This is a genomic window from Myceligenerans crystallogenes (assembly GCF_039529775.1).
Taxonomy (GTDB): Bacteria; Actinomycetota; Actinomycetes; order Actinomycetales; family Cellulomonadaceae; genus Myceligenerans; species Myceligenerans crystallogenes.
Genome location: NZ_BAAANL010000002.1, coordinates 476057 through 647660 on the forward strand (window position 1 = coordinate 476057; position 171604 = coordinate 647660).

Annotated in this window: 147 protein-coding genes and 1 tRNA gene (1 of these 148 only partly in view); 42 read left to right on the forward strand and 106 right to left on the reverse strand. The window is 73.1% G+C overall.

Going from position 1 to position 171604, the window contains the following annotated elements; translation table 11 throughout:
* A protein-coding gene (locus ABD208_RS06920) for a low temperature requirement protein A (RefSeq protein WP_344100914.1) crosses the window boundary here: on the forward strand, window positions 1-846 show its 3' portion. The gene continues 342 nt to the left of window position 1, outside the view; only the last 846 of its 1188 coding nucleotides appear in the window; its start codon lies off the left edge, out of view; its stop codon occupies window positions 844-846.
* 81 nt (window positions 847-927) lie between these two features.
* Here the strand turns inward: ABD208_RS06920 and recQ are convergent, their stop codons facing one another.
* The 3 genes from recQ to ABD208_RS06935 form a co-directional block, all read right to left on the reverse strand.
* Window positions 928-2778 (reverse strand): DNA helicase RecQ, encoded by a 1851-nt coding sequence (recQ, locus tag ABD208_RS06925; protein WP_344100917.1) that lies wholly within the window; start codon window positions 2776-2778, stop codon window positions 928-930.
* Window positions 2779-2897: 119 nt separating this feature from the next.
* A complete protein-coding gene (locus ABD208_RS06930) occupies window positions 2898-3209 on the reverse strand; it encodes a pore-forming ESAT-6 family protein (protein ID WP_344100919.1) in 312 nt (103 codons plus the stop codon).
* A gap of 90 nt (window positions 3210-3299) precedes the next feature.
* A complete protein-coding gene (locus ABD208_RS06935) occupies window positions 3300-3623 on the reverse strand; it encodes a hypothetical protein (RefSeq protein ID WP_344100921.1) in 324 nt (107 codons plus the stop codon).
* Window positions 3624-3849: 226 nt separating this feature from the next.
* On the opposite strand from ABD208_RS06935, the gene ABD208_RS06940 reads away from it, so the two are divergent.
* Genes ABD208_RS06940 through ABD208_RS06965 form a run of 6 tightly spaced genes read left to right on the forward strand, consistent with a single transcriptional unit; the run spans window position 3850 to window position 12844 of the window.
* Window positions 3850-4857, forward strand: a complete 1008-nt coding sequence (locus ABD208_RS06940) for an FHA domain-containing protein (protein ID WP_344100924.1) — start codon at window positions 3850-3852, stop codon at window positions 4855-4857.
* Window positions 4854-5996, forward strand: a complete 1143-nt coding sequence (locus ABD208_RS06945) for a DUF6177 family protein (protein ID WP_344100926.1) — start codon at window positions 4854-4856, stop codon at window positions 5994-5996. Before ABD208_RS06940 ends, ABD208_RS06945 begins: the two co-directional genes overlap by 4 nt.
* A complete protein-coding gene (locus ABD208_RS06950; RefSeq protein WP_344100928.1) occupies window positions 5996-6379 on the forward strand; it encodes a hypothetical protein in 384 nt (127 codons plus the stop codon). The genes ABD208_RS06945 and ABD208_RS06950 overlap by 1 nt, the downstream gene beginning before the upstream one ends.
* The gene (locus tag ABD208_RS06955) at window positions 6376-7656 is read left to right on the forward strand and encodes an EsaB/YukD family protein (RefSeq protein WP_344100931.1); all 1281 of its coding nucleotides are present in this window, start codon (window positions 6376-6378) and stop codon (window positions 7654-7656) included. The genes ABD208_RS06950 and ABD208_RS06955 overlap by 4 nt, the downstream gene beginning before the upstream one ends.
* On the forward strand, window positions 7656-8531 hold the full coding sequence (locus ABD208_RS06960) for a hypothetical protein (protein WP_344100933.1): 876 nt from the start codon (window positions 7656-7658) through the stop codon (window positions 8529-8531). The genes ABD208_RS06955 and ABD208_RS06960 overlap by 1 nt, the downstream gene beginning before the upstream one ends.
* Window positions 8528-12844, forward strand: a complete 4317-nt coding sequence (locus ABD208_RS06965; RefSeq protein ID WP_344100935.1) for an FtsK/SpoIIIE domain-containing protein — start codon at window positions 8528-8530, stop codon at window positions 12842-12844. The genes ABD208_RS06960 and ABD208_RS06965 overlap by 4 nt, the downstream gene beginning before the upstream one ends.
* Before the next feature lie 21 nt (window positions 12845-12865).
* Here ABD208_RS06965 and ABD208_RS06970 read toward each other — a convergent pair whose 3' ends face one another.
* From ABD208_RS06970 to ABD208_RS06990, 5 genes are all read right to left on the reverse strand, one after another.
* A complete protein-coding gene (locus ABD208_RS06970) occupies window positions 12866-13174 on the reverse strand; it encodes a hypothetical protein (RefSeq protein WP_344100938.1) in 309 nt (102 codons plus the stop codon).
* A 183-nt stretch (window positions 13175-13357) separates the two neighbouring features.
* A complete protein-coding gene (locus ABD208_RS06975; RefSeq protein ID WP_344100940.1) occupies window positions 13358-13846 on the reverse strand; it encodes a hypothetical protein in 489 nt (162 codons plus the stop codon).
* Between the two features lie 182 nt (window positions 13847-14028).
* Window positions 14029-14463, reverse strand: a complete 435-nt coding sequence (locus ABD208_RS06980) for a hypothetical protein (RefSeq protein ID WP_344100942.1) — start codon at window positions 14461-14463, stop codon at window positions 14029-14031.
* A 6-nt stretch (window positions 14464-14469) separates the two neighbouring features.
* A complete protein-coding gene (locus ABD208_RS06985; RefSeq protein ID WP_344100945.1) occupies window positions 14470-16338 on the reverse strand; it encodes a hypothetical protein in 1869 nt (622 codons plus the stop codon).
* A 1-nt stretch (window position 16339) separates the two neighbouring features.
* Window positions 16340-16711 (reverse strand): DUF6507 family protein, encoded by a 372-nt coding sequence (locus ABD208_RS06990; RefSeq protein WP_344100947.1) that lies wholly within the window; start codon window positions 16709-16711, stop codon window positions 16340-16342.
* A gap of 166 nt (window positions 16712-16877) precedes the next feature.
* Between ABD208_RS06990 and ABD208_RS06995 the strand changes: the two genes are divergently transcribed.
* The 3 genes from ABD208_RS06995 (at window position 16878) to ABD208_RS07005 (ending at window position 19732) form a co-directional block, all read left to right on the forward strand.
* Window positions 16878-17945, forward strand: coding sequence for a DUF6177 family protein (locus ABD208_RS06995; RefSeq protein ID WP_344100951.1), 1068 nt, complete (start codon window positions 16878-16880; stop codon window positions 17943-17945).
* A 160-nt stretch (window positions 17946-18105) separates the two neighbouring features.
* The gene (locus ABD208_RS07000) at window positions 18106-18741 is read left to right on the forward strand and encodes a hypothetical protein (protein WP_344100954.1); all 636 of its coding nucleotides are present in this window, start codon (window positions 18106-18108) and stop codon (window positions 18739-18741) included.
* Window positions 18742-18793: 52 nt separating this feature from the next.
* Window positions 18794-19732: a hypothetical protein gene (locus ABD208_RS07005; protein ID WP_344100956.1), complete on the forward strand. Its 939-nt coding sequence runs from the start codon at window positions 18794-18796 to the stop codon at window positions 19730-19732.
* On the opposite strand, the gene ABD208_RS07010 is transcribed toward ABD208_RS07005, so the two are convergent.
* The 4 genes from ABD208_RS07010 to ABD208_RS07025 form a co-directional block, all read right to left on the reverse strand.
* Complete coding sequence (locus ABD208_RS07010) at window positions 19729-20445, reverse strand: Fic family protein (RefSeq protein WP_344100958.1); 717 nt, start codon at window positions 20443-20445, stop codon at window positions 19729-19731. The genes ABD208_RS07005 and ABD208_RS07010 overlap by 4 nt on opposite strands.
* Complete coding sequence (locus ABD208_RS07015; protein WP_344100960.1) at window positions 20442-20648, reverse strand: AbrB/MazE/SpoVT family DNA-binding domain-containing protein; 207 nt, start codon at window positions 20646-20648, stop codon at window positions 20442-20444. Before ABD208_RS07015 ends, ABD208_RS07010 begins: the two co-directional genes overlap by 4 nt.
* Window positions 20649-20688: 40 nt before the next feature.
* A complete protein-coding gene (locus ABD208_RS07020) occupies window positions 20689-21408 on the reverse strand; it encodes an MBL fold metallo-hydrolase (protein WP_344100962.1) in 720 nt (239 codons plus the stop codon).
* 139 nt (window positions 21409-21547) lie between these two features.
* On the reverse strand, window positions 21548-22234 hold the full coding sequence (locus ABD208_RS07025) for a MarR family winged helix-turn-helix transcriptional regulator (RefSeq protein WP_344100965.1): 687 nt from the start codon (window positions 22232-22234) through the stop codon (window positions 21548-21550).
* Window positions 22235-22525: 291 nt separating this feature from the next.
* Between ABD208_RS07025 and ABD208_RS07030 the strand changes: the two genes are divergently transcribed.
* The 4 genes from ABD208_RS07030 to ABD208_RS07045 all read left to right on the forward strand — a co-directional run bounded on the left by ABD208_RS07030 (window position 22526) and on the right by ABD208_RS07045 (window position 24556).
* Window positions 22526-23008 (forward strand): hypothetical protein, encoded by a 483-nt coding sequence (locus ABD208_RS07030; protein ID WP_344100968.1) that lies wholly within the window; start codon window positions 22526-22528, stop codon window positions 23006-23008.
* A 137-nt stretch (window positions 23009-23145) separates the two neighbouring features.
* Window positions 23146-23550, forward strand: a complete 405-nt coding sequence (locus tag ABD208_RS07035) for a hypothetical protein (protein WP_344100970.1) — start codon at window positions 23146-23148, stop codon at window positions 23548-23550.
* Window positions 23547-24191 (forward strand): hypothetical protein, encoded by a 645-nt coding sequence (locus ABD208_RS07040; protein ID WP_344100973.1) that lies wholly within the window; start codon window positions 23547-23549, stop codon window positions 24189-24191. The genes ABD208_RS07035 and ABD208_RS07040 overlap by 4 nt, the downstream gene beginning before the upstream one ends.
* Complete coding sequence (locus ABD208_RS07045) at window positions 24188-24556, forward strand: DUF6507 family protein (RefSeq protein WP_344100976.1); 369 nt, start codon at window positions 24188-24190, stop codon at window positions 24554-24556. The genes ABD208_RS07040 and ABD208_RS07045 overlap by 4 nt, the downstream gene beginning before the upstream one ends.
* A gap of 49 nt (window positions 24557-24605) precedes the next feature.
* On the opposite strand, the gene ABD208_RS07050 is transcribed toward ABD208_RS07045, so the two are convergent.
* From ABD208_RS07050 to ABD208_RS07075, 6 genes are read right to left on the reverse strand one after another with little or no spacing between them, the layout of a single operon-like run.
* Window positions 24606-25826: a cytochrome P450 family protein gene (locus ABD208_RS07050; protein ID WP_344100978.1), complete on the reverse strand. Its 1221-nt coding sequence runs from the start codon at window positions 25824-25826 to the stop codon at window positions 24606-24608.
* A gap of 42 nt (window positions 25827-25868) precedes the next feature.
* Window positions 25869-27047, reverse strand: a complete 1179-nt coding sequence (locus ABD208_RS07055) for a cytochrome P450 family protein (RefSeq protein WP_344100981.1) — start codon at window positions 27045-27047, stop codon at window positions 25869-25871.
* 3 nt (window positions 27048-27050) lie between these two features.
* Entirely contained in the window at window positions 27051-27647 is a 597-nt protein-coding gene (locus ABD208_RS07060) for a GTP-binding protein (protein ID WP_344100983.1), read from the reverse strand.
* Window positions 27625-27978 carry a DUF742 domain-containing protein gene (locus tag ABD208_RS07065; RefSeq protein WP_344100985.1) on the reverse strand — a complete coding sequence of 118 codons (354 nt, stop codon included), beginning with the start codon at window positions 27976-27978 and terminating at the stop codon, window positions 27625-27627. The genes ABD208_RS07060 and ABD208_RS07065 overlap by 23 nt, the downstream gene beginning before the upstream one ends.
* On the reverse strand, window positions 27975-28415 hold the full coding sequence (locus ABD208_RS07070; RefSeq protein WP_344100987.1) for a roadblock/LC7 domain-containing protein: 441 nt from the start codon (window positions 28413-28415) through the stop codon (window positions 27975-27977). The genes ABD208_RS07065 and ABD208_RS07070 overlap by 4 nt, the downstream gene beginning before the upstream one ends.
* Window positions 28412-29629 carry an ATP-binding protein gene (locus tag ABD208_RS07075; protein WP_344100989.1) on the reverse strand — a complete coding sequence of 406 codons (1218 nt, stop codon included), beginning with the start codon at window positions 29627-29629 and terminating at the stop codon, window positions 28412-28414. Before ABD208_RS07075 ends, ABD208_RS07070 begins: the two co-directional genes overlap by 4 nt.
* 229 nt (window positions 29630-29858) lie before the next feature.
* Between ABD208_RS07075 and ABD208_RS07080 the strand changes: the two genes are divergently transcribed.
* Window positions 29859-30443, forward strand: coding sequence for a GNAT family N-acetyltransferase (locus tag ABD208_RS07080; protein ID WP_344100991.1), 585 nt, complete (start codon window positions 29859-29861; stop codon window positions 30441-30443).
* Window positions 30444-30450: 7 nt separating this feature from the next.
* On the opposite strand, the gene ABD208_RS07085 is transcribed toward ABD208_RS07080, so the two are convergent.
* From ABD208_RS07085 to ABD208_RS07105, 5 genes are read right to left on the reverse strand one after another with little or no spacing between them, the layout of a single operon-like run.
* On the reverse strand, window positions 30451-31620 hold the full coding sequence (locus tag ABD208_RS07085; RefSeq protein ID WP_344100993.1) for a VWA domain-containing protein: 1170 nt from the start codon (window positions 31618-31620) through the stop codon (window positions 30451-30453).
* The gene (locus ABD208_RS07090) at window positions 31617-34028 is read right to left on the reverse strand and encodes a DUF5682 family protein (RefSeq protein ID WP_344100996.1); all 2412 of its coding nucleotides are present in this window, start codon (window positions 34026-34028) and stop codon (window positions 31617-31619) included. Before ABD208_RS07090 ends, ABD208_RS07085 begins: the two co-directional genes overlap by 4 nt.
* Window positions 34025-35110, reverse strand: a complete 1086-nt coding sequence (locus ABD208_RS07095; RefSeq protein WP_344100998.1) for an ATP-binding protein — start codon at window positions 35108-35110, stop codon at window positions 34025-34027. Before ABD208_RS07095 ends, ABD208_RS07090 begins: the two co-directional genes overlap by 4 nt.
* Complete coding sequence (locus ABD208_RS07100; protein ID WP_344101000.1) at window positions 35107-36726, reverse strand: DUF5691 domain-containing protein; 1620 nt, start codon at window positions 36724-36726, stop codon at window positions 35107-35109. Before ABD208_RS07100 ends, ABD208_RS07095 begins: the two co-directional genes overlap by 4 nt.
* Window positions 36723-38051 (reverse strand): SWIM zinc finger family protein, encoded by a 1329-nt coding sequence (locus ABD208_RS07105; protein WP_344101002.1) that lies wholly within the window; start codon window positions 38049-38051, stop codon window positions 36723-36725. The genes ABD208_RS07100 and ABD208_RS07105 overlap by 4 nt, the downstream gene beginning before the upstream one ends.
* Window positions 38052-38186: 135 nt before the next feature.
* Here ABD208_RS07105 and ABD208_RS07110 point away from each other — a divergent pair, with 135 nt between their 5' ends.
* Window positions 38187-41093 (forward strand): AAA domain-containing protein, encoded by a 2907-nt coding sequence (locus ABD208_RS07110; RefSeq protein WP_344101004.1) that lies wholly within the window; start codon window positions 38187-38189, stop codon window positions 41091-41093.
* Between the two features lie 61 nt (window positions 41094-41154).
* On the opposite strand, the gene der is transcribed toward ABD208_RS07110, so the two are convergent.
* The 6 genes from der to ABD208_RS07140 all read right to left on the reverse strand — a co-directional run bounded on the left by der (window position 41155) and on the right by ABD208_RS07140 (window position 48038).
* Window positions 41155-43422 carry a bifunctional cytidylate kinase/GTPase Der gene (der, locus tag ABD208_RS07115; RefSeq protein WP_344101007.1) on the reverse strand — a complete coding sequence of 756 codons (2268 nt, stop codon included), beginning with the start codon at window positions 43420-43422 and terminating at the stop codon, window positions 41155-41157.
* A 29-nt stretch (window positions 43423-43451) separates the two neighbouring features.
* Window positions 43452-44372, reverse strand: coding sequence for a pseudouridine synthase (locus tag ABD208_RS07120; RefSeq protein WP_344101009.1), 921 nt, complete (start codon window positions 44370-44372; stop codon window positions 43452-43454).
* Between the two features lie 58 nt (window positions 44373-44430).
* The gene (scpB, locus tag ABD208_RS07125; protein WP_425561074.1) at window positions 44431-45126 is read right to left on the reverse strand and encodes an SMC-Scp complex subunit ScpB; all 696 of its coding nucleotides are present in this window, start codon (window positions 45124-45126) and stop codon (window positions 44431-44433) included.
* Window positions 45123-46211 (reverse strand): segregation and condensation protein A, encoded by a 1089-nt coding sequence (locus ABD208_RS07130; RefSeq protein WP_344101011.1) that lies wholly within the window; start codon window positions 46209-46211, stop codon window positions 45123-45125. Before ABD208_RS07130 ends, scpB begins: the two co-directional genes overlap by 4 nt.
* Entirely contained in the window at window positions 46195-47010 is an 816-nt protein-coding gene (locus ABD208_RS07135) for a ParA family protein (RefSeq protein ID WP_344101216.1), read from the reverse strand. Before ABD208_RS07135 ends, ABD208_RS07130 begins: the two co-directional genes overlap by 17 nt.
* Before the next feature lie 302 nt (window positions 47011-47312).
* Window positions 47313-48038 (reverse strand): hypothetical protein, encoded by a 726-nt coding sequence (locus ABD208_RS07140; protein WP_344101013.1) that lies wholly within the window; start codon window positions 48036-48038, stop codon window positions 47313-47315.
* Window positions 48039-48259: 221 nt separating this feature from the next.
* Here ABD208_RS07140 and ABD208_RS07145 point away from each other — a divergent pair, with 221 nt between their 5' ends.
* Both ABD208_RS07145 and ABD208_RS07150 read left to right on the forward strand, forming a co-directional pair.
* Window positions 48260-49726 (forward strand): hypothetical protein, encoded by a 1467-nt coding sequence (locus ABD208_RS07145; protein WP_344101016.1) that lies wholly within the window; start codon window positions 48260-48262, stop codon window positions 49724-49726.
* A 10-nt stretch (window positions 49727-49736) separates the two neighbouring features.
* Window positions 49737-50612, forward strand: a complete 876-nt coding sequence (locus ABD208_RS07150; protein WP_425561075.1) for an HpcH/HpaI aldolase/citrate lyase family protein — start codon at window positions 49737-49739, stop codon at window positions 50610-50612.
* Between the two features lie 42 nt (window positions 50613-50654).
* Here ABD208_RS07150 and xerD read toward each other — a convergent pair whose 3' ends face one another.
* Genes xerD through ABD208_RS07165 form a run of 3 tightly spaced genes read right to left on the reverse strand, consistent with a single transcriptional unit; the run spans window position 50655 to window position 54371 of the window.
* Window positions 50655-51605: a site-specific tyrosine recombinase XerD gene (gene xerD / locus ABD208_RS07155; RefSeq protein WP_425561076.1), complete on the reverse strand. Its 951-nt coding sequence runs from the start codon at window positions 51603-51605 to the stop codon at window positions 50655-50657.
* A 42-nt stretch (window positions 51606-51647) separates the two neighbouring features.
* On the reverse strand, window positions 51648-53240 hold the full coding sequence (locus tag ABD208_RS07160) for an AAA family ATPase (protein ID WP_344101020.1): 1593 nt from the start codon (window positions 53238-53240) through the stop codon (window positions 51648-51650).
* Between the two features lie 54 nt (window positions 53241-53294).
* Window positions 53295-54371 (reverse strand): heme o synthase, encoded by a 1077-nt coding sequence (locus ABD208_RS07165; protein WP_344101022.1) that lies wholly within the window; start codon window positions 54369-54371, stop codon window positions 53295-53297.
* 355 nt (window positions 54372-54726) lie between these two features.
* On the opposite strand from ABD208_RS07165, the gene tkt reads away from it, so the two are divergent.
* The 5 genes from tkt to pgl all read left to right on the forward strand — a co-directional run bounded on the left by tkt (window position 54727) and on the right by pgl (window position 61413).
* On the forward strand, window positions 54727-56805 hold the full coding sequence (gene tkt, locus ABD208_RS07170) for a transketolase (RefSeq protein WP_344101024.1): 2079 nt from the start codon (window positions 54727-54729) through the stop codon (window positions 56803-56805).
* Between the two features lie 108 nt (window positions 56806-56913).
* A complete protein-coding gene (gene tal / locus ABD208_RS07175; protein ID WP_344101026.1) occupies window positions 56914-58023 on the forward strand; it encodes a transaldolase in 1110 nt (369 codons plus the stop codon).
* 45 nt (window positions 58024-58068) lie between these two features.
* Window positions 58069-59625, forward strand: coding sequence for a glucose-6-phosphate dehydrogenase (gene zwf, locus ABD208_RS07180; RefSeq protein WP_344101028.1), 1557 nt, complete (start codon window positions 58069-58071; stop codon window positions 59623-59625).
* Window positions 59626-59668: 43 nt separating this feature from the next.
* Window positions 59669-60619, forward strand: a complete 951-nt coding sequence (locus tag ABD208_RS07185) for a glucose-6-phosphate dehydrogenase assembly protein OpcA (protein ID WP_344101030.1) — start codon at window positions 59669-59671, stop codon at window positions 60617-60619.
* Window positions 60616-61413, forward strand: coding sequence for a 6-phosphogluconolactonase (gene pgl / locus ABD208_RS07190; protein WP_344101032.1), 798 nt, complete (start codon window positions 60616-60618; stop codon window positions 61411-61413). Before ABD208_RS07185 ends, pgl begins: the two co-directional genes overlap by 4 nt.
* 120 nt (window positions 61414-61533) lie before the next feature.
* On the opposite strand, the gene ABD208_RS07195 is transcribed toward pgl, so the two are convergent.
* The 6 genes from ABD208_RS07195 to ABD208_RS07220 all read right to left on the reverse strand — a co-directional run bounded on the left by ABD208_RS07195 (window position 61534) and on the right by ABD208_RS07220 (window position 66663).
* Window positions 61534-61893 carry an RNA polymerase-binding protein RbpA gene (locus ABD208_RS07195; RefSeq protein WP_344101034.1) on the reverse strand — a complete coding sequence of 120 codons (360 nt, stop codon included), beginning with the start codon at window positions 61891-61893 and terminating at the stop codon, window positions 61534-61536.
* A gap of 57 nt (window positions 61894-61950) precedes the next feature.
* Window positions 61951-62193 carry a preprotein translocase subunit SecG gene (secG, locus tag ABD208_RS07200; RefSeq protein WP_344101036.1) on the reverse strand — a complete coding sequence of 81 codons (243 nt, stop codon included), beginning with the start codon at window positions 62191-62193 and terminating at the stop codon, window positions 61951-61953.
* A gap of 244 nt (window positions 62194-62437) precedes the next feature.
* Entirely contained in the window at window positions 62438-63232 is a 795-nt protein-coding gene (gene tpiA / locus ABD208_RS07205; RefSeq protein WP_344101038.1) for a triose-phosphate isomerase, read from the reverse strand.
* Window positions 63233-63331: 99 nt separating this feature from the next.
* Window positions 63332-64546 carry a phosphoglycerate kinase gene (locus ABD208_RS07210; RefSeq protein ID WP_344101040.1) on the reverse strand — a complete coding sequence of 405 codons (1215 nt, stop codon included), beginning with the start codon at window positions 64544-64546 and terminating at the stop codon, window positions 63332-63334.
* 77 nt (window positions 64547-64623) lie between these two features.
* Entirely contained in the window at window positions 64624-65628 is a 1005-nt protein-coding gene (gap, locus tag ABD208_RS07215) for a type I glyceraldehyde-3-phosphate dehydrogenase (RefSeq protein WP_344101042.1), read from the reverse strand.
* Window positions 65629-65997: 369 nt separating this feature from the next.
* On the reverse strand, window positions 65998-66663 hold the full coding sequence (locus ABD208_RS07220; RefSeq protein ID WP_344101044.1) for a DNA-binding response regulator: 666 nt from the start codon (window positions 66661-66663) through the stop codon (window positions 65998-66000).
* Window positions 66664-66762: 99 nt separating this feature from the next.
* On the opposite strand from ABD208_RS07220, the gene ABD208_RS07225 reads away from it, so the two are divergent.
* Complete coding sequence (locus ABD208_RS07225; RefSeq protein WP_344101046.1) at window positions 66763-67707, forward strand: oxidoreductase; 945 nt, start codon at window positions 66763-66765, stop codon at window positions 67705-67707.
* 5 nt (window positions 67708-67712) lie between these two features.
* Here ABD208_RS07225 and ABD208_RS07230 read toward each other — a convergent pair whose 3' ends face one another.
* Entirely contained in the window at window positions 67713-68567 is an 855-nt protein-coding gene (locus ABD208_RS07230) for a helix-turn-helix transcriptional regulator (RefSeq protein ID WP_344101048.1), read from the reverse strand.
* Between the two features lie 102 nt (window positions 68568-68669).
* Here ABD208_RS07230 and ABD208_RS07235 point away from each other — a divergent pair, with 102 nt between their 5' ends.
* A complete protein-coding gene (locus ABD208_RS07235) occupies window positions 68670-69413 on the forward strand; it encodes an SDR family oxidoreductase (protein WP_344101050.1) in 744 nt (247 codons plus the stop codon).
* 433 nt (window positions 69414-69846) lie between these two features.
* Here ABD208_RS07235 and ABD208_RS07240 read toward each other — a convergent pair whose 3' ends face one another.
* The 30 genes from ABD208_RS07240 to ABD208_RS07385 all read right to left on the reverse strand — a co-directional run bounded on the left by ABD208_RS07240 (window position 69847) and on the right by ABD208_RS07385 (window position 106432).
* On the reverse strand, window positions 69847-70245 hold the full coding sequence (locus ABD208_RS07240; protein WP_344101052.1) for a hypothetical protein: 399 nt from the start codon (window positions 70243-70245) through the stop codon (window positions 69847-69849).
* Window positions 70242-70487, reverse strand: a complete 246-nt coding sequence (locus tag ABD208_RS07245; RefSeq protein WP_344101054.1) for a hypothetical protein — start codon at window positions 70485-70487, stop codon at window positions 70242-70244. The genes ABD208_RS07240 and ABD208_RS07245 overlap by 4 nt, the downstream gene beginning before the upstream one ends.
* A gap of 227 nt (window positions 70488-70714) precedes the next feature.
* On the reverse strand, window positions 70715-71347 hold the full coding sequence (locus tag ABD208_RS07250; protein ID WP_344101056.1) for a hypothetical protein: 633 nt from the start codon (window positions 71345-71347) through the stop codon (window positions 70715-70717).
* A gap of 174 nt (window positions 71348-71521) precedes the next feature.
* Complete coding sequence (locus tag ABD208_RS07255; RefSeq protein ID WP_344101058.1) at window positions 71522-71878, reverse strand: DUF6881 domain-containing protein; 357 nt, start codon at window positions 71876-71878, stop codon at window positions 71522-71524.
* 43 nt (window positions 71879-71921) lie between these two features.
* Complete coding sequence (locus ABD208_RS07260; RefSeq protein WP_344101060.1) at window positions 71922-78491, reverse strand: polymorphic toxin-type HINT domain-containing protein; 6570 nt, start codon at window positions 78489-78491, stop codon at window positions 71922-71924.
* A gap of 287 nt (window positions 78492-78778) precedes the next feature.
* Window positions 78779-79759, reverse strand: a complete 981-nt coding sequence (gene whiA / locus ABD208_RS07265) for a DNA-binding protein WhiA (protein ID WP_344101062.1) — start codon at window positions 79757-79759, stop codon at window positions 78779-78781.
* 155 nt (window positions 79760-79914) lie between these two features.
* A complete protein-coding gene (locus ABD208_RS07270) occupies window positions 79915-80937 on the reverse strand; it encodes an ABC transporter substrate-binding protein (RefSeq protein ID WP_344101064.1) in 1023 nt (340 codons plus the stop codon).
* A 52-nt stretch (window positions 80938-80989) separates the two neighbouring features.
* On the reverse strand, window positions 80990-81754 hold the full coding sequence (locus tag ABD208_RS07275) for an amino acid ABC transporter ATP-binding protein (protein WP_344101066.1): 765 nt from the start codon (window positions 81752-81754) through the stop codon (window positions 80990-80992).
* A complete protein-coding gene (locus ABD208_RS07280) occupies window positions 81751-82785 on the reverse strand; it encodes an amino acid ABC transporter permease (protein ID WP_344101068.1) in 1035 nt (344 codons plus the stop codon). Before ABD208_RS07280 ends, ABD208_RS07275 begins: the two co-directional genes overlap by 4 nt.
* Complete coding sequence (locus tag ABD208_RS07285) at window positions 82782-83318, reverse strand: GNAT family N-acetyltransferase (protein WP_344101220.1); 537 nt, start codon at window positions 83316-83318, stop codon at window positions 82782-82784. Before ABD208_RS07285 ends, ABD208_RS07280 begins: the two co-directional genes overlap by 4 nt.
* A 92-nt stretch (window positions 83319-83410) precedes the next feature.
* Window positions 83411-84307, reverse strand: a complete 897-nt coding sequence (locus ABD208_RS07290; protein WP_344101070.1) for a DUF1684 domain-containing protein — start codon at window positions 84305-84307, stop codon at window positions 83411-83413.
* A gap of 47 nt (window positions 84308-84354) precedes the next feature.
* Window positions 84355-84831 (reverse strand): flavin reductase family protein, encoded by a 477-nt coding sequence (locus ABD208_RS07295; protein ID WP_344101222.1) that lies wholly within the window; start codon window positions 84829-84831, stop codon window positions 84355-84357.
* Window positions 84832-84914: 83 nt separating this feature from the next.
* Window positions 84915-85502 (reverse strand): NAD(P)H-dependent oxidoreductase, encoded by a 588-nt coding sequence (locus tag ABD208_RS07300; RefSeq protein WP_344101072.1) that lies wholly within the window; start codon window positions 85500-85502, stop codon window positions 84915-84917.
* Window positions 85502-86629, reverse strand: coding sequence for an LLM class oxidoreductase (locus ABD208_RS07305; protein WP_344101074.1), 1128 nt, complete (start codon window positions 86627-86629; stop codon window positions 85502-85504). The genes ABD208_RS07300 and ABD208_RS07305 overlap by 1 nt, the downstream gene beginning before the upstream one ends.
* 414 nt (window positions 86630-87043) lie before the next feature.
* Window positions 87044-88126 (reverse strand): LLM class flavin-dependent oxidoreductase, encoded by a 1083-nt coding sequence (locus ABD208_RS07310; RefSeq protein WP_344101076.1) that lies wholly within the window; start codon window positions 88124-88126, stop codon window positions 87044-87046.
* 1 nt (window position 88127) lies between these two features.
* The gene (locus tag ABD208_RS07315) at window positions 88128-89504 is read right to left on the reverse strand and encodes an LLM class flavin-dependent oxidoreductase (protein WP_344101078.1); all 1377 of its coding nucleotides are present in this window, start codon (window positions 89502-89504) and stop codon (window positions 88128-88130) included.
* A complete protein-coding gene (locus tag ABD208_RS07320) occupies window positions 89501-90367 on the reverse strand; it encodes an ABC transporter ATP-binding protein (RefSeq protein ID WP_425561077.1) in 867 nt (288 codons plus the stop codon). Before ABD208_RS07320 ends, ABD208_RS07315 begins: the two co-directional genes overlap by 4 nt.
* On the reverse strand, window positions 90343-91167 hold the full coding sequence (locus tag ABD208_RS07325; protein WP_344101080.1) for an ABC transporter permease: 825 nt from the start codon (window positions 91165-91167) through the stop codon (window positions 90343-90345). The genes ABD208_RS07320 and ABD208_RS07325 overlap by 25 nt, the downstream gene beginning before the upstream one ends.
* Window positions 91164-92297 carry an ABC transporter substrate-binding protein gene (locus ABD208_RS07330; RefSeq protein ID WP_344101082.1) on the reverse strand — a complete coding sequence of 378 codons (1134 nt, stop codon included), beginning with the start codon at window positions 92295-92297 and terminating at the stop codon, window positions 91164-91166. Before ABD208_RS07330 ends, ABD208_RS07325 begins: the two co-directional genes overlap by 4 nt.
* A 326-nt stretch (window positions 92298-92623) precedes the next feature.
* A complete protein-coding gene (locus ABD208_RS07335; RefSeq protein ID WP_344101084.1) occupies window positions 92624-93832 on the reverse strand; it encodes an LLM class flavin-dependent oxidoreductase in 1209 nt (402 codons plus the stop codon).
* Window positions 93833-93906: 74 nt separating this feature from the next.
* Complete coding sequence (locus tag ABD208_RS07340) at window positions 93907-95112, reverse strand: LLM class flavin-dependent oxidoreductase (protein ID WP_344101086.1); 1206 nt, start codon at window positions 95110-95112, stop codon at window positions 93907-93909.
* Window positions 95109-97103 (reverse strand): nickel ABC transporter ATP-binding protein NikE, encoded by a 1995-nt coding sequence (gene nikE / locus ABD208_RS07345; RefSeq protein ID WP_344101088.1) that lies wholly within the window; start codon window positions 97101-97103, stop codon window positions 95109-95111. Before nikE ends, ABD208_RS07340 begins: the two co-directional genes overlap by 4 nt.
* On the reverse strand, window positions 97100-97939 hold the full coding sequence (locus ABD208_RS07350; RefSeq protein ID WP_344101090.1) for an ABC transporter permease: 840 nt from the start codon (window positions 97937-97939) through the stop codon (window positions 97100-97102). The genes nikE and ABD208_RS07350 overlap by 4 nt, the downstream gene beginning before the upstream one ends.
* A complete protein-coding gene (locus tag ABD208_RS07355; RefSeq protein WP_344101092.1) occupies window positions 97936-98901 on the reverse strand; it encodes an ABC transporter permease in 966 nt (321 codons plus the stop codon). The genes ABD208_RS07350 and ABD208_RS07355 overlap by 4 nt, the downstream gene beginning before the upstream one ends.
* Window positions 98898-100592, reverse strand: coding sequence for an ABC transporter substrate-binding protein (locus ABD208_RS07360; protein WP_344101095.1), 1695 nt, complete (start codon window positions 100590-100592; stop codon window positions 98898-98900). Before ABD208_RS07360 ends, ABD208_RS07355 begins: the two co-directional genes overlap by 4 nt.
* Window positions 100593-100837: 245 nt before the next feature.
* Window positions 100838-101818, reverse strand: a complete 981-nt coding sequence (locus ABD208_RS07365; protein ID WP_344101097.1) for a gluconeogenesis factor YvcK family protein — start codon at window positions 101816-101818, stop codon at window positions 100838-100840.
* 29 nt (window positions 101819-101847) lie between these two features.
* Window positions 101848-102783 carry an RNase adapter RapZ gene (rapZ, locus tag ABD208_RS07370; RefSeq protein WP_344101099.1) on the reverse strand — a complete coding sequence of 312 codons (936 nt, stop codon included), beginning with the start codon at window positions 102781-102783 and terminating at the stop codon, window positions 101848-101850.
* A gap of 28 nt (window positions 102784-102811) precedes the next feature.
* Entirely contained in the window at window positions 102812-104947 is a 2136-nt protein-coding gene (gene uvrC, locus ABD208_RS07375; protein WP_344101101.1) for an excinuclease ABC subunit UvrC, read from the reverse strand.
* Between the two features lie 83 nt (window positions 104948-105030).
* A complete protein-coding gene (locus ABD208_RS07380) occupies window positions 105031-105831 on the reverse strand; it encodes a hypothetical protein (RefSeq protein ID WP_344101103.1) in 801 nt (266 codons plus the stop codon).
* Between the two features lie 109 nt (window positions 105832-105940).
* On the reverse strand, window positions 105941-106432 hold the full coding sequence (locus ABD208_RS07385) for an OsmC family protein (RefSeq protein ID WP_344101105.1): 492 nt from the start codon (window positions 106430-106432) through the stop codon (window positions 105941-105943).
* Window positions 106433-106795: 363 nt separating this feature from the next.
* Between ABD208_RS07385 and ABD208_RS07390 the strand changes: the two genes are divergently transcribed.
* Window positions 106796-107662, forward strand: coding sequence for a hypothetical protein (locus ABD208_RS07390; RefSeq protein WP_344101107.1), 867 nt, complete (start codon window positions 106796-106798; stop codon window positions 107660-107662).
* 58 nt (window positions 107663-107720) lie between these two features.
* Here the strand turns inward: ABD208_RS07390 and uvrA are convergent, their stop codons facing one another.
* The 3 genes from uvrA to ABD208_RS07405 form a co-directional block, all read right to left on the reverse strand.
* Complete coding sequence (gene uvrA, locus ABD208_RS07395; RefSeq protein ID WP_344101109.1) at window positions 107721-110687, reverse strand: excinuclease ABC subunit UvrA; 2967 nt, start codon at window positions 110685-110687, stop codon at window positions 107721-107723.
* Between the two features lie 63 nt (window positions 110688-110750).
* Window positions 110751-111059: a YciI family protein gene (locus tag ABD208_RS07400; protein ID WP_344101111.1), complete on the reverse strand. Its 309-nt coding sequence runs from the start codon at window positions 111057-111059 to the stop codon at window positions 110751-110753.
* Window positions 111060-111152: 93 nt separating this feature from the next.
* Window positions 111153-111398: a hypothetical protein gene (locus ABD208_RS07405; RefSeq protein WP_344101113.1), complete on the reverse strand. Its 246-nt coding sequence runs from the start codon at window positions 111396-111398 to the stop codon at window positions 111153-111155.
* Window positions 111399-111576: 178 nt separating this feature from the next.
* Between ABD208_RS07405 and ABD208_RS07410 the strand changes: the two genes are divergently transcribed.
* Window positions 111577-112317: an MBL fold metallo-hydrolase gene (locus ABD208_RS07410; RefSeq protein ID WP_344101115.1), complete on the forward strand. Its 741-nt coding sequence runs from the start codon at window positions 111577-111579 to the stop codon at window positions 112315-112317.
* A gap of 151 nt (window positions 112318-112468) precedes the next feature.
* Here ABD208_RS07410 and ABD208_RS07415 read toward each other — a convergent pair whose 3' ends face one another.
* From ABD208_RS07415 to ABD208_RS07460, 10 genes are all read right to left on the reverse strand, one after another.
* The gene (locus ABD208_RS07415) at window positions 112469-113512 is read right to left on the reverse strand and encodes a TerC family protein (protein WP_344101117.1); all 1044 of its coding nucleotides are present in this window, start codon (window positions 113510-113512) and stop codon (window positions 112469-112471) included.
* Window positions 113513-113808: 296 nt separating this feature from the next.
* Window positions 113809-115917, reverse strand: a complete 2109-nt coding sequence (gene uvrB / locus ABD208_RS07420; protein ID WP_344101119.1) for an excinuclease ABC subunit UvrB — start codon at window positions 115915-115917, stop codon at window positions 113809-113811.
* A gap of 117 nt (window positions 115918-116034) precedes the next feature.
* Complete coding sequence (locus ABD208_RS07425; RefSeq protein WP_344101121.1) at window positions 116035-116685, reverse strand: pyroglutamyl-peptidase I; 651 nt, start codon at window positions 116683-116685, stop codon at window positions 116035-116037.
* Entirely contained in the window at window positions 116682-117362 is a 681-nt protein-coding gene (gene coaE, locus ABD208_RS07430) for a dephospho-CoA kinase (RefSeq protein ID WP_344101123.1), read from the reverse strand. The genes ABD208_RS07425 and coaE overlap by 4 nt, the downstream gene beginning before the upstream one ends.
* A gap of 75 nt (window positions 117363-117437) precedes the next feature.
* Complete coding sequence (locus tag ABD208_RS07435) at window positions 117438-118652, reverse strand: cytochrome P450 (protein ID WP_344101125.1); 1215 nt, start codon at window positions 118650-118652, stop codon at window positions 117438-117440.
* A 285-nt stretch (window positions 118653-118937) separates the two neighbouring features.
* Complete coding sequence (gene rpsA, locus ABD208_RS07440; protein ID WP_344101127.1) at window positions 118938-120416, reverse strand: 30S ribosomal protein S1; 1479 nt, start codon at window positions 120414-120416, stop codon at window positions 118938-118940.
* 192 nt (window positions 120417-120608) lie between these two features.
* The gene (locus ABD208_RS07445; protein ID WP_344101129.1) at window positions 120609-122420 is read right to left on the reverse strand and encodes a dipeptide ABC transporter ATP-binding protein; all 1812 of its coding nucleotides are present in this window, start codon (window positions 122418-122420) and stop codon (window positions 120609-120611) included.
* Window positions 122417-123325: an ABC transporter permease gene (locus ABD208_RS07450; RefSeq protein ID WP_344101226.1), complete on the reverse strand. Its 909-nt coding sequence runs from the start codon at window positions 123323-123325 to the stop codon at window positions 122417-122419. Before ABD208_RS07450 ends, ABD208_RS07445 begins: the two co-directional genes overlap by 4 nt.
* A gap of 148 nt (window positions 123326-123473) precedes the next feature.
* Window positions 123474-124481 (reverse strand): ABC transporter permease, encoded by a 1008-nt coding sequence (locus ABD208_RS07455; RefSeq protein ID WP_344101131.1) that lies wholly within the window; start codon window positions 124479-124481, stop codon window positions 123474-123476.
* Window positions 124482-124591: 110 nt separating this feature from the next.
* Complete coding sequence (locus ABD208_RS07460; protein ID WP_344101133.1) at window positions 124592-126241, reverse strand: ABC transporter substrate-binding protein; 1650 nt, start codon at window positions 126239-126241, stop codon at window positions 124592-124594.
* A gap of 211 nt (window positions 126242-126452) precedes the next feature.
* On the opposite strand from ABD208_RS07460, the gene ABD208_RS07465 reads away from it, so the two are divergent.
* Window positions 126453-127370 (forward strand): class I SAM-dependent methyltransferase, encoded by a 918-nt coding sequence (locus tag ABD208_RS07465; protein WP_344101135.1) that lies wholly within the window; start codon window positions 126453-126455, stop codon window positions 127368-127370.
* A 57-nt stretch (window positions 127371-127427) separates the two neighbouring features.
* Here ABD208_RS07465 and ABD208_RS07470 read toward each other — a convergent pair whose 3' ends face one another.
* Entirely contained in the window at window positions 127428-127799 is a 372-nt protein-coding gene (locus ABD208_RS07470; RefSeq protein ID WP_344101137.1) for a DUF2200 domain-containing protein, read from the reverse strand.
* 159 nt (window positions 127800-127958) lie between these two features.
* Window positions 127959-130598: a DNA polymerase I gene (gene polA / locus ABD208_RS07475; protein WP_344101228.1), complete on the reverse strand. Its 2640-nt coding sequence runs from the start codon at window positions 130596-130598 to the stop codon at window positions 127959-127961.
* Window positions 130599-130755: 157 nt separating this feature from the next.
* On the opposite strand from polA, the gene ABD208_RS07480 reads away from it, so the two are divergent.
* Entirely contained in the window at window positions 130756-131139 is a 384-nt protein-coding gene (locus tag ABD208_RS07480; RefSeq protein ID WP_344101230.1) for a hotdog fold thioesterase, read from the forward strand.
* 24 nt (window positions 131140-131163) lie between these two features.
* Here the strand turns inward: ABD208_RS07480 and ABD208_RS07485 are convergent, their stop codons facing one another.
* Window positions 131164-131805: a GNAT family N-acetyltransferase gene (locus tag ABD208_RS07485; protein WP_344101139.1), complete on the reverse strand. Its 642-nt coding sequence runs from the start codon at window positions 131803-131805 to the stop codon at window positions 131164-131166.
* A gap of 194 nt (window positions 131806-131999) precedes the next feature.
* Window positions 132000-132617: an ANTAR domain-containing response regulator gene (locus tag ABD208_RS07490; RefSeq protein WP_344101232.1), complete on the reverse strand. Its 618-nt coding sequence runs from the start codon at window positions 132615-132617 to the stop codon at window positions 132000-132002.
* Window positions 132618-132989: 372 nt separating this feature from the next.
* Here ABD208_RS07490 and ABD208_RS07495 point away from each other — a divergent pair, with 372 nt between their 5' ends.
* From ABD208_RS07495 to ABD208_RS07540, 10 genes are read left to right on the forward strand one after another with little or no spacing between them, the layout of a single operon-like run.
* Window positions 132990-134045 (forward strand): glycosyltransferase, encoded by a 1056-nt coding sequence (locus ABD208_RS07495; protein WP_344101141.1) that lies wholly within the window; start codon window positions 132990-132992, stop codon window positions 134043-134045.
* A 7-nt stretch (window positions 134046-134052) separates the two neighbouring features.
* Window positions 134053-135141, forward strand: a complete 1089-nt coding sequence (locus ABD208_RS07500) for a lysylphosphatidylglycerol synthase domain-containing protein (RefSeq protein WP_344101143.1) — start codon at window positions 134053-134055, stop codon at window positions 135139-135141.
* 14 nt (window positions 135142-135155) lie between these two features.
* The gene (locus ABD208_RS07505) at window positions 135156-136604 is read left to right on the forward strand and encodes an aspartate aminotransferase family protein (RefSeq protein ID WP_344101145.1); all 1449 of its coding nucleotides are present in this window, start codon (window positions 135156-135158) and stop codon (window positions 136602-136604) included.
* On the forward strand, window positions 136595-137683 hold the full coding sequence (locus tag ABD208_RS07510) for an NAD-dependent epimerase/dehydratase family protein (protein WP_344101147.1): 1089 nt from the start codon (window positions 136595-136597) through the stop codon (window positions 137681-137683). The genes ABD208_RS07505 and ABD208_RS07510 overlap by 10 nt, the downstream gene beginning before the upstream one ends.
* Window positions 137684-137711: 28 nt before the next feature.
* The gene (locus ABD208_RS07515; RefSeq protein WP_344101149.1) at window positions 137712-138641 is read left to right on the forward strand and encodes a UbiA family prenyltransferase; all 930 of its coding nucleotides are present in this window, start codon (window positions 137712-137714) and stop codon (window positions 138639-138641) included.
* Between the two features lie 56 nt (window positions 138642-138697).
* Window positions 138698-139708, forward strand: coding sequence for a glycosyltransferase (locus ABD208_RS07520; RefSeq protein ID WP_344101151.1), 1011 nt, complete (start codon window positions 138698-138700; stop codon window positions 139706-139708).
* On the forward strand, window positions 139705-140814 hold the full coding sequence (locus ABD208_RS07525; protein ID WP_344101153.1) for an endonuclease/exonuclease/phosphatase family protein: 1110 nt from the start codon (window positions 139705-139707) through the stop codon (window positions 140812-140814). Before ABD208_RS07520 ends, ABD208_RS07525 begins: the two co-directional genes overlap by 4 nt.
* A gap of 13 nt (window positions 140815-140827) precedes the next feature.
* Complete coding sequence (locus tag ABD208_RS07530; RefSeq protein WP_344101155.1) at window positions 140828-142009, forward strand: glycosyltransferase family 4 protein; 1182 nt, start codon at window positions 140828-140830, stop codon at window positions 142007-142009.
* Complete coding sequence (locus tag ABD208_RS07535) at window positions 142002-143018, forward strand: endonuclease/exonuclease/phosphatase family protein (RefSeq protein WP_344101157.1); 1017 nt, start codon at window positions 142002-142004, stop codon at window positions 143016-143018. Before ABD208_RS07530 ends, ABD208_RS07535 begins: the two co-directional genes overlap by 8 nt.
* Entirely contained in the window at window positions 143018-144025 is a 1008-nt protein-coding gene (locus tag ABD208_RS07540) for an aldo/keto reductase (RefSeq protein WP_344101159.1), read from the forward strand. The genes ABD208_RS07535 and ABD208_RS07540 overlap by 1 nt, the downstream gene beginning before the upstream one ends.
* Window positions 144026-144074: 49 nt before the next feature.
* Here the strand turns inward: ABD208_RS07540 and ABD208_RS07545 are convergent, their stop codons facing one another.
* The 14 genes from ABD208_RS07545 to ABD208_RS07610 all read right to left on the reverse strand — a co-directional run bounded on the left by ABD208_RS07545 (window position 144075) and on the right by ABD208_RS07610 (window position 163828).
* The gene (locus tag ABD208_RS07545; protein WP_344101161.1) at window positions 144075-144923 is read right to left on the reverse strand and encodes a helix-turn-helix transcriptional regulator; all 849 of its coding nucleotides are present in this window, start codon (window positions 144921-144923) and stop codon (window positions 144075-144077) included.
* Between the two features lie 280 nt (window positions 144924-145203).
* Window positions 145204-145285 (reverse strand) — tRNA-Leu (locus ABD208_RS07550).
* Between the two features lie 76 nt (window positions 145286-145361).
* Window positions 145362-146288: a carbohydrate ABC transporter permease gene (locus ABD208_RS07555; RefSeq protein ID WP_344101163.1), complete on the reverse strand. Its 927-nt coding sequence runs from the start codon at window positions 146286-146288 to the stop codon at window positions 145362-145364.
* Window positions 146285-147400: a carbohydrate ABC transporter permease gene (locus tag ABD208_RS07560; RefSeq protein ID WP_344101165.1), complete on the reverse strand. Its 1116-nt coding sequence runs from the start codon at window positions 147398-147400 to the stop codon at window positions 146285-146287. Before ABD208_RS07560 ends, ABD208_RS07555 begins: the two co-directional genes overlap by 4 nt.
* Before the next feature lie 124 nt (window positions 147401-147524).
* Window positions 147525-148844, reverse strand: coding sequence for an ABC transporter substrate-binding protein (locus ABD208_RS07565; RefSeq protein ID WP_344101167.1), 1320 nt, complete (start codon window positions 148842-148844; stop codon window positions 147525-147527).
* Between the two features lie 222 nt (window positions 148845-149066).
* The gene (locus ABD208_RS07570; RefSeq protein ID WP_344101169.1) at window positions 149067-150401 is read right to left on the reverse strand and encodes an ABC transporter substrate-binding protein; all 1335 of its coding nucleotides are present in this window, start codon (window positions 150399-150401) and stop codon (window positions 149067-149069) included.
* Window positions 150402-150610: 209 nt separating this feature from the next.
* Window positions 150611-152053 carry a pyruvate kinase gene (pyk, locus tag ABD208_RS07575; RefSeq protein ID WP_344101171.1) on the reverse strand — a complete coding sequence of 481 codons (1443 nt, stop codon included), beginning with the start codon at window positions 152051-152053 and terminating at the stop codon, window positions 150611-150613.
* Between the two features lie 238 nt (window positions 152054-152291).
* Window positions 152292-153791, reverse strand: a complete 1500-nt coding sequence (locus ABD208_RS07580) for a glutamate synthase subunit beta (protein ID WP_344101173.1) — start codon at window positions 153789-153791, stop codon at window positions 152292-152294.
* Window positions 153784-158325 carry a glutamate synthase large subunit gene (gene gltB, locus ABD208_RS07585; RefSeq protein WP_344101175.1) on the reverse strand — a complete coding sequence of 1514 codons (4542 nt, stop codon included), beginning with the start codon at window positions 158323-158325 and terminating at the stop codon, window positions 153784-153786. The genes ABD208_RS07580 and gltB overlap by 8 nt, the downstream gene beginning before the upstream one ends.
* A 111-nt stretch (window positions 158326-158436) precedes the next feature.
* The gene (gene lgt, locus ABD208_RS07590) at window positions 158437-159327 is read right to left on the reverse strand and encodes a prolipoprotein diacylglyceryl transferase (protein WP_344101177.1); all 891 of its coding nucleotides are present in this window, start codon (window positions 159325-159327) and stop codon (window positions 158437-158439) included.
* A gap of 26 nt (window positions 159328-159353) precedes the next feature.
* On the reverse strand, window positions 159354-160229 hold the full coding sequence (trpA, locus tag ABD208_RS07595) for a tryptophan synthase subunit alpha (RefSeq protein WP_344101179.1): 876 nt from the start codon (window positions 160227-160229) through the stop codon (window positions 159354-159356).
* Window positions 160226-161542, reverse strand: coding sequence for a tryptophan synthase subunit beta (gene trpB, locus ABD208_RS07600; RefSeq protein ID WP_344101181.1), 1317 nt, complete (start codon window positions 161540-161542; stop codon window positions 160226-160228). Before trpB ends, trpA begins: the two co-directional genes overlap by 4 nt.
* A 32-nt stretch (window positions 161543-161574) precedes the next feature.
* Window positions 161575-162393, reverse strand: a complete 819-nt coding sequence (gene trpC / locus ABD208_RS07605; RefSeq protein WP_344101183.1) for an indole-3-glycerol phosphate synthase TrpC — start codon at window positions 162391-162393, stop codon at window positions 161575-161577.
* Between the two features lie 262 nt (window positions 162394-162655).
* Entirely contained in the window at window positions 162656-163828 is a 1173-nt protein-coding gene (locus ABD208_RS07610; RefSeq protein ID WP_344101185.1) for an 8-amino-7-oxononanoate synthase, read from the reverse strand.
* Between the two features lie 104 nt (window positions 163829-163932).
* Between ABD208_RS07610 and bioB the strand changes: the two genes are divergently transcribed.
* The 3 genes from bioB to bioD are packed head-to-tail and all read left to right on the forward strand — an operon-like array spanning window position 163933 to window position 167148.
* Complete coding sequence (bioB, locus tag ABD208_RS07615) at window positions 163933-165018, forward strand: biotin synthase BioB (RefSeq protein WP_344101187.1); 1086 nt, start codon at window positions 163933-163935, stop codon at window positions 165016-165018.
* On the forward strand, window positions 165011-166369 hold the full coding sequence (locus ABD208_RS07620) for an adenosylmethionine--8-amino-7-oxononanoate transaminase (RefSeq protein WP_344101188.1): 1359 nt from the start codon (window positions 165011-165013) through the stop codon (window positions 166367-166369). Before bioB ends, ABD208_RS07620 begins: the two co-directional genes overlap by 8 nt.
* Window positions 166366-167148, forward strand: coding sequence for a dethiobiotin synthase (bioD, locus tag ABD208_RS07625; protein WP_344101189.1), 783 nt, complete (start codon window positions 166366-166368; stop codon window positions 167146-167148). The genes ABD208_RS07620 and bioD overlap by 4 nt, the downstream gene beginning before the upstream one ends.
* A gap of 98 nt (window positions 167149-167246) precedes the next feature.
* Here the strand turns inward: bioD and ABD208_RS07630 are convergent, their stop codons facing one another.
* The 6 genes from ABD208_RS07630 to trpE all read right to left on the reverse strand — a co-directional run bounded on the left by ABD208_RS07630 (window position 167247) and on the right by trpE (window position 171538).
* The gene (locus ABD208_RS07630) at window positions 167247-168077 is read right to left on the reverse strand and encodes a hypothetical protein (RefSeq protein ID WP_344101191.1); all 831 of its coding nucleotides are present in this window, start codon (window positions 168075-168077) and stop codon (window positions 167247-167249) included.
* Between the two features lie 171 nt (window positions 168078-168248).
* A complete protein-coding gene (locus tag ABD208_RS07635) occupies window positions 168249-168701 on the reverse strand; it encodes a DUF2752 domain-containing protein (RefSeq protein ID WP_344101193.1) in 453 nt (150 codons plus the stop codon).
* Window positions 168694-168963 (reverse strand): DUF4190 domain-containing protein, encoded by a 270-nt coding sequence (locus ABD208_RS07640; RefSeq protein ID WP_344101195.1) that lies wholly within the window; start codon window positions 168961-168963, stop codon window positions 168694-168696. Before ABD208_RS07640 ends, ABD208_RS07635 begins: the two co-directional genes overlap by 8 nt.
* The gene (locus tag ABD208_RS07645) at window positions 168960-169205 is read right to left on the reverse strand and encodes an HGxxPAAW family protein (RefSeq protein WP_344101197.1); all 246 of its coding nucleotides are present in this window, start codon (window positions 169203-169205) and stop codon (window positions 168960-168962) included. Before ABD208_RS07645 ends, ABD208_RS07640 begins: the two co-directional genes overlap by 4 nt.
* Before the next feature lie 54 nt (window positions 169206-169259).
* Window positions 169260-169916, reverse strand: coding sequence for a Trp biosynthesis-associated membrane protein (locus ABD208_RS07650; protein ID WP_344101199.1), 657 nt, complete (start codon window positions 169914-169916; stop codon window positions 169260-169262).
* Window positions 169913-171538: an anthranilate synthase component I gene (trpE, locus tag ABD208_RS07655; protein ID WP_344101201.1), complete on the reverse strand. Its 1626-nt coding sequence runs from the start codon at window positions 171536-171538 to the stop codon at window positions 169913-169915. Before trpE ends, ABD208_RS07650 begins: the two co-directional genes overlap by 4 nt.
* Window positions 171539-171604 lie beyond the last annotated feature (66 nt).

A 171604-nucleotide genomic window follows, 5' to 3' on the forward strand; every position in this document is an offset into this window, starting at 1 on the left:
CCGGGCGTGCTGGTGTTCTGCTACGCCGTGGTCCGGATCGCGCACCTGGCGGCGTACTACGTGGCGGCGGGCGACGACGCGGCGCTGCGGCGCCAGGTGCTGCTGACCCTGGTCACCTCGGTGCTGCCGACGGTGGCCCTGCTGGCGACGGGCGCCGTTCTCGGCGGCGACCCGCAGCTGTGGATCTGGCTGGCCGCCGTCCTGTACGACTTCGCCGCGATCTTCCTCGGCACCCGCGGCGGCGGCTGGGTCGTGAACTCGCCCGAGCACTTCGCCGAGCGGCACGGGCTCGTGACGATCCTCGCGCTGGGCGAGTCGATCGTCGCGATCGGCGTCGGGCTCGCGCACGAGCCGGTCTCGTGGTCCACCGCGACCGGCGCGGTGCTCGCGATCGCGGTGGCCGTGTGCCTGTGGTGGCTGTACTTCCGCCACGGGCTCGAGGAGCTCGAGTCGAGCCTGTACGGGCTGGAGCGGACCAAGCAGGCCGAGCGCGCCGCCGAGCTCTTCACCTACGGCCACTTCCCGGTCATCGCCGGCGTCATCGTCGGCGCGCTCGGCATCGAGCAGGCGATGGCGCACCTGGAGGACGACCATCTCGGCGCGCTCGGCGGGTGGGCGCTGGCGGCCGGGATCGCCGTCGTGCTGGTGGCCTCGTCCGCGATCCTGCACCGGGCCACCGGGCGCTGGGCCGCCGCCCGGCTGGGCGGCACCGCCGTGCTGCTGGCGCTGGGGATCCCACTGACCTTCGCGCCGCCGCTGGTGGCGCTGGGCACGGTGGTCGCGGTCCTGGTGGCGGTGTGCGCCACGGAGGCCTTCCTACGCGGGCGGACGCCGGCGGCCGGCTGATCCCGTGGCATCAGGCGGAATTCGCGCGAGAGAGCGTGTTCACGCGCGATTTCAGCCTGCGCACCCTGCCGGCCCGATCCGTCAGCCGCTGATCGCTGCCAGGACGCCCTCGCCGTAGCGCGCCAGCTTGCTCTCGCCGACGCCGCTGATGCCCGCGAGGTCCGCCAGGGCCGCGGGGCGCGCGGTCGCGATGGCCCGGAGCGTCGCGTCGTGGAAGACCACGTAGGCCGGCACGCCCTGCTCCTTCGCGACGCCCGCCCGCCAGGCGCGCAGCGTCTCGAACAGCCCGGCGTCCTCGGGCGACAGGTCCGCGACCGGGCCCGCCTTCTTCCGCGCCCTGGCCGCCGCCCGGGTGCGGGCGCCCTCGGGATCCTTGCGCAGCCGCACCTCGCGCCGCCGGCCCAGCACCTCGGCGCTGGCGTCCGTCAGCAGCAGCGTGCCGTGGTCGCCCTCGACGGTGAGCAGGCCGTGCGCCATGAGCTGCCGCGCGACGGCGCGCCACTCCCCGTCCGCCAGATCCTCGCCGACGCCGAACACCGTCAGCTCGTCGTGGCCCCACTGGGCGACCTTGGGCGTGGCCTTCCCGCGCAGGACGTCGATCACGTGGCCGACGCCGAACCGCTGGTTGCGCTCCTTGTCCAGGCGGTACACCGCGGACAGGATCTTCTGCGCCGCGATCGTGCCGTCCCACGACTCGGGCGGCGCGAGGCACGTGTCGCAGTTCCCGCAGGGAACCGCCTGCTGCCCGAAGTAGGCCAGGAGCTGCGCGCGCCGGCACTCCACCGTCTCGCACAGCGCGAGCATCGCGTCGAGATGGGCGCCGAGGCGGCGCCGGTGGGTGAGGTCGCCGTCGGAGCCGGCGATCATCTTGCGCTGCTGGACGACGTCGGCGAGCCCGTAGGCGAGCCAGGCGGTGGACGGCTGGCCGTCGCGGCCGGCGCGGCCGGTCTCCTGGTAGTAGCCCTCGACGGACTTGGGCAGGTCGAGGTGGGCGACGAACCGCACGTCGGGCTTGTCGATGCCCATGCCGAACGCGATGGTGGCCACCATCACGAGGCCCTCCTCGCGCAGGAACGCGGCCTGGTTGCGGGCGCGTACCGGCGCGGGAAGCCCCGCGTGGTACGGGAGGGCGCGGATGCCCTCTGCGCCGAGGAACGCGGCGGTCTCCTCCACGGAGTTGCGCGACAGGCAGTAGACGATCCCGGCGTCGCCGTCGTGCTCGGTGCGCAGCAGGTCCAGCAGCTGGCGGCGCGGGTTGTCCTTGGGCACGATGCGGTACTGGATGTTGGGGCGGTCGAAGCTGGCGACGAAGTGCCTGGCGCCCGTGAGGTCGAGACGGGTCGCGATCTCCTCGCGGGTGGCCTGCGTGGCGGTGGCCGTGAGCGCGATGCGCGGGATGTCCGGCCAGCGTTCGTGCAGGTGGGAGAGCTCGAGGTAGTCCGGCCGGAAGTCGTGGCCCCACTGGGAGACGCAGTGCGCCTCGTCGATCGCGAACAGCGCGATCCTGCCCTGCTCGAGCAGCCGGGTCGTCGAGTCCAGCCGCAGCCGCTCCGGGGCGAGGTACAGCAGGTCGAGCTCGCCGTCGGCGAACGCGCGCTCGACGGCGCGGCGCTGCCCGGCGTCCTGCGTCGAGTTGAGGAACCCGGCCCGCACCCCGAGCGCGTCCAGCGCGTCGACCTGATCCTGCATCAGCGCGATGAGCGGCGAGACCACGACCCCCGCGCCCTCCCGCACCAGTGACGGGATCTGGTAGCACAGCGACTTCCCGCCGCCGGTCGGCATGAGCACCAGCGCGTCCCCGCCGCCGATCACCGTCTCGACGATCGCCCGCTGCTCGCCCCGGAACTCCTCGTACCCGAAGACCCGGCGCAGCGTGTCGAGGGCGGGGTCGAGGGAGGTCAGCGCGTCCGCGGTCGGGTCGGCGAGGGTCATGGCGGCCAGTCTAGGGACGGTCACCGACATCCGTCGTCGTGGCCGCGACGCGCCTGTGGACGACGCCGACCGCGACGCCGTCCGCCACCGGGGGCAGGACGGCGTCGCCGCCGAGGCGTTCAGCCGATGCTGTCGACGGCGGCCTTGGCACCCTGCATCGCCCGGCGCGCCGTCGCGTCGTTCTCCTCCAGCGCCTGGCGCACCACCCGGATGATCGTGCGCACCTCCGTCGCGGCGCTGTTCCAGCGCTGCTCCTTGGCGTGGTACTCGTCGGACACGCCGTCGGCCTGGTACTCGGCCATCGCGGACTTCACGTCCGCGTCGCGCTGGTCGATCAGCGCCTCCAGCTGCGACGCGATCCTGTCGAAGTTCGCCTGCGCCTCGGCCGACGCGCCCGCGTCGAAAGACCTGCGCTCGATGTCGTTCGCCATGACTGTCCCCCTCCGTGATTCCTCATGTCGTCCCGCCGGCCGGAGCCGGCGCCTGCACCCGCGCGGGCCACGGGGCCCGCGCGCAAGACGTCAGCGGCCGCCGCCGAAGCGCGCGGCGTCGAAGTTCGCCGAGCCCTCCGAGCCCGCAAAGCCGTCCGCGCCCTCGACGTCGCCCTGGGCGAACGCCTTCTCCATGCCGACGACGCCGCCGAGCACCGCGGCGAGCGCGCTGGTCAGCTCGACCGCGATCTCGTCCGTCCGGCCCTTGAACCGGTCGAACGCGGCACGCGCCTGCCCGTTGAACTTGCCCTCGAGCGGCTCGGCCGCCTGACCGAGCTGGCGTACCAGCATCGTCAGGTCCTCGCCGGACCCCTGGGTCTTCTTCGCGAGCCTGACCAGGGTGTCGTCACCCATATCGAATTTCTCGCCCACGCGGCGCGCCTCCTTCCCGTCGCCCGGGCCGCCCTCGCAGGGGTCGCCCGGTACAGGCGATTTGCCTGTCTGCTGAACCTATCTCCGGCCTTCCGGATCTTGTCAAGGAAAGTAGGCAACAGGCGCCGAAGTCCTGGTGAACCCGACAAAGCATGGCAAGATACCGTGCGCACGGACCCACCACGAACGGACCACCGGAGGAAACGACGTGCCAGGGGGACTCGAGGCCACGACGTGTGGCACGTGCGGCGCGCATCTCGCCCAGGCGGCCCACGCCTGCCCGCGCTGCTCCGCCCCGCTGTCCGGGCTGCGGCTGCGAGCCGAGACGCTGCTCACCGGGACGGCACCGGCCTCCGGCGCCGCACGCACCGGCAGTGTGATCATCGACACGGTCGCGCTCCTCGCCACGACGATCCCCGCCCTGGTACTGAGCGCCCTGCCGGGCACGACGGCGTCCGGGCCCGTTCTCGGGATCACCTCCGTCCTGGTCGCGGGCGCCCTCATGCTCCGCGGGTTCCGCCTCACCGGACGCACGCCCGGTGCCGTCGTCGCGGGGATCCGCTGGGTCGACGCGTTCGCCGGCACCGCGCCCGGCCCCGGCCGCTGGCCGTGGCAGCAGGTGCACGCGGTCAGCCTCGCCGGCCGCGATCCGCTCGCCGTCGTCGGCCCGCCGCCGGCGCCGGCCGCCGCGCCCCTGCCGCTCGCGGGGCCGACGCCCGTTGCCGGGTCGACGACGACGCCCGGCCCGCGCCGGCCCCTCCCGCTGCTCCCCGCACGACGCGACTCCCCCGCGGCCGAGGCGCCCGCCCCGCGACCCGCGGTTGTCGCTCGGCCGCCGGAGCCGGAGCCGGAACCGGTCGCGCGGCCCGCGCCCCCGGGCGGCGTGGCCGGCGGGTGCTTCCTGCTGTCGGGACCCGCGCGGATCCACGTCACCGGGACGGCGCTCGTCGGGCGGAACCCGCGGCCGCAGCCCGGCGAGCGGGTCGACGTCGTCGTGCCCTTCGGGGACTTCGACCTGTCCATCTCCACCACCCATGCCCACCTGCAGTGGGACGGCAGCATCTGCTGGGTGACCGACCGCGGGTCGACGAACGGGACGAGCGTGACCACCACCGAGGGAACCTGGCGGATCCCGCCCGGCGCGCAGGCGCCCGCGCGGCCCGGCGACACCGTCCACCTGGGCAGCCGCCCCTTCACGGTGGTGGTCGCCGGATGAGCGCCGAGCCGCCGCTGTACACCGCTCGCGTCCGCCCCGACGGGACCGCGCTCCCGCCCGCGGCCGACCACGTCGCCGAGGGCCTGCTGCAGAACGAGTCGCGCGCCAGGGTCGTGGCGCTCTCCGAGGCGCGCTCCGACCTCATTCACCGCACCCTGCCCGGCAACCACGACGCCGACGCGACGTTCGCGCTGGTCACGGACGAACGCTCGGTGCTCACCCCCGTCCTCGCCGACACGATCCGCTCGGCCGGCGGCGTCTGGGTCGTCCGGGAGACCGGTCGCGAGGGAGCCGGCACGCTCCGCGACGGCTTCACGGGCCGCAGGCTCCGGGACCTGGCCGACGGCGTCGCGGGCGCCGGCCGGCCTGCGGCGGAGCTCACGGCCGCCGACCTGTCGCCCGTCTTCCTCCGCCGGGAGCCCGCCGCCCTCGACCCCCGCGTGCGCGACTTCCCCGCGACCCGGCGCCTCACCCTCTCGGTCACGGTCACGCACCCGGCCCGCGCGTCCACGCTGCTCGGCGGGGCGGCCGAGATCCTCCTCGGCACGATCCTGCCGGGCGCGGGCCTCACCTCCTGGGGCACGCACGAACCCGCCCTGGCCCCCTGGGACCGCGAGAGGTTCACCGAGTACTCGCGCCGGTTCGTCGACCGCGGCCCGCACCTCGTCGTCGTCGGCGACCACGCCCTCGGCACGATCCGCACCCTGCGCACGGCCGACGGCGTCGAGGAGACCACGCAGCTCTGGATCCGGGGCGGCGCCCCGGGCGAGCCCGCCACGGCCGAGACCCTCGGCCGCGTCCCGGACGCCCTCACCCTGGCCTCCCGCGGCGGCCGGGCCGAGTCCGGCCTCGCCCTGACCAGGACGACCCGCGCGGACCTCAACGTCCCGCCCGTGATCGAGGCGCCCACGCTGCCCCTCGCGATGCTGATCGGCGACACGGCCCTGACCAGGTCGGGCGTCCCGGCCCGCGACGGGATCGCGCGCTTCGGCGGCACCCTCGCGGGCACGCGCGGCGCGGCCGCCCTCGTGCTGCCGCTCGGCGACGCGGCGTACTCCGACTGGGCCCGCATGACCGAGGTGCTGCGCTGGATCGGGCCGCGGCACCTCCCCTTCGTCCCGCCGGGAGGGCAGGACTGATGGCCCGCGACGCCGACAAGCAGCTCCTCGAGTCCGTCGCCACCCGCCGCGAGCGCCTCCGCGAGGCGTTCCTGCACGGCGACCTGGGGTCCCGGCGTTCGACCCCGGACAACGTGATGCGGTTCGTGACGAGCGTCGTGCTGGGCGCGGTCGCGTGCGCGGGGGTGGCGGGGTTCTCGTTCGTGCAGGAGCAGATCGCGGGCGGCAACGGGCCGGGCGCGATGACGCGGCCGCAGCCGACGTCGTCGCAGCCGTCCTCGTCGCAGGCGCCGACGACGGCGCCCGCGGGCTCTCCGGCCCCGGCGTCCCCGCAGTCCCCGCAGTCCGGCCGAGCCCAGTCCCCCGCCCCCCAGACCGACACCGACGGAGCCACCGCACCATGAGGTTCACCCGCCTGACCGTCGTCGGCTCGCAGCGCCGCGGCGACGTCGTCCTGCCGTCCGACGAGGAGCTCGCCGTGCTCCTGCCCGATCTCCTGGAGCTCGTCGACGAGCCGCCGGGCCCCGGCGCGGTCGCGCTCGTGCGGCCCACGGGCGACCAGCTCGACCTGGCGATCACCCTCGACGCGCACGACGTCCCCGACGGCGAGGTGCTGCGCGTCATGCGCGCGCAGGACGCGCCGCCGCCCGCGGAGGTCGCGGACGTGACCGAGGTGGCCACGGCCGTGCGCGCCGGCGTGGCGGGCCAGTGGTCCGAGGCGGCGCGGCGGGCGACGGGCGCGGCGGGGATCGGCGTGCTGGTCGCGGCGGCGGGCCTGGTGATCGCGCTGGACCAGCCGGGCCCGGTCACCGCGCTGGCCGTCATCGCGTCGGCCGTCATCCTGCTCGTGGCGGCGGCGACCGCGCGCGGCCTGGTCTCCCTGGTGGCGGGCGCGGCGGCGGCCGGGCTGGGCGTGGCGGTCGCGGTGGTCCTCGCGGACCTGACGGGCAGCGCGGCCGGGTACGTGGCGGGCGCGGCGGTGGGCTGGCTCGCGCTCGCCGCGGTGGGCGGCCGGAGCAAGGGCCCGCTGACGGGCGCCCTGACGGGCCTGGGCCTGACGGTGCTCGCGGCGGTGCCGGGCTTCCTGCGCCTTCCGGCGGACTCCGTGGCCGGGATCGTCGCGGTGGTCGCCGTGCTGGTCCTGGGCCTGCTGCCCACCCTCGCGCTGACGGCGGCCGGCGTCCACCGCCTCGACGACTCGACGCTGGAGGGTCACACGCACGAGCGCTCCGACGTCGTCCCGGCGCTGGCGACCGCGTACTCCACGATGAGCTGGGCGACGGCCGCGGTCGCGGCCACGATCGCCGGGGCCGTCCCGGTGCTCCTGGTCACGCCGGACGCGACCGCGCGGGCGCTGGCGGGCCTCGTCCTGCTGGTCGTGGCGCTGCGCGCCCGCCCCATGCCGCTGGTCACCCAGGTCGCCGCCCTGTGGGCGGCTGTCGTGCTGGGCGTCGCGGCGGGGTCGGTCCTCGCGTGGCGCGACGCCCCGTACCTCGCCGCCGGCGTCCTGCTGACCCTCGCCGTGACCGGCTTCGTCGCGACGGCGCTGCGCCCCAACATCCAGCAGCGCGCCCGCTGGCGCTCCCTCGGCAACACGATCGAGCTGCTCGCGGTGCTCGCCCTCTTCCCCGTGCTGCTCGGGGTGCTGGGCGTGTTCGACCTCATGCTCGGGGTGTTCTGATGGCCGCCCGGGCCGGCCGGCGCCGGGCGTGGTCGCTGTTGTCCGACGCCGTCCGGGGCACCGGCGACCTCACCCGCCGGGAGGCCGCGGCCGACGACGCCGTCCGCGCCCCGGTCAACACCAGCCGCCGCCTCACCTTCGTGGCGGCCGACGGCGGCACCGGGACGACGACGATCGCCGCCGCCTGCGCCCGCGTCCTCGCCGCCCGGCGCCCCGGGCCCGTGCTGGCGACGGACGCGTCGGGCGGCGCGGCCGGGCTGGGCCTGCGCTGCGGCGCGAACGCCCTGGTGGAGTTCTCCGCGCTGACCGACGACGAGCCGCCGCGCGGCCTCGCCGACGCCGCGGCGCGGCTCCCGCTCGCCCCGCACGGCCTGCGCGTGGCGGGCACCGCGGCCTGGAACCCGCCGGTGTCCGAGTGGATCGGCGCGGTGAACGCCGTCGGCCGGTTCTTCGAGATCGTCGTGACCGACGCCGGGCAGCGGTCGGCGCGGGAGGCGTCGGCGTTCGCGGCGGCCTCCCACGCGGTGACCGTCGCCGGGCGGACCGACGCCGGGTCCCTCGAGGCGAGCGCCGAGCTCGCCCTGCGGCTGCGGGCGGAGCATCCCGGCACGGCCGTCGTGCTCGTCGCCTCCGGGGTCGGCGGGCCGCTGCCCGGCGGGATCGCGAACGCGCCGTGGCCGGCCGGGCGTCCCGTCGTCGTCCCGCACGACCACGCGGCGGCGTCGTCCCTGATCACTCCCCTGCCGCAGCTGGCCGCGCCCACGATGACCGCGCTGACGCAGCTCGCGGCAGAGCTGCTGACGTCGGCCCGGGCGCACACGGGCGCCGCGGCGCCCGGCCCCGCCACCGCACCTCACCCGGGAAGTTCCGCATGACGCACAAGCTCGTCCACCGTCCCGCGCGCACCACCCGCGTGCCGCAGCCGGAACCGCCGCGCCCGCTCGCGCAGCCGCCCGCCGTGGGCGGCGGGCAGCGGGGCGGGTTCCCGCTGCAGGCGCTGCTGCCGGTGCTGGGGGCCGTGTCGTCGATGACGATGATGCTGCTGATGCGGAACAACCCGGTCATGGTCGTGGTCGCGATCATGGTGCTCGCCGTCGCGCTGATCGGCGGGCTCGGAATGGCGCTGTCGCAGCGCGGGAACGCCGCGCGGCAGCGGCGTGACCAGCGCGAGCAGTACCTCGACCACCTGGAGGAACTGCGCGGCGACCTGCTCGCGGCCGAGCGGGACGCGCGGCGGGTCGCCCACGAGCTGGACCCGGCGCCGGGGGCGCTGCTCGACGTGGTGCGGGATCCTGCCCGGCGCTGGGAACGACGGCGCTGGGACCCCGACTTCCTGCGCGTGCGCGTGGGGCTGGGGGACGTGCCGCGGCCGCGGCTGGCCCTGCACCTGAACGAGGGGCCGGCCGAGCAGCCGGACCCGATGCTGCTCGGCGAGGCGCGGGCGCTGGCGGAGCGGCACGCGCGGCTGCGGCACGTGCCCGTGACCGTGCCGCTGGACCGGGCCGGGGAGGTCTCCGTGGTGGGGCCGCGCGAGGACGTGCTCGGCGTGGCGCGGGCGATGATCGCGCAGATCAGCGCCTGGCACGCGCCCCAGGACGCGTACTGCGCGCTCGTGGCGCCGGCCGACCGGCTGGCGGACTGGGCCGGGATCGACCAGCTGCCGCACCTGGTGGACGACGAGCGGTTCGACGGGCCCGCGCCCGTACGCCGCGTCGCGCCGGACCTGGGCGCGATGGTGCGGCTGCTGCGCGGCGACGTCGAGCAGCGGGTGCAGCGGGCCGGGGAACGACGGCGCGCCATGGGCGGGTCCGGGAACCGCGGGCCCGGCGGGCCGCGGGCCGTGGTGTTCGTGGACGACTGGGGCGGGGTGGCGCATCAGATCCCGCTGGAGTCCGGGTTCTCGCTGCAGGAGCTGGACATCACGATCGTGCACCTGCTGTCGGACCGGCTGCACGAGCCGGGCGAGATCGGGGCGCGGGTCACGGTGGAGGCGGCCGGCGGGGGGCAGCGGGCGGCGATGACGTACGTGCCGCAGGCCGTGCCGGGCGGCGTGGCGTGGAGGGCGGCGGCGTCGTCGGGCACGGCGTCGTCGGGCGGCATGACGGGACGGGGGACGGCGGCGTCGGGCACGGCGGCGTCGGACATCGTGCGGACGGGCGGCGCGACGGCCGGCGGTACGGCAGCGGCGAAGCCGCGGCTCGTCGTCGAGACGTTCGGGGCCGCGGCAGGGACCCCGGACGGGGTGGCGGCGGTGCGGTGTACCTCGGACGCGCCGGAGCCGGCGCTGCTGCGCGGTCTCGGGCACGCGCTGGCGCCGTTGCGGCTGGTGGCGTCGGCCGAGGACGGGCGGGGCGGCACGGAGGCGCGGACCACCACGATCGACGAACTGCTCGGGATCCAGGACGCGACGTCGTTCGACCCGGCCACGACGTGGCGGCCGCGGCAGCCGCGGGACTTCCTGCGGGTGCCGATCGGGCTCGACGACAATGGGGCGCCGATCCTGCTGGACCTCAAGGAGGCGGCGCAGTACGGGATGGGGCCGCACGGGCTGTGCGTGGGGGCGACCGGGTCCGGCAAGTCCGAGGTGCTGCGCACGCTCGTGACCGCGCTCGTGGTGACGCATCCGCCCGAGGACCTGTCGCTCATCCTCGTGGACTTCAAGGGCGGTGCGGCGTTCGCGCCGTTCGAGAACATCCCGCACACGGCCGGGATCCTCGACAACCTCGCCGACGACCCGGGGCTGATCCAGCGTGCCAAGGCGTCGTTCCAGGGCGAGATCACGCGGCGGCAGCAGGTGCTGAAGGCCGCGAACTCGCCGTCGATCACGCACTACCGGGCGCTGCGGGCGCAGGACCCGGCCCTGGAACCGCTGCCCCACCTGATGATGGTGATCGACGAGTTCGGGGAGCTGCTGACGGCGGAGCCGGAGTTCGTCGACCTGCTGCTGATGATCGGGCGGATCGGGCGGTCGATCGGGGTGCACCTGCTGCTGTCGAGCCAGCGGATCGAGGCGGGCAAGCTGAAGGGCCTCGAGACCTATCTGTCGTACCGGCTGGGGTTGCGGACGTTCTCCGAGTCGGAGTCGCAGGTGGTGCTGGACACGCCGGACGCGTTCCACCTGCCGTCCGTGCCGGGGTACGGGTACCTGAAGGTGGACACGACCGTGTACCGGCGGTTCCGGGCCGGGTACGTGTCCGGGCCGGTCACCGAGCAGCTGCCGGAGCCGGACGCGCCCGACGACGAGCTGTACCGGCCGCTGGTGCTGGGGCCGTTCAACGACGTGCGCAAGGCGAACAACATCCTCGTGCCCGTGTCGGCGGCGGGTGAGGAGGAGCGGCTGGACCGGCCGTCCACCGAGACGCCGATGGTCGAGGTGCTCGGGCGGCGGCTGGCTCGGGCGGCCAAGCCCGGGCGGCCCGTGTGGCTGCCGCCGCTGCCGGCGCGGATCACGCTCGGGGAGGTGCTGCGGCGGGCCGAGGTGCCGACGGCGGACGAGCTGCGGGCGGGGGCCGGGCGGCGGCGGCAGATGTCGGTGCCGCTGGGGCTGATCGACTCCCCGGCCACGCAGCAGCAGGGGACGTGGGAGCTGGACCTGACGCGGTCGGGCGGGCACGCGGTGGTGGTCGGGGCGCCCCAGTCGGGGCGGACCACCTTCCTGTGGACGGTGGCGGCGGGGCTGGCGCTCACGCACACGCCGCAGGAGGTCGGGATCTACGGGATGGACCTGGTGGGCGGGGGGCTCAGCCGGATCGAGGGGTTCGATCACGTGGGCGGGGTCGCCACGCGGGCGGACCGCCGGCGGCTCCAGCGCCTCGTGGTCGAGCTGCGGGGCATGCTGGCCGTGCGCGAGCAGGCGTTCGCCCGGTACCGCATCGACAACCTCGCCGTGCTGCGCGAGCTGCACGCCACCGGTCAGGTGCCGGAGCTGCCGTCGGCCGACGTCGTCCTGCTGGTCGACGGCGCCGGGCTGCTGCGGTCCGACTTCGAGGAGCTCGAGGCCGGCGTCGGCGAGCTGCTGCAGCGCGGCGGCGGGTTCGGGCTGCACGTCGTGTTCGCCGTCGGACGGTTCGGGGACCTGCGCGCGCAGTGGCAGGGCTTCGTCGGCACGCGGATGGAGCTACGGCTCAACGACCCGACCGAGTCCAACATCGCCCGCAAGCTCGTCGAGACGATCAAGCCGCACCAGACCGGACGCGTCCTGACCGACGAGAGCCTGTTCGCGCAGATCGCGCTGCCGATGCTCGGCAAGCTGTCCGACGACGACGCCGGGGCGGGCGCGAGTTCCGGCGGCCCTGCGGCCGGCGGCGGGTTCGGGGGCGTCATCGGCGGGCCCTCGCCCGAGGAGGAAGCGGCGGCCCGGCGGGCGGCCGCCGTGGGCGCGGGGCTGGACCAGCTGGTCCGGGCGTCGTCGGAGGCCTGGACCGGGGAGGTCGCGGCGCGGATCCGCGAGCTGCCCGCCGAGATCGGGTACGAGGCGCTCCCCGACCAGAGCCAAGAGCCGGACCACGTCCCGTTCGGCATCCGCGAGGACACGATGGGGCCCGCGCTGCTCGAGCTGAACGGGCGCGACCCGCACCTGATGATCTTCGGGGACTCCCGCACCGGGCGCACCAGCCTGCTGCGGAGCATCGCGGCCGGGATCGTCGAACGGCACGAGGAACAGGACGTCTCCTTCGCGATCCTCGACATCCGGGGCGACGTCGCCGCCGCCGTCCCCGAGCCCATGACCGGCGGGCACGCGCCCAGCCCGCAGTTCGGCCGCAACCTGTGCGCCGGGCTGGCCGCGGACGTCCTGGCGGGGCGCGCGGCACGGTTCGTCGAGGCGCCACGCGGGAGCAAGCCGCGGTTCCCGAAGCTCGTGGTGCTGGTGGACGACCACGACATGATGTCCGCGGGCGGGTACGACCCCCTGACGCCGCTCCAGGAGTACCTCGCCCAGGCGCGGGACCTCAACCTCAACATCATCCTCAGCAGGCCGGTGGCCGGCGCGAGCCGCCTGTACGGCGGCGTCCCGAACGCGCTGCACGACTACGGCGCGACCAGCTTCGTCATGTCCGGCGACCCGGGCGAGGGCAGCATCCTGGGCGGACCGCGGCCGCAACAGCTCCCGCCGGGGCGGGGGATGCTGCTGCGGCGGGGGGCGCCGCCGGTCCTAGTCCAGACGGCCTACGAGAAATGGCAGAGATAGGCGTCACGGAGGCAGTTGTCGTCAGGAGGTGATGCTGAGGTTCACGAAGTGCACGACGTTCGCCAGAACGTAGGTCACGACCGCGGCAAGGACGAACTTGCCCAGCAGCCGAGCCGCCGGCTGCCGCCTCACCAGGCGGATGATCGCCCACACGGTCGACACGAGCCAGGAGGCCCAGGGGCCGAGGATCATCACGGCGACCATCGGGAGAGAGACCCACTCGGCAGCGTCGCTCCAAGCGGTACTCGCCACCATCTGGAACATGCCCCAGAAGAACCCGAAGAAGCTGCCGACCAGGCCGAGAGCGATCCCCACCACCGTACTGACCACATCACCCGTCGTGCCGGCACCCGATGGGGCGACCTCCGGCCCTCGAGGAGAAGTCAGCTGGGCCTGGTCGACCGGCGACTGAAACGACCCTGGACCCCCGTTGCTCCAGGCAGGCGCATCCTGCGGACTGTTGCCTTCAGGCGAGGGCAGCTGCTGCACGATTGACTTCCCTTCCCATCCGAATCAATGTGACTCGGCCGCGCGCGCGGCAGTGGCGTCCATCGCGCCTACCAGGGCCCAGCGGAGTTCGGCCGCGACGGAGCCGGCAGGGCGCTCGACGAGCTTGACTGTGCCCTCGCCTGCGCGGACGTCCAGGAGACGGTCGTCTGCCACGGACCAGTGGCGGGCCCAGAGGACCTTCGGGGTCTCCGCGTCAGAATCGGGCCAGGCTTCCACGGTGACCTGGAGGGCGAAGGTCTCGCGTGCGAGCAGGGCCTCCCGATCGGGCTCCGGCAGGTCGAGCTCCCGGTCCGGTGTGCCGGCCGCTTCCGACGCCGGGGCTCGGAGCTGGGGAACATCAGGGAGGGTGCGGGCCACGCCCGGCCACAGGTCATCCACGAGACTGAAGGTCACCTGTGCGCCAGGTTCGATGCGGATGCTGCCCTCGATCTTCGCGAGGCGTCGTGAGACAAGAACTGCGCGTTCACCGAGCAGGAAGAACTCGGTACGCACTCCGCGGTCCTGATCCACCGCGAAAAGGGTCGCACGCACGGGGGCGGCGCCGCAGTCCGCTAGCGTGCGCGCCAGAGGGTCGCCCGCCGACGCCGTTGCGGGGTCCTGCAGGCGCGTCCACTCAGGGCCCGTGACACGAAGCGTCGTGGAACCCTCGATGGGGTGGCCTGCTTTCGTGGCACTCATGAATCGCCCGGGTTGATGCCGTACTTCTCACGAACCTCATTCATGTTCGGACCTCCGTCGAACCCGAGCTTGTCCGCACCTACGGCCAAAGATCCGTTCTCACTGACGATCCCGAAGGACGGTCGCTGGGCACTGTCGATCTCTGGTTGCCGGGCGTAGGCCTTGTACACCTCTTCGAGAATGGCCGTGGCCTGGTCCTCTGTGACGTCGTCCGCGACATAGACCTTTCCGAGGGTTGATTCACCGCTGGGTCCTTTCGTGCAGTCGAAGTCGGCAGACTCGACGCCCTTGACGGACTCGGCGAGGCCTTCGTAGAGGCCCTCGCAGTTTGACTCGGCGGCCGCGGAGCACCCCATGAGCGGCAGAACTGTGATGACGGCGGTGAGACCAATGATCCAGCGGGACGGTGCGGATGTCGTTCGTGTGGTCATGATGTTTCAGTCCGTTCTTCCGACCTGGATGTCCTGCCCGCTGACCCGATCGTCCACTCCGGTGCCGTCGGCCTCCAGCAGGAAGCCGCTGTCCCGCAGCCGCTGCTCGGCAGCGGCAAGATCTGCGTCATGTGTGTCCTGGATGGACTCCAGATACTTGTCTTCGATGTGGTTGTTGTAGCCGTCAAGGAAATGGGAGGGGTCGTCGAGCGTGACGATGGTGTGGTTCTGGCTCTTCTCGGGACTGCCCATGCCTGTGAGACGCGCGTCGCCGAGGTCAAGTTTGGCGACAGTATCGCTGTCGTGCTTGATCTCCAGCACGTTGACGCCTGGGTCGATACTGTCGCTGTCGATAGGTGAGCCGAGGGTGATGACATCGGTGACGTTGAACTGTTCCACGAAGTCCGGGTCCGAGGTCAGCTTGGCAGTAGTCATTCCGCCCTGCGAATGCCCGATCATCAGCACATCGGCGCCTTCGGGGATGTCTGCTTGTTCCATCGCCATACGGACGGCATCGGTCATGGTCGACTGCCCACCGCCGGCAGTGACCAGGTTCCCGGTCAGATCATTGGGCAGATTCGGTGAGGCAAGCGGCGACCAGCCCAGAAACGAGAAATCCGTACCCGGGACCGTCACGACCACCTTCGGTCCGTCGGGACCGTCGATCGTCGTCACACGCACCACAGCACCCCCCACGGCTGTGCCTGCGTCGTAGGCATCGACCATGCCCCGCGCCAGCCCATCCAGACCGCGAGGTACGGCCAACTGGGGCGTGCCGCTGCCATCGAATTCCTGTGACACGTCGTCGTTGATGGTGGAGGCCCAGGGATTGCCGTCGTCGAACTGGTTGAAGGCGATGGTGCCGCCGACCGCGGTCGTGCCCAGAGCGCCGCTGACCGCGCCCAGCCACCGCAGAGTGGAAGCAGAGACCTCGGTGACACGGGCGGTGCTTCCGGGCTCGACCGCGTTCCACCACTCGACCGAGGCGTCGCCGACGTTGGCCCAGTCGTCCCCGATGGTTTCGACACGGTCCATCCACCAGGCACCGAAGTCACTGACCGCGTCGTCGATCCACTGCTGGCCGTCCTTGATGCCGTTCTCCAGGCCACGGAGCCAGTCGTTGAAGACCTGCTGGCCCGTGCCGCCGCCCTGGCCCAGGCCGGCGCCGCCGGCCAGGCCCGCGAGGGCCAGGCCTCCGGGGAGCAGGAGGTTCGGGCTGCCGTTGAGGAGGTCGTTCAGGAACGAGTCGGTGAAGCGCTCGATCTCGTCGGAGTCGCCCCAGCCGAGGGTGTCCGCGATCTGGCCCGCGCCCGCGCTGACGGCGTCGGCGAACTGGCCGGCCCAGCCCGGTGCCGCCGGGGCGTCCACCGCGCGGATCCGGGCGGCGCATTCCTCCTCGGCCTCGGTGATCGCGCCGCCCAGGGCGTCGAGGCGGTGCTGCAGGGCGTCGTTCTCGGTCATCAGGTGCGGCGGCAGGGTCAGCGAGATGCCGATGTCCGCGATCACGCCGCCCAGGCCGTCCGTCTCGGCGGCGACGCGGCGGCGGAAGTCCTCGATCTCCGCGATCAGCGCCTTGCGCTTGTCCACGAGGGTCCGCAGGGTCGTGGCATGGTCGTCCAGGTGGTCGCACACCCGATGCGTGTCGGTCGCGACCAGCTCGGCCTCGTCCCGGACGGGGTTCATCGAACCGAGCAGCTGCGGGGCCTCGGGCGCCTCGTAGTGCTCGCCGATCGTCTGCCACGCGGACACGTAGTCCGCGCCCAGGTCACGGATCGTCGACGCCTTCGACCGCAGGGCACCCGAGGTCGCCTCGACGGCCCCCGGGTCCAGCTCCTCGCCCGGGACCCGGGCGGCGTCTACCAACAGGAACTGCATCTCAACCCTTCCCGGCGGCCGGCGACGGCGTCGCGCCGAACCGCGACATGTCGAAGGACGTGCCCTGAGTCTGCGTGCCGGCCCTGGCGTGGGTCGCCGCCATCTCCTGGTCGCCCTGCTCGTAGCTCGCCAGCGCGGCCTTGACCGCCGCCGGACCGACCGCGAGACGGTCGCCGATCGACTTGAGGGCGTCGGCCTTCGCCTCGGCGAAGCCCGTCAGCGCGGACGCGATCGTGTCGCTCGCCGTCGCCGCACCGGCCGACGACGCCGCCGTCGGCAGCTCGGACATCGCCTTGGTCAGGCTCTCACCGGCCGTCGCCGCCGCGGCCAGCGCGCGGCTCGCCCCGGCGGGGTCGATCCGGTATCCGTCCATGACTCCTTGTCACCTTCGTCGGCACTGCGGGCAGCCTGCCCGACGTCGCACGTCAGGCCTGCGCACTCACCGTAGAGGGATCGTGAGAGGTTGTCGACTAAAGTCGCGACACGCACGACATCAGGCTATTCGCCCGGGTCTGGGGGCGCCTGGCAGAATCCCGGGCATGGACCTCACGCCGGCCGCGCATGATTCTCGCGAGCGGAACTCCCACGCCAACGGCGACGTCGGCGACTCCGGCGGCGGGATCGTGGTCATGGAATCGCGCGAACCCGTCGTCAGCCTGTCGGGCGCGCGGGCGGACCTGCTGGCCGGTCTCCGTGGGCGCCGTCCCGTGCTGGTGACCGGGCCGGGATCGAAGCTGACCCGTCCGCTGCACGACCTGGTGCAGGCCGCCGGCGGGGCGTGGGTCGTGCGGCAGGACGGCGGGGCGATGAGCGACGGCGTCACCGGGCTGCCGGTCGCTCGACCTCAGGACGCCGTGACCGGTGGCGGACGTGCCGGCCGGCTCGAGGCGGCGTCGTCGGACACGAGCCTCCTGACGACGCACGGCGCCACCGACGGCCTGGTGCAGGTGCTGCGGCTGGAGATCGCGGTGCGGAGCAGCCTGCAGAGTCGCGGGCTCGGGCGGACGGCCGCGCGCGCCGTCGAACACCTCACCGGGCGGGAGCCCGCGGGGTGGGGAACGGCCGAGCCGGCGCTTGAGCAGTGGGACGACGAGGCGATCTACCTCTACGCCGAGCGGCGATCACCCCGGCCCACCTATGTGGTGGTGGCCGGGCGCGGGGTGGTCGGGTCGCTGCTGATCCGGCGGACCGGGCAGGGAATCGAGGAGCTTTCCACGCTCGATATCGCGCTGGGACCCGCGGGAGCCGATGCCGTGGCGGAGGCCGAGCGGCGGGCGCGGGACTTCCTGGACTGGCTCCCCGCGCAGCCGATCGTGAACCACGCGATGACGTCCACCTTCGCCGGGCGGGCGGATCTGCTGATCGCTCCCGCGTCCGGGGCGACGGCCGCTCCGCTGCACCTGGTGATCGGGGCGCCGACGCTGCGGGAGCGGGAGGTCCCGCTCGATGAGGCCGTCGGGCGGTTCGGGGCCGAGCGGCAGGCGCGGGGGCGGATGGTGGCGCTGCGGTTTCCGCTGGCGGGGAACGGAGCGGGGTCTGGCTGGGAGCGGGCGCGGGAGATCGCGCGCTGGGTCGGCGGGACGGACGAGGGTTCGCGGCCCGTCTGATCGGTCGGCAGGTTGCCGGCGTCTTGTGGTGGGCCGATTCGAACGACATATGTATGTTTTTCCGTGGAACCGGACACGCGCGATACGGTAGGCGCAGACCGAGCGCCAACGGATCGCCGGCACCGGTGATCCTGCACGCCACCAGGAAGGGCACCACTCGATGCACGTCCGCAAGCGCGCCATCACCCTCGTCGTGGGCGCGGCACTCGCAGCGTCCGGGCTGACCGCCTGCACCGGCGGGGCCGACGACCCGGAGCAGACGCTCGAGGAGCTGCAGGCCTCCGCCGAAGCCGGTGAAGTCTCGGCGTCGCCGTCGGGAGCGACGCTCAGCGCCGAGGACGCCGCGATCGAGGAAAAGCTGGACAGCGCGGTCGAGCGGTATCGCAAGTACCTCGCGATCGGCGAGGAATACGCGGCGAAGGGCAGGAACGGATTCCCGGAGCTGCGCCGGCTGGGGTTCTACGGCAGCCAGGAGATGATGGACGCCGATATTTCCTTCTGGAACAAGATCACCCAGAACTCCCTCAAGCAGAAGGGGTCGCGGACGATCGTCGACGCCGAAGTCGTGGAGATCCAAGGCGACCCCCTGGCTGACATCGCCCGGAACCGGCTCGTGATGGACGTCTGCGTCGATGCGACGGCAGTCGATGTGGTGTGGCCCGACGGGAAGTCGGCCTTGGGCGAGCGCCCGGGGCGCAGCGTGATGCGATTCGAGATGCAGGGCCAGCCGGGTACGGACGAACAGGAAAGCTGGTGGTCGCTGGCGAAGGCGACCAAGACCGAGGAGAAGTGCTGAATTGCGCGCAACGATCACGGCTGCAGCACTCCTTCTCGCGACAGCCATCACGATGGCACCCGCCACGGCAGCCGCACCAGCCGAACAGATCGTGATGGCCACGGAGACGGGCGAGACACCGCCGGTCAGCGGCGGTGGCATGGATGACATCGACATCGTCGCCGAGGAGAGCCCCGAGGATGGCGCGACTGATGACTCGTCGGAGTCGGAGGGCACCGGCGGTGGTCCGGCCAAGTGCTACGACGAGGGCAACGACAACGCCGAGGTCCCCTGCACCGACGGTAACGGTGGCTGGTGGGGAGGAACCTGCTACCTGAGCCAGGTACCCGAGGCCCAGCTCCCCGCCGCGGACGATCCGATCTGGCAGGGAAACCACCCCGACGGATACATCGTGGGCTGCTCGGGCTACGCGTGCACCGGCCGCGACCCCGCCAACGCCCCCGACCTCGCACCCGGGCAATGCCAGACCCAGTACACCGGCCTGATCTGGCTCCCCGAGCTCCCCGGCCCCGAGAACGTCGACGTCGAGGCCCTCGCCGAGAAGGCCGTCGAGCAGATGAACCTCCAGCCCGTCACCATCGGCATCGCCCCCGAGGACGAGCCCGGCTCCGTCGGCGCGGTCGGCCTGCCCGTCTGGGCCTGGGTCCGCGACGCGCGGCCCAACACCTTCGGCTCGATCCAAGAATCGGCGACCACCAGCAATGTCACCGTCACCGCCCGCGCCTCGGTCACCACCGTCGAGTGGAACATGGGCGACGGCACGACCATCACCTGCGAAGGCCCCGGAACCCCCTACGACGAATCCTACGGAGTCACCAGCTCCCCCGACTGCGGCCACGTCTACGACGAACAAGGAAACCCCTACACCGTCCGCGCCACCACCCACTGGACCATCACCTGGGAAGGCGCCGGCCAGACAGGCACCCTCGAGGCCGAACGCACCGCCGAGACACAGATCATCATCGGCGAGGTCCAGGTCCTCAACCGCTAGACCGGCACCGCTCCCGGACGCTCGCTCTCCACCGCGAGCCTTCCCGCAAGAAGCGTGGCAAGGCCAGAGGCGTCCTGCGCATCGAGCATGGCGAAATACGCCGACCGCTGATCGACGGGCACGATCGCCGGAAACCCGAACCGGCGGATCGTCTGCAAGGCGATGACCGCACGTCCCGTACGGCCGTTGCCGTCGCTGAACGGGTGGATGCGTTCGAATGCGATGTGGGCACCCGCGATCGCTTCCATGAGCGCCGGGCCATCGAGGTTCGCCGTCTGCCACTCCGTCTGGTCCGCCCACTGGTGGATCAGACCGGGCACCTGAGACGGCGGCGCCGGCTTCCACGACGCGCCGGTCACGACGTTGTCGGAGGACTTGAACCGGCCGAAGTCACGGGCGAGATGATCCATCAGGGCCGCGTGAACCTGAAGGACGAGACTGGTGGAGATCGGCTCACCGCCGGCGACGGCCTGCAAGATCCTGACCATCACCTCGCGGTGGTTGGCCACCTCGTACAGCTCACGGACGCGAGTGCCCGCGGCCGGAGTCCGCTCGTCGACGAGGAGCGTGATGGTGTCCGCGAGCGTGAGCGTGTTGCCCTCGATCGCCGCGGAGTGATGAGCGAGCCGCACCAGGACATCCTCGGCGTACTCCGGTGTCAGGACGGCCAGCTGCTGCACCTCGATCTGAAACCTCTCCCGGTCCCAGGTCATGACCGGGTCCGCCGGCTCCCGACGATGTTCATCAGCTCGTCGAGCCCGAGGCCCTCGTACTTGTTCACCGGCTTCACCTCGAGTACACCACCCAGCACCGTCACCTCGACCGGATCGCCCGCGTTCAGGCCCAGCGCACGCAGCTCGGACGGGCTGATCGTGATGCCTGTCGAGTTCCCGATCGTGACGATCTTCTTCCGCATACGAACAGGGTAACACCATGTTCGTACATGAGTTCCGTAACTACAGGAACGGATTCGTCGCCAGTTCTCGTTGGACCGTCGTGGTCGGGCCGTGGCCCGGGACGACCGTCAGGGACGGGGCCAGGCGCCCGACGACGTCGTGCACCGTCGAGCGCATCGTCGCGCCGTCGCCGCCGGGGAGGTCCGTGCGGCCGATCGAGCCGGCGAACAGGACGTCGCCGGTGAACGCGATACCGAACGGCTCGTCCAGGAGGTACAGCGTGGAGCCCTCCGTGTGACCCGGCGCGTGAACGGCCCGCAGGGTCAGCGCGCCGAACGCGAGGTCCGCGGCGCCGTCGGGCATCTCGATGCCCTCGATCCGCGCCGGGACGCGGTACGTCTCCGGCGAGAAGCCGAGGCCGGCCAGTTCCTGGCCCAGCGCGCCGCTCACGATCGCCTCTCCCCCGTCGCCGGACAGCGTGCCGAACGGGTCGGCGAGCCGGTAGGCGTCGGCGGCGTGCAGGCGCAGCGGGATGTCGTACCGGTCGCACAGCCCGGCGGCGTCCCAGGTGTGGTCGGCGTGGCCGTGCGTCGCCAGGACGGCGCGGGGGCGCAGACCCTGCTCCTCGACGACCCGCGCGACGCCGTCGGACACGCCGGCCCCGGCGTCGATGATCACGCAGTCCCGCGGGCCGGCGCCCGCACCGGGCGCCGCCACGATGCAGCAGTTCGTCCCGAAGACGGGCGCGACGACGACGTGGACCTGCGCGGATTCGCTCACCGGGACACCGTACTGCGGCACCGCCGGCGGGCTCGGCGGCAGCTCGCGAGGCGCCACCCCGCCCCGGACACGACGGTGCGCCGGGCCACGAGGCCCCGGCGCACGTCGTCGGGCTGGTGCCGCCGCGCGGCGGCGACCGTCAGACGTCCGGCTCGTCGTCGGGCCGACGACGACGGGCGCCGCGGCCGTCCGGATCGGGGCCGCCGTGCGGGCCGGGGTGCCCGTGCGGGCCCCTGCGGCGCCGGCCGCCGCGACCCGGGCCGAAACCGGCGAAGGCGCCCGGTCCCCAGCCGCCGAAGCCGGCCGGGCCGAAGCCGCCGCGGCGGCGCATCTCCTCGAACGCCTCGCGGCGTTCGGTGAACTCCTCGCCGAACTCGGTCTCGGCGCGCTCCAGGACGCGGCCGAGGTAGGCGCTGAGCCGGGCGACCTCGTCGTCCTCGAGGACGTCGAGGAGGTCGCCGGCGGGGGCGGGCTCGGTGGCGGCCTGCTCGGCCTCCTGCCCGGCGGCCGTGAGGCGGACGACGACGACGCGCTTGTCGTCCGGCGACGGCTCGCGCTCGACCAGGCCCTGCTTCTCGAGCTTCGCGAGGAGCTCGGCCAGGGACTGGCGGGACATGCCCAGCAGGAACGTGAGCTCCTTCTGGGTGGTCTCGGGCTGGAGCTTGAGCAGGGCGAGGACGCGGCCCTGGCCCTGGGTGGGGTCCTGCCACGGGGTGCGGCGGCCGCCGGGGATGCGGCCGCCCCACATCTGGTGGCGCTGGAGCATGCCCACGGCCACGAGGCGCTGGGCGGCCTCCTGCCGCACGTCGGCGGGTTCCTCGGTCATGAGGCCTTCCTTTCGGTGGTCGACTCTGTCAGGTACCTGACATCAACCAGGGTGCGCCTCCGCCCGATCATTTGTCAAGTGCTTGACTGTCTTGGTCCTGACAGATCTGTCACCGGGGCGCCTGCACCCGGTTTGCAGGATCCTGCAACACGGCCGGCCCGGCGCCGCCTAGCGTCTGGGCCGGCGCGTCGCCGGGTGCCGCGACGGGGTACCACCGGGTGGTGTCGCGCCGGTCAGCACAGAGTTCACGCGACGGCCCGTCGCGCCGTGGCAGCACAGAAACGAGCACCCATGCCCACTTTCGTCCAGTCGTCGGCGCGCCGGCGGGCCGGCGCGATGGTCGCCGCCCTCGGCCTCGCGCTCTCGGCGATGTTCGCCGTCTCCGTCACGCAGGCTCCCGCGGCGAGCGCCGCCGTGTGCGGCGGCAGCCTGATCAACACCAAGGCGCTCCGCACCGACGCGGGCACGGTGGTCGGCTACCTCGACGTGTACTACAGCGGCAGCACCGGCAGGAACTGCGCGGTGACCCGCCACTCCGGCCCGAGCTACGGCGTGAGCAGGAACACCTGGGTCGCGATCGTGCGCTGCGACCAGGCGACCGCCGGCAACGGGTGCACCTACCCGGAGTCCCGGTGGGTCCGGGACGAGGACTACTACGCGTACTACGCGGGCCCGGTCTCGATCGCCGCGGCCGGCTACTGCATCCGGGTCACGGGCGGTCTCATCTGGAACGGTGACCCGGTCGTCGACTCGATCACCGGCCACTGCGGCTGACGCCACGCCCGCCCGCGACGGCCCGGACCTCGTGTCCGGGCCGTCGGGGGCCGGGGATGAAGAGCGACATGTAGTTTTTACCCGGACAGTTCGTGACAGGCGGTAATCTGGGCGCGCCCCCTATCCCGGAGGACGTCATGCCTCGTGAGATCACGATCCTGTCGCCGCGCCCGCTGTCCGACGTCGAGGTGCTGCAGGCCGCCACCGACGCGATCCCCGAGGTGGGCGTGCGGCGCATCCAGCCCGGCGCCCTCCTGCAGTTCGCGGCGAGCTCCGGGGACGAGGCCGAGATCGTGCTGACGATGGAGCAGCCGTCCTACCTGCGGGCGCCCGAGGAGATCGAGCGGCTGCACCCCGGCACCGTGCTGCCGGCGGCGATGCTGGAGGCCATGGTGCAGGCGGCGATCGACCCCGCGACCAGCCAGGCGGTGTGGATCGACGCGACGGCGCCCGCCACCCCGCTGGGCCTGGTCGGCGCCGGGATCTGCGAGCGCCTCGCCGCCGCGGCCGGCGGCGTCTGCATCGTGCAGGACGGCCGATGAACCCGGGCGCGCCGTACGCGGCACAGCGGCCGGGGCGCACGCCGGGTGTGCCGCCCGTGCATCTGGCCGTGACGGGGGTGGCCGGGGGCGTGGGCACGACGACGGTCGCCGCCGCCGTGGCACGCGTGCTCGCGGCGGCGATGCCGGGGCAGGTGGGGTTGCTCGACCACGACGGCGGGACGTTGTTCGTGCGGGCCGGGGTGACGGAGCGGGACCGGCAGTGGGCGCCGCCGGATCTGGCGCCAGTGCGGGTGCAGTGCCTCGGGAGCGCGAACAACGTGCTACAGCGGATCCCGCTCGGCGTGCCCGGGCTGGTGCCGCTGGTGGTCGCGCCGTGGCACGAGGACGGGCTGCGCCTGGCTGCGGGCGTGGTGCAGCGCGCGACGACCGTGGAGCCGATGGTGCTGCTCGACGACGTGACCCGGGCGCGCGACCGGCAGGAGCCGGGGATCCGGGACCGGCCGGGCCTGCCGTACGACCGGGCGCTGGCCGCGCCCGGGCCGCTGCGGGATGCCGGGGCGGGCCGGGCGGCGCAGCAGGCGGTGCAGCAGGCGGTGAGCGAGGTGCTGCGGCGGGCCACCGCGACGGGCGGGGTCCCGCAGCACGCTGTGGCACAGGACGGAAGGGGGGCCGCCTGGTGAGCGGCACGGACGGCTGGGAGCTCGACCCGGCGGCGATCCAGCGGACGTTGCAGGGCACGCTGACCGACGGCGAGAACCTGGACGCGACCCTGGCGAAACCGCAGGAGACCCACGAGAAGGTGGCGGCGGCGTCGCCCGGCGCCGTGCCGGTCCTGGCGGCGCTGACGGGGTTCTTCGAGGCGCGCGGCCGGTTGCGGGACGACGTGCGCGAGCGGGTCCAGGCCGGGGTGACCGGAGCCGCGACGGCGCTGCACTGGTACCAGCAGGGCGACGAGGAGATGGCGGCCACGCAGCAGGCGCTGGCGCGCCGGGCGGCGTCGAGCGGCGACCTGGACGTGTTCCAGCTTCCGCCGGGCGCCGGCTGAGCGCGGGGGCAGCCCCGGCCCCGGCCGGGACCGCCCCCGAGAACGGCCGCTACGGCCGCAGCCGCACCGGAACGCTCACGTGCCCGTTGCTGATCAGGCTGGGCACCCGCTGCAACCTCTCCCGGGGCGTGGCGAGCGCCGCGTCCGGGAACCGCGCGAAGAACTCCCGCAGCACCGTCGCCACCTCGAAGCGCGCCAGCGGCGCGCCCAGGCAGAAGTGGACGCCGTGCCCGAAGGCCAGGTGCTCCTTGCTCGGCCGGGTGGCGTCGAAGAGGTGCGCGTCCTCGCCGTGCCAGTCCGGGTGCCGGTTGGCCGCGCCGAAGGAGGCGAGGATCGCCTCCCCCTGCCGGATGGCGCGGCCGTCCGGCAGCTCGACGTCGGTCACCGCGAACCGCAGCGGGAGGTGCTTGATCGCCGCGGAATGGCGCAGCGTCTCCTCGACCACGTCCTCCCAGGTGGAGCGGCCCTCGCGGACGTGGGCGAGCTGGGCGGCGTCGGACAGCAGCGTCGTGATCGCCTCGTCGATGACGGTGGACGTGGTCTCGTAGCCCGCGCTGATCATGAGCAGGAGCGTGTCGCGCAGCTCGGACTCGCCGAGCGCCGAGCCGTCGCCGTCGCGCGTGGTGATGAGCACCGAGGTGAGGTCGTCGCCGGGCGCGGCGCGCTTGGCCTCGATCAGCCGGTCGAGCAGGCCGTAGAGCGCGGTCGTGTTCACGGCCGCCTCGTCGGCCGTCAGGTTGGTGGCGAAGACCTTGTCCACGACGGTCCGCAGCTCCTCGTGGTGGCCCTCCGGCACGCCCATGAGCTGCCCGATGACGGCGATGGGCAGCGGGAAGGCGAGGTGTTCCCGCAGGTCGACGACGCCGTCGTCGTCCGCCGCCCCCTCGACGTCGTCGAGGACGGCCCGCACGAGCGTCTCGACCGCGGGCTGCAGCGCGACGATGCGGCGCGCGGAGAACGCCGGCGCGATCATGCGGCGCAGCCTGCCGTGGTCGGCGCCGTACGCGGTGAACATGTTGGTCACGGCCACCCAGAGCACCAGCGGCCAGCCGGCCAGGGCGTCGGCGAAGCCCGGCCAGTGCAGGCGGGCGTCCTTGGAGACGCGCCGGTCCGTGAGCAGCTGCTTCAGGAGGGCCGGGTCGGACACGGACCAGGCCTGCACGCCGAGGACGTCGACGAGGGTCGCCGGGCCTCTCTCGTAGAGGGAGCGGTACTCGGAGTCGGGATCGGATCCGTGGGGATCGAGGACGAGAACCTGGTGCTCGGACACGGGCACACCTCTCTCAGCGGGGGGGGACTGCGGCAGCAGGAACTACGACAGCGGGAACGTGACGGGCAGGGCGGTCAGGGAGCGGTGGAACGGCCCGGGCCGCCACACGAGGTCGTCGCGCCGGCCGGCCAGGTCCAGCTCGGGCAGGGCGTCGAGGACGTGGAAGATCGCGGTCTCGGCGATCAGGTAGGCGTGCGAGCTGGCCGGGCAGCGGTGCGGCCCGGCGCTCCAGGCGAGGTGGGCGCGGTTGCCCAGGGCGCGGGTGTCCCCCAGCACGGGGTCGTTGTTGCAGGCGGAGAAGCTGATCACGACGGGCTGGTCGGCCGGGATCAGGTAGCCGCCGACGTCCACCGGGCGGGGCGGGTAGGTCATCCCGAAGTTCGCCAGCGGCGGGTCGCGGTACAGCACCGCGTCCAGCGCCTCGCTCACCGACGCGTCGCCCGCGTGCAGGTCCCCCGACAGGTCCGGGTCGGTGAGCATCGCCAGCAGGGTGTTCACGATCAGGTTGGTCAGCGGCTCGCTGGACGCCCCGAAGATCGTGATGATCTGGTGCGCCAGCTCGGCGTCGTCCAGCCCGGCCTCGTGCGCCGCGAGCCGGGTGGTGATGTCGTCCCCCGGCAGGTCGCGGCGGAAGGCGACCAGGTCCAGGACCGCCCGCGTGAGCTGGTGGTTCCCCTCGACGGCGTGCACGCCGTCGAAGATCTTGGCCATCCCGTCCGCGATCCGGGCCGCGATCTCGTCGGGGCAGCCCAGCAGGTACGTCAGCGACTGGAAGACCAGCGGGAACGCGTACTGGCTCACCAGGTCGGCAGTACCGTCCGCCCGGAACCCCGCGACGGAGGCCGTGGCGATCCGCTCGACCCGCGCGCGCAGCGCGTGCTGGTCGACGGCGTCGAGGGCCCCCAGGTTCGCCGACCGGTACCGCGCGTGCTCCACGCCCGCGTTGCGCAGCGCGTTGGGCCGCCACTCCAGCATGGGCAGGATCGGGTGGTCCGCCGGCATCGACGCCTGCCACCGGCGCGGGTCGGCGGGGAACCGCTGCTGGTCGGTCAGGATCCGGCGGGCCACCTCGTAGCCGATGACCAGCGTGGCCGGCACGCCGGGCGCCAGCTCCACGGGCACGAGCGGGCCGGACTGCTCCCGCATCAGCCGGTAGGCGGCCTGCGGGTCGCGGGCGAACTCCGGCTCGTACAGGGCGATGGGACGGGTCGCGGTTCTCACGGGTCAGGACTCCAGGGCGTGCTGGTCGCGGGCAAGGTGTTCGACGAGCTGGATCAGCGCCTCGATGCACGACGCCGGCTGCCGGGCGTCGCACTCCGTGAGCAGCGTGCCCGCGTCGAGGGCGAGCGCCTCGTGGATCTCGGCCGGCGGGTAGCGCGGCGCGTCGTCGAACAGGTTGACGACGACGGCGAACGGGACGCCGTGGTCCTCCAGCAGCCCGAGGATCTCGTGGGAGGCCTCCAGATCGCGCGGGTCGACGAGCACCAGCGCGCCCAGCGCCCCGATGACCAGCTCCTGCCACAGGAAGCCGAACCGGGCCTGCCCGGGCGTGCCGAACAGGTAGAGCACGAGGTCGTCGCTCAGGTGCTTGCGCCCGAAGTCGACGCCCACGGTCGTGGTCGTCTTGGCCGGCGTCCGGGCGAGGTCGTCGACCCGCTCGCTCGCGCCGGTGACGGACTCCTCCATGCGGACCGGCGGCACCTCGGAGACGCTGGCCACGAACGTCGTCTTGCCCACGCCGAAGGACCCGGCCACGACGATCTTCGCGGACTCCTTGACCGTCGGGGCGACGAACCGGTCAGGCGTGAGCACGGAGGCCATTGAGGACCCTTTCCATGAGGGAGATCGGACGCCGGTCGTCGTGACCCCGGGCGACGGTGACCAGTTCCCGGCCGGCCAGGTCGGCGACGAGGATCCTGGTGATGGAGGACGGCAGGCCCAGCTCGGCGGCGACGTCGGCGACCGACAGGCCGCCGCCGCCCGAGTGGTCGAACAGCCCGAGCACGCGGCGCGCGTCCGCGCTCAGCCCGAGCCGATCGCCCTGCCGCGCGAAGACCAGGCTCTCCAGGCGTACGTCCGCGCTGGGGCGGGTGCGCCCGCCCGTCCGGACGTAGGGCCGGACCTGATCCGGGTCCGGCCGCGGGCCGCTCATGCCCGCGAGACTTCCGGGTCGGCGGCACCGTGCCCGGCGTCGTGCCCCGCGACCTGCCCGCGCGGGACGACGCCCAGCCGCTCGCCGACGCTCTCCGCCAGGCGCAGCGCGGCCTCGCTGATCATGCCGATGTCGGCCAGCGGGCCGTCCGTGCGCACGCACAGCATCGTGTTCTGGCCCGCGGGGATCAGCAGGGAGAGGTGATCGACCGACTCCATGACGAACTGGCGCACTCCCCCGCCCCCGGTCTCCCGGTCGAACGCCCGCGAGGCGCCCCACAGGGTCGAGGCGATGGCGGAGACGCGCTCGGCCTGGTCGGCCGTCAGCCGGGCGGTGTGCGCGGGGCTCATGCCGTCGGAGGCGACGAGCACCGCGCACTCCACGCCGGGGGTCTCCTCGAGGCTCGCCAGGAGCCAGCCGATGTTCTTGTCGCTCATGCGTCGTGTCCTTCGTCGGTTGCGGCGTCAGAGGCAGTGCGGGCGCGCTCGGTGCCGCGCGCCCACGAGGAGATCACGCTCGCCCGGCCCGGCTCGGCGTTCGCCGGCGGGACGAGCGGCGCGGGGCCGGTCGCGGGCCTGCGGGTGCGGACGGCGAGGCCGCTGGCGGTCCTGTGCCGGCTCTCCGGCAGGCTGCCGGCCGCCTGCCGGTCGCCGGCCGCCTGCGGCAGGGGAACCGACGCGAGCGCCGGACGGGTGCCGGCCGTGACCGTCCGCAGGGCGGCGCGCGCGTCGTCGCGCTCGGCCGGGGCCGTGGGGATCGTGTCCGCCGACGACGGCGCCGCGGCCTGCGGCAGCTCGGTGAGCAGTTCCTGGGGCAGCACGAGCAGCGCCCGCGTGCCCAGCAGCGAGTTCGGCGCCTGCACGTCCACGCGGAACCCGTAGGCCGCCGCGAGCGCCGCCGCGACCCGGAACCCGGTCTGCGGGCGGGCGCCGAGCCGGGTGATGTCGTCGGTGCGCTGCCCGGTGAGGATGTCGCGGGCGGCGTCGAGCTGCTCGGGGGTCATCTGCAGGCCGGAGTCGTCGACGACGACGATGACTCCGTGGTGTCCCTGCTCGAAGGAGACGTGCACACGGGACTGCGGGGGCGAGAAGGCGAGCGCGTTGTCGAGCAGGACGGCGAGGGTGTGCACGACGGGCCCGGCGACGCGGGTGCGCACGGCGACGTCGAGCTCCTGGAAGCGGACGCGGCCGTAGCCCTCGACGTAGCCCATGGCGGAGCGGACGACGTCGGTCAGGGACGTCGCCGGCCAGTGCCGGGTGAGCTTGCCGCCCGCGAGCACGGTCCAGCCCTGCCCGGCCATGAGCATCTGCTGGACGGTGTGGTCGATGCCGACGAGGGTCTCGAACGCGTCGTCGTCCTCGTGCCTGCGGATGCCCTCGGAGACCTTGCGGCTGGTCCTGGCGGCCATGCCGACGAGCGTGGCCGAGACGCTGCGGACGGCGGCCTCGGTGGAGCGCACGGCGGTGGCCCGGACGCGGGCGATCTCCTCGTCGGCGGCGGCGCGGGCCGCGCGCAGGTCCTGGTCGGCGGCGTGCCGGAGGGCGGTCATGCTCCGTTCCCAGCGGCGGTGGGTGAGCCAGACCCAGATCGCGGCGCCCACCGCCAGCAGCGCTGCCAGCAGGGCGAGGAGGGTCAGCAGTGTCTCAGTCATCGGGCTCCCGCCGGATTCGGGCACGGTCGATCTCGGGCGTGGTCAAGGGCCGGGTGGCGGCGCGTGGAGGGGTGGTCGCACCGGCGCGGGCCGGAGCGGTGTGGCGACACGTTAGCGGCAAAACGGACCCCTGCGTCCATCACAGGCAGGATCTTGACAACCGGACGCCGGATCAAGAAAACCCTGGACAACGGGCGGGTTGCCGTCCGGCCTCGGCTACCGTGATCGGATGAACGACCATGCTGTCCGGGCGGCGTCGCCCGGACCCGGTTCCGGCCCGGGTGGCGTCGTCGTGCGATCCGCGACGCTCGCCGACGTCGGCGCCCTCGTCGATCTGGTGACGTCCGCGTACCGCGGCGACGCGAGCCGCGCGGGCTGGACCACCGAGGCCGACCTGCTCGACGGCGACCGGATCGACCCCGCGATCCTGCGCGCCGACGTGACGCGCCCGCGCAGCAAGGTGCTCGTCGTCGACGACGACGCCGGGCGCGAGCGCACGCCGCTCGCGTGCGCGCACGTGGCGGTGTCCGACGGCGCCGGGTACTTCGGGATGTTCGCCGTCCGGCCGGAGCGGCAGGGCGCCGGCGTCGGGGGCGCGCTGCTCGCGGAGGCCGAGCGGGTGGCACGCCGCGAGTGGGGTCAGGACGTGATGCGGATGCAGGTGATCTCCGCGCGGACCGACCTGATCGCCTGGTACGTGCGCCGGGGGTATCACCGCACGGGCGAGCTCAGGCCCTTCCCGTACGGCGACACCCGGTTCGGCCTCCCGAAGCGCCAGGACCTGGTGTTCGAGGTGCTCGAGAAACGCCTCTGACGGATTCTCACCTGCCTTCCGGATCCGGGACGAAGGGCGCCAGGCTGCGGCGCTGGATGGCGGCGGCCATGACGTCGGGGAACAGGTCCGGGGTGCAGGCGAAAGCCGGGACGCCGAGTTCGGCGAGCGCCGCGGCGTTCGTGCGGTCGTAGGACGGCGCGCCCTCGTCGCTCAGCGCGAGGAGCACGACGACCTGGACGCCGGCGGCGGTCATGCGGGCGACGCGGCGCAGCATCTCCTCGCGGACGCCGCCCTCGTAGAGGTCGCTGATCAGGACGACGATCGAGTCCGACGGCCGGGTGACCAGACCCTCGCAGTAGGCCAGCGCCCGGTTGATGTCGGTGCCGCCGCCGAGCTGGGTGCCGAACAGCACCTCGACCGGGTCGTCGAGCTGGTCGGTCAGGTCCACGACGTTCGTGTCGAACACGACCAGCGACGTGCGCACGGTGTGCATGGACGCCAGCACCGCGCCGAACACCCCCGCGTACACGACGGACGCCGCCATGGAGCCCGACTGGTCGATGCACAGCACCACGTCCCGCTGCACACCGCGCTGCGACCGGCCGTACCCGATGAGCCGCTCCGGGATGATGGTGCGGTACTCCTCCTGGTAGTGCCGGAGGTTGGCGCGGATGGTGCGGTTCCAGTCGATCTCGTGGTGCCGCGGGCGGTTGACGCGGGCGGACCTGTCGATGGCGCCCTTGATCGTGGAGCGGGTGCGCTCGGCGAGTCTGGCCTCGAGGTCCGCGACGACCTGCGCGACGACGGCGCGCGCGGTGGAGCGGGCCTTCTCCGGCAGGGCGTTCTTGAGCGCGAGGAGGGTGCCCACGAGGTGCACGTCCGGCTGGACGGCCTCCAGCATCTCGGGTTCGAGCAGGAGGCTGCGCAGGTCGAGGCGCTCGATCGCGTCGGCCTGCATGATCTGGACGACGCTCTGGGGGAAGTACTCGCGCACGTCGTCGAGCCAGCGGGCGACCCGGGGCGCCGAGGAGCCCAGGCCTCCCGAGCGTTCCTCCGGGGTGCCGCCCTGCGCGCTCGCGTCGCCCGCCTGGTAGAGGGCGGCGAGCGCCCCGTCCATCGCGGCGTCGCGGCCGGTCAGGGTGCAGGCGGTGCCGTCGCCCTGGCCGCCGCCGAGCACGAGGCGCCAGCGGCGCATCCGTTCTTGCGGGGTCGTCATCGTTTCTCCAGGATCGTGGCCAGGACCCGCAGCACGCGGGCCACCCGGGCCGGGTCGAAGGTGAGGGATTCGCCGGGGGCGCCGTCGTCGCGGCCCGCGACGCGTTCGCCGACGGCGCGGCGCTCCGGGGCGTCGAACCTCGCGAAGGAACGCCGTAGCAGCGGCAGGACCTGCTCGAACGCGTCGGCGTGCAGGGTGCTGAGCCAGTGGTCGACGAGGGCGAGCAGTTCGGCGTCGTGCACGAGGATCAGGCCCGACGAGCCGACGAAGCCCTCCACGAACGCGGCTCCCGTCGTGGCGGGCGTGCCCGGGCTGAGGAAGCGGGACAGGCGGGTCTGCGTCTCGTCGGAACTCGCCGCGCGTTCGTCGCGCAGGATGCGGGCCATCCAGCCCGCGACGAGGCCGTGCAGGTCCGGGCGGTCGGCGAGGCGGGACAGGGTGGCGAGCCAGTCCTCGCGGAGACCTGCGGCGGCGGGTTCCCGGCCCAGGAGGGACACAGCTGCCGAGACGTCGCGGAGGCGTGTCACCAGGCGGGCCGCGGCGTCGTCGTCCAGGGCGACGACCGCGCCGGGCAGGGCCGTGCGGGCGCGCGTGACCAGGCCCGTCAGCACGATGCCGAGCGCGCCCGGTGAGGTGCCGCGCACGTCGCCGTAGCGGAGGGTGCGAGCCAGGGCCGGGATCGCGTCGAGGAGGGCGTCCGTGTCATGGCCGAGGGCGGCCTGGTCGCGGAGCGTGTCCAGCAGGGACGGGAGGGCCCCGGACAGGTCTGCCAGCAGGGCGCCTTCCACCAGGAGCGCGATGCCCGGCAGGTCCGCGCCGGCGGCGTCGTGCAGCAGCTTGCCCGACGCCGCCTCGGCGACGGTGGTGCCGTGGACGCCCGCCGCGACCAGGTCGACGGCGAGCGCCGGGTCCCATCGCAGGTGCCACGCCTCCTTGAAGGTGCCCTTGCCGGACGTGGCGGCCAGGGTTCCCCAGCCGACGCCGAGCAGGCCGAGCTGGTGCAGCAGGCGGCTGCGGCCAAGGTCGGTGGGTTTGCGCAGGTCGAGCTCGACCTTCTTCTCCAGGGCCTGACGCGGGAGGCGCAGGGCCTTGGTGCGGGCGGCGAGGTCGCGTTCCAGCGGTCCGGCGGGCGCCTCGGGCGGCACCTCGCCCAGGAGTTCGCCGACCTCGAGGCGGTGGCGCACCAGGGACAGGCGGACGTCGTCGCCGTCGCACAGGACCGATCGGATCGCCTCGGTGGCCTCGTCGAGGCCGGTGGCGGGGCGGCCGCGCAGCGCGGCGAGCGTGTCGGCGAGGCGGACCCCCTCGATGAGATGGGCCGAGGAGACGGGCAGGCCCTCCTCGCGCAGCAGGCCGGCGGCATGGGTGAGCCACCGTTCCACGGGGCGATCCGTCGCGGTGAACATGTGGTGGTACCAGCCCGGGGAGGTGACGCCCGCGCCGTAGCCGGTGCGGACCGCGAGCCTGCCGTGCGACCACGGGACCCAGGTGACGGTGGCCTTGGACCTGCCGCTGTCCTTGAGTTCCTTGAGGAAGGGGCGCAGCGCCGCGGTGTCCTGGGCGGCGGGCGGGAGGTCGCCGGTCAGGGCGGGGACGTGCCACGCCCCGCAGACGACGGTGATCCGGCGGGCCCCGTCCTTGATCGCGGCGCGCAGGCGCGTGCGCATGTGCGCCTCGCGCAGGGCGTCGCGGCGGAGGATCGGCTCGTCCTCACGCAGCGCCGCCATCGCCTCGGCGACGGCCTCGAAGACCGCCAGGTCGCCGGTGCGGTGCTCGACGAGATCCTCCCACCAGCGCTCGGCGTCGCCGTAGCCCGCGGCGGCGGCGAGGCGGCCGAGAGGGTCCTGGTGGACCGGAATCTCGGCTTCGGGTTCCGCGCGTACGACGGTCGCGTCATCAGGGTTCTCGTCGTCGGGAGTCTCGTCCTCGCCGTTCCCGGCACCCGCGTTCTCGTCGCCGGCCTCGATGATGTCGTCCAGGGCGAGATGCGCGGCGGCCGGAAGGTCGATGAACCGGACCGGGACGTCGTGCGCGGCGGCCCAGGTGAGTGCCTGCCACTCCGGTGAGAACACGGCGAACGGCCAGAAGGCGGAGCGCGGGCGGCCGGCGTCGCGGGTCATGACGTCGGCCTCGTCAGCGGTCTCGCTCGCCGGCGGGTCCCCGCTGCCCGCCTCGGCCGTCCTGCTCGCGGACCGCTTCGGGGGTTCCGCGTAGGCGAGCAGGGCGACCGGCGGGACGAGGCCGGGATTGCCCGCCAGGGCGGCGACGTCGTCGGCCTCCGGCGGGCCCTCGATCAGGACGACGTCCGGCCGGAGTGCCTCCAGCGCCCGCGCGACGGACCGGGCGGAGCCCGGGCCGTGGTGGCGGATGCCGAGCACGTCGACGCGCGTCTCGGTGGCGGCGGTCACCCGTGCTCCCGCGCGGCGGTGTAGAAGTCGTGCCAGCCGTCGCGCTCGCGGGCGACCGTCTCGAGGTACTCGCGCCAGATCGGGCCGTCGTTCGCCGGGTCGCGCACGACGGCGCCGCGGATGCCCGCCGCGACGTCGGACGGACGCAGCACGCCGTCACCGAAGTGGGCCGCGAGCGTCATCCCGGCCGTGACCACGGAGATCGCCTCGGCGACCGACATCGTGCCCGACGGGCTCTTCAGCTTCGTGCGGCCGTCGGCCGTGACGCCGTCGCGCAGCTCCCGGAAGATGGTGACGACGCGGCGGATCTCCGTCGCGGTGTCCGTGACGTCCGGGATCTCCAGGGCGCGGCCGAGCGAGGCGACGCGGCGGGAGACGATGTCGACCTCCTCGTCCACGGTGCCCGGGACGGGCAGCACCACGGTGTTGAACCGGCGGCGCAGGGCGCTGGACAGCTCGTTGACGCCGCGGTCGCGGTCGTTCGCCGTGGCGATGACCGTGAAACCCTTCGCAGCCTGCACCTCCGTGCCCAGTTCCGGGATCGGCAGGGTCTTCTCCGAGAGGATGGTGATGAGCGTGTCCTGCACGTCCGACGGGATGCGCGTCAGCTCCTCGACGCGGGCGACCGCGCCGGTCTGCATGGCACGCATCATCGGGCTCGGCACGACGGCGTCCGGGCTGGGCCCCTCGGCCAGCAGCTTCGCGTAGTTCCAGCCGTAGCGGATCGCCTCCTCCGGCGTGCCGGCCGTGCCCTGCACCAGGAGGGTCGAGTCGCCGCTGACGGCCGCCGCCAGATGCTCCGACACCCAGGTCTTGGCCGTCCCGGGCACGCCGATCAGCAGCAGCGAGCGATCCGTGGCCAGGGTCGCGACCGCGACCTCCATGAGCCGCCGCGCGCCGATGTACTTCGGCGTGATCCGGTCGCCGTCGCCCAGCAGGTAGGTCACCACCGCCTGCGGCGACAGGCGCCAGCCGGGCGGGCGGGGCCGGTCGTCCTGCTGCGCCAGGAGGTCGAGCTCCTCGGCGTAGACGTCCTCGGCGTGGGGACGCATGACGGCCGGCGCGGTGTCGGTCAGGGTCACTGGTGCTCCTTCGGGGTGGTCAGGCTCTGGGTGGTCAGGCTCTGAGTTGTCAGGTTCTGGGTCGGCAGGTTCAGTTCGGCGCGGATTCCCGCGGTGGTCGTCATGTCGTCCGCGAGGTCGCGGACGTAGCGGAACGAGTCGTCGTGGTCCGCGAGGTCGCGGATGCGGTCCAGGTAGCTCAGGGGCAGCGCGCCGCGCGCCGCGAACGCCACGTTGTTGACCCAGCTCTTCCCCGCCCCGTGCGGCGGTGTCAGGTAGGTGACGACCGCCTCGCAGAGGTCTTCCGGCCAGGGCTTGGCCACGGCGTCCAGGAGGAGGTCGATCCGCACCATGTCGTCGCTCCCGGACCGCAGCACGGCGACCGCCAGGACGACGGCATCCCGGGGCTCGAGCGCGCGGGCCAGCGCCTCCAGCCGGTCGGGGAACCGGCCGTAGCCGCCGCGGGGCTCGACGACGAGACGCGCGGCGAGCTCGATGTCACCGGCACGGACGGCGGCCTGCGTGAGACCGCGGCCCAGCTCCGCGGCGAGGTCCGGCTCGATCTCGCCCCGCACGAGCTCGGCGGGATCCGCGGCAAGGCCGGACCACGCCTCCCGCGGTGCCGCCGTGACGACCTGCTCGAACCACCAGGCACGCTCCCCCTGCCCGGCCGACGCCGGCTTGCGCTCGACGCCGTCGCGTCGGAGCCTGTCGTCCAGGTCCTCGGGCAGGGTGACGTGCAGGACACCGGCGTCGTCCCGGGAGACCCACTCGCGGATCCGCTCCCCCATCCGCCGTTCGTGGGCGGTGCCCGGCAGCGCGCGCAGCAGACTCGCGGCGCCGGCCCCGGGGCGGCCGCCGGCGCCGAGCGCCGCCTCCAGCCATTCCTCGTCTGCCGGTTCGAGCGTCTTGTGCACCACGGGGGCCAGCAGGGCCAGTTCCATGGCCCGCAGGCCCGCCCAGGCCTCGGCCAGCAGGTCGCGGCTCGCCGCGGGGTCGTGCGTCCGCAGCGCGGTCAGGTACCGCACCTTGGCGTGCACGTCGCCGCCGTCCCACTGGGATCGGTCGAGCGATTCCGTGGCCGGCAGAGCCCGGTCCCGCGCGGTCACGGCCGCCTCGACCCACGTCCAGCGGTCCGGGTCGTGGGTGGCCAGCCACAGGGCTCGCGCGCCGCCGAGCTCGAGGACGGCGTCGCGGGCGTCGCGGCGTCGTGCACCGAGATCCAGCAGCGCGGGCAATCTGCCGGGCGGCGGGCGCAGGCCTGACTCGGCCGCCACCCGCACCCACCGCACGGCCTCGCGGTTGTTGTCGTCCGACTTCGTGCCCGACAGGATCGAGTCGATCCGCCGCATCGCCTCGGCGGGGATCAGCGGGCGGTCGTCGGGCCCGGCAGGGACCACCGGTGCGGTCGTCGTCGCCGACGCCGATCCTGCGGCCGACGCTCCCGCGGCAGCAGATCCCGTCGACGCTCGCGCGCCCAGCGCCATGGCCCCGGCCGCGTGCAGCAGTTCCGCCGGGTCCAGGGCCCCCGAGGGAATCACGTCCGCGAACGCGCCGCCGGCGCCGTCGTCCAGCACGCAGGCGCGGCGGTCCGTCCCGACGAGCGCGGCCGAGAGGATCTGGTTCCAGGTGCTCATGCGGCCGCCTTCCTCGTTCCGGCGACGACGCCGTCGGGTGCGTACACGGCCAGCGGGAACAGGCCGTTCGGCGTCCACTCGGCCACGACCGGGCAGGCCTCGCCGCCGGCCGCCGCGAGCATGTCCCACGGGGTGCTCAGCCGGTCGAGCGGGACGCTCACGCCGTCGCCCTCCAGGCGCCACGGCGTCCCGGTGCGCAGCACCGCTCGTACGACCACCGGGTAGCGGTCGAGCCACGGGTCCGTGCCGATCGCGACGGCGAGCTCGTCGAAGGCGTCCGGCAGCGGGACGGACGACGGCGCGGGCTCCTCGGCCTGGATCGTCGCGTACCGTTCCCGGACCAGGGCCCGCAGGGGCAGCGCACCCGGGTAGAAGCACAGGCCGGCGTCGAGGGTCGTGCCGGGGACCAGATCCACCGGCAGCGCCTGGTTCCCCGCCGCGAACGACAGCACGAGCGCGGGACGCCCGGTGTTCCGGCCACGCAGCCAGACGGCGCGGGCGGTCAGCGTGTCGTCCTGGGTGTCACGCATGCCCAGCACGTCCCAGGTGTCCCGGACCGGCGTGCCCGCCAGGACGTCGTCGGACCCGGGAACGAGGCCCAGGCGCGAACGGACGGTGTCCGCGAGCGGGCCGGGAAGCTCGTCGACGCGCTCGGCGGCGGAGACGAGCAGCCGCAGCAGGCCGAGTTCGCCGAGCAGGCGTTCCTCCCAGCCGTTGCCCGACGACGCCGCCGAGCCGCACCGGCGCACGGCGGCGGCCAGCCCGGGTGCCTGGGCGTCGACGAGCCGGGCGGCGACGTCGTCGAACACGCCGTAGCCCGCCCTGCCGAGGCCGGCGATACCGCCGGCGGCCTGGTCGTCGAGCCAGCGGGCGAGATCCGCGACGCCCTGCGCGACGCGCTCGGCGCGCGCCTCCGCGCGACGGCGTGACGCCGCCTCCTGCTCCTCGGTGCGCGGCGCGGACTCGCGCGCCTCCTTCTGCTCCGCGCGGGCGGTGCGCTGCTTCAGCCACTCGGCGGCGAACTGCGCGGGCTCCGCCTGCTCCGCGACCTTCCCCTCGCTCCACCGCAGCAGCAGCGCGATCGCATGCTTGCAGGGAAACTTGCGGCTCGGGCACGAGCACTTGTACGCGGGCTCGTCCAGGTCGATGCACACCTGGTACGGCTTCTTCCCCGACCCGGCGCACTCACCCCACAGCGCGGCGGATCCCCCGCCGCAGCCGTCGTTCGACCACCCGGTGCCCGCCACCAGCTTCCGCGCCGCCGCAAGCGCCTTGGCATCCGGCGCCACCGCCTCCACCTGCGCAGACGTCCATTTTCCGTCCATGGCCCCGAACTGTAGCGGGGGTCACTGACACGCCCGGGGCGCGGCGGTGCGGCCCGGGCGGGGCGGCCGAGCAGGTCGAATCGGCCATAGGCCTGATATCACAGGTAAATAGGTGTTCTTGGCTATCGTGCTGTCGTGGCGCTCGACGACATCGCACCGGCCCCTGCCCGGAAGACGCTCGACCCGTCCCGGTACCTCGTCCTGATCCGCAGAGGGGAACCCGGCTCCCCGTTCGAGGACAAGACCCACGAGGTCCTCGGTTTCCGGCACGACGGCGACCGCACGCACATCGAGCACACCCGCCCGGCCGGAAGCAAGAGCTACTCCTACCCGCAGGCACGCGTCCGGGTCCTGACCGATCCGGCCGTGAGCCCGCCGGGTCCGCGCCGGTACCGGTTCCACGTGCACGGACACGGGCGCCCGATCCGGGCGACCCGGATCCTGACGTTCCACGACCCGCACGACGGGAGCACCTGGTTGCGCCCCGTCACCGGCGACGACCGCCCCCAGCGCGCACGCCACCACCTGGAGATCGCCAGGATCGCCGCCGACGGCGGGACCACCGCGAGCGCCGGGCCGGTCCTGCGGTACTGGAAACAGATCGTGGACCGTCTCCCGGACAAGGAGGGGCAGCCGGACCCGCTGCGCCGGCCGTTCGGGCAGATGCTGGAGTTCCTCGACGACGAGAGCGCGCTGTCCGCCTACCTGAACCGGCGCCCGGTGCAGGAGACCCCGCCGGACGGCGCGGTCATCTACCCGTTCGGGATCAATCTCAGTCAGCGCGAGGCCGTGCACCGGGCGCTGACGCATTCGGTCTCGGTGATCCACGGCCCGCCGGGTACGGGCAAGACGCAGACGATCCTGAACATCATCGCCAACCTGGTGCGTCGCCCGGGCACGACGGTCGGCGTGGTGTCGTTCAACAACCCGGCGGTGGAGAACGTCGGCGAGAAGCTCACCGGCCTGGGCTACCCGTTCCTGATCGCCGACGTCGGCCGCAAGCAGAAGCGGGAGCGCTTCGCCGCCGGGATCGGCGAGCCCCGGGCCCTGCGCTCCGTGCACGTCGCCGACCACCGGCGGCAGGCCGGCGCCCGGGGTCCGGACGGCCGTGAGCCCGCCGGCCCGGCGTCGGACGCGAGACTGGCCGAGATGGACGCCGACCTCACCGCGCTCCAGGAGTACGACCGGGAGCGCGCCGAGAAGGCGCACCTGCTGGCTCAGCTCGAGGTCGAACGGCGCCACTTCCGCGAGCATCTCGACCGGCACGAGGTGCCGCCGCTGCAGGAGCTGCCGCTGCTGTGGACGTCGTCGCGCAGGATTCTCGGGCTCCTGGTCGACGGCGGCCTGGCGCCGCTCGCCCGCACGCGCCTCCAGCGGCTGACACGCTGGCTGCGCAGGTACTTCGTGCACGGGCTGGTACGGCCGCTCGACACGGCGGACATCGACGTCGTCCTGCAGCTGCAGGCGGCGTTCTACGAGGAGCGGACCGCCGAGCTGCGGCGGCGCATCGCGCGGCTCGACCGGTTGCTCGCCCGCAGGAAGTTCCGGGACCTCGGCGAGCGCCTGACCGAGACGTCGCTGGCCACGTTCGCCGCCGACGTCGCCGGGCAGCGCCTGCCGGCGCCGGACGTTCCCCCGGCGCCGTCGTACCGCCTGACACGGAACCTGCTGGAGGAGTTCCCGGTCGTGCTCAGCACGTGTCACGCGTTGCGGGACTCGCTGCCGCACGGGGTGCTGCTGGACTACGTGATCATCGACGAGGCGTCGCAGGTGGATCTGGCGACCGCGGCGCTGGCGATGTCCCTGGCGCGGCGGGTGGTCGTCGTCGGCGACCGGCATCAGCTGCAGCCGATCGTCAAGGAGGAGGTGGTGCGCGGCCTGCGGCCGCCGTCGCCGGACACGGACTACGCCACGCGCAGCATCCTCACGTCGGTCCTGGAGCGGTACGGCGACGCCGTGCCGGACACGCTGCTGCGGGAGCACTACCGGTGCGATCCCGCGATCATCGAGTACTGCAACCGGAAGTTCTACGACGGTGAGCTGATCCCGTTCACGAAGTCACGGGCGGGGCTTCCGACGCCGGCGATGCTCGTGCACCGCACGCCCGAGGGCAACCACATGCGCGCGTCGCAGGGCAGCGGGACGTCGAACCAGCGGGAGATCAGCGTGTCGCAGCAGGTGATGGACACGTTCCTGGGCCATGTGCCCGCCGGCGGGCGAGCCGTGATCGCACCGTTCCGGCGGCACGCGGATCTGGCCGCCACGGATCTGCGGCCGCTGACCGACGCCGACACCGTGCACAAGTACCAGGGGCGGGACAGGCAGGCGGTGGTGCTGAACACGGTGATCGACGAGACGTGGCGCGGGCAGCGCCGTCTCGAGTTCGTCGACGACCCGAGGCTGGTCAACGTCGCGGTCTCCCGGGCGGTCGATCACTTCGTGCTGGTGACCGACAGCGACATGCTGCCGCGCAGCCGGAACATCCGGGACCTGGTGGAGTACATCCGCTACCTGGATCCGGGCGCGGTGGGGCAGAGCGACATCGTGTCGATCTTCGACCTGCTGTACGCGGAGTACTCCGAGCGGCTGCGGCCGCTGGCGCGGCGGGTCCTGAGGAACCGGGCGGACTCGCCGGCCGAGGACATCACCTGGACGGTGCTGGAGGACCTGCTGGCGGAGGACCGGTACCAGGGGCTGGAGATCGCCACGCAGTACCGGGTGAAGAACCTGGTGCCCGACCCCGGCGTGCTGACCGAGCGGGAACGGAAGTTCGTCCGGCACTCGCGGACGTCGGTGGACTTCCTGGTCTACAACCGGGTCGGCAACCGGCCGCTGCTCGCGATCGAGGTGGACGGCTGGGCGTTTCACGCGGACTCGCCCGAGCAGCTGCGGCGGGACGCGCTGAAGGACGAGATCCTGCGGAAGATCGGGCTTCCGCTCCAGCGGCTTCCCACCACGGGAGACCGGGAGATCCCGCGGATCCGCGCCGCCCTGGCCGCCGCCCTGATCGCCCGGCGGCCGGCCCCGCGAGCGGGGTCGTGACAGAGCGCCGGAACCCCTGGTGGAGTTCCGGCGCCCTGTCAGCCGATGGCGCGCGAGCCGGTCAGCGCCGCCGCTTCTCGCGGACGCGGACCGAGATCTCGATCGGGGTGCCCTCGAAGCCGAACGTCTCCCGGAGGCGGCGCTCGATGAAGCGGCGGTACTGGGCCTCGATGAAGCCCGTGGCGAAGATGACGAAGCGCGGCGGGCGCGCGGTCGCCTGGGTGGCGAACAGGATGCGCGGCTGCTTGCCGCCCCGCAGCGGGTGCGGGTGCGCGGCGACCAGCTCGCCGAGGAACGCGTTGAGCCGGCCGGTCGGGATGCGCATGTCCCAGGAGCCCAGGGACTTCTCCAGGGCGGGGACCAGCTTCTCCGTGTGCCAGCCGGTGGCCGCCGACACGTTCACGCGCGGCGCCCAGGCGACCTGCCCGAGGTCCTTCTCGATCTCGCGTTCCAGGTACGGGCGCCGGTCCTCGTCCATGAGGTCCCACTTGTTGAACGCCAGCACGAGCGCCCGCCCGGAGTCCACGACCTGCGAGAGGATCCGCTGGTCCTGCTCGGAGATCGGCTGCGACGCGTCCAGCAGGACGACGGCGACCTCCGCCTTCTCCACCGCGGCCTGCGTGCGGAGGCTCGCGTAGAACTCCGCGCCCTTGGCGAAGTGCTGCCGCCGCCGGATGCCGGCGGTGTCGACGAACCAGTAGGGAATGCCCTTGATCTCGACGAGCTCGTCCACCGGGTCACGCGTGGTCCCGGCGATCTCGTCGACGACGACGCGCTCGGCGCGCGCGATCTTGTTCAGCAGCGACGACTTGCCGACGTTCGGCCGGCCCACGAGCGCCACGCGCCGCGGCCCGGACGGACGCGCCGCGCCGTGCTCGGACTTCGTGGGCAGCACCTTCATCGCGGCGTCGAGCAGATCGCCCGTCCCACGTCCGTGCAGGCCGGACACCGGGAACGGCTCCCCCAGGCCCAGCGACCACAGGTACGCCGCGTCGGCCTCGCCCGCCGCGCCGTCGACCTTGTTCGCCGCCAGCACCACCGGCTTGCCGGACTTGCGCAGCATCTCGACCACGCGCTCGTCGGTCGACGTCGCGCCCACCTGGGCGTCCAGGACGAACATCACGGCGTCCGCGAGCGACACGGCGACCTCGGCCTGCGTGGCGACCTTCGACTCGATGCCCGCGACGTCGACCTCCCAGCCGCCCGTGTCCACGAGCATGAACCGCCGCCCGGTCCATTCGGCCGGGTACGAGACGCGGTCGCGCGTCACGCCCGGCTTGTCCTCGACGACGGCCTCGCGCCGCTGGATGATGCGGTTCACGAGCGTCGACTTCCCGACGTTCGGCCGCCCGACGACGGCCAGCACCGGCAGGATCTCCTCCGGCTCGGCCTCGGTGACCTCCCACTCGTCGCCGAGGAGCGCCTCGTCCTCCTCGTCGAGCTCGAACTCGGCCAGGCCGGCCCGCAGCGCCCGCTCGCGCGCGAGGTCGTCCTCGGTCTGCTCGATCTCGCCGGCGACGGCGGCCGTGCTGGCGCCGGTCGCGTCCGTTTCGTCCGCCGTTTCAGGGACGACGACGCCCGCGGGCGTCACGGCCCCCGGCGTCGTCGTGCCCGGAACCCCCGTGGTCTCCGAGACGATCAGCAGGACCGCCTCCACCGTCTCCTCGAAGCTCAGCTCCGAGGAGTCCAGGGTGATCACGCCGTCGGCGGCCTCCACGAACTGCGAGACGGTCGAGTCGTCGCGGTCGCGGCGGATCACCTGGTCCCGGGTCGCGGCGACCGCGGCGTCGTCGGCCACGCCGTGGACGTCCAGCGAGCGGCGGCGCAGCCGCGCGTCCTCGCTCGCGGTCAGGAGGATGCGGACGTCGGCGTCGGGGGCGACGACGGTCGTGATGTCGCGGCCCTCGGCGAGGATGCCGCGCCCGCCGGAGAAGCCGCCGTCGCGTTCGGCGTCGATGGCGGCGCGCTGGCGGAGCTTCAGCTCGGCGCGCACCTCCAGGTTGGTCGCGACCCGCGAGACCGCGGCCGAGACCTCCGTGGCGCGGATCTCGGCCGACACGTCCTCGCCGTCCAGGGTGACCGACGGCGCCGCGGGGTCGACGCCCATCTCCAGGGGCATCGCGGCGACGTCGGCGGTCACGACGTCGGCGTCGGACAGGTCCGTGCCGCGGCGCGTGCACCAGACGGTGGCCGCGCGGTACATCGCGCCCGTGTCGAGGTAGGCGAGGCCGAGGCGCGCCGCGACCGCCCTGGACACGCTGGACTTGCCCGATCCGGACGGGCCGTCGATGGCGATCACCAGGGGTTCGCCGGTGGTCCTGCCGTTCACAGAGGTCTCCTCGCTCGTCACGATGCCGCTCACATCTCCACCGAGGACATGAGCTGGCCCAGCTCGACCTGCCCCAGCACGCGCGTGCGGCCGGGCTTCAGCTCGCCCATCGCGACCGGGCCGATCCGCGTGCGGACCAGCCGGGTGACGGGGCGGTCGACGGCGTCGAACATGCGGCGCACGATGCGGTTGCGGCCCTCGTGCAGCACGACCTCCAGCAGCGACAGCTCGTCGGTGGCCTGCAGCACCTTGACCGAGTCCATGCGCGCGAGGCCGTCCTCGAGCTCGACGCCGTGGGTCAGGTCCTTGACGATGCGCGGGTAGATCGCGCCCTCGACGGTCACGACGTACGTCTTGGGGATCTCGTAGCGCGGGTGCGCGAGCCGGTTGGCGAGGTCGCCGTCGTTGGTGAGCAGCAGCAGGCCCTCGCTGTCGGCGTCCAGCCGGCCGACGTGGAAGAGGCGCTGGTCGCGGTCCTTGATGAGGTCGGCGACGGTGCGGCGGCCCTCCGGGTCGTGCATCGTGGAGACGACGCCGTGCGGCTTGTTCAGCGCGAGCGTGATCTTGTCCTGGTCGAGCTGCAGACGCATGCCGTCCACGTGGATGGCGGCGGTGGCGGGATCGACCCGCACGCCGAGCTCGGTCACCAGGACGCCGTCGACCTCGACGCGGCCGTCGGCGATGAGCTCCTCGCACGCGCGGCGCGAGCCCATGCCCGCCTGGGCGAGGACCTTCTGGAGGCGGACGCCGTCGGCGACGTGGACGTCGCGGGGCGGCTGGCCGCTCCGGTCGTTGCGAGCGTTCTGCGGACGACGGCGGCCGGGGGCCTGCTGCGCACGCTTGCCCTGTGAGCTGCCCTGGCCCGCGCGGTTCGACGCGGAGGCGGCGGCGCGGTTGGCGGCAGGACGGTTGTCGTTGCGGCGGCTCCCGCCGCGGCTGTGCTGGTTCATCGGTCCTTCTCGGTTGGGTGAACCCGGCACCGTTCGGGGCCGGTTCTGGTTCCGGATGTCAGTCCAGGTTGTCGAGCGTGTCCAGGTCCGGGAGGTGGGGCGCGAGCGGGGGCAGCTCGTCGAGCGAGTCGTAGCCCATCCGCTCCAGGAAGTATCCCGTGGTGCCGAACAGCACCGCACCCGTGTGCGGATCCTGCTCCAGCTCGGCGATGAGGCCACGGGTGAGCAGCGTGCGCACCACGCCGTCGACGTTCACCCCGCGCACCGCGCTCACCTGACCACGCGTGACCGGTTGACGATACGCGATCACGGCCAGGGTTTCCAGCGCGGCCTGGCTGAGCCTGGCGGTCTGGCCGTCCAGCACGAACCGGCCGACGACGTCGGCGTGGGCCGACGACGAGTAGATGCGCCAGCCGTCGGCGCTGCGCCGCAGCTCGAAGCCCCTTGGGCGCCCGCCCAGCTCGCCGCGGTACTCGTCGGCGAGCTCGTCGAGCATGTCGCGCACCTCACCCGACGGGAGGCCGAGGACCGCCGCGAGCCGCTCCTCGGCGATGGGCTCGTCGGCGACCATGAGAACCGCCTCGAGGGCGGCGCGGGCGCCGCCGGGGAGATCGGCGACGTCGACGGCGGGGAGTTCCTCGGCGGCGGGGGCGGCCACCTCCAGGGGCCCGGGGCCCGGGGGCCGGGCCGGGTCCGGGGCCTCGCCCCGCGCAGCTGACTCCGCTGAGGCCGCGGTCTGGTCGATCTCCGTCACAGCGTCTCCTCGTGCAGGTCCGGCTCGTGCGTCTCCGGCGTCGCGGGTGCGTCCTGGTCGTCCTCGGCCGCGTCGTCCCGCGGAACGGCCGCGGAAGCGGCGACGTCGTCGGACGCCTCGTCCACCGCGGCGGCCGCCGCGCGCTCCGCCATGTCTTCCTCGTCGAACTCGCTGGGGCCGGCGTCCGGGTCCAGGTACTTGCCGCCGTCCGACGGGCCGGCGGCCCAGCGGACCGTCAGCTCGCCGAGCGAGGCGACCTGCTCGAACCCCACCAGCTTGTCGCGGAACAGTTCCAGGAGCGCGAGGAAGCGGGCCACGACCACGAGGCGTTCAGCGCCCGCGGTGAGGTTGCGGAACGTCAGGACGCGTTCGGCGCGCAGGCGCCGGACGATGTGGCCGGCCTCCTCGCGCACGCTCACCTTCGGGGCGTGCAGGTGGGTGAGCGACACCTCGGGCGGGCGCCTCGGCTGCAGGGCCCTGGCGGCGAGCGCGGCGAGCCGCGCGCCGTCGACGGTCCACCTCAGCTCCGGCAGCAGCGCGGTGAACTGCGGTTCCAGCGGCGTCAGGCGCGGCACGCGGCGGCTCGCGGTGGCCAGGCGCTCCGCGACGATCTGGGAGACCTGCTTGTAGGCGCGGTACTGCAGGAGGCGGGCGAACAGCAGGTCGCGGGCCTCCAGCAGCTCCAGGTCCTCGAGGTCCTCCTCGATGACGCCGGGGAGCAGGCGGGCGGCCTTGATGTCCAGCAGGGTCGCGGCGACCACCAGGAACTCCGACGCCACGCCCAGGTCCCAGGACGGGTGGTCCTCGCCGTTGTCCGCCGCCCGCCTCGCGGCCTCCTCGGCGGCGCGGATGTGGGCGACGAACTCGTCGGTGACCTCCGCGAGCGCCACCTCGGTGACGTCGAGCTCGTGCTTGGTGATGAGGCTCAGCAGGAGGTCGAACGGGCCGGTGAAGTTGTCGAGGTGGACCTCGAAGGCGCCGGCGGTGCGCTGCGGGGCGGGCCGGCCGTCGGTGCCGGAGGCCGCCGCGCCCTCGGTGCGGATGTCGCCGGGTCCGGCCTCCAGGACCTCAGGCGGCGTGGCCACGGGCCACGAGCTCCCGGGCGAGCTGGCGGTAGGCGGACGCGCCGGGGTGGCCGGGCGCGTAGGCCGTGATGGGCTCGGCGGCGACCGTCGCGTCGGGGAACTTCACCGTGCGGCCGATCACCGAGTGCAGCAGCGTGTCGCCGAACGCCTCGTGCACGCGCGCCACGACCTCCCGGGAGTGGAGGGTGCGCGAGTCGTACATGGTGGGAAGGATACCGTCGATCTCCAGGGCGGGGTTCAGCCGGTCCCGGACCTTCTCGATGGTCTCCACGAGCAGGGCGACGCCGCGCAGCGCGAAGAACTCGCACTCCAGCGGGATCAGCACGCCGTGCGCGGCGGTCAGCGCGTTCACCGTGAGCAGGCCGAGGCTCGGCTGGCAGTCGATGAGGATGACGTCGTAGTCGTCGACGACGGGGCGCAGGGCCCGCGACAGCACCGACTCGCGGGCGACCTCGCCGACCAGCTGGACCTCCGCGGCGGACAGGTCGATGTTCGCCGGGAGCACGTCGAGGTTCTCGATGCCGGACTCGATGAGCACGTCCTCGATCCGCAGGCCCCGCTCCATGAGCAGGTTGTAGACCGTGACGTCGAGCTCGTGCGGGTTGATCCCGATGCCCACGGACGCGGCGCCCTGCGGGTCGAAGTCGACGAGCAGCACCTTGCGGCCGTGCTCGGCGAGGCACGCGCCCAGGTTGATGGTGGTGGTGGTCTTGCCGACGCCGCCCTTCTGGTTGCACATGGCGATGATGCGCGCAGGTCCGTGACTCGTCAGCGGCGGCGGCTCGGGGAAGTCGGGCATGATCCGCCCCACCACGTCCCGCCGGACGTCCTCGGTTCGGTGCGGCTCCCCGGGCGTCGGATTGACGTCGACCAGCGTGTCCGTCATCTCGCCCGCTCCCTCCGTACGGTTGGGTCCTGACTCACCCGGTCACGCTATACCAGCCTTGCCCGATAAACCCTGCGAAACACGGGCGCGCCCCGGATCCCTGCGGCGCCGGGTGCGCCGGGCTCCCGGGCGGCCCGGCGCACCGGAGAGACCGCCCGGGCGCGCCGGAAGGTTCCCGGGCGCCCGGGCGACGTCGTCGTGCGGGCCTGCCGGTGTCAGGACTCCTGGGCCGGGTCCTTCGCCTGGCAGCCCTCGGCGCTCTGCTTGAACTCGGCGTGCAGCTGGTCGACCTTCTCGGCGAGCAGCTCCGCCTTCTCCTGGTGCACCTCGGCCTTGTTCAGGTAGCGGCGGGCGTCGTACACGGTCGTCGAGGCGAGGGCGTTCGCGATGTCGGCGAACACCGCGTCCGTCTCGGTGATGAGCTTGTCGTACTGGTTGGCCACCTTGTTGCCGTCCTTGACGGCCTCCCCGCACGCGGAGACGTCGCCGCTGAGCCCGCTGATCTCGGACTCCAGGTCCTCGATGTCCACCTGGGCCTGGTCGCGGGCGGCGGTCACGGCGGCGAGCTCCTCCTCGAGCCCCGCGGCACGGTTGCTCGCGTTCGCCCAGAGCGCCGACCCGGTCACGATCGCCGCGAGCAGCAGGGCGCCGAGCAGGAGGGCGGGCCACTGCCTGCCGAGGAAGCCGGGGGCTCCGGTCCCCGCGCCGGGCCCGGCCGGCGGGTACTGTCCCGCCCCGGCCGGTGCGGGATACATGGGCTGGGGCTGCGGCTGGTACGCCCCCGGCACGGTCTGCTGCGGCGGCGCCGGCTGCGGCGGGTACCCGGGCTGCTGCGGCTGCTGCACGGGCGGCTGGGCCGGCTGCGGCGCGGCGAACTGCTGGGTCGGCTGGTCCGGCACGTTGCCAGGGCCCTGCGGGCCGGGCTCGTACGGGTGGGACATGGCACCTCACATCGTCTGGGGAAGCTGATCCGCTCGTGCGGTCGTGGTGCGTGCGAACCCAGGCTACGCCCGTTCTACCTGCAAATATTCACAATCGTGGATGAATTCTCGGCCTCGGCGCCGCGGTTTCGGAGCCCCTCTCAGTTCCGGGCATTTGGTACCCTCCCCTGCACAGCGCCGGCGGTGTGCCGGCGACGTGCGAGGACACGGAGGCGATGCGCGTGAGCTGGCGATCCGCGGAGTTCGACAGACCCTCCGGGCTTCCCCGGGTCGACGACGCCCGGTCGAGCGATCCCGTGGTCCGGGTCACGAGCCTGTACGCCACGGCCTGGCGGGTCACCGGCCGGACCGAGGCCGGCCAGGTGGCCGACTACCTGAAGCTCGGTGTGTTCGCGGAGCACTACGAGCGCAACGCCCGGTCCGTTCCCCAGGTCGCGCTCCGCGAGGAGATCGACGTGAGCGACCTCGCGTTCGCGCGCTGGCCCGAGCCGTCGACGCTGCGCGGCGCCCGGCTCTGGCTGTTCGTGGTGCCGCCCTACCGCCTGATCGTCCCCGCGCTGACCTTCGACATCGAGGTCGACCTCAAGAACGGCGGCCAGATCGACCCGCGCGCCCTCCAGCGCCGCAGCGGGCTGGTCGAGCTCCTGCAGGACGTCTACGAGCGCGACCTCACGGTCGAGGGCCTGGATCTCGGCGACTACCTGCGCGACCGCGCGGGGCTCATCGGCGCCGACCTGGGCGAGGACCAGGGGATCACGACCTACCAGCACCAGCTCGTGCTCGGCCCGGGCCTGCCGGACCGCCTCGGCGCCGCCGAGCGCGCGAGCGTCGTCGGCGCCCTGATGTACCGCACGCACGCGGAGCTCAGCCACGACTACACCAGCGTGAAGTACCCGATGGAGAGCAACCGGGAGAAGGGCGTGACGGTCGCCGTCGGCCCCTACATGAGCATCGTGCTCGGCTGGCCGCAGGACGGCGGCAACTCGGCGTTCATCTCCATCGTGATGGTGCTGGCGGCCCTGGCCGAGCTGTCCCGGATCTCCGACGAGGCGACCGCGACCGTCGCGGAGATCAAGGACGCCCAGTCGCCGAACGTCGACCCCCAGAAGCGGCAGGCGGTCCTGGAGCGCACCGCGGACGATCTCGGCGACTACCAGCTGCTGCTCACCTTCAACGTCGACACGCTCGCGGACATCAGCATGCTCATGCCGTCGCAGCGCGTGACGAACTACCACGACGTCCTCGTCGAGTGCATGGGGCTGGAGAGCAAGACGAAGGTCGTCACCAAGATGCTCGACCGGCTCGACTACGCGGTGCGGGCCGAGATGGCCGCGCTGACCAGCTTCGGCAGCCGCATGGAGGAGGCGCAGCGCAAGCGCTGGAGCATCGTCCAGGCGGGTCTGAGCACGGTCGCGGTGCCGGTCTCGATCGTGTTCGGCTACTTCGGCATGAACGCCGCCGAGGTCGACGAGCGGGTCTCGTTCCTGGACCTGGAGAAGTACGGCCCGCTCTACCTGACGATCAGCGGATCGCTCGCGATCGGCGTCATCGTGTTCTGGGCGATGAAGATCTACGACGAGGCCCGCCTGCGCAAGATCTACCCGGGCGCCAGCCGGTCCTGGCTGCGCCGCGTGATCGGGCGCCGGCGCCAGGACGCCGGGAGGAGGCCGCCTCGCCCGCGGGCATAGCATCGTGGCTGTGACTGTGACCGACACCACCGACCTGCCCGCCCGCCGCGCCGTCCGCGAGAAGACCCGCGTCGCGCCCGACTACGCGCGCAGCTGGCTGCTCTTGTCAGCCATGCGGACCGACGCGTTCGACGACGCCCAGCTCTCCCGCGCCGACCAGATCATCCTGGACTGCGAGGACGCGATCGACGAGAGCCTCAAGGACGAGGCCCGCGGCCGCGTCACCGAGTGGCTGCGCGGCGGCGGCACGGCGTGGGTACGGATCAACGACCGCACGTCGCCCGCGTGGGCCGACGACGTCGGGCAGCTCCGCGACATCGGCGGGCTCGCGGGCGTGATGCTCGCCAAGACGGAGTCGGCCGACGACGTCGTCGACACCGCCCAGCGCCTCGGCGGCGAGGTCCCGGTGATCCCGCTCGTGGAGTCCGCGCTCGGCATCGAGGAGTCGGTGAACATCGCCCGCGCCCGCGGCACGTTCCGCCTCGCGTTCGGCTCGGGCGACTACCGCCGCGACACCGGCGCCGCGAACGAGCCGATCGCCATGGCCCACCCGCGCACCCGCCTCGTGCTCGCCAGCCGCATCGGCGGCCTGCCGGGCCCGGTGGACGGCCCCACGGTCGGGTCGGCGCACGCGCTGCTGCGCGAGCAGTCGGCCGACGCCGTCGCCCTGGGCATGACCGGCAAGCTGTGCCTCGACCTGGAGCAGCCGGGCGTCATCAACGAGTGCTTCAGCCCGTCCCCGTCCGACGTCGCCTGGGCGGTCGACTTCCTGGCCGACTTCGAGGCGGCGGGCGGCGTCGTCCGCGACGGCTCCGACAAGCCCCGCCTCGCCCGGGCCCAGGTCATCCGCTCCCGCGCGGAGCTCTTCAACATCAACCCCAGCTGACCGGCACCACCCCGCGCCCGACGGAGCTGCCGCCCGGCGGGCCTACCGGGCGCGGGGGTGGGCGGCCGCGTAGACCTCGCGGAGGGCGTCCGGGGTGACCATCGTGTAGATCTGGGTGGTGGTGACCGACGCGTGGCCCAGGAGTTCCTGGACCACCCGGACGTCGGCGCCGCCGCCCAGCAGGTGGGTCGCGAAGGAGTGCCGCAGGGTGTGCGGCGAGACGCCGCTCAGGCCGGCCCGGTCGGCCGCGGTCTGCAGCGCCGCCCACGCGGACTGCCGGGACAGGCGGGCCCCGCGCGTGTTGAGGAACACCGCCGGGGAGCCCTGCTTCCGGGCCGCCGCCACGAGCTGCGGCCGGGCGCGGACCAGGTACGCCGCGACGGCCTCGCGGGCGTACGAGCCCACCGGGACCACCCGCTGCTTGCCGCCCTTGCCGTGCAGCCGCAGGATGGGCACGTCGTGGTCGACGTCGTCGACGTCCAGGCCCACGATCTCCGAGATCCGCCCGCCCGTCGCGTACAGCAGCTCCAGCAGCGCGCGGTCGCGCAGCGGCAGGGGCCCGTCGCCGGCCCCGGCGGCGTCCAGCAGCAGGGCGACGTCCGTGACGCTCAGCGCGTGCGGCAGCCGCCGCAGCCGAGTGGGCGCCTGCACCTGGGTGGTGGGGTCGGCGTCGGCCAGGCCCTCGGCGTGCGCGAACCGGTGCCAGCCGCGCACGGCGGCCAGCGCGCGGGCGGTGGACGACGGCGACAGCGGCGCGCCGCCGTCGTCCCCCGTCCGGACGGCCTCGACGTACCCGGCGACGTCGGCCTCGCTGACCTGCCCCGGCTCCCGCCGTCCGAGCATGTCCAGGTGCGCGACGTACCGCGCCAGGTCCCTGCGGTACGCGGCCACGGTGTTGGCCGAGAGCCCGCGCTCGACCCGCAGGTGGTCGAGGTACTCCCGCAGCGGAGCGGCGAACGGACTGTCGGCCTCCAGAGCGATAGGCACGCCCACATCATGCAGCCGCCCAGGTCACGGCCCGGCACCGCCACGCCGTCAGCCGCGCAGGAGGCTGATGGTGCGGCCTTGCGGGGTGGTGGCGGTGGTGAGGCCGGTGCGTTCGGTGATCGGCGGGGCGTTCTTGCGGCGGTCGAAGACCGCCAGCAGGCCGGTGTCCTGGTCGAGGTGGTCCAGGTAGCGGTCGAGCTGGGCCATGCCCTCGTCGAGCGGGTCGGGCTTGCCGGGGTGGCGGACCTTGAGCTCGATGCCGTACGTCTGGACCTTCCGCGCGCCCTGGGCGTCGGCGTAGGGCCAGGTGATCCTGAGGTCGATCCGGCCGGTGCTGATGCCGGCCTCGCGCTCGACGAATCCGCCGCCGTTCACGAGCCGGTACAGGTAGCCCAGCAGCACCAGGTGCAGGGCGGCCTCGTGGTAGGCGTCGCGGAGGGTCAGGATCTCACCGTGCTGCTTCCAGAAGGGCACGAACTCGGAGAAGAGCCGGTCCGTGTTCAGGCGGCCGTCCGGGTCCACGAAGGTGCGGGGCGGGGCGACGGCGCGTTCGACGTTGGTCTGGATCGCCGAGGTCAGGACCCGGCTGATGACCTCGCGGTAGATCGAGTTCGCGATGCGTACGGGCCTGTCGGGCGCGATGAGACCGAGGTCGCGCACGTAGGTGACGTCGTCGTCGAAGGTCTCCTCGACAGGGGCCAGGTCCGCGGTGATGAGCGGTTCGATGATCCGCTCGACCCGGGGCTGGCGGAGCTTGTCCACGAGCTGGTCCAGGTGGGTGGCCCGCGCGCGGATCAATCGCTCCCGTGCGATGCCGACGTGGTCGACGGTGATCGGCTCCGACGCCGGGACGCCCATCTTGTAGGAGGCCACGATCTCTCGGGCCAGGGCGTTGACGAGCCAGGGCTGGCCCGCGGTGGCGTCCCATACCGCATCCACGGCCTCCGGCGTGAACGCCTGCCCGGTGTCGGCGGTGTGCTGGGCGTAGAGTTCGGCGATCTCGTCCCGGGTGAAGTCACCCAGACGCAGCGACGCGGCCTTGATGTTGAACGGGCTGCCGGAACTCAGGCGAGTGGGGTCGCCGCCGGAGGCGGCCTTGTCGTCGCGTACGTCCCGCAGCCCGCACAGCACGATCGAGGACGGGAACGCCTCGGGCCGGATCTCGTAGCCGTCGCGGATCTGCCGCAGCACGCTGATCAGGCTCCGCCCGCCCACCGAGTCGATCTCGTCCATGAACAGCACCAGCGGACGCGGGCACGCCTTGGCCCAGGCCGACAGCGCGAAAGAGACCTTGTTCGCGGCAGGCGCGTCAGGCCATTGCGGCGGACGTAGTTCCTCCGGCAGATCGATCTCAGCGCGCTGCCGGATCGCGCCAAGGATCGAGTCCTGCGCCGCGACGTAGTCGTCGCCGGCAGGTCCGGCCGCCTGACACGAGAACATCAGCGCCGCGTACCTCCCGCTCGCCGTGAGCTCCTTGGCCAGCGCGCGGATCGCCGTCGTCTTGCCCGTCTGCCGCGGCGCGTGCAGCACCATGTACAGCTCTCGGTCGATCAGAGCCTGGAAGTCCTTCAGCCGCTCGGCCGCCGGCAGCATGTAGTGCTTGGCCGGATCGCACGGACCAGCGGTGTTGAAGAAGCTCACCTCGTCAATGTACCCATCCGCAGGCCTCTCGTGATCGGCGGCGTCGCCCGTGCGTCAGAACGGCAGGAAGACGTCCGCCGCGACGGTCACGAAGAGGACCGTGAGGTACGTGATCGACGAGTGGAAGACCTGCATCGCGCCGAGCTTCTTGCCCGTGGCGCCCTGCTTGGCGCGGCGGAGCATGAGGAGGGTCGAACCGAGGAACCAGGCGCCCAGGCCCGCCGCGAGCGCCGTGTACACCCAGCTCATCCCGGCGAGCGGGATGAGCACGAGGGAGCAGGCGATCATCGCGAGGGTGTAGCCGACCATCTCGGCGGCGACGCGGCGGTCGTCGGAGACCACGGGGAGCATCGGGACGTCGGCGGCGGCGTAGTCCTTCTTGAACTTCATGGACAGCGGCCAGTAGTGCGGCGGCGTCCAGAAGAAGATGACGCCGAACAGCGCCAGCGCGGACCAGCTCAGCCCGCCGGTCACGGCGGCCCAGCCGATGAACACGGGCATGCAGCCCGCGATGCCGCCCCAGACGATGTTCTGCGGGGTGCGGCGCTTGAGGATCATGGTGTAGCCGACGACGTAGATCGCGATCGCGGCGCCGGTCAGCCATGCCGCGGCGACGTTCACGACGAGCGCGAACCACGCGAGCGACAGCAGGCACAGGGCCCAGGAGAAGATCAGCCCGGCCCGCGGCGAGATCTCGCCGGTGACGAGCGGCCGGCGCTTGGTCCGGTTCATCAGCTTGTCGATGTCCCGGTCGAGGTACATGTTGAACGCGTTGGCGCTGCCCGCGGCGAGCGAGCCGCCGATCAGGGTCGCGACCATCAGCCAGACGTCCGGCCAGCCGCCCTGCGCCAGGATCATGGTGGGGATGGTCGTGACGAGCAGCAGCTCGATCACGCGCGGCTTGGTGAGCGCGACGTACGCCGCGACGCGGCGGCGCAGTCGCCCGCCGGTGCGCCGGTCGTAGTTCGCGAGGCCCGCACGCGGGTCGGCGTCGTCGGGCACCGGCGCGGCACTGTCCTGCATGACCGCGCCGTCCGGCGTCGTCGCCTCGTCCGGCGTCATGAGGTCCGACGGCGCCGCGGCCGCGGCGGGGGACGCGCTGGCCGGTGACGACGGCGTGGGTGTGCTCACGGTGGGAACGTTCCGTTCGGACGGCGGATCGGGCGGTGTCCCGCCTCGCCGCCGGGTCCGGCCGGGGCCGTGCCACGCCGCGAGGGAAACGTGCCCATGGTACGACGCCGGGGCATACCGTGACGCCCCCCGGCCGGGCGTCGCGGGTGTGACATTGGCCCCGGTCAGGAATGCGGGTGATGCGGTCCGGGGTTCACGCGGGTGAACTCCGTGCACACAGTTCGGACAGCCCCACGCATGTGTCAGTGGGCGGGGATAGGGTGACTTGCGGTATCCGGTGGCGGTCATTCCGCCGCTGCCGCACGTACGACCCGCCCGCCCCTGCCTCAGCCGGCGGCGAGAAGAGGATTTCGAGATGACGTTCGACCCCACCGTGACCCCGCTCGACTGGTCCGAGCTCGACCAGCGCGCGGTGACGTCGATCAAGGCGCTGGCCGCCGACGCCGTCGAGAAGGTCGGCAACGGGCACCCCGGCACGGCCGTGTCGCTGGCGCCGGCCGCGTATCTGCTCTTCCAGAAGGTCATGCGCCACGACCCCTCCGACCCGCACTGGGTGGGCCGCGACCGGTTCATCCTCTCGGCGGGTCACTCGTCCCTGACGATCTACCTGCAGCTCTTCCTCGCCGGCTACGGCCTCGAGCTCGAGGACATCGCGGCGCTGCGGACCTGGGGCTCCAAGACCCCGGGTCACCCCGAGTACCGCCACACCGAGGGCGTCGAGATCACCACGGGCCCGCTCGGCCAGGGCCTCGCGTCCGCCACGGGCTTCGCGTTCGCGGCCCGCAAGGAGCGCGGCCTGCTCGACCCGGAGGCTGCCACCGGTGCCTCGCCGTTCGACCACCACATCTACGTCATCGCCGGCGACGGCGACCTGCAGGAGGGCGTCACGTCCGAGGCCGCGTCGCTCGCGGGCCACCAGCAGCTCGGCAACCTCATCGTGATCTGGGACGACAACAAGATCTCGATCGAGCACGAGACCGACATCTCGTTCTCCGAGGACGTGCTGGGGCGCTACGCGGCCTACGGCTGGCACACCCAGCACGTGGACTGGACCCAGGGCGGCACCGGCTACACCGAGGACGTCGCGGCCCTGGGCGCCGCGATCGAGGCCGCGAAGGCCGAGACGGGCAAGCCGTCGATCATCGCGCTGAGCACCATCATCGGCGGCCCGCACGGCAACGCCATGGGCGCCGACGCCGTCGCGGAGCTCAAGACGACGCTGGGCCTCGACCCGGCCAAGACCTTCCAGATCGACGACGAGGTCGTCGAGTACACCCGCCAGGTCGGCAAGCGCCAGGCCGCCGAGCGCGCCGCCTGGGACGAGGCCTTCGCCGCGTGGCAGGCCGCCGACCCGGAGCGCGCCGCGCTGCTGTCCCGCCTGCAGGCGCGCGAGCTGCCCGAGGGCTGGGCCGACGCGCTGCCGACGTTCCCGGCGGACCTGGGCAAGGGCCTGGCGACCCGCGCGGCGTCGGGCAAGGTGCTCACCTCCCTCAAGGACGTGCTGCCGGAGCTGTGGGGCGGCTCGGCCGACCTCGCGGGTTCCAACAACACGACGATGGACGGCGAGCCGTCGTTCATCCCGGAGAACCACCAGACCGGCACGTGGAGCGGCAACGTCTACGGCCGCACGATGCACTTCGGCATCCGCGAGCACGGCATGGGCGCGATCCTCAACGGCATCGTGCTGCACGGCCTGACCCGCCCCTACGGCGGCACGTTCTTCCAGTTCGCCGACTACATGCGCGGCGCCGTGCGCATCGCGGCCCTCATGGAGATCCCGTCGACGTTCGTGTGGACGCACGACTCGATCGGCCTCGGCGAGGACGGCCCGACGCACCAGCCGGTCGAGCACCTGTGGGCCTACCGCGCGATCCCGCACCTGGACATCGTGCGCCCGGCCGACGCCAACGAGACCGTGTACGCGTGGCGCGGCATCATCGAGAACACGAGGAACCCGGCCGGCCTGATCCTGACCCGCCAGAACGTGCCCACGTTCCCGCGCGGCGAGGACGGCTTCGCCGGCGCCGAGGGCACCCTCAAGGGCGCCTACACGCTGCTGGACACCGAAGGCACGCCCGACGTGATCCTCATCGGCACGGGTTCCGAGGTCCAGCTCGCCGTCGCGGCGCGTGAGGCGCTGGCCGCCGAGGGCATCCAGGCCCGCGTCGTCTCGGCCCCGTCGCTGGAGTGGTTCGCCCGCCAGGACGAGGCGTACCGCGAGTCGGTGCTGCCGGCTTCCGTCAGGGCCCGCGTGTCCGTCGAGGCGGGCATCGCGCAGGGCTGGCGCGAGTACGTCGGCGACGCCGGCCGCATCGTGTCCCTGGAGCACTACGGCGCCTCGGCCGCCGGCAAGGTGCTGTTCGAGAAGTTCGGCTTCACCCCGGAGGCGGTCATCACGGCCGCGAAGGAGTCGATTCAGGCCGTGTCGGCCTGACGTATCGCAGGGCGGGCGGCGTCGTGCACGCATGATGCACGACGCCGCCCGGCGGGCCCTCCCCTGGGCCGGAGCAGTGAGCGCATTTCCACGAAAAGGAAGGGCATCATGACCGAGCAGGCGAACCCCACCCAGCGGCTCTCCGAGGCAGGCGTGGCCATCTGGCTCGACGACCTGTCCCGCGAGCGGCTCGACTCCGGCAACCTGGCCGAGCTGATCGAGACCCGCGACGTCGTCGGCGTGACCACCAACCCGACGATCTTCGCCGGCGCGCTCGCCCAGGGCGACGCCTACGCCGCCGCCCTCGCCGAGCTGGCGGGCACGGACGTCGAGGCCGCCGTCGAGAAGATCACCACCGACGACGTGCGCGCCGCGGCCGACGTGCTGCGCGGTGTCTACGACCGCTCGAACACCGTCGACGGCCGCGTGTCCATCGAGGTGGACCCGCGCCTGGCCCGCGACACCGAGGCCACGATCGAGGTCGCCAAGCGCCTGTGGGCCACGGTGGACCGGCCGAACGTGATGATCAAGATCCCCGCGACGGCCGAGGGACTGCCCGCGATCACCGCGGTGCTCGCCGAGGGCATCAGCGTCAACGTGACGCTCATCTTCTCGATCGACCGCTACAAGGCCGTCATGGACGCGTTCCTCGCGGGCCTGGAGCAGGCCAAGGAGAACGGCCACGACCTCGCGCCCGTCGGCTCGGTCGCCTCGTTCTTCGTCTCCCGCGTGGACGCCGAGATCGACAAGCGGCTCGACACCCTCGGCTCCGACGACGCCCTGGCCCTGCGCGGCCAGGCCGCCGTCGCCAACGCCCGCCTGGCGTACGCCGCCTACGAGGAGGTCATCGCGAGCGACCGCTGGGCCGCCCTCGCCGCGGCGGGCGCCCGCCCGCAGCGCCCGCTGTGGGCGTCGACCGGCGTGAAGAATCCCGCGTACCGCGACACCATGTACGTGGACGAGCTCGTCGTGTCCGGTGTCGTGAACACGATGCCGGAGAAGACGCTCGAGGCGTTCGCGGACCACGGCGTCGTCCTGGCCGACACGGTCACCGGCACCGCCGGGACCGCGGCGGCGACGATCGCCGCGATCGAGGCGCACGGCATCGTGATGGACGAGGTCACGCAGCTCCTGGAGGACGAGGGCGTGGTCAAGTTCGAGAAGAGCTGGAACGAACTGCTGGCCACCACCCAGGCCGGCCTGGACAGCGCGGGCTGACGCCCCGCTGCCCGCACAACCCGAGACGAATCCCGGAGGACGTCGTTGCGACCAGCGATGATCAGCGCGGAGCACAATCCGCTGCGTGACCCCCTCGACCTGCGCCTGCCCCGTATCGCGGGGCCCTGTGGCCTGGTCATCTTCGGGGTGACGGGCGACCTGTCGCGCAAGAAACTCATGCCCGCGGTGTACGACCTGGCGAACCGCGGCCTGCTGCCACCCGGCTTCGCGCTGACGGGCTTCGCCCGCCGCGAGTGGTCCGACCAGGACTTCGCGCAGATCGTGCACGACGCCGTCAAGGAGCACGCCCGCACGCCGTTCCGGGAGGCGACCTGGCAGCAGCTCGCCGAGGGCATCCGGTTCGTCGAGGGCTCGTTCGACGACGACGACGCGTTCCGCCGCCTGCGCCAGACCGTCGAGACGCTGGACGCCGAGCGGGGCACCGCCGGCAACCACGCCTTCTACCTGTCGGTCCCGCCGAGCGCGTTCCCGGTCGTGTGCCGGCAGCTCGCGAAGCACGGGCTGTCCGCCCCCGACACCGACCTGTCCGACGGCGAGGCCTGGCGCCGCGTCGTCATCGAGAAGCCGTTCGGCCACGACCTGGCGAGCGCGCGCGAGCTGGACGACGTCGTCTCGGAGGTGTTCGAGCCGGAGTCCGTCTTCCGGATCGACCACTACCTGGGCAAGGAGACGGTCCAGAACATCCTGGCGCTGCGCTTCGCGAACCAGATGTTCGAGCCGATCTGGAACTCGAACTACGTCGACCACGTGCAGATCACCATGGCCGAGGACATCGGCATCGGCGGCCGCGCGGGCTACTACGACGGGATCGGCGCCGCGCGCGACGTCATCCAGAACCACCTGCTGCAGCTCCTCGCGCTCGTCGCGATGGAGGAGCCGGTGAACTTCAACGTGGCCGAGCTGCGCGCCGAGAAGATCAAGGTGCTGAGCTCGCTGCGCCTGCCCGGCTCGCTCGACGACCACACGGCCCGCGGCCAGTACGCGGCCGCCTGGCAGGGCGGCGAGCGCGTCAACGGCTTCCTGCAGGAGGACGGCATCGCGCCCGACTCCGGCACGGAGACGTACGCCGGCATCCGGGTGGACGTGGACAACCGCCGCTGGGCGGGCGTCCCCTTCTACCTGCGCAGCGGCAAGCGGCTGGGAAGGCGGGTCACCGAGGTCGCCGTCGTCTTCAAGAAGGCGCCGCACCTGCCGTTCGAGTCGTCGCTGACGCAGGAGCTGGGGAACAACGCCCTGGTGATCCGCGTGCAGCCGGACGAGGGCGTGACGATGCGGTTCGGCGCGAAGGTGCCGGGCACCGCGATGCAGGTGCGCGACGTGACGATGGACTTCGGGTACGGGCACTCGTTCACCGAGTCCTCCCCCGAGGCGTACGAGCGGCTCATCCTGGACGTGCTGCTGGGCGACCCGCCGCTGTTCCCCACGCACCAGGAGGTCGAGCTCTCCTGGAAGATCCTGGACCCGATCATCGAGCACTGGGCCCAGCAGGGTCAGCCGGAGCAGTACCCGGCGGGGACGTGGGGCCCGCCGTCGGCCGATGAGATGATGGCCCGCGACGGTCGCTCCTGGAGGCGGCCATGATCCCGGCGCCGCACGCAGCAACTACCTCGAAGGGTGCCCGCCTGTGATCATCGACATGCCTGGGACCACCACCAACGCCGTCAACAAGCGGCTCGTCAAGCTGCGCGACGAGGGCGGCGCGGTCGCCCTCGGCCGCGTGCTCACGCTCGTGGTCATGGCCGAGGAGCGCGACGTCGAGGAGGCGATCGCCACCACGAACGACGCGAGCCGGGAGCACCCGTGCCGGGTGATCGTGGTCGCGCCGTCCGGCGAGGCCGAGGGCGAGGCCCGGCTCGACGCGCAGATCCGCGTGGGCGGCGACGCCGGCGCCTCGGAGGTCGTGGTGCTGCGCATCGCGGGCCCGCTGGTGGAACGGCACGACACGCTCGTCATGCCGCTGCTGCTGCCGGACGCCCCGATCGTCGCCTGGTGGCCGCGCACGGCCCCCGCCGACCCGGCCGCCGACCCGATCGGGCGAATGGCGCACCGCCGCATCACGGACACGACGGCGGTCGCCGACCCGGTCGCGATGCTGCGCTCCCTGCCCGCGGTGTCCAAGCCGGGTGACACGGACCTCGCGTGGGCCCGCGTGACCCTGTGGCGCGCGCTCATCGCCGCCGCGATCGAGCAGCCGCCGTTCGAGGCCGTGACGTCCGTGCGCGTGGAGGGCGAGGAGCGGCACACGTCGCTGCACCTGCTCACCGCCTGGCTCGGCGAGCGGCTGGGGTGCCCCGCCACGATCGTGCCGGTCGAGGGCGCGGAGGCCATCACGAAGGTGGTCCTGGTGCGGCCGGGCGGCGAGATCGTGCTCGACCGGCCCGACGGCCGCGTCGTGACGATCACGCAGCCGGGCAAGCCGGAACGCCGCATCGCGCTGCCGATCCGCAAGCTCAACGAGGCCCTCATCGAGGAGCTCCGGCGCCTCGACCCGGACGAGACCTACGAGGAGGTCCTGTCCCAGGGCCTGCCGCTCGTCCGGATCGGCGGCGTCGAGAGCGTCGGGGACAGGGCATGAGCCACCCGCGCCTCGTCGTCGTCCACCCCGACGCCGGCGTCCTGGCCGAGGCGGCCGCCGCGCGGCTGCTCACGCGGATCCTGGACGTGCAGTCGGTCCGCTCCCCCGTGCACGTGGTCCTCACCGGCGGCACCGTGGGGATCCGCACGCTCGCGCGCGCGGCGTCGTCCCCGCTGCTGGCGGCGGTGGACTGGTCCGGCGTGCACCTGTGGTGGGGCGACGAGCGGTTCCTGCCCGACGGCGACCCGGACCGCAACGAGACCCAGGCCCGCGAGGCGCTCGTGGACGGGCTGATCGCGGGCCACGGCCTCCCGGCCGGGAACGTGCACCCGATGCCGGGTCCGTCGTCGGTGGGCTCGCCCGAGGAGGGTGCGGCCGCGTACGCGGCGGAGCTGGCGCGGTTCGCGCCGGTGGCGGCCGAGGCCTCCGCCGGGGCCGACGACGCCGGGTCGCTCGCGGTCCCGGCGTTCGACGTCCTCCTGCTCGGCATGGGCCCCGACGGCCACGTCGCGTCGCTGTTCCCCGGCCACGAGGGTCTGGCGGCCACCGGGACGACGACCGGCGTGCACCACTCGCCGAAGCCCCCGCCGCAGCGCGTCTCGCTGACGTTCGGCGCGATCCGCTCGGCCCGCGAGGTCTGGGTCGTCGCGGCGGGCGCGGAGAAGGCGGCCCAGGCCGCCGCGGCGCTCGGCACCGACGGCGCCGGGCACGAGGTCAGCGACGTCCCGGCCGCGGGCGCCACCGGCCGTACCCGCACGCTCTGGCTCCTGGACGCGGCAGCCGCCGGGAAGTAGTCACCCGCGACAGCACGACGCCGGGGCAGCGGATCCGCGAGGGACCGCTACCCCGGCGTCGTCGTGGTCGTCGTACCCGGGCCGGCTCCGGCCACCTGGCCGCGTGCGTCGGCGATCGGGTCAGCCCAGGACCGCGCCGCGGCGGAGCTGGAGCGCTTCCAGGGCCTCGGCCAGCAGCGCCGCGCCGTCCTCCTCGGACCTGCGCTCCTTCACATAGGCCAGATGAGTCTTGTACGGCTCGTTCCGCGCCGGGATCGGCGGGTTGCTCGGGTCCATGCCCGCGGGATACCCGCAGCGCGGGCAGTCCCAGTTCACCGGCGCCTCGACGTCTTCCCCGACGGAGAAACTCGGTGCCGTCTCATGTCCGTTCGCGCACCAGTAGGAAACCCTGACGCGTGGGGCGGCATCGCCCCGTTCGGTCTCGCCCATGGGGCCGGCGCCTACCCGGCTCCCCCTGATCGCATGCCCGCCAGATGCCACGTTCCTCGTCCCCTCCGTGAGGTTGGGTGGCCTGCCGCCCGCGCGCCCGGCGCGGTGTCAGCCGACCTTCTGAACCAGGCCGAGCAGCACGATGACGACCGTCCACGTCACCGCGAAGGCGATCGTGATGCGGTTCAGGTTGCGCTCGGCGACGCCGGAGGACCCGGCGCCCATGGAGATTCCGCCACCGAACATGTCGGAGAGACCGCCACCCCTGCCCTTGTGGAGCAGCACGAGCATGGTCAGGAACGCGCTGGTGATGACCAGCAGAACCTGCAGGATGATGCGGAGCACGTCCACGTAACTTCACGTCCTCATCGGTCAGTGTGCCGGAGATCACTCCGGTGGCGGATCGGGTCAAGAGTAGGCGAGGGATCGCCTGGATAGCGAACCCCCAGGTCAAACACGCGAACCGGGGGTTCGTTCACATGCCAGATCCTCTCATACGGGAACAGGGGCGCGGAATGCGACCCGCCACGCACGAGCGATCCGCCGGGGCAGCGGACCGGCGACGATCCGCTGCCCCGGCCGGTACGGCGGTCCGTCAGATCGTGACGTGCGACTGGAAGCGCACGATCTTGGCGAACTCCTCCGGGTCGAGGCTCGCGCCGCCCACGAGGGCGCCGTCGACGTCGGGCTGCGCCATGATCGAGGCGACGTTGCCCGACTTCACCGAGCCGCCGTACAGCACGCGCACGCCCGCGGCGACGGCGTCGTCGTACAGCTCCGCGAGACGGCCGCGGATCGCGCCACAGACCTCCTGCGCGTCCTGGGGCGTGGCGACCTCACCCGTGCCGATCGCCCAGACCGGCTCGTACGCGATCACGACGTCGGCGACCTGCTCGGCCGTCAGGCCGGCCAGCGCCGCGTCGACCTGCGCGAGCGTGTACGAGACCTGGTTGCCCTCCTTGCGGACGTCCAGGCCCTCCCCCACGCACAGGATCGGCTTGAGCTCGTTGGTCAGCGCGGCGGCCACCTTCGCGGCCACCAGCTCGTCGGACTCGTCGTGGTGCTGCCGGCGCTCCGAGTGGCCCACGGCCACGTAGGTGCAGCCCAGCTTCGCCAGCATCGCGCCGGAGATCTCGCCCGTGTAGGCGCCCGACTCGTGCTGCGACAGGTCCTGGGCGCCGTAGCGGAGGTCCAGCTTGTCGGCGTCGACCAGCGTCTGCACCGACCGCAGATCGGTGAACGGCGGCAGCACGGCCACCTCGACGGCCGCGAAGTCGTGCTTCGCGTCCTTCAGCGTCCAGGCCAGCTTCTGGACCGTGCTGATCGCCTGCTGGTGGTCCAGGTTCATCTTCCAGTTGCCCGCCATCAGGGGCGTGCGGTTCTCGCTCATGATTCCTCTTCGAAGTCGTTCGCCGGCGCCGTCGTCGTGGTTCGTGACGTCGTCGTGCCCGTCGTTCTCCGACGACGACGGCGGCCGTGGCGGGGTTGGTCAGGCCAGGACCGTGAGGCCCGGGAGTTCCTTGCCCTCGAGCAGCTCGAGGCTCGCGCCGCCGCCCGTGGAGATGTGGCTGAAGCCGGCCTCGTCGAAGCCGAGCACGCGCACGGCCGCGGCCGAGTCGCCGCCGCCGACGATCGAGAACGCGCCGTTGGCGGTGGCGTCCACGATGCCTTGCGCGACGGCCTTGGTGCCCTCGGCGTACTCCGCGCGCTCGAACACGCCCATGGGGCCGTTCCAGGCGATGGTGCGGGTGTCCGCGAGCTTGCCCGCGAAGAGGGCACCCGACTCGGGGCCGATGTCCAGGCCGATCTTGTCGGCGGGGATCGCGTCGGCGGCGACGGTCCCGGCCGGGGCCGGGGCGTCGAAGGCGTCGGCGACGACGATGTCGACCGGCAGCACGATCTCGACGCCGTTCTCCTCGGCGGTGGCGAGGTAGCCCTTGACCGTGTCGATCTGGTCCTCCTCCAGCAGCGAGGTGCCGACCTCGTGGCCCTGGGCCTTGAGGAACGTGAACACCATGCCGCCGCCGATGAGCAGGCGGTCCGCCTTGGTCAGCAGGTTCGCGATGACGCCGAGCTTGTCGCTCACCTTCGAGCCGCCGAGCACGACGGCGTACGGCTTCTCGGCCTCGCCCGTCGCGCGCGACAGGGACTCGACCTCCTGGAGCACCAGGTCGCCCGCGGCGGCCGGGAGCTTCTGGGCGACGTCGTACACGGACGCCTGCTTGCGGTGCACGACGCCGAAGCCGTCGGACACGAAGGCGTCGGCCAGGGCCGCCAGCTCGTCCGCGAGGGCGGCGCGGGCGGCGTCGTCCTTGGACGTCTCGCGCGGGTCGAACCGCACGTTCTCCAGCATCGCGACCTGGCCGTCCTCGAGGGCGGCGACGGTCTTCTCCGCGGACGGGCCCGTGAGGTCCTCGGCCAGCGGGACGGTGGTGCCGAGCAGCTCGCCCAGGCGGGCCGCGACGGGCGCGAGCGAGAACGCCGGCTCGGGCGTGAAGCCGTCGACCGGCTTCGGGCGGCCGAGGTGGGCGGTGACGACGACGCGGGCACCGGCGTCGGCCAGGCGCTTGAGCGTGGGGAGGGCGGCGACGATCCGGCCCTCGTCGGTGATCGCGCCGGTGGCCTTGTCCAGCGGCACGTTGAAGTCCGAGCGCACCAGGACGCGCTTGCCGCGCAGGTCACCGAGGGAGTCGATGGTCTTCATCTGCAAAGGAACCCTTTCACGAAGAAGCGAGGTAGCGCCCCGGGAGCCCGGGGCACTACCTCGCGTGGATCATCAGGTCAGAGCTTCTCGCCGACGAAGACCGTCAGCGCGACGAGGCTGTTCGAGTAGCCCCACTCGTTGTCGTACCAGGAAACGACCTTGACCTGGTCGCCGATCACCTTCGTGAGCTTCGAGTCGAAGATGCTCTGGTGCGGGTCGGTGACGATGTCGCTCGAGACGATCTCGTCCTCGACGTAGGACAGGACACCCTTGAGCACGCCCTCGGCGGCGGCCTTGACCGCGGCGTTGACCTCGTCGACCGTGGTCTCCTTGGAGGCGGTGAAGGTGAGGTCCGTGGCCGAGCCGGTGATGGTCGGGACGCGCAGCGCGTAGCCGTCCAGCTTGCCCTTGAGCTCCGGGAGCACGAGCGCCACGGCCTTGGCCGCACCGGTCGAGGTCGGCACGATGTTCTGCGCGGCCGCGCGGGCGCGGCGCAGGTCCTTGTGCGGGCCGTCCTGCAGGTTCTGGTCACCCGTGTAGGCGTGGATCGTGGTCATGAGGCCACGCTCGATGCCGATCGAGTCGTTCAGCGCCTTGGCCAGCGGGGCCAGGCAGTTCGTGGTGCACGAGGCGTTCGAGATGATGTGGTGCGACGCCGGGTCGTACAGCTCGTTGTTGACGCCCATGACGAACGTGGCGTCCTCGTTCTTGGCCGGGGCCGAGATGATGACCTTCTTGGCGCCGCCGTCGATGTGGGCCTTCGCCTTGGTGGCGTCCGTGAAGAAGCCGGTGGACTCGATGACGATGTCGGCGCCCAGCTCGGCCCACGGCAGGTTCGCGGGGTCGCGCTCCGCCAGCGCCCGGATCTTCTTGCCGTCGACGATGATGTTCTCGTCGTCGAAGTCGACCTCCTGCGGGAACTTGCCCAGCACGGTGTCGTACTTGAGCAGGTGCGCGAGCGTCTTGTTGTCCGTCAGGTCGTTGACCCCGACGATCTCGATGTCCGCCCCCGACGCGATGAGCGCGCGGTAGAAGTTACGTCCGATGCGGCCGAAGCCGTTGATGCCGACGCGGATGGTCACAATGCCCTCCTCAGGAGCGCCGGCGTTCCCGGCGCACACGGTTCGAATACCTTGCGGGCGCCACCGCGCCCGAGCCTGGGTAGGGCGTGACGGGCAGCGCCGTTGTCGCGGTGGTCGGCACGTGGCCGCTGGCCGGCGGCGCCCTCCACGAGGGCAGGCGGTGACCCGGCCCGAAACGTGAAGGTCACACCGTCGTCACCTGACGCGACCGAGCCTATACCCGAACCCGGGGCACGCGTGACCCGAGCCGGACTACCTGAGACCCGCTGTTTTGTCGGATCCCACAGGGCGGGCGGCTGGGGCGGGCGCGGACCGCTGCGAGGGGTCATTTGGAAAGCGCTTACCTGCATCATACCCCCTGCCGACCCGTCAGACGAGCCCCAGCTCCCTGGCCCGCACCCCCGCCTGGAACCGCGAGTCCGCCCCGAGCGCGGCCATCAGCTCGGCGACCCGCCGCCGGTAGGTCCGCACCCCGAGCCCGAGCTCCCGCGCCGCGGTCTCGTCCTTGACGCCCTGGGCCAGCAGGTCGAGCACCTGGGGCGCCAGCACCCGGATCTCGGCCACCTCGGCGTCGTACACGTCCAGTTCCGTGGCGGCCCGCCACGTCGCCTCGAACAGCGAGTTCACGCCCTGCACCGCGCCGCGCTCGGTGATGATGCTGTACGTGCGCTCCCCCGCCCGGAGGTCCCCGCCCAGGATGACGACGCGGCCGTCGAGGATGATCGTCTCGTTGACCTCCTGCGTCGTGATCCGCACGTCGACGCCCGAGTGGCCGCGGATCACCGCCAGGCGCCGGTCCCACGACGGGTCCAGCAGCATGCTGCTCCGGTAGACCTTCCGGACGCGCGCGCCGGGGTTCGGCGGGTGCGTGGCACTGAGCGTCCCCGCCGCCTCCCGCCAGCCGAACGTCGCCAGGGCGTTCGCCGCGCAGGTGATCTCGCCGGCGGTCTCGAACAGGTGCGCGGTGCGCCGGAAGACCTCCTCCTCGCCGCGCACGACGGTGACCGCCTCGCTCGTTCGCGTCATGTTCGCCATGGCCTCCACTCTGGGACTCGGCGGCCGGGGCCCGGCCGCCGGTGGCAACAAGTTGCCGGGACGAGAGATTCCTCCCGCCGACGTTCCAGGCTGAGGGACATGACGACAGACCACACCGCCATCAGCACCCCCACCGCGAGCGCCGCCGGAACCTGGGCGCTCGGCGACCGCACCGTGAACCGGATCGGTTTCGGCGCGATGCGCCTGACCGGCATGCCGTGGGACGAGCGGCCCCGCGACCGGGACGCGTCCATCGCCGTGCTGCGCCGCGCCGTCGAGCTGGGCGTGAACCACATCGACACCGCGGCGTTCTACTTCATGCCGACGCGCTCGGCGAACGAGCTGATCAGCACGGCGCTCTACCCGTACGACGACGAGCTGACGATCACCACGAAGGTCGGGCCGAGCCGCGGGCGCGGCGGCGACTTCACGTTCGAGCCGTACGCCCGCCCGGACCAGCTGCGCGCGCAGGTCGAGGAGAACGTCCGCCAGCTCGGCGTCGACCACCTCGGCGTGGTCAACCTGCGCTGGGGTTCGGGCATGGGGAAGGAGGCCGGCTCCGTGGCCGAGCACGTCGGGGCGCTGGCGGAGCTGCGCGACGCCGGGCTGCTGGCGAACATCGGGGTCTCGAACGTCTCCGCGGAACAGCTCCGCGAGGCGATCGGCGTCGCGCCGGTCGTCTGCGTGCAGAACCGGTACGGCCTCACGGAGCGGTCCGACGACGACGTGCTGGCCCTGACGCGTGAGCACGGCATCGCCTTCGTGCCGTTCTTCGCGATGGGCACCGCCGTGGCCGGAGCGGTGCCGGGCGCCGCGCACGACGAGACGGGCGCCGCCGAGGTCGCGACGGTCGCGGCTGCCCATGGCGCGACGGCGTCGCAGGTCAGGCTCGCGTGGACGCTGCACCAGGGCGACAACGTGCTGGCGATCCCGGGCACGGGCGACCTGAGGCACCTGGAGGAGAACGTCGCGGCCGGCGCGCTGCGCCTCACGCCGGAGGACCTGGCGCTGCTCGACGGCGTCGTCCCCGCCGCCACCGCCTGAGCGCGTCACGGCAGCCTGACGGAGGGGCCGAACACCTGGCTCCCGAGCACGGCCAGGAGGCGGATCTTGTCCTCCGCCTCGCTGGCGGGCTCGGGGGTGAGCACCACGAGGGCCTGGGACTGGTCCTCGGTGAGCAGGGCCTGGCAGTCCACCTCGAAGCTGCCGACCTCGGGATGGACCAACGTCTTGCGGGTCTCGAACCGGCGTCCGACCTCGTGGCGGTCCCACAGCTCGCCGAACTCGGGTGACCGCGCGCGCAGTGCGTCGACGAGCTCCCCGGCCCGCCGGGCTGTGGCCGGGGAGCCGTGGGCGGCGCGCAGGGACGCCACGAGGCTCCGGGCGTGGCGCTCGTGGTCCCCCGGCGGGTAGACGGCGCGGGTGGCGGGGTCGGTGAACCAGGTCCAGGCGCTGTAGCGGTCCCAGCCGGTCAGGCGGGCGCGGTCGCCGAAGATGACGCAGGCGAGCGCGTTGCTCACCAGCACCTCCCCGAGCGCGGAGATGACGAAGGCAGGGCTGTCGTCCAAGCGGTCCAGGACGCGCAGCAGCGCGGGAGCCACGTGGGTGTCGAGCGGCGTGCGCTCGGGCGGGTGGTGCCCGGCGAGGCGGTACAGGTGGTCGCGCTCGTCGGCGCTCAGCCGGAGCGTGCGCGCGAGCGCGGCCAGCATCTGCTCCGACGGCTGCGGGCCGCGCTTCTGCTCCAGCCGCACGTAGTAGTCGACGGACATCCCGGTCAGGGCGGCGACCTCCTCCCGGCGGAGGCCGGGGGTCCGGCGGCGGGCGCCGGGCGCCACGCCGACGTCGGACGGGCGCAGTTCCTCGCGGCGGCGGCGCAGGAAGTCGGCGAGAGCGGGGCGGTCCATGGGTTCCATCGTGCTCCCTCGCGGGCCGCTCAGCCAGGGACCGGCGGTCCCCCGATCGGCAGGGCTCTCCCGGCCGGCGCCGGCCACGCGCAGGGTGGAGGCATGAACACGACAGGCAACACCCTCTTCATCCCTGGCGGCACCTCGGGAATCGGCCTGGCGCTCGCGCGCCGGTTCCGGTCGCGCGGCAACACCGTCGTCGTCGGCGGACGACGCGACGACGTGCTCGCGGAGCTCGCCGCCGAGGGCTTCGGCACCGTCCGCGTCGACGTGGCGGACCCGGCCTCGATCCGCGAGGCGACGGCCGACGTCGTCGCGCGCTACCCCGAGCTCAACATCCTCGTCGCGATGGCCGGGATGATGCGCGCGGAGGACTGGACGACGCCCGGTTTCCTGGACGACGCCGAGGCCCACGTCACCACCAACCTGCTCGGCCCGATCCGGCTGATCGCCGCCCTGAACGAGCACCTGTGGAGCCGCGACGACGCCGTCGTCATGACGGTCTCCTCCGGGCTCGCGCACGTCCCGCTGGGGATCACGCCGACCTACAACGCGACCAAGGCCGCGATCCACCAGCTCAGCGAGAGCCTCCGGGTGCAGTACGCCGGGTCGGGGCCGCAGGTGATCGAGCTCGTGCCGCCAGCCGTGCGGACGGCGCTCATGCCCGGGCACGAGAAGGCCCCGCACGCGATGCCGCTGGACGACTACGCGGACGAGGTCCTCGGTCTGCTGGAACGGGAGCCGGACGCGCGGGAGATCCTGGTGGAGTACGTGAAGCCGCTCCGGTACGCGGCCGTCAACGGCTCCTACGACGAGACCGTCGCGATGGTGAACGCAGCTCACTGACGAATGCGCGGGGCCAGCCGGCTTCCCCGCGGGGCCGGTCGGTTGCCTGCCGGAGGATCGCTCGATGGAGCGCGCGGCAGACAACCGACCGATGCCGGCTCAGGTCACATCGGGACGGTCAGCCCGAGGCTTGCGAGAAGGTCGATCAGGTTGGCGACCAGTCCGTCGAGCAGTTCCATGAGAATTTCCTCACTGTTCATTGGTGATCAGAGAGCCCTTGGGTTCAGCCCTCGCCAGCCACCGTAGAAAATTCACCCACTGATCGCAGATCACAGCCTTGGGATGCAATGTTTGGACTATTCAGGTAAAGAAATCGGCAAGCCAGGATTCATCGCCCACCGCACCCAAATTCATGACCGCCGAATCACCCTGATACCCCGGGACTCCGGCGCGGCCGGGGCCCGCTCACGCAGGGGCCCGGCCGCAGCCGCGATCAGCCAAGAGAAATGATCCTGACGCCCGGCCCGGCCAGCCTGCGCATGTCATCCGGATCCGACGTCACGATCGCGACCGGCTTCGGGGCCGACCGCGCGATCGCGGCGAACGCCGCGTCGATCGCGTGGGAGTGACCGCGGAGCTTGTGCTCGCGGAGGAGGGCGCGGGCGTCGCGGGAAGCATCGCGCGTGATCTCCTGGACGTCGACCTTCGAGAGCGTCCACCGGAAGCGGGCGTCCGGCACCCGGGGGTCGTCGCCCTCGAGAGTCGTCATCGTCGTGGTCATGATGGTCGCACCCCTGCGCCGGGCGGCCCTGATGATCGCGACGAGCCCGTCGTCGTCGGAGACGAGCCGCGCGAGGCCTTCGCTGTCCAGAAGAAGCGTTCCGCCCGTCATGCGTCGATCCCCTCGTCCAGCACACGACGAAGAATCTTCTCGGCCGCTTCGACCTTCGCCTCGTCGAGTGGCCCGCGGCGCATCTCGAAGTCCGCGACCAGGGCGTCGAGCTTGTCCATCGCGAGCTGGTGACGGACGGCGTCGACGACGTACTCAGTCACCCCTCGCTCGCCCGCGGCATCACGCACGTCCGAGGCGAGATCGGTGGGGAAGCTGATGGAAAGCCTGACGGCGTCGGTCATGCTCCTCATGGTAGCGAGGAGGTCACCCACGCCCGGGAGCCTTCGTGGTCGGCTGAGTTCGATCAGCCCTTCTGCTGTTGCCATGGCGTCACCGAAACACACAGTTCTCTCCCGGTCGAGCGCACGTTTGTGTGCACATGCAGAACTGCGTTCAGTGGGTTAGTCTGCTCGTTTTGCTTCGCGGCGAACACTTCCGATCGGCGCCGACGGCCGTGCGTCAGCGCAGGTCAGCCGAGCAGCGCGGGATCCTGGGGGCCGTAGCAGGACCACTGGCGGCTGGCCGGGTCCTGGCGGGCCTGGGTGGCGCCCGGGTAGTTGAAGCGGCAGACGGCGGTGGGATCGGCGTCGGCCCGGCAGATCCAGCGGCCCTCGTCGATCGTGTCGGGGCCGGCGATGACCCCTTCGACGTGCAGCTTTCGTTCCGCCGCGATCTTGTGCTTCGAGTGGCAGTAGCCGGTCATGTTGTCGATGCCGCCGCGTGAGGCGGCGTCCCGGTCGACGCAGTCGGCCGAGTAGAGGGTCTCCCCGTTGAACTCCGCCCGGAGTCCCGGCGTGCCGTAGGTCCAGCCGCACGCCTTGTCGAGGTCGATGTCGTCGTGGCAGGAGCTCGACTCGACGCTGCTCTGGGTGAACCCGTGGTGATCGCAGAAGCCGACGACGTCGAGCCCGCCGATCCGGACGGGCGCGGTGAAGAAGTTGACCGCGAAGACGGCGGCCGTGACGACGGCTCCGGTGATCACCGCTCCGACTGCCATCTTCACCGTCTGCCACGGATGATGGACGACGAACTCGCCGGCCTTCCGGAGCCAGCCGAGCACGGGTTTGACGAGGGTGTCGAGAAGCGCGCTGATCCATTCCATGCCGGCCTCCGCGAGCCGCGGCGCCCCCCGCGGTCGCCGTCGACCGACAACAAGGATGTGACGCGGCTCACGGGCAAGCTAGCAGCCATGACCTGCGACGACAAGGATAATACGGCGATTTGCGCCACCTGGCGCCGCTACCGGCACCAGGCATCGGGCCTGCCCGGGGCGGGATCACTCGGAAGGCTCCAGGAAAGGTCGCCACCCGACCTCTCGCGCCTCGGTCCACACCTCCTCGAACTCTTCCCGGTCGATCGGATCGAAGGAACCCGGGCGCAGCGCCCTCAGGGCGTCCCGGTCGGCAACTTCCTGATCGCTCAGGCGAAGTCGCCCTTGATACTCCTTGCCATCCGCCCACTCCATCACCATCCGCCCTGGCTCGCCCGCGAAGATTCCGACGATCCGCGACTCCCGCCCGCCGGCCCCGACCTCGACGTAGAACTCCCAGAACGGACCACCTTCATACCTGCCGACCCCATAGGCGTACCAGGGGACCGGCTCAGGCCCCGGCGCCTCGTCGGACGCTTCCATCTCGTCCCCCCAGTCATCGAACCGAACGATTGACCTCACGAGGCTATCCGACCTGGAAGAGCGTGTTGATGGCGGTCCTGAACATGGTGACATCCCTCGGGGACGGCTTCCTCGCCTTCCCGACCCCGGTGAACTGCATCCCTGGAATACCGGTGACGATCCCGCCGCAGTTGTTGCAGATGAGACCACTCGAAGCTATTCCCAGCAGCGTCTCGTCGGCGCCCATGTTTCCGATGAGAACATCCTCCGCGTGGGGACCACCAGGCACATTCTCTGCGTACCGCAGTTCGCGCGCCCCCTGCCCGGCATTTGCTCTCGGGTTCCACACGTAGGCCGCGGCCGCCGTCACCCTGGCAGTTCCCCTTCCGGCCGAGACCGTGTCATAACCCGCCCGCGAAACGAGGAGCAGGTCTCTGACGTCATTCTCGGAGATCTCCTTCCCGCAGTTGTGGACGAGCACGCTGTCGTCGGCGACCCCGACGAAGTACGTGTGCTCGCTCGCGACCCTGAGGTTGTGCACGACGGCGCGCGTGCGCTCGACCTCGGCCGCCGCGACCTGGACCCAGGTACCTGCGCTCGTCTTGAGCCAGCTGCCCGAGCGGAGGTCGATCGCGTCGACCCAGGCGTCCTCGGCGGGATCCCAGAACGGATGGCCGTCGGTCGCGACCAGCTTCTGCTCGTCGCCGTCGGCATCCTTGACGGTGATGGTGACGAGGGTCTTCTCGCCGCTGCCACGGATGTGGGCGGTCACCAGCTGTGCACCTGTACGGGCAGCCGTGACCTCGTCCGCGGTACGGACCTTGTCACCGGGTTCGACGTCCTCGATGGGCTTCGTGGTGCCGTCCGCCATCAGGACGCGCGTCCCGGCCACGAAACTGTTGGTCTGGCAACCCGGTGACGGGTCCTTCTTCGCCGCGCCGTCGGCCTGACCCGTCGTGCTCGCCTTCTTCTTGGCCACGTCCTGGCGGGCCTGGCGTTTGGCTGCTTCCGCGAGCTGTTTGGCCTTGGCCTTCGCGGCTTCCTTGGCCTTGGCGGCCTTCGCGGCCGCCTCGCGTGCCGCCTTCGCAGCGGCTGCCTTGGCCGCCGCTGCCGCGTCCGCCGCCTTCTTGGCGCCCGCGAGGATCTGCTTGGCCCACTTCAGTTCCTCGAAGAACCTGATGACCGCCTTGCCGGCGTTCCAGACCGCCTCGATGATCTTGGGAGCCTTGAAGATCTTGCCCCAGGGCAGGGCACCGACGATCACCATGGCGCAGGCGCCGATGTCGCCCTTGAGGCAGTTCAGGACGTCGTTGACCCCGAACACCTCCATGAGGATCTGCCCGCCGGCCTCCAGGACCACGTCCAGCACGGACTTGTTCTGGAGCTGCTGCGCCTCGGCGACGTCCTCGGCGCTCGGGCCCGGCGGCTGCTCCTGTCCCGGCGCCGTCGGCGTGCCGCCCGGGGCGCCGCCGCCTCCGCCGTTGACCATCGCCATCTCGCCCGTCGGGTCCGTGTAGACCAGCGGGTTGTTGGCGGCGTAGACGTACGGGCTCGATCCCGGCGGCTGCGCGCCCAGCGGGTCGACGGACGAGAACCGGCCCGTGCCCGGGTCGTAGTTCCGTGCCCGCATGAAGTAGTTGCCCTCACCGGTGCTCGAGTCCTGGTAGGCACCCGTGAAGCGCATCGGGTTCACCGGCGGTGCCGCGGCGGCCCCGGCGTCGTCGGCGTTCGGCGCCACACCCGGCGACGCACCGGCCGACGGCGCCGCGCCCGGCGTGCCGCTCGGCGACGCGGTCGGCTCGCCGCCGTCGTCGCCCTCCGCGAGCGCCGCGCCCTCCTGCGCGGTCCCCTCCAGCGTCTCGCCCTCACGGGGCTGGCCGAACGGGTCGTAGTCGTAGCCCTCCTCGACCTGCCCGCCGGGCGAGAGCATGTTGACGACGCTGCCGAGCCAGTCGTGGGTGTAGGTGTGCGCGCCGGTTGCCTGGTCGAGCAGGGCGAGCGGCTCGTCCGTCGGGCCGTAGGCGAACGCCTGGCGGCCGAGCACCTGGCCGTTCGCGCCGGTCAGGGTGTCGACGGCGAGGTTCTCGATGGTGCCGTTGGTGTCCCACGAGAAGCGCCGGGTCGTCGCGTCCTGGCCGAACCCGGCCTGCGCGGTGAGCCGCATCCGGCCGGCGTCGTACTGGTAGGTGGTGGTCTGCCCGTCCACGGTGGCGGAGCGCAGGGTGTTGTCGAGGTTGTACGTGAGTCGGTCGTCGCCGGCGCGGATCTGGTTGCCGAGCACGTCGTACTCGTAGGTCGTGACGTCGATGCCCGACGACGCCGTCCGGCCGGCCACGCCCTGCGCGTCGGCGGAATCCTTCGCCTCAGCCGTGTCCTTCGTGTCGGGAGCGTCCTTCTCGTCGCCGGCCCCACGGCCGTCGGCGTCCGCGCCTTCGCCTTCCTCGCGGTCCTCGTCCGGCCCCTCTCCGATCGTGATCTCCTTGACCAGCTGCGACGCCCGGTCGTACGAGTACCTCGTGAAGTCGTGCCCGGCCTCGCCCGTGCGCTTCTGCGAGGTGCGGTTCCCGAGCAGGTCGTAGTCGTACGCGATCCGCCCGGCGTCCTCGGACCTCCAGCCGCACTCCTTCGCCCCGTAGCAGGCGTCGGTCACCCGGTTCGCCTCGTCGTACGCGTACGCCACGGACTCCGTGACCCCGCCACGCGTGGTCAGCACCCGCTCCGGGTTGCCCACCGCGTCGAGGGTCAGCCGGAAGTCCGACACGGGGTCCTGGACGCCGTCCGGCGGTGCTCCCCCGGTCCATTCCGTGCCGATGCGCGTCAGCCGCCCGGCGTCGTCGTACTCGCGCTCCTCCACGAGGCCCGTCGGCGACGGCAGCGTGGTCGCGGTCCGCCGCCCGGCGACGTCGTACGCGTAGCGCCACGTCGCGGGCGTCGCGCCCGCGGATCCCCCGGACGCCGTCGTCGAGATCGGGCGCGAGTCCGCGTCGTACGTGGACCGGATCTGCGTCCCGTCCGGGTAGGTCCGCCGGGTGATGTTGCCGCGCTGGTCGTAGCCGTAGGTGAACGTCTCGTCCGGCCCGGTGGCCTCGTCCCGGACCACCTTCGTGATCTGGTCCTCGGCGTCGTACGTCACGTTGCGCACGCCCAGCGGGTCGCCGTACGAGACGGTCCGGTCCTTGGCGTCGTAGCCGAACGTGTAGCGCGGGCCCTGCGCCCCGACCTGCTGGGCGGTGAGGCGGTTGCGCAGGTCGTACGTGGAGGTGATGGTGCGCGCGGCGCGCTCCGCCTCGTCGAGGCGCTCGTGCGGCGCGACGGTCAGCGACGCCGTCACGTTGGACTCGGCGTCGTAGGTCACGTGCGTCGTCCGGCCCAGCGGGTCCGTGGACGTCGTCGGCCGCCCCGCCTCGTCGTAGTCCATGTGCGTGCGGCCGCCCTCGGGGTCCCGCATGCCCGTCATGAGGCCGTCGCGGTCGTACTCCAGCACCGTGGCGAAGGCCTTCGACCACGCCGGGAGGTCCGGCGCGTCGGGCGCGCGCACGTGGCTGACCTGGTCGTCCTCGCGGTAGTTGACGTGGGTCGTGTTGCCCTTGGCGTCCGACGTCGCCACGACGCGGTTGGTGGCGTCGTACTCGTAGCGGGTCGTGTTCCCGAGCGGGTCGATCTCGGCGGTGAGGTTGCCCGCGAGGTCGTACTCGTACCGCGTGGTGAACCGGCCCGGGTCGGCGCCCGCGACGTTGCCGCGCGGCTCGGTGACCGACGCGAGCAGGCCGTCGTCGGTGTACCTCCAGGTCGTGATGCCGCCGGTGGGCGAGATCTCCTTGATCTTGTTGCCCGCGGCGTCGTACTCGGTGCGGGTGGTCTTGCCGGCGGGGTCGGTGCGCCGGGTCTGCAGGCCGGTCTTGTCGTACCGCATCGTGGTGGTGCGGCCGCGGGTGTCCGTGGTGGAGGCGACCTGACCCAGGTTGTCGCGCTCGAACGTGGACTGCCTGTTCAGCTCGTTGACCGTGGCGGTGGTGCGGTCCAGCGCGTCCGACCTGATGTCCCGGTCGACGTACCCCGGGCTGCCCGGGTACGGCATGCGCAGGCGCACGAGGTTGTCGTTCGCGTCGTAGAAGTAGGTGGTGGTGAAGTCCGCCCGGTTCGCGCCCGGCACGTTGCCCCGCGGCGACGTCACCGTCTTGACCAGGCCCTTCGCGTCGTACGTGTACGACGTCACCAGGTCGTCGGTGTGCGTCATGTGCACGCGCTCGGCCGCACGGCGGCCGGCGGTCGTGTACTTGTAGGAGACCACGCGCGGCCCCTGCGCCACGCGCTCCACCATGCCGTTGTCGTGGTAGGCGTACGACGTCGTGGCACCCTCGGGCGTGATCTCCTTCGCCAGGCGGCCGACGTCGTCGAACAGCGTGCGCCACGGGTGGTGCTTGCCGGGCTCCTGCACCTCGACCACGCGATCCTGGTCGTCGTAGCGCGTCCAGGTCGTGTAGTCGCGGCGCTCGTGGGGGTCGGCGACGCCGCGCGGGTCCGTGGCCCAGACCTGGCGGCCGGTCCGGTCGTACCCGACCTCGGTACGGCGGCCCTCCGGCGTGACGGCCGCGTGCAGCAGACCGGCGTTCTCGTCGCCCTCGGGGTAGTACTCGTAGCGCGTGATCTTGCCGCGCTGGTCCGTGCTGCTGGTGAGCAGACCGCGGTCGTCGTAGGCATGGGTGATTTGATGACCCTCGGCGTCGACGCTGCGGACCAGCTCGTTGAACTCGTTGTACGTGTTCTTCCAGACGTTGCCGTTGGCGTCGGTGTACTCGACCGGGTTGTTCCGGTCGTCGTACTTCGTACGTTCGTCGAAGCCCTGCGGCGCGACGGCGCGCGTCGGGTTGCCCTTCCCGTCGTACCGGACGGTGTGCTGGTACTGGTTGCCGTTGACCACGAGGTTGCGGTCCAGGCGCCCGTTGTAGCGGTGGTTGTCGGCGTCGCCCGTGCCGCGCTGGGAGTAGATCAGGACGTTGCCGCGGTAGCCGTCCCATACCTGCACGCCGTCGGCGTCGACGGTGCGCGCCTCCTGCCGGGCCGGGTACCAGTCGAAGGTCATCTCGGCACCCGCGCCGTCCCTCTGGGAGACCACGCGGTCGTCGTCGCCGTAGGTGTTCCGGAGGGTGACGCGCTTGTCCGGGTCCGTGACGGTGGCGAGCCGCCCGGCGTCGTCGTACCCGTACCGCCACAGCTCGCCGCGCGCGTCGCGCGCCGTGGTGAGCAGGTCGTTCTCGTACCAGAACTGGACGCGGCGGTGGTCCGGGAGGGCGATCGTGCGGATCAGGCCGTCCTCGAGGAACACGTTGGCCTCGTGGCCCGAGGCGTCGGTGACGGTGACGCGGTCCTCGTCGTAGGACAGGCGGACGCCGTCGTCCCGCGGGCCGAGGATCGCCGTGAGGCGGCCCGACGCCGCGAACCGGTAGCGCACCTGCTGCGGTGTGACGAGGTCCCAGCCGTCACCGGCCCGGCGCAGTTCGGACCGCACGCCCGGCGGGCGGCGGTAGCCGTCGCCGTCCGGCGTGTAGAGCGCCTCGGCGCCGTCCTCCGCGCGCACGATGACGCCGTCGTCCGTGCGGGTGACGCTCATGTCGTACGTCCACGCCCAGCCGACGCCGAGCGGGCCGGGGCGGTTGTTCGCCGACGAGTAGGTGCGCACGCTCGCGAACGGGATGCCGAACGAGGCCATCTGCAGGTCGCGCTCGACCCGCACGAACGAGCCCGTGCCCGTGTTCACGCCGACGCCGCGCTTCGCCTGCGCGACGGCGGTGGGCGAGAGCGCGTTCTCGCAGCCGCAGCCGGCGGCCTGGTCCTCGGGGATCTCCGGCGGCAGGATCGTGCGGCGCGGGGCTGACGGCGCCGACGGGTCCGAGACGATCTCGTCGCCGCCCGGGACGACGGCCGCCACGGTGACGAAGTAGCGCTCGCCGCTGGTCAGGTCCCAGCCGGTGTCGCGGCCGAACGAACGGCAGAAGTCGTGCACGCCGCAGGCACGGGGCGACTCCAGGTCCTCGCGGGTCAGGCGGGTGGAGGCCTGCACCTCCTGGGAGTCGCGCTCGTAGAGGCGCACGACGGCGGCCGTCCAGTCCGGGTTCACGTCGTCGGCGTCGAAGTAGAGGACGACGGACGTGTCGCCGAGGAGGAAGCCGGGGCGCAGGTCGAGGTTCGTGAAGGAGCCGGGGACGGCGGCGTCGTCGGCTGCTGCCGGGGCCGGACCCGTCGTGGGGGCGATGCCGGCCGGAGCGGCCGGGTCCGCCGGGTCGCCCGCTTCGGCGGCACGGGTGCTCAGGCGGGTGAGGGTGCGCCACTCGGCGTCGGGCACGGCGACCGGCTCGCCGCCGGCCCTGACGCCCTCCGGTACGACGGGCGGGCGCGCCTCCTCGTCGACGGCCTCGGCGGAGCGCACGCCGGCCGGCATCGGGCGCTCGACCGGGCCCTGCCCGGCGGCCACCTTCGGCACGGGCGGCACCGCATCGGCGGGCGCCGGCGGGACCGTGGCGACCAGCAGCGTGGCCGCGAACCCGATCGCCGTGGCGACCCCGATCCACCGGTTGCCGAGACGCTCGAACATCGAACGGTGCAGGACGAAGTGGTGCGACCTTGCTGCAGTCATCGCTGGTCTCCCGTGACCGATGGGCGCTGAGCAGTGCTGGTGCCGCACCCATCAGATCACGGCCGTACCGGGTGACACAAGGATTTCACCCACAACGTCCGGACCTTTCGGCCAGGAGCGAAGATGCGGGCAGGAATCCGACGTCAGGGCGCCAGGTGGGCGGCTCGCTTCTCTAGCGAACATACCAAAATTTCTCGGCCCAGTGGGCCAAAATTTCCGCGTCCAGCAGGCCAAAATTTCGGGCCGTGGCGTACCAGAATCTCTCGCGCCCCGCGGGCGGGCCCGCGTCAGATGTCCAGGAGGTCCGGGCTCAGGCCCGCTTCCGTGTCCGGGATGCCGAGGTCGGCGGCCTTCTTGTCCGCCGTCGAGAGCAGGCGGCGGATGCGGCCCGCCACCGCGTCCTTCGAGAGCTGCGGGTCGGCGAGGCGGCCCAGTTCCTCCAGGGACGCCTGCTTGTGCTCCAGGCGCAGCTCCCCCGCCTGACGCAGGTGCTCCGGCACCTCGTCGCCCAGGATCTCGAACGCGCGCTGCACCCGCGCCCCGGCCGCGACGGCCGCGCGGGCCGAGCGGCGCAGGTTCGCGTCGTCGAAGTTCGCCAGGCGGTTCGCCGTGCCGCGCACCTCGCGGCGCGCACGCCGCTCCTCCCAGATAGTCAGGGTCTCGGGCGCGCCGATGCGCTGCAGCATCGTGGCGATCGCGTCGCCGTCGCGCACGACGACGCGGTCGACGCCGCGCACCTCCCGCGACTTGGCGGGGACGCCGAGCCGCCGCGCGGCCCCGACCAGCGCGAGCGCGGCCTCCGGCCCCGGGCTGGTGATCTCCAGCGACATGGACCGGCCGGGCTCGGTGAGCGACCCGTGCGCGAGGAACGCGCCCCGCCACACCGACTCGGCCTCCTGCACGCCGGACGAGATCACCTCGGGAGCGAGCCCGCGCACCGGCCGCCCGCGCGCGTCGAGCAGGCCGGTCTGGCGGGCCAGCGACTCGCCGTCGCGCACCACCCGGACCACGAACCGCGACGACTTGCGGATCCCGCCGGCCTGCACCACGATCAGCTCGCTGGTGTGCCCGTACAGCTCCTGGATCGCCTGGCGCAGCCGCGTCGCGGCGGACTCGTTGTCGAGCTCCGCCTCGATCACGACGCGGCCCGAGATGATGTGCAGCCCCCCGGAGAACCGCAGGGTGGCGGACACCTCGGCCTTACGGCACGACGTCTTCGCGACCCGCACTCGTGCGAGTTCCTCCTTGACCTGACCCGTGAGCGCCATGGCCGCCATCCTGCCACGTCCGGCCCGACTTGCCGGGGGGAGAATCGCGGAGCACTGTGTGAAATGTCCCGGCGTGTTGCCGGAGCACGTCGTCCGTGTTACCGGAGCACGTCATCAGGGCCGGGCGCCCGGCCGCACCGGGCGCCCGGCACTCCTCACTCCTGGGGCGCCGGCAGCCCCGGCGGGTTGGTCTCCGACCGCTCGACGGCCTCGCCCTGCAGGCCCCAGCGTTCCAGGACCTTCGCGTACGAGCCGTTCCCGATCGCGTGGTTCAGCGCGGCGGTGACCGCGTCGGCCACGCCCGAGCCCTTCTTCGTCGCGACGGCGAGCTGCGCGGTCTCTGGCCAGCCGCCGTTCAGCGTGCCCACCACCTTGAACTCGTCCGGGGCGACGCGCGCCTGGTAGGCGAGCGACGCGTTCGGCCCCACGTACACGTCCGTGCGGCCCGACTGCAGCGCCAGCAGGACGTCGGAGAGCTGCTGGTAGTACTCGGGCCCCTCGACCGGGTCCAGACCGTCCTCCTGGTTCAGCCGGTCCCACTCGAGCAGGATCTTCTCCTGGTTGGTGCCCGAGCCCACGCCGACGGTCAGCCCGGCGATGTCCTCGCGGCCGCCCACCGTCAGGTCCGAGTCCGCCCGCACGAGCCAGCCCAGCTCGTCGTCGCGGTAGGAGGAGAAGTCGATGGTCTCCTTGCGTTCCTCGGTCACCGTCACGTTGGAGATCACCGCGTCGACCCGGCCGGACTCCAGCGCGAGCGGCCAGTCGTCCCAGGAGACCACCTCGAACCGCACCTCCTTGCCGAGCCCGTCCGCCACCAGCTGGGCGATGTCGGTCTCGTTGCCGATCGGCGTCTTCTCGTCGTCGGCCAGGAACACGAGCGGCGGCGCGCCGGACGCGCTCACGGCGACCACGATCTCGTCCTTGGCCCGCCACTCGCGCGGGAGCAGGCCCACCGCCTCGGCCGACTCGGTCGACCGCGGGCGGTCCTGCTCGGGGTCGGTGCTCACCTCCAGGCCGGCGGCCGACGGCGCGTTCCCGCCGCCGCCGTCCACCGGGCCGGCGGCCTCGGCCGCCGCGGGGTCCGTGGTGCTCACCGCGCCGCACGCGGCGAGCAGCGGCAGGGCGAGCAGGGCCGCGACGACGGCGCCGCTCCTGCGGGTCAGACGTGGGGGGTGCATGGGGTCTCCTCGGTTTCTCGGTGGCCGGCGGGGCCGTCCGGGCGGGCCGGTCTCACAGCACCTTCTCCAGGAAGGCGCGGGTCCGGGGGTTCTCGGGCGCCTCGAGCACGCGCGCGGGCGGTCCCTGTTCGACGACGACGCCGCGGTCCATGAAAACGACGGTGTCGGCGACCTCGCGGGCGAACGCGATCTCGTGGGTCACCACGACGAGCGTCGTGCCGGTGCCCGCCAGGTCCTTGATGACCCGCAGCACCTCCCCGACGAGCTCGGGGTCGAGCGCCGACGTGGGTTCGTCGAAGAGCAGCACCGACGGCCGCAGCGCCAGCGCGCGGGCGATCGCCACGCGCTGCTGCTGCCCGCCGGACAGCTGCCGCGGGCGGACGCCGGCCTTGTCGGCCAGGCCCACCCGGTCCAGCAGCTCGCGCGCCTCGGCCTCCGCCTCCAGCGGCGCGCGCCCCAGGGCCGCGACCGGCGCCTCCGTGACGTTCTCCAGCACGGTCAGGTGCGGGAACAGGTTGAAGTTCTGGAAGACGAACCCGATGCGGGTGCGCTGCCGCAGCACCTCCTTCTCGGGCAGTTCCCGCAGCACGTCGCCGCGCCGGGCGTAGCCGACGAGCTCGCCGTCGACCGCGACGAAGCCGCGGTCCACCTTCTCCAGGTGGTTGACCGCCCGCAGCAGGGTCGACTTGCCGGAACCGGACGGCCCCACGATCGCGACGACCTCGCCCGGGCGGATCGTCAGGTCCACCCCGCGCAGCGCCTCGACGGTCCCGAACGTCTTGTGCACGCCGTGCACCTCGATCAGGCCCTTGCTCATCGCGCCGCTCCCCGCGCCGCGCCCGGCGCACCCGGCGCACCCGCCGCGCGCCACCACGCCGCGAACCCGCGGCGCAGGCGCTGCAACGGCGTCGGCGGCAGGGTGCGCAGCGCGCCCCGGGCGTAGTGCCGCTCGACGTAGTACTGCACGACCGTGATGAGGGTGGTCAGCGCGAGGTACCAGATCGAGGCGACGACCAGGAGCGGCACCACCTGGCTGCCGTTGCGCCCGTAGATGATGCTGACCACGTAGAACAGCTCGTTGTAGGCCAGCACGTACACGATCGAGGACCCCTTGAGCAGGCCGATCACCTCGTTGACGGCCGTGGGCACGACGGACCGCATCGCCTGCGGGAGCACGATCCGCGTCCACTGCCGCCGCCGCGGCAGCCCCAGCGAGGCGGCCGCCTCGTGCTGGCCCTGGTCCACCGAGAGGATCCCGCCGCGCACGATCTCCGCGCTGTAGGCGGCCTGGGACAGGCCCAGCCCGAGGATCGCGGCCCAGAACTTGTCGATCAGGCCGACGGTGTCGAACCACAGGAACTGCGGCCCGAACGGGATCCCGAGGCTCAGGGTCGGGTAGAGGTAGGCGAGGTTGTACCAGAGCAGCAGCTGCAGCAGCACCGGCACCGACCGGAACACCCACGTGTACGCCCACGACACGGCCTGCAGCAGCGGCGAGGCCGACAGCCGCATCAGGGCGAGCACGGTGCCGAGCGCGAAGCCGACCAGGGCGGACACCACGGTGAGCCGGACGGTGGTCAGCGCGCCCTCCACCACGGACGGCCAGGTCAGGTAGGTGGCGACGACGTCCCACTGCCACCGGTCGTTGGTGACCAGGGACCAGACCACCCCCGCGAGCACCAGGCCGGCCACGGCCGAGGCGGCCCACCGGCCAGGCCGCAGGGCGGGCCGGACCCGCAGGCGGGCCAGCTCCGCCGCGGTGGAGGCCGGGCCGGCGTCCCGCTCGGCCAGGAGGACGGGCGGCACGCGCAGCAGCCGCGACTCGTCCTGCGCGAACTCGGCGCTCACGGCACCAGCCACTTCTCGAACGGCAGCGACACGGTCGGCTCCCCGGACCCGCCCGCGCGCCGCGGCGCGTCGTACAGCGGCGTGTACCCGGTGGCCAGGTACAACCCCTCGGCCTCCGGCTGCAGCGGACCCGTCGTGAGGTAGAGGCGCGCGTACCCGAGGGCCACGGCACGCCGCTCGAGCTCCGCCACGACGCGCCGGGCCAGGCCCTTGCGGCGGTGCGCGGAGCTCGTCCAGATCCGCTTGAGCTCCGCGGTGGGCACGACGGGCGCGCCGCCGGCGTCCCGGGCGTCGGGGCGGGCGAGCCGCGCCGGGTCGCCGAGCTCGGGCTCGGTGCGGCGCCGGAAGGCACCACCCGCCACCGGCTCGCCGTCGTCGAGCAGGAGCAGCAGCTCGCCGTCCGGCGGACGGAACTCGCGGGCCGGGTAGCGCTCCATCTCCTCGCGCACGTCCTCCTCGGTGAACCGGTGGTACCGGGAGCGGTACTCCTGGGCCAGCTCGTCCAGCATCGGGCGGACCAGCGGGTCGTCCATCGGCACCGACCTGACCTCCACCCGGCCCGCCGGCCCGCGGCGTGCCACGAGGTCGCCCCGGGCCAGGGCGTGCCCGACGCCGGCCGGCGCGGTCACCGCAGGACCTTCCGTGGCGCCTTCTCGCCCGCGGCCACCTCGTACGGCAGGTGGTTGCCGGCCGGCGGCGCCGGGCACGTGCCGAAGTCGGTGAACGCGTACGGCAGGTTGACCGTGCGGTTCAGGTCCAGGCGCACGACGCCCGAGGTGCCCGGCACCACGCCGGAGACGACCGGCCAGAGCCCGCGCCACGGCGCGTGGTCCGCGCCCTCGTCGCCGAACAGCAGCACCGGGGCGGCGTACGTGCCGGTGAGCGTCAGGCGCGTGGCGCGCCCGGCCACGACCACCTCCACCTCGCCGACGGCCTCGAGGTGGTGCACCAGCCGCGGCTGCGCCGCGCCCACGACCACGGGTTCGGGCTCGCCGTACCAGATCACGGGGGTGTCCAGCACCCAGGCCGGGTCGTACGGGTGCAGCGGCACGCCCTCGAATCCCGCCAGGCCGGGGGCGCGGGGGTCGCGGGTCCGGATCGCGTACCGGCCCGTGCGCAGCGCGACCTCGACGGCCACCCGGTGGTCGTCGTCGTCCGGCCGGCCCGCGGGCAGGAACGTGCCCAGGATCGTGCTGCCGCCCTCCGCCACCTGGACGGCGGCGCGCCCGTCCACGACGTCGGCGCCGGTGAAGGCGCCCGGTGCGGCGTCGTCCGCCGCGGCGTGGGGCCACGTGCGCAGGGCGCCGCCGTCGACCCACCACTGCCCCGGGAGGCCGGGCAGGCGGGCCGGCGCGGAGCCGGGCCAGTGCAGCGAGCTGAGGGTGAGCCAGCCCTGCGGGGACCGCAGGTCCGCGGTGCGGGCGGCGTGCCAGGCGGCGTGGGCGGCGGCGGGATCGTGGGCCGCGCGGGACGCGGGGGCCGCGGGGGCCGCGGGGGCCGGACGGTCGGTCGTGTGGGTCATGGGGTTCCTCCGGAAGCGATGGTGGCGGCAGGTGCGACGGCGCCGGCTCACGTGCCGTTCGTGAGCCGGTGGTAGGTGCGGTCCCGGTACACGAGGGGTTCGCGCCCCTCGTGCACGACGGCGTCGCGGGCGAGCAGCGACACGAGGTAGCTCCGGCCCACGGCGGTGCGCTGAAGCACCTCGCCGCGCACCCACGCGACGGCGTCGTCGACGACCGGCTCGCCGGTCGGCAGCGCCGACCAGCCGCCGGCCGCGAACCGGTCGATCCCGCTCGTGGCGAACCGCGAGGAGATCTCGGCCTGGTCCGCGGCGAGGAAGCTGACCGCGACCGTCCGCGCCGTGCGCAGCGCGGGCCACGACGACGACGTCGACGCGAGCGAGAAGGCCAGCAGCGGAGGCTCGGCCGAGACCGAGATCACCGACGTGGCGGTGAACCCGACCAGCCGGTCGCCCCCGTCCAGCGCGATGACGGCGACCCCGGCGGGGTGCCCGCGGAAGACGCCCTTGAAGGCGTCGGGCGCCAGGGGCTCCGCCGGGCGGCCGGCCGGGCGCGCCGCCCGGGGGACGGCGGGGTGCGCGGCGTGGCGCGCGAGCGCCGTCTCCGCGGTCACGGGAGCACCCCCTCGACCGCCCGGACGCCGGGCAGCGCCGCCCGCAGGGCGTCGTCCCAGCGTCCGAACCACACCTGCAGCACCTCGTCGAGGCGCGAGATCTCGGCCTCCGTCACCACGAGCGCCCGGGCCGGGACGGTGGCCCCGAGCTCGGCGAGCAGCGGCCTCAGGTGGACCTCGCCGACCAGGGCGTGCGCCGGCGTGCCGGTCACGACGACCGGCACCGCGACCACGTCCGCGAGCCCCTCGGGCCCGTAGCCGTCGAGGAACGTCTTGAGCAGCCCCGTGTAGGAGGCCTTGTAGACCGGCGTCGCGACCACGGCGACCCGGGCGTTCGCGACGACGCGCCGCGCCGCGGCGACGTCCGGTTCCGCGGGCTGGTGGACCCGCGCGGCGAGGTCGGCCAGCTCCACGGTCAGGGGCTCGTGCCGGCCGGGAAGGACCTCCGCGAGCCGGTCGGCGACGCGCTCGGCGACCCAGCGGGTCCGGGAACCCTGGCGCGGGTTGCCGACGAGGGTGACCACGTCGGTGTTCGGCGAGTGGTCCGGCCAGGGGGCGGCCGGGCGGGTGCTCGAGTCGTTCATCAGGCGGTCTCCAGTTCTCGGACGACGACGGGGCGGGGCTGGGCGGGTGCGGCGCCGGCGGTGCGGCGGGAACGACGGCGGGCCGGGGCGGGCTGCGCCGCCGCCTGCGGTGCCCGCGTCGTCGCGGGCCGGGCCGCGGCGGGCCGCACGCCGGCGGCCCGGCCCGCGGCGCCCGGCACGGTCTGCTCCGGTACCCCGAGCGTCGCCCGGAGCGACGTGCCCGGGTACTCGCTCCGGAACAGCCCGGCGCGCCGCAGCATCGGGACGAGCCGGTGCGTGATCACCGGCACGTCGGCGTCGAGGTGCGCGGGCAGCAGGTGGAACCCGTCGACGGCGTCCTCCACCGCGGCCTGGGCGATGATCGCGGCGAAGCCGCGCGCCGTGCCGATGTGGGTGAGCGTGTCGGCCGCCTCGGCCGTGACGCCGGCGAGCTCGGCGCGCAGCTGCGCGCCCGTCTCGTCGGCGGCGAGCACCACACGGGCCTCCAGCAGGACCCGGATGGAGTCGGGGTCCCGGCCCGCGCCGGCGGCGACGGCCCGCAGGGCCCGCCGCATGGCGGCGGCCTGGCCGAGGTCGGTGGCGCGCAGCCGCACGACGTCGGCCCGGTGCGCGACCTCCACCAGGTCCATGTACGTGGCGGCGCGGACCACGACGAGCGGCGTGCGCGGCCCGGGCAACCCGGCGCGCACCCCGTTCACGGCGGGCAGGATCCGGGCGGCCTCGCCCGCCCGCGGCTCCAGCTGCCAGGCGGCGCGGCCCCCGGTGGCGCGGTCGAGGCTCGCCAGGGCGGTGATCACGTGCTCGCGCGGGACGCGGCTCGGGTCGAGCGAGGCGACCAGGCCGATACGCGACGTCGTGCGGGCGAGCCGCGAGACGCCCACCGCGGAGTCGAGGTGCCCCCGCAGCTCGCGGCCGGTGGGCTTGAGGGCGAAGGCGTCGTCGAACGTCACGAGGTCGAGCAGGGCGCGCTCGGCGTCGGCGACGAGGTCGGCCGTGCGGCCGGCGTCGAACTGCCGGGCGACGCGCGGGCCGCCGGTCCACGACGCCGGGACGGCGCCGGCGCCGGACAGGTCGAGGCCGAGGTGCAGCTGCCGGAACGTGGGCGGGTGTGCGAGGGCAGGAGGCATGAGGGTCATCCGTTCTTGGCGGTGGGCGCAGAGGTGCCGTGGTGGGCAGGGGTCGTGCCGCACGGACTGCGGCGGCCGCACGACGCGGGATGCGCGGGCGTGCGGTGGAGGCGGCAGCCCCGGGTGGGGCGGGCGGGCCTCGGTCAGGCGGTCAGCGGGTGCGGCGACGACGCCGCGCGGGCATGACCGCCGGACGACACCTGAACGGACGACGGCACATGGCGCGGGCAGAGACGTGCGCGGTACCCGGCTTCGTCACTCGTTCCATGTCCGGCTCTCCGTCCGACGTTGCAACAGATACATTATTCCGATCGGTTTGATCGGATACTTTGATGTCTCGAAACCTACGGAGTCCCGTGAGGGCCTGTCAACGATTGTCCGGAACGTCTCGCATCCCGGACGGGACCGGGCTCGTCACCCGGACGCGCCGCGCAGGAGCGGCACCAGCTGCTGCCCCTGCCGCTCGATCTCGGGGAGGTACGGCGTGTCCGAGAGCACGAAGTGGGTCACGCCCAGCGCCTCGTATTTCCGTAGCGCTGCGGCCACCTCCTGCGCCGTCCCGACCAGCCACGTCGTGCCCGCTCCCCCGCCGCCGGCGCGGCCGGGGGCCGTGTACAGGATGTCGTCGAGGACGTCGCCGCGCGCCGCCAGGTCCAGCAGGCGGCGCTGCCCGACGGCGCCGCGGGAGCCCCAGCGGCGGTCCCCCGGCTGCTCGTGGCCGCGCGCCCGGGCGAGCCGGGCGACCTTCGCCTCCGCGTCCGCCCACGCCTGCTCGGTCGTGTCGCGCACGAGCGTGGTGATCCGCAGGCCGAACTCCAGCGGCGCGTGCTCCCGGCCCAGCGTGGCCTCCAGGCCGCGCAGCCGGTCGAGCCGCTCGGCGATCCCGTCCAGCGGCTCGCCCCAGAAGAGCTGCACGTCGGCCTCGGCTGCGGCGACCCGCTCCGCGGCCGCGGACGCGCCCCCGAAGTACAGCCGCGGGTGCGGCCGTCCCGCGCGGGCGACGGGCCGCAGGTCGAGGGTCGAACCGGTGACCCGGAAGTGCTCGCCGTCGTACGTCACGGACTCCTGCGTCCACAGGCGCCGGACGATCTGCAGGAACTCGCGCGTGCGCGCGTAGCGCGCCGCCTGGTCGCCCTCGGCGTCCCCGTAGGCGGCCAGGTCGTCCTGGCCGGAGACGACGTTGATCCGCACGCGGCCGCCGGTGAGGTGGTCGAGCGTGGCCGACGCCGACGCCAGGTGCGCGGGCGCCCAGTAGCCCGGCCGGACCGCGACGAGCGGCTCGAACGTCGTCGTGCGCGCGGCGAGCGCCGTGGCCACGGTGAACGTGTCGGGCCGGCCCCAGCTCGTGCCGAGCAGCGCGCCGTCCCAGCCGTGCTTCTCCAGCGCCTGGGCGTGCCGGGTCAGCGTGTCCAGGCTGTTGTGACCCTCGGCGGCGTCGTCCCCGCGATGGCCCGGGTGGGTCTGGTTGGGGATGTACCAGAGGAGGTCGCCGGCCATGTCAGATCCCCGCCGTCGCGGCCGGCGCCGTCGCGTACCGGCTGGCCGGGCGGGCCAGGCCGTAGTGCTCGCGGAGGGTGGTGCCCTCGTACTCGGAGCGGAACAGGCCGCGGTCGCGCAGGATCGGCAGCACGTGGTCGATGAACTGCTCCAGGCCCGACGGCAGCACGGGGGCCATGACGTTGAAGCCGTCCGCGGCGCCGTCGTCGTACCACTCCTGGAGCGCGTCCGCGATCTGCTCGGGCGTGCCGGCGAGCGTGCGGTGGCCGCGGCCGCCGCCGAGGCGGCCGATGAGCTGCCGCACGGTGAGGCGCTCGCGCCGGGCGAGCCGGACGATGAGCGTGTACCGGCTCTTGGCGCCCTCGATCTCGTCCTCGGACGGCAGGTCCGCGGGCAGCTCGCGGTCCAGCGGCAGGTCCGCGGGATCCACGCGCAGCAGGCGGGCGAGGTGGCCGCGGGCGTACTCGGGCTGGATGAGCTCGTCGAGCTCGCGCTCCCTGGCCTGCGCCTCCGCCTCGGTCGCGCCGATCACGGGCACGATGCCGGGCAGGATCCGCACGTGCTCCGGGTCGCGGCCCGCGGCCAGGGTGCGCGACTTGAGGTCCCGGTAGAACTCCTGCGCGTCGCCGAGGGTCTGGTGCGCGGTGAACACGGCCTCGGCGTAGCGGGCGGCGAGGTCCTTGCCGTCCTGGGACGACCCGGCCTGCACGATCAGCGGCCGCCCCTGCGGGGAACGCGGCACGTTGAGCGCCCCGGCGACCGAGAAGTGGGTGCCGGCGTGCTCCGGGTGGTGGATCCGGGCGGCGTCGGCCCAGACGCCGGACTCCTTGTCGGCGACGATCGCGTCGTCCTCCCACGAGTCCCACAGCTTGTAGGCGACCTCCAGGAACTCCGCGGCGCGCTCGTAGCGCACGGCGTGCGCGGGCTGGTCGTCGAGGCCGAAGTTCCGGGCGATGTCGGGGCCCGCCGTCGTCACGACGTTCCATCCGGCCCGCCCGGCCGACACGTGGTCGATCGAGGCGAACCGCCGGGCCAGGTTGTACGGCGCGTTGTAGGTGGTCGACGCCGTGGCGATGAGGCCGATCCGCTCGGTGACGACCGCGAGCGCCGTCAGCACGACGATCGGGTCGAGGACGCCGGCGGGGCGCCGTCCGACCTCGCCCTGCAGGCCCGGGCCGTCGGCGAAGAAGACGGAGTCGAGCTTGCCGGCCTCGGCGATCCGGGCGAGGCGCTGCAGGTGGGCGATGTGGTGACCGGTCGCGTCGGGGGCGCTCTCGGGCAGGCGCCAGGACGCCTCGTGGTGGCCGCTGCTCATGAGAAAGGCGTTGAGGTGGAGCCGGCCGGGGCGGTGGTCGCCGCGGGTGGTGGGCGTGGTCATGCTCGGTCCTTCCGTCGGTCCGTCGGTGCGAGCCCCAGGGCGCCGAGGAGCTCGGCGCGCAGGGTCGCGTGGGGGGTGGTGCCGGTGCGGCGCTCGAGCGCGATGCGCCCGGCGTCGAGGACGACGACGCGGTCGGCGAGCACGATCGCCTCGTCCACGTCGTGGGTGACCATGAGCACGGTCGGGCGGTGCCGCCGCAGCAGGTCGCGCAGCAGGTCGTGCATGCGCGCCCGGGTGAGGGCGTCGAGCGCGCCGAACGGCTCGTCGGCGAGCAGCAGCTCGGGGCTGCGGGCCAGCGACCGCGCGAGCGAGGCCCGCTGCTGCTCGCCGCCGGACAGCTCGTGCGGCCAGGCGCGTTCCCGGCCGGCGAGGCCGACCTCCGCGAGCGCCGCCTTCCCGGCGGCGCGCGCCTCGGCCGGGGCCGCCTCGTGCCCCAGCACGACGTTGTCGAGCACGCGGGCCCAGGGCAGCAGCCGCGAGTCCTGGAACACGACGGACACGTTGGCCGGGACGCGGATCTCGCCGGAGCCGGTGACGTCGTGGTCGAGCCCGGCCAGCGCGCGCAGGAGCGTGCTCTTGCCGGAGCCGGAGCGGCCGAGGATGGCGACGAACTCGCCGTCGGCGATCTCCAGGCCGAGGCCGTCGAGGACGCCCTTCGGCATGCCGTAGGTGCGGTACAGGTCGCGGACGACGACGGCGGGCGGGGTCCCGTCGCCGGGCACCGCGGGGTGCGCGGCGGGGTGCGCGCCAGGCGCGGGCGAGCCGGCGTCGTCGGGCACGGCCCCCGGCACGACGCCGTGCGGCGCGGTCCCGTCCTGCCGCGTGACGTCGTCCGCGATCAGCCTTCCAGTGTGCGTCGCCATGTCAGCGCCCTCCTCTGCAGCAGGCGGACGAGCGCGTCCGCACCCCAGCCCAGGGCGCCGTACACGACGAGGCCCAGGATGATGACCTCCGTCTGTCCGTAGGCGCGCGCGAGCTCCATCATGTAGCCGATCCCGGCGGTGCCGTTGACCTGCTCGACGACGACGAGCGCGAGCAGCGACCCGGTGACGGCGAAGCGCAGGCCGAGCAGGAACCCGGGCAGCGCGCCGGGCAGCACCACGCGCGCGACGAACTGGCCGCGGGTCAGCCGGAGCGTCTCGGCGAGCTCCACGTAGCGGCTGTCGATCGAGCGCAGCCCGTTGTGCGTGTGCAGGTAGATCGGCACGAACACGCCGAGCGCGATCGTGACGACCTTCATCTCCTCGCCGATGCCGAACCACAGGATGAGCAGCGGGATGAGGGCGAGGTTCGGAATGGCGCGCTTGACCTGGATCGGGCCGTCGAGGAGGGCGTCCCCGACGCGGCTCAGGCCCGAGATCAGGGCCAGGACCAGCCCGGCGGCGACGCCCGTCACGAGCCCGAGGGCCGCCCGGGTGAGGGAGACCCCGAGATGCTCCGGGAGGCTGCCGTTCGCGATCAGGTCCGCGCCGGTGGTCACCACGGTCCACGGGGCGGTGAGGACCCGCGGGTCGATCCAGCCGGCGGCGGAGCCGGCGGACCAGACGGCCAGCAGGACCAGGACGCCGAGCCCGCCGGCCAGGGGCAAGGGTTTGCCGAGCCCGAGCCGCCGGACCCCGGGGCGCAGGTCGGCGGGCCGGGGGTCGGCGAGGACGGCGGTCACGACTCCTCCCGGGCGGCCTCGGCGGCCTCGCTCGCGATCGGCACGAAGCGCTCGTCGAACAGCCCGGCGACGTCGATCTCCTGGCGGGAGAGCGTGTCGTGCAGCTCGGCGCGCAGCAGGTCCGCGGTCTCCTGGTGCCGTCCGACGACGCCGGGCAGGTCGTCCTCGGCGGGGATCTCGGTGACGGGCCAGGTGTCGATCGCGTACTGCGCGTCCTGCTCGCTCAGGCCCTGGTCCTCGATGTAGTAGCCCTGCTTCCACTCCTGCGGGTGCTCGTCGATCCAGACGCGGGCCTGCGCCCAGGCCCGGACGAACTGGCGCAGCGCCGCGGCCTTGGCCGGGTCCCGGACCACCGCGGCGGGGCCGTACAGGTGCCCGGCGTCGTCGCGGATCCCCGTCCTGATCGACGTGGCGCCGTCCTTGCCGTACTGCGCGAGGTACCGGTACAGCGGGGTCGAGCCGAGCGGCGCGACGTCGAGCTCACCAGCCGCGAGCGCGGTCGGGTACACGTCCCCGGTCGACGGCAGCTCGACCAGCTCGACGTCGTCCTGGGTCAGGCCCGCCTCCCGCAGCGACTTCAGGACGAGGGCGCCCTGCGCCTGCCCGGGGCTGAACGCGATCTTCTTGCCGCGCAGGTCCGCCAGGGAGTCCAGCGCGACGCCGGGCGCCGAGGCCAGCTCGTAGATCGGGTTCTCGTCCCAGTCCTCGCGGTAGTGGGTGGCGTAGATCCGCACGTCCAGGCCCGTCCAGGTGGCGTGCAGGGCCGGGATCTCCGCGACGGAGCCGAGGTCGAGGGCGTTCGCGTTGAACGCCTCCAGGGTCTGCGGGCCGCCGGAGATGTTGGCCCACTCCAGCTCGAAGTCGAAGTCCTGGTCGATGTCGTCCCCGGCCAGCTCGAACGCCTTCTGGATCAGCTGGTCGCCGACGACGAGCCGGGTCCCCGCCGGGACCTCGGTGGGCAGCGGCGCGTCCTCGGCGAGACCACCGGTGACCTCGGCGCCGCCGGCGCTCGCGGCGCAGCCGGACGCGAGCAGGGCCAGGGCGGCCGCCGCCGCGGCAAGGAGGGCGCGCGGTCGCGGCGGCCGGGCGGTTCGCCGGCCGGCCACCGGCCGGATGATGTGGTCAGGCATGGGGTGTCCTCACATAGGTTGACTCAGCCATCGACAATTCCTATCAGTTCGATCGGAATTTCTGATGTGAGTGAGAACCTAGGCGGCCCGTCAAGCCCGAGCGAGGCTTTCCCGGAAATTCTTACGATGCGAGACACCAGAGTCTCACCCCCGGCGCCACCCCGTGCCGCGCCGATCGAACGCGAGCCGCCCCGCCGGCGACCATGTCATCCCGGACGATGGCAGCGTTTCCATCGTTCGACATGACATGGTCACCAGCAGGGCGGCAGCCGCGGCAGGATCGGCGGCGAGGTCAGGGGGCTGGCGAGGTCAGGGGGCCGCGGCCGTCACGGCTCCGAGACTCGGCGTGCGGCCGTCAGCACGGAACGGGTGTCGCCGAGGGCCGCGACCGCGGTGCGGGCGCGGGCGGCGCGGCCGTCCGAGTCCGCGCCGTCCGGGGTCGCCTCCCGGTCCCGCTTGGCCACCTCCTCGCGCACGATCGGGATGACGTAGCGACCGAAGTCGATCGCGTCGTCGAGCAGGTCGTAGCCGCGCGCGGAGATGATTCGGACGCCGAGGTCGTAGTAGGCGAGCAGCGCCTCGGCGACCTCCTCCGGCGTGCCGACCAGCGCGTTGGAGTTGCCCGCGCCGCCCGTCGCCTTGGCCGTCGCGGTCCACAGCGCCGTGTCGTACCGCTCCCCCGCGTCCGCGATCTCCAGGAGCCGCTGGGAACCGGCGTTCTCGGGCGCGTCGATCGGGTGCCGGCGGCTCAGGCTCCCGCCGAGGGCACCCTTGCGCGCCTCGATCCGGTCCAGGATCCCGTGCGCCTTCTCCCAGGCGAGCTCCGTCGTCGGCGCGATGATCGGCCGGAACGCCGCGTGGATCCGCGGCGGCTCCGCGCGGCCCGCGGCCTCGGCCTCGGCGTGCACGCGCTCGATCTGCTCCCGGGTGCGGTCCAGCGGCTCGCCCCAGACCGCGTAGATGTCGGCCTCGGCGGCCCCGACCCGGTAGGCGGCGTCGGACGACCCCCCGAACGAGATCGTCGGCGTGCGCCCGCCGAACGGCTTCGCGTCGAGCACGAAGTCCTTGAACTGGTAGAAGTCACCGTCGTGGTCAAAGGGCTCGGTCCCGGCCCAGGCCCGCTTGACGATCTGGATGTACTCCCGCGTGCGGGCGTACCGCACGTCCTTGGGCAGCGTGTCACCCTCGCGGCCCTGCTCGTGGTCGTTGCCGCCGGTGATGAAGTGCACCGACAACCGGCCCCCGGAGAGCTGGTCGAGCGTCGCGAACGTCTTGGCCGCGTACGTCGGGTAGGACACGTTGGGGCGGTGCGCGAGCAGCAGCTCGATGCCGGGCAGGCGCGCCGCGACGTACGCGGCGAGCGACGCCGGTTCCGCCCCGCCGGACCCGTAGGCGAACAGCACGCGGGTCCAGCCGTTGTCCTCGTGCGCGCGGGCGAGCCGCACCAGGTAGTCGGTGTCGAACGGCGCGGTGGTGCGCTCGCTCGTCTCGGACGCGTCGCTGACGGCGGTCATTCCCAGGAATTCGACGGGCACGGTGGGACTCCTTGTCGGTAGGGCTGTCGGTAGGTCGATGGGGGTGTCAGTGCGGCTGCCGGTGCGGCCGCCGGTCAGGCGGCAGCCGTCCTGCGTCCGGGGGCCGGGTTCGCCCCGGCGAGGCCCCAGGCCCCGGCGAGGAGCTCGAACGAGGCGCGCGCCGCGGCCGGGTCGTGGGCCTCGGTGGTGACAAGCAGTTCGTCGGCGCCGGTGACGCGGGCCAGGGTCGCGAGGCGTTCGACGACGGTCGCCGGGTCCCCGACGATCCGGGTGTCGACCCGGTCGGCGACCAGGGCGCGCTCCGACCCGGTCCGGTCGCTCCACGGGCGCCCGCGGCCGGGCGCCGGGAAGGGGATCGCCCCGCGCGCGCCCGACCGGATCGACGCCACCCAGTCGGCGAACGCCCCGGACGGCTCGTGCGCCTGCCCGGGCTCCGCCACGGCGAGCACGTCGGCCGAGACGATCACGTACGGCTCGGCGAGCACCCCGGGCCGGAACGCCTCGCGGTAGGCGGCGATCGTGTCGAGGGTGGTCGCCGGGCTGACGTGGTAGTTCGCGGCGAGCGGCAGCCCAAGCGCACCGGCCGTGCGCGCGCTCTCGCCGGGGCTGGAGGCCAGCACCCAGAGGTCGAACGCGGCGCCGTCGGCCGGCGGGCTGACCCAGTCCCCGCCGTCCGTGAGGTGGCCGCCGTCCCGCAGGTTCAGCACGATCTCCAGGTCCGCGGCGAGCGCCGACGGCGTGCGGCCCGCGCCGATGAGGCGCTGCTGTGCGTCGATGCGGTCGCGCAGCGCGGGGTCGTCGAAGTCGACCGGTGGCGGGGGCGGCACGTAGAGCCCGTCCACGACGCGGCCGGCGGCCGGTGGGGCCGGCACGGACGGGGCCGACGACGACGCTGCCGCCTCGCCGTCGGCGGCGTCGACCCGCCGGGGCGGCACGCTCGCCCGCCCCAGCCCGAGGTCGACGCGCCCCGGGTGCAGGGCCGCGATGGTGCCGAACTGCTCGGCGGCCACCACGGGCGACGTCGTGCCGAGCAGCACGGCGCCGGACCCGACCCGGATCCGTTCCGTGCGCGCGGCGACGGCGGCCGCCAGGACCGCCGGCGACGCCGACGCGACGCCGGGCGACAGGTGGTGCTCGGCGTACCAGACGCGCCGGTACCCCCAGCGGTCGAGGTCGGCGGCGAGGTCGACGGCGCGGCGGATCGCGGCGGCGCCGCTGCCGCCCTCGGGGACGATCGCCAGGTCCAGGACGGACAGCGGGATCCGCGGGGCCTCGGTCATGAGTGCTCTCCTTCGTCGGTCGGGGCGCCCGCGAGGGCCGCCGGGTCGTGGCCGAGGGCGGCCCGGGGCACGGCCGCCACGAGCTCCCGCGTGTACTGCTCGCGGGGGTGGTCGAGGATGTCCGTCACGGCGCCCTGCTCGACGACCCGGCCGCGGCGCAGCACGGCCACCCGGTGCGCGACGCGCCGCACCACGGCCAGGTCGTGCGTGACGAGCAGGAACGCCGTCCCGCACGACTCCTGCAGCTCGACGAGCAGGTCCAGGACGCGGGCCTGGACCGACGCGTCCAGCGCGCTGGTCGGCTCGTCGAGGACCAGCAGCTCCGGGTCCAGGGCGAGCGCCCGCGCGACGGCGACCCGCTGCCGCTGCCCGCCGGACAGCTCGGCGGGGCGGCATCCGGCGAGGTCCGGCGACAGGTGCACCGCCTCCAGCAGCGCGGCAACGCGGTCGCGGCGCTCGGCGCGCGTCCCGGTGCGGTGCGCCACGAGCGGCTCGGCCACGGCGGCCGCCACCGTGAACCGCGGGTCGAGGGACGACGACGGGTCCTGGTGCACGAGCTGGCTGCGGCGGCGCAGCTCGCGGGTGTCGCGGCCGAGCGGCCGCCCGCCGAGGACGACCGTCCCGGCGTCGGCCCGCTCCAGCCCGAGGACGAGCCGCGCGATCGTCGTCTTGCCCGAGCCGGACTCCCCGACCAGCGCGAACGTCTCCCCGGGCGCCACGGCGAAGGAGACCCCGTCGACCGCCCGGAGACCGGCGGTGCCCGATGCGCGGCCGCCGGGCCGGGACGGATCGGGCCCGTGCGTGCCGGGCAGTGCCACGCCGGTGCCCGACGCGCGGCCGCCGGGCTCCGTCGCGCCGGTGCCCCGCTCGCGCCACCCGGGGAACGCGAGGCCCGCGCCCGGGCGGCCCCTTCCCGGCAGCGGGAGGCCGCCGCCGGGGAGGCGGAACGCCTTGGCGAGGTCCCGGACCTCGAGCACGGGGGCAGCCGCCGGCGGGCCCGCGACCGCCGTGCGGCCCGCGCCCGGCGCGGCGGCCTCGACCAGCTCGCGGCTGTAGGCGTGCCGCGGGGCGCCGAGCACCCGGCCCGGCCGCCCCTCGTCCACGATGCGGCCGTGCCGCATCACCAGGACCCGGTCGGCGCGTTCGGCCGCGAGCGCCAGGTCGTGCGTGACGAGCAGGAGGGCGGGCCGTTCCCCGCGGGTCCCGGCAGGGTCGGTGAGCAGGTCGAGGATGTGGCGCTGCAGGGTGACGTCGAGGGCGGAGGTGGGTTCGTCGGCGACGACGAGGCCGGGCCGGTTCGCGAGCGCGAGGCCGATCAGCACCCGCTGCCGCATGCCGCCGGAGAGCTGGTGGGGGTACTGGCGCGCGCGGGCGGCGGGCGCGTCGAGGCCGACGTCGTGCAGGATCCGCACGGCGCGCTCCCGTGCGGCGGCGCGCGGCGTGCCGTGCACGACGAGCGCCTCGGCGACCTGGTCGCCGATCCGGGCGACGGGGTCGAGCGCGGATCCGGTGTCCTGCGGGACGAAGCCGAGGCGGGCGCCGCGCAGGTCCTGCCAGGCCCGGGGTGTCAGCCCGGTGAGCGGCTGCCCGCCGAGGGCGGCGCGCCCGCCGGTCACGACCCCGCCGTCGGGCAGCAGCCCCGTGAGCGCGCGGGCGATCGTGGACTTGCCGGAGCCGGACTCGCCGACGAGCGCGACCACCTCGCCGGGCGCGACGCGCAGGCTCACGCCGTGCACCACCTCGGTGCCGCGGTAGGCGACGGTCAGCCCGTCGGCCTCGAGGAGCGCCGGGGCGGATCCGAAGGCGTCGGAGGTGACCGGCGGGACGGCGACGTCGGACCTCGGCGCGACGTCGTCGGACGTCGTGGCGTCGCCGGACGTCGTAGCGGCGTCGGGCCCGACCGGCGCGACCGCGCCGCCTTCGACGGCGCTGCCCCTGATGGCACGGCCGGCGGCCGTGGCGCGGGGCGATCGTTCGCTGGTGACGCTCATCGTGCGTGCCTCCCTTCGGCTTCGAACGTGCGGCCGAGGCGGCCGGCGGCGAGCACGCCGGCCGCGAGGACCAGGCCGGGCAGCGCGGTGTACCACCAGGCCACCGCGAGGTAGTCGCGGCCCTCGGCGATCAGGGCGCCCCACTCGGGCGTGGGTGGCGTGGCGCCGAAGCCCAGGAAGCTGAGCGAGGACACGGCCAGCGCGACCGCCCCGAGCTCGACGGCCGCGAGCACCAGCACGGGACCGGCGGCGTTCGGCAGCACGTGCCGCAGCACGATCGCGACCGGCCCCGACCCCGCCAGGCGGGCCGCCTCGACGTAGCCGGCGTGCCGCACGTGCAGGGCGCGGCTGCGCATCACCCGGGCGAACACCGGTGCGGACGCGACGCCGACGGCCAGCGCGACGTTCACCGTGCCGAACCCGAGCGCCGTGACGACCGCGAGCGACAGCAGCAGGCCGGGGATCGCGAGGACGACGTCGATGCCGCGCATGAGCACGTCGTCGAGCACCCCGCCGGAGAACCCGGCGATCAGGCCGATCGCCGCGCCGCCGCCGAGCGCGACGGCGATCGCGAGCAGGGCCGCGCGGACCGTGAGCCCGGTGCCGTGGACGGTGCGCGCGAACAGGTCGCGGCCCAGGTGATCGGTGCCGAACCAATGACCCGGCCCGGGCGGGAGCAGGCGTTCGGCGGGTATGCCGGTGACGGGGTCGTGGGCCGTGAACGCGCCGGGCGCGACGGCCCAGGCGGTCAGGACCAGCAGGATCAGGACGGCGACGACGGCGCCCGGCCGGCGCAGTCCCCGGGTCATGTCCCGGCCGGTCCGCGCGGCGCTCATGCCGGCACCGCCCGGGGCGCGGGCGCGGCGCGGCGGCCGCGCAGGCGCGGGTCCAGGAGCGGGTGCGCGAGGTCGGCCAGCAGGCCGGCGACGACGAACACCAGCGCGCCGGTCAGCACCAGCCCTTGCACCACGGGGATGTCCTGCGTGGTGACCGCCTGCTCGGCGAGCCTGCCGAGACCCTGCCGGGAGAACACGGTCTCCACCACGACAGTGCCGCCCAGCAGGTTGCCGGTGAGCACGCCGATCAGGGTCACGGTCGGGAGCGAGCCGTTGCGCAGCACGTGCGCGCCGAGCACCCGGTTCCGCGAGGCGCCCGCGCCGAACGCGGTGTCGGCGTAGGGCGCGCGCCACGCCTCGTCCAGGCCGCGGGCGAGCACCTGGGCGATCGTCGCGGACAGCGGCACCGCGAGCGTGACCGCGGGCAGCACGAGCGACGCGAACCCGTCCTGCCCGACGGCCGGGAACACGTACCAGGTGAAGGAGAACAGCTGCAGCAGCACGAGCCCCACCCAGAACCCGGGGACGGCGACGCCCACGGGCGGCAGCGCGAGCAGCGCGGCACGCAGCCACCGGGCGCGCGTCCAGGACGCGAGCACCGCGATCCCGGTGCCCGCGAGCACCGCGAGCAGCAGCGCGAGCCCGGCCAGGGCGGCGGTGTGCGGCAGCGCCTCGGCGAGCAGGTCCGTGACCGGGGCGCCGGTGGTCACCGAGGTACCGAGGTCGCCGGTCAGGGCGTTGCCGAGCTGGGTGAGGTACTGCTCCGGCAGGGGCCGGTCGAGGCCGTGCCGCTCGCGCAGGGCCTGCACCTGCGCGGGGTCGAGCGACTCGGCCGACTGGCTGAGCATGATGCTCACCGGATCGCTGGGCAGCAGGTAGAGGATCGCGAACGAGACCGTGAACGCGCCCCACAGGACGACGGCGGCGCCGCCGAGCAGGCGCAGGGCACCGCGGGCGGTCACTGCCCGCCCCCGTCGATCCAGGCGTCGCGGAACAGCAGCCGGCTGGACGCGTCGAACGCGACGCCGTGCACCTCGCCGCGCACCCCGATCGACTGGGCGAGCTCGAACAGCGGGATCGCCAGGGCCTGGTCGAGGATCTCGCGCTGGGCACCGGCCGCGAGCTCGGCGCGGGCCGCGGCGTCGGGCTCGGCGAGGGCGTCGGCCAGGAGGGCGTCGAGGGGGTCGGCGTCGTCGTCCCCCTGCGGGGCCTCGCGGAAACTGAGGTTGCGCTGCCCGACGGCGAACTGGGTGCGCAGGATGTCGGCGTCCGCGCGGGTCACGTTGTAGTAGTAGGTGTCGAAGTCACCCGACTCCTGCGCGGCCGTCTGCTCGGCCGGGGTGAGCCGGCGCAGCTCCAGGTCCACGCCCACCGCGCGCAGCTGCTGCTGCACGAGCTCCAGCACCGCCTCGCTGCCGGTGAACAGCGGCGCGTAGGCGACGTCGAACGCGAGCTTCTCGCCGTCCTTCTCCCGGATGCCGTCCGGGCCCTCGGCCCAGCCCGCCTCGTCGAGCAGGCGGGCGGCCTCCTCCGGGTCGAACACCAGCTCGTCGCTCAGGTCCGTGTAGCCCGGCGTGGTCGACGCCAGGACGCTGGTCGCGGGCTTGAAGGCGTCCGACAACACGGTGTCGACCAGCTCGGGGCGGTTGATCGCGGGCAGGAGCGCCCGGCGCACGTCCGGGTCGTCCAGCGGCGGCCGGTTCACGTTGGCCTGCAGCACGAAGGCGACGCCGGGGTTGTTCCGGTTCAGGACCTGCCCGCCCGAGCCCTCCACCTGCGGCACGTCCTGCGGCAGGACGTCGCCGATGGCGTCGACCTGCCCGGACGCCAGCGAGCCGGCCCGCACCCCGGACTCCGGGACCACCGAGAACTCGACGGCGTCGAGGTACGCCTCGCCGTCGTGCGCGGCGGCGTCGGACGCCCAGTCGTAACCGTCGCGCCGGGTGATCACCGCGCCCTGGCCCTGGGTGTACTCCTCCAGGACGAAGGGGCCCGAGCCCACGAGCTCGCCCTGCTGCCGCTCGGCCGGGTCCGCGGTCGCGGTCCCCTCGGACAGGATCGCCAGCGAGACCGTGGACGTGGCCTGCAGGAACTGGGCGTCAGGGGCTTCCAGCACGACGGTGACGGTGTGCTCGTCCTCGACGCGGGACTTCTCGTAGCCCCCGAGATAGCTGGCCGCGAGCGGGGCCGACGCGGCCAGGGGCCCGTCCGCGAGCGCGTCGAAGTTCGCCTTCACCGTCCCGGCGTCCAGCGGCGTGCCGTCGGAGAACGTCACGTCGTCGCGCAGGTGGAAGGTGAACTCGGTGAGCTCGTCGTTCACGTCCCAGCTCTCCGCGAGCCAGGGGACGATCTCGCCGGTCTCCGGATCCTGGTCGGTGAGGGAGTCGGCGAGCTGGCGGGCGATGTAGATGCTGACGTTGGTGCCCACCTGCTGCGGGTCGACGCCGGTGGGCTCGGCGCCGAGCGCGAAGCGCAGGGTGCCGCCCGGGACCGGTGCGCCGCCGGTCGCCGCCGGACCGGCCGAGGCCCCCTGGGCGCAGCCGGCGGTGAGGGCGAGGACGGCGAGGGCGGCGGCCGGCATCACGGGACGACGGCGGGACGGGCGGGCGTCGAGAGCCGCGCGGAGCGGGCGGACGGCAACGGTGCGGGACATGGACGGCTCCTCGCCTGGCGGGCAATAGATCCATTATTCCGATCGATCTGATCGGAATTACTGATGCGTGGACCGTAAGGAGCGCCCCAAGGGCCTGTCAATGCCTCACGCGGATGTCTCGCATCCCGGACGGTGCCGGTGAACGGGCCGGGCGGGCGCGGGGCGGGACGGCCGCGCGGGTTGTGCGAGCGGGCCGCGCGAGCGGGCCGCGCGAGCGGGCCGCGCGAGCGGGCCGCGCGGCTCCGTCAGACGTCCCCGAGAACGTTCTCGAACACGTCGCGGTACGCGGCCGCGAGGCGCAGCGCGTCGTGCCGGGCCGTGCCGTCGCCGCGCCGCACCTGGCGCATCAGCAGGTGGGCGCCCATGCGCCCGGCGGCCTCATGGAGCTGCGAGACGTCCTCGACCGCGGACGGGTCGGCGACGACCGCGTCGATCCGCAGGCTCGGGGCGTGCTTGTGCAGGGCCTCCAGGTGGTCCACGGCGGTCAGGCCGGCCGTCTCCCCGCCGTCGGCGGCGAGGTTGAGCGTCACGCACTTGCGGGCCGACGTGTCGTGCAGGGCCTGGGCGAGGTCCGGGACCAGCAGGTGGACCAGCACCGACGAGTACCAGGACCCGGGGCCCAGCACGACCCAGTCCGCCTCCATGACGGCGTCGACCGCCTCGTCGGGCGCCGGCGGGTCCGACGGCACCAGCCGCAGCTGCTCGATGCGCCCGTCGGTCACCGCCACGCGGCTCTGCCCGATCACCGTCTCCGCGGCGGGGCGTCCCGGGCGGACCTGGTGCGGCTCGCGGCGCACGTCCGCCTCCACGACCAGCGGTACGGCGGCCATCGGCAGCACGCGCCCGCGCGCCCCCAGCAGCTTGCCCACCCAGTCCAGGCCCTTGACCGGGTCGTCGAGCAGCTCCCACAGCGCCACGATGAGCAGGTTCCCCATCGCGTGGTTGTCCAGCTCGCCGTCCGACCGGAACCGGTGCTGGAGCATCGCGCTCCAGGTGCGGCCCCACTCCGAGTCGTCGCACAGCGCCGCGAGCGCCATGCGCAGGTCCCCCGGCGGCAGGACGCCGAGCTCGTCGCGCAGGCGCCCCGACGACCCGCCGTCGTCGGCCACGGTGACGACGGCGGTCAGCCGGTCCGACATCAGGCGCAGCGCGGACAGCGAGGCCGACAGGCCGTGCCCCCCGCCCAGCGCGACGACGGCCGGGTTCTTGCTCCACTCAGGCCTCATCGGCACCTCTCTGCCCCGTTCCTCCGGCCCTACTCCCGGCCGAGGTCGCGTGCGGTCACGCGCACCCGGTGGCCCGCCGCGCGCAGCCGCTCCGCGATGGCCTCGGCCATCGCGACGGAGCGGTGCTTGCCGCCGGTGCAGCCGACGGCGATCGTGGCGTAGCGCTTCTCCTCGTCCAGGTAGCCCGCGAGGACCGGTTCCAGTGCGGAGGTGTAGCGCTCGACGAAGTCGAGTGCCCCGGGCCGGGCGAGCACGTACTCCCGCACGGGCTCGTCGTGGCCGGTCAGGTGACGCAGCTCGGTGATCCAGTACGGGTTGGCCAGGAACCGTACGTCCACGACGTGGTCCGCGTCCAGCGGGATCCCGTACTTGAACCCGAACGAGACCAGGGTGATGCGCAGGGCCTCCTGGGACGCGTCGGCCAGGGAGCGCCGGATCTCGCGGGACAGGTCGTGCACGGACAGGTCGGAGGTGTCGATCGAGATGTCGGCACGTTCCTTGATGGTGGCCAGGAGGGAGCGCTCCGCGCCGATGCCGTCGAGGATGCGGCCGTCGCCCTGCAGCGGGTGCGGGCGGCGCACCTGCTCGAAGCGGCGCACGAGCGCCTCGTCGGAGGCGTCGAGGAAGAGGATCCGGTAGGCGACGTCCCGCTCGCTCATGTGCGCGAGCACCTTGTCGAGCTCGGAGAAGAACTCCCGGCCGCGCACGTCGACGACGGCCGCGACGCGCTCGATCGTGGAGCCCTTGCTCATGAGGTCGACGAGCGGGACGAGCATCATCGGCGGGAGGTTGTCGACGACGTACCAGTCGAGGTCCTCCAGGACGGCGGCGGCGCGGGACCGGCCGGCGCCGGACATGCCGGTGATGATCAGGACCTCCGGCTGGGGGTCCTCGGCGGGGGTCGTGGCGGAGGCGTCGATGGCCGCGATGCCCGACGGCGCTGTCGTCGGGGACGGTTCGTTCATGGGGCCCAGCATGCCAGTCACGGCGCGATCACTTCTCCTTCGCGAGGGCGGCGACGACGGCGCGCGCCGTGCCCTCGCCCATGCCGCGGACCGTCGCGATCTCCTCGGCCGACGCCGCGCGCAGCTTCTTGACCGAGCCGAAGTGCGCCAGCAGGGCCTTCTTGCGGGCGGGGCCGAGGCCCGGCACGTCGTCGAGCACCGACGCGATCATGCCCTTGCCGCGGCGCTTGCGGTGCGCCTGGATCGCGAACCGGTGCGCCTCGTCGCGGACGCGCTGCAGCAGGTAGAGGCCCTCCGACGAGCGCCGCAGGATGACCGGGTAGTCGTCGCCGGGGACCCACACCTCCTCCAGCCGCTTGGCGAGCCCGCACAGGGCGACGTCGGTGACGCCGAGCTCCGCCATGGCCCGGGCCGCGGCGGCGACCTGGGGCGGGCCGCCGTCGACGACGATCAGGCTGGGCGGGTACGCGAAGCGCTTCGTGTCCTCGGGCGCGGCGTCGTCGTCCGGGTCGATCTCGCCGGACGCGAGCTCGACGTCGTTCGCCTTGAGGCGGTCGGCGAGGTAGCGCCTGAGGCGGCGCGTGATGACCTCGTGCATGGCGGCGGTGTCGTCGCGGGCGCCCTCGCCCTCGGGGCCGCGGATGCTGAACGTGCGGTACTCGCTCTTGCGCGGCAGGCCGTCCTCGAACACGACCATCGACGCGGACTGGTAGGTGCCGCCGGTGTGCGAGATGTCGTAGCACTCGATGCGCAGCGGGGCGCTGTCCAGGCCGAGGGCCTCCTGGATCTCCTGGAGGGCCTGGCTGCGGGTCGTCAGGTCGCCTGCGCGGCGGGTCTTGTGCAGCACGAGGGAGTGCTCCGCGTTGCGCAGCACGGTGGCGGCGAGCTCCTTCTTGTCGCCGCGCTGCGGGACGCGCAGGTCGACCCGCGAGCCCCGCAGGCCGCTCAGCCAGGCGGTGACCTGGTCGGGATCCGGCGGGAGGACCGGCACGAGGACCTCGCGCGGGACGGCGTCGCGGGCGGCGGCGGCCTCCGCGGCCCGGGCAGCGGCCGCCGGCGTATCGGCGGCCGGCGTATCGGCGGCCGGCGTATCGGCGGCCGGCGTATCGGCGGCCGGCGACGCCTGCGCCGGGGCGACGGCCTCCGGCGTCGTGCCGTCACCGGCAGTACCGGCACCGGCTGCGCGGGACTCGTCACCGGCTCGTGCGGCGTCGGCCCCCTGCGTGTCGACGGCACCGTAGACCTGCTGGAGCAGGTGCTCCACCAGGTCGGCGTCGGTCAGGTCCTCGACCTTCTCCACGACCCAGCCGCGCTGGCCGCGGATGCGGCCGCCGCGGACGTGGAAGACCTGGACGGCCGCCTCCAGTTCGTCGCCCGCGAGCGCGAAGACGTCGGCGTCCGTGCCGTCGCCGAGCACGACCGCGTTCTTCTCGGTGGCGCGGCGCAGCGCCTCGATGTCGTCGCGGAGCCTCGCCGCGCGCTCGTACTCCATGTCCTGGGCGGCGGCGGTCATCTCGGCCGTGAGCCGCTTCTCGAACTTCGTGGTCTCGCCCGCCAGGAAGTCGCAGAAGTCCAGCGCGAGCTCGCGATGGTCCTCGGGGCTGATCCGGCCGACGCACGGCGCGGAGCACTTGTCGATGTACCCCAGCAGGCACGGCCGGCCGGAACGCTCGGCGCGCTTGTACACGCCCGCCGAGCACGTGCGCACGGGAAAGACCCGCAGCACCTGATCGAGCGTCTCGCGGATCGCCCAGGCGTGCCCGTACGGCCCGAAGTACCGGGTGCCCTTGCGCTTGGCGCCCCGCATCACCTGGGCGCGCGGGATCTCCTCGCCGAGCGTGACCGCCAGGTACGGGTACGACTTGTCGTCCCGGTACTTCACGTTGAACCGCGGGTCGTACTGCTGGATCCACGTGTACTCCAGCGCGAGCGCCTCCACCTCGGTGGCCACGACGGTCCACTCGACCGAGGCCGCCGTGGTCACCATGGTGCGCGTGCGGTAGTGCAGGTTCGCGACGTCCTGGAAGTAGTTCGACAGGCGCTGCCGCAGGTTCTTCGCCTTGCCGACGTAGATCACCCGCCCGTGCTCGTCACGGAAGCGGTACACGCCCGGCGAGGTCGGTATCTCGCCGGGCCGGGGACGGTAGGTCGCCGGATCTGCCATGCCCCGAACTCTAGTTCGAGACTCTGACACGGGCGCTCAGCTGCGCCGGCCCGGGCGCGCCGACCCGGGCCGGTCGGCGCGGCTCAGGCGCCGGCCACCCAGGCGCCGCCCTTGAGCTCTGCGGGGACCGGCTCGGTCAGGACGAAGCGGCGCGGGGAGGCTCCCGGGTCCAGCTCGACGAAGGCGCGGATCTCGTAGGCGCCGTCCGGGAGCTTCTGGTCGTAGGTCGTCATCCCCTCGGCCTCCCCGCCGGGCAGGCAGAAGTTCCGGCTCCCCACGGCGGCGTCGGCGGTCCCGCTGAACTCCACCGGCTCGCCGTCGGCCAGCGGCGGCAGGCTGACGACGGTTCCCTCGCGGACGACGACGGCGACGGCCGGGCTCGTGTGCGTGGGCTTCTTGCCGGTGACCTGGATCTCGACGGGCAGCAGCACACCGCCGTCGGCCTGGTCCCCGGCAGGCCGGGGCGCGAGCGGGCCGGCCGCCGTCAGCGTGGCCGCGGGGTCGAGGCTCTGGTCGAGCAGCTGGGCCGGCATGCCGCACGACCAGTCGCTCCCCTCGAACCAGGCGGGCTGGTGGCCGGCGTCGATCTCGACGGAGCCCCAGGCCGACGGCTTCGGGACGGGCGACGCGCTGGGCGAGGCCGCGTCCGACGGCGCGGGCGGCTCCGCGGGAGCCGGCTCCGACAGGTCGTCCGACGGCGTCGGCGACGCCGGTGCGCTGTCCGACGGCGCGGCGGAGGTCGCCCCGGCGCCGGGGGCCTGAGCGCCGGTGACCTCGCCGCCGCCGCACGCCGCCAGGAGCGCCACGACGGTCAGCGAGACGAGAGGATGACCGGCGCGGCGGAGGTCACGGGCGGCGCGGACGGAACGCGGGTGAAAAGTCACGCTGGAACCTTAGCGACAAGCGGCGCCCGCGCCCCGGGATTCACAGAAACCGCCCCGACGGATCACAGCGTCGGCGCGCCAGGCCCCGCCGGGCCGCCGGCGCCGCGCCTCAGGCCCGGCCCGCGACCGCGAGCGGGACCGGCTCCACGTTCACGGGGAAGTTGACCGACCGCGCGATGAAGCACATCGCGTGGGCCTTGTGGTGCAGGGCCGCGATCTGCTCGTCCGAGGCCAGCTCGCCGTCGTCGGCCACGATCCGCGGGTGCAGCGTGACGTCCGTGAACTGCCCCTCGCCCCGCGACTCCACCCGCATCGTGCCGGTCGCGGAATCCGCGTACTCGCGGACGACCAGGCCGCTTGTCGCGGCCAGGTGCAGGAACCACAGCATGTGGCACTGGCTCAGGCTCGCGACGAACAGCTCCTCCGGGCTGTACCGGCCCGGGTCGCCGCGGAACGCCGGGTCCGACGTGCCCGGCAGCGGCGGTTTACCGGCCAGGACGACGTCATGGTCCCGGGAGTAGGCGGTGTACGACGCCGTGCCCGCCTCCCCCGCTCCGGTCCAGGTCACCTCGACGGCATAGTCATGCGTGGCTCCGCTCATGCCGTTCACGATAACCGCACGCCGCGATGCCCACATCGTGGACGTGTGGCCTTCGTCACAAGATGAAATCTATACTCCGCCCGCGCGATGTTTCGTGGCGCCTTTGCCAAACCCTTACCGGAGCGCGCCACGCTACGCGTGCGGTCCGGGATTCCGCGGTTTACGGGCAAGGCTGGCCCGCCTGCCCCGCTCCGCCTGGCACATTTTTCCGGGCATGCCGCACGGCAGGTAACGCCACCGAAACACCAGGTGACGAAGGATTTCACCGGCCGAATCGCTTCGAAGGACTAGGGAGCTCTTTGCCTGTTATGCCAGTCTTAGTCACACGTACCCGCCGGTTGTTTGACCCCAGGGGTGATTCACGTGTCAACCCGCACGCACACCACCACCACCACTTACGACGACATCGCAGCACTCATCTGTGTCACTCGCCCGTACTACGCCCTGCAGGACCTGACCAGCACCGCACCCGGACAGGTCAGCGCCGTCGTCCCCGTCCAGTCGCCGCCCGGCCGCCAGAGCCAGGTCATCGGCCTCGGCGAGGTGGGCCGCCACCTCGCGATCCTGGGCCTGTCGGCGGCCGCCACGAGCAGCCCGGCCCCCGGACGCAACTTCTACCTCGCCAGCCGCGCCGTCGGGCGCATGTACCCGGAGGGCGAGTCACCGGCCCCCGGGCCGCTCACCGGAACCGCCGTCATCCAGGGACAGAACCGCCGTCAGGTGCTGGCCCACACCGAGCTGCGTGACTCCGCCGGGACCTTGATCGCCCGGATGGACGTGCAGTACAAGGTCATGACCGCAGCGGTCTTCTACCGCATCATGGGGCAGCCGACGGAACCCGACGCCGTGCTGCCCGGGAACCCGTACGAGCAACCCATGCCCATCTCGGACGTCTCGGTGCACCAGCGGTCGGGCAGTGCGAAGCTCGAGGTGGCCGCCTCGATGTGTCAGGGACACTTCGACGGATTCCCGGCCTTGCCGGTCGCGATGGCCGGTTACGCGTCCTTCTCGCTGTTCAACGAGGTGCTGGACAGCACCGTCGGGCCGGACGTCCAATGGCGCTGCGGCGCGTTCCGGCTCAAGGCCGACAACCTCGCCGCGGCAGGCCAGACCTGCCTGGTCGAGATCGAACCGACGACCCCGCGCACCGCGGAGCACGCGTTCCTCGGCAGGGTGTCGACCGCGGAACAGACCGCGTTCCGCATCTGGGTGGACTACGAGCTCGTCTGACGCACGGCCCGACGACCACCTGTCCGACGACGACCCGCCCGGCGAGAGCCGGGCACGCTCAGCCCGCGACAGCGGCCTTGCGGCGTGCCCGGCTCTTCGTCGTCCTCGCGGCCTCGGCCTTCGCGGGGTCGGCCGGCGCCGCCGGGCCGCCGCCCGCCGGGGCCGGCCCGACCGGTACCGTGCCGTCGAGCACCTCCGCCAGGAACTTGCCGGTGTGCGACTCCGGCACCCCCGCGACGAACTCGGGCGTCCCCTCGGCCACCACGGTGCCGCCGCCGGAACCGCCCTCCGGGCCCATGTCGATCACCCAGTCGGCGTTCTTGATCACGTCGAGGTTGTGCTCGATGACGATCACCGAGTTCCCCTTGCCGACCAGCGACTGCAGGACCCCGAGCAGCTTGCGGATGTCCTCGAAGTGCAGGCCCGTCGTCGGCTCGTCGAGCACGTAGACGGTGCGCCCGGTGGACCGCTTCTGCAGCTCCGTGGCGAGCTTGACGCGCTGCGCCTCGCCGCCGGAGAGCGTGGGCGCGGGCTGACCGAGCCGGACGTAGCCCAGGCCGACGTCGACCAGCGTGTTCATGAACCGCGAGATCGCCGGGAACGCCTCGAAGAACGACGCCGCCTCCTCGATGGGCATGTCGAGCACGTCCGCGACGGTCTTGCCCTTGAAGTGCACCTCGAGGGTCTCGCGGTTGTAGCGCGCCCCGTGGCACACCTCGCACGGCACGTACACGTCCGGCAGGAAGTTCATCTCGATCTTGATCGTGCCGTCACCGGTGCACGCCTCGCAGCGGCCGCCCTTGACGTTGAACGAGAACCGGCCCGGCCCGTAGCCGCGCACCTTCGCCTCGGTCGTCTCGGCGAACAGCTTGCGGATCCGGTCCCACACGCCCGTGTAGGTGGCGGGGTTGGAGCGCGGCGTGCGGCCGATCGGGCCCTGGTCGACGTGCACCACCTTGTCGAGGTGGTCGAGCCCGGTGACGCGGGTGTGCCGCCCGGCCACCTGGCGGGCGCCGTTCAGCTCGTTCGCGAGCACGGTGTGCAGGATCGAGTTCACGAGGGTCGACTTGCCGGAGCCGGACACGCCCGTGACCGCGGTGAACACGCCGAGCGGGAACGACACGTCGATGTTCCGCAGGTTGTGCTCCCGCGCGCCGACGACGGTCAGCTCGCGCTTCGGGTCCACCGGCCGCCGGACCTCGGGAACGACGATCTGGCGCCGGCCCGACAGGTAGGCGCCGGTCACGGACTCCTCGGCGGCCAGGAGGCCGGCCAGGTCGCCCGAGTGGACGATCCGCCCGCCGCGCTCCCCCGCACCCGGGCCGACGTCGACGATCCAGTCCGCCGTGCGGATCGTGTCCTCGTCGTGCTCGACGACGATCAGCGTGTTGCCCAGGTCCCGCAGCCGCGTCAGGGTCTCGATGAGCCGCCGGTTGTCGCGCTGGTGCAGCCCGATCGACGGCTCGTCCAGCACGTACAGCACGCCGACCAGGCCGGACCCGATCTGCGTGGCCAGCCGGATCCGCTGCGCCTCGCCGCCGGACAGCGTGCCCGCCGGCCGCTCGAGCGTGAGGTACTCCAGCCCGACGTCGAGCAGGAACCCGAGCCGCGCGTGGATCTCCTTGAGCACCTCGGCCGCGATCTGCTGCTCGCGGTGGCCGAGCTCGAGCCCCTTGAGGAACTCCGCCGCCTCCGAGATGGGCAGGCGGCACACCTGGGCGATGGACCTGCCGCCCACCTTCACCGCGAGCACCTCCGGGCGCAGGCGCGCGCCGTCGCACGCCGGGCACGGGACCTCGCGCATGAAGGCCTCGTACTTCTCCTTGGACCAGTCGGAGTCCGTCTCGCGGTGCCGCCGCTCCAGGAACGTCAGGACGCCCTCGAAGCCGGTCGAGTACTGCCGCTCGCGCCCCCAGCGGTTCTTGTACCTGACGTGCACCTCGTGGTTCTGCCCGTGCAGGATGGCGTCGCGCGCCCGCTGCGGCAGGGCACGCCACGGCGCGTCCATGTCGAACTTCATCTCCTCGGCGAGCGCCGTCAGCACCCGCTCGAAGTACTCGCTGGAGGTCTGCGCCCACGGTGCCACGGCGCCGTCGCGCAGCGACTTCTCGTCATCCGGCACGACGAGGTCGGGATCGACCTCCAGCCGGAACCCGATGCCCGTGCACTCGGGGCACGCGCCGTACGGGGCGTTGAACGAGAAGGTGCGCGGCTCGATCTCGTCGAGCGTGAGCGGGTGGTCGTTCGGGCAGGAGCGCTTCTCGGAGAACTTGCGGATCCGCTCGGCGGCCGGGGCATCGGCCGATACGTCGACCAGCTCGATCATCACGAGCCCGCCGGCCAGCCCGAGGGCGGTCTCGACGGAGTCGGTGAGCCGCCGCTGCACGCCCTCGCGGGCCACCAGCCGGTCCACCACGACCTCGATGTCGTGCTTGAGCTTCTTCTCCAGCGCCGGCGGCTCGGAGAGCTGCACCACCTCGCCGTCGACCCGGGCACGCGCGAAGCCCTTGGCCGACAGCTCCTTGAAGAGGTCGGCGTACTCGCCCTTGCGCCCGCGCACCACGGGCGCGAGCACCTGGTACCGCGTGCCCTCGGGCAGCTCCAGCACGCGGTCGACGATCTGCTGCGGGGTCTGCGACTGGATCTTCTCGCCGCAGACGGGGCAGTGCGGCGTCCCCGCGCGCGAGTAGAGCAGGCGGAGGTAGTCGTAGACCTCGGTGATGGTGCCCACGGTCGAGCGCGGGTTCCGGTTCGTCGACTTCTGGTCGATCGACACCGCGGGGCTGAGGCCCTCGATGAAGTCGACGTCGGGCTTGTCCATCTGGCCGAGGAACTGGCGCGCGTACGCGCTCAGCGACTCGACGTAACGGCGCTGCCCCTCGGCGAAGATCGTGTCGAACGCGAGCGACGACTTGCCGCTCCCGGACAACCCCGTGAACACGACGAGCGCCTCCCGGGGCAGATCCAGGGACGCGTTCTTGAGGTTGTGCTCACGGGCACCGGAAACGACCAGCCGATTACTCACGCGAGCATCCTAGGCCGAGACTCTGACATTCGCACGCGTGTTCTACGACACGCCGCCGGGCCCTCAGGCGAACCCGCCGATCACGACGTTCCACTCCCGCGCCGACCGCTCCGTGATCAATCCCACCTTCCGGAACGGGTCCTCGTCGAGGGCCGCGAGGACGTCGCCGGCCGAGTCCCCCTCCAGGACGAGAAGGGCGCCCGCGCCGGCCGGCGGCGCGCCGTCCCGCGGCACCACCGCGGGCTGCGGCCCCGACGCCCGCAGCACCCCCGCCTCGTGCAGGCCGCGCAGGAAGGCACGGTGCTCCGCGCGATGGGCGTCGAGCCCGGCGGCGTCGTCGGCGTACACGTAGGTCACGGCATAGGTCGTCATGCCGGCCATTCTCCAGCAGATTTCCCGGGCCTCCGCCGGGGACGACGACGGCGCCCGTCCCGCCGGGCGGGAGACGGGCGCCGCGGGGTGCGCTCACGCGTCGGCGGCGACCTCGTCCACCTCGGCGTAGGCCAGCGTCACGAGCGCCTGGGCGTGCACGGCGTGCTCCCACTTGCCCAGGTCCGCGATGCTCTTGATCTTCAGGGCAGCGAGCGCCTCGTCGTGCTTGGGGCTCAGGCCGAGCAGCGCCGACGGCGGAGCGTCCAGGATCTCCTTGATGCTCTTGCCGCGGTAGGACTTGTCGACCAGGTTGTCCAGGTTCAGGCTCATGGCAGCCATGCCTTTCCTCGAAGGGTCACCGTGCCGGACGGGGTCCGGCCTTTCGCAGCATGTCGCGATCCCAGGGGGTTTGCCAAATTCGCCCGGTAACCGGCGGGTGAACATCGTGGAACGATTCGCCCACACCCACCACATCCCCCGGGTGCACAGGCGGGCCACCGGCTGGCAGACTCCGTTCATGGCGCCCTACACCGGTGATGTCGTCACGGGCAGTGACCCTGATATCCGCCTGCTCGACGACATCGCGATCCACAAGATGTCCGTCGGCCCGATGGACAACAACACCTATCTGCTGACCTGTCACGTGACGGGGGCGCAACTGCTGATCGACGCGGCCGCGGACCCGCAGTCCCTGATGGACCTCGTCGACATGTCCGAGGGGGACGGCCCCGGCGAGGGCCCGCTGGACGCAGGTCCGCCGCTTGACGTGGTCGTCACCACGCACCGGCATCCCAACCACCTGGGCGCGCTGGCCGACGTCGTGGCCGTGACCGGCGCGCAGTCCGTGGCGGGCTCCCTGGACGCGGAGGCCATCGCCTCCGCGTCCGGCACGCCCGTCGAGGTCACCGTGTCCGACGGCGACCGCATCACCTTCGGCGAGGTGACGCTCGAGGTGATCCACCTGCGCGGGCACACCCCGGGGTCGATCGCGCTGGCCTACACGGAGCCGGCGCAGGTGTCGGCCGCGGGGGCCGTGGCCGGGCGGACGCACCTGTTCACCGGGGACTCGCTGTTCCCCGGCGGCCTCGGGAGCACCAGCGGGGACCCGGACCGGTTCGCGGCGCTGCTGGGCGACGTGACGACGCGGATCTTCGACCGCTTCCGGGACGACACGTGGGTCTATCCCGGCCACGGCCTCGACACGACGCTGGGCGCCGAGCGCCCCCACCTGGACGAATGGCGCGAGCGCGGCTGGTAGCAGCGCTTTCCCGAGCCGCCGGGCTCAGTCGTGCTCGGCCTCGTTCCTCGGCCTGCGCGCGCCTTCGCTACCGGCCGGCGGCCGGGGACCTGGCGAGGAAAGCCAACGACCGGGGATCTGGCGGCACGGCTGCCGCCAGATCCCCGGGAGGTCAGTCGCCGGTCGTGACCTCGGCCTTCTTGTCGGAGGCCTTCTCGTCGGACTTGAGGTGCGCCGTGGCGCCGCCACGGGTCGACAGGAGGCTCGCCACCGTGCCGATGGTCAGCGAGGCGATGATGACCGTCAGGGACAGCCAGATCGGCACCTCCGGGGCCCAGTGGAACCCGTGGCCGTCGTTGAGGAACGGCAGCGTGTTGGTGTGCAGGGCCTCGAGGACCATCTTCACGCCGATGAAGGCGAGGATCGCCGCGAGCGCGTAGGGCAGGTACACGAGCCGGTCCATGAGGCCGCCGAGCAGGAAGTACAGCTGCCGCAGGCCCATGAGGGCGAACAGGTTCGTGGCGAACACGAGGAACGGGTCGGTGGTAACGCCGAAGATCGCGGGGATCGAGTCGAGCGCGAACATCAGGTCCGTGGACCCGATCGCCACGAAGACGACGATCATCGGGGTGAACAGCTTCTTGCCGTCGACGACGGTGCGCAGCTTGGCGCCGTCGTAGTGGTGGTCCAGCGGGAGCACGCGGCGCAGGGTGCGGATGAGGGCGTTCTCCTTGAAGTCCTCCTCTTCCTCCTTGAGCTCGTCGATGACCAGCTTGATCGCCGTGTACAGCAGGAACGCGCCGAACAGGTAGAAGACGGCGGTGAACCGCTCGATGATCGCGGCGCCCGCGAGGATGAAGGCGGCGCGGAACACGAGCGCCATGATGATGCCGACCATCAGCACGCGCTGCTGCTGCTCACGCGGCACCGCGAAGCGCGCCATGATGATGATGAAGATGAACAGGTTGTCGACGCTCAGGGAGTACTCCATGAGCCAGCCGGTGTAGAACTCGGCCGCGGGTGTGGCCCCGCCGACGGCCCAGATCACCCCGCCGAAGGCCAGCGCCAGCGCCACGTAGAAGCTCACCCAGAGGGCGCTCTCCTTGGTGCTCGGCACGTGCGGGCGGCGGGCGACGATCAGTAGGTCGACGACGATCAGAACGATCATCGCCACGAGGGACGTGATCTCGAACCACGGGGGCAACTCCAGGGCCATCCAAGTTCCTTTCACAGGCTCGGAGGCCACGGCGGGGCGCCACCTCCGATGCGAACGACAATGCACCGGAGGTCTTCCTCACCCGCCGGCACCTCCACCCTGTCGGGAACAGGGTGGATTCGCACGGCAGGCCGGCTCGCCCGGGGTAACGCCGTTGTCACCCGTACTGACGATCGAGCCGTCCTGAGGTACTCCCCTCCAAGGCCCGCAGTCTACTTCACCCCTGGCGCGGGGGGCGCGTGAGACCAGTCACGCGGCGGCCGCCACGACGGATGCCATGGCGGCCGCCGCGCTCGTCAGGCGGTGGCCGCCTGCATCTGGCGGAGCTCCTTCTTCAGCCCGGAGATCTCGTCGCGCAGCCGGGCGGCGACCTCGAACTGCAGCTCGGCGGCCGCCCCGTGCATCTGGTCCGTGAGCTCCTGGATGAGCTCGGCCAGCTCGCTCGCGGCCGCGCCCGCGAGCCGGTTGCCGGTGGTCGCGCCCTCCTTCGGCGAGCCCGGGACGGGTGCCCGGCCCCGGCGTTCGCCGGCCGGCTTGCGGTACCCGCCCGCCAGCAGCTCGGCGGTGTCGAGGTCCTCGCGGGCCAGCATGTCGGTGACGTCCGCGATCTTCTTGCGCAGCGGCGTCGGGTCGATGCCGTTGGCCTCGTTGTACGCGATCTGCTTCTCGCGGCGCCGGTCGGTCTCGTCGAGCGCCTGGCGCATCGCAGGCGTGATCTTGTCCGCGTACATGTGCACCTCGCCCGACACGTTGCGGGCCGCGCGGCCGATCGTCTGGATCAGGGAGCGGCCCGAGCGCAGGAACCCCTCCTTGTCGGCGTCGAGGATCGCCACGAGCGACACCTCCGGCAGGTCGAGGCCCTCACGCAGCAGGTTGATGCCCACCAGCACGTCGAACTCGCCGAGGCGCAGCTCCCGCAGCAGCTCGACGCGGCGCAGCGTGTCCACCTCGGAGTGCAGGTACTGGACCCGGACCCCGCGCTCCAGGAAGTAGTCGGTCAGATCCTCCGCCATCTTCTTGGTGAGGGTCGTGACCAGCACGCGCTCGTCCTTCTCGACGCGTTCGCGGATCTCCCCGAGCAGGTCGTCGATCTGGCCCGTCGTCGGCTTGACGACGACCTGCGGGTCCACCAGGCCGGTGGGCCGGATGACCTGCTCCACCACGCCGTCGGACAGGGACATCTCGTAGTCGCCCGGCGTCGCCGAGAGGTAGACCGTCTGGCCGATCCGCTCGGTGAACTCCTCCCACTTCAGCGGCCGGTTGTCCATCGCGCTCGGCAACCGGAAGCCGTGGTCCACGAGCGAGCGCTTGCGCGACATGTCGCCCTCGAACATCGACCCGATCTGCGGCACGGTCTGGTGCGACTCGTCGATGACGAGCAGGAAGTCCTCGGGGAAGTAGTCGAGCAGGGTGTTCGGCGGGGTGCCCGGCTCGCGGCCGTCGATGTGCATCGAGTAGTTCTCGATGCCGTTGCAGGTGCCGATCTGCTGCATCATCTCGATGTCGTACGACGTGCGCATGCGCAGCCGCTGCGCCTCCAGCAGCTTGCCCTGGCCCTCCAGCTCCGCCAGCCGGGCCGCCAGTTCCGCCTCGATGCCCGTGATCGCGCGCCCCATCCGCTCCGGGCCGGCCACGTAGTGCGTCGCCGGGAACAGGTACACGCTCGTCTCGGTCCGGATCACGTCGCCGGTCAGCGGGTGCAGCGTCTGGATCGACTCGATCTCGTCGCCGAACATCTCGATGCGCACCGCGAGCTCCTCGTACACCGGGATGATCTCGACCGTGTCGCCCCGCACGCGGAACGTGCCGCGCGTGAACGCGGTGTCGTTGCGCGTGTACTGCATCGTCACGAACTTCCGCAGCAGCTCGTCGCGGTCGACGACGTCCCCGACGTCGAGCCGCACCATGCGGTCCACGTACTCCTGCGGCGTGCCCAGGCCGTAGATGCACGACACCGACGCCACCACGACGACGTCCCGCCGCGTCAGCAGCGACGACGTCGCGCTGTGCCGCAGCCGCTCGACCTCGTCGTTGATCGACGAGTCCTTCTCGATGTACGTGTCCGACTGCGCGATGTACGCCTCGGGCTGGTAGTAGTCGTAGTACGAGACGAAGTACTCGACCGCGTTGTTCGGCAGCAGCTCGCGGAACTCGCTCGTGAGCTGCGCGGCCAGCGTCTTGTTCGGCGCCATGATCAGCGTGGGCCGCTGCAGCTTCTCGATCAGCCAGGCCGTCGTCGCGCTCTTGCCCGTACCCGTGGCGCCCAGCAGCACGACGTCCTTCTCGCCCGCCTGGATCCGCTCGGTGAGCTGGGCGATGGCGGCGGGCTGGTCCCCCGCGGGCCGGTACTCGGAGACCACCTCGATCGGTGCGACGGTCCGCTGCAGGTCGGTGACTGGGCGCATGTCTCTACGGTAGACGGGGTCACTGACATCGACGACGGGTTCGCGGTGGGTGAGGGCCGAGGAACGAGGCACTCGCCCACCGCGAACACGAGGAGACGGCAGCGACAAGCACTGACATCAACGTCCCGCCAGCACGCCCGCCCCGCTCCGCACCGCCGCCAGCGACGTCGCCACCACGATCCGCAGGGCCTCCGCCAGCAGGGACAGCGGCAGCCCCGGGTCCCCGTCCATCCGCTCCTCGCGCAGGCGCGGCACGTGCACGAAACCCGTCACGGCGTCGGGCCCGAACACGTGGCGCAGCGCGTAGAAGACGGTGTTGCAGACGAACGTCCCGGCGGTGTTGGACAGCGCCGCGGGGATCCCCGCGGCGTGCAGCGCGGCCAGCGCGCTCTTCACGGGCAGGCCCGTGAAGTGGGCGGCGGGCCCGCCGTCGAACAGGGTCTCGTCGGCCGGGGCGAAGCCGGAGTTGTCGGGGATCCGCGCGTCCGCGACGTTGATCGCCACGCGCTCCAGCCGGACCTTGTCGGTCCCGGCGACCAGCCCGGCGGCGACGACGACGTCGTACGGCCGCCCCTGGCTCTCGGCGGCCCGCACGGCCCCGCGCAGGGGCGTGAACGCGCCGGCGAACGTCACCGGCAGCAGCAGCGTCGTCAGCTCCGCCCCCTCGGCGCCCGCGTCCCAGACCGCCGCGAGGCGCCGCACCGCCTCGGCCGACGCGTTGACCTCGTCCCCTCCGAACGGCTCGAAGCCCGTGACCAGCGCCCTCACGCGCCGGCCGCCCCGCCGCCGTACTGCCGCACGTCGTGCAGCGCCGCGTCGTCGGCCTCGGCGCTCGCCTCCTGCGCGACCTCGCGCTGCACCCGTTCCCACAGCTCGTCGACCTGCGCCTCGAGCTCCGCCGGCGTCCCGGAGCCGTCCAGAACGACGTCGGCGGCGGCGAGCCGGACGTCGTCGGGGGCCTGCGCGCCGATCCGGCCGCGCGCCTCGTCCTCCGCCATCCCCCGGCTCTCCAGCAGCCGGGTCAGCCGCTGCCCGGCGGGCGTGTGCACGACCGCGACCAGATGGAACGCCTCCGCCTGCCCGGTCTCGACCAGCAGCGGGATGTCGTGCACGACGACGGCGCGCGGGTCCCGGACCGCCGCGGCCGCCTCGCGCTCGGCGGACAGCCGGCGCACCTGGGGGTGGATGATGCCGTTGAGCCGCTCCCGCGCGTCGTCGTCGGCGAACACGATGCGGCCGAGGGCCGCGCGGTCGAGCGTGCCGTCCGCCGCGATCGCGTCCTCGCCGAACGCCGCGGCGATCTCCTCCAGGCCGACCGATCCGGGCGCGACGGCGTCGCGCGCGAGCTGGTCGTGATCGACGACGACGGCGCCGAGTTCGGCGAACCGCCGCGCGGCGACGGACTTCCCCGCGGCGATCCCCCCTGTGAGACCGATCCGGAACATGAACCCATGTTGCCCTACGCCGGACCCGCACGCCCCCGAAACGATGTCGTACGGCGCGCCGCAGGCCCCGGCACCTCAGCCGACCGGCGTGAACTCGACGCGCATCGCCGCCGGGTACCGCGACCACGGCGAGGGCGCCCACGTGACGTCGTCGTCCACGAGCCGCAGGTCGAGGCGCTGGACGAGGCGCTCCACGGCGATCCGCACCACGAGCCGGGCCTGACGGCGCGCCGGGCAGGAGTGCGCGCCGAGGCCGAAGGACAGGTGCGAGCGGTTCCCGGCGTCGAACTCGGCGTCGGGATGGACCCGCGGATCCGTGTTGGCCGCGGCCAGGCTCATCACCAGGGCGTCGCCCTCGCGGATCATCCGGTCGCCGAGCAGCCAGTCCCCCACCGCGTAGCGCGCGGGCAGCGCCGCCACCGGCGGCTCGCGCCAGAGCACCTCGTCGACGGCGTCGTCCAGGCCCCGGCGGGCGCCGACCACCCGGCCGGTGAAGCGCGGGTCCGTGAGCATCAGGCGCAGCGCCGCGGCGCTCCAGGAGACGAGCATCTCCAGCGCGGCGCAGATCGCGACCACGATCGTGTGCGCCACCTCGGTGTCGTCGCGCAGCCCGCCGTGCCGGATCAGCTTGCTGGTCAGGTCCGCCCCGGGGGCGGCACGCAGCTCCACCACGTGGTCGAGCACGAGCCGGTCCAGGGTGCGCAGGCCCACGGCGGCGCTGCCGCCGTGGCCGAAGATCTCCAGCGCGCAGTGCATGAGGGCCAGGCCCTCCTGCCGGCGGAACCCGAACATCGCGGCCACCGACAGGAAGGACATCGCCACGGTGTACTCGCTGATCAGCTCGGCCCGCCCGCGGCCCGCGAACTGCTCGATCAGCCCGTCCGCGACCGCCCGGACCATCGCGGCGGTCGTCGTCTCGTCGAACTCGCCGAGCACGTCGTCGACCGGCGTGCGCAGCCGGCGGTGCTCCGGGCCGTCCTTGTAGTACATGGCCTCGCGACCGCCCGGCGAGAGGATCGGCAGCAGCACCGAGTCCGCCAGCAGCCGCCCCTCGTGGTACCAGCGCCAGTGCCGCGGATCGCGCGCGAACACCGTCTCCAGCCGCATCACCTGCGCCACCTCGGCGTGCCCCAGGACCAGCCAGCCGGGCACGCCCGGCTCGAGGTCCACGGGCGCGACCGAGCCGTGCTCGTCCTCGAGCTCACGCAGGGCCTTTCCCATGTCACGCGCCCCGGTCAGCTCGACCAGCGCGACCCGCCGCCCGCCGGGACGGGAAAGCTCTTCACCCATGTCCTGCTCACACCCTCCGGAGCCGGCCGGACCGGCTCCCCGTCGGAATTCACCCGGCCGTGCGCCCGCCGGGACGTCGCACGACGCCTGGGGCTGATTTCTAGCACGGGTGACCTGGGAGATCACATCACAGGTACGAAAGGTGAACAAGATCTGGCGTGCTGCGCCGGCCGGCGTCCCGAAGGCTGCCGGAGACGCACGACGGCCCGCCATCCGCGAAGGATGGCGGGCCGTCGTCGCGTCCCTGTCACCTGCCCCGGCCGCATGCGGTCAGGGCCGGCGGAATCAGTTACCCGTCAGCTTCTCACGGAGCGCGGCGAGCGCCTCGTCGGAGGCCAGCGTGCCGCCGGCGTCCTCCTCGGCCGGGGCCGAGGAGTAGGACGAGGAGGACGACGACGCGGCGGCCGGGGCCGCGGCCTCGTCGTCGGTGTCGTTGTCCGCGGCGAGCGCCTCGGCGACCTGCTTGCGGTGCGACTCCCAGCGGGCGTGCGCCTTGGCGTACTCCGCCTCCCAGGCCTCGCGCTGCGTCTCGAAGCCCTCGAGCCACTCGTTGGTCTCCGGGTCGAAGCCCTCGGGGTACTTGTAGTTCCCCTGGTCGTCGTACTCGGCGGCCATGCCGTAGAGCGCGGGGTCGAAGTCCTCGGACTCCGGGTCCACGCCCTCGTTGGCCTGCTTGAGCGACAGCGAGATCCGGCGGCGCTCCAGGTCGATGTCGATGACCTTGACGAACACCTCGGCGCCGACGGCGACGACCTGCTCGGCGAGCTCCACGTGGCGCACGGCCAGCTCGGAGATGTGCACGAGGCCCTCGATGCCGTCCTCGACGCGCACGAACGCACCGAACGGAACGATCTTGGTGACCTTACCGGGCACGACCTGGCCGATGGCGTGGGTGCGCGCGAAGGTCTGCCACGGGTCCTCCTGCGTCGCCTTCAGCGACAGGGAGACACGCTCGCGGTCGAAGTCGACGTCGAGCACCTCGACGGTGACCTCCTGGCCCACCTCGACGACCTCGGACGGGTGGTCGATGTGCTTCCAGGACAGCTCGGAGACGTGCACGAGGCCGTCCACGCCGCCCAGGTCGACGAAGGCGCCGAAGTTGACGATCGAGGAGACCACACCGGGGCGGACCTGGCCCTTCTGCAGCGTCTGCAGGAAGGTGGAACGCACCTCGGACTGGGTCTGCTCCAGCCAGGCACGGCGCGACAGGACCACGTTGTTGCGGTTCTTGTCGAGCTCGATGATCTTGGCCTCGATCTCCTTGCCGACGTACGGCATGAGGTCGCGGACCCGACGCATCTCCACGAGGGAGGCGGGGAGGAAGCCCCGCAGGCCGATGTCGAGGATGAGGCCGCCCTTGACGACCTCGATGACGGTGCCGGTGACGACGCCGTCCTCCTCCTTGATCTTCTCGATCGTGCCCCAGGCGCGCTCGTACTGGGCGCGCTTCTTGGACAGGATCAGACGGCCTTCCTTGTCCTCCTTCTGGAGGACCAGGGCCTCGACGTCGTCGCCGACGGAGACGACCTCGCCGGGGTCGACGTCGTGCTTGATCGAGAGCTCCCGGGAGGGGATCACGCCCTCGGTCTTGTAACCGATGTCGAGGAGGACCTCGTCACGGTCCACCTTGACGATCGTGCCTTCGACGATGTCACCATCGTTGAAGTACTTGATGGTGGCGTCGATGGCAGCGAGGAAGTCCTCCTCGGTGCCGATGTCGTTGACGGCGACCTGAGGTGCGGACTTCGTGGTGGAGATGGTCATTGAGTTCGATGCTCCGATGCGGACATGGCGTAGTTCGGACAGGGACTTGAGGTACAGCATGACGACTGCTCGATGAGGAGCAGACGGTGTGTGGTGTCGGCTCGCAGGCGCACGGCACCGCCGTTCATCCTAGCCACAGCGCCCCGGCCGGTCAACGCGAGGTCGCGCCGGCCGGCCGGGGACGGACGGGAGTCACAGGGCGAGCTCGAGATCCTTGCCCGGGATGGCGTCCAGCAGGGCACGGGTGTACCCGGTGCGCGGGCTGTCGAACACCTCGTCGACGGTGCCCTCCTCCACCAGGCGGCCGTCCTGCATGACCAGCACGCGGTCGGCGATCTGCCGCACCACGGCCAGGTCGTGCGTGATGAACAGGTAGGTCAGGCCCAGCTCCTCCTGCAGGCCGGCCAGCAGCCGCAGGATCTGCGCCTGGACGACGACGTCGAGCGCGGAGACCGCCTCGTCGCACACCACCAGCTCGGGCCGCAGCGCCAGCGCCCGCGCGATCGCGACGCGCTGCCGCTGCCCGCCGGACAGCTCGGACGGGAACCGCCGCAGCAGCCCCTTGCCCAGGGCGACCTGATCGGCGAGCTCCTCGACCCGTTCCCGGCGGGCTGCCTGATCGCCGTAGGCGTGCGCCCGCAGCGGCTCCTCGATCGCCCGGAACACCGAGTACATCGGGTCGAGCGACGAGTACGGGTCCTGGAACACCGGCTGCACCCGGCGCCGGTACGCGATCCGCGCCGCCTGCGTGCGCCCGCCCACCGGCTCGCCGTCGAACGTGATCGTGCCCGACGTCGGCGGCTCGATGTCCAGGATCATCCGGGCGAGGGTCGACTTGCCGGAGCCGGACTCGCCGACCACCGCGACGGTCGAGCCGCGCGGGACGTCGAGGCTGACGCCGTCGACGGCCGTGAAGTCCTTGCCCCGGCCGAGCAGGCCGCGGCCGCGGATCCGGAACACCTTGGTGGCGTCCCGGACGCTGACCAGCGGCGCCTCCGCGCCCGCCTGCCCGGCGGCGGCCTCGGCCTCCGCCTCCGGCGCGAGCAGCGCCTCCTGCAGCACCTCCTCGAGACCGCGCTCGCGCGCGATCTCGATCCGGCGCGACGCCAGCGACGGCGCGGACGCCATGAGCCGCTTCGTGTACTCGTGGTGCGGGTTCATCAGGACCTCGCGCGCGGGGCCCTGCTCCACGATCTCGCCGCGGTACATCACCACGACCTGGTCGGCGCGCTCGGCAGCGAGGCCGAGGTCGTGCGTGATGAGCAGCACGGCCGTGCCGAGCTCGTGCGTGAGGTCCGACAGCTGGTCGAGGATGCCGCGCTGCACGGTCACGTCGAGGGCCGACGTCGGCTCGTCGGCGACCAGCAGCGCTGGCCGGCCGGACAGGCCCATTGCGATGAGCGCGCGCTGCCGCATCCCGCCCGAGAACTCGTGCGGGTACTGCGAGGCCCGCCGGGCGGCGTCGGGCAGCCCGGCCTCCGAGAGCAGCTCGACCGTGCGGCCGCGGGCGTCCCGGCCGGGCCTGCGCAGCCCGTTGTCGATCAGGCCCTCGTCGATCTGGCGCCCGATCGGCATGACCGGGTCCAGGTTCGTCATCGGGTCCTGCGGGACGAGGCCCAGGTCGGTGCCGCGCAGGCTCGCCAGGCGCTGCGCCGAGACCTTCCCGAGGTCCTCGCCGCGGAACCAGATGTGCCCCTCGGCGACCGAGCCGTTGCTCGCCAGCAACCCGAGGACCGCCATCGCGAGCGTCGTCTTGCCCGAGCCGGACTCGCCGACGATCGCGACCGTCTCGCCGCGGCGGACCGTGAGGTTCGCGCCGCGCACGGCGCGCGCGGCGCCGCCCTCGGTGCGGAAGTCGACGGCGAGGTCCTCGACGCGCAGGACGACGTCGTCGGCCGCCTGGGCGCCCTGCGCCGTCCCCGTGTCCGTGCCGTCCGTCAGGTCGATGACCCGCTTCCCCGCGCCGGCGTCGTCGGTGTGCTGCGTCTTCTTCTCGTCGTTCATCGCCGGGTCCTGTTCCTCGGGTCAAGGGCCTCGCGCAGGCTCTCGCCCACGAGCGTGAAGCCGAGGGCGGTGATCGCGATGCACACGCCCGGCAGGATCGCCAGGCGCGGCGCGACCGCGAGTTCCTGCTGCGCGGCCGTCAGCATGCGGCCCCACTCCGCCGTCGACGGCTCGCCGCCGCCGAGGCCGAGGAAGGACAGCGCCGCCGCCTCGATGACCGCGGTGGCCAGCGTCAGGGTGGCCTGCACGATGACCGGGCCGACCGAGTTCGGCAGCACGTGACTCATCGTCACCGCGCGCCGCGTCAGGCCCAGGGCCGACGCCGCCAGCACGTAGTCCTGCCCGCGCTGCGACAGCATCGACCCGCGCAGCAACCGCGCGAAGATCGGCACCTGGACGACGCCGATCGCGACGATGACCGACATCTGCGACTGCCCCGCGATCGCCGCGATCGAGACCGCGAGCAGCAGCGACGGCACCGACAGCATGAGGTCCACCAGCCGCATGGCCGCGAAGTCGACCCAGCCGCCGAACCAGCCCGCGAGCAGGCCGAGCAGCATGCCGCCCGCGAGCCCGAACAGCGTGGACAGGATGCCGACCAGCAGCGAGGCGCGCGCGCCCCAGATCAGCTTGGACAGCACGTCGCCGCCGTAGCGGTCCAGGCCCAGCAGGTAGTCCGACGACGGGCCGGGGATGTGCGTGGGCCGGATCTCGGCGCGGCCCGGGAGCTCGCTGGGCCCGAACGGCGCCAGGACCGGCGCCAGGACCGCCACGAGGACGAACAGCGCGACGATGACGAAGCCGCCGATCGCGACGGGGTTGCGGCGCAGGGTGCGCCAGGCGCGGGACCACACGCCCTCGCCGGAGTGGTCGGTGCCGGCGGTCCCGCCGTCGGCCCCGTGGATGGACGCGGGTCCGGTGTGCAGCGGCGCGGCCGCCGCACCGCCTCCGGAGGTGGGGGGAAGCTCGTTGGCGCTCACTGCTGCCTCCTCGATGTCTTGCGGGACACCCGCACCCGGTCGGCAGCCATGACCGAGGCTCCGCCATTGTCGATCATTGCTGCCTCCTGAGCCGGGGGTCGATCAATCCGTACGACACGTCGACGAGCAGGTTCACCAGGGCGTACGTCACCGCGATGAGCAGCACGAAGCCCTGCAGCACCGGGTAGTCCGCGTTGAACACGGCCTCGGCCAGGAAGCTGCCGATACCGCTGAACGCGAAGACCGTCTCCGTGAGCACGGCGCCGCTGAGCAGCAGGCCCACCTGGAGGCCGATCGTCGTGAGGACCGGCAGCATCGCGTTGCGCAGGATGTGCTCGGTGCGCAGGCGCGACGCCCTGATGCCCTTCGCTCGCGCCGTGCGCACGTAGTCCGCGTTCTGCACCTCGGAGACCGCCGCGCGCGTCATGCGCGCGATGATCGCCAGCGGGATCGTGCCGAGCGCGACGCCCGGCAGGATCAGGTGCACCAGCGCGTCCCAGGCCGCGTCCCACTCGGCGGTGAGCAGGCCGTCCAGCACGTAGAAGTTGGTGGGATGCGTCGCGACCATCGTCGCGGACTGCCGCCCGCTGGTGGGGAACCACCCGAGCTCGACCGCGAACAGGTACTTCAGGATGAACGCCAGGAAGAACACCGGCACGGTCACGCCGATGAGCGACACGACCACGGCCGAGTGGTCGACCACCGAGCCGGCCCGGCGCGCGGCCAGGTAGCCCAGCGGGATCCCGACGCCGATCGCGAACACGAGGGCGACCACGGTCAGCTCGATCGTGGCGGGGAACTTGGTGAGGAACTCCTCCAGGACGGGGCGGCCGCTCATCAGCGAGGTGCCGAAGTCGCCCTGGATCAGGCGGAGGAGGTACTTGCCGTACTGCACGATCAGGGGCTGGTCGAGCCCCATCTCGCGCTCGATCTCCGCGGCGGCCTCGGGCGTGTAGCGCTCGCCGAGCATGGCCGTGACCGGCCCGCCCGGGAGGGCCCGCACCCAGGCGAACAGCAGCACGGAGAGCCCCAGCAGGAGGGGTATCAGCAGCAGCAGCCGCTGCGTGACGAGTCTGAGCATGTGTCGGTCCTTTGGTCCGTGACGAGGCACATGGATGCCCGTGCCGGCGGCGGTCCGCCGCGGGCACGGGCATCGATGTTACGGCCTCTTTGACGGGGGTTGACCCGGGGTCACTCGAACGTGATGGTGTGGTAGACCTCGTCCTGGACCGGCGAGATCGGGTAGCCGGCCACGTCCGGCGCCACGACCAGCGTCGGGACCGGGCTCGCGAGCGGGATGCCCGGGAGGAACTCCATGATCGCCTCGTTGGCGGCCTGGTAGGCGGCCTCCTGCTCCTCGAGCGGGGCGTTGCGGGCGTCGTCGATGGCCTGGAAGACCGTCTTGTCGTCGAAGCCCCACTCCATCGACTCCGTGCCGAAGAACGTGCCGATGAAGTTGTAGGTGTCGTTGTAGTCACCGGTCCAGCCGAGCAGGTGGATGCCGTGCTTCTCGCCGCCCTGGATGGTGTCGATGTAGGTCGGGGCCCACGGCTCCGGCGTCGCCGTCACCGTGATGCCGACCTCCTCGAGGTCCGCGGAGATCGCCTCGTAGATCGCGGCGGGGTCCGGCATGTAGGGGCGGGACACCTCGGTCGGGTAGTTGAACTCGAGCTCGAGGTCCTCGGCGCCGGCCTCCTTCAGGAGCTCCTTCGCCTTCTCGGGGTCGTACTCGTAGGTCGGCACGTTCTCGGAGTAGCCCGAGACGGTCGACGGCACGAACTGCGTGGCGACCTCGGTGCCCTCGGGCAGCGTGGAGGACGCGAGCGCCTCCTTGTCGATCGCGTGGGCGAGCGCCTGGCGCACCAGCGGGTCGTCCAGCGGCTCCTGCTTCTGGTTGATGCCGAGGTAGAGGATGTTGAACGGGTCGCGGTCGAGCAGCGTGAAGCCCGCCTCCTCCAGGGCCGCGACGTCGGCCGGGGCGACCAGGTCGTAGCCGTCGATGTCACCGGCCTCCAGGGCCTGGCGCCGGGCGGTGCCGTCGGCGATGACCGTGAAGACGATCTTCTTCACGTCGGCGATCTCGTCGCGGTAGTCCTCGTTGGCCTCGAGCGTGACGCTCTCGCCGGACTTCCACTCGACGAACTTGTACGGGCCCGTGCCGGTCGGGTGGGCCTTGCCGTACTCGGTCAGCTGCGGGGCGTCGGCGGTGCCCTGCACGTCGTCGGCGCCGAACTCCTCCATCGCGGCGGGCGACTGCATCGACAGCGCCGGGAGCGACAGCGCGGGGATCATCTCGGGGATGGGCGCGTTCAGCGTGACGACGGCGGTCGCGGCGTCGGACGCCTCGCACGAGTCGTACTTGCTGTCCTCGCCCGGGCCGCCGAAGACGGCCTTGTAGTAGTACGAGAGGTTCTCGTGGGCGGCGAGCCCGGTCCACTCGTACCAGCGGTCGAAGTTGGCGCACACGGCCTCGGCGTCGAAGTCGGTGCCGTCGTGGAACTTCACGCCGTCCACGAGGTGGAAGGTGTACTCCAGGCCGTCGTCGCTGATGTCCCAGCTCTCGGCGAGCAGCGGCGCCGCCTCGGCGGTACCGGGCTCGACGCCGACGAGACCCTCGAAGATCTGGCGCGCGACCCGGAACGACTCGCCGTCGGAGGCGAACGCGGGGTCGAGCGAGGACGGCTCGGCCGATCCGGCGAACACGAAGGTGTCCTTCGCGGCGTCGTCGCCGCCGCCGGACCCCTGGTCGCGCTCGCTGGCGACACAGCCGGTGAGGGCGAGGGCGCCGGCCGCGGCGATCGCGACAGGCGCGGCGACTCGCCGCAGTGAACCCAGACGCATGGCGTCTCCTTCCATCGGGTGCGGCGAGCCGGGATTACGCACGCCGCTGCGTGGTGTGCCAAGACTGTAGGTTCCTGTGGGTTGCTTCAGTGTTTCGGCGCCGGAAGCTTGTCCACATCGTGATCGATTCGTGACCGACCCGAACATGCTATGGGAACCTGCCCCGCCGCGCCCTGCGCCGGGCCGGTCCGCGCCGGGGGATGATGGCCGGGTGCGGGATTACGGGTACCGGGACGTGGACGACGACGAGGGCGGGGCGGCCGCGCGCGGGTGGTGGGACGCGAACGCCGGCGAGTACCTCGACGACCACGATCAGTTCCTCGACGGCGAGCTGCGGTGGGGCCCCGAGGGGCTGACGGAGGCGGAGGCCGGGCTCCTGGGCGAGGTCGCGGGCCGCGACGTCCTGGAGATCGGCGCGGGCGCCGCCCAGTGCTCCCGCTGGCTCGCCGCGCGGGGCGCCCGGGTCGTGGCGACGGACATCTCGGCCGAGATGCTCGCCCACGCCCGCGCGGCGGAGAGCTCACCCGAGCCGGGCACGAGCTTGGGTGAGCGACCACGAGGTTCTCGTCAGGTCGTCTCGGGCGATGCCCGCGAACCTCGTGCTCGCTCGCAGAACCTCGTGGCCGGCCAGGGGATGGGGATGGGCAGAGGGGTGGGCATGGGCGTGGGGGTCGTGCAGGCCGACGGGCGGCGGCTGCCGTTCGGGGACGGGGTGTTCGACGTCGTGTTCACGTCGTTCGGGGCCATCCCGTTCGTGCCCGACGCCGGGCGGGTGCACGCCGAGGCCGCGCGGGTGCTGCGGCCGGGCGGGCGGTGGGTCTTCTCCGTGACCCACCCGATCCGGTGGGCGTTCCCCGACGACCCGACCGCGGCCGGCCTGACGGCCCACCGCTCCTACTTCGACCGGCGCCCCTACGTCGAGACCGACGACGCCGGGCGGGTCGAGTACGCCGAGTACCACCGGACGCTCGGTGACCACGTCCGGGACGTCGCGGGGGCGGGCCTGCGGCTCGTGGACCTGGTGGAACCGGAGTGGCCGGACTGGAACACCGGGACCTGGGGCGGCTGGGGCCCGGAACGCGGCCGCTACCTGCCGGGGACGGCGGTCTTCGTCACCACGAAGGAGTGACCCGCGACCGGGCAGGCGCGCGGCCGGGCCCGGACGACCCCCGCACCGCCCGCGGCGTCACGCAGCCACGGTCCCCCGCAGGATCGACGTCATCTTCTTGCCGCGGGCGAGCTCGTCGACCAGCTTGTCCATCCAGCGGATCTGCTGCATCAGCGGGTCCTCGATCTCCTCGACGCGGTAGCCGCAGATCAGGCCCTTGATCAGGACGGCGTCCGGGTTCATGGCGGGCGCCCCGGCGAAGAACGCGCGCAGGTCCCGCTCGTCGGCGATCGCCTCGCGGAGCCCCTCGGCGTCGTACCCGGTGAGCCACGTCAGCACCTGGTCCAGCTCCGCGGTCGTGCGGCCCTTCTTCCCCACCTTCTCGACGTAGAGCGGGTAGATGCTCGCGAAGGGCATCCGGACGACCCGTTCGTAGTTCTTCGCGTCCATCACTCTCTTCCTTCGGTCTCGTCCTTCCGTCTCGGCGCCACCGGAGCCGCGCGCCGGTCTCCGGCCCGCCGTAGCGTCTCCGGCCCGCCGTAGCAGGATGCACCGCCCGCCCGGCAGCCGGTGCGCCGCCGCGTACCAGGATGCCGCGGCGCGCGGCAGTCAGTGCGCGGCCTCGTGCCAGGTGGCGCCGGCGCCGACCGAGACGTCCAGGGGGACGTCGAGCTCGAACGCGGCGGCCATCTGCTCGCGCAGCAGCTTCTCCATCGCCTCGCGCTCGCCGGGGGCCACCTCCACCACGAGTTCGTCGTGGACCTGGAGCAGCAGGCAGGAGCCGAGCCCCTGGGCGTCGATCTCCCGCTGGACGCCGAGCATGGCGAGCTTGATGATGTCCGCGGCCGAGCCCTGGATGGGCGCGTTCAGCGCCATGCGCTCCGCCATCTGGCGGCGCTGCCGGTTGTCGCTCGTGAGGTCCGGCAGGTAGCGGCGCCGGCCCAGCACCGTGGCGGTCCAGCCGGTCGCGCGCGCCTCCTCGACCACGCCCGTGAGGTAGTCACGCACCCCGCCGAAGCGCTCGAAGTAGTCGTCCATGAGGCCCTGGGCCTCTCCCGTGGTGATGCCGAGCTGCTGCGACAGGCCGTAGGCGCTCAGCCCGTACGCCAGGCCGTAGCTCATGGCCTTGATCTTGGCCCGCATCTCGGAGGTGACGTCCTGGGGCTCGACCTGGAACACCCGCGACCCGACGTACCGGTGCAGATCCTCGCCGGAGTTGAAGGCGCTGATCAGCCCCTCGTCGCCCGACAGGTGCGCCATGATCCGCATCTCGATCTGGCTGTAGTCGGCGGTCAGGAGCGTCTCGTACCCCTCGCCCACGACGAACGCCCGCCGGATCCGCCGGCCCGCCTCCGTGCGCACCGGGATGTTCTGCAGGTTCGGGTCGACGGAGCTGAGCCGCCCCGTCGCGGCGATCGTCTGCTGGAACGTGGTGTGGATCCGCCCGCCCGTGCCGACGGTCTTCAGCAGCCCTTCCACCGTGGTGCGCAGCCGCGTGACGTCGCGGTGCGTGAGCAGGTGCTCCAGGAACGGGTGCTGCGTCCTGACGAACAGCTCCTGCAGGGCCGCCGCGTCCGTGGTGTAGCCGGTCTTGATCTTCTTCGTCTTCGGCATCGCGAGGTCGTCGAACAGGACCTCCTGCAGCTGCTTCGGGCTGCCCAGGTTCACCTCGCGCCCGATCACCTCGTACGCCGACGCCGCCGCCTCGGCCACCTGGCCGGCGAAGTGCGCCTCGAGCTCCGTCAGGTAGGCGACGTCGGCGGCGATCCCCGCGTGCTCCATGCGCTGCAGCACCCGCGACAGCGGCAGCTCGACGTCCGCGAGCAGGTGCGTCGCCCCCCGGTCGGTGAGCTCGCCCGCGAGCACCTCGGCCAGGTCCAGGACGGCGGCGGCCCGCGTCGCCTCCGCCTCGCCCGGCACCCCGCCGTCCAGGTCCAGGTCGAGCGCGCCCTGGGCGGCGGGCGCCTGCTCACCGAGGCGCCGCCCGAGGTGGCGCTCGGCGAGGTCCCCCAGGTCGTAGCCGCGCTGGTCGGGGTGGCACAGGTAGGCGGCCAGCTCGGTGTCGAACTCCACGCCGCGCAGGTCCCAGCCGCGCCCGGCGAGCGCGTGCCAGGCCGCCTTCGCGCCGTGCACCACCTTGGGCGCGGACTCGTCGGCGAGCCAGGCCGCGAGCGCGACGTCGTCGTCGGACCCGATCTCCGCGGTGTCGTACACGACCGCGTGCCGGTCGGCCCCGGCGAGCGCGAGCTTCCAGGCGTCTCCGCCCGCGGGCGCCGTCGTCCCCTCGACGTGCAGGCCGAGGCGGCCCGGGCGGGCCCGGAGCCAGCCGGCGAGGCCGCCCGCGGCGACGTCGTCCACCTCGATCTCGACGGTGCCCGCGGCGCCGGTGCCCGCCTCCCCGGCGGGTTCACCCGCCGGGTCGACGGCGAGGATGCGGTCGCGCAGCTGGCCGAACTGCAGCGCGTCGGAGACGCGGTGCACGGCCTCCCGGTCGAAGCCGACGAGGGCGAGGTCGTCGACGCCGAGGTCGAGGGTGACGTCCGTCAGGAGGGCGTTGAGCTCGCGGTTGGTGCGGACCTGATCGGCGTGCTCGCGGAGCTTCTCCCCCGCCTTGCCCTTGACCTCGCTCGCGCGCGCGAGCAGTTCGTCGAGGCCGCCGAAGGTGGTGACCCATTTCGCGGCGGTCTTGGGGCCGACGCCGGGGATGCCGGGGAGGTTGTCGCTCTTCTCCCCGACGAGCGCGGCGAGGTCCGGGTACAGGTGCGGCGGGAGCCCGTACTTCTCCTCGACGGCGGCGGGGGTCATGCGAGCCATCTCGGAGACGCCCTTGACCGGGTAGAGCACGGTGACGTCGTCCCCGACGAGCTGGAGGGCGTCGCGGTCGCCGGAGCAGACGAGCACCTCCATGCCCGCGGCGGACGCCTGGCCGGCGAGTGTGGCGAGGATGTCGTCGGCCTCGATGCCCTCCAGGCTGACGTGCCGCACGTGCAGGGCGTCGAGGACCTCGTGGATGAGCGGCACCTGCGAGCGGAACTCGTCCGGGGTCTTGGCGCGGCCCGCCTTGTACTCGGGGTAACGCTCGGTGCGGAAGGTGACGCGCCCGGCGTCGAACGCGACGGCGACGTGCGTGGGCGTCTCGTCGCGCAGCAGGTTGGTGAGCATGGACGTGAAGCCGAAGACCGCGTTGGTGACCTGTCCCGAGGTGGTGGCCAGCGTGTCGGGCAGGGCGAAGAACGCCCGGTAGGCCATGGAGTGGCCGTCCACGAGGAGCAGGCGGGGGCGGGTCCCGGCGGCGGCGCCGGGGGCGGGAGCGGGGTCGGTTCGCGCTTCGATACTCACGGATGACAACCTATCCCTCGTGACTGACATCGACGACGGGGGCCGTCCCGCCCTCGCTCTGCGTGACATGTACCCCGGCGCCCCCGAGGTGACGGTGATCGACAAGCTCGGCATCGAGCTCACCGAGATCTCCGCGAGGCGCACCACGGGGACCATGCCGGTGGAGGGCAACACGCAGCCCGCGGGCCTGCTGCACGGGGGCTCGTCGGCGGTGCTGGCGGAGACGCTCGCGTCCGTCGCGGCGCAGGTGCACGCCGGCGAGGGTCACCAGGCGGTGGGGATCGAGCTGAATGCGACGCATCACCGCGCCGTGCGCTCGGGAACGGTGACGGGCGTGGCGACGGCGATCCACCTGGGCCGCACGACCGCCTCCTACGAGATCGTCGTCACCGACGACCGGGGCAAGCGGGTGTGCACCGCCCGCCTGACCTGCATGATCCTGGGATCCTGAGCTCCGCGGGGGCCCGGCGGGCGATCAGCCCGCCGCGTGCCCGGCGTGCTCGGCGTGGACCGCGCGCAGGTCGATCGGGCCGGTCTCGGCGCGTTCGCGACGGCGGCGGGCGATGATGTCCTCCAGGCCGCCCCGGCCGAAGCGGCGGCGCGGCTCCGATCCCTTCGCGAACGGGAGATCCTGGGCGAGCTTGCGCAGCAGGGTCTGCGTCGGCACGATGCGGTGCCCGCAGGCCTGCACGAACCCCAGACGGGACAGAAATCGTTGTACCCCCCGCGTCCCCGCGACCGGCGCCGCGTAGACCTCCTCGCAGCCGTGGTCCACTGCAAGCGCTGCCACGGCCCTGAGCAGGGCGTGCCCGACGCCGCGACGCCGCGCGTCCGGGGCCACGAACACCGTGTCGAGGTACAGCACGGGCTGGTTCAGGAAGAGGTGGGGGCCGACCACCCGGCCCACGACGACGCCCACGATCTCGCCGCCGCGCTCGGCGACCAGGATGCGCCCGTCGACGGCGAGCAGCACGCTGAGCTGCCCGGCCAGCCGGTCCGTGTCCCCGCCGGTCACCTGAGCGCCCGCGGGCGACTCCTCGCGCCCGCGGATGGCGAGCTCGGCGACGGCCCGCAGGTCGGCGGCGTCGGCCGACCGCACATCGACTGCCTCACGCACTGGCGCTACCTCCACGACACTCTGGCGCCGGACGCTTCTTGGACACTCGTCCGACTAGCGACCGAGAATAGGCCCGCGGACGCCCTGGAGCCAAGTCCGCAGGCAGGACCCGCGGGCGCCAGCCACCGGACGTTTACGCGCCGTTTCCCGGGCGTTACCGACCGGCCCCGCCGGGACCTGCGGCGATCCGTCGCTCAGGAGTTGCCGACCTGGTCGATGACGGCGTCGGCGACCTCGCGCATCGTGAGGCGGCGGTCCATCGACGTCTTCTGGATCCAGCGGAACGACTCCGGCTCCGTCAGGCCCATCTTCGTCATCAGCAGGCCCTTGGCGCGGTCGACCCGCTTGCGGGTCTCGAACCGCTCCTTGAGGTCAGTGACCTCGGCCTCCAGCGCGCCGATCTGCTGGTAGCGCGAGATGGCGATCTCCACCGACGGCAGCAGGTCCGCCGGGGTGAACGGCTTGACGACGTACGCCATGGCGCCCGCGTCACGCGCCCGCTCGACGAGCTCGGTCTGCGAGAACGCCGTGAGCAGCACCACGGGCGCGGCGTGCGCCTTGCCGATCCGCTCGGCGGCGGAGATGCCGTCGAGCTCGGGCATCTTGACGTCCATCACGACGACGTCGGGCTTCAGCTCGAGCGCCAGGTTCACGGCCGTCTCGCCGTCCCCCGCCTCGCCGACGACGTCGAACCCCGCCTCGCGCAGCGTCTCCACCACGTCCATGCGGATGAGCGCCTCGTCCTCGGCGACGACCGCGCGGCGCTTGGCGCGCACGGGCGCGGGCTCCTCGGCCGCGGCAGGCTCCACCATCGGAGGAAGATCAAGCTCGACCTTGGCGCCGGCGCCGCTCGCGGTGCCTTCGTCGGTGGCCGTGGTAGTGGGGTTCTCGTCGCTCACGGGTCACATCCTACGTCCCGGATATGACACACGGCCCGCCGGGACGTGGTCGGCAGCTTGTTCTTCGTCACCTCCCGCCGCGGCCGGGCCCGGCCGGGCCGGTTCCACATGACGGACACGGCCCGGCGGCACCACGCTGCCAGGCACTTGCTGCCAACCACGGCGTTCCGGGGGATCCGCGCCTGGCCGCGTCCTGCCGTCCCGCAGTTGCCACTGCGAACACCTGTACGCCCGGTCCGGTTCGAACCATGCTCGTGCCGAACCGCCGCGAACCCCGAGGAACCGATGACCACCGATCCACCCGCACCACGCGCCACCCTGCCGGTCACGCCCCGCGTGTCAGTCGTCATCCCCAACTACAACTACGCCAAGACCCTGGGGCTGTGCCTCGGGTCGCTCGTGGCCCAGACCCTCGCGCCGTACGAGATCATCGTGGTCGACGACGCCAGCACCGACGACTCCTGCGAGATCGCGGGGCGCTTCCCGTGCCGGGTCGTCCGGCTCGCCACGAACAGCGGGGTCTCCGCGGCCCGGAACCGCGGGGTCGCCGAGGCCGGCGGGGACATCGTCTTCTTCCTCGACTCCGACGTCGCCCTCGCCCCCGACGCCGTCGAGCAGGCGGTCGCCGCGCTCCGGGCCGACCCGGACCTCGGGTTCGTCTGGGGCGTCGTCGCGCCCGAACCGCTGATCGACGACGGCGTCGTCGAACGCTACCGGGTGCTGCACGCGCACCACTGGCAGGCGCGGTCGGCCGGAAAGGTCCGCACCGCCGTCTTCATGATGGCCGCCATGCCGCGCCATGTCTTCGAGGCGACCGGCCCGCTCGACGAGAACCTCCGCGACTCCGAGGACGTCGAGTACAGCGAGCGCCTCGCCCCGCACCACGACATCCTGCTCACCGGCAGCATCACCGGCCGGCACGACGAGGCCGACCGGCTCGGCGCGCTCCTGTCCGAGCAGTTCCGCCGCGCGCAGCTGCTGGTCCCGGTGGCCGCGATCGAGAAGCACAACCGGGGGCGCGGCCTGAGGGCGAACAGCCCGCTCGGGGCGGGCGCCGCGTGGCTCGCGGCGCTGCTGCTGCCCGGGGCCGTCCTGAGCCCCTGGTTCGCGGTCGCGTCCCTGCTCCTCGGCGTGCTGAGCGTCGCTGCCGACCCCGCGCTCTACCGGTTCGTCCTGCGGTACGCGGGGCCCGGCTTCCTGCCGGTGTTCGCCGGGATCCACTTCCTGGTCCAGGTCACGCTCATCACCGGCGCGATGGCCGGCGCCGTGCGCTGGGTCCTGGACCCGTCGTTCGGGCCCGGGCGCCGGCAGGCGCGCCGGCCCGCCCGGATCGCCTCGTGAGGGCCGCATGACGGGCACGGCCGGTTCCGCGGACGGCGTGCTCCGCCGGGTCTCCCGCCTGGCCGCACGGCCGGGGACGCGGCGCGTCCTCTGGCTGGTCGCCGGCGCCGCGATCGCCGTCTCGCTCCTCCTCGCCGTCCGGTCCACCGTGGACGACGGCGCGCTGGTGTCCCTGCGCATGTTCGGGACCCGGGAGATCGGCTGGGTCCTGGCCGCCGGGCTCGTCACGAACATCGCGGGCGTCTACCTCTCGATGCGCGCGTGGCGGGTGTTCGTCGACGCTCCCGGGACCGACACGCGGTCCGCCACCCGGATCTTCTACGTCGGGTTCCTCAGCAAGTTCGTGCCGGGACGGGTGTGGAGCATCCTCGCCCAGATCGACCTGGGCCGCGCGGCCGGGATCGGGGCCCGGCGGATCGTCTCGGCCTTCTTCCTGAGCATGGCCACCGGCCTGCTCGCGGGCGCCCTGCTCGGGCTGGCCGCCGTCCCGCTCGCGTTCGGGACGTCCGGCCCGGCCACGGCGCTGGTCGCCCTCGGCGCGGCGGGCGCCGTCGTCGTCCTGGCCTGGCCGCGCCTCCTGTCGGGCGCCGTCCGGCGGGCGGTGACCGCGGTGGGCCGCGGGCACGTGGTCGAGGCGGCCGACCGGGAGGTCCGCCTCTCGCTGCTGCTCGCGGCGGGCGGGTGGATCCTGTCGGGCGCGCACGCCGGGTTCCTGGCGCTCGCCGCGGGGGCGGAGCCCGGCCCGGGCCTCGCCGCCGGGATCGGCGGGTTCGCCGCGGCGACCGTCGCCGGGACGCTCGCCGTCGTCTTCCCGGACGGGATCGGCGTGCGGGAGGTCGCCCTGACCGCACCGCTCGCCGCGGTCCTCCCGCTCGACGCCGCGCTCGCCGTCGTGATCACGAGCCGGCTGCTGTGCCTGACCGGCGAGGTCCTGCTGTGCGGCACGTGGCTGCTCGCCGACCGCGTCCGCCGGCGCGCCGCCGCCGCCGACGTCACCGCAGCCGACGACGCCGCCGCGCCCCTCCCGGCCGACGCCGCACCGGCCCCGCCACCGCCCCGCCCGGCACCAGCCGGCCCCAGCCCGCACCGACCGTGAGAGAAGGACAGAACGTGACAGCGACAGGGATCGCGACCGGCCTGCTGAGCGTCGAGGACGCCGAACAACTCTCGGTCGCCGACGTGCACGACCTCTACCGGAAGTACGTGAACCGCAGCCAGGTCAAGCTCATGACCTCGCTCGGCTTCGGCCGCGAACTGGTCGACCACGCCGAGGGCTGCTGGATCCACACGAAGGACGGCCGGCGCATCCTCGACTTCACCGGCGGCGTCGGCGTCCTCAACCACGGGCACAACCACCCGCGGATCCTGGCCGCCCGCCGGCGGTTCCAGGAGCAGTCCCGCATGGAGGTCCACAAGACCTACTTCTCGCCGTACGTCGCGGCCCTCGGCCACAACCTCGCCACGCTGCTGCCCGGCGACCTCAGCATGTCGTTCTTCCCGAACTCGGGGGCCGAGGCGGTCGAAGGGGCCGTCAAGCTCGCGTACAAGTACCACGAGGGCGCGCGCGGGACGATCCTGTCCGCCGACATCGCCTTCCACGGGAAGCTGCTGGGCAGCGGCGGCCTGACGGGCGCGCAGAGCACCTTCGACTTCCCCACGATCCCCGGCATCGACCACTTCGCCTTCGGGGACCTCGGCTCGCTCCGCGACGTCGTCGGCCGGCACCGGCGGCCCGACGGCTCCAGCGACGTCTACGCCCTCCTGGTCGAGCCGTTCTCGGCCACCACGATGCAGGAGTGCTCCGAGGAGTTCCTCCGCGGCGCGCGCGAGCTGTGCACCGCCGAGAACATCGTCCTGATCTTCGACGAGATCCACTCCGGCTGGGGCAAGACCGGCTCGCTGTTCCACTTCATGCGCTACCCGGGCCTGGTGCCGGACGTCATGACCACCTCGAAGTCCTTCGGCGGCGGGAAGTCGTCCATCTCGGGGTACGTGGCGCGCGAGTCGATCTTCCGCCCCGCCTACGACAACCTCCTGGACGCCCTCCTGCAGTCGACGAGCACCACCTACTACGGGTTCGGCGAGGAGGCCGCGACGGCGATCGAGGCGGTCCGGGTGGCCGTCGAGGACGACTACCCGGCGCGCGCCCGCGCCATCGAGGCGCAGCTGGTCGCCGGGCTGAACCGGATCCGGGAGCGGTTCCCCGACCTCATCGCGGACGTCCGCGGCGCGGGCGCCATCCAGGGCATCTTCCTGTCCGGCAGCCCGAAGCTGATCGAGCTCGCGGCCCGCTACGCCCCCGGCGGCCTGAACAGTGACCCGCTGCTGCCGACCAAGCTGATCACGGCCTCCGTGATCAACGCGATGTACCAGCGGCACGGCGTCTACCTCTACTACACGCTCAACGGCAGGAGCCCGCTGGTGGCCGCTCCCCCGCTGGTCGCCGGCGAGGAGGAGGTCTCCTACTTCCTCACGGCGTTCGAGAAGACCCTCGAGCTGGGCATGCCCCAGCTCCTCGCGATGCTGATCAAGGACAAGGTGTGGTCGCTGTGGCAGTGAACGAGGCGGAAGTGAACGAGGCGGACCTGAGCGGGCGCCGCATCGTCGTCACCGGTTCGTCCGGCATGCTCGGCTCCGCGCTGGTGCGCCGCCTCGCCCAGGAGGGCGCCGACGTCGTCGGGATCGACCGGGCGCCCGACGCCGCCGCGCCGCGCGGCGTCGTCCAGGTGACCGCCGACGTCCGGGACGACGACGCCGTCCTCGCCGGGCTGCACGGCGCCGACGCCGTCGTGCACTGCGTCGCCGCGCTGCCGAGCTACCCCGAGGACCAGATCCGCGACATCACCGTGGGCGGCACCCGGGCCGTCCTGCGCGCCGCGCGGCGCGCGGGCGTGCCCCGGTTCGTGCACATCTCGTCGACGGCCGTCTACGGCCTCCCGCTCGTCGTGCCCACGCCGGTGGACCATCCGCGCGAGCCCGTGGACACCTACAGCCGGGCCAAGGCCGACGCCGAGGTGCTGTGCGAGCAGGCCCGGGACGACGGCCTGTGCGTCACGATGCTCCGCCCCAAGACGTTCGTCGGCCCGGGCCGGATGGGCCTGTTCTCGATGCTCTTCGAATGGGCCGACGAAGGGCGCAACTTCCCGGTGCTCGGCGACGGGAACGTGCTGACCCAGATGCTCGGCATCGACGACCTGGTCGACGCCGTCTGCCTGGCGCTGCGCGCGGACGACGACGTCGCCGCGGGCACCTACAACATCGGCGCCGCCGAGTTCGGGACGATCCGCGAGGACTTCCAGGCCGTGCTCGACGCCGCCGGGCACGGCGGCCGCATCGTCTCGCTGCCGCAGCGGCCGGCCGTCGCCGTCCTCGGCGTGCTGGGGCGCCTGGGCGCCTCTCCTGTCTACGGCCGCCTGATCCACAAGCTGCGCCGCCACAGCTACGTCGACATCTCGGCGAGCGTCACGCGACTCGGGTTCAGCCCGCGCCAGTCGAACCAGGACGCGATCCTGGCGACGTTCGACTGGTGGCGCGCCGAACAGCGCGACGCGGCGCCGGGTACCGCGGCGGGCACGGGTCACACCAGCCGCGACGCCTGGCAGCAGGGGGTCCTCGGGCTGGCCAAGGTCCTGTTCTAGCCGGACACTCGATCGAAGGGCACGAACCGTGGATGTGCTGTCCCCCCAGATCCCCCGCACCCAGGCCCCCGTCCCCGCGCGCGTCCCCGCACGGGAACGGATCGCCGGCCTCTGGCGCCTGCTGCGACCCCAGCAGTGGGTCAAGAGCCTCTTCGTCGTGCCGATCGGCGTGCTGGGCGTCACGGAGTGGAGCCTCGGCACCGCGGCCGGCGTCGGCTGGGCGCTGGCGCTGTTCGTCGTCGCGTCGTCGGCCGTCTACGTCGTGAACGACATCCTCGACCGGGAGGCCGACCGGGCCCACCCCGTCAAGCGTTCCCGCCCCATCGCCTCGGGCCGGGTCTCGATCCGGGCCGCCGCCCTCCTCGCGGCCGGGCTGCTGCTCGTGGCCGCCGCCCTGCTCGCCGCCCGGACCGTCCAGGACGCCTGGCCGGCGGGCACCTACCTGGTGATCAACGCCGCCTACACCCTGGGGCTGAAGCGGGTGGCGGTCGTCGACATCGCCGTCGTCGCCTCCGGGTTCGCCCTGCGGTACGTCCAGGGGGCGATCGCGGCCGAGGGCGAGGTCTCCGTCCTGCTCGCCCTGACGATCTTCGCGGCCTGCCTGATGTTCGCCGCGGGCAAGCGCCGGCACGAGATCGGCGTGGCCGGGTCCGCGCACCGGCCGGCCCTGGCGGGCTACTCGATCCCGTTCCTGGACCAGCTCATCGGGCTCGCGGTCGTCACGACGCTGCTCGCCTACGCGCTCCACGTCCAGGCCGCGTTCTCCCCCGGGGTCCCGGGGACCCTGCTGCTCGTCTCGGTCCCGCTGGTCGTCGCCATCCTCGTGCGTTACCTGCAGCTGATCCTCGTGCGGCAGCAGGGCGGCGACCCGTCGAAGGACATCGCCGCGGACCGCGTGACGATCTTCCTCGGCGGCCTCACCGGTGTCCTCCTCGTGCTCGGGACCGTGCTGCCGTGAGCCTCCGGCCACCCCCGACGCCCACCGATACCCGAAGCAACCGCAAGGAAGTGGAAATGACGATCCCCGGCCTGGTCTCCGTCGTCGTGCCGAACTACAACACCGGCCCCGCGCTCGAGCTCTGCCTGCGAGCCCTGCTCGCGCAGACCTACGAGCACACGGAGATCCTCCTCGCCGACGACCGCTCGACGGACGACTCCGTGGAGCTCGCGCGCTCCCTCGGCGTGACGGTCGTGTCCACCGGCGTCAACAGCGGCGCCGCCACGGCCCGGAACACCGGCGCGGCACACGCCCGCGGCGAGTTCATCATGTTCGTCGACGCCGACGTCGCCATGCAGCCCGACGCCGTCGCGCGGGCCGTCGGGATCCTGCGGGCGAACGAGCGGATCGGCGCGCTGTGCGGCACCTACGGCCCGGATCCCCTGATCCCCGACGGGCCGGTCGAGACGTACCGTGCCCTCCACCAGCACTACTGGTTCACCGAGCAGGAGGGCAGGATCGGCACCGTCCACACGGCGATCCTCGTCATCCGCGCAGCGGTGTTCCGCGACGTCGGGCCGTTCAACGCGGCCCTGCGGCACACCGAGGACGGCGACTACGCCGACCGCCTGACCGCCCGGTACGAGTCGCACAGCTCGAACGCGGTGCGCGGCGCGCACGACCACGACGACACGCTCCGCACGATCTTCCGCAAGGTCTTCCACCGCACCCGGCTCCACGTGCCGCTGTACATCCGGCAGCGCGGCCTGCCTGGCGGGTTCGCGACCGGACCGCGCGCGAGCGCGGCGGTGGCGGCGCTGGCCGCGCTGGCGTGCCTCCCGCTGATCCTCTTCTCGCCGCTGTGGGCCGTACCCGCCGTGGCCCTGGTGGCCTGGAGCGTGCTGGCCGACCGCGGGCTCTACGCGTTCGTGCGGCAGTACAAGGGCTTCTCCTTCGCGCTCTTCTTCGCGGGGGTCCACTACCTGGTGAACTGCGTCATCGGGCTCGCCGCCGGCATCGGCCTGCTGCAGTGGATCACCTCGCCGCGGTTCCGCCGCCTGTACGAGCGCCCGGAACAGGCCGGATGACGGCCGTACCGGCCGCACCGAGCGCACCGGCCGCGACGGCGGAGTCCGGGACCCGGCCGTCATGGCGGCCACGGGTCTCCGCGACCGTGCTGGCCCTCGCCGTACTCTGGGGCACCTACGCCCTGGCCGGGGCGCTGCTCGCGGGGCGCTGGTGGGTGTGGAACGGCCTGGGGCTGGCCCCGCCGATCGCCCATGTCGCCGTCCCGGTGCTGCTCGCGGCGGTCGAGCTGGCGGCGGGCGCCCGCCGCCGGCGCGTGTTCGCCGCGACGGCGCTCGCACTGGCCGCGGGCCTGACGCAGACGGGGCTGGTGCCGTACCAGCCCGCCCCGGAGCCCGCCGCGACCGCCGGGCGCGACGTCGTCGTCGTCGGCTGGAACACCTTCTCCTGGGAGCAGGAGAACGACCCGCGCGGGTTCTACGACTACCTGCGGTCCCTGGACGCCGACGTCTACATGCTCCAGGAGCACCAGCACGCCGCCGCGCCGGACGACCGGCCGGCGCCCCTGGACGACCTGGACCGGGTGCGGCGCGAGCTTCCCGGCTACACCGCCGTGGCTGAGGGCGAGTTCCTCACCCTCAGCCGGTACCCCGTGACGGCGTCGTCCGCCCTGGCACCGGACGACCTGCCGCCGCCCCGCACCGACTGGCCGGAGTACTGGGACGTCCGCGCGCTGCGCACGGACGTCCGGGTCGGCGACCGCACCCTCAGCCTCTACAACACCCACGCGCCCGACCTCTTCAACGTGAACCGCTCACCGTTCCAGGCGGACTTCTACGAGGAGCTCGCGGACTCGGCGTCCCGGCGCACCTCCCACCTCGGCGAGCTCCGCGACGACCTGCGCCGCAACCCCCACCCCGTGGTGCTCACCGGCGACCTCAACGTCCAGCCGGGCTCCGCGGACCTGCGGTGGTACGACGGCCTGCGGGACGCGGCCCGCGGCGGTGCCGACCGCTACCCGGCCACCTTTCCCGCGGGCCTGGCGCTGTGGCGGCTGGACTGGATGTTCACGAGCGACGACGTCGGGGTGCTCGACCACGACGTCCTGCCGGACGCCGCCGCGTTCTCCACCCACCGGCCGATCCGCGCGACCGTCCGCCTTCCCTAGACACAGGAGATCCATGCGCACCGATCCGGGGCACTACGACCTGACGGTCGCCCTGACCTACTACGTCCCCTACGTCAGCGGGCTCACCGAGGTCGCCCGCGCGGTCGCGGAGGGGATGGCGTCCCGCGGCGCCCGCGTCGCGGTCGCCACCACCCGCCACGACCCGGCGGCTCCCGCCCGCGAGCGGGTCAACGGCGTGGACCTCTACCGCACGCCCGTGGTGGCCCGCGTCGGCAGGGGCGTGATCAGCCCGCGGTTCACGACCGTCGCGCGCGCCCTGGCGCGGCGCTCGGACGTGCTGAACGTCCACCTGCCCCTGCTGGAGGCCGGCCTGCTGACCCTGGGCCTGCCCGGCACCGCCGTCGTGGCCACGCACCACGACGACGTCTGGCTGCCGTCGAGCGTGACCGGGCGCCTGCAGACGGCGGTCGTCGACCGGTCCGTGGCGCGCGCGCTGCGCGACTCGGCGGCGGTCGTCGTCAACAACGAGGACCATGCGGCGGGATCGCGGCACCGGCACCTCATGGAACGCGCCGGCCTCACTGCCGTCCCCCCGCCGTGCCGCGTGCGCGAGCGGGCGGCGGCGACGTTCCGGGACGGGCCGGGGCCGCACTTCGGGTTCCTCGGCCGGCTGGCGCCGGAGAAGGCTCTCGACCTCGCGGTCCGGGCGTTCCGGACCCTCGAGGACCCCACCGCACGCCTGATCATCGCCGGTGAGGACACGCGCGTCGCGGGCGGCGGCGTCGCGACCGAGCTGCGCGCACTGGCCGCCGGCGACACGCGGGTGCGATTCCCCGGCTTCCTCACGGACGCGCAGGTCAACGAGCTGTACAGTTCCCTCGATGCCTTCGTCCTCCCGTCGGTCGCCGAGGAATCCTTCGGGATCTCGCAGGTCGAGGCCATGATGCTGGGGGTGCCGTCGATCGCGAGCGACCTGCCGGGCATGCGCCAGCCCGTGCTCACCACGGGGTTCGGCCGCCTCTTCGAGGCGGGGGACGTCGCCGCGCTCGCCGCGACGATGACGGAGGTCGCCGCCCTCGATCCCGCGGCACGGGCCGCCGGCGCCGAGCGCGCGCGCGGGTTGTACGGCGCCGACGCGTGCCTCGACCGGTACGAGGCCCTGTTCGCGCGGCTCGCGGCGGAGCGGCGCCCCGCGGGCGCCGGCCCCGTGCGCGCGAGGGACCGCGATGCCTGAGGCCGTCGCCGCGGCCACGGCCGCGTGGGCCGTCCTCGTGCTGCTCGACCTCCTGCTCAACGGCCGCTGGTGGCTGTGGCTCGTCGTCTCGCTGGCGCCACCGCCCGCGTTCGTCGTCGTGCCCGCCGCACTGGCCGGCGCGGCGCTGGCCGCGGGCGGCGCCTGGCGCGACGCCGTCCTGTGGACGTGCGCGGCCTGCCTGGTCGCGGGTTACCGTCGCTGTGGGATCGATCTCACGGCGCTGGTGCGACGACGACGGCCGGTCACGTCCGCCCCGGAGCTGACGGTCTGCGTCTGGAACACCGAGCACTGGTACCAGGGCGGCGAGGCCGGGCCCTTCTACGCCGCGCTGCGCGCGCTCGACGCGGACGTGCTGATGCTGCAGGAGTACCACCACAACAACTTCGACGGCACCTGGTCCGCGATCGACGACCTCGGCCGGCTGCGGGAGGCGTTCCCGGGTCACCACGTGATCGCCGCCAACGGCCAGGTCACCGTCTCGCGCCTGCCCGCACGGCACGTGCCCACGTCCGCGGAGCGCGTCCTGCGGGTGGACGTGGAGGCGCCGTCGGGCACCGTCTCCCTGCTGAACGTGCACGTGCCCGTCCAGCTCCGGCAGATCTCCCCGTTCCGCGCGGAGTTCTACCGCGAGGTACGGGCCCGGGCCCGCCACCGGGACCGGGAGTACACCGCGCTGGCCGCCGACGTGGCGGCCCTCGGGCACCCCGCGCTCGTCGCGGGCGACTTCAACACGAGCCCCGCGATGGGGGACGCGCGGCGGATCCGGGCGCTCGGCGACGACGCCGCCCGGTGGGCCGCCCTGGCGTACCCCCGCTCGTGGCACGCCCGGGGGCCGCGGCTCTGGCGGATCGACTGGGCCCTCGTCCGCAACGGGCTGGAGGTGCACGACTACCGGTTCGACGATGCCGCGGGCATCTCGGACCACCGTGTCCAGCGCTTGGTCGCCGGTGTCGGCACGCGACACCGGCCGAACGAAAGGAGCACATGATGAAGTACCGATTCCTGGGCCGTACGGGCCTCGAGGTCAGCCCGCTGGCGCTCGGCACGATGACGTTCGGCCGCGAGGCGGACGAGCAGACCAGCGTCCGGATCCTCGACGCGTTCGCGGACGCGGGCGGCAACCTCGTGGACACCGCCGACGTCTACAACGGCGGCGCGTCGGAGGAGATCCTGGGGCGCTGGCTCAAGGGCCGGCGGGACGACGTCGTCGTGGCGACGAAGGTCCGGTACAACGTCGCGCGGGGTCCCAACACGCAGGGTCTGTCCCGGCGCCGCATCATCGCCGCCGTCGAGGAGAGCCTGCGCCGGCTCGGCACGGACTACATCGACCTCTACCAGATCCACGCGTGGGACCCGGTGGTACCGCTGGAGGAGACCCTCTGGACGCTCGACAACCTCGTGCGGAGCGGGAAGGTGCGCTACATCGGGGCCAGCAACGTCAGCGGGTCCCAGCTGCAGAAGGCGATCGACATCAGCCGCGGCAACGGCTGGGAGCCCTTCCGGGCGCTCCAGCCGCTGTACAACCTGCTGGACCGCGACGCCGAGCTCGAGCTGCTCGACGTGTGCCGCGACGAGGGCCTCGGCGTGATCGCCTGGAGCCCGCTGCGCGGCGGCTGGCTGACCGGCCGCATGCGGCGCGAGGACGGCGCCCCCGCGGCCGGGACGCGCGTCGAGACCGCCGAGAAGCTGGGCTGGGGTGAGTCGTGGAGCGCCTACGCGTCGCAGGAGCGCACCTGGCGCATCCTGGACACGCTCGACGAGATCGCCGCCGAGCGGTCGCGCCCGGTCCCCCAGGTGGCCCTCGCCTGGCTGCTGTCCCGGCCGGTCCTGACGGCCCCGATCGTCGGGGCGCGCGACGCCGGCCAGCTCGCCGAGCTGCTCCCGGTCCTCGACTGGGAGCTGTCCGCCGGCGAGGCCGCCCGGCTCGACGAGGCGAGCAGCTTCCGGCTGCCGTACCCGTACAACGAGATCTCCAAGGGCGCGGCGGGTCGCTGACCTCGCCGGGAACCGCCGGGGCCACCGCCCCGGCGGTCCCCCGTCGTCGTCAGACCCAGCCGTTGCGCGCCGCGACCACGCCGGCCTCGAACCTGCTGCGCACGGCCCACCGCCGCGCCATGTCGGCGTAGATCCTACGCACCGTCCGGAGCGAGACCTTGAGGCGGTTGCCGACCTGCTCGTCCGTCCTGCCCGCCGCCAGGAGCGCCAGCACCTCGCGCTCCTGGCGCGTCAGCGGCTCCGCCTGCTCGCCGGCGGGCTCGCCCCAGGCGCGCGCCGCGCTCCACTGCTCCTCGAGCAGGGACTCGACGGACCCGAGCAAGCCGCTGTGCGACGACTCCACGATCCCCGCCGACGGGTCCAGCGGATCCGCCGGCAGGAGGATCCGCGACCGGTCGACGATCGCGGCGAACGTCCTGACGTGGGCCCGGAGCCGGAGCGATCCCGTACCGGAGGCCGCGGACGCCGCGAACCTGCGGAAGGGCACCGCGTGCTCGTCGTGCTCGTCGTGCAGCTGCCGCACGACGACGCCCCGGCTCGCCGCCGCGTCGTGGATCTCGCCGAGCGTGTCGAGCCCGATCGCGTCCCGGAACGCCGCGGGCATCGCCACCAGGCACGAGAACCGGGCCGACTGGGCCACCACCCGGTACCGCCGGACGATCCCCGCGACGCCGGACGACACCTCCAGCGCCTCGTACCGGACGTCGTGCGGTTCGGTCCGGTGGAACCTCGCCAGCACCTCGACGGCCCGGCGCACCTCGATCAGGTCCTCGCCGCGGTGGCGCAGCTCGGCGTCCTGCGCGGCGAGCAGGAAAGGAAGTCTCTCGAACAGCGGTGGGCCGAGATCCGGGGGATTTCCCGGACCGGTTTGAATCGGGCTTGCGATCGGCGTTGACATCGTGCCCTCCACGGTTTCTGGGATAACAGTGGCGCGGCCTCAGAATACCGACCCATGGAAGCGATTCCAAGCTTCTCACCAGGCGTTTCACCCTTGCTGAATAGCGCAGGGAAGCAAACGAACCCGTTGCAAGGATTCACGGAGGGACGGCCGGAGCCGGCCCGTCCGGAAAGGCTCGGGGACGCGGTCGCCCGGGCGGGCCCGGGACGGCGCCCCACCGGAAACGACGGGGCGGAGCAGGTCCGGCCGCAAGCCGGTCCCGCTCCGCCCATCTGTCTCGTGCCCGCTGAGGGACTTGAACCCTCACCTCCGAAGAGACGCGGGTTTGAGCCGCGCGCGTCTGCCAGTTCCGCCAAGCGGGCCGGGCGAGAGCCACCTTACCTGGTGGCCCCCGCCGGGACGAACATGAATCCGGGTACCGCGGACCCGGTCAGGGGCTCAGCCCTTGACCGCACCCGCCATGATGCCCGCGACGAGCTGGCGGCCCACCACGGCGAAGATGATCAGCAGCGGCAGCGTGACCAGGAAGACGCCCGCCATGATGAGCGAGTAGTCATCGTGGTAGCCCGCACGGAGGTTCTGCACGGCGATCGGCAGCGTCGGGTTGCTCGAACCCAGCACGACCGAGGGCCAGAAGAACATCGTCCACTGCTGGACGAACATGAACAGGCCGAGCATGGCCGCGGCGGGCCGGGCCGCCGGGAGCGCGATGCTCCAGAACGTCCGGAACATCGACGCGCCGTCCACGCGGGCGGCCTCGATCAGCTCGTACGGCAGCGCCGACTCCAGGTACTGGGTCATCCAGAACACGCCGAACGCCGAGACCAGCGCCGGCACGATGACCGCCTGGAGCGTCCCGATCCAGTCGATCTCCGACATCAGGATGTACATCGGGATGACGCCGAGCTGCGTCGGCACCGCCATCGTGGCGATGACGAAGACGAGCAGGCCGTTCCGGCCGGGGTACTGCAGCTTCGCGAACGAGAAACCGGCCAGCGTCGAGCTCAGGACGACGGCGAGCGCGACGGTCACCGAGATGACGATCGAGTTCACCAGCGCGAGCCAGAAGTTGACCTGGTTGTTGGACACCACGTTCGCGAACTGGCTCAGGATGCTCAGGTCCGGCAGCCACTGGGGCACGGCCGTCTGGGAGATCGTCTGCTGGTCGGACGAACCCAGCAGCAGCGTGTAGTACAGCGGGAACGCGGCGACCAGGAGCACCAGCCCCAGCAGGCCGTACGTGATCCAGCCCCCGCCGCGGACGGCGGAACCGGTGCCGTGCTGCTGGGCCCGGGCACGCTTGCGGGCGGCGGCCTTCGCGGCCCCCTTGCCGGCGATCTGGCCGGCGGCGGCGACGGAGCTCATGAGTCCCTCCGGTCGGTAGTGGTGTTCTCGCTGGCTGACCGGACCGCGGCGGCCCGGCGTGCGGCGGCGGCCGCACCGGCCGCCCTCGCCTCGGCCCGCAGCCGGCGCGTCACCGCGCGGCTGACCTTCGGTGCCCTCGGGCCCGACGACGAGATCCGCTGGGTGATCAGGAAGTTGATGACGCCGACGATGAGGATGATCACGAACAGCAGCCAGGCCACGGCGGCACCGCGGCCCAGGTCACGCTGGGTGCCCCAGGCGGTGTCGTAGAGGTACAGCACCGTCGTCATCCACTGCTGGTCGCCGCCGCCGCGTCCGTGGACGTCGAACATCCGCGGCTCGTCGAAGATCTGCAGGCCGCCAATCACCGAGGTGAGGACGACGAAGATGATCGTGGAGCGGATCTGCGGCACCGTCACCGAGAAGAACTGCCGCCACGGGCCGGCGCCGTCGATGGTCGCGGCCTCGTACAGGTCACGCGGCACGGCCTGCATCGCGGCGAGGAAGATCAGCGCGTTGTAGCCGGTCCAGCGGTAGTTGACCATCGTGGCGATCGCGAGGTGGCTGGACCAGCGGTCCGAGTGCCAGCCGATCGGGTCGATGCCGAACACGCCGATCAGGTCGTTGATCAACCCGTACTGGTCGGCGAAGAGCCGCCCGAAGATCATCGACACGGCCACGGGCGCGACGACGTAGGGAACCAGCACGCCCATGCGCCAGAACGTGGCGGCGCGGATGTTCCGGTCCAGGAGCGCCGCGATCACGACGGCCAGGATCACCTGCGGCACCGAGGACAGCAGGAAGATCGAGAACGTGTTCACCAGGGAGTGCCAGAAGCCGCCCCGGCCCAGCACGTCGGCGTAGTTCTGGAGACCCACGAACTCGCCCTGGCCGCCCAGCAGGTTCCACTCGTACATCGACACCACGGCGGTGTAGACGAGCGGGAACAAACCCGTCAGGGCGAAGAGGACGAAGAACGGGGAGATGTACAGATAGGGCGAGACCTTGACGTCCCAGCGGCTCAGGGTCTGGGAGAACCCGAGTTTGCGCGGCGCGCGCGGTGGCGGCGCGGTCGAGCCCGCAGGGGGCTCCGTCGTCGTGAGTGCGGCCATGTCGTCTTCCTGGTCGGGTGCGCGGCTGATGAGGATGGTTCGGCGCCACGAGGACGCCCGTGCGCCGTCGCCGGCCCCGCGTGCTCGCGAGGCCGACGACGGCGGTCAGAGATCAGAGCTCAGGTCAGAGACCGAGCTCGTCGTAGGCCGCGACGGCCTTCTCCCACGACTCGTCAGCCTCGGCCGACTTCTCGACGTCGACGCGCTTGACGGCGTCCTGCACCTGCTGGTGGATCGTGAAGTAGTTCGGGCCCTTGAACGGCGTCACCGTGATCGCTGCGGCGCGGTTGGTGAAGATCTCACCGACCGGCGCGTCGTTCATGAACTCGTTGGTGAAGCCCTGAACGGCCTCCGACTCCTGCGCCTCGACCTGCGACGGGAAGGTACCGGCCTCCTCGAAGGCAGCGGTCTGCTGCTCCGGGGCGGTCAGCCACGCGGCCAGCTCCTTGGCCGCCTCGACGTTCTCGCCCGAGGACGGGACGGTGAGGAACGAACCGCCCCAGTTACCGCCGCCACCGGGGAAGACGTCGGCGACGTTCCAGCCGTCAACACCACCCGAGTTGGACTCGATCGGGCCGGTCATCCACGCCGGGCACAGCATGGTCGCGAAGGCGTCCTTCTGGAACGCGGCGTTCCAGTCCTCGCTCCACTGCTCCAGGCCGGCCGAGAGGCCCGCCTCGCCCTGCGCGACGACGGTCTCGTACAGACCCTGGACGGCGGCGTTCTCGCCGAGCGGGATCGGCGTGCCGTCCGTGTTCTCGTAGGCGGCGTCCTCCTGGTTGACCAGGCCCTGGTAGATGGCCATGCCGGAGTCGTACCACGCCGAGTCGGACTTCTTGACGAACTTCTCGCCCGCCGCGAAGTACTCGTCCCAGGTGGCGTCCTCGCCACCGAGCAGCTCGGCCACCTCGGCCGGCTCCGAGGGGAGCCCCGCGTCCTCGAACAGGTCCTGGCGGTAGCAGACCGCCTCGGGGCCGATGTCGGTCCCGTAGCCGATGAGCTTGCCGTCCGGTGTCGTGCCCTGCTGGACCTTCCAGTCCACCCAGCGGCCCTCGACGTCGGCGCTGGCCAGGTCCTCGAACAGGTCGGGGTACTGACCGAACTCGGCCATCCAGTCGACCTCGATGGCCTCGATGTCGGCCAGGCCCTCGCCGCCGGCGGCGAGCTTGGTCGAGAGGTTGGTGCGAGCGTCCTCGGCGGTCGCGGCGACCGTCTGCTCCACCGTGACGTTCGGGTGCTCCTCGGTGTACTTCGCGAGGAGTTCCTCGGTGTACCCGAAGTTGTTGAACGTGGCGACCGTGAGGGTGATGGGCTCCTCCGGGTCGGCACCGCCCTCGGGGTCGCTCGCGGGGCTGCCACCGCAGGCGGCGAGCCCGAAGGCCAGGGTTGCGATTCCGGCGGTGGCCGCGAGACGGCGGCCGCCTGTACGAGTACTGCTGAACACAGTGGACTCCTTTGTCTTTCCTGACGAATTCTGGGATGCGCCAACCTCGGCACATCGTGCGGGACACCGCCCGCGGAAGCGTGGTAGCGCTTCCACCGTGGTGGCCTATCGTGCCGAAGGTCACGACGGGCCGTCAAGTCCCCAGCTGTCCGCGATAGGGACGATGTCACGTCAACCGGTACGATCCGGCCGCTGAACGGCCGGATCGTTACCCTTTCGTGCCTACTCTTCACCCTCTTCGGGGAGGGTGATCGAGCCCTTCGTCTCCAGTTCCTGCACCCGGCCGATCGCCTGCTGCCAGGCCTCGTCCGGCGAGAGGTCGCCGGCGTCCATCGCCCGGAGCGAGTCGCCGAAGGCGTCCTCCTGGATCTGGGAGTCGAGCGGGCCCTTGAACTGCGCCCGCACGCCCTCGGTCCGCTGGGCGAGCAGCTTCGCGATCGGGGCGCCGCCGAACACCGGGTCCCCGTCGACCGGCTCGGTGCTGAAGATGTGGATCATCTCCTCCGTGCTCGGGAACGTGCCCGCGACCTTGAACGCCTCCGCCTGCTGCTCGGCCTCGGTCAGCCAGAGCACGAGCTCGGCGGCCTCGTCGGGGTGCTCCGAGGACTCCGGCACGGCCAGGAACGAGCCGCCCCAGTTCGCCGAGCCGCCCGGGAAGACGTCGGCGAAGTCCCACCCGGTCTCCGGCCCGCCGCCCGCGGCCTCGAGCTGGGTCTTGATGTGGCCGATCATCCAGCCGGGGCACATGAACGTGGCGAAGGAGTCGTCGGTGAACGCCTTGCCGCCGCGCCAGTCCCAGGGGGTCTCGCGGGCCGACAGGCCGTCCGCGTTCGCCTGGGCGACCAGGCCCCACTTCTCCGCGAGCGCCTCGTTCTCCCCGGCGATGATGTCGCCGTCGATGTTGTAGTAGCCCTCGTCGAGCTGGTTCACCATGGCGTTCCACACGAAGGTCGGCTGGTCGTACCACGCCTTGCCCGTCGTGGCGTGGTACTGCCGCCCGACCTCGAAGTACCGCTCCCAGTCGCCGCCGTCCTGCTGGAACAGCTCCGCGACCTGCTTCCGGTCGGTCGGCAGGCCGGCCGCCTCGAAGAGGTCACGGCGGTAGCACAGACCCATCGGGCCGATGTCCGTGCCCGCGCCGATCACGGCGCCCGTGGGCGCGGTGCCCTGCTTGTACTTCCACTCCAGCCACCGCCAGCTCGACGTCTCGATGTGGTGGTCGCGCAGGTCCACGAACTTGTCCGACTCGGCCATCGCCTGGCCGAGCCAGCCCTCCTCCAGCGCCACGACGTCGCTCATGCCCTCGCCGTTCTCGAGGCCCTCGAAGAGCGTGGCGCGCGCGTCGCCGCTCTGCTCGTAGTTGGTCGCCTCGATCGTGACGCCGGGGTGGGTCTTCTCGTACTGCTCGTACAGGTCGTCGAAACCCATGACGCCGAACGTCGCCACCGTCAGCGTGACCTCCTGGTCCTCGCCGCCGGTCGCGAGTCCGGCCCCACAGCCGGCCAGCAGGGCGGTGGTCACGATCATCCCTGCGCCTGCCCAGGCAGCGCGCGTCATCCGTCTCATGTTCTTGGTTCACCCTCGTTGGTGCATTGTGTGGTCGGCGGCGACACCTGAGCCGCCACGGGCCGCGTTCCCGCGGCCCGATTGGCTGGATACGCTTCCACAGGCGGTCGCGGCCGACAAGGATGAAAAATGCCGCACGGGCGGGGAGAAGTCCCCGCCCGCGCGGCCGGGGCACGTCAGGCCCCGTGCGGAACGGAAGGTCAGGCGGTCGCCGATCCCCGGCCGTCCGCCTTAGTCCCGATGCGGTGCACCAGGATCGAGTTCGTCGTGCCGGGCACGCCCACCGGGGCGCCCGAGACGACCACCACGAGGTCGCCCTTCTCGGCCAGGCCGTTGGCCTGCAGCGTGGAGTCGACCTGCTCGACCATCGCGTCGACGCTGTCCACCTTGGGCACGAGGTACTGCTCGGTGCCCCAGGTCATCGACAGCGCGTTGCGCGTGCCCTCCACCGGCGTGAACGCCAGCAGCGGGATCGAGGACCGCAGGCGCGACATGCGCCGCGCCGAGTCACCCGACTGCGTGAACGTCACGAGGTACTTGACGCCGAGCCGCTCGCCGATCTCGGCGGCCGCGCGGGTGATGGCGCCGCCGCGGGTGTGCGGCGTCGACCCCAGCGGGGCGATGCGCTCGCGGCCCGCCTCCTCGGTGGCCTCGATGATCTTGGCCATCGTCTCGACCGTGATGATCGGGTAGTCGCCCACGGACGTCTCGCCGGAGAGCATCACGGCGTCCGCGCCGTCGAGCACCGCGTTGGCGCAGTCCGACGCCTCGGCGCGCGTCGGGCGCGGGTTGGTCGTCATGGACTCGAGCACCTGCGTGGCCACGATGACCGGCTTCGCGTTGCGGCGGGCCAGCTCCACGATGCGCTTCTGCACCAGCGGCACCTGCTCCAGCGGCATCTCCACGGCGAGGTCGCCGCGGGCCACCATGACGCCGTCGAACGCGGCGACGACCTCGGCGAGGTTGTCCACGGCCTGCGGCTTCTCGATCTTGGCGATGACGGGGACCGTGCGGCCCTCCTCCTCCATGATCCGGCGCACGTCCTCGTAGTCCTTCGCGGACCGGACGAACGACAGCGCGATGAAGTCCGCGCCCTGGGCCAGGCCCCAGCGCAGGTCGTCGGTGTCCTTGCCGGACAGCGCCGGCACGGACACGGCCACGCCCGGCAGGTTCAGGCCCTTGTTGTTCGACACGGGGCCCGGCACCTCGACGCGCGTGACGACGCGCGGGCCGTCCACGGCCTCGACCACGACGCGCACCTTGCCGTCGTCGATGAGGATCGGGTCGCCGACGCGGGCGTCCTGCGGGAGGCCCTTGTGCGTGGTGGACACCAGTTCCTTGGTGCCCTCGACGTCCTCGGTGGTGATCGTGAAGACGTCACCCACGTTCAGGAAGTGCTTCTCGTCCCCGGCGAACCGGCCCAGGCGGATCTTGGGGCCCTGCAGGTCCACGAGGACCGCCACCGAGGTACCCGCGTCCTGCGCCGCGGCGCGGACGTTCTTGATGACCTCGGCGTGCTCGGACTGCTCCCCGTGGCTGCGGTTGATCCGCGCCACGTTCATGCCGGCGTCCACCAGCTCCCGCAGCTTCTCGGGCGACGCCGTCGCGGGTCCGATGGTGCACACGATCTTTGCTCTGCGCATGTCTCCAGCCTCGTCGTCTCGCGGCACCCGCGCATCTGCACGTGCGAGGCAGCGGCACGAACACAGGCTCGGGAGGCCGCACGGCCCCTGGTTGACGGGGCCATTCGTCTCTCGGTCTTCAGGCTATGCCCGCCCGCGGCGCGAACGCGCTGTGGGCGGGCACAACGTCAGGTGAACTTTCTGCAGTTCTTGGTGCGCGCTTCCTCGTGCTCTCCTTCGCCGGCGCGCGCCGCGAAGGTCAGGCCCGCAGCGCGTGGGTCCGCGGGCGCACGGGTGCGGGCAGCTCGGTGCCGCCCGCCAGGTACTCGTCCACCGCGGCGGCCGCGGCGCGGCCCTCCGCGATGGCCCACACGATGAGCGACTGCCCGCGCCCGGCGTCACCGGCCACGAACACGCCCGGCAGGCTCGCCGCGTAGTCGTCGCCGCGCGCCACCAGGCCGCGGTCGGTGATCTCCGCGCCGGTCTGCTCCTCCAGGTCCCGCGTCTCGGGTCCGGTGAACCCCATGGCGATGAGCACCAGGTCCGCCGGGATCTCCCGCTCGGTGCCCGCCTTGGGCGCGCGGCGCCCGTTCGGCAGGTACTCGGTCTCGGCGACCTTGAGCGCGCGCACCCGGCCCGCGCCGTCGTCGACGAACTCGACGGTGGACGCGAGGTAGGTGCGCTCGCCGCCCTCCTCGTGCGAGGTCGAGACCTCGAAGAGGATGGGGTCGGTCGGCCACGGCTGGTGCGCGGGGCGCTCGCCCGGCGGCCGCTTGCCGATGGCGAGCGTGGTGACGCTCGCGGCACCCTGCCGCAGCGAGGTGCCCACGCAGTCCGAGCCGGTGTCGCCGCCGCCGATGACGACGACGTGCTTGCCCGCGGCCGACGGCGCGCCGGCCGGCGGGGCCGGGTTCGGCTCGTTCTCGCCGGCCGCGGACACGGCCTTGTTCTGCGGCGTCAGGAAGTCCATCGCGAAGTGCACGCCGCCGAGCTCCCGCCCCGGCAGGGGCAGGTCGCGCGGCACGGTCGCGCCCGTCGCGACGACGACGGCGTCGAACCGCCGCCGCAGCGCGTCCCACGAGATGTCCCTGCCGATCTCGACGCCCGGCCGGAACCGGGTGCCCTCGGCCTCCATCTGCGCGAGGCGGCGGTCGATGTGCCACTTCTCGAGCTTGAAGTCGGGGATGCCGTACCGCAGCAGGCCGCCGATCGCGTCGTCCCGTTCGTAGACGACGACGGTGTGCCCGGCGCGCGTGAGCTGCTGGGCGGCGGCGAGCCCGGCGGGCCCGGAGCCGACGACGGCGACCGTGGAGTCGGTGAGCCGCTCCGGCACGTGCGGCGTGACCAGCCCGCGGGCGAACGCCTCGTCGACGATCGACACCTCGACGTTCTTGATCGTCACCGCGGGCTGGTTGATGCCCAGCACGCAGGACGTCTCGCACGGCGCCGGGCACACGCGCCCGGTGAACTCCGGGAAGTTGTTCGTCGCGTGCAGCCGGTCGATCGCGTCGCGCCACTGGCCCTGCCGGACCAGGTCGTTCCACTCGGGGATGAGGTTGCCCAGCGGGCAGCCCTGGTGGCAGAACGGGATGCCGCAGTCCATGCAGCGCCCGGCCTGCTCGGTCAGCTTGGCCAGGAAGGGGCTGCCGCCCACCCGGACGTCATGGGTGTCCTTCCAGTCCAGCAGCCGCACCTCGACGGGACGGTTCGGCGGGAGCTCCCGCTCCCGCACCTTGAGAAACCCACGCGGGTCAGCCACGAGCCACCTCCATGATCCGGTCCCACTGCGCGGGGTTCCAGTCGTTCTCGTCCAGGTCCTGGTCCGCGAGCGCCTCGCGCATGCGGGCCCAGCCCGGCGGCAGGATGCGGGTGAAGCGCCCGCGTGCGGCCGGATCTTCCAGCAGTTCGGCGGCCACGAGGGAGCCGGTCTCGGCGTGGTGCCGGCTCAGCAGGCCGCGCACGGTCTCCCAGTCGGCGTCGTCGAGCGGCGTGGCCGTCAGCTCGCCGGCGGCGAGGGCGCCGGCGTTGAGGGCGCCGTCGCGCAGGTTGAGCACGTAGGCGATGCCGCCGGACATGCCGGCGCCGACGTTGCGGCCGGTGGGGCCGAGCACGAGCACGGTGCCGCCGGTCATGTACTCGCACGCGTGGTCGCCGACGCCCTCGGTGACGAGGGTGGCGCCGGAGTTGCGCACGCCGAAGCGTTCGCCGACGCGGCCGCGCAGGAAGATCTCGCCGGTGGTGGCGCCGTAGCCGATGACGTTGCCCGCGATGGTGTTGGCGGCGCCGTCGAGCACGGCGGCCTTGTCGGGGCGCACCACGATGCGGCCGCCGGACAAGCCCTTGCCGACGTAGTCGTTGGCGTCGCCGAACAGGCGCAGCGTGATGCCGCGCGGCAGGAACGCGCCGAAGGACTGGCCGGCGGAGCCGGTGAGGGTGACCTCGATGGTGTCGTCGGGCAGGCCCGCGCCCTTGTAGCGCTTGGTCACCTCGTGGCCGAGCAGGGTGCCGACGGTGCGGTTGACGTTGCGCACCGGCACCTCGAGCCGCACCTTCTCGCCGCGTTCGAGGGCGGGTTCCGCCCCGGCGATGAGCTGGTTGTCCAGGGCGCGCTCGATCCCGTGGTCCTGGCTCCTGCTGCGGTACAGGGTGGTGCCCGCGGCGGGTTCGATGCGCTCCAGCACGGGCGCGAGGTCGAGGCCCTGCGCCTTCCAGTGGTCCACGGCCTTGCGGGTGTCGAGCACCTGCACCTGGCCGATGGCCTCGTCGAGGGTGCGGAAGCCGAGCGCGGCGAGGTGCTCGCGCACCTCGGTGGCGACGAACTCCATGAAGTTGACCACGAACTCGGGCTTGCCGGTGAACCGGGCGCGCAGCTCGGGGTTCTGCGTGGCCACGCCCACCGGGCAGGTGTCGAGGTGGCACACGCGCATCATGATGCAGCCGGAGACCACCATGGGCGCGGTGGCGAAGCCGAACTCCTCGGCGCCGAGCAGCGCGGCGACGACGACGTCGCGGCCGGTCTTCATCTGGCCGTCCACCTGGACGGTGATGCGGTCGCGCAGGTTGTTCAGCACGAGGGTCTGCTGGGTCTCGGCGAGGCCGATCTCCCAGGGGGTGCCCGCGTGCTTGAGGGACGTGAGCGGGCTGGCGCCCGTGCCGCCGTCGTGCCCGGAGATGAGCACGACGTCGGCGTGCGCCTTGGAGACGCCCGTGGCGACCGTGCCGACCCCGAACTCGCTGACCAGCTTCACGTGGACGCGCGCCTCCGGGTTCGCGTTCTTCGCGTCGTGGATGAGCTGGGCGATGTCCTCGATGGAGTAGATGTCGTGGTGCGGGGGCGGCGACACGAGGCCGACACCGGGCGTGGAGTACCGCGCCGAGGCGATCCACGGGTACACCTTGTTGCCGGGCAGCTGCCCGCCCTCGCCGGGCTTGGCGCCCTGGGCGAGCTTGAGCTGGATGTCGTCGGCGTTGGTGAGGTACTCCGAGGTGACGCCGAACCGCCCCGACGCGATCTGCTTGACGCGGCTGCGGCGGGCCGGGTCGTGCAGGCGGTCCGGTGTCTCGCCGCCCTCGCCGGAGTTGGAGCGGCCGCCGATCCGGTTCATGGCGACGGCGAGCGTCTCGTGCATCTCCTGCGAGATCGCGCCGTACGACATCGCGCCCGTGTTGAACCGCTGGACGATGTCCGCCACGGACTCGACCTCGTCGATCGGCACGGGCTCGCGGTCGGGGCTGAAGCGCAGCAGGCCGCGCAGCGTCATGAGGCGCTGCGACTGCTCGTCCACGCGGCGCGTGTACTGGCGGAAGATGTCCATCCGGCCGGACCGGGTGGCGTGCTGGAGGCGGAACACCGTCTCCGGGTCGAAGAGGTGCTCCTCGCCGTCGCGGCGCCACTGGTACTCGCCGCCGGTGGTGAGGCGGTCGTTGGGGTTGCGGTTGCCCGACGGCGGGTACGCCTCGGCGTGGCGCGCCGCGACCTCGGCCGCGATCACGTCCAGGCCGATGCCGCCCAGGCGCGACGTCGTCCCCGTGAAGTAGTTCTCGACGAGCTCGTGGGACAGGCCCACGGCCTCGAAGATCTGCGCGCCGCGGTACGACATGATCGTGGAGATGCCCATCTTGGACATCACCTTGAGCACGCCCTTGCCGAGCGCCTTGATGAGGTTCGCGACCGCGGCCGCCGGGGTGACGCCGAGGTAGCCGCGCCGCGCGAGGTCCTCGACGGTCTCCATCGCCAGGTACGGGTTGACCGCGGCGGCGCCGTAGCCGATGAGCAGCGCGACGTGGTGCACCTCGCGCACGTCGCCGGCCTCGACCACGAGCGACACCCGGGTACGGGTGTGCTTGCGCACCAGGTGGTGGTGCACCGCGCTGGTCAGCAGCAGGGACGGGATGGGGGCCAGCTCCACGGTGGAGTGGCGGTCCGACAGCACGATGAAGCTCGCGCCGGCCTCCACGTGGGCGTCGACCTCGGCGAAGATCTCCTCGAGGCGCGCGTGCAGCGCCGCTCCCCCGCCGGACACCTCGTACAGCCCGCGCACGACGGCGGCCGAGAAGATGCCCTCCAGCTCCTCGTCGCGGTCGACGTGCACGATCTTGGCGAGCTTGTCGTTGTCCAGCACGGGGAACCCGATGACGAGCTTGCGCGCGTGCTCGGGCAGGTCGGCCAGCAGGTTCGGCTCCGGGCCGATGGCGCTGCCGATCGAGGTGACCAGCTCCTCGCGGATCGCGTCCAGCGGCGGGTTGGTGACCTGCGCGAACATCTGGGTGAAGTAGTCGAACAGGATGCGCGGGCGCTGCGAGAGCACCGCCATCGGCGTGTCCGAGCCCATCGCGCCCAGCGGCTCCGCGCCCGTGGACGCCATCGGCGTCAGCAGGACCTTCAGCTCCTCCTCGGTGTACCCGAAGGCGCGCTGGCGGCGGCGCACCGAGGCGGTGCTGTGCGCGACGTGCTCGCGGTCCGGCAGCTGGTCGAGGTACACCGAGTGGCCGTCGATCCACTCGCGGTACGGGTGCTGGGCGGCGAGCTGGGACTTGATCTCGTCGTCCTCCACGATCCGGCCGGAGCCGGTGTCCACCAGGAACATGCGGCCCGGCTCGAGGCGGCCCTTGCGCACGACGGACGCCGGGTCGATGTCGAGCACGCCGGCCTCCGAGGCCAGCACGACGAGGCCCTCGTCGGTCACCCAGAAGCGGCCCGGGCGCAGGCCGTTGCGGTCCAGGACCGCGCCGATCAGCTCGCCGTCGGTGAACGCGCAGGCGGCCGGGCCGTCCCACGGCTCGATGAGGTTGGTGTTGTACTCGTAGAAGGCGCGGCGGTCCGCGTCCATCTCCGTGTTGTTCTCCCACGCCTCCGGGATCATCATCAGCACCGCGTGCGGCAGCGAGCGCCCGGACAGGTGCAGCAGCTCCAGCACCTCGTCGAAGCTGGCGGAGTCGCTGGCGCCCGGCGCGTTGATCGGGCGCAGCTGGGTCAGGTCGCCCAGCAGCTCGGACTCGAGCTGGCCCTCGCGCGCGGCCATCCAGTTCCGGTTGCCGCGCACCGTGTTGATCTCGCCGTTGTGCGCGATGAGGCGGAACGGGTGCGCCAGCGGCCACGACGGGAACGTGTTCGTGGAGAAGCGGGAGTGCACCAGCGCGATCTCGGTCGCGTAGCGCGGGTCCTGCAGGTCGCCGAAGAACGGCTCGAGCTGGAACGGCGTCAGCATGCCCTTGTACGTGACCGTGCGGGACGAGAGCGACGCGAAGTACAGGTCCAGCTCGTTCTCGGCGCGCTTGCGCAGGCGGAAGCAGCGCCGGTCGAGGTCGATGCCGCCCAGTTCGCGCGACGGGTCGGCGACCACGAGCTGGCGGAACGCCGGCATCGCGGCGCGCGCGGACGGGCCGATCATCGAGGCGTCCACGGGCACGTCGCGCCAGGCGAGCACGTCGAGCTTCTCCTCGGCGGCGAGCGCCTCGATGCGTGCGATCACCTTGTCGCGCTCGTGCTCGTCGACGGGCAGGAACGCCGTGCCGATCGCGTACCTGCCGGGGGGCGGCAGCTCGGCGTCGACGACGTCGCGCAGGAACGCGTCGGGGATCTGCGTCAGGATGCCGGCGCCGTCGCCGGTGTCCTCCTCGGCGCCCACCGCGCCGCGGTGGTCGAGGTTGAGCAGGGCGGTCAGGCCGGCGTCCACGATGTCGCGGCCCGGGGTGCCGCGGAGCGTGGCGACGAACGCCACGCCGCAGGCATCGTGCTCCGCCGACGGGTCGTAGAGCCCACGCGGGCTGTTCCGGTGCAACGGCATGGTCATGGATCCTCACAGACGTCCGGGCATGCCGGACCCATCTCTCACTCGTCAACCGGGGCGCCGTCGGCCCGGAAAGGGACTGTGGGGTGCGCGCCCGATGGGTGGTCGGTCCGCTCACGCCCCTTGCGTGGTCTCGGGCCCCTCCGCGGTGGTTTCCGCGGCCGGAGCCCGATCTCTGCGTGCCAGGACGATCGAGACTGCCAGGGCCACCAGGCCCAGCACGATCGCTGTCCAGACATTGAGCCGGAGACCCAGCAGGGTCTCCGTCTCGTCGATCCGCATCATCTCGATCCAGACCCGGCCGAGAGTGTAGACGACGACGTACGCCCAGAATACCCGGCCATGACCGAAGTTGAACCGCCGGTCCAGGAAAAGCAAAAGTGCGGCGGTCACCAGACACCACAGGATCTCGTAACCGAACAGCGGATGAAACGTTGTGCCCTCCGGGTAGGCGACGCCCGTGGCCGGATTCGTCACCAGATGTTCCGGCGCGATCCGCAGCGCCCACGGCAGGTCCGCGGGCAGCCCGTACAGCTCCTGGTTGAACCAGCTGCCCACGAGCGCCACGGCCTGGCCCACGAGCAGCCCGGGGGCGGCGGCGTCGGCCAGCGAGGCGAACGGCAGGCGGTGGATCCTGCACGCGATCCACGCCCCGAGCGCGCCCAGCGGGACGGCGCCCCAGACGGCCAGGCCGCCCTCCCAGAGCCGCAGCACCGCCCACGGGTCGGCGCCGGGCGCGAGGTACGTGTCCGGCGTCGTCAGCACATGGTAGGCGCGGGCGCCCACCAGGCCGAACGGCACGGCCCAGAACGTGACGTCCAGCACCCGCCAGCCGTCACCCCCGCGGGCCCGCCACCGCGCCACCGTGATCCAGACCGCGACCGCGATCCCCGCCAGCAGCGCGAGCGCGTACGCCCGGACCGGGAGCACGCCCAGGTACCAGGTGTGCTCGGACGGGCTGGGGATGCTCGCGGGCAGCTGGGACAGCGGGAGGGTCAGAGGCACGTACGCTCCGGCGGGGGGTCATCGGATCAGGACGCGCCGTGCGCGGCGCGTGCAGACCGTACCCCGTGAGCCAGGTCGCGCGTGACATCCGCCAGAACCTTGAGACGGTCCGCCCACGGCTCGTCCCCGAGCAACGGCTTGACCAGGGCGGATCCCACGATGACGCCGTCGGCCCAGCGTCCCACCTCGGCCGCCTGGGTGCCGGTGGACACCCCGATGCCGACGCACACGTGCTCCGCGCCCGCGGCGCGGGTGTCGGCGACGAGCTGCTCCGCGCGCTCCCCCACCGTCGCGCGCACACCCGTGACGCCCATCAGGGACGCGGCGTAGATGAACCCGCGGGCGGCGCGGGCCGTGAGCGCCAGGCGGTCCGGCGTGGACGTGGGTGCCACGAGGAACACCCGGTCCAGGCCGTGCGCGTCGCTCGCGGCGATCCACTCGGCCGCCTCGTCCGGGATGAGGTCCGGGGTGATGAGGCCGGCGCCGCCGGCAGCGGCGAGGTCGCGGGCGAACGCGTCCACGCCGTACCGCAGCACGGGGTTCCAGTAGGTCATCGGGAGCACCGCGACGTGCGGCGCGTGCTCGCGCAGCCGCCGGATCACCTCGAAGACGTCCCGCACCCGCACGCCCGCGTCCAGGGCGGCCTGCGCGGCCTCCTGGATCACGATGCCGTCCATCACCGGGTCCGAGTACGGGATGCCCAGCTCGATGACGTCCACGCCGTTGTCGGCGAGCGTCAGCAGCGCCTCGACCGAGCGCTCCACGTCCGGGAAGCCGATCGGGAGGTAACCGACCAGCGCGGGCCGGTTCTCCTGGTCGCGCAGGCGCGTCAGCAGGTCGCCCACGGACCCGGCCGGCGCGCCCACCGCGCTCCCGCCCACCGTCGTCGTCGCCTCGCTCATCCCCGGCCCTCCATCTTCTCCAGCTCGTGCGACGCCACGCCCTCGTCGAGCAGGCCGAACCAGCGCGCGGCCGTGGCCACGTCCTTGTCGCCGCGGCCCGAGAGGTTCACCAGGATCGTGTACGGCTCGCCGTCCGGTCCCGTCCTCCCCTCGGCCGCGGCCGCGCGGCCCAGACGCAGCGCGCCCGCCAGGGCGTGCGCCGACTCGATGGCCGGGATGATGCCCTCCGTGCGGCACAGCAGGCGGAACGCCTCCATCGCCTCGTCGTCGGTCACCGGCTCGTAGGTGGCGCGGCCGAGGTCGTGCAGCCAGGAGTGCGCCGGGCCGACGCTGGGGTAGTCCAGCCCCGCGGACACCGAGTGGCTCGGGCGCGTCTGGCCGTCCTCGTCCTGCAGCAGGTAGGAGCGCGCGCCGTGCAGCACGCCGGGCTCGCCGCCCGAGAAGCGGGCGGCGTGCCGCCCGGACTCGATGCCCTCGCCCCCGGCCTCGAAACCGAAGATCTCCACGCCCTCGTCGTCGAGGAACGCGTTGAACAGGCCGAGCGCGTTGGAGCCGCCGCCGACGCAGGCGGCCAGGGCGTCGGGCAGCCGGCCCGTGCGCTCCAGCATCTGCTCGCGCGCCTCCTCGCCGATGATGCGGTGGAACTGCCGCACCATCTCGGGGAACGGGTGCGGCCCGGTGACGGTGCCGAGCACGTAGTGCGTGTGCTCGACGTTGGTCACCCAGTCACGCAGCGCCTCGTTGATCGCGTCCTTGAGCGTGCGGGTCCCGGCGGTGACCGGCACCACCTCGGCGCCGAGCAGGCGCATCCGCGCGACGTTCAGGGCCTGGCGGCGCGTGTCCTCCTCGCCCATGTAGATCACGCACTCGAGGTCCATGAGGGCGGCCGCCGTCGCGGTGGCGACGCCGTGCTGGCCGGCGCCGGTCTCCGCGATGACGCGGCGCTTGCCCATGCGCTTGACCAGCAGGGCCTGGCCCAGCACGTTGTTGATCTTGTGCGAGCCGGTGTGGTTCAGGTCCTCGCGCTTGAGGAAGACCCGCACACCCGGGAACGACGACGGCGCCCCCTCACCCACGGCCTGCGCGGCGAAGCGCTGCACCTCGGTCAGCGGGCTCGGGCGCCCGGTGTACTCGCGGTGCAGGCGGGCGAGCTCCGCGACGAACGCGGGGTCGTCCGAGGCCTTGGAGTACTCGGTCTCGAGCTCGTCCAGCGCCGCGATGAGCGACTCCGGGACGAACCGGCCGCCGAACTCCCCGAAGTAGGGGCCGGTCACGTCGGCCAGGCGTGCTCCTAGGCCTTCAGACAGGCTCACGTCGTTTCCTTCCTGGAGGAACTGGTCTGCTGTCACTGCGTCGGCCGCACCGATCGCAGCGAGGGGTGCGCGCCGGCCGCGACGAGCTCGGCCACGGCGGCCCGCGGGTTCCCGTTGCGGACCAGGGCCTCGCCCACGAGGACGACGTCGGCGCCCGCCCGGGCCATCTCCATGACCTCGCGCGGGCCGCCGATGCCGGACTCCGCGACGCGCACGACGTCGTCCGGCACGTACGGCGCGAGGCGCTGGAACACCGTCATGTCGACCTCGAGCGTCTTGAGGTTCCGGTGGTTGATGCCCACCACCCGGGCGCCGGCGTCGAGCGCGCGCTGCACCTCGTTCAGGTCGTGCGCCTCCACGAGCGCCGTCATGCCGAGCGAGTGCACGCGCTCGACCAGCGACTCCAGCACCGTCTGCTCGAGCGCCGCCACGATGAGCAGGACGACGTCGGCGCCGTGCGCACGCGCCTCCCACACCTGGTAGGGCGTGACGACGAAGTCCTTGCGCAGCAGCGGGGTGTCCACCCGCGCGCGCACCGCGTCCAGGTCGGCGAGCGAGCCGGAGAACCGGCGCTGCTCGGTGAGCACGGAGATCACCGCGGCGCCGCCGGCCGCGTACTCGACCGCGAGCGCCGCGGGGTCCGCGATGTCGGCCAGCGCCCCCTTGGACGGGCTGGAGCGCTTCACCTCCGCGATGACCGCGACGGCCTCGGGATCCTTGAGACGGCCGACGACCTCGAGCGCGCCCGGCTGCTTCGCCGCGCGCTCCTTGAGGTCGTCGAGGGACGTGCGCGCCTCGCGCTCCGCGAGGTCCTCGAGGACCCCCGCGACGATGTCGTCCAGGACCGCCATTCGTGTGCCTCCCGTGCCGTGCCTGAGCTGGGTTGCCCGCCCCGCGATCATCGTAGGCCGTCGGGGCTGCTGTCCCGGCCACCTGCCACCTGTCGGGACGCCTTCGGCCCCAGCATGGACCACCGGGACGTTCCGGGCACGCCGAACCGGCGTCGTCCGGGGGGCGTACGGGTGCTGAGGTGAGCGTTCGCACGGGCCGGAGGGCGCGCGCCGGCCCCGGGCCCCCGGCGCCGGTCCGCCGCGGAGGGCGGCGGCGCACCGGTCAGGGTGCGGTCGCGGCAAGGATTTCCGCGGCCCGCCGGATTTCGGCGGAGGTGAGACCGGCGTGCGCGGTGAGGCGCAGCCGGGGCCACGGGACCGAGGGCGGCCGGAAGCAGAAGACCTCGACGCCGGCGGCCCGGCAGCGGGCCGCCCAGGCAACGGCGTCCTGCGCGGACGGCGCGGGAACGGAGACGACGGCGGCCCCGGGCCGGGTCGCGTCGAGGCCCGCGGCACGCAGGGCGTCCGACAGCCCTTCGGCCGCCTCACGGCAGCGTCCCGCACGCTCGGGTTCGCGCCGCAGCACGCGCAGCGCGGCCAGGGCTCCGCCCGCGGCGGCGGGCGCGAGGCCGGTGTCGAACATGAAGGTCCGGGCGGCACTGACAAGGTGCCCGACGACGTCCGCCGGGCCGAGCACGGCACCGCCCTGCGAGCCGAGGGCCTTGGACAGGGTGACCGTGGCGACGACGTCGCGCGCCCCCGCGAGCCCGGCGTCGTGGACGCTGCCGCGCCCGCCGTCGCCGACGACGCCGAGGCCGTGCGCGTCGTCGACCAGCAGGCCGGCGCCGGCGTCCCGGCAGACCCGGGCGAGATCGCGCAGGGGCGCGAGGTCGCCCTCGACGGAGAAGACGCCGTCGGTGACCACGAGCGCCGGCCCGGCGAAGACGCCCGCCGCGGGCGCGTCGTCACCGGCGTCGGGCATCGGCCTGACGAGGCCGGCTGCGACGTCGTCCGGCGACGCGTGCCGCGCGATCCGGACCTCGCCGCCGGCGAGGCGGCAGCCGTCGATGACCGAGGCGTGGTTGCCGGCGTCGGACACGATCAGGCTGCCGCGCGGCGCGAGGGCCGCGAGCGCCCCGAGGTTGGCGGCGTACCCGGTGGCGAAGACGAGGGCGGCCTCGAAGCCGCAGAACTCCGCGAGCTCGGCCTCCAGGGTGGCGTGCAGGCTGGTGGAGCCGGTGACGAGGCGGGAGCCGGTGGCGCCGGCGCCCCAGGTGCGGGCGGCGCCGGCCGCGGCCGCGGTGACCTCGGAGTGGCGGGCGAGGGAGAGGTAGTCGTTGCTGGCGAGGTCGAGGGTGCCGGCGGCGGCCTCGCGCGGCCGCACCTCGCGCAGCAGCCCGGCGGCGCGACGGCGCTCGGTGTCGGCGGCGATCCAGCCGAACGGGTCGTTCTGCATGCGCCGACGGTAGCCGTGACCAGCCGGGATCCACACACGCCGCCGGGGATGTTGTCGTCAACCACCATTCCCGCGCGGCGGCGTCGTCGGTGATGATCAGGTCCATGACCGAAACCGCGCTGCCAGAGCTGCTGTCGTCCGTCGTCGCGAAGGGCCTCGCGGCCGACCCCGCCGACCCGGTCACGCGCCAGGAGGCGCTGGCGGTCCTCGCCACAGGCGACGAGGACCTGATGGACGTCGTCGCGGCGGCCGGGCGCGTGCGGCGGCGCTGGTTCGGGAACCGGGTGAAGCTGAACTACCTGGTCAACCTGAAGTCGGGGCTGTGCCCCGAGGACTGCTTCTACTGCTCGCAGCGGCTCGGCTCGGAGGCCGACGTGCTGAAGTACACGTGGCTGTCGCCGGACGCCGCCGCCGACGCCGCCGCGGCGGGGGTCGCGGGCGGCGCGAAGCGGGTGTGCCTCGTGGCCAGCGGCCGCGGCCCGACGGACCGGGACGTGGACCGGGTGGCGCGCACCGTGGGCGCCGTGCGCGAGCGCAACCCCGAGGTGGAGGTGTGCGCGTGCCTCGGCCTGCTGGGCGAGGGCCAGGCCGAGAAGCTGGGCGCGGCGGGCGTGGACGCCTACAACCACAACCTCAACACGTCCGAGGCGACGTACTCCGAGATCTGCACGACGCACGAGTTCGCGGACCGGGTGGAGACCGTGGGGCGCGCCAAGGGCGCGGGCCTGTCGGCCTGCTCCGGGCTGATCGCGGGGATGGGCGAGAGCGACGAGGACCTCGTGGACGTGGTGCTGGAGCTGCGGGCGCTGGACCCGGACTCGGTGCCGGTGAACTTCCTCATGCCGTTCGAGGGGACGCCGCTGGAGGGCACGTGGGAGCTGACGCCGCAGAAGGCGCTGCGGATCCTGGCGATGACGCGGTTCGTGCACCCGGACGTGGAGGTCCGGCTGGCGGGCGGGCGCGAGCTGCACCTGCGCACGCTGCAGCCGCTGGCGCTGCAGTGCGCGAACTCCATCTTCCTGGGCGACTACCTGACCAGCGAGGGGCAGGCGGGCAAGGCGGACCTGGAGATGATCGCGGACGCCGGGTTCGTGGTCGAGGGCGCGGGGACCGACACGATGCCGGAGCACCGGCGCGACGTCGTCGTGCGCAAGCGGGGTGCGGGGACGCAGGTCGCGCCGAATGCGTGACGCCCGGCGGAAGGGAGCGGCGCCGGGCGCGACGTCGGCGGCGGACGACGGCGCCGGCCTCCTCGCGCTCGACCGCGCCCACGTCTGGCACCCCTACGGCCCGCTGCCGGGAACGACGACGCCGCTGGTGGTGGAGTCCGCGCAGGGGGTGCGGCTGCGGCTGGCCGAGCCCGCCTGGGGGCGGCGCGAGCTGGTGGACGGGATGTCGTCGTGGTGGGCGGCGATCCACGGGTACCGGCACCCCGTGCTGGACGCGGCGGTCACCGGCCAGCTCGGGCGGATGAGCCACGTGATGTTCGGCGGGCTGACGCACGAGCCCGCCGTGCGGCTGGCGGCCCGGCTGGCGGAGATCACGCCGGAGCCGCTGCGGCACGTGTTCCTCGCGGACTCCGGGTCGGTGGCCGTCGAGGTCGCGATGAAGATGTGCCTGCAGTACTGGGCGTCGACGGGGCGTCCGGCGAAGCGACGCTTCCTGACCTGGCGCGGCGGGTACCACGGCGACACCTGGCACGCGATGTCCGTGTGCGACCCCGACGGCGGGATGCACTCGCTGTGGTCGGGCGCGCTGCCGCGGCAGGTCTTCGCACCGGCCCCGCCGGCGGATCCGGGGCACGACGACCTGGACGCGGCGTACCTGGCGACGCTCGACGCGCTGATCGGGCGGCACGCGCACGAGCTCGCCGCGGTGATCGTGGAGCCGGTGGTGCAGGGCGCCGGCGGGATGCGGTTCCACTCCCCCGGCTACGTCCGCGCGCTGCGCGAGGCGTGCGACCGGCACGACGTGCTGCTCGTCCTCGACGAGATCGCGACCGGGTTCGGCCGCACGGGCACGCTCTTCGCCGCCGAGCAGGCGGGGATCGCGCCCGACGTGATGTGCCTGGGCAAGGCGCTGACCGGCGGTTACCTGACGTTGGGCGCGACACTGTGCACGTCCCGGGTCGCGGACGGCATCTCACGCGGCGAGGTCCCCGTGCTCGCGCACGGCCCCACGTTCATGGGCAACCCGCTCGCGACCGCCGTCGCCCTCGCGTCGATCGACCTGCTGCTCGGCCAGGACTGGCAGGCCGAGGTGCGCCGCGTCGAGTCCGGCCTGCGGACCGGGCTGGCGCCCGCCCGCGACCTCCCCGGGGTGCGGGACGTGCGGGTCCGCGGCGCGATCGGCGTCGTCCAGCTCGCCACGGAGGTCGACGTCCCGGCCGCGACCCGCGCCGCCGTCGGCGAGGGCGTCTGGCTGCGGCCGTTCCGTGACCTCGTCTACACGATGCCGCCGTACGTGTCCGACGACGCCGACGTGGCGCGGATCTGCGCGGGAGTGCTGGCCGCGGCCGGGGCAACGGGGGCGGCGGCATGAGGGCCGGCGGTGCCGTCCGTGCCCAGGACGGGCCGCCGTCCGGCCCGGACCGCGGCGGCGTCCGCACCCGGGGCGGGCCGGCGGGCGTGCTGCACGGCGTCGTCGTCGTGACCGGGACCTGCACCGGCGTCGGCAAGACCGTCGTGACGGCGGCGCTCGCCGCCGCCGCGCTGGCCGCCGGGCGGTCGGTCGCCGTCGTGAAGCCCGCGCAGACCGGGGTGTCCGGCGACGAACCGGGGGACGTGCACGAGGTGGCGCGTCTCGCCGGGGACGTGACCGTGCACGAGCACGCGCGGTACCCCGAACCGCTCGCCCCGGCGACCGCCGCCCGGAGGGCGGGGCTGCGGCCGGTGCGGGCGGGCGACGTCGCGCGGGAGATCCGGCGGCTCGCCCGCACGCACGACCTCGTGCTCGTCGAGGGCGCGGGCGGTCTGCTCGTCAGGTTCGACGACGACGGCGGGACACTGGCCGATCTCGCGACGTTGCTCGGTGCGCCCGTGGTGCTCGTGGCCGCCGCCGGGCTCGGAACCCTCAACGCCACCGCGCTCACCGCCGAGGCGCTCCGGCATCGCGGCCTGACCTGCGCCGGGGTCGTGATCGGCAGCATGCCCGCCGAGCCGGACCTGGCGTCCCGCTGCAACGTCGCGGACCTCCCGGTGGTCGCGGGCGCGCCGCTGATCGGCGTCGTCCCCGAACGCGCGGGGGCACTGCCACCGGAGACCTTCCGCGCACGTGCGGCGACCTGGCTCCGAGACCCCACCGTCGCCTCACTGCGATAGCCGCCGATCCACGACGAGGTTCGCTGCGCGACCACGAGTCTGTCGACCATCGTCCGAGATCCGATGGCGGCAACCTCGTGGTCGCGCGGCACACCTCGTTACGGGCAGCCGGCGCGGGTCTCCGTGAGGGCGATGTCGTCCATGAGGACGTCGAAGTGGCCCGGGGTCGTGCCGCCCTGGTAGAGCTGCCAGCCGATCTTGACCGTGTCGGCCTGGGGCAGCACGAAGTCCGTGGCCGCGCCGCCGTGGTTCGTCGTGTCGACCTCCAGGTCGGGCTGCTCGACGCCGTCGAACCACACGGAGATGCGGTTGTCCTCGCCCGACCACTCGAACTCGACGCACTGCCAGCGGTCCTCGGTGGTGGGGGCCGACTCGCGCCAGTTGGTCCAGTCCCCGGTGGGGCCGCCGTCCGCGCCGACCCCCCAGAACGTGGCGTCCGGGCCGACCGTCGGGGCGAACTGGCCGCCCAGCGGGCGCACGACCTCCTTGCTGCCCGAGCCGGTCACCTCGATCAGGGTGAAGTGGGCCCAGTCGGGGGCGGTCGGGAAGTCGTCGACCTTGAGGCGCAGGCGACCCCAGAAGCTGTTGTCCTCCGCGGCGAAGCCGGTGACCTTCAGGAAGGCCATGCCGTTGTCCTCGGTGTGCACGTGCAGCAGCTTGCCGGCGCGTCCCGCCCGCTCGACCTCCAGCGTGCCGGCGCGCGTGTCGAGACCCCAGTCGAGGGTCGCGGCGCCGCCCGGGCGCATCGATTCGAAGTCCTCGCAGAAGAGGGCCTCCGTGCGGGCGCACGAGGCCGTGGATCCCTTCGGCCCGCCGTGCCCGCCGCCCCACGCCGCCGCCGGCGTCATCGCCGCCGCGGCCAGGGCCACCACTGCCAGCGCCGCCGCGGAGACGAGCCCCACGGTCCTCGGCGATCCGATCCTCTTCATGAACACACCCGTTCGCGTCAATGGCCCGGGCCGTAGCGGCCCGGCTGGGACCTCGGATGCTAGAGAGCGGGTGTGAGCAGCCGACACGAACCGAAACGTTTGGGCTCCGGCCCTGGTGGGCCGCCGTCACGGCCCGGGCCGCGTGATCGGGCCGGCGGCCCGGCGCACGGGTCAGAGCCAGGGCGTCAGGTACGGGACCAGGGGCGGGAGGTTGCGCAGGACGCCGAAGGCGACCAGCGTGGCGAGCGTGGCCCAGGCCGTCCATCGCGGGAGGTACGGGCCGGGCAGGCCGCGTGCGCGGCGGTACGTCCAGACCGCCCACAGCGCGACGACGAGGGGGGCCAGCAGCACCCAGAGCGGGTTCATCGCCCAGGCGCCGGCGAGGTCGAGGCGGGCCAGCTCGTAGGTGCCGCGCAGGCCGCCGCACAGCGGGCAGGCCACGCCCGCGAACAGCAGCAGCGGGCAGAAGCCGTAGGTACCCGCCTCGTGAGGGGTGCGCAGGACGAGGAGCGCGGTCCCGGCGGCCGCGGCGGCACCGGTGAGCAGCGGGCCCCGCAGGCGTGCGAGCAGTGGTGCGGGGGCTGCCGTGGCTGCCGCGCCCGGCCCCGTCACCGCCTCAGGCACCCCGCAGCAGCATCATCGACGCGACCACGACGACGCCGACGAGCGTGACCACCACCGACGCCCAGCCCAGCAGGACGCCCGTGAGCGCGATGCGCTCGTTGTCGGCCTCGCCGGCGCGGACCGCGCGCCGCCCGTCGTTGCCGACGAGGATCGCCGGGATACCGGTCAGCACGCCGAGGAACAGCAGGAACGACGCACTCCCGAGCGCGAGCGACCACACGCCCAGCGAGTTGCGGGCCCGGGAGGGCGTCGCGGCGGTCATTTCTGCCCCAGGCCCATCGACTTGAGCACGCCGCCCAGCACGAGCGAGGCCGCGATCACCCCGAACCCGGCCCAGAACAGCCAGAACATCGTGTCGATCACGACCCCGGCCGTGGAGACCAGCGCGCCGAGCATGATGCCGGTCATCGTCACCCAGGCGGCCACCGTGTGCCCGTGGTTGGTCGGCGGGACGGCCTCCGGGAGGTAGGCGACCTCGGCGGCTGCGGTCTGGTTCTCGGTCATCGCGGTGTGAAGCCTTTCGACGTCAGGGAGCGGGCGCTACCGCCCGGCCCCAGCTTATCCGTCATCGCGCGTCGGGTCCTCGCCACGGGTGAGGGCGTCCCAGTCCGCGGCGGGGTCGGGTTCGTCACGTTGCGCGGCCGGGGCGCCGGCGGGAGCGGCCGGGCCGGCCGGGGTGTGGTGCGCGACGCCGGGACGTGCGGCATCGCGTTCGTGACGGCGGCTCGCCTCCGGCCAGCGCCGGGCCGCGAGCGCCGCCGCGACGGCCACGAGCGCCGCGAGCACGCCGGCGGCCGCAGTCACCCACGGCCACAGGGTGAGCACGGCGGGAGCGGTCAGCTCCGTGACGCCGGCGGCGTCCGCCGCCGCGGACCGCGCGGCCGTGGCCGGCGCGACGACGCCGGCGACCGCGCCCGCCGTCACGCCCGCCCCGGCGAGGACGGCGACGGCCAGGACGACGTACTTCGCCGCGCGGCCGGTCAGGGCGAGCACGGGGCCGCACGCGAGCAGGACGAGCGCGGCGGCGCTGACGACCGGGGCGGCCTGGGTACCCGTGGCCTCGACCGCGACGCCGGCGCGCAGGGCGGTGGCGACCTCGCTGGTGATCCAGGTGGCCGAGGTCGTGGCGAGCGCGAGGCCGCCGAGGGCCAGGAGGGCCAGCAGCGCGCGGGTACGGGTGAGCGCGGGGCGGGCGGCGGGCGTCGTCGTCGTCATGCCGTCCGGAACCTTGCCGCCAGCTGGACCGCGCGGACCGCGGCGGCCGCCTTGTTGCGGGACTCCTCGTACTCGAGGCGGGGCACGGAGTCCGCCACGATGCCGGCGCCGGCCTGCACGTGGGCGCGGCCGCCCGCGATCATCGCGGTGCGGATGGCGATGGCCATGTCCATGTCGCCGTCGAAGTCGAAGTAGCCGACGGTGCCGCCGTAGATGCCGCGCGAGGCGGGCTCGAGCTCGTCGATCAGCGCGATGGCGCGGGGCTTCGGGGCGCCGGAGAGGGTCCCGGCCGGGAACGTGGCCCGCAGGGCGTCCAGGGCCGTGGCGGCGGGCCGCAGGCGGCCCACGACGGTGGAGCACAGGTGCATGATGTGGCTGAACAGCCGCACCTTCATGAACTCCACGACCTCCACGGACGTGGGTTCGCAGACCTTGACGAGGTCGTTGCGGGACAGGTCGACGAGCATGAGGTGCTCGGCGCACTCCTTGGGGTCGGCGCGCAGCTCCTCGGCGAGCGCGACGTCCTGCTCGGGGTGCGCGCCGCGGGGGCGCGAGCCGGCGATGGGGTAGGTGGTGACGTGGCCGTCGGCCACCTTGACGAGGGTCTCGGGGCTGGAGCCGACGACGGCGAGCCGGCGCGCGGCGGAGTCCTGCAGCTCGAAGTAGTACATGTACGGGCTGGGGTTGATGGTGCGCAGGGCCCGGTACACGTCGAGCGGATCGGCGGGACAGTCGAGGTCGAGGCGCTGCGAGAGCACGACCTGGAACACCTCGCCGTCCCGGATCGCCTCCTTGGCGGCGAGGACCGCCTGCTCGAACTCCTGCTGCGTGGACCGGAACTCCAGCTGCGGCTCGGCCACGCCGTCGTCGTCGGCCGCGACGCCTCCGCCCGCCGTGCCCGGTGCGGCGGCCGCGACGACCGTGGTCACGGGGGCAGCGCCCTGCGCGAGGCGGGCCTGCATGGCGTCGAGGCGGGCGACCGCGTCGGCGTGGGCCTCGTCGACGCGGTCGGCGGTGTCGTCGGCGTTGATCGCGTTCGCGACCAGCCAGACGGTGCCCTCGCGATGGTCGACGACGGCGAGGTCCGTGGCGAGGCACAGGGCCAGCTCGGGGGCGTGCAGCTCGTCGGGCGACTCGGACGGGAGCGTGGGCTCCCAGTGCCGCACGACGTCCCAGCCGAGGGACCCGGCCAGCCCGCCGGTGAACGGCGGCAGGTTGGCCAGGCGCGGCGTGCGCAGGGCCTCGAGGGTCGCCTCCACGACGTCGAGCACGTCGCCCTCGACGGGGATCCCGACGGGGACGTCGCCGGTCCAGTGCGCCCGGCCCCCGGTCGAGGTGAGGATCGCCCGCGAGGCCACCCCGACGAACGACCAGCGCGACCACTCCCCCGTGGCCTCGGCGGACTCCATGACGAAGGAGCCGGCGCCGTCGGCGAGCGTGCGGTAGAGCCCCACGGGGGTCGTGTCGTCCGCGAGCACCTTGCGGACCACGGGGATCACCCGGCGGTCCGGCGCGAGCGCCCGGAAGCCGGCGAGGCTCGGCCAGGTCTCGCCCCAGGGGAGATCGGCGGGGGCGCCGGACGGCGCGGGCGTCGCCACAGGGGCGGTGGTCTGCTGGGTCACCGGGTGACCTCCTCGGCGTCGGCCGGCCGGGCGGCGGGAGCGGCCGGGCCGGCCGGCGCCGCGTCC

Bases quoted from the DNA above. Each gene is read 5' to 3' on its own strand.
- ABD208_RS07015 (WP_344100960.1), bottom strand. From the start codon at position 20,648: ATGCGGAAGAAGATCGTCACGATCGGGAACTCGACAGGCATCACGATC.
- ABD208_RS07230 (WP_344101048.1), bottom strand. From the start codon at position 68,567: ATGGACCGCCCCGCTCTCGCCGACTTCCTGCGCCGCCGCCGCGAGGAA.
- ABD208_RS07560 (WP_344101165.1), bottom strand. From the start codon at position 147,400: ATGGCCGCACTCACGACGACGGAGCCCCCTGCGGGCTCGACCGCGCCG.
- ABD208_RS07350 (WP_344101090.1), bottom strand. From the start codon at position 97,939: ATGAGCGCCGCGCGGACCGGCCGGGACATGACCCGGGGACTGCGCCGG.
- ABD208_RS07255 (WP_344101058.1), bottom strand. From the start codon at position 71,878: ATGGAAGCGTCCGACGAGGCGCCGGGGCCTGAGCCGGTCCCCTGGTAC.
- tkt (WP_344101024.1), top strand. From the start codon at position 54,727: ATGACGTTCGACCCCACCGTGACCCCGCTCGACTGGTCCGAGCTCGAC.
- ABD208_RS07525 (WP_344101153.1), top strand. From the start codon at position 139,705: ATGACGGCCGTACCGGCCGCACCGAGCGCACCGGCCGCGACGGCGGAG.
- ABD208_RS07495 (WP_344101141.1), top strand. From the start codon at position 132,990: ATGACCACCGATCCACCCGCACCACGCGCCACCCTGCCGGTCACGCCC.
- tal (WP_344101026.1), top strand. From the start codon at position 56,914: ATGACCGAGCAGGCGAACCCCACCCAGCGGCTCTCCGAGGCAGGCGTG.
- ABD208_RS07535 (WP_344101157.1), top strand. From the start codon at position 142,002: ATGCCTGAGGCCGTCGCCGCGGCCACGGCCGCGTGGGCCGTCCTCGTG.
- bioD (WP_344101189.1), top strand. From the start codon at position 166,366: ATGAGGGCCGGCGGTGCCGTCCGTGCCCAGGACGGGCCGCCGTCCGGC.
- ABD208_RS07405 (WP_344101113.1), bottom strand. From the start codon at position 111,398: ATGGCTGCCATGAGCCTGAACCTGGACAACCTGGTCGACAAGTCCTAC.
- ABD208_RS06935 (WP_344100921.1), bottom strand. From the start codon at position 3,623: ATGGGTGACGACACCCTGGTCAGGCTCGCGAAGAAGACCCAGGGGTCC.
- uvrC (WP_344101101.1), bottom strand. From the start codon at position 104,947: ATGGCAGATCCGGCGACCTACCGTCCCCGGCCCGGCGAGATACCGACC.
- ABD208_RS07025 (WP_344100965.1), bottom strand. From the start codon at position 22,234: ATGACCGAGGAACCCGCCGACGTGCGGCAGGAGGCCGCCCAGCGCCTC.
- ABD208_RS07035 (WP_344100970.1), top strand. From the start codon at position 23,146: ATGCCTCGTGAGATCACGATCCTGTCGCCGCGCCCGCTGTCCGACGTC.
- ABD208_RS06950 (WP_344100928.1), top strand. From the start codon at position 5,996: ATGGCCCGCGACGCCGACAAGCAGCTCCTCGAGTCCGTCGCCACCCGC.
- ABD208_RS07555 (WP_344101163.1), bottom strand. From the start codon at position 146,288: ATGAGCTCCGTCGCCGCCGCCGGCCAGATCGCCGGCAAGGGGGCCGCG.
- ABD208_RS07005 (WP_344100956.1), top strand. From the start codon at position 18,794: ATGGCACCCGCCACGGCAGCCGCACCAGCCGAACAGATCGTGATGGCC.
- ABD208_RS07455 (WP_344101131.1), bottom strand. From the start codon at position 124,481: ATGCTCAGACTCGTCACGCAGCGGCTGCTGCTGCTGATACCCCTCCTG.
- ABD208_RS07140 (WP_344101013.1), bottom strand. From the start codon at position 48,038: ATGTCCCACCCGTACGAGCCCGGCCCGCAGGGCCCTGGCAACGTGCCG.
- whiA (WP_344101062.1), bottom strand. From the start codon at position 79,759: ATGGCGCTCACGGGTCAGGTCAAGGAGGAACTCGCACGAGTGCGGGTC.
- ABD208_RS06980 (WP_344100942.1), bottom strand. From the start codon at position 14,463: ATGACCACACGAACGACATCCGCACCGTCCCGCTGGATCATTGGTCTC.
- ABD208_RS07645 (WP_344101197.1), bottom strand. From the start codon at position 169,205: ATGACCGAGAACCAGACCGCAGCCGCCGAGGTCGCCTACCTCCCGGAG.
- ABD208_RS06995 (WP_344100951.1), top strand. From the start codon at position 16,878: ATGGACCTCACGCCGGCCGCGCATGATTCTCGCGAGCGGAACTCCCAC.
- ABD208_RS07075 (WP_344100989.1), bottom strand. From the start codon at position 29,629: ATGACTGAGACACTGCTGACCCTCCTCGCCCTGCTGGCAGCGCTGCTG.
- ABD208_RS07105 (WP_344101002.1), bottom strand. From the start codon at position 38,051: ATGGACGGAAAATGGACGTCTGCGCAGGTGGAGGCGGTGGCGCCGGAT.
- pgl (WP_344101032.1), top strand. From the start codon at position 60,616: ATGAGCCACCCGCGCCTCGTCGTCGTCCACCCCGACGCCGGCGTCCTG.
- ABD208_RS07285 (WP_344101220.1), bottom strand. From the start codon at position 83,318: ATGGACGACCCGCTGGTCCGCCCGATGCTGGACGAGCTGGCCCAGGAG.
- ABD208_RS07520 (WP_344101151.1), top strand. From the start codon at position 138,698: ATGACGATCCCCGGCCTGGTCTCCGTCGTCGTGCCGAACTACAACACC.
- ABD208_RS07530 (WP_344101155.1), top strand. From the start codon at position 140,828: ATGCGCACCGATCCGGGGCACTACGACCTGACGGTCGCCCTGACCTAC.
- ABD208_RS06955 (WP_344100931.1), top strand. From the start codon at position 6,376: ATGAGGTTCACCCGCCTGACCGTCGTCGGCTCGCAGCGCCGCGGCGAC.
- ABD208_RS07400 (WP_344101111.1), bottom strand. From the start codon at position 111,059: ATGACGACCTATGCCGTGACCTACGTGTACGCCGACGACGCCGCCGGG.
- ABD208_RS07225 (WP_344101046.1), top strand. From the start codon at position 66,763: ATGACGACAGACCACACCGCCATCAGCACCCCCACCGCGAGCGCCGCC.
- ABD208_RS07135 (WP_344101216.1), bottom strand. From the start codon at position 47,010: ATGCCCGACTTCCCCGAGCCGCCGCCGCTGACGAGTCACGGACCTGCG.
- ABD208_RS06945 (WP_344100926.1), top strand. From the start codon at position 4,854: ATGAGCGCCGAGCCGCCGCTGTACACCGCTCGCGTCCGCCCCGACGGG.
- ABD208_RS07305 (WP_344101074.1), bottom strand. From the start codon at position 86,629: ATGCCTCCTGCCCTCGCACACCCGCCCACGTTCCGGCAGCTGCACCTC.
- ABD208_RS07310 (WP_344101076.1), bottom strand. From the start codon at position 88,126: ATGGCCGGCGACCTCCTCTGGTACATCCCCAACCAGACCCACCCGGGC.
- ABD208_RS07065 (WP_344100985.1), bottom strand. From the start codon at position 27,978: ATGAGCGGCCCGCGGCCGGACCCGGATCAGGTCCGGCCCTACGTCCGG.
- ABD208_RS07235 (WP_344101050.1), top strand. From the start codon at position 68,670: ATGAACACGACAGGCAACACCCTCTTCATCCCTGGCGGCACCTCGGGA.
- uvrB (WP_344101119.1), bottom strand. From the start codon at position 115,917: ATGCGCCCAGTCACCGACCTGCAGCGGACCGTCGCACCGATCGAGGTG.
- ABD208_RS07300 (WP_344101072.1), bottom strand. From the start codon at position 85,502: ATGAACGACTCGAGCACCCGCCCGGCCGCCCCCTGGCCGGACCACTCG.
- ABD208_RS07490 (WP_344101232.1), bottom strand. From the start codon at position 132,617: ATGGTGGAGCCTGCCGCGGCCGAGGAGCCCGCGCCCGTGCGCGCCAAG.
- ABD208_RS06960 (WP_344100933.1), top strand. From the start codon at position 7,656: ATGGCCGCCCGGGCCGGCCGGCGCCGGGCGTGGTCGCTGTTGTCCGAC.
- tpiA (WP_344101038.1), bottom strand. From the start codon at position 63,232: ATGAGCGAGAACCGCACGCCCCTGATGGCGGGCAACTGGAAGATGAAC.
- trpA (WP_344101179.1), bottom strand. From the start codon at position 160,229: ATGAGCGAGGCGACGACGACGGTGGGCGGGAGCGCGGTGGGCGCGCCG.
- ABD208_RS07620 (WP_344101188.1), top strand. From the start codon at position 165,011: ATGCGTGACGCCCGGCGGAAGGGAGCGGCGCCGGGCGCGACGTCGGCG.
- ABD208_RS06990 (WP_344100947.1), bottom strand. From the start codon at position 16,711: ATGGACGGATACCGGATCGACCCCGCCGGGGCGAGCCGCGCGCTGGCC.
- rpsA (WP_344101127.1), bottom strand. From the start codon at position 120,416: ATGACCATCTCCACCACGAAGTCCGCACCTCAGGTCGCCGTCAACGAC.
- ABD208_RS07470 (WP_344101137.1), bottom strand. From the start codon at position 127,799: ATGGACGCGAAGAACTACGAACGGGTCGTCCGGATGCCCTTCGCGAGC.
- ABD208_RS07330 (WP_344101082.1), bottom strand. From the start codon at position 92,297: ATGCCTGACCACATCATCCGGCCGGTGGCCGGCCGGCGAACCGCCCGG.
- recQ (WP_344100917.1), bottom strand. From the start codon at position 2,778: ATGACCCTCGCCGACCCGACCGCGGACGCGCTGACCTCCCTCGACCCC.
- ABD208_RS07270 (WP_344101064.1), bottom strand. From the start codon at position 80,937: ATGCACCCCCCACGTCTGACCCGCAGGAGCGGCGCCGTCGTCGCGGCC.
- ABD208_RS06930 (WP_344100919.1), bottom strand. From the start codon at position 3,209: ATGGCGAACGACATCGAGCGCAGGTCTTTCGACGCGGGCGCGTCGGCC.
- ABD208_RS07220 (WP_344101044.1), bottom strand. From the start codon at position 66,663: ATGGCGAACATGACGCGAACGAGCGAGGCGGTCACCGTCGTGCGCGGC.
- ABD208_RS07340 (WP_344101086.1), bottom strand. From the start codon at position 95,112: ATGACCGAGGCCCCGCGGATCCCGCTGTCCGTCCTGGACCTGGCGATC.
- ABD208_RS07365 (WP_344101097.1), bottom strand. From the start codon at position 101,818: ATGAGGCCTGAGTGGAGCAAGAACCCGGCCGTCGTCGCGCTGGGCGGG.
- ABD208_RS07650 (WP_344101199.1), bottom strand. From the start codon at position 169,916: ATGACGACGACGACGCCCGCCGCCCGCCCCGCGCTCACCCGTACCCGC.
- coaE (WP_344101123.1), bottom strand. From the start codon at position 117,362: ATGTTCCGGATCGGTCTCACAGGGGGGATCGCCGCGGGGAAGTCCGTC.
- ABD208_RS07410 (WP_344101115.1), top strand. From the start codon at position 111,577: ATGGCGCCCTACACCGGTGATGTCGTCACGGGCAGTGACCCTGATATC.
- pyk (WP_344101171.1), bottom strand. From the start codon at position 152,053: ATGCGCAGAGCAAAGATCGTGTGCACCATCGGACCCGCGACGGCGTCG.
- ABD208_RS07460 (WP_344101133.1), bottom strand. From the start codon at position 126,241: ATGCGTCTGGGTTCACTGCGGCGAGTCGCCGCGCCTGTCGCGATCGCC.
- ABD208_RS07415 (WP_344101117.1), bottom strand. From the start codon at position 113,512: ATGGCCCTGGAGTTGCCCCCGTGGTTCGAGATCACGTCCCTCGTGGCG.
- ABD208_RS07120 (WP_344101009.1), bottom strand. From the start codon at position 44,372: ATGAACCAGCACAGCCGCGGCGGGAGCCGCCGCAACGACAACCGTCCT.
- ABD208_RS07500 (WP_344101143.1), top strand. From the start codon at position 134,053: ATGACGGGCACGGCCGGTTCCGCGGACGGCGTGCTCCGCCGGGTCTCC.
- ABD208_RS07315 (WP_344101078.1), bottom strand. From the start codon at position 89,504: ATGACCACGCCCACCACCCGCGGCGACCACCGCCCCGGCCGGCTCCAC.
- polA (WP_344101228.1), bottom strand. From the start codon at position 130,598: ATGGCCTACCGGGCGTTCTTCGCCCTGCCCGACACGCTGGCCACCACC.
- ABD208_RS07445 (WP_344101129.1), bottom strand. From the start codon at position 122,420: ATGAACGACGAGAAGAAGACGCAGCACACCGACGACGCCGGCGCGGGG.
- ABD208_RS07000 (WP_344100954.1), top strand. From the start codon at position 18,106: ATGCACGTCCGCAAGCGCGCCATCACCCTCGTCGTGGGCGCGGCACTC.
- ABD208_RS07360 (WP_344101095.1), bottom strand. From the start codon at position 100,592: ATGTCCCGCACCGTTGCCGTCCGCCCGCTCCGCGCGGCTCTCGACGCC.
- ABD208_RS07435 (WP_344101125.1), bottom strand. From the start codon at position 118,652: ATGGGTGAAGAGCTTTCCCGTCCCGGCGGGCGGCGGGTCGCGCTGGTC.
- ABD208_RS07610 (WP_344101185.1), bottom strand. From the start codon at position 163,828: ATGCAGAACGACCCGTTCGGCTGGATCGCCGCCGACACCGAGCGCCGT.
- rapZ (WP_344101099.1), bottom strand. From the start codon at position 102,783: ATGAACGAACCGTCCCCGACGACAGCGCCGTCGGGCATCGCGGCCATC.
- nikE (WP_344101088.1), bottom strand. From the start codon at position 97,103: ATGAGCGTCACCAGCGAACGATCGCCCCGCGCCACGGCCGCCGGCCGT.
- ABD208_RS07245 (WP_344101054.1), bottom strand. From the start codon at position 70,487: ATGACCGACGCCGTCAGGCTTTCCATCAGCTTCCCCACCGATCTCGCC.
- ABD208_RS07210 (WP_344101040.1), bottom strand. From the start codon at position 64,546: ATGAAGACCATCGACTCCCTCGGTGACCTGCGCGGCAAGCGCGTCCTG.
- ABD208_RS07275 (WP_344101066.1), bottom strand. From the start codon at position 81,754: ATGAGCAAGGGCCTGATCGAGGTGCACGGCGTGCACAAGACGTTCGGG.
- ABD208_RS07240 (WP_344101052.1), bottom strand. From the start codon at position 70,245: ATGACGGGCGGAACGCTTCTTCTGGACAGCGAAGGCCTCGCGCGGCTC.
- ABD208_RS07100 (WP_344101000.1), bottom strand. From the start codon at position 36,726: ATGAGCACCTGGAACCAGATCCTCTCGGCCGCGCTCGTCGGGACGGAC.
- ABD208_RS07070 (WP_344100987.1), bottom strand. From the start codon at position 28,415: ATGAGCGACAAGAACATCGGCTGGCTCCTGGCGAGCCTCGAGGAGACC.
- ABD208_RS07630 (WP_344101191.1), bottom strand. From the start codon at position 168,077: ATGAAGAGGATCGGATCGCCGAGGACCGTGGGGCTCGTCTCCGCGGCG.
- gltB (WP_344101175.1), bottom strand. From the start codon at position 158,325: ATGACCATGCCGTTGCACCGGAACAGCCCGCGTGGGCTCTACGACCCG.
- ABD208_RS07570 (WP_344101169.1), bottom strand. From the start codon at position 150,401: ATGACGCGCGCTGCCTGGGCAGGCGCAGGGATGATCGTGACCACCGCC.
- ABD208_RS07010 (WP_344100958.1), bottom strand. From the start codon at position 20,445: ATGACCTGGGACCGGGAGAGGTTTCAGATCGAGGTGCAGCAGCTGGCC.
- ABD208_RS07640 (WP_344101195.1), bottom strand. From the start codon at position 168,963: ATGACCGCCGCGACGCCCTCCCGGGCCCGCAACTCGCTGGGCGTGTGG.
- ABD208_RS07030 (WP_344100968.1), top strand. From the start codon at position 22,526: ATGCCCACTTTCGTCCAGTCGTCGGCGCGCCGGCGGGCCGGCGCGATG.
- ABD208_RS07540 (WP_344101159.1), top strand. From the start codon at position 143,018: ATGAAGTACCGATTCCTGGGCCGTACGGGCCTCGAGGTCAGCCCGCTG.
- ABD208_RS07080 (WP_344100991.1), top strand. From the start codon at position 29,859: ATGAACGACCATGCTGTCCGGGCGGCGTCGCCCGGACCCGGTTCCGGC.
- bioB (WP_344101187.1), top strand. From the start codon at position 163,933: ATGACCGAAACCGCGCTGCCAGAGCTGCTGTCGTCCGTCGTCGCGAAG.
- ABD208_RS06985 (WP_344100945.1), bottom strand. From the start codon at position 16,338: ATGCAGTTCCTGTTGGTAGACGCCGCCCGGGTCCCGGGCGAGGAGCTG.
- trpC (WP_344101183.1), bottom strand. From the start codon at position 162,393: ATGGCGGTCCTGGACGACATCGTCGCGGGGGTCCTCGAGGACCTCGCG.
- ABD208_RS07385 (WP_344101105.1), bottom strand. From the start codon at position 106,432: ATGAGCGGAGCCACGCATGACTATGCCGTCGAGGTGACCTGGACCGGA.
- ABD208_RS07260 (WP_344101060.1), bottom strand. From the start codon at position 78,491: ATGACTGCAGCAAGGTCGCACCACTTCGTCCTGCACCGTTCGATGTTC.
- ABD208_RS07290 (WP_344101070.1), bottom strand. From the start codon at position 84,307: ATGACCCACACGACCGACCGTCCGGCCCCCGCGGCCCCCGCGGCCCCC.
- ABD208_RS06965 (WP_344100935.1), top strand. From the start codon at position 8,528: ATGACGCACAAGCTCGTCCACCGTCCCGCGCGCACCACCCGCGTGCCG.
- ABD208_RS07085 (WP_344100993.1), bottom strand. From the start codon at position 31,620: ATGACGACCCCGCAAGAACGGATGCGCCGCTGGCGCCTCGTGCTCGGC.
- ABD208_RS07480 (WP_344101230.1), top strand. From the start codon at position 130,756: ATGTACCCCGGCGCCCCCGAGGTGACGGTGATCGACAAGCTCGGCATC.
- ABD208_RS07060 (WP_344100983.1), bottom strand. From the start codon at position 27,647: ATGGCCTCCGTGCTCACGCCTGACCGGTTCGTCGCCCCGACGGTCAAG.
- ABD208_RS07250 (WP_344101056.1), bottom strand. From the start codon at position 71,347: ATGGAATGGATCAGCGCGCTTCTCGACACCCTCGTCAAACCCGTGCTC.
- ABD208_RS07545 (WP_344101161.1), bottom strand. From the start codon at position 144,923: ATGTCAACGCCGATCGCAAGCCCGATTCAAACCGGTCCGGGAAATCCC.
- ABD208_RS07320 (WP_425561077.1), bottom strand. From the start codon at position 90,367: ATGGCGACGCACACTGGAAGGCTGATCGCGGACGACGTCACGCGGCAG.
- ABD208_RS07040 (WP_344100973.1), top strand. From the start codon at position 23,547: ATGAACCCGGGCGCGCCGTACGCGGCACAGCGGCCGGGGCGCACGCCG.